This window comes from Pandoraea fibrosis (assembly GCF_000807775.2).
In the GTDB taxonomy this organism is placed as follows: domain Bacteria; phylum Pseudomonadota; class Gammaproteobacteria; order Burkholderiales; family Burkholderiaceae; genus Pandoraea; species Pandoraea fibrosis.
The window spans coordinates 3,914,846-4,145,531 of record NZ_CP047385.1; the positions used below are offsets into that span (position 1 = coordinate 3,914,846).

Here is a 230,686-nt window from a genome sequence, read left to right on the forward strand (position 1 = left end):
CCCAGGGCATTGATCTCGTCGGCGCCGTCCACGTAGACAGGCAGGCTTTCGATCTGATTGAGGTCGAACACTTCGATGCCGTGCTTACGCAGGCGCTCGGTGCTGGCTTCGGAGCTGGAGACAGCACCGCGATAACGGCCTTTGTGGGCGGCGAGCGCATCGATAAAGCAGTTTGCCGTGGACCCGGTGCCCACGCCGATCACGCTGCCCTCAGGCACGTGTTGGTTCACATAGTCGGCGGCTGCCTGGCCGACCAGGCGCTTGAGTTCGTCTTGGGTCATGGGGATTTCCGGCAAAGTTTGGTAAAGTCGGAAGTTTACCGGAGTCGGGCGTGCCGCGCCGTTTTTCATCGCCGGGACGCATCCCGGACTTCATGTCACGCAGGGCATTTTTCGCAGGGGCGCTCTCATGAATCAGCTCGATCAGCTCAAACGTCATACCATCGTCGTCGCCGACACCGGCGACTTTCAGGCGATGGATGCCTATAAGCCGCAAGACGCGACCACGAATCCCTCACTGATTCTCGGCGCCGTTCAGAAAGACGCCTATCGTCCGATCCTCACGCGCGTGGTCAGCGAACATCGCACCGAATCCAGCGACGAAATCATCGACCGCCTGCTGATTGCTTTCGGTCGTGAAATTCTCGACATCGTGCCCGGTCGCGTGTCGACGGAAGTCGACGCGCGCCTGTCGTTCGACACCGCCGGCACCGTGGCCCGCGCCCGCAAGCTCATCGCGATGTACGAGGCGCATGGCATCGAGCGCGATCGCGTGCTCATCAAGATTGCGTCCACGTGGGAAGGGATTCGCGCCGCCGAGATTCTCGAGCGCGACAATATTCGCTGCAATATGACGCTGCTCTTCTCACTGGTGCAAGCCGCTGCGTGTGCCGAAGCGGGCGCACGGCTGATTTCGCCGTTCGTCGGCCGGATCTACGACTGGTACAAGAAGTCGGCAGGCGCCAACTGGGTGGAGGCGGACAACGCCGGCGCCAACGACCCCGGCGTGCGCTCGGTCGCCGCCATCTATCGCTATTACAAGCACTTTGGCTACGACACGGAAGTCATGGGGGCGAGCTTCCGCTCGACCGGGCAGATTCTGGCGCTTGCTGGCTGCGATCTGCTGACGATCAGCCCCGCGCTGCTCGAACAACTCCGCACGACGGAAGGTGAAGTGCCCCGTCAACTCTCCCCGAAAGACGCTCGCGCCGAGAACATCGATCGCGTGAAAACCGACGAGCCGTCGTTCCGCTTCGCCCTCAACGACGACGCGATGGCCACGGAAAAACTCGCAGAAGGCATTCGCGCCTTTGCCGCCGACGCCATCAAGCTCGAAGGCCTGATCGACGCCGCACGCTAAGCGAACCACGCGCAACGCATTACCCGTCAACGTTGCCCGGCGAACACTCGCCGGGCAACGCTGGCTGTCCTGCCCACGCGGAAGTTCGCGCGACGTAGGCCTCGACTGGGCGCGTTACTTGGCGCTCTTGGCAGCCACGGCGCGCTGGCGCACCGCTTCATACAGGCAAACGGCGCTCGCCACCGAGACGTTCAGGCTTTCGCAGCCGCCGGCCATCGGAATGCTCATCAATTCGTCGCAGGTCTCGCGCACGAGGCGGCGCATGCCCTCGCCTTCTGCTCCCATGACGATTGCCATCGGCCCGGTCAGCTTGGTGCCGTAGATGTCTGCGGGCGCATCGTCGGAGGTGCCCACGACCCAGATGCCGCGCTCCTGCAATTCGCGCAGGGTGCGCGAGAGGTTCGTCACCATGATGTACGGCACGGTCTCGGCAGCGCCACTCGCGACTTTGGCCGCAGTCGCGTTCAGGCCGACAGCGCGATCTTTCGGCGCGATCACGGCATGCGCGCCCGCCCCGTCTGCAACGCGCAGACACGCGCCGAGATTGTGCGGATCGGTCACACCGTCGAGCACCAGCAGCAGCGGCGGCCCGGAAATGCCATCGAGCAGTTCGTCGAGATTGAGCGCCAGCGAGACTTCCTGAGCCCGCGCGACAACCCCTTGGTGGCGCGACGAACCGGCCATGCCGTCGAGACGCTTGCCGTCGGCCTGAATGACCTTGATCTTGACGCCAGGCGCCCCTTTGACCGACTCGACGTGCTTCAGGAAGTCCGTCATGCGGCGATCGCGACGGCTCGGGTCGTAGTAGATTTCTTCGACGCTGCCCGCGTCGTGGCGCAGACGCGCGGTCACGGCGTGAAAGCCGAACAGCATTTTCAATTGACTCATTTCACATCCTCAAAATAGCGTGCGCCCGCACGGCCGTTCGCAACTGCCGCCGCACAAAGCACGACGGCGGCGGAGCCCGTATAGGCCACCGCCGCCGCAATCCATCGCGGGCATCAGATGCCGGTCGCTACCGGCACAAGGCGCCCATCTTACTGCAAACCGCACATCGCACCGCGCATCGAAACCCGACGCATCGACCGCAACGCGATGCGCGCATCAACGACGCTGCTTCTTCGCCGGACCTCCCGGACGCTTCGCAGGCGCTTTCCCGCCACCGCCCGTGCGCTTGGTCGGCGGCGCCGCGCCACGTTCGGCACGCGCATCTTTCACCTTCGCCGATTTCGGCTTGGCGGGATGCTTGCCCGCCGGCGCCAGTTGCACACCGTTGAGCAGCGCCCCGCCCTTGGGCAATTGGCGAATGGTCGGGCCAGCGCTCGCCGAACCGGCCATGCCGGGCGTACCGGCAGCCGGTGCCGGCACCGGTGCGCCGCCCCGTTCCACGCGTCCAGACGTCTTGGCGAGTGTGCGGGCGTTCGGCTCACGCACGAGGCGGAAGTCGATCTTGCGGGCGTCCAGATCCACGCGGCTCACTTGCACGCGAACGCGGTCGGTGAGGCGGTAGCGAATGCCGGTTCGTTCGCCGCGCAGTTCATGACGCACCTCGTCGAACTGGAAGTAATCGCTGCCCAGTTCCGTGACATGCACGAGGCCTTCGATGAAGAGATCGTCGAGCTGCACGAAGATGCCGAACGACGTGACGGCGCTGACCGTGCCACCGTACTCTTCGCCGAGCTTGTCGCGCATGAAGTAGCACTTGAGCCAGGCTTCGACGTCGCGCGAGGCTTCGTCCGCACGACGTTCGTTCGCCGAGCAATGCAGGCCGAGTTCTTCCCAGATCGCATCGCGCTTCTTCGCGCTCGGGGTCTTCTTCTGCTTCGCGGCGTCGTCGTCCTTTTGCAGCTTGCGCGCATGCGGCGACAGCCCTGTCGTCAGTTCGACCCCGACCGGAATTTCCGGCTCGTACTTCTTGCCGGCAAGAATCGCCTTGATCGCACGGTGCGTGAGCAAGTCCGGATAGCGGCGAATCGGGCTGGTGAAGTGCGTGTAGGCCGGATAGGCGAGACCGAAGTGACCGATGTTGTCCGGACTATAGACCGCTTGCTGCATGGAGCGCAGCAGCATGGTCTGAAGCATGGGCGCATCGGGACGCGATTCGATCTGCGTCATCAGTTCCGAGTAATCGGAGGTCGCGGGCTCGTCTCCCCCGCCGAGCGAGAGCCCGAGGGTTTTGAGGAACGTGCGCAGCACCTGAAGACGTTCGCCCGAAGGGCCTGCGTGAATACGGTACAGGCCCGGTTGCTTGTGACGCTTGAGAAAATCGGCAGCGCACACGTTGGCCGTGAGCATGCACTCTTCGATAAGACGATGAGCATCGTTACGCGTGCGGGGCAGGATCTGTTCGATCTTGCCTTGCGCGTTACAAACGATGTAGGTCTCCGTCGAATCGAACTCGATGGCGCCGCGCGATTTACGGGCCTTGGCCAGCACCTTGTACAGGTCGTACAGATTCTGCAGATGCGGCAGCAATGCGGCACGGCGTTGCGCTTCGGCGCCCTTGGTATTCCCGAGCACGGCCGCGACTTCCGTGTAGGTCAGACGCGCGGCCGAGTGAATGACGGCCTGATAGAACTGGTAGGCCTTCACCTCGCCGTTCGGTGCGACGAGTGCGTCGCACACGAGGACACAGCGATCGACGTCGGGATTGAGCGAGCACAGACCGTTCGAGAGCTTTTCCGGGAGCATCGGGATGACGCGTCGCGGGAAATAGACCGAGGTGCTGCGTGTCAGGGCGTCGGCGTCGAGGGGACCGCCGGCGGTGACGTAGTGCGAGACGTCGGCGATGGCGACGATGAGGCGGTAGCCGTTCGTCCGGCCGATTTTGACAGGCTCGCAGTAGACCGCATCGTCGAAGTCGCGCGCATCTTCCCCATCGATCGTGACGAGCGGGACGTCGCGCAGATCGATGCGATGACGCAGATCGGGGGCGCGAACGTCGTCGGGGAGTGCACCGGCAGCGGCGAGCGCTTCGGCGGAGAACTGGTGAGGAACGCCATACTTGCGCACGGCGATTTCGATTTCCATGCCAGGGTCGTCGATGTCGCCGAGCACTTCCGAGACGCGGCCGATGGGTTGGCTATAACGGCTGGGGTAATCGGTGAGTTCGACGGAGACGACTTGTCCGACCTTGGCCTTGCCTTGCGCGCGGGGCGGAATGAGGATGTCGTGGCCGATGCGTTTGTCTTCGGGGGCAACGACCATCACGCCGTTCTCATTGAGAAGGCGGCCGATGACATGGGTGTTGGCGCGGCTGACCACCTCGACGATATGACCTTCCGGGCGGCCGCGGCGATCATAGCCGGCGATACGCAGGAGAACACGATCGTTGTGCATGACCTTCTTCATCTCCTCGTTGGGGAGGAAGAGGTCGTCGCCATCATCGTCGCGCACGGCGAAGCCATAGCCGTCGCGATGGCCGATGACACGGCCGGCGATGAAGTTCGAGGGATGGGTCAGTTGATAGTAGCCGCGGCGGTCGAGGCGAATCTGGTCATCGCGTTCCATCGCGGCGAGGCGCTTGAAGAAGCCTTCGCGCTCCTGCTTTTTGATGGCCAGGGCTTCGGCGATATCGTTGGCGGACAGCGCGGAGTCGGCGGTGCGCAGGACACCGAGGATTTCTTCGCGGCTCGGGATCGGATAGGGATATTTGCTCAAAGGTCGGTAGCGTTACTGTGCCGGTTGAGTCCGGCCGAGTGGCGCACCATGCGCCCGACGGTCCGTGGTGGTTGTGCGTAGCGCGGATAGCGGCGTCGCACAGTCAGGGACAATCATACGGCAAACCTCGCGAAAACTTCCACCTGTGCGGAATTTGAGCGTGGGGCTGAGGGAGAGTGAAGGAAAAGAAAATTTTTTCCGCACAAGTGTTGACACTCCCGCACGTTATCCGCATAATCTCACTTCTTCGCAGCAAGCAAGCAGTAAGCGAGCTGACGGGGCCCAGATGGCGGAATTGGTAGACGCACTAGTTTCAGGTACTAGCGGGTAACACCGTGGAGGTTCGAGTCCTCTTCTGGGCACCAACCAAATACAAAAAAAGCCGATGATCTTAGATCATCGGCTTTTTTCATATGTGCCCAGAAAGCAATGTGCTTGAGCACATTGCGTGGGGACTCGAAAGGCATCGCTTGCAAGCGATGCCGGGGTCGCGGAACGTGACCGAGTCCTCTCGGCGCCGCAGGCGTCGTAGGGGGGCTGGCACGATCACCGATGCTGGCCTTATTGACGGTTTGGACGGTTTGGACGGTTTGGACGGTTTGGACGGTTTGGACGGTTTGAACGTTCTTAATCGTCATTCGGCAAACAACCCGCCGGAGTCCGAACCGCCGACGCCCCCCCCCTTACCCCTTCACATCACGCAACGGCGGCGCCATGAATTCCGGGCCGACAGGCGACGTCACGTGTTTCGCCAGGATGGCGTCGATATCGGCGAGTTGCCAGCCAAAGGCCTCGTGAACGCCCTCCAGCTGAGCCGGGCGCCGGGCACCCCAAAGCGCTACCGTCGGCCCTTGATCCAGCACCCAGCGAATGGCCAGTGCAAGCACCGATTTGCCGTGACGATCCCGCGCGAGTTCCTTGAGCGCGTCGACAGCCGCGAGGTACTGCGCAAAGCGAGGCGACTGGAACTTCGGATCGGACCTGCGCAGATCGTCGCCATCGAATGTCGTATTCACGGTCATCCGCCCCGAGAGCAGTCCCCGGCAAAGCGCGCCGTAGGCGAGCACAACCAGCTTTTCACGCTTGGCGTATGGCAGCACGTCGCGATCGATCGCGCGCTCGAAGATGTTGTACGGAGGCTGCACGGTCGCAAGCGGTGCGGCGCGCCGGAACGTGTCCATCTGTTCGGGTGAAAAGTTGCTCACACCGATGGCACGAATCTTCCCTGCCTCGCGCAATTTCTCCAGCACGGCGGCCGTTTCGTCGAACGGCACAAGCGTGTCCGGCCAGTGGATCTGGTAGATATCGATGTAGTCGGTACGCAGGCGTCGCAGCGAGTCTTCCAGCTCTTTCTGTATACGCGCGGGCGTCGAATTGCGCCGGATACCGTTCTCCCCCCACTCCAGCGCGACTTTAGTCGCGATCACGGCTCGATCGCGCAGCCCCTCCAGAGCGCGACCCACCACCTCTTCCGAGTGGCCAAATCCATACACCGGCGCGGTGTCGATCAGATTGATGCCGCGCTCGACGGCGCTGCGAATCGTGGCGATGGATTCGGCATCGTCCGAGCCACCCCACATCGCGCCGCCGATGGCCCAGGTGCCGAGCCCGATGCGACTCACAGGCTTATCGATAGTGAGAATGTGTAGCGTTTCCGTCACGTCGCTCATGCCGCTTCTCCAGAATCAAAAGGAAATATGTAAAATTTAGCTCATAAAAAATTGAATATTGTTCAACGGACACTTAATACGTTGGGCTTGTCGGGTGCTTTTGGTTTTTGTTGCTTGATACTTGTTGAGAACTACATGCCTGCCTTCACTCGCGGCGAGCTTGCCGATTTGAACGTTTTTGTCACCATCTGCCGCCGGCAGAGTTTCCGGGAGGCCGCCACTGAGTTAGGTGTGACGACCTCGGCCCTGAGTCATGCGATGCGCAATCTCGAAGCGCGTCTGGGCGTGAAATTGCTGAACCGCACGAGTCGCTCGGTATCGCCGACGGCGGCGGGGGCCGCCTTGGCGAAGGAATTGGAACAGGGCCTTGAGCAGATTGCATCGGCGATTGGTGCGCTGGATCGATATCGCGCGTCGCCTGCGGGCCGATTGCGCCTGAACGTGCCCCGCGATGCGGCGCGCCTGTTGCTGGACCCCATCTTGCCGCGCTTTGTGGCGTCGTATCCGGACATCGAGCTGGATATCACCGTGGATGACCGGATGCTCGATATTGTGGCGGAGGGGTTTGACGCGGGGATGCGATATGGCGACACGGTGCCGGGCGACATGATCGCGACGCCGTTGACGCCGGCGCTGAAGTGGATTGTCGTGGGCGCACCGGCATACTTTGCGCAGCATGGCCGCCCGAAGGTGCCCCAGGATCTGATGTCGCACAATTGCATACGGATGCGATTGGGGGACAACACGTTGTACAAGTGGGAGTTGGGGAATGGGTCGACGGCACTAGAGCTGGATGTGCCGGGCGCGCTGAGCATCAACGAGAGCGATGGCGTGATTGCTGCGGCGGTCGGCGGCTTGGGATTGGGCTATGTACTCGAGCGCAACGTGTCGAAGGAGTTGTCCAATGGCACGTTGGAGGCGGTGTTGATGGACTGGGCCGTGAATGGTCCGCCGTTGTCGATGTATTACCCGAGCCGGCGTCAGACGTTACCGGGATTGCGTCATTTGATCGATATGATTCGATCGGAGCACATGGGACGCGCGGCGTAGCAACAGAAGCGATCTGAGTGATTTGGGAAGGAGGCGAGGTGAGTTCGGCGGGCGTGAAAGTTTTTTGAATTTCGCACGCAAACCTGTTGACAGCCAATTTCCCTTTCGGCATAATCTTTTTTCTTCGCAGCGAGCAAGCAGTAAGCGAGCTGACGGGGCCCAGATGGCGGAATTGGTAGACGCACTAGTTTCAGGTACTAGCGGGTAACACCGTGGAGGTTCGAGTCCTCTTCTGGGCACCAACCAAATACAAAAAAGCCGATGATCTTAGATCATCGGCTTTTTTCATATGTGCCCGGAAAGCAATGTGCTTGAGCCCATTGCGTAGGGACTTGAAAGGCATCGCTTGCAAGCGATGCCGGGGGCTGGCGCCATCACCGATGCTGGCCTAACAAGGGTTCGGTTTCAACGTCTCTTCCCTTCCCCCGCCCCCAAATCCCACCGTCGTAATAAGCATCCAACGAAAAAATAGTTGCCCACGCCTATGTGCGTGGGGAGGATGGTTGTTTTGCTGAGGACATGGCATATACGGGTGGGCGGTGATGCAGGACGAGACACGAGCTAGGCGAAACATAGGGGATCGGCCAACGGTTCAACACGGATTTTCCGAGGAGAATCCGGACCCTTCGAGCCATACTGGCCACCCGGATCGGGTAGCCGACTGGTTGTTGGCCGGACTCGAACTCAAGAGCACGCTCTTTCACGTCGGCGAGTATTGCGGCGTCTATCAGGCGTCGACGGCAGGCCATCAGCGGGCGAGTTTTCACGTCGTACTCGACGGAGGGTGCTATCTGCATGTGGGTGCCGACAGCGGCAACGCTGCACGAACGATTTCCCTGAGCGCGGGCGATGCCGTCTTTTTACTCTCCGACGTGCCGCACTGCCTGACGCCAAACCCCGCTCCCCCAGCCGACCTGTCGGCGCGCGCTGGCAAGATGACCCCGCTCCCCGCGCAGCCTCGCGCTCACGTCACCGACCCCACGTCCGTCTCACTGGCCTGCGGGTTCTTCGAGTTCCGCACCGACCTCGACGCGTTGGTACTGGGCATGTTGCCGAACCCGATCGTGGCGCGCCGCGCCAGCGGCCGCATCGAAGGCATGACGCAGATCTTTTCGCTGATCCAGGCGGAGGCGCGTCGCCCCGGCGAAACCCCCTCGCCACTGCTGGCCCGTCTGACCGACCTCCTCTTCTACTATGCGTTGCGTGAAGCGGTCCATGCGCAAGACGTTGCACCGGGCATGTGGCGTTTGATGCGCCGGGATGCTTTCGGGCGCCTGGCGGCGGCAATCATAGAATCACCGGGAGAGCGCTGGACGACGGATGCGATGGCCGAGTTCGTCCACATGTCTCGAGCCCGTTTCTGCAAACAATTCGCCGAGATTGGCGGGCAACCGCCTGCGCAGTTCGTCACGCTGGTTCGAATGAAGACGGCGGCGGCATTGTTGCGCGCAGGCGTCTCGTTGCCTGACGCAGCGGAGCAAGTCGGCTATCAATCGGAATCGGCCTTTGCACAAGCCTTCAAACGGGTGACCGGCATCCAGCCCGGCGCCTGGCGACGTCAGGCCGCCAGCCACGCCGCGCCAGAGACCGTCGCCCCCCATGCAGCCCTCACACCGGCCGCCCCGTATTCGCCCTACCCGCTACATTGATCCTGCACGAGTTGCGCTGTCGCACGTTCGCGGCGACGGCGCGGCGTGCGCTAAGACACCTCCGAGTCACGCTGAGACAAATCCGCAGAATTTCCAGACGCGCGCGCATTGAGCATTCGGTCGGGCTTACGCACAATGGAAGCTCGACTGTGAGGAGCCCGATATGAGCCGACTGCCATTGCATACCCTTGAGACCGCCCCGGAGGCGAGCCGTCCATTTCTGGAAAAATCGCTTGCCGCAAACGGTTTCCTGCCGAATCTGGTGGCATCGCTCGCCAACGCCCCGACCGCACTCGAAACGTACCTGACCGTGGGGGCGATCAACGGCCGTGCCAGCCTGACGCTCGCCGAGCGCGAAGTGGTGCAGATTACTGCGGCAGGCATTCACGGCTGTGGATTCTGCGTCGCGGGCCATACCGCCGTTGCCCTGAAGAAGGCACAGTTGCCGGAGGCCCTTGTGAATGAAATTCGCGACCAACGCCCACTGTCCGATGCCAGGCTCGACGCCGTGGCCGTCTTCACACGCGCCGTGATCGCCACGCGCGGCGCCGTATCGGATGCCGAGCTTACCGCGTTCAAGTCCGCCGGTTTCGATGACGCTGCGGCGCTCGAAGTGGTACTTGGCGTGTCGCTGGCCACGCTGTGCAACTTCGCGAACAATCTTTCGCAAAACGAACTGAATCCGCAACTGGCAGCGTATCGCTGGGTGCCCAAGGAACAAGCCGCATGAGCACGCACGCCAGTCTGGCCGGACTCGCCGCACGCGCCCCGGCGCTCGCGGCCTGGCTCGACGCCAACGCCGAGACGCTCGACACCGACGCTACCCTTTGCGGTGAAGTCGTACCGCAACTGGCCGCTGCCGGCTTGCTGCGCATTGGCGTACCGGCCGAGCTGGGCGGGGCTGGCGGCACGATTGGCGACGCGATCGACAGCGTTGCCGACGTTGCCGAACATTCTTTCGCCGCGGCCTTCGTACTGTGGGGACAACGCACGTTCATCGAGTACCTGCTGCAAAGTCCGAATCGGGGGCTTCGCGAGCGTCTTCTGCCCACCCTGTTGTCGGGCGAACTCGCGGGGGCGACCGGACTGTCGAACGCCATGAAATACCTCTCGGCCATCGAGCCGCTGCAAATTCGCGCCGCAGACGTCCCCACTGCGACTGGCGCGAATGGCACACGAGCATGGCGAATCACGGGCGGGTTGCCGTGGATCACCAACCTGCGCAAACAGGGATTCGTTGCCGCGGCGGCGGTCGATCACGAAGCCGGTGGCCCGCCATCGATATTCGCTATTGCGCACGACGCCCCGGGCGTCACTCGCAGCGACGACCTCGACCTGATCGGTTTGCGCGGCACGAACACGGCGGCACTGCAGATGACAGAGACGCCGCTGACCGACGACGACCGCATTACCGACAACGCGCCGGCATGGCTGGTACGCGTGCGTCCGGCGTTCCTCGGACTGCAATGCGGCATGTCGTTAGGCCTTGCCCGACGCAGTCTCGCGGGCACTCACGAGGGCGGGCCAGGCGCTCGTGCCGCCGTTGCCGACGAGGTCGCTTCGCTGTCAACACAGCTTGATACACTCAGGGCGCGCCTGAAAGCGGGTGTCGCGCAAGGCGAGTTCATCGAGACCCCCGCACGCTTGTTCGAACTACGCATTGCGCTGGCAGATGTCGTTCACAACGCCGCAACGCTGGAAGTCCAGACCGGCGGCGGGCGTGGTTATCTGCGCGGCTTGTCGGGCGTAGCAAGACGTCAACGCGAAGCTGCCTTCGTTCCCATCGTCACCCCCAGCCTCGTGCAACTGAAAAACCAGCTCGCAGCACAACGCGCGCAACAACTTAGGACCGGAACGGCTTCATGACCCTATCCACGGCGACGCAACGCTCGCACCCCGATACGTTCATCGCCACCGTGCGCGAGGGTGACTCGCGCGCTTCGTCGTTTCTCACGTTGCGCAACATCGGTCTGACATACGGCGACCGGGCGATCTTGCGCGGCGTTGATCTTTGCATCGCGCCGGGTGAGCTCGTGTCCGTCCTCGGCCCCAGCGGTTCGGGCAAGTCGACCCTGCTACGCATTGCGGCAGGTCTTCTTCCGCCAAGCGACGGCACCGTCGAGGTCGATGGCAAGCCGCTTTCCGGCCCTCGCCCTGACGTGGCGCTGGCGTTTCAGGACCCATGCCTGCTGCCCTGGCTGTCGGTGGAACGCAACGTTGCCTTCGGGCTGACGTTCGCAAGACAACCCGTGCTCTCGCGCGAAACACGGTGCGCACGAATCGACGCCGCGCTGGCTGAAGTGGGCCTTTCGCATGCCCATGCATTGCATCCCCGCCAGCTCTCCGGCGGCATGGCGCAGCGCGTTGCGCTTGCCCGCTGCCTCGCACGACAGCCCAGAGCCCTGCTGCTCGACGAACCCTTCGGGGCGCTTGACGAAGTCACACGCGCCGACATGCAGCGTCTGCTTGTCACCGTCGTTCGCGACACAGGCGCCGCCACCGTTCTCGTCACCCACGATATCGACGAAGCCCTGCTGGTGTCCGACCGCATCGTGCTGCTTGGCAACCAGGGCAGAACGCTGGCGCAATGGCGTGTCGAGCTGCCCTCGCCGCGCGAAGTGCAGGTGCAGGCGCTGGGCACGCTGCGCATCGACATACTGCAAGCGTTGCAGCACGCGATGTCGCGCGATGCGGCGACGCGCCAAACACCATAGACCACACCGCCCAAACCTCGGGGACTCCCAGACCATGTGCCAAATTTCCCGCCGTGAATGGCTCAAACTCGCTTCGATGATGACCGTCGCCGGCGCCGCACCGTTGCTGGCATCGGCCGCCGCACGCGCCGCCGCCGAGCCGGACGCGCCGTTGCGCATCGGCTATCTGCCGATCACTGACGCCACGCCGCTGCTGGTCGCTCACAACAACGGATATTTCGAGCAGGCAGGCATCAAGGCGGAAAAGCCGACTCTGCTGCGCAGTTGGGCGCAGTTGATCGAAGCCTTCCTCTCGGGCCAGGTCAACGTCGTTCACCTGCTCTCGCCGATGACGGTGTGGGCGCGTTACGGCAGTCAGGCGCAGGCCAAGGTGGTGGCGTGGAATCACGTCAACGGCAGCGCGATCACCGTGACGAACGACATCAACAAGGTCGCCGACCTCGGTGGCAAGACGGTGGCGGTGCCGTTCTGGTATTCGATTCACAACGTGGTGCTGCAAGGCTTGCTTGCCGCCAACGGCCTCACGCCGGTCCTCAAGAAATCCGGCGCGCCTGCGGCCAACGAGGTCAACCTGATCGTCATGGCACCGTCGGACATGCCGCCGGCACTCGCTGCGAAGCAGATCGCCGGCTACATCGTGGCCGAGCCGTTCAACGCTGCTGCCGAGAACCTGAAGGTCGGCAAGGTGCTTCGCTTCACCGGCGACGTGTGGAAGAACCATGCGTGCTGCGTGGTGACGATGCATGAGCGCGATCTGACCTCGCGTCCGGAATGGTCGCAAAAGGTCGTCGACGCCATCGTCAAAGCACAAGCGTGGACGCGGGCCCACCCGGAAGACGCGGCGCGCCTGCTGTCGAAGGAAGGCGAGAATCGCTATACGCCGCATCCGTTTCAGGTCTTGCAGCGCGTGCTGGCGCCGGCCGCTTCGGAGCAAGGCCGTTATCTCGCGGACAAGGCGATCGTTCACGCCGATTGGCACGAGAAACGCATCGACTTCCAGCCCTACCCGTATCCGAGCTATACCGAGGCGCTCGTTCGTCATATGCAGAAGACCCAGGTCGAAGGCAATGCGCAATTCCTCGCGAAGCTCGATCCGGCATTTGTCGCGCGTGATCTTGTCGACGATCGGTTCGTCAAAAAGAGCATCGCGGCGGTGGGCGGCATGAAGGCGTTCGGTCTGCCGGATGGGTTCACGCGTCAGGAGGTGATCGTTGTCTGATCTCGCGTCCGATCATGTTGCCGACAATATGAACACGGCGTCCGCAGCGAGCCGCGACACGCCGGCGAACCTGCCTGCCGGAAGATCGGGCAGGAAGGCATGGCTTGGACTCGCGGGACTGGCCGGCATCGTTGCGATCTGGTGGCTCGGGATCTCGATGCTCACGACACCCGGTTCGCTCGCCGCGCAATTCTCCCCGGCTGCTGCCCTGAGCGCCCTGCCCGACCTGATCCGCGACGAACAGTTGGGGCTGCACATTGTGGCCAGCCTGCGACGGATCGCTGTCGGACTGGCGTGGGCGGTCATCCTCGGCGTTCCGCTCGGCTTTCTGATCGGCCGCGTTCGCTGGCTCGACCAGGCGCTTACCCCGTCGCTTCAGTTCCTGCGGATGGTCTCGCCGCTGTCATGGATGCCGATCGCCGTGATGTCGCTCGGTGTCGGCGATCCGGCGGTGTACTTCCTGCTCGCGTTTGCGGCACTGTGGCCGCTGGTGATGAGCACAGCGGCAGGCGTCACCCATATCGACCGCCGATGGGTGCAACTCGGCGAGAGTCTTGCCGCAACACGTTGGGAAATGCTCTGGCACGTCTATGTACCCGGTATCGCCGCACACGTATTGACCGGTGTGCGGCTGGCCATCGGTATTCTCTGGATTGTGCTGGTACCGGCGGAGATGCTGGGGGTCAATGCGGGTCTGGGCTATCTCATCCTCGACACGCGTGATCGCCTCGCGTACTCGGAACTGACGGCCGTCATCCTCGTCATCGGGGTGCTCGGCTTCCTGTTAGATTGGGCCGCCCGATTCATCTACCGCCGATTTAGCGGCGCCGTGCAGGACGAGTGAGCGGACCGGCTCAGGCAAACGCGTAATCCAGGTGATCGAATGTGCCGCCGAGTGTCGGGTGAGCAAGTGCATGCGTCAGGCACGAGGCTATGGCACCCGAGCCCGGGCCGCTACAATAGCGGCCTGAATTCACGAGGCCTGACGGAGAACGCATCATCGAGTTAGATCGCTTACTGCAATCGCAGGGCTTCGGCAGTCGCAAGATGTGCCGCAAGCTTATCCAGACCGGCGCTTTCGCCATTGACGGCGTGGTCCATGACGATCCGCGCGAATCGGTGGATCCGCTGGGTCTGCAATTCACGCTTGACGGTGAACCGTGGGAATACCGCGAGCATGTCTACGTGCTGCTCAATAAGCCTGAGGGCTTTGAGTGCTCCACCAGTCCGACGCACCACGAAGGCGTGCATTCGTTGCTGCCCCTGCCGCTGGCTGTGCGCGGCGTGCAGCCGGCCGGTCGCCTCGATCAGGACACGACCGGCATGTTGCTGCTCTCCGACGACGGGCCGTTTCTGCACGCCATGATGTCGCCGCGCCGCCACGTCCCCAAGCGCTACGTGGCAACGACCAAGCATCCGGTCACCGAAGCCATGTTGCAGGCGTTGCGCGATGGCGTTCTGCTGCGCGATGAAACCGAACCGCTCGCCGCAATGGACGTCATGAGTCCTTCGTCGCACGAAATCGCCTTGACGATCACGCAAGGCAAATACCATCAGGTCAAACGAATGGTGGCGGCGGCTGGCAATCGGGTGGAGGGGCTGGTCAGAATCGCCATCGGCGGCCTGCCGATGGGAAATCTCGCGCTGGGTGAATGGCGCTATCTATCGCCGGAAGAACTGCTGTCGCTGCCATACGAAGCGCCTGCCATAACTGCCGCAGGCAAATGAGCGTCGCGAACTGAGCGCTCGCGACGCGACGCCTCAGTTCTGGCGCCCGTCGAGCAGGAATTGCGCCCCCTTATCCTGACCGAGCGTCTTGACCAGATACGGCAGCGTCGTCTTGAGGGTGTCTTGCAACATGTACGGCGGGTTGACGATAAACATGCCGCTACCGTGCAATCCCATACCGCCCGGCACCGGATTGCACACGGTCAGCGACGCGTGCACCCAGCTCTTGATCGGCTGTCCGTTGATCGTGAGACGCTTCATGCGCTCCGGCAGTTGCGATGCCTCGCGACGCTGCACCAGCGGATACCACACGGCATACATTCCCGTCGGGAAACGGTCGAGGCCTTCCTGCACGGTCTGGGTCGTGCGCGTGTAATCGCGCTTGTCTTCATACGACGGGTCGATCAGCGTGAATGCCCGGCGCGGCGCCGGCGGCAAAATCGTCTTGAGCCCCGCGAAGCCGTCGGCACCGAAAATCATCGTGCGACGCGCCACAGCGCGCCCCTGCGCTTCGAAGTTCTCACGCAGCACGTCCTGTTCGGTCGGGTGTGCCTCGAACAAACGCAGACGATCGCGATCGCCCAGCAGTTGCAGGGCAAAGTACGGCGAACCCGGGTAATAGCGCAGTTTGCCGTCCGGATTGAATTCGCGCACCAGCGCGACGTAGTCCGCGAGCGCCGGTGGCAGATCGTCGCGTGTCCACAGCCGGCCGATGCCGGTCTCGAACTCGCCCGTCTTGTCGGCCCATTTGCCGTCGAGCGCGTAGCCGCCTGCGCCCGCATGCGTGTCGATGTACCAGAACGCCGTGTCCTTCTGGCGCATGTAATCGATGCATTCAACGGCGATAAAGTGTTTCAGCACGTCGGCGTGGTTGCCGGCGTGAAAGGCGTGGCGGTAGCTGAACATTAGGCAGATCCTGATTCGTCAGGCGCGATTGTAGCCGACGACGCCCCCGCACGGCGTTTCCGGCCCTGCGCGGCGACGCTTTTGCTGATTTTGCCGCTCGCCAACGCGTGTGCCTTCACCGCCTTATGACGTGGGCACGCCACAAGATGATCGTTCACCATACCTGCCGCCTGCATGAACGAATAGCAAATGGTCGAGCCGACGAACGTGAATCCGGCCTTCTTCAGCGCCTTGCTCATCGCGTCGGAGACCGCGGTGCTCGCGGGCACCTCGCCAAGCGCCGTCCAACGGTTCTGCAACGGTTCGCCGCCAACGAACTGCCAGACAAAATCACTGAATCGCGTGCCCGCCGCCTCCATCGCCAGAAAAGCCCGGGCACCCTTGATGACACCGCTGACCTTGAGACGATTGCGCACGATTCCCACATCCGCCATCAATCGCGCCTCGTCCTCCGGCCCGTAGGCCGCGATGCGCTCGGGATCGAAGTTATCGAATGCCTTACGGTAGTTATCGCGCTTTTTGAGAATGGTGGACCAGGACAGGCCAGCCTGCGCGCCTTCAAGCATCAATAGCTCGAACAATGCGCGCGAATCTCGCAGGGGGACGCCCCACTCTTCGTCGTGATACCGACGGTACTGCTCGAAGCCTTCGCTCCATGGACAGCGTTCCATTTGCCCCTCGACAGTTGCGCCCGCGCGCCAGCGCTGCGGACATAGACAGACCAATGGAGCAAGTGTGCCAGCAATTGCCGGCGAAGCGAACCGCCAAGCCCGCACCGTGCACGACTTTGTGTCGCACGGCAATACGGATGCAGAATTTTCCGAGGGAAACAGGGAATTTGCCTCGTCGGGCAACCCGCAGACAAGCGGGCAGCCACGACGGGAGCCGCGGCACAGCCCCCCTAAGCCGCCCCTCCCCTCGCCCCCTTCACGGACCGACGGCAGAACGCATCAGAGCATCAACTGTCCGCCGTTGACCTCGATGATCTGGCCAGTGACATAGCTCGCCAGCGTCTCCGACGCGAGATAAAGAAACGCGCCCGAGCACTCATCGGGATCGCCCAGACGCCCCATCGGAATGCTCTGGCGGAAGGCCTCGATCTGCGCTTCAGTGCTGAATTGCTCGTGGAACGGCGTCATGATGACCCCCGGTGACACGGCATTCACGCGGATGCGGTCCGGCATCAACTCCTTCGCCATGCCCCGCGTGAGCGTGCTCACGAAGCCCTTGGCGGCCGCATAGATCAACGCTCCCGGGCCACCGCCATGACGCGCGGCGATCGACGTCACGTTCACGATCGCACCGCCGCCCTGCTTGCGCATCGCAGGCACCACGGCCCGCGAGAACGCCACGACCGAACGCGCGTTGACATTGAGCACGTCTTCGAAATAGGCATCGGTGACTTCGGTGAAAGGCGTGCGCTTGACGAGGCTGCCGGCATTGTTGATGAGCACGTCGATGCGCCCGAAACCGTCGAGCACATGCGCTACCGCCGCGTCGATCGCCCCGGTGTGCGCCACGTCGGCGGCCACCGTCATCGCTTTCACGCCGTATGCCCGAACCGACTCAGCCACCGCTTCCGCCTTGTCCGCCGAACGGTTGTAGTGCACGGCCACGTTTGCGCCCTGCGCGGCGAACGCCTTGGCCGCCGCTGCGCCGATACCGGTGCTCGCGCCGGTAATCAGAACGAATTTACCTTTCAGGTCTTGCATGATGAATCGCTCCCGAGACTGTCGATGACGGACAAGACGGCGATGGCGACTGCCAGCGCCGCCCAACCCCCGTCACCGTACAGGATGGATGTGAAGGGAATCTGGCACGCGCTCAGTCGAGCCAGCGCGTGTCATAGGCATGGACTTCCTGCGTTTGCTCGCCGAGACCGTCGATGCCCAGCCGCATTACGTCGCCCGGTTTGAGAAAGACCGGCGGCTTCTGGCCAAGACCGACTCCCGGCGGCGTGCCGGTCGTCACCAGATCGCCCGGCTTGAGCGTGGTGAACTGGCTGATGTAATGCACGAGATACGCCACGCTGAAGATCATCGTCGACGTGTTGCCCGTCTGACGGCGCACGCCGTTCAGGTCGAGCCAAAGACCGAGTTGTTGCGGATCGCGGACTTCGTCTGTCGTCACGAGCCACGGACCAACCGGCCCGAAGGTATCGAAGCCCTTGCCCTTGTCCCATGTACCGCCCCGCTCGATCTGATACTCGCGCTCGGACACATCGTTCACCACGCAATAACCGGCAACGTAATCGAGCGCGCGCTCAAGCGGCACATAACGTGCCGTCGTGCCGATGACGAAACCCAGCTCGACCTCCCAGTCGCCCTTGACCGAATGCTTGGGCAACACAACGGGATCGTTCGGCCCGTTCAGGCAGTTCTCCCACTTGGTGAAAAGCACCGGCTCGGACGGCACCGCCAGCCCCGACTCGGCCGCGTGATCGCTGTAATTGAGCCCGACAGCGAGAAACTTCCCCATCCCCGAGAACGGCACGCCCAGACGCCCCGGCGAAGCCACGACCGGCAGCGTCTTCACGTCGAGTGCGCGCAACGCGGCCAGCCCCTGCGGGCTCAGCGTCTCCGGCGTGATGTCGGCGAGCGCATTGGAGAGATCACGCACCTGGCCATCCGCATCGAGCAAGCCCGGTTTTTCCTGGCCCTTCGGGCCGAAACGCAGCAGTTTCAAAGCAATTCTCCTTGCGAAATCAATTGGACCAGCCGCCGTCGATCAGATGGATCGCGCCGGTGGTGAAAGCGGATTCGTCCGAACCCAGATAGATCGCCAATGCCGCGATCTCGTCAGGCGTGCCGACGCGCCCCATCGGCTGGCGCGCCACAAACTGCTCGCGCACCGACTCGAGGCTGGTACCCGCCGCGTCGGCTTGTGTGGCAATGCGCTGGCGCAGCGACGGCGACTCGACCGTGCCCGGGCAAATGGCATTGCAACGAATCCCGCGCGCCACAAAGTCGGCGGCAATCGATTTCGTCAGCCCGATCACGGCGGCCTTGCTCGTCCCGTAGACGCAACGATTGGCCACGCCCTTCACACTCGACGCCGCCGACGACATATTGATGATCGCTCCACCGCCTGCGGCCAGCATGCCGGGCAGGAAGGCCCGGGTGGTCCGGTACATGCTCTTCACGTTCAGATCGAACGAGAAGTCCCATGCCGCTTCGTCGCACTCAAGAATCGAGCCGTGATGCACGAAGCCCGCGCAGTTGAACAACACGTCGATCGCGCCAAGTTCGTCGGCAAGCGCTGCGACGGCAGCGCCATCGGTGACGTCGAGCGGACGGCGCAGCAGATGGTCGTGATCGACGAGTTGCGCGAGCGCCTCGGCATTCAGATCGGCAGCAATCACGCGTGCGCCTTCGCGCAGATAAGCTTCGACGCTTGCGCGGCCGATGCCCTGCGCAGCGGCAGTAATGACAGCGGTCTTACCCGCCAACCGGCCAGTCATGGGTGTCTCCTCGTGGGTCTGTGGATGCGATGCAAACCGATTTGCGATGGATATTGATGAGCGATCAACATGCGTTGACGGCCGTGCGTCTATGAGATGTCGAGGGTCCCCGCCGTCGCCTCTGACGGGCTGCCCGACGCCGCATAAGCGTCGCGCACACGGCACAGGTGACGTCGCATCGCTTGCGCCGCCTGCTCGGGGGAGCGGGCCTTCAGGGCGTCGAGAATATGGCGGTGGTCCTGAAGGCTGCGCTCCAGCACGCCGTCGGCCTGCGACGTCACGCGCCGGCTCTTCTTGCCGAGCAGATAGAGACTATTGGCGATGCTTTGCAGAAACGGGTTCTCACAGGCATCGATGATCGTCTCGTGAAACGCCATATCCGCCGCTGAGAACGTCTCGGGATTACCAAGGAGCGCCTGTTCGTCATCAACGAGTGAGTGCAAGCGGGCGATGTCCGCGTCGCCGATGTGCGTGGCGGCAAGCGCCGCGACCCCCGGTTCGATGACCAGCCGCGCATCGAACAGCGCTTCGAGCGTGCCCGCATTGAGCTCGATGACCATCTCGAGCGGTTCGAGCAATTCGCGCATCTCGAGCGAGCCGACGAATGTCCCCTCGCCTTGCCGGATACGCAGCAGGCCCAGCAATGCAAGGCCCCGGATCGCTTCGCGTACCGCCGGGCGTCCGACACCCAGCATGCTCGCGAGATCACGCTCCGGTGGGAGTTGCTGACCGGGCTTGAGCAGCCCGGTGCGAATCATCGTGAGCAAACGCTGTGCGACCTGCTCAGAGACGGAAACCTGCACGATGGGATCGAAGGACATAGCGTCGAAGGCAAAGGCGAACGGTCGTCACCCACTCTTTCGTTCAGTGGTAAGACCAATGAACGAGACATTACGCCCGACGCCCCACCTATGTCAACGCCAGTCCGGGGGCTTCAGAATTCGTCATTCGTCCTATGGAATTTCTCAACGGCATTCGACTCGGAGTCAAAAGCGTTATCACGCAAGATCGTTTGTTCATGCGCTTCTTGGTGGACCGGCACGGCCACCCCCATCGCACGGCAAGGCAACGCCTTTCTGTTGTCGGGGTGTCACTTTTCTGCGACCATGAGTCGCCGCCCCGACGTTCTCACCGGGGCAATGTTCCCGCCGTTGCTGGATCTGCCGCATCTCAAGCCGTATCCGTTCCCCGAATTCTGGAGTCTCCGACGATGTCCTCCTCAAAGACCGCCAAGCTTGGCCACTGGACCATGTACATGCCGATCGTGGCCCTTATCGCGCTCGGCATCGCCGGGTTTCTGCCTTATGGGGCAGAGCTGACGCTATGTGGCATTGCGCTCGCAGGCGCCGTGTTCTCGGCCGTGCATCACGCAGAAACCGTCGCCCACAAGGTCGGCGAACCGTTCGGCACGCTGGTACTCGCGGTTGCCGTGACCATCATCGAAGTGGCGCTGATCGTCTCGGTGATGCTCTCAGGAGGCCCCGACAAGGCAGGGCTGGCGCGTGACACCGTGTTCGCGGCCATCATGATCGTATCGACCGGGATCGTGGGGATGTGCCTGCTCTTTGGCGGCGTGCGGCATCACACGCAAGGCTTTCATGTCGAGGGAGCAAGTGCGGCTCTCGCGGTGCTGTGTGCCCTGTCGGTACTCACGCTGGTTCTGCCGAACTACACCAGCTCCGTTCTTGGGCCGGGGCTCACGGCGTCGCAACTGGCCTTCGAGGGCATGATTTCGCTCGTGCTGTACATGGTGTTCGTGTTCGTGCAGACGGTGAGCCATCGTGACTACTTCCTCGCGAAAGCGCCGAGCGAAGAGGTTCACGTGCCGCCGCCGTCGCGCCGCACGGCTGTCCTGAGTCTGGGACTGTTGGTGGTAGCGCTGCTGGCCGTGGTCGGACTGGCGAAAAAGCTCTCGCCTGCCGTGGAGAATGCGGTCGCGGTGGCCGGTGCACCGAAAGCCGTCGTCGGTATCGTGATTGCCGCGCTGGTGTTGTTGCCGGAAGGCCTGGCAGCGCTGCGCGCCGCGCGTGCCAATAAACTTCAGACGAGCCTGAATCTGGCGCTTGGCTCGGCGCTGGCGAGTATCGGGCTGACCATTCCGACCGTGGCAGCCGTCTCGCTGCTGCTCGATCAGCGCATCGAACTCGGCCTGGCGCCGAAGGATATGGTGTTGCTCGCCGTCACGCTGCTCGTTGGCGTGATCACGCTCGGCACCGGACGCACGACGGTGCTGCAAGGGGCCGTCCACCTGGTGTTGTTTGCCACGTTTCTGTTTCTGGCGATCGTGCCGTAACTGGCGGCCCTGCCCGTCGGGCGGGGGCGTCGCTGATCGCCTGTCTGCCTGTCGGCGCGCTGGATTACGCCACCGCGCCACGCGGGCTAAGTGCAGTAACAGTCATCGGCGCGTCGTCGCCCGCTCAGGACTGCGTGTCCTGCTTTTTCGTGTCGTTCGGGCTCGTGCCTGCGGTGTCGGCAGGGGTCTTCTCGTCCGACGGGACGCCGAGCAACGCCCCCAGCAGCTTGCTACCGGCGGCATTGCGCTTGCCCTGCGCGCCAACCTGCTTGCCGCCCTGCGGGCCACGACGCACACCGGCGTCGATCTTCAGGCCCTTGCGCTTTTGAATCTCAAATTTTGTCTGGGTCATGATGCAGTCCGTTGTGGGCTCGCCCGGCGACGCGTTACGTGTCGGGCAGGCCGAATCAAATTCAGGGTTTCAGAAGATCAGAGGTCGATACCGAGGCTGCCGTCGGCCGCCAGCGTTTTTGCCAGTGCGTGAGCGGCTTCGAGCGCATCGCCGGCCCAGCGGTAGCTCTGCGGCGTCGTATGGGAGAGCGGCGGGTCCAGCGTTTCGATCACGTCGTCCACGTCGCGCCAGCCCGTAAAATGCACCACCCCGTAAAACTGCCCGTCCGGCGCGGGCGAAGTCTCCGCCCAATAGTAGAAGTCATCCGCCAGCAGGCAGCCTTCGAAACCCATATCGATCCTGTCGATCCTACGAAAAGGCGGCATCGTAGCACGTCGCATGACGAGCGGCATACCCGCGCAAGGCAGTAGAATACTGCGGCATAGCAACCCAGGACTCTAGACATCACGATGTTCACCGGAATTGTTCAAGGCACGGCCACGCTGTCGTCCATCGAAGATCGCGACGGCATGCGCACCCTCGAGCTGGCGTTTCCCGAAGGTTTCTGCGAAGACCTGACGCTCGGGGCCAGCGTCTCGGTCGATGGCGTCTGCCTGACGGTCACGCAACTGCTCTCACCCACGGCGGCCTCGTTCGACGTGATCCTTCAAAGTCTGAACGTCACCACGCTCGGCAGCTTCGGCATCGGCGCACAGGTCAATGTCGAGCGCGCCGCGAAAGATGGCGCCGAGATCGGCGGCCATCCGCTGTCGGGGCATATCGACTTTTCGACGGAAATTCTTAGCGTGCGCACGTCAGATACCAATCGCGTGCTGCGCATTGCCATTCCCGAAGCCTTCCGTAAGTACGTCTTCGCCAAGGGCTATATCGCGATCAATGGCGCGAGCCTGACGGTCTCGGAGGTGAATCGGCAGGAAGGCTGGTTCGAAGTGTGGCTGATCCCGGAAACACGTCGCATGACGACGTTCGAAGACAAGCTCGCCGGCGCACGCCTGAACATCGAGATCGAACGCAGCACGCAAGTGGTCGTCGACACGGTACGCGAAGCGGTGCAGGAAAGTCTTGGCCGCCTGCAACCGGTGCTCGAAGCCCTGCTCAAGGAAAAGGGCCTTTCGCTCGACGATTTCGTCGGCGTGCCGCAATTGCCCTCGGGCAATGCAGACGACAAACCCGCCGCCAAGGCCTGAGCCTGCCGCCCAACACCGAAGGACATTCATGCAACTTGCTACCTGGAACGTCAACTCGCTCAAGGTTCGTCTCGGCCACGTGCAGGATTGGCTGCGCAGCAATCCGGTCGACGTTCTTTGCCTTCAGGAACTGAAACTTACCGACGAGAACTTTCCGATCACGGAAATCGCTGCGCTCGGCTACACGTCGCACTTCACCGGACAAAAGACATATAACGGCGTCGCGCTGCTGGTCAATCACGCGAAAGTGGGTGAAGCCAAGGATCTCGTCAAGAATCTGCCGAACTTTGCCGACGAGCAGCAGCGCCTTATCACGGCGACCATCGGCGGCGTGCGCGTGGTCTGCGGCTACTTTCCAAACGGTCAGGCGGTGGGTTCGGACAAGTTCGCCTACAAGCTGAACTGGCTCGACGCCCTCACCCATTGGCTCTCGGATGAAATGGAGCGCCATACGCAACTCGCGCTTCTCGGCGACTACAACATCGCCCCTGAAGACCGCGATGTGCATGACCCGGCGAAATGGGAGGGCGAAAACCTGGTGTCGCCGCAGGAACGTCAGGCATTCGCGCGTCTGCAGGGACTCGGCTTGCGCGACACTTTCCGGATGTTCGATCAGCCGGAGAAGACGTTCAGTTGGTGGGACTACCGCATGGGCGCCTTCCGACGCAATGCCGGCCTGCGCATCGACCACATTCTCGTGTCGTCCGCGCTGGCAGAGCGCTGCACAGCGTGCGAAATCGATCGCGTGCCGCGCACGTGGGAACAGCCATCGGATCACGCGCCGGTCGTCGCCACGTTCAAGGATTAACGTTCGCGCGGCTTTTCATGCTGCCGTGTTTCCCCACTGCAATGCAAAACGGCACCTGTATCAGGTGCCGTTTTTTCTTTGCGCGAAGCGTCGCCAGTTCACTGCCCTGCGCGTGGATCCGTCAGCCGCGACTCGTAGACGAAGCAGCGAATTGCCGCCTTGTTACGCGTATCCATCTGCATGAACTCCAGACCGTAAGCCCAGGTGCCGTCGACTCTGGGTCCCTCCACGCCGCGCACGGCAGCCATGCCGAGAATCGGCACGACGTCGGCGCCGATCGGCACGCGGAACTGCAGCGCGACGTGATGGCAGCCCTCGGGGAGCGGCGCTTTGGCTACGATGCCTGCCCCGTCGGCACTGATGTCCCGCACCAGCACCAGCCATTCGGGCGTGTCTTGCGGATCGGCCAGCATGCGGGTGAATGACGCGCGCGTCGTCTCGTCCAACGGCGACAGTCGCGCGACGAGCCGCGTATCGACACGCGGCGTGCGGCGCACCGGTGTCTCGCGCACCTGCGAAGGACGCGAAATCACCACGTAATCGAACGGACCGTGATGAACGCTGTGCACCTCGCACGTGAATTCGTACAGGTTGTCGCCCGGAAACGTCCAGAGCGCGAGCCTGTCACCTGCGCTCACTGGCAGACGTGTCTCGCCCGCCGTGGGAGGCGTGATGATCAACATGCCGTTGGGCGCACGGCCGATCAGCCGTGCACGCACACGCGTCGTCTCGGCGTCCGGCGCAACACGCACTTGCATCCAGGCACCGATAGGCAGAGGCACGGGCAAACCGTGCAGATAGACCGTCGAGCCACCGCCTCCCGTCTCCAGCGGCGAGGCTGAGTTCGCCGCTTCCGAGCGGCCGGCCGCCTCGCCCGTGGTCGCCCCTTCGGGTAACGGCCGGTGCGGGGCGAACATGGTGAAGAGCCAATCGAGATCGGCCTCGGACGGCAAACGTTCGCCCGCCGCCAGCAATGGCGTGCCATCGGCGTCGAACAGCGGCCAGGAGAGTGGAGCATGTGCGTCAAGCTCGCGGCGGTTGACCGCCACGAACCCCGGATAGCCTGACGCAATACAAGTCGAATGCATGGTGCCTGGGAGGGTACGAAACCCTTGAGAGCCTGGGAACGAAGCGCTGGCCTTCCCCGCATTCCGGCACGTGGGGTCGCGTCTTGGACGACCCTCTTCGTGCCGGCATCCGTGGCCAACACCCCACAAATGTCACCAACTACAGAAATGCCACGCGTCCGGCCGGCCGGAAATGCTCACCCTAATGGGCGATGCATGGCGCGTACGTATTTTTACCACGAAAGCAAGCCAGTTCTGACGTCGAAATATCGGGCAAAAGGCCCGTCAATCTCCACTCACCCCATCCGACGACAGTCCAGCGGGCCCTCCCCGGGCTCTCATGGTTTGGCGGATCGTCTCGGCGCGAAGCGGCAGGCGGATCGCCCAAAACCAGGGGAGCGTATGACGACATGCCTGCGCCAACCCCGGCTGATAGCGAATTTCGGGACATCTCAGCCAATTGACCAGCCGTTCCGCCAGCGCTTGCGTCGAACTCGATTCGCTCGACAGGCACATGCGCAACGCGATCGCTTCGGGCAAATGGCGCCATGCCGCCTCGCCATTCATTGTTTCGTTGAGCAGTGCCAACGCGTAGTGTCGATAGATGCGGTGGGAATCCGGGGAGGATGTCGCCCCGCGCAGCGCACTCGATTCATCTCGCGCGGTTGACCACGGACGCTGCCATGGCGGCTGAGTCGCCAACCAGCTCATTCCCGCCACGAGGGAGATCAGACGAACCCGCCGCGACATCGATGCGCTCAGTGGCGCCTGGCCGTCCGGCATCGCCAGTGGGGCGTCGCGAAAAACGTCTTCGATGTCGATATGGCCGGCACGCCGCAACTGCACACGGCCCGGCGCGCGAGCAGTACTCACGAGTGCGTCCAGCCGGTCGGCCGGACTCAACGATGCCCGTGTGACGTCCTCGGGTGCCAGGTTGCCGACAGTGGCGATGGTTGCGCGATCGTCAGCATGCGAGGGCCCCCAGGTCCCATGACATGCGACATTGGCACGATGCTCACCGTCCTTGCCACACCAACGCCCGACCAGCCTCACGAAGCCATCCAGCCGGCGTTCGACAGGCCACAGCGCCGAGAGAAATCCGAACTCTCGGAGCAGTCCCGAGAGCTGTGCCATGGTGCCGGGCAGATAATCATCGGACGACTCAGCGTCTCGCACCACCACCCGCGTGCCAAGCCAATGCCAACCCGGCAGCGTATCGTGGGCAAAAGCCATGTCGCCCGGCTTCGGCTCGCCGCCAGTATTCGTGCCAAGAAGTCTTGCCATCAGTTGAATCGGCAGGCGCGCAGCAACGTTACCGTCCGCCCGAATCAACACGACGCTACTGGTATCGACTGCGCTGATGCCGTCCGCCGACAACGCGACCGGCACCTGCGCCGGCAGCGCATCGAACCACGCCCCGCGCAACGCCTGCGTGCGCAGCGGGCCGACGCCGCCCGTACCTTCTCCCGCCCAATAGAGGGTCTGACACATAGCGCCCGCGATTGCCCAAGGCGCCTTTTGCGACACAGGCCCACAGTCTCTGTGCAACGCCCTCATCAGCGTCGGCGTGACCCATTGCGCCTGAGCGCGCAGTAACGGCACGTCAGTCAGTTCATTCAGGGTATGGACCAACCATTCGGCACGCAGCTCGGAAACGCCATCATGCTCACCAAGGCCACCAGTCTCGCTCAACGCCGCCAGCAAGCATCCAAACCAGTCACTCCGCCGCACCGAGTCCGGCAGGCGGTGCAGTGGCGGCACCGCGTCGCGCCTCATGTCCAGCATGCCCGGCTTGCGACTCAACGCCACCAGCAGTTGCATGAACACATTTGCGCGTACCGTCGGTTGATCCGCCGGCAATGTCATCCACGAGTGCACCACCTGTTCGAGTTCGGGCGGCGTCAGGCCGCGAAGCCATGTCACGTCGAGACGAATGCGAGCGTCCTGCCACTGCGTACCTGCCAGATTGCAGTCGGGCCCCATGCGCAATTGCTTCAGGCTTGCACCGCAAAACCGGGCATTGCGCAGATCGCAGGAGGTAAAGAAGGCGCCATTGAGCTTCGCCCCACGAGCATCCCATTCGGTGAGCACACATTGACGGAATTCCGCCCCACGAAGATCCGCACCCAACGCTTGCGCTTTGCGCATCGCCATCGATGTCCATCGCGTTCGCTTCGCCTTGGCGCCAATCAGTTTCACGCCGTGCGCACTGCCGTCGGCGAAGCCCGCGCCGTGCAATTTGGCCTGCTGGAAAGACGCGGCGTCGAGACGGGCCTTGGCAAACGTCACCCCTCCACACCTGGCTTCGCTCAGGTCAGCACCGCACATGACCGTATGTAAGATGACGGCATCACGAAGGTCGACCTTCACGAGCCGTGCCTCACTCAGATCCGTCGCCCGGAAATTCCCGAACCGCAGATTTGCGCCCTCGAAATCGGCACCAATGTGCTTCGAACACGCGAAGCCCGCCCTGGGTAGCGATGCGCCACACCACCACGCGTTATTGAAATGCCCACCGCAAAACTGCGCGCCCGGTGCGATCACGCCGCGCAAATCGGCATTGGGCATCCACAAGTCAGGCAGCGTGGTATTGCGCAGGTCGGACAAGGTCAGCGCCGCACTCAGCACGGGAACCGGCCACTCGCGCATGGGTAGCCGCTCGCATGCCAGTACGTCGCCGGAGGCTTCGTCGGTCGATGGCAGCCAGTGCCACAGCGCCGCTGTCGCCACCCGGCAAGACTCCGCTCTGCACCACGTCACGAGATCGCGCACCACGTTGGCGGCGCGCTCGCCATCGAGCAAGTGTGAGAAACGCGTGACCCACGCCTGCTTGAGTGCTCCCTTATCGAACCGTAGCTGCCCCGGCGATTCATCCGCCATTGCCCTCAAGGGCTCAACGCTTACATATCGCCCCAGTACGCCAGATGACGGCGGGAGACGATGCGTCAACCATGCGACCTGGTGCGCGATCGTGTGCCGTTCGTCTTCACTGGCCCGCAAGATCGCGCGGCGCAGCGCCTCAGGCGGCGCCGCGCTGCGTGCAGCGATATCGGAGGGTGACGATGGGGGGCGACCGACGGCACTGCCCTCGATATCGCGGACAGGCGTCGAGGTTTGTTCCCAGCCGGCAGTCCGGTTCTGAACAGACAACATGCGTCGCTCCTTGGCGCACGCTTGTACGTGCGCGCAAAAAAGCCACCATGTTGCCGAAGGAATGCGGCGCCACGCGCTAAGGAATTTCCGAATTGGTGCGTAGCGCCGTCAGGGAGTGGCGTTGTCTCAGGCGAGACAGAGCGTGAGCGCGTCACGCCAGTCGGGCGCCCGGACGCCAAAGGTACGCGCGAGCTTGTCGTTGTCGAGGATCGAGTAAGCCGGGCGCTTGGCCGGCAGCGGATAGGCAGAAGTCGGAATCGCCACAACGTTCGGACGCTTCTCCGGCGCACTCAGATCGAGAATCGCCTCGGTGAACCCATGCCAGGTCGTCTGCCCGGCGGCCGTCAGGTGATAGAGGCCCCCATGCTCGCGCCAGAAGTCGGCATCGACACCGCGCTCGCCGAACCCTTGCACCAGAACCTGCGAGGTCAGTTCGGCGATGGTGCGGCACCACGTCGGCGCGCCATGCTGATCGGACACGATCCGCAACTCGTCACGCTCGCGCGCGAGGCGTTGGACGGTCAGCAGAAAATTCGCGCCGCGAGCACCGTACACCCAGCTCGTGCGCAGCACCAGATGATTCGCACCACTCGCTGCGATAGCCGTTTCCCCGGCCAGCTTGGTACGCCCGTAGGCATTCTGCGGATTGGTGGGTTCGTCCTCGCGATAAGGCGTGGAGGACGTTCCGTCAAATACGTAATCTGTGGAGTAATGAACGACAAGCGCGCCGATTCGCTTCGCCTCTTCCGCCATGACCCCCGGCACAACGGCGTTGACCTGATACGCCGCAGCCTCATCGGTCTCCGCACGATCGACTGCCGTATAGGCGGCGGGATTGACGATCACGTCAGGCGCGAAGTCACGCAATGTACGCACCACGCTGTCGGTGTCGAGCAGGTCCATCTCATTACGCGTGGGGGCGTGCACGTCGCCCATCCCTTGCAGACTACGTGCCAACTCCCAGCCCACCTGCCCGGTAGCGCCCGTCAACAGGATGCGTCTTGCCATGGTTCGACTCCCTTGTCGCTTGATAGTGAACCAGGGAGCCTACCGCGATTGGCGTCAGCTTTCCAGCCCCAGTTCCTGAATCTTGCGCGTAATGGTATTGCGGCCGATGCCAAGACGGCTCGCCGCTTCGACTTTGCGTCCGCGAGTGAAATCGAGCGCCTCGTTGATCAGGGCCGTCTCGAAACGGCGCGTCAACTGGTCCATGACGTCGGGCGACGCCGAGCGCAGCAAACGTGCCACTTCACGACGCAGAATCGGCTCCCAGCTCTCGGCCCCCGCCGCGTCCGACGCGCCAGGCATACCGGCCACCGCCGGCGCACCATTGATGCCCGGCGCTGCGCCTGCGGCCGCAGGCCCTGTGCCCACGCCACCGTACCCCGTAGCGCCCGCAGGCACCGATGCTGCGGCAGCGGAAGCCGATGCCGCCGCATACGCAGGCGCAGTTGCAGGTGCCCCGGTGCCCGTCATCGACGTGGGTGTCAGCGTCTGGAACTCCGGCGGCAGATCCTTGATTTCGACCGTTTGCGCCGGCGCCATGACCGTCAGCCAATTACTCAGATTTTCCAGTTGTCGCACATTGCCCGGAAACGGGAAGCGCGTCAGATGCACCAGTGCCGCTTCGCTGATGCGCTTCGTCTCGACACCCAGTTCGCGCGCGCTCTTCTGCAGGAAGTGACGTACCAGCAGCGGAATGTCCTCGTTACGCTCGCGCAACGACGGCAAACGCAGCCGAATCACGTTCAGACGGTGATACAGGTCCTCGCGGAACAGCCCCTGGCGCACACGGTCTTCCAGGTTCTGGTGGGTCGCCGCGATCACGCGGACATTCGCCTTGATCGGGCTATGCCCCCCTACCCGGTAGTAATTGCCGTCCGAAAGCACGCGCAGCAAACGCGTCTGCAAGTCCAACGGCATGTCGCCGATTTCATCGAGGAACAGCGTACCGCTCTCGGCCTGTTCAAAGCGTCCGCGCCGCGTGGATTGCGCGCCGGTGAACGCACCGCGCTCGTGACCGAACAATTCGGATTCCAGCAGATCCTTCGGAATCGCTGCCGTATTGAGCGCGATGAACGGCCCGGAAGCCCGCGGCGAATGCCGATGCAGCGCACGCGCAACCAGTTCCTTGCCCGACCCCGACTCGCCGGTGATAAGCACGGTCGCGCTCGAATGCGACAGACGGCCGATGGCACGGAACACGTCCTGCATCGCACTGGCCTGCCCAAGAATCTCGGGTTCCTCGGTGATGCGCTCGTCGTCCGTCGCCTCGCGCAAGCTCTCCTCAACGGCACGCAGAATCAGTTCGACCGCGCGATCCACGTCGAACGGCTTGGCCAGATATTCGAACGCGCCGCCCTGAAAGGCTGCGACTGCGCTATCGAGATCCGAGAAGGCGGTCATGATGATGACCGGCAATCCGGGATGCCGCTGCTTGGCCATTTGCAGCAGTTCGAGCCCGGAGCCGCCCGCCATGCGGATGTCCGAGACCAGCACCTGCGGCGAGTCGTGTTCGAGCGCCGCGCTGGCTTCGCGCGGGCCGGTAAAGCTGCGCACCGGCAGGTTGGCACGCGAGAGCGCCTTTTCCAGGACCCATCGAATCGATTGGTCGTCGTCTACTATCCAGATCGGCTTCATTGTTCACCGTGTAACGTCTATGCCCGGCCGCAGGTGCTACGGCCGACGGCGTGAGGGCCGCATCAGCCCAGGGGCAGCAGGATTCGGAAATCCGTCCGTCCGGGCCGGCTTTCGCATTCGATCAGACCATCGTGGCGCTGCACGAACGATTGCGCCAGGGTGAGTCCAAGACCACTTCCGCCATCGCGCCCGGAGACGAGCGGATAGAAGATTCGGTCACGAATGTCGGCAGGAATGCCAGGCCCGTTATCGATCACATGCAATTCCAATGCCAGCTTGTGCAATCGCTTGGCAATCGTGATCTTTCGCGCCACTCGCGTGCGCAATTCGATGCGTGCATCGCCGCGCGCGATCTGCTCGCGCAGCGCTTCGGCACCATTGCGCACAATGTTGAGCAGCGCCTGAATGAGTTGCTCCTTGTCGCCGCGAAAATCCGGCAGGCTCACGTCGTAGTCACGCTCGATCGACAAGCCTTGCGGAAACTCGGCGAGCACCACGGAACGCACGCGCTCACACACCTCGTGGATGTTCACGTCCGTGGCGATATAGGGGTGGCGATGAGGTTCGAGCAAGCGGTCAACCAGCGTTTGCAGCCTGTCGGACTCCTTGATAATGACCTGCGTGTACTCGCGCAGCTCACGCTGATCCAGCTCGAACTCCAGCAACTGCGCCGCGCCGCGAATCCCGCCCAGCGGGTTCTTGATCTCGTGCGCCAGATTGCGGATGAGCTGCTTGTTCATCAACGCCTGATCGATGATGCGTTCTTCCCGCTCGTTCTTGATCTTCTGCTCGTTCTCGATCAGTTCGACGATCACGAAGTCGGGCGCCGCTTCCGGCGCAGCCACGATCGCGTGCGTATGCAATGGCTCCTGTGCGGTGCGTTCAAGCACCAGATCGAGGCGTGTTGTCTGAAAGTGGTTGGCGATGAGATCGGCCAGCGTCGAGGCCAGCACTTCACCATTGGTGAAGACATCGTTCCACGTCATCTGCGACAGCGAACGACGCGAGAGTGCAAGCAGCGCCTCCGCCGCCGGATTGGCGAACACCACGCGCAGCGTGTGCTTCTCGAGCACCAGCAGCACGGTCGGCAGCGCTTCGAGACCCGGCAGGATACCGGTCACGGCGAGCTTCGCCTCCCAGGGCTCAATGCTCGTGTGCAGCGCCGACATATGACCGGACAATGCGGCTGCGTCAGTGGTCATTTCGGTAGCATGGTTGTCGTCATCGGCGACGGCGTGCGAGGCACGCTTCGTCTGCCCTTTCGCACCAGCGCGGACACTTTTCATCAAGGATCGAGGCGATAGATTCATGACTGGCTACGAGGTGAAGGCGCGCTGCGGATAAAAAAGGGGGACGGCCGCGGCCATCCCCCTTGCTTGTCGAGCATGACGGTCGGCCGCTGGCGTTCCGTCATGCCGGCGCATTCCCTGCGCAGCGATTCGATTACAGCGAGTAGTACAGTTCGAACTCGAGCGGGTGCGTGGTCATTGCCACGCGACGTGCTTCTTCCGTCTTGAGTGCGATGTACGAATCGAGCATGCCGTCCGTGAACACGCCACCACGGGTCAGGAACTCGCGGTCTTCGTTCAGGTACTCCAGCGCCTGTTCGAGGCTCGAGCACACGGTCGGGATCTTTGCATCCTCTTCCGGCGGCAGGTCGTACAGGTTCTTGTCGGCAGCTTCGCCCGGGTGGATCTTGTTCTGCACGCCATCCAGACCAGCCATCAGCATCGCCGAGAAAGCCAGGTACGGGTTGGCCATCGGGTCCGGGAAGCGCGCTTCGATGCGGCGGCCCTTCGGGTTGGCGACGTACGGGATACGGATCGAGGCCGAACGGTTACGGGCCGAGTAGGCCAGCTTCACCGGGGCTTCGAAGTGCGGCACGAGACGCTTGTACGAGTTCGTCGACGGGTTCGTGATGGCGTTCAGCGCGCGAGCGTGCTTGATGATGCCGCCGATGTAGTACAGAGCGAATTCCGACAGACCGCCGTAGCCGTTACCGGCGAACAGGTTCTGACCATCCTTCCAGACCGACTGGTGGATGTGCATGCCCGAGCCGTTGTCGCCCACGATCGGCTTCGGCATGAACGTGGCCGTCTTGCCGTAGCTGTGTGCCACGTTGTGCACGACGTACTTCAGGATTTGCGTCCAGTCGGCGCGCTCGACCAGCGTCGAGAACTTCGTGCCGATTTCGTTCTGGCCCTGACCTGCGACTTCGTGGTGGTGCACTTCGACCGGCACGCCCAGTTGTTCGAGCAACAGGCACATTTCCGAGCGCATGTCCTGGAACGTGTCGACCGGTGCGACCGGGAAGTAGCCGCCCTTCGTGCCCGGACGGTGGCCGGTGTTGCCGCCTTCGAAGTCCTTCGACGACGACCACGGCGCTTCTTCCGAGTTCACGCGAACGAACGTGCCCGACATGTCCGTGCTCCACTGGACCGAGTCGAAGATGAAGAATTCCGGCTCCGGACCGAAGAAGGCGGTGTCGCCCAGGCCCGTGCTCTTCAGATAGGCTTCAGCGCGCTTGGCGATGGAGCGCGGATCGCGGTCGTAACCCTTGCCGTCGGCCGGCTCGATCACGTCGCAGGTCAGCACCAGCGTGCTTTCTTCGTAGAACGGGTCGATATAGGCAGTGTTGGGGTCCGGCACCAGCAGCATGTCCGAGGCTTCGATGCCCTTCCAGCCGGCGATCGACGAACCGTCGAAAGCGTGACCGCTTTCGAACTTGTCGGCGTCGAAGTGCGACACCGGCACCGAGACGTGTTGTTCCTTGCCGCGCGTGTCGGTAAAGCGGAAGTCAACGAACTTGACGTCTTCTTCCTTGACCAGGTTAATCACATCTGCCACAGATTTGCTCATGCTATCTCCCGAAAGATTCAATCTGGCGCTGCCGGCGCTTATCGCCCGCGTCGCCGCACCCTCTTAACGAACTCCGTGTTCGGATTCGCCTGAGTAAAGCAGGAAGCGTGCCAACGCCCTGCCAACGCCCCTCTCCTCGCTCTCGCCCTCTGATTTCTAAGGAAATAATCGATTCTGGTGCGTCCAGCCTCGAATTCCCGCTCATGGGCCCAAATTCTCCATTCCGGTGCAACAAACCCCAAAAATGACCGCTGTTGGTGCATTTGGCGATTATGCACCTTTTCGGTGCTCACGGACGAATGCCGCGAACCGAAGTTGTGCACCCCGATGCACCGTCCTAAAGCACCATGTCATGTCATGCACGGGCCCGCCTTCAATCAATCAACGCTGCATCCGGCCCGCCTCGCCGATGTCCCATGTCACCTAAAGCGCATCTCGCACGAAGTGCACGCTAGAATGAAGGACAACCATCGACTAACGAGATCACAGCAATATGACAAGCGCCAAAGCCATTCTCGATCAAGCCATCCAACGTCGCGCCACCGGCCAGCTCGCCTACGCTGGCGCCGTCACGCCGGAAGAAGCCCTGGCGCTCCTTAACGCCGATGCCAACGTTCGCCTGATCGACGTGCGCACACGCGCCGAACTCGATTGGGTCGGCCGCCCGCAAGTGCCCGATGGCCAATACGCCAATGTCGAATGGGTGCGTTACCCCGGGGGCGTGCCCAACGAGCACTTTCTCGAGCAACTCGCCTCGCAAACGCCTGACAAGACCACGCCGCTACTGTTCCTGTGCCGCAGCGCGGCCCGCTCGAAAGCGGCGGCGAAAGTCGCCTTCGAGGCAGGTTATACGCAGTCGTTCGACATCCTGGAAGGCTTCGAAGGTGACAAGGACAGCGAAGGCCACCGCAAACATGTGAGCGGCTGGTGCTTCCGCGGCCTTCCCTGGCTCGGTGCCTGAGCCGCTTTTCAGACAACGCTGATCGTCATCAACGCGAGGAGACGCCGAGATGGATTGGACTCACTTGCTGACTTTCGCCCTCGCCCTGTTCGTGGGCGCAGGCACCCCGGGACCCGGTATCGCGGCCATCGTTGCACGCGTTCTCGGGCGCGGCATGCAGGGGGCGATTGCCTTCTCGGCGGGCGTGGCAATCGGCGACGTGGTCTGGCTCACGCTGGCCGTGCTCGGCGTGGCCGCACTGGCGCATACGTTCTCGGGCATCTTCCTGGCGATCAAATACTTGGGCGCCGCATACCTGCTCTATCTCGCATGGAAGATGTGGCATGCGCCGGCCATCGCCCCGACGGAGCCGATGACGGACGCGCCCCGCGAAAAATCGTGGCGACTGTTTCTCGGCGGCCTGTCCGTCACGATGGGCAACCCGAAGGTCGTGGTGTTCTACTTCGCCCTGCTGCCCAACCTGCTCGACCTTCAGAAAGTCACGGCGCTCGGCTATATCGAAGTCGTGGGTGTCACGCTGACTGTGCTCTCGATCGTGTTCGGCAGCTACATCGTGCTCGCCGCTCGCGCACGTCGACTGCTCAGTTCGGCACGCGCCGTGAAGCGCCTGAATCGTGCGACCGGCACCGTCATGGCCGGCGCGGCAGTCGCCATCGCCACACGCTGAGCGTCATCCCCGTCTTTCCCGCAACATCGCAAACGCCACCCCTCGGGTGGCGTTTTTGCTTCGCGAGCCCCTCGCGCATTGTTGCGAATCCCGTAAGTATTTATTCCCTTTATTGCCGTTTTTCTGCGATAGCCAGACGCTTAGACTCTGTTCACGGTCGCACACAACGCATACCGCGTCGTCACAAACGCCACGCCGGTACCGATGCATTGCGCGCCCCCGCAGCACAGAAGAACAGGAGTTATCGTCATGAATCGCAAGCTCATCGCCTCTGCCCTAATGTCAGCCGTCATGGCCACCGCAGCCGGCACCGCCTTCGCACAAAGCGCCCGCACCAGCGACGCGTATCCGGAAGGCTCCCAATTCGCCTAGGTCACGCAAACGTCGCAAGTCACGCGCGAGCAAGTTCGCCAGGAACTGGCCGACGCACGCGCTCAGGGTCTGATCCCGCAGAACGATTACGAGTATCCGGTCCTCAATTCGCTGTCGCAGAGCAACGCGCCAGGCAAGACGCGCGCTCAGGTGTACGAAGAACTCGTGCGCGCGCGCCAGAACGGCGAGATGAAGTACTCGAACCCGTAAGACGTCACATCGCACACGCTCTCATCCGGACACCGGCCGTCGCCCGCACCGAGTGGTTGCAGATGACGCCGGACTGACCGTCCCTCGTCGTGTTGCCGTACCCCGGCAGCACGACGTGACGCACACAGGCGGGACGGCATCGCCTGCCTGTGTTGCGTCACCTCGTATTGTCCCGCCGGCAGGCGCGCGCCCACGCCTTACCGGGCGAACCGTCATGCCCCCGACCAGTTCTCTTCCCCTCTGGTCCGGCAAGCACCGACGGCTCCCCACGGGCGCATCTCCTGTCGCCATGCGTTCCCCGTTATCGCATGGGACCTTCGCCCGCCCCCCGCCCAGGGAGCGGGCTTTTTTCGTGTGCGGCGCAAGGTGCGTGCTACCATGCAGCCGTTTCAATTTGCATAGACAGGATCATCCGGTGAGTCAGATCGAATTCGATATCGAATGGACCGAGCGCGCGGCAAAGAAGGCCGAAAAGCTCGTCCCCAAGGGCACTCCTCTCGCGTTGCCGCCGATCGAATGCATGCCGGCCGAAGGCGACGTGCTGTTCCTCGGTCAGGGCGACAAGAAGCAACCGTTTATCGTGGTGGAGCGTCAGTATCATCACGAAGGCGAAGACGCGTGGACGATCGTCCTGATTCTCGACCTGCCCGAATAACGTTGATGTCCATTCGCGACGTTCGACTCGACTGAATCGGACAGATCGCAATACAACAACGCACGGCGCAGCCACTGGGGAAATCCCGGTTGTCGCGCCGCTTTGCTTGGAACGGTCCGCTTTCTATACTGGAATCGCGTTTTCACTCATGCGATAGCGGCAGGGAGATCGATCATGATCATGCCCCACCTTTCCAACGCCCAACTCGTCAGCATGTTTGCGATCGCCGTCTTCGGCGCGATCGTCGTGGGTGCCATGCCCTGCAAGGGCGCTATTCGAATGTGCTGGCGCTCGCTGCTCGTGGTTGTCGGCGCGGTCCTCGCGGTATTGGCGTTTGAGCTGGTTCCGCTGCTCGCCTGAGACCTTTTTTGCGGATTTTCACCATTTAGGGTTGACCCCCTGCGGAAGAGCCGATATTATCTCGGTCTCGTTGGGGCGTTAGCTCAGTTGGTAGAGCAGCGGACTCTTAATCCGTAGGTCGAGTGTTCGAGTCACTCACGCCCCACCAAACGAATTCTGAAAAAGGCTGCGTTGCCGTGCAGCCTTTTTTATTCCCGGTTGCATCGGGGCGTTAGCTCAGTTGGTAGAGCAGCGGACTCTTAATCCGTAGGTCGAGTGTTCGAGTCACTCACGCCCCACCAAAGTCATACAGAAAAGGCAGCATCGCATGCGGTCTTTTTTGTTCCCGGCTGCACCGGGGCGTTAGCTCAGTTGGTAGAGCAGCGGACTCTTAATCCGTAGGTCGAGTGTTCGAGTCACTCACGCCCCACCAGATACCCGCAAGGGCCGCACATCGTGCGGCCCTTGTCGTTTCTGCCCCGCCCTTGCGCTCTGCGCCGCCGCTTCCGCCATCGACACCCGCTACCCTCACTGCGCCACTTGCCGTTGCGCCTGTCGTCCTATTCCTACAGTCGATTCAGTCGTAACCGATAGTGTGCACAGTACAAGCCATCTAAGCTGGATTCATGTCGCTGCGCCGCGCGCGGCGCACACATGCCACAGGAGACTCATCATGAAAACGGCGAAGTCGATTCTCGTTGTCATCACCGCGCTCGCTATGGGCTCGTCGATCCTCGGCTGCACACTCGGCGGTGCCGCGGCAGGGGGTGTCATCGGTCACGAGGCCACCGGCGGCAGCACCGCCGGTACCATTGGCGGCGCCGTCGTCGGCGGCGTCATCGGTCACGAACTGGGTAAGTAATCCCCGTCGCGGACGCGTGGCTTGCCGTCAACGCCCCACGGCATAGAGCGGGGTGTTGACGGCGTAGCCATACAGGATCAGCACTTCGCCTGCGATCGCGTCTCCGGCCGCCCTCGCCTGCACCTCGCTCGCATAGCGTTTCGCCTGTGCCGTGCACGACACGTAATGTCGCCCGCCCCCCTTTAGCGTGCCGTCGTGACGGCCGACGAACGCCGCCTGACGCACACTCCAGAGAAAATAACCTTCGCACTTCGCGATCTCCGGCGGACGCCGGACCGTCGCATCCTCCTTCTGCGAGGCTTCTCCCGCCCGGTGCAACCGCCACTGACGCTTGATCGCCGCATCGGACCAACGTCCCATGCCAATGTCTTTTCCTTTCCCTTTTGCCATTGCTCCCTCCTGGAATTTACCCGCGGCACTGCGCTCGTGGGCACGCCAATAATGGTGAACAATAAAGAGGTGAATGGGGGATGGGGAGTGTCCGATATGCGAGGCCACACCCTGTGACGACGCTTCCCCGGCGTCGACACTCACAGATCGTCATCCAAAGGACACCAGATAGCGCCCTGCCGCGTCGCGTATGGCCGCAGCACGCGTTATTTCCTGAGGAACATAGCGCAGCGTCCACGCGACGATATCGAAATGCACACTGCGCGAGGCGTTCTCATTGTCTACACTGAAAGTCTCGTTCTCATCGCATGCGGGTTCGTGCGTCGCCACGACATCCGCATGATCGGGTATGGCGACCGTCACCTTTGCACCCGCAATTCAGCGCCACGTCAGCGTGGACGCCCAATCCGTCGATGGCCAGACCGTTCACGACGCGCTCGCGCAATGCGTTGCGCATGCGCCAGATCTGCGCGGTTATCTGTTCAACGATCAGGGCCGGTTACGCGCACACGTCGCCGTCTTTGTCGACGGATGGCTGATCCGCGACCGTCGCTCGCTGAGCGACCCGCTACAGAACGCCAGTCGCGTGTACGTGGCGCAAGCACTCTCGGGCGGATGAACCGGCGGGCAACGCACAAGACCCGCATGCATCAAGGAGGAAGACTGTGGAACATGTCACCGGAGCCACGCTACTGGTCGCCACCCGCAAGGGTTTGTTCACATGGCAGCGTGAGGGCACCGTCTGGCGATTGATGTCGAACACGCCCGACTTTCCCGGCGAGCCCGTCAGCATGGTGCTGCACGACGCGCGCGATGGAACGGATTACGCCGCGCTCAATCTCGGACACTTCGGCGTGAAACTCTGGTGCCGCACGCGCAATGCAGACGCATGGACCGAACTCCCGCCACCGGCGTTTGCCCCGCAAACACAGCAGTCCGAACCACCCTCCGGCGAGGCGCCATCGGTCGATCTGCTTTGGTCGCTGGAAGCGGCGGGCCCGGACGCCCCCGGTGTCCTCTGGGCCGGCACGATTCCCGGCGGCCTGTTCCGCTCGGCCGACCACGGGCAGCACTGGGCGTTGGTGCAGAGTCTGTGGGATCGCCCGGAGCGCGCCGAGTGGATGGGCGGCGGCTACGATCACGCGGGCATCCATTCGATCTGCATCGATCCCCACGACAGCCGGCAGGTGATGGTCGCCGTGTCGACCGGTGGCGTCTGGCGCACGCGCGACGACGGTCAAACTTGGGCGCTGGCGGCGAGCGGCATGGAAGCCGATTACATGCCGCCCGAGCGACGTCTCGATCCTAACGCGCAGGACGTTCACCGGCTCGTGCAATGCCGCGATGCACCCAACGCCTTGTGGGCGCAGCATCACAACGGCATCTTTCGCACTCTCGATTACGGTGCGTCCTGGCGACGGATTCAGGCGGCCCCGTCGAGTTTCGGTTTTGCCGTTGCGGTCGATCCGCACGACCCGGACGTGGCGTGGTTCGTGCCGGCGCAACGCGATGCCTGCCGCATCCCGGTCGACGCGCGGCTTGTCGTCACCCGCACGCGTGACGGCGGCGAGTCGTTCACCGCACTGTCCCACGGGCTGCCGGAAACTCCCTCCTACGATCTGATCTATCGCCACGGCCTCGACATCGACGCCACCGGCCGCACGCTCGCCATGGGCTCGACGACCGGCGCGCTATGGATCAGCAACAACGCCGGCGAGCAATGGGAATGCGTCTCGGCGCACTTGCCGCCCGTCTATGCCGTGCGCTTCGTCTAGTTTTTCTGTCGGCGTTCGCCTCACGACGCATCCCGTCGTTTACCCCGCCTGTATGTAGGAAAACCTTCAGTTGTCGTATTTTGCGTCGTATACGAAGGTAGACGGACAGGCTTCATCGAATCCCCCCGTCACGCGTCGCCGGACATGTCACACGTGTCGAACCCGACGCGTGAGCCAACGTCGCGTCAGTGCTTCATCCATCGTATCGACGCGTTCTACGGCAGACCGGCGACCACTCCTCGACACGCCGTGAGCCACACGTCACCCGTGTCGTCCCGGCATCAAATCCCTATAAGGAGTCACTTCTATGCGAATCGCCGACCTGAAGATCCGAACCCGGCTTGCCATCGGCTTCGGCACGTTGCTAGTCCTGCTGCTGACCATGCTGATCATCGCGCTGGTACGTTTCGTCGCCATCGAGCGTGCCAACGAAGAACTGCTCACCCGCGCGTGGGCCAAGGCCGATGCCGCGCACAGCATCGACGCCATGGTGCGAGGCAATGCGCGCCGCCTGATGGAGATCGTCATCACCACCGACGCCGCCCAACGCAACGCGCTGAACCAGCGCATCGATGCCAACCTCACACACATCGCCAAGGCGCAGGAAGTGCTCGACAAGTACGTGACGTCGGCAAAGGGCAAGCAGTTGCTCGGCGCCCTGCGGCAACACAATGAGGCGTTTCTGAAAGCGCGTGGCAGCGTGATCGCCGAGTTGGGTGCCGATCAGCGCGATAGCGCCCTGCGCATTGCACAGCAGGACGCCCTGCCCGCCCTCGACGCCATGCAGGCGGAAGCCATCGACCTGGTCACGCTCCAGCAAAAGATCGTCGACGACACCGGTGCCGCCACGAGCGCCGACATCGTCTTCGCCAAATGGCTGCTCGCCGCCATTGGCGCCGCGGCAGCCGTTATCGGCATCGTTGCCGCCTTGTCGGTCACGCGCAGCATCACGCGTCCGCTTGCGCGTGCGGTCGAAGTCGCCGAGCGTGTGGCGAAAGGCGATCTTTCGAGCCGCATCGAGGTGACGAGCCGCGACGAAACCGGCCAACTGATGGCGGCCCTCAAACACATGAATGAAAGTCTCGATCAGATCGTGCGGCGCGTGCGCAGCGGCACGGCCGCCATCGCGTCCGCATCGGGGCAATTGCTCGCGGGCAACACCGACTTGTCGGCACGCACCGAAGAGCAGGCCGCATCGCTTGAAGAGACCGCCTCGTCGATGGAGCAACTGACCGCGACGGTGCGCCAGAATGCGGACAACGCGCGTCAGGCAAGTCAACTGGCGGCGAACGCTTCGGAGATCGCGGGCGAAGGTGGGCGCGTTGTCGAACGCGCCGTGACGTCGATGCAAGACATCGCAGCAAGCTCGGCGAAGATCAACGACATCATCGGGGTGATCGACGGCATCGCCTTCCAGACGAACATCCTCGCCCTGAACGCCGCCGTCGAAGCCGCGCGTGCCGGTGAACAAGGCCGTGGCTTCGCCGTGGTCGCCGGGGAAGTCCGCACGCTCGCCCAGCGCAGTGCGGCCGCCGCCAAGGAGATCAAGGCGCTCATCGAAACGTCGGTCGGCAAGGTTCAGGACGGTTCATCCCAGGTGCTCGATGCCGGTCGCACGATGACCGAGATCGTGCAGGCCGTGCAGCGCGTGACCGACATCATGGGTGAGATCTCGGCGGCATCGAGCGAGCAATCGGGGGGCATCGAGCAGGTCAACACCGCCGTCATGCAGATGGATCAGGTCACGCAGCAAAATGCGGCGCTTGTCGAAGAGGCCACTGCCGCTGCCGGGTCGCTGGAGGATCAGGCCCGTCAACTGCGCGAAGCCGTCGCGGTATTCCGACTCGCCGGCGGCGACGCCGATGTGTCAGGTCACGACGACGCCGACGTCGCCGCCAACGGCCCGCGCGGGGCAGTGCTCGCGTTTGCCCGTCAACGTCAGGTGGCGTAACCCCGAAACCCCGTACCCCATCGGTGCCTCGGTGCCCGAGCCCATGGGCGCCTGACTGACCACCGCCCCGGCGATGTTGCCGGGGCATGGCGGCACGTCGTCCGACGGCCGCAAAATGCATGGGGTTGCGAAGCGTTGCCAAGGGTTTCGGCCGCCCGTGACACGCGGCCGCAGGCCGTCGCAAATCCCCATGCTTGCTGGTTTTTCGTCCGTTGTCATGCTCAGCGCGGCAATGCAACATTGGAGTATGATGGCTGCTGCTATGCTTTTTCCCACCGTCTGGAAAAGAGGTGTACCGTGGCCCGAAAGACCCCCATCGAGCGCTACCGAAACATCGGCATCAGTGCTCATATCGACGCTGGCAAAACAACGACGACCGAACGCATCCTGTTTTACACGGGCGTCAATCACAAGCTGGGCGAAGTCCACGAAGGCGCTGCCACGATGGACTGGATGGAGCAGGAACAAGAACGCGGCATCACGATCACGTCCGCCGCGACGACCTGCTTCTGGCGCGGCATGGCCGGCAACTATCCCGAGCATCGCATCAACATCATCGACACCCCTGGCCACGTCGACTTCACCATTGAAGTCGAGCGGTCGATGCGCGTGCTCGACGGCGCGTGCATGGTCTACGATTCGGTCGGCGGCGTGCAGCCGCAATCCGAGACGGTCTGGCGTCAGGCCAACAAATACAAGGTGCCGCGCATCGCGTTCGTCAACAAGATGGACCGCGTGGGCGCCGACTTCTTCCGTGTCTACAAACAGATTCACGAACGTCTGCGCGGCAATGCCGTGCCGATTCAGATCCCCATTGGCGCCGAGGACAATTTCCAGGGCGTGGTCGATCTCGTGAAGATGAAAGGCATCGTCTGGGACGAAGAATCGAAGGGCGTGAAGTTCGAGTACATCGACATTCCCGCCAACCTCAAGGACGCGGCGCAGGAATGGCACGAGAAAATGATCGAAGCCGCCGCCGAAGCCGATGAGGCGCTGCTCGAGAAGTATCTCGGCGGCGAGACGCTGACCGAAGCGGAAATCCAGGCCGGCTTGCGCAAACGCACTGTGGCCGGCGAGATCGTGCCGATGCTGTGCGGCACCGCCTTCAAGAACAAGGGCGTGCAAGCCATGCTCGACGCCGTGATCGATTACCTGCCCTCGCCTGTCGACGTGCCCGCTATCGCCGGTCACGACGAGGACGACAAGGAAATCGAGCGCCATCCGTCGGATGACGAACCGTTCGCCGCCCTCGCCTTCAAGATCATGACCGACCCGTTCGTCGGTCAGTTGATCTTCTTCCGCGTGTACTCCGGCGTGATCGAGTCGGGCGGCACCGTGCTCAATCCGCTCAAGAGCAAGAAGGAGCGTCTGGGGCGCATTCTGCAGATGCACGCGAACACGCGTCAGGAACTCAAGGAAGTGCGCGCGGGCGACATTGCCGCCGCGGTGGGCCTGAAGGAAGCAACGACCGGCGACACGCTGTGCGATCCGAACGCCGTCATCATTCTGGAGAAGATGGACTTCCCGGAGCCGGTGATTTCGCAGGCTGTCGAGCCGAAGACGAAGGCCGATCAGGAAAAGATGGGCCTCGCGCTCAATCGTCTCGCGCAGGAAGATCCGTCATTCCGCGTGCAGACCGACGAAGAGTCGGGGCAGACGATCATCTCCGGCATGGGCGAGTTGCACCTCGAAATTCTGGTCGATCGCATGCGTCGCGAGTTCGGCGTGGAGGCGACCGTCGGCAAACCGCAGGTCGCCTATCGCGAAACGGTTCGCAAGAAAGTCGAGGACGTGCAGGGCAAATTCGTCAAGCAATCGGGCGGGCGCGGCCAGTATGGCGACGTGGTCATCTCGCTCGAGCCGGACAAGGAAAAACCTTACGAATTCGTCGACGCGATCAAGGGCGGTGTCGTGCCGCGCGAGTACATTCCGGCCGTGGACAAAGGCATTCGCGAGACGCTCAACAGTGGCGTGGTGGCCGGCTACCCGGTCGTCAACGTGAAAGTCACGCTCACCTTCGGCTCGTACCACGACGTGGACTCGAACGAAAACGCCTTCCGCATGGCCGGTTCGATGGCGTTCAAAGAGGCGATGCGCCGAGCCGAGCCGGTGTTGCTCGAGCCGATGATGGCCGTGGAAGTCGAAACGCCCGAAGAGTTCATGGGTAACGTGATGGGCGACCTCTCGGGACGCCGCGGCATCATGCAGGGCATGGACGACATTGTGGGCGGCGGCAAAATCGTGCGCGCCGAAGTGCCTCTGTCGGAAATGTTCGGCTACTCCACCTCGTTACGCTCCCTCACGCAGGGGCGCGCCACTTATACGATGGAATTCAAGCACTACGCCGAAGCGCCGAAGAACGTGGCCGACGCCATCATTTCATCGAAGAAGTAACGCAGTAGACGTCAGTGTGGCGGCGCAGCCTCCCTGCCCGCCACACCGACGCTCAACGCCCGCGACGGCGACGCTTTCGTCTTCCGACGGGATCGTTCCGTTGGCGGGCGTTGTCCTTCTCGCCTGCTCGCCCTCGCGCACTACACCCACATGAAAAACATTCTCAGCATCCAGTCCCATGTCGTGTTCGGCCATGCCGGCAACAGCGCCGCCGAGTTTCCGATGCGGCGCCTGGGGGTCAACGTCTGGCCGATCAACACGGTGCAGTTCTCGAATCACACGCAGTACGGCAAATGGACCGGTCAGGCACTGCCCAGCGAGGAGATCCTGCGGTTGGTCGAGGGCATCGCCGACATTGGAGAGCTGGGCCATTGCGACGCCGTACTCTCCGGTTACCTCGGCGCCGCCGAGCAGGCCGGCTATGTGCTCGCGGCCGTGCAACGCGTCAAGCAGGCCAATCCTGCCGCGATTTATCTGTGCGACCCGGTAATGGGTCATCCCGAGAAAGGGTGTCAGGTCAAACCGGGCATCGAGCAGTTCCTCGTCGAACACATGCCGGCGGCCACCGACATCATGACGCCCAATCATCTTGAGCTGGAGAAGCTCTCGCAGCATCCGATCGATACGTTCGAAGATGCCGTGGCCGCCTGTCGCGCGCTGCTCGAGCGCGGTCCGAAGATGGTGCTCGTCAAACATCTGGAGTACGCCGGCAAGCCCGCCGACCGGTTCGACATGTTGGTCGTGACGAACGACGAGGCATGGCACGGCCACCGGCCGCTGTATCCGTTCTCGCGTCAGCCGGTGGGCGTGGGCGACCTGACCTCGGGGGTCTTTCTCGCACAATGGCTCAAAGGCGATACCGTGCGTGCGGCGTTCGAGCACACGCTGGCAGCCGTCGATGCCGTGCTCAGGGCCACCCATCTCGCCGGCCGTTACGAGCTGGAAATCGTTCGGGCACAAGACGAGATCGTGTCGCCGCCGCGCCGGTATGAGGCACAGGCGGTCTGAGAGCAACAATACCCGGTGGACGGCGGATCAGTACGCGCGCAAATGCTCGGCGTGATGTGACAGATGGTCCGCCATGAAGGTCTGGATGAAGTAGTAGCCGTGGTCGTAGCCGTTGTGACGCCGCAACGTGAGCGGCTGGCCGGCGTCGCGGCAGGCGTGCTCGAAGATGTCCGGATGCAGTTGCGCTGCCAGGAACTGATCGTTCAACCCCTGATCGATCAGAATGCCGCCCGGGAACACCATTTGTCCGGCACTCGCCATCAGTTCGCTGGCGTCGTACTGCCGCCACGTCTCGCGATCCGTGCCCAGATACCCCGTGAACGCCTTCTCGCCCCACGGGCAACGCATCGGCGCCGCTATCGGCGCGAATGCCGACACCGAGCGGAATTTGTCAGGATTGCGCAGCGCGAGCGTCAATGCGCCATGCCCACCCATCGAGTGACCGAAGATGCCGATGCGCCCCGCATCGATGGGCAGTGACTGCGTCACCAGTCCGTACAGTTCGTCGACGAGATAGCTGTACATCCGATAGTTCGCCGACCACGGTGCCTGCGTGGCATCGAGATAGAAGCCCGCGCCGACACCGAAATCCCACGCATCGGTCTCACCGGGCACGCCCGCACCTCGCGGGCTGGTGTCGGGCGCGATCAGCGCCACGCCGTGCTCTGCGGCGAGCCACTGCGCGCCGCCCTTGATCATGAACGTCTCTTCAGTACACGTCAGTCCCGCGAGATAGAACAGCGCCGGCACGGCACGTCCGTCGCGTGCTTGCGGCGGCAAGAACACCGAAAAACGCATCGGCAGGCCGATGGTGGTCGAGGCATGACGGTAGAAGCGCTGCGCGCCGCCGAAACAACGGTGTTCGGAAATGAGTTCGAGCATGACGAAATCCGGGAAGAGTCGGGAAGCCGGCAATGGCGCCGCGCGGCCAGCGATCTGGCCACCATTGCGAGATATGGCAGCTATCTTACCTCGCGGGGCGACGCGTGACATCGCCAAGGCACTCGGTGCGCACAACGCATCTCGACATGGCGCCGATGACGGCATCTATGTCGCGCTTGTCGCCTTGTGACAGGCGAACGCGCATCGCTAGGGTTGGCGTCCCTGACTCGTTACAAGGAGCGCCCCATGCCGATGTCACCGTTCGACCTCGACGAGGTCACCAATCTCGTGCAACGCGATGGCATTTCCGCGCGGCTATCGGAACAGGAAAAGCGTTTGTTGGTGTTGCTTGCGGCCCGCGCGGGCACGGCGTTCGGCAAACGCGCGTTGATGGAAGCGCTGTGGGGCACGCGGGCGCAATGGATGGAAGACGCCGCCCTCGTGCAACTTGTCTCGCGGCTGCGACGCTCGCTTGCCCCGCTCGGACTGCAACGCGCCGTCGTGACCGTGGCGCGCGTGGGATATCGCTTCGATTGGCCGCCAGCCGACGCGCATTCCGGCGTGCTTCACGGCGACGCCCCGAGCGAGTCGCGTGAGGCGTCGTCGAGCGAAGACCTGACCGTCTGCGACGCCGCCGACACGTCCTCGCACGTCGCCCTGCTCCATCAAGGCGTGGCGCGCGACGGGCATGGCGAGGTGCGTCGCCATGGCGTAGTCGTGCGGATTCCGCAGATCGAGTATCGCTTGCTGTGTGCCCTGCGCTCGCCTGCCAATGTCGTCCATGACAAACGTACGTTGATCGCGCTGCTGTGGCCGGAGCGGCCCGAGCAGGACGACACCAATCTGATGCAAGTCGTCTCGCGCCTTCGCCGCAAGTTGATTCCGCTCGATCTGCATCGACACATCGTGACGGTGCCGCGAGTGGGCTATCGCTTCGCACCTTGCGACGCGCCCACCTCGCCCACGCCGGTTACGTCACCTGCGCACGGGCCACGCCTGCCGCGCGCGCTGGCGTGGCTCTCGGCGACGCTGCCACGCGCCCTGTTCACCCTGACACGCCGTTTGCGCTGGCGCGAACGTTGAGCGCAGACGACGCTGGCAACGCCGATGCCGCTGCGGCCAACGCTGCCCGGCGACGGCATAGGTCCACTCAACTTCAGGAGCTACATCATGTCCGATACCCCTTCGCAACGTGCGTCCACCGCCGTTCCCGTTTCGCCCAATGCTTCGCCCCCGCAACCCTTGCCGCCTTCGTCCGGGTCGATCGATTCGGCACAGTCCGCCACGCCCGGCGCGCAAAGCGAACTCGTCTATCCGAGCGATCCGCAGAACGGTGCCACCGAAACGACCTACGCACAGAACGGCTTCGATCCGGCCACCAGCACCACACAACTGTCGTACACGTCGGCACGCGTGGCACGCCGTGTCTACAACCGCTACGCCAAAAACACCTTCGAGGTCTCGGGCTATTACACCGACTGGTCGCAGTACGACGGGCGGCTCGACGGCGACTTCAGCAACGATGCCGCCGGATGTGGTGTCGATCTCATGTTGCTCGATCCGTTCGCCTATGACCGTCTGATCATCGGCTTTGCGGGCATCGTCGGCGATCAGGGCGAGAAGGCGCAAACGATTGCGCGCGCGGCCACCGACTTCGTGCGCCATCCGGATCAGGCCACGTTCGTCGACAGTTGGGGCGACGTGCTGGCCTATCGCAACTGCGGATTCGACGGCTGGGTCAGCAACGACGTCATGCCGATGTTCCAACAGTCGCGTGCTCAGGGGGTGCTCGGCGGCCTGCGTCTGCTGCACGCCAGGAATCCCGCACTGAAAATGGCGCTCGCCATCGGCGGCTGGACCATGAGTCAGGCGTTTCACGGCATGGCCGCCAGCGCCGCGCGGCGCAAGACGTTCTGCACGAGTGTAGTCGATCTGCTCAAGCGCTTTCCGATGTTCGTCGAGATCAACATCGACTGGGAATATCCCGGCTCGCCCGGCGACACCGGCAATGTGTACGACGATACGGACGGCGCCAACTATGCCGCACTCGTCGGCGATCTGAAGAAAGCCCTGATTGCCGCCGGACGCAAGGACGTCGAGATCTCGATTGCCGCCTCGGCCAACGTCGCCGACATGAGCAAGGCCAACCTGCCCGGCCTCATCGCAGCGGGGGTGTCGCGTCTCAACCTGATGACGTATGACTTCTTCGGTACGCCGTGGGCGCCGACGCTCGCTCACCACACCAACCTGCACGACACCGACCCGACCGCCGCCAGCGGCTTTTCCATCGATCGGGCGGTGAACTGGCTGCGCCAGGCAGGCGTGCCGCTCTCCAAGGTGCACATCGGTTACGCCGCGTACTCACGTAACGCCCTTCAGGCGGAGATCGCGCAAGTGTCGGCGCTCGCCGGCACTTACTCGCCGGGCGACGACATCACCACCGGCACGTTCGAGTCGGGCACTACGGAGTACTACGATGTGCTGCGCAACTACCTCGATCTGGAGGGCGGCGCGGCACGTCACGGCTTCGTCCTTTACACCGATCCGGTGGCGGATGCCGACTTCCTGTATCAGCCGTCGAGCGGCATGTTCATGTCACTCGACACGCCGCGCACGGTGCGCGCCAAAGGCGACTATGTGCGCCGCAACGGTCTGGGAGGCCTCTTCACCTGGACGATCGATCAGGATAACGGCGTGCTCGCCAACGCGGCGCATGAGGGTCTGGGGCAGACGGCGACGGTCTCGAACATCGACATGACGCCGTTCTACTTCAGCGGCAAGACGTCGCTCGACGACACCGCACCGGGAGGTGGCGCATGAGCTTTCTCCTGTCCCGGCTGCTCGAGCCGTCGACATGGGCCGGCCTGACCGGGCTCGCGATAGCGTTCGGTACGTCGCCGGACGTGATGCACGAGGTCGCCCAGGCCGGCGCCGCGCTGGCGTCGCTTGCGGCCATGGCATTGCCTGAGCGCAACGCACGCCGGGCCGCTCAGGCCAGCGGCCCGCACGACGACGTCTCGCATCAGCCATAAATCGTTTGTTGGAAAGAAACGGGCCAAAACCCGGTGGCATCGCGTTTTGGCCCGCCTCGAAAAAAAGTGTCACGAAATCTAAACTTTTCCCCACAGCCGTCGCTATACGTTAAAGGACATGGGGAACAGCCTGCGCCGCATACGCCGGTTTTTTTGGCAACCCCGGCGAGTTGTCATAATCGCTGGCTATCATGCGTCGCGCACGACAAGACGCGATCCCAGCGCGTGTCAGACGCACCGAAGCTCCCCTCCCGTCAGGCAGTTGCGGCAACGTAGTTCGTCAGCAGGGCAATACAGAAGCATCGCGCCACCTTCGCCGGCACGGTCCCTTTGGAGGATCGGTCAGGACGATGACGACGATGGATATACCGACCAGATTGACCACAGATTCACCCGGGGGCCATATGAAGCTGATCTTGCTGGCGCTTGCCGCCTCGCTGTTTACGCTCGTCATGATGGTGCAGGCGCGCAGCGAAGCCAACGACATTGCCGTTACCGCGCCGAGCGCACAGCCCTCGGGCATCAACGTCAGCGATCGCATGCGCACCCGCAAGGACATGGCGATGTGGAACGCCCGCCGTAAAATGCACGCGGTGCGTCAGGAAGACTAACCCCCGCCAACACGGCAGTCTCCCCGCAGCAACATGCTGCATCGCACCAAACTTGGGCATCCTCCGCCGCCGTCCTATAGTGGAAAGGCGATTCAGGTGAGGAGACAAGAAAGATGCCCACATTCCACTTCAACCTTTACGACCTGACGTTGTTCCTGCCGATGGCGGTGGCCGGTGCACTGCTCGTTGGCGGCATCCCCGCTGCAACGCGAGGCACGCGCTACAGCTTGCGTGCCGCCGGGGCGGTGGTCGGAGCGCTCGTTGCATTCCTTGTCGTGGAGGCGTTGCCCGTGCTTGTCTAGCCGGCCAACGCACTCAGCCGCATCGAACCACGGAGGGCCTTGAGCGCGCAGCGCGCGCGGTGAGAGGCTTTCCCGAAAATTTCCGTACACGTCACCTCGCGATCCGCCTGTGGACGCCGGTGAATGCCCGCCGCTTTGTCGACGCTGCGGTCACAACGCTGTCATCGCCGCAATCTAAGCTGGTCTTCGGCAACTTCGGTTGCGCTGTCACCCTCTCTGTTGCGCCGCCGACCCGCTCGGCGGCTTTTTTTATGCCGCCACACGGCACATTACCGACACGGCCCACTCCCAATCGTTTTGTCCCGACACGTGGGCTGTCATCGCCTACAATCACCGGAAGTGCCACGCTGAGCGCGGCGTCCCGACGATCGACGCCGGTGCCCTCGCGCAATGCTGTCAGAGGAGGTTCCCGCATGTCCGACGCGTTCTCCCGCGCCTTTGCCGTCGTCATCAACCAATACCGTTCGCCACGTCAATACACCGTCTCGGTGGAGCGGGCGAGCGAGATGATTGCCAAGAACATCGGCCTGTTTTCCGACGGTTTCGCCGCGGAACCGCATCTGATCGTCGGTCTGTTCGAGCACGAGGCCGACGCCTGGGCGCTCGCCCGCCGCCTCCAGCGGACCCGCACGACCGTTCAGGCATTGCTTCAGACGCCCGCCCGCGCGGCGTCCATTGCCCCGCCGGAACTGGACCCGAGCGACTGACGTCAGCCGCCGCCGCAACGCATCCGGCCTCACGATTGCCCCTCGACTGAAAAAAGGTTCCCCGGCATCCGCCTGCCGGCGTAGAATTCGGAATTCCAGATATCACAAACCCGGCGACCACCGGAATTCCATGTCAAACCCCGCTGCCTCCGGCGACAACGCGACGCCCGACCTGCCATATCCACCCTCTTCACCCCCTTCGCCTCTTGCCCCGCTCGCGCCGCTCGCCAGCACGCCGGTGCTGATCGATCAGGTTTACTCGCGCTTGCGCGACGCCATTGCCGACCTCACGCTGCCCCCGGGCGAGCGCATCCGCCAGGCCGAGTTGGCCGACTCGCTGGGGGTGTCGCGTCAGCCTGTCAGCCATGCCCTGCAACTGCTCAAGCGCGACGGACTGGTCTGCGACAGCGGACGTCAGGGGCTGGAAGTGGCGCCCATCGACGCCGATCATCTGCGACAGCTGTATGAGGTGCGCACGGCGCTCGACGGTCTGGCGGCACGGCTCGCGGCCACACGGATGTCGCAGGGAACGTTGAGCGAGCCGGAATTGCGACGCCTTCAGGACGCCGTCGCCGAAGGCATGGCGATGACGCGAGGCACACCGGTGGCACGGCAGGTACGCATCGAGGTGGCGTTTCACACGGCTCTGCACGACGCATCGGGCAATCCGCTGATCGCGCAGACGGTCGCCCCCCAATGGCCACACATCATGCGGGCCATGGCAGCCACGCTCGGGGCCATGCCGATGCAGGAAGTCGTCTGGCACGAACACGGGGAAATCGTCGCGCGCATCGCCGCCGGAGACGCCAACGGTGCGGAGACCGCCGCCCGTGAGCACACCGAAGCCGACGGCGGCAACGCGCGCCGTGAGTGGCTCGCCCGACTGGCGGAGTCACGCTGATCATGCAAGCCGTCATCTCTGCCGCCCTGCCCGTCTTCGGGCTGATTTTCGTCGGCTATCTTTGTGCGCGTCGTGCGTGGCTGGGCGCCGCCGCGCTCGATGCCCTCAATCGCTTCGTCGTCTATCTCGCGCTGCCTGCCGTGCTGTTCCAGTCGATGGCACAGATCACCTGGGCCGAGTTGATCAACCCGGGATTTCTGGGGGCCTTCGGCGGCGGCATGGCCGCGACGTTTGCGCTGTCGTTCATGCTCGATCGCACGGTGCGGGGACGTCTGACCGACGCCAGCATCGAAGGGATGGGCGCGGCCTATCCGAACGCCGGCTTCATGGGATTGCCGCTGTGCCTCGTGGCCTTCGGTCCGGCGAGCGTACCGGCCGTCGTCGTGGCGATGTTGCTCACGGCGACGGTGCTCTTCGCCATCTCTATCGCCATCATCGAGACGGATCTGCAAGCCACCCCGAACTGGCGACGCACAGCCGGCTTCGTCGCGCGTGCCCTGGTGCGCAATCCGCTGGTTGTCTCACCGTTCATCGGCATGGCGTTCGCGGCAGTCGGCATTGCCTTGCCGGCCCCCGTACTGCATTTCACGACGTTGCTTGGCGGCGCCGCCAGCCCGTGTGCGCTGGTGGCGATCGGCATGTTTCTCGCGCAAAGTGCGGGCGCTGCCAGGGAGCCTCGAATTGCGCGCGCGGTGGGACGCCTCGTAGGACTCAAGCTCGTATTTCAGCCAGCCGTCACCGCATTCCTCGCGTTCCGCGTTTTCGATCTCCCGGCGATCTGGGCGCACAGTGCGCTGCTGCTCTCGGCCCTGCCCATCGGTACGGGCCCGTTCATGCTCGCGCAACTCTACGGACGTGAGGCCGCCGTCGCCTCGCGCGCGATTCTGATTTCGACGGTGCTTTCGGTGGTGACGGTGTCGCTACTGATTGGCTGGTTCAGCGTGCGGTAGCGATACGGTGGAATGCGGCGAGAGGCGCTGCGATGGGAGGTGGCGCGTGACGCTTACCGCGTGATGGGTCGATCCCCGTCGGCGACGCACTCAGCGCAGCGCCGCCAACGGCGCCACGACAACACGGTCGCGGCCGGAACGCTTCGCGGTGTACAACGCCGCATCGGCAGCGCCGAGCAAACGCATCGGCAGCGTTTCCGGATCGGCACTATCGCGCGGGTCGATACTCGCCAGACCAATGGAAATCGTGAGCGGCACGAGCACACCCGCGTCATCGGGAACTTCCAGCCGCGCCACCGCCCGACGCACCCGCTCCGCCACCGTCCCCGCCCAGTTCTGTTCCGTCTGCACGAGTAACGCGGCGAACTCTTCCCCGCCATAACGCGCCAGCGTATCCGTCACCCGCAACTGCGCGCGCATACATACGCTTGCCGCACGCAAGGCACGGTCCCCCGTGGCATGACCGTGGCTGTCGTTGACGCGCTTGAAATGATCGATGTCGATCAGCAGACATGCGAGCGGCGCACCGTAACGCGCGCCTCGCACCACTTCTTCGCGCAGGCGCTGATCGAAATAGCGACGATTCGACAACCCGGTCAGTGGGTCGGTCAGGCCGATACGTTTGAGGCGTTCGCGATTCCACATGTTCTCGAGACACACGGCGACGACCGCGCCGAAGCGCTCGAGAAAATCGGTCGCCATTTCCGGCGAGAAGCGGCGCGCGTCACGACTGCCCAATGCGATGACCCCGAGGTAGCGGCCATTGCGGGCGAGCGGCATGACAACGGCACTTGCCGGGGGACGCGGTCCGAAGAGCGACGCATGACGTTCGCGCGGGGCGCCGATCCAGAGTTGGCCGTCGCCACATACGGCCGCGAAGGTATTGCTGTCCTGCGCGATGCACAGGCCGGCATCGAGCGCGCGGATCCCTTCGGCCGTGTCGATGAGATCGCGCAACGTGTCGTCGACTTCGGCAAGCATCAGACGCACGCCCGACAGATCGAAATCGTGGCGCAGGCGGTTGAGCATCACTTCCAGAAACTGACCGAAGTCGGGCGCACCCATCAGCGCCAACTCAATGTCCTGAAAACGTTTTAGCGAACGCTCATTGCGCTGGACGGTCGCCAGCAGCGATTGCAGGGAGTCGAGCGTCGGTGCCTGGTTGGTTGCCACGTAAGGTCTCGAAAGACACGCGGCACTTCGCGGCCGCCTAGCGTGCTTGCCCGGCATCGTGCCTTGGCGCTCCGGCGTCGCGCCTGCACTGCGCGCCGAAGGACAAGTACCGGGCCGCAACGAATGCATCGAATGCGTTCGCCAGACCCACGGTGGCCGTCATGATGACGTCTGCAACGAGACTGTCATGAGGCCGTTAACGGCACTTGCCTCTCAAATTGAAGGGTAGCGGAACTGAATTTTGCCGCCACGAAATCGAGTCGTGGCGCAGCTTTTTGCGTTGCTAGGGAAAATACCTAGCCCATATGTAGATCATGTGGCAGCGCACCAAATTGGCAAGCCGGGCCTCGGAGCGGCATGCGGACGGTCGGCCGGCCATCTCGACAACGCAATATGGCGGCCCTACAATCGCGGCCGCTCGCACGCACTGTCGGTGACAAGGCAGTCGCGCGATCCGGCCCGATCGGCCGGTGGCAACGCGGCGCGCGCCCCTGCCCAAGGGACGCGCCAGCACTCAAACCTACGGAGACCCTGTTGTCCATGTTCTACCCGCGCACCCTGCGCAACGTCGGCGCCGCCCTCGCGCTGACCACGTTCGCGATGTTCCCGGCTGCGGCATTCGCCGCTTCCGCCGCCCACACCCCCTCCGGTCATCACGCCAAGGCGCATGCCTCGTCCGCGAAGCATCGCCACCATGCCGCCGTGTCCAGAACGTCGGCAACATCGGCTTCGAAAACGTCCGCGCACAAGCCATCGCACGCGAACAAGACTGCGCACGGCAAGAAGAAGGCCGTGAAGACGCATCACACGTTGCCACCCAAAAAGACGCACCGCGCTCGCCCGACAGTCGCCAGCCAACGGCATTCGCATTCCCACGCCTGAGGTCGTGTACCGCGCTATAGTGAACGACGGGTGTCAACGCGCAGCCACGCGACTCACCCTTTCGTCCCCTTTCGCTCAAACCGCATAGCGCGGTGACACGTCCATGACATCCCGGCAAGCCAGCGCTCGCGTTGCGTCCACGCCACAAGACAAGCCTTCTCACACGCCGCCTGACATTATTTTTTTGTTCGCCTGTTTCGGCGGCACTCCGGCTCGTCACGTCTCTCATTTCGTCGAGAGCACTTCCCGGATAACGGGAACACGCGCATGACGGCGATCCGCATTCTGCCCGCGACGATGCAGGACGCCACGCTGATCGCCGAGCTACATGCACGCAGTTGGCAATCGACATACGCACATAGACTGGCGACAGAACATGTGCGCGATCATCTCGCACAGGAACACGCTGCGTTGTGGCGAGACCGTCTGATGCGCATCGACGATCCCGCACTGCGTATATGGAAAGCGTGTCCCGAGGTCGGGAACGAACCACTTGCCGGATTCGTGTGCGCGCTATCGGGCGCCGATGGCATCTTGCTCGATAACCTTCACGTGGCCGCTGCGTGGCAAGGCCAGGGCATTGGCCGCGCGTTGTTTTATCAGGTGAAGGTCTGGGCGAACGCGCTCGATCCGCAGGCTGCGCTTTATCTCTGGGTTCTCGCGCACAACACGCGCGCGCGGCAGTTTTATGACCGGCTGGGCGGTCGCGCGGAGGGCATTCATCCAATCGCGGTATCGCCCGGCATTGAAATTCCGGCACTGCGATACGTCTGGCAGCCCGAAAGGAGATGGCCTCGGCCGTGAGATGGCGATGTCGGTCTGACCGGTCGCCCGGCAAAGCCGAACGCATGTCGCAACGCAGCGAAAAGTGGCTTGAAACTGGCGTGGATCAACAATCTAAAGTTTCCCTGCTTGACACCTTCCCACCTTTCCCGTAAAAAAACGGGTGCATGAACGTTGTATGGCGAGTCTTGTGTCATCTAATGTCGCCCTCTGCGTCAACTCGGTTGTACCTGATCAGCTTTAATGTCATGCGCTCGCTGAGCTTCTCGCTCGCTCATTTGAAAACTTTAAGGATTTAAGAAATGGCAACTGGTACCGTCAAGTGGTTTAACGACGCCAAGGGTTTTGGTTTTATTACGCCGGACGAAGGTGGTGAAGATCTCTTCGCTCACTTCTCGGAAATCCAATCGAAGGGTTTCAAGTCGCTGCAAGAAAACCAAAAGGTCAGCTTCGAAGTGAAGAACGGACCGAAGGGCCGCCAAGCCAGCAACATCCAGCCCATCTAAGGGATAGATGTTTCGCTGCTGATCGCTAACGCGGTCGACGCGCCTCGGGCAGTTCCGCAAGGTCTGCCCGAACTGAAAACCCCGCTCACGCGGGGTTTTTTCGTTTTTGCAGGTATGCTGAACGTTTCGATCCGGAGGTTGCAATGGGCTTACTGGTAGACGGCGAATGGCACACCGATTGGTACGACACGCGCGCCACTGGCGGGCGCTTCGAGCGACGCCCCGCCACCTTCCGCCACTGGGTCACGCCCGACGGCGCCCCCGGCCCCAGCGGTGAAGGCGGCTTCGCCGCGCAGCGTGATCGCTACCTGCTGTATGTCAGCTATGCCTGCCCATGGGCGCACCGCACGCTCATCATGCGCGCGCTCAAAGGGTTGCAGGACATGATTCCGGTGGCCGTTGTGAACTGGCTGATGCTCGACGACGGCTGGACGTTCCAACCCGGCCCGGGCGTTACCGGCGATCCGGTGCACGGCGCGCCCTTTCTTCGCGACGTCTATCTCGCGGCTAACGAACGCTTCACCGGCCGCGTTACCGTGCCCGTGTTGTGGGACAAGGAACGCGGCACCATCGTCAGCAACGAGTCTTCGGAAATCCTGCGCATGCTCAACAGCGCCTTCGACGCGCTCGGCGCAACGCCGGGGGATTACTACCCGCTCGCCCTGCGCGAAGACATCGATGCGCTGAATGCCCGCATCTACGACACCGTGAACAACGGCGTCTATAAAGCTGGCTTCGCCACAACGCAGTCCGCTTACGAGGAAGCCGTCGCGCCGCTCTTCGACACGCTGGATAGGCTTGAGGCGCGTCTGGCGACGCGACGCTTCCTGAGCGGCGAGCGCATGACGGAAGCGGACATCCGGCTCTTCACCACGCTGATTCGCTTCGATGCCGTATACGTCGGCCATTTCAAGTGCAACCTGCGACGCATTGCCGACTATCCGAATCTTTCCGCCTACACGCGCGACATCTATCAGCAGCCCGGCATCGCGGACACGGTGAACTTCGAGCACATCAAACGGCACTACTACGAGAGCCACCGCACGATCAATCCGACAGGTATCGTGCCCAAAGGCCCGTTGCAGGATTTCGCGGCACCGCACGGCCGAGCGCAGATGATAACCGTGCAAAGTCCTTGAACTTGCGCTGCGGCCACCCGGCCACGATGTCCATTCATCCCGCCAGAAAACCGCCGTCGGTGGCCAGAACGTGTCCAACGACGTAGCTCGACTCGCTTGAGCTCAGCCACACGACGGCAGCGGCCACCTCCTCGGGATGTCCCATACGCTTGAGAGGAAGGCCCGCCGCAACGCTGCGCATGTCCGCAATGCCGGAGGCGAGCATCATGGCGGTCACCACGCGTCCCGGCGCGACGGCATTGATACGAATCCCCGCAGGGGCATACTCCATTGCCGCAGCGCGCGTGAGCGAATTGAGCGCCGCCTTGGAGGCGCCGTAGAGCGAGAGCCCGGCATTGGGATTGCGCACGCCGCTCACGCTCGTGTTGTTCACGAGGGTGCCCCCGCCGGAGGCAAGCAGCGCCGGAATCTCATGACGCATCGCGTGAAAGACTGCGCGAACGTTGGTATCGAACACCTGCGAATAGACCGCATCCGTCTGATCCGCCAAACGCGCTCGCGGCTCTTGAAAACCGGCGTTGTTGAACACGGCATCGAGCCGGCCGAAGCGCGTCATCGTCTGCGCGATCGTGTTGACGATATCCGCCTCGCATGTCAGATCGGCCGCCACGAACAAGCTCTGGGCGCCCAACTGCCGGATGTCATCGGCGAGCGCGTCGCCGAGCGCCTGACGACGTCCGGTAACGATCACCGCACGCGCTCCCTCCTGCGCCATGCGCAAGGCCGTGGCGCGGCCAATACCGCTGGTACCGCCCATCACGAGACACACGCGGTCATCGAGACGACGGGCAGGCGCGTCGACAGGCACCGGGCCGGCAAGCTCGATGAGAGACGGGGAATCGTTCATGGTCGTGACCTCACAAGACATTGCGCCGGGAACGTGCCCGGGGAGTCGTTGCAACGCGTTCCACGCTTGCGCCAAACACCCCGCCGCGCGCACGCCGTCGTCAACGTTGCTTCAATGCGTCGGCATAGAGCCGCATGCCTTCCAGCACGATGCGATCCTGACCGCGCGTCAGCCGCCCCAGCGCATCGATCACTTGCGCACGCGCAAACGCGTGAATCGCCGTAACGCGCTTTTTGCCGGCCGGGGTCAAGAACAGAACCTTCACGCGCGCGTCGTGCTCCGAGATCGCTTCCCCGATGTCGCCAGACAGCACCAGCTTGCGCAGCATGCGACTAACGCTCGACTTCTCGAGGCGAAGCCGCGCACCAAGCTCACGCGCCGTGACACCCCCGCGCTCGATCTCGATCAGCGCATGGACCGCCGACGGCGACAGATCGGTGCCCGCAAAATCACCGCCCATGAAACCCAACTCTCGAACCATTTCACGCGATACGGCGCGAATGGCGTCAACCAACGACGGATCGGGACTCACTGTGCAGACTCTCCCTTTGGCTTTCGGTGCGATGCGTCATCCAGCACGACAATATAGTTGCACAATACAACTTAATGATGACGCTTCGCAACCACAAAAATAAAAAAGCGGGCGTCGTGAACCGAAGCCCACCACGCCCGCTCACTGCGTCAGTTCGTCAGCGCCTCATGTGCCGTCGAAGATCCGCCGCAGTCCCGCTGACTTACACCGCGCGCGGCTTCACACGGCTTGCGGCCTCGACGGCATTGCTACGTGCGACATCCAGATCGTCGTGATACGCGAGTGCAACGCCCATGCGGCGCTTCACGAAGCTCTCCGGCTTACCGAACAGACGGATGTCGGTCTGCGGCACTTGCAACGCCCGGTCCACATCGTCGAACACGATACCCGTCGCGTCCACGCCGCCGTATATGACCGCGCTCGCGCCCGGCGTCTTCAGCGTGGTGTTCACCGGCAGACCGAGAATCGCGCGCGCATGCAGTTCGAACTCGTTCTGCCACTGCGTGATCATGGTGACCATGCCCGTATCGTGCGGACGCGGGCTGACTTCGCTGAACCACACCTCGTCGCCCTTCACAAACAACTCGACGCCGAAGAGGCCCTGTCCGCCCAGATTGTTGGTCACGTCACGTGCGATCAGACGAGCACGCTCGAGCGCCACCGACGACATCGGATGCGGCTGCCAGCTCTCGACATAATCGCCGCTCACCTGCTTGTGACCGATAGGCGCACAGAAGTGCGTTTCGACCTGCGCGTCGGTGCCACGCGCGCGCACGGTCAGCAGCGTGATTTCGTAGTCGAAGTCGATGAAGCCTTCGACGATGATGCGGCCGTGGCTCACGCGGCCACCAGCCATCGCGTAGTCCCATGCCGCCTTCACATCGGCCGGCCCGTCGATCTTGCTCTGCCCCTTGCCCGAACTGCTCATCACCGGCTTGACGATGCACGGATAGCCAATGCCACCGTCGATCGCGGCCTGCAACTGCTCGAGCGAGTCGCAGAACTGATACGGACTCGTGGGCAGCCCCAGCGTTTCGGCCGCCAGGCGGCGTATGCCTTCGCGATCCATCGTCAGACGCGCAGCACGCGCGGTCGGGATCACGCGCACCACACCATCCGCTTCAAGCGCTTCGAGCATCGGTGTGGCAATGGCTTCGATTTCGGGCACGACGAGATCCGGCTTCTCGGCCTCGATCAGAGCCTTGAGTTGCTCGGGATCGGTCATCGCGATGGTGCGGGCGTGGTGAGCTACCTGCTGCCCCGGCGCGTTCTCGTAGCGATCCACGGCAATCGTTTCGACGCCCAGACGCTGCAAGGCAATCAGCACTTCACGGCCGAGTTCGCCCGAGCCCAACAACATGACCTTCGTCGCGCTCGGCGACAGCGGTGTTCCGATAGTGGTCATTTTCGACCTTTGGAGAGTGAGAAATCAGAAGCGTCGACGCGACCTGGCATCGCACGCGAAAGCCGTATTGTAGCGATCATGACCGTCACCGCGCCGTCGCGCCATATCAAATCAACGCGCCTCGCAGCACGCGGCGGCAACTCGCCACCATGCATGCCTCGCTGTCCTGATAGTCCGTCAGCACCCAGGCGGTGCCCGCGTTGGTCATCGCGCCCACCAGCGCCACGCCGACGATTCTCGCCTGCGCTTGTGCCTCGTCACCGGCCGGCGGCGGCGTGTTGGCCATGCGCAGAATCAGCTTCGCGAATTCCGAGATGTAGCGGTGATAGGTCTGATCGGTCTCGGGGCTCACGCCCATCACTTCGAGCAGCAGGACGCGCGCCGCATGCGGGTGACGCAAAAACGCGAAGAAGCTGTGCAAACCGGCGTCGAGTCGTGCGTCGAGCGCCGGCCCGCTTGACTCAATGGCGGCGTGCAACTGGTCAAGCAAGGTCTGCGCATGATGCGCATAGGTCGCCCGCAGCAAATGCTCCATGTTCTCGAACGCCGCGTAGAAGTACCGATCGTTGAGCCTGGCCAGACGACACACCGAGCGCACCGTCGCCCGGCGGAATCCCACCGTGCCGAAGACCTCGGTCGCAGCGTCGATCAGCGCGGCGCGACGCGCCTGCTCCCGCTGAGCCTGCCCCACCCCGCCATAGCGCCGCCCGCCCGGCGTCGGTAACGCGCCCGGCAGAGACGACGCAGACGCGTCAGCGCCGCCCGAGGGCGATGCCGTCGACGCGGCATCCATCGATTCGAGTCCTTGTTCCATTTCGCTATTTGACAACACCCGGGCGGAAAACTAAAGTGGTGACACGCATCACCAAATTATAGGCCACGCGATTCCTGCCATCCACGGCGTATTGACGCGGCGAATCTCGGAGACAGCGCAATGAAGACGTTCACGGACAAGGTGGCCGCCATCACCGGTGCAGGATCGGGCATGGGGCGGGCTCTGGCACTCGAGCTGGCGCGCCGCGGGACGCATCTCGCGTTATCGGATATCGATGAGAGCAGCGTGGCGAACACCGCGACCGCCTGTCGCGCGTTGGGCGTTCGCGTCACCGCGCAACGACTCGACGTCGCCGATCGTGACGCCATTTTCGCCTGGGCCCGCGAGACGGTCGCCGCCCACGGCAAAGTGAATCTCGTCTTCAATAACGCGGGGGTCTCGCTGTCGGTGCCGGTGGCGACCATGCGCGAGGACGATATCCGATGGCTGATGGACATCAACTTCTGGGGTGTCGTGCACGGCACACAGGCGTTTCTGCCCTACCTGACGGCGTCCGGCGAGGGCCATATCGTCAACACGTCGAGCCTGTTCGGCATCATCGCCATGCCGACCCAATCGGCCTATAACGCCAGCAAGTTCGCCGTGCGTGGCTTCACCGAAGCGCTGCGCATGGAACTCGACCTGGCACATGCGCCCGTCTCGTGTACCTGTGTGCATCCGGGTGGTGTGGCGACCAATATCGTGCAGACCTCGCGTATCGACGAGAGCATCGGCACGCTCACCGGCCTGGACGCCCAAACGCACCGCCGGCGCGCCAACAAACTCATCGACGTCACGAGCGCCGACGCCGCCGCACGGCAGATCCTCGCGGGCGTCGAGCGCAATGCCCGACGCGTACTCGTCGGGTCCGATGCCCGTCGCATCGACAAGCTGGCCCGCCTGCTCGGCGCGCGCTATCAGGCAATGGTGGTCTGGCTCTACCGGCGCACCGCCATGGCGCACAAGCCGTCCCGGAACGAGCGCGACGCTGCGGCCCGCTCCGCGGCCACCAAATAATCGATCGCCGGAGACCTCGCCATGACGGCAAACACCCCAGCTACCGACATCGCCGGTGTCGCCACCGATCTCGACGTCATCATCGTCGGCGCCGGACTCTCCGGCATTGCTGCCGCGCACTACCTGCGCGAGCGTTGTCCCGGCACACGGTTCGCGATGCTCGAAGCGCGTCAATCGCTTGGCGGCACCTGGGATCTTTTCCGCTACCCCGGCGTGCGCTCCGATTCCGACATGTTCACGCTCGGCTTCAGCTTCCGGCCGTGGGCCAGCGATCAGGCCATCGCCGACGGCGGCAAGATTCTCGACTACCTCAAGGACACCGCGCATGCCGAGGGGCTCGACGGTCTGATCCGGTACGGCCATAAAGTGGCTGAAGGCCGCTGGGATTCGAGCCTCGCGCGCTGGACGCTGGACATCGAACGCACACGCGCCGACGGCCATCGCGACACGCAATCGCTCACATGCCGGTTCCTTTTCATGTGCAGCGGTTACTACGCCTACGACGCGGGACATACCCCGACCTGGCCCGACATGGACACCTTCACCGGCACCATCGTCCATCCGCAGCATTGGCCTCAGGATCTGGACTATCGCGACAAGCGCGTGGTCGTCATCGGCAGCGGCGCGACGGCAGTGACACTGCTGCCGAGCCTGGCCGCGACGGCGGCTCACGTCACCATGCTGCAACGCTCGCCAAGCTACATACTGTCGATGCCGGGGCGTGACGGCGTGGCCGAACGATTGCGCCGATGGTTGCCGGCGGGCATGGCGCACCGCATAGTGCGCGCGAAGAACGTGCTCATCACGCTCGGGTTCTACAATGCCGCGCGACGCTGGCCGCACGCCATTCGTCGCGTATTGATTCGTCGTGCGGCGCGACAGGCGCCGGGGCATGTCGACGTCGAGCGCGATCTCACGCCTCGCTACAACCCGTGGGACCAACGGCTTTGCCTGGCGCCCAGCGGCGACATCTTCAAGGCGTTGCGCGGTGGGCGGGCCGCCATCGTGACCGACGAGATTGCGTCCTTTACCGCGAATGGCCTTGCCCTCAAGAGTGGCAAGACGCTCGACGCCGACATCGTGGTGACGGCCACCGGGCTACGCGTGCAGTTGATGGGCGGCGCGCGTCTGCTGGTCGATGGCAAACCGGTGGTGCTCTCCGACTCGGTCTCCTACAAAGGCATGATGTACAGCGACGTGCCCAATCTGGCGTCGGTCTTTGGCTACACCAATGCGTCGTGGACGCTCAAAGCCGAGTTGATCGCGCAATACGTCTGCCGTCTCATCAATCATATGAATGCGCAGGGCGCCGATACTTGTGTGCCACGCCTGCGCGACGCCGAGCACTTCGAGAAGATGCCCGCCATCGGCCTGACGTCAGGCTACATTCAGCGCGCCGCCGGGGCGCTGCCGAAGCAAGGTGGGCGAAAACCGTGGGTGTTTTATCAAAGCTATTTGCGTGACTTGCGACTGATGCGCTGGGGCAGCGTCGACGATGGCGCCATGCATTTCGAGCGGCGCGCCACGCAATCGGCCGCACCGGGAACGGACGCGCCCGCGCAAGCGTCGAATACGCCGAGTGCCGTGGCGTCGGCGACGCGTTAGCCCGCCCGCACGAGGACATGCAAAATGTCGTCGCATCGCCCGACTCGCGCCCCGCATTGTGACGATGCGGACTGACCGACATTGCCCGCGGATACACACCACATCATGCTCATTGCCTATCTACTCGGTTGCCTCGTCATTGCGTTTGCCGCCGTGGTGTTCGTGTTGATGCGATTCACGCGTCGCGTTGCACGTCGCGCCGAGGCAGCCGTACCGCCGGACGGCCAATATCTCGATATCGACGGCGAACGTTTGCACTACGTCGATTTCGGTCACGGGCCGGCCGTCGTGTTCATTCACGGCCTCTGCGGCCAGTTGCGCAACTTCGCCTATCTGCCTCTGGCTGCGCTCGCGCGCACACATCGCGTCGTGCTCGTCGACCGGCCCGGGTCCGGCTACTCGACGCGTGCCGCCCAGCACGATGGCGCCATTGCTTCGCAGGCAAATGCCGTTGCTCGATTGATCGACGCCCTCGCGCTTGACCGTCCGCTTGTCGTGGGCCATTCGCTGGGCGGCGCGGTATCGCTGGCGCTGTCACTCGATCACCCGCACCGCGTCGGTGCGCTCGCGTTGATCGCACCGCTCACGCAGCCGGTATCCGAAGTCCCCGCCGCGTTTCGCGCGCTGGCCATTCGCAGCGTCCGGTGGCGCCGCTGGGTTGGGCGCACCCTGGCCGTGCCCATCGGCATGATGACGGGCCGCTCGACCCTCACCTATGTCTTCGGTCCCGAAGAGGCTCCGAAGGACTTCCTCATTCGCGGCGGCGGCGTCCTGGGCTTCCGTCCGGGAAACTTCGAAGCGGGCAGCGTCGATCTCCTTGCCGCCGAACGCGACATGCCCGGACTGGCCGCGCGCTATGCCGGCCTGTCGGTTCCCGTCGATATCTTGTATGGACGCGGCGACCGCATTCTCGATTACCGCCTGCAAGGCGAGACCATGCCGCTCGCCAGCGAGCGTGTGCGGCTGACGCTCGTGGACGGCGGCCACATGCTGCCCGTCACGCAACCCGAGGCAACGATGCAGTGGCTACAGGAAATTGCGACACGGATGTCGGCACCGCAGTACGGCGCCGTGCAGCCGGCCATGACGGTGTCGGTGCATGCGGCGAACGACGCCGCATAAGGCATCGCATTCACGCGGGCATGAGATCCGATCAGGGGTAGCCCCGCCTGCGGCGAACCCATTCCAGTGGCACACTAGGCGCTTCCCGAGTCAGCACGGCTTGCGTCCGAACGCCCAATGTCCGATCGCCCTGAAGCCCCCGCAATCCCCGCCAGCCTCCGTATGGCCGCCAGTCTTGTCATGCTGCGCGAGCGGGCGAGCGGCATGGAAGTGCTGCTGTTGCGGCGCGCCATACGCGCAACCGATTTCGGTTCCGATGCTTATGTGTTCCCCGGTGGCGTGGTCGATACGGGCGACCGGCAGGGGCATGCCGTCTGCCTTGAACTCGATGACGCGGCGGCCAGTCAGCGCTTGCAATTGCCCGCGGGTGGCCTCGATTACTACGTGGCAGCCATACGGGAATGCTTCGAGGAAACCGGGGTTCTGTTCGCGAGCGATCGCACGGGCGCGTCCGTTGATACGCATCGCCTTAACGCCATGCGCGGCAAACGCGAGGCGTTGCACGACGGACAGATCGATATGGCTGCGCTGTGCAATGCGTTCGAGGTACGGCTCACGCCACAACGGCTCCACTATCTGAGCCATTGGGTGACGCCGCTGGCCCTGCCCAAGCGTTTCGATACGCGGTTCTTTCTGGCGATGCTGCCCGAAGGCCAGCAAGTCGAAGTCGATCAGATCGAGACGGCAGCACACCGATGGATGCGTCCGCAATACGCGCTCGCCCATGCCGATCAACTTCGTCTGCTGCCGCCTACCCGCAAGCTGTTGCAGTGGCTGGACGGCATGGAAACGGTGCAGCGAGCCATGGCAGCCGCGCAGGCGCTGGAGGACATACCGCGCATTCAGCCGCGTCTGGCCAATGGGAAACGCGGTCGCTGGCCGGTCACGCCTGACGAGCCGTCGTGGGCCGAACTGACGCTGATCGATGCGAACGAGCAAGGCACGGGAAGCTACGAGATCGTGCCGGGACGGGTCGTCACGCTGATGCCCGGCCTGCTGCGACTCGCCGCGCCGAATCCGGGCATGATGACCGGGCCCGGCACGAACACCTATCTCGTGGGCGGTGGGCCCGGGAATGCATGGGCCGTGATCGATCCGGGGCCCGACGATCCCGCGCACATCGACGCCATTCTGCACGCCGCCCCCGGCCCCATCCGGCAGATTTTCGTCACGCATACACATCGCGATCATTCGCCCGGTGCACGCCTGCTGAAAGAGAAGACGGGGGCAACGACATATGGCATGCCTGCACGTCATCACGAAGGACAAGACACGGTGTTTGCGCCCGATGTGACGCTCGGAGACGGCGACGCCGTGACGTTGCCTGACGGCCGTCAACTACGCGCGATTCATACACCGGGACATGCGGCCAATCACTTTTGCTATGCATTGCCCGACGCAAAGCTGGTCTTCACTGGCGATCACGTCATGCAAGGGTCGACGGTCGTCATCAATCCGCCTGACGGGCATATGGCGACCTATCTGGCGTCGCTCGAGAAGCTGGCTGCGCTTGCCCCAGAATGGCTTGCCCCGGGGCACGGGTTCGTGATGGACCAGCCGGCCCGGAGAATCGCGCGGCTCGTGAATCATCGGCTGGCGCGCGAATCCCGGACGCTCGATGCGCTCGCTCGGCTAGGGCCCGCGACGATCGAAACGCTCACGCCAGTGGTGTACGCCGACGTGCCTGCGGCGCGTCATGCCGTCGCGCGGCGCTCGTTGCAAGCGCATCTGGAGAAACTGGCCGAGGACGGACTCGCGTCGGTGTCGGCAGAAGGTCAATGGCGACGCACGAGTGTGGCGATGGCGCCGCGTTGAGGCTACCCCATCGTCGACGGTCGCTGGCGGTCGGCTCGCGACCGACCAGAGACTTCGTCAGTCCTACGAATCGTCGCCGAACAACTCGTCGACGATTCGCTCTCCGGCCTTACGCCCAGCCATCTCGGCGTCGACCCGATTGTCGCGATGTCCGTCGGGAGATCGCACCTCTGGCCCTTCCGGCTTGCCGTGCCGCATGACCTGCACCAGATAGTCCCACGGCCCGGCGTACTCGTTCTGAAAGGCGCGCACGCGAATTTGATAACCCGCGTGGTATTCGTAGACCTGCTCATGCGATGCGTAGCTCATGACAGACTCCGGTTGGCGAGATGCAGGAAACGTCGCGGCGAATGCGGTTAGCGTGGGCTCGTCGCGATGGGACGGGTTCGGTTCGATCGGCGAATCAGACGAATCAGGCGAATCAGGCGGCGTCAGGGCACGTCGACGACGATGGGGTCGGTGCGCACCCCACTGGCAATCGCCTTCGCGGCAAGGTCGACGATCTCGTCTTCGGCATCCATGAACTGATCGAACAGGGCTTCGCCGCTGGCGTCGGCCTTTGCGAGACGATTGAGCGCGGCTCGTCCGATCTGACAGTTGAAAACGTTTCCGTCGACGTTGACGTAAAAGCGCACGAACTCGCCGCCATTCCCGAGTCCGATGCCGCCGTGCAGGAAGGAACTCATTGCCGCCTCCGCTGTGTCCTGAAAGTCGAAAAAATACCCAACGCGCTGAAAAATCGTAGCACGTTCGAATTCCATCGGTGACATCGGGACGTCACGCCCGGAATAGCGGGCACGAGGAGATAAGCGGAGAAGAAAGTGGATGAAAAAAGACCCACCTGAGGGGTGGGTCTCGAAACCGGGTCGCATGGGGCACCATGGCGTCCCGGGAAGACAGGGTCATGAAAACATGACGAGTTCATTATGAGCGCCCCGGCCCCTGCCGGCGGCGCGTGTCGAGCGGGGAATTAGATGTAGATCAAACTTTGTGGTGGGGCGGTTGGCCCCACCGCGGACACTAAAGAAGCGCCCGATCTTTCCGTAATATAAATGTGCCAAATTGTTGCCAACGACATGTCAATCACCCTCACTCTGATTTTTGACGCCGCAACTAAAATTATCCCGGTGATCTCCACCGCCGCAATCGCTTGGCGTAGGTACAGTCGCGAGCCCAAGGTGAAGCGCAAGACGAGGGATCAACAGAAGCTCGATCAATTGAGCGCATTCCTTGCGTTTGACATCAGACACCGCGATCGCCTCGTTGTCGAACAGCAATTCCGAATTTTCTTCTCGGGCAGGATCGATTACTTGGAGATCGTCTGCCTCCTAGGCGCAAAGCGGCAACTTACGGCGTTCACATTTCTGCCAACCGCTCGTCCGTTCGTCATTTTCAATGAATCCGAGGGGCACTTCGCCTTTCGCAATCTGTACTCAACGCAGACAAAACGCCGCATTTGGAAAGCATCTTTCTTCGCCGTATATTGCTTCCTTTGCCTGGCTGCGTTTCTCCCATGGTCAACGCTCGACTTTGAGAGAAGTGGATGGCAATCGGTATTCGCGCTCTCCGTGTTATGTGCCATGTCCTTTTGGGCTGCATGGGGATCGCTCACATTCTCTGCAGATCTTTCAATCGCCGAGAAATTCGTAGATGCGGCCAAAAGCGCCGAGGTGACCGCCCCCAAACTTCGCCAAGCGGCCAATACTGCCAATGCTACGAATTCTCCGCATCAGGCGTCGCACCCGCAGGCAGCCAATCGCCCCGGATAATCAACACATGCCAGAACGCTACATGTACGAAGACGAAGTCAAAGTTGGCTTAAATCTGCTTGGCGTTGCCACCAATGCGGATGAGAGAATCACATCCGGTCAACGATTAGAGAAGGCATCCAAGCGATTGTGGTTAAGATGTTTGTCCCCCCCCCGAACACAGTATTCATCTGACAGCGAAAATGCTTGAAGCATGCAACGCGGTGCGGTGCGCGACCTCATTGACTCAGACACAACACTGACCCGCATTGAAATCGCCGCGTTGCGCGAAAGTCACCAAGGTTATTGCGCCGAAATCGAGAGTTGGACATCGAAGGCCGAGCAATATGCAAAGCAACGCGCTAAAGCGGGCGAAGTGGTAAAGCGCCATTTGCACAAGATTTGAACATTCCCGGAAGTCCCCACCCAACCGTATCAATTGCCGCGCAACACGCACCTGTAGCCGTCAAACCATCCCTGACACAGCGATAGATTTTTCTTCTGCTGCCGCAGGAACCAGCCCGTCGCTAAATTAATGCGGGCGTGAGGCTAGTCCCAATTCCCCGTATCGATGCGATGGCGGGCCAATTGCAGTCCCCAATCGAGCGCCACAGCCGACGCCTGCGGTGCCTCGTAGTCCACGGTGCGACGCAAGCGGTCTACCACTTCGCCATCTGCCTTGATGACGATCGAGACATCAAATCCATTGGGATGCTTGATCTTGTTCGCCAGCTCAACCAACACACTGATTGCATGGCCTTCGTAGTCCACTGCATACATACCGATCTCCTTCGCTTTCGAATAATCCTTGGACCTGAAGAAACGAGCGGCATATCCGGTCTCCGGGCACTTGGCGCTTCACGCTGAATGACGGCCAACCCATCGCGATGACGGAAATATGCAAACACCGGAAAGCCGACGTTTTCGACTTTGTCGCGCGCACAGACTCGGGCACGACGATGCGTCATCACGACTGCAAACGCGCGAAGTATGCGTCACCGACGAAGCGGGCAAATTGACAACTCGGGGATTTCGGTAACAACCGAAGTGATGACTGCTGGGAAAAACAAGGGAATTTTGGGGTGACCGATGGGACTCGAACCCACGACGACTGGAATCACAATCCAGGACTCTACCAACTGAGCTACGGCCACCGCCGTGATCAGCAACTTGACTTGCTTGCTGAACAGAAACAAGATTATAGCGACGTTTTTATTGCGCTGCCAAGCACTTTTTTCACTTCTTCGAAATATTTGTTCGCTCTCGTGCACGATCGATGCGCAGCATCGTCATCTCACGCGGCGAACGCTCACAAGGCAACGTCGCTCGCCACCGCAAAACATCATGCCGTCGCGAACGACGCCTCGTCGTCCCGCTCGGAAAACGCGCCCGCACGCAACTGTGCGCGCGCTTCTTCGAACGCGCCAATGCCCGCCTTCAGGCGCTTCGGATCGGATAGCACCCGACGCCATCCGCGAGCGCCCGGCACGCCGCGATACAGGCCGAGCGCATGACGCGTAATCGCGCCAAGATACCGGCCCTTCTCCACTTGCCCCGCTGCGTAAGCGATCAACGCGTCCTCCACCTCCTCGCGCGATTTCACCGGTGACGTGTCGCCGTAGAAGCGTGCGTCGACTTCGGCCAGTACATACGGGTTGTGATACGCCTCACGGCCCAGCATCACACCGTCGACGTACTGCAAATGCTGTTCGACTTCATCGAGCGTCTTCACACCGCCGTTGATCAGGATCTCAAGCTGCGGGAAAACTTGCTTCAGGCGATAGGCGTAGTCGTACTTGAGCGGCGGAATCTCGCGATTCTCCTTCGGGCTCAGTCCTTTCAGAATGGCATTGCGCGCATGCACGATAAACGTTGTGCAACCGGCTTCAGCGATTTGGCCGACGAAGTCCTCAACGAACGAGAACGACTCCACATCATCGATCCCGATGCGATGCTTGACCGTGACCGGCACCTGCACCACATCGCGCATCGCTTTCACACAGTCGGCCACCAACGCCGGCTCGGCCATGAGACAGGCGCCGAACGCACCACGCTGCACGCGCTCCGACGGACAACCGCAATTCAGGTTGATCTCGTCGTACCCCCACTGCTCGCCGAGCTTCGCCGCGCGCGCGAGATCCTGCGGCTCGCTGCCGCCCAGTTGCAACGCCACGGGATGCTCCACGGCGTCGAAGTCGAGATGGCGCGCCACGTCCCCATGCAGCAGCGCACCGGTCGTGACCATCTCGGTATACAGCCACGTGTGACGCGAAAGCTGACGATGAAAGACGCGACAGTTCGAATCGGTCCAATCCATCATCGGCGCCACGCTGACGCGGCGGGGAGGTAAATTCATCAAAAATCTCTTACAAAACAGTCGATTACAGCAAAAAGCGTAGTGCCAGATTTCCCAATTTTAGCCCCGATTTTCGCTCGTTTTAGCACCCAAGTGCTACGGTGTAGCATCGAAAAACGCCATGTAGCACCGACGAAAACCTATGGGAACAATCACAGTTCGGGAACGAAAGGACAAAAGTATAGGGTATACCGCACAGATCCGCCTGAAGCGCGGCGGACGGGTGGCCTACACCGAGGCGAAGACGTTTGACCGCAGGCAGGCTGCGGCGGCGTGGATCGTCAAGAGGGAGAAGGAACTGGCGCGTCCGGGGGCGATGGAAGCCGCAGTGCAGACGGACCCGCTATTTAGTGAGGTGATTGATAAGTATGTCCGCGAATCCATCAAGATCATCGGGCGAACGAAGGCTCAGGTACTAAATGCCGTCGCCCGCGCACCAATCGGGGAAAAGCGTTGCAGCGAACTCGGAAGTACCGACTACGTTGACTTCGCCAAGAGCCTAGACGTCCTTCCGCAGACCGCGAGCAACTATATGTCACACATCGGGGCAGTCGTGAACGTCGCTCGTCCCGCGTGGGGCTATCCGTTGTCCGAGCAAGCGTTGAAAGATGCCCGACGAGTCCTCTCTCACCTCGGCCACACCGGTAAGTCGGTCAAAAGGGAACGACGCGTAAGCTTTTCCGAGTTGGATCTGCTGCTCGAACATTTTGTAGGGATTCGTAAGCGGCATCCGAATAGCGTTCCGATGCAATACATCGTGCCGTTCGCGATCTTCTCGACGCGACGCCAAGAGGAGATCGTCACGATCAAGTGGTCGAACTTGGACAGGGATGGCTCGCGGATACTAGTACGGGACATGAAGCATCCAGGGCAAAAGATCGGCAACGATGTCTGGTGCGACCTTCCCCCGGAAGCAATCCGCATTCTGTCGGTGATACCGCGACGCGAAGGAGAAGACCGAATCCTCCCCCACACCACCGACGCCGTCAGCGCAGCATTCACACGCGCCTGCCAGTTTCTTCAAATTCCGGATCTGAGATTTCATGACCTGCGCCACGAAGGTACTAGCTGGCTGTTCGAGCAAGGCCTATCGATACCTCGCGTGGCAGCCGTCACCGGGCACCGGAGCTGGACAAGCCTAAAGCGGTACACGCATATCCGCCAAACGGGCAATCGATTCGCCGACTGGCCGTGGCTTGCGAGACTAGCCCCGGCGATGAACGCATGACTCAGCAAGCACCTGAGCGTGACAAAGCGCAGCACCAAGATTTGACTCGTAAGCTATTAACCTTGGGTGGGGGGGGAGGCTCGTGGGGTAAGGAGTTGCCGAAGGGGAGCAGACTATTTTGGGGTATTACAGCCCGAGGATAAGTCGTTGATTTTATAGTGAATGAATTTGAGCGATAGTAGTAGGCGTGGTGCGAAATTGAGTCGAAATGATCGGCATCTCGATGGTGGTTCTCGACCCGTTTCTGCAGTAGCACGCCGCACCAAGTGAGTGGCTGCCTTTTCAGGCTCAAAGGCCATCGCCCATATCAAATGTTCGAGTTCAAATTTCGATGTAATAATGCGCTAAATATTCCCACCGAAAACCAATTTGGACGGCGAACTTGGAGCTTGGTCAACTAAAAATGCTGCTTCAGCAGCACTTTACTGATGGACTGGTAACCATCGTCGGTTCTGGTTTGTCATGCGCGGAGGGGCTTCCAGGCATGGGCGAGCTTGCACATTACCTCCAAGTTAACATCGAGGCCGATTTGTCGGATGACGACAAGAATCACTGGACCCAACTGTCGCCCTTGATCACGGCAACCGGACTGGAAGCCGCACTACTATCTAAACCGCCGACGCCTACGCTTGAAACTGCCATTGTCGCGAAAACGGTCGAATTAATCGCGCAGCGTGAACGTGACATAGTAGCTGAGGTATTCACTAAGGCGCGCACCCTCCGTTTCACTCGTCTTTTGAAACACCTTCTTAAGCCAACTACGGGAGTGCCGGTTGTCACCACCAACTACGATCGACTGCTGGAGGTCGCGGCGGAGGAGGCTGGCCTCGGTGCGGACACACTGTTTGTAGGTCAATTCGCCGGACATTTGGACGAACAGGAAAGTAAATTAAGTTTCTGCCGCGAGGTCACCCTAAAGGGAAAAAGTGTTCAATATCGCTATCGGCAAAAGGTGAATGTCTTCAAGCCACATGGTAGCCTCGACTGGTACCATCGTGATGGAAAGCCTGTGCGCTACGCCGGCGATCTCCACTTACAGCGTTTAATTATCACACCGGGCTTGAATAAATTTCGGAGCGGTTATGAGAGTCCATTTGATCGGCACCGCGAGCGCGCAAATGGGGCGATCGACAAGGCGAGCCGCTTTCTTGTGTTGGGCTATGGATTTAACGATGATCACCTTGAAACGCATCTAACGCCGCGAATCAAAAGTGGGATTCCGACTCTTTTGCTGACACACTCGCTTTCGGACAATGCTCTGAAGCTCGCTCGTGACCACGCCAACGTCATCGCGATCCAGCACGGGACTATCGGTGGGGTGTCCGGCTCGTCGGTTTTCGTCAACAAGATTGAGGGTTTCGTACCAGTGCTTGCTCTCTGGGATCTCAACTCATTCATTTCAGAGGTACTTGAACCGTGACAGATGCCGCTCTCCAGTTTACTGACGACGATAGAATCGGTCGGGTCGCGTCGGTCGACACCAGTCGCGTAGCAATAGATGTAACTAACTCAATCCTTCTCACCCGCATTGGAATCGGTCAACTCATCGCCATTCGTGGTACGACGGAGCGGGAGTACCTCATTGCCATGACCGAGCGTGTGACGCGAAGCATGCGTGATGAGTTGCCAAATTCTGACGATTCTGGAGAAGATGGCCAGCTTCTAGAAGCGGTTGCGGATGATTTGATCCAAGCCGTTCTTATTGGCACCTTTCGCACGATCGAGGGCGAGAAGGTAAACACCTTCAAGCGCGGCGCGGACAGTTTTCCCCAGATTGACCGAGAGTGTTATGTCATCGAGGGCGGAAATCTTCAGCGCTTCATGGGCATCCTGGGTGCGGGCTTCGCGGAGGAGGAGCGGCTGAAACTCGGCACATTTGTCGCTGACCGGTCGGCTAATGCGATCGCGAGCGGCGACAAGTTCTTTCAACGGCACGCGGCCATCCTAGGGAGTACCGGTTCGGGCAAGAGTTGGGCTGTGGCACTTATCTTGGAACGAGCCGCAAAACTGAAGTTTCCGAACATCATTGTCTTTGACATGCACGGCGAGTACGCGCCACTTGCCGATGAAGCAATCGGTGGCTTTGCGCAACGATTTCGCATCGCCGGACCTGGTGACTTGGACAAGCCTGGCGATGATGTGTTGTTTTTGCCATATTGGCTTCTGAATCGCGACGAGATGCTCTCGATGATCCTCGACAGAAGCGATCAGAATGCACCGAATCAGGCCTCGCGGTTCACACTTCACGTCCGTACCCTCAAGGGAGAGACACTCGATACCGAGAAGCGGGATGTGGTTAAGAAGACATTCACCGTAGACTCCCCGATCCCCTATGACATAAAAAAGCTCGTAAAGCTTCTGGAGACCGACAATACGACCAAGGGCGTGGGAAAAACCGGGCCCGTGAAGGGCGAGTGGGAGGACAAGCTTACCCGCTTCCTGTCTCGACTGGAGACGAAGCTCGACGATCGTCGGTATGGATTCATGTTTGCACCGCCGCTAGCGGCAATGGCATACGATTGGTTGGCCAACCAAGTCCTCCGGCTTTTGACATCAAACGGTGGATCTGGGATCAAGGTCGTTGATTTTTCAGAGGTGCCCGCCGACGTCCTTCCCGTCGTGACCGGCACTTTGGCGCGATTACTCTATGACGTCCAATTCTGGATGCGCTCGGGCAAGCGGACACCGGTTACGCTGCTCTGTGACGAAGCCCATCTTTATCTGCCCGTGCGGGAAGATGCTGACGCGGTACAGCGGCAAGCGCTCGGCTCGTTTGAACGGATCGCCAAGGAAGGCCGTAAGTACGGTTTTTCGCTATTAGTGGTTAGTCAACGCCCTGCCGACGTCAGCCGAACGATTCTAAGCCAGTGTAATAATTTCCTGGCGTTACGGTTGACGAATGAGACGGACCAAGGCGTAATTAAACGGCTTATGCCGGATTCACTGGCGGGCTTGACCAGCATTCTCCCGCTTCTCGACACAGGAGAAGCGTTGCTCTTAGGTGATGCGGTGCTGCTGCCGACGCGCATAAAGCTCGATATCCCAAAGATCACGCCGGACAGCGCGACAAGGGATTTTTGGAGGGAATGGGGAACGCAAGAGCCGCAGGAAGATGCAATCAAGTTGGCCATCGAAAGCCTTCGAAGCCAGGCGAGGATTTAGTGCTCGAGTGAGGAAATCAGAAACCAATACGAATAACAAGAGATTGGCGAAAATTTTCCAAGCTCGTGGTTCTCTGTTAGAGGAGCGAGATTTATTTCTTCTACAGAGAATTGGATACGAAGGCTTCGATCATAGGATGCTTGCGCATTTGGCCTGTCGACGTATTGAGATCGGGTCACTCCGATCTTGAAGTTTGAGGACGAGTATCTGCTAATGGCTATCTGGAAAGAGACGATAGTAGTCTGCGCCAAAGCCAGATATTCGCGACAGGTACATTTGTGCCGTGCGCAAGTCCGGTTCGGCCAATAGGTTGGCAGGTGTAAAGGCGAGCGGACGTCCGTTGCCCGGGGCGAACCCGATATGTCCGCGAGAGCGCTGGCCAATCACTGTTTATGGCCGACTTCAGCCGTTAGTGAGCGTCTGCCATCGACCCATCGCGGATGGGTCGATAAACATGAGAACAACGGCAGCGTTCCGAGCGAACGGACAGACTCACGCCTAAATTGGGGTACGGGCCGGCCACGCGCCTCAATCGGATTTCGAGCAGGTGTGTGGTTTACACCTCCCCACACGCGGGGCATACGTTGCACTGCCTAGGCCGAGCGTCACCGAAAAAAAATGGAAAGTATCGCGCAGGAAGGGGGTGTCAGAATTTCCGTGTTCAAGGCGGGTTGAGAATTACACGGACGGTCGAACGGTAATGCCCCCATTTTCCACGGCCGCGAGAAGTAGAAACTAAGCGGCCATGGCCAGCCGCTGCTTCGGGGTAAAGCCGCCCAATGCCATATTTGGGCGCTCGTGATTGTAAGTCCACATCCAGTCGGCCGCTGCCTGCCGAACCTGCTCCAGGTCTTCCCACAGATATTGCGAGAGCCATTCGTATCGCGCGGTCCGATTGAACCGTTCGATGTACGCGTTCTGTTGCGGCTTGCCCGGCTCAATGTATTCCAGCCGTATACCTAGCTTCTGCGTCCAAGTCACGATGGCTATGCTCAGGTATTCTGGGGCGTTGTCACAACGAATTACCTTCGGCTTGCCACGCCATTCCATGTGCTGCTCCAGCGTGCGAATCACCCGCTCGGACGGCAGCGAGAAATCCACCTCAATGCCCAGCGCCTCGCGGTTGAAATCATCAATCACGTTCAGCGTCCGGATGCTGCGCCCGTCAACGAGCTGGTCATGCATGAAGTCCATTGACCACACTTCGTTGATGGCATGCGGCACCGACAGCGGCTGCGGCGTTTCGCGCACCAAGCGTTTCTTCGGCTTGATGCGCAGGTTCAGCTCCAGCTCCCGATAAATCCGGTAGATGCGCTTGTGGTTCCACCCGAATCCCTTCACGTTACGCAAGTAGTAATAGCACAGCAGAAAGCCCCAGTTGCGATGACAGCCCGTGATACGCATCAGCCAGTCTGCAATCTCTTCGTTCTCCGTGTTCAATTTCGCCTCGTATCGGTAGCACGACTCGCTGATGCCGAACACTGTGCACGCCACACGAATTGACACGCGGCGCTGTTGCACAACCTGCTTTGCCATCTCGCGCCGGCGAGATGGCTTCAGAACTTTTTTTGCAGCGCCTCCGAGGCAATCTCAGCCTTGAGCTTCTCCTCGATGTACATCTTGCGCAGCCGGGCATTCTCCGCCTCGAGCTCCTTCATGCGCGACATCATCGACGCGTCCATCCCGCCGTACTTCGAGCGCCATTTGTAGAACGTTGCCGAACTGATGCCCAGTTCCCGGCATAGCTCCGGCACCGCAAGCCCAGCCTCCGCGCGCTTGAGCGCCTCCAATATCTGGCTGTCTGTGAATCTCGACTTCTTCATCTGCAGAACTCCCTCTTAACGAGAAAATTCTACTTCTCCCAGCGCCGGTTTGCGGGGGGCATTACCCAGGTTTGCAGCGTTGTTGCCGGAAATACGGCAGCCAGCGCCTCGGGCATGCCCTTGAGGCCATCGGTCACCGCAATCAGAATGTCGTTCACGCCGCGCGTTTTCAGATCGTTAAACACCTTCATCCAGAACTTGGCGCCTTCGGTGTTTTCGATCCACAGGCCCAGGATGTCGCGCGTACCGTCGGGCAGGATGCCCAGCGCCAGATATACCGCCTTGTTGCGTACGACGGCATCCTCGCGAATCTTCACACGCAGCGCGTCGAAGAACACGACCGGATACATCGGTTCGAGCGGCCGGGACTGCCAGGCGGTGACTTCACTCATCACCTCGTCGGTGACCGAGCTGATGAACTCGGGCGAGACTTCCGTGCCGTACTGTTCCTGTACGAAGCCCTGAATTTCACGAACGGTCATGCCACGGGCATACATGGCGATGATCTTGTCATCAAAGCCCGTGAAGCGTCGTCCGTGTTTGGGGATCAACAGCGGCTCGAAGCTGCCGTCGCGGTCACGCGGCACCTCGATGCGGATCGGGCCGTCCTCTGTCAGGACCGTCTTGGCACCACGGCCGTTGCGCTGGTTCGTCACGCTGGCCGGTTTGGCCGTGCCCGACGGGTAGCCGAGATGGTGATTCATCTCGCCGCCCAGCGCACGCTCGATCAACGCTTTCTTGAAGGCCAGCGATGCGGCATTGATGGCGTCGGCCGTCATCGGGCCGTTGCCGAACTGCTCAAGCAGTTCGGCGGGGATCGTCGGCAGCTCTGCCGGTGGGGTTTTCGGTTTGCGAGGCATCGTCACTCCTTGGCGACATGTTATGCCTCAAACACGAAATTAATGACAGCCCCCGCAGGAATACAACTCGCATTCCGCATAAGGCTACTGACTACCATACTTCACAACGAGTATGCATTATGTTCGCGGAGAACTGCCTTGCCCTTATCATTGCCCTATCATCACAGGGGGATACTCGTAGCAAAGAAAGTTCCATCCCTTGAGTCAAACCCGCCAATTGATATAGCTCCGAGTCTATTTCGTTCTTTAGTTCTTGATTGCAAGGCTCACACAAGGTGACTAAATTCCTAGAATTGGTTTCCCCTCCTAGCGAGAAAGGCAGAACATGCTGAAGGGTCAAGTTCTCAGGGGCGTGGCAGCGCAAACAACGCCTGCCGTCTCTATCAAGAATCTGCTCCCTTGCCTGCCCGCGATAACTGCGACTTAGCATTTTCGGGGATGCAATATCTCTATCGGTGAATGAACCAAATGGTGATTTTATACATTGACGACCACTCAACCATTGACAGATTGATCTCTCAGCATAATCACAATCCACCAAGGCCCACCCATGAATGCATAGCCAATTTCGATAGCTTTCATCCGAATTTACCTGCAATGCCTGCTGACCTAACTCTGCGAGCGCAGTAACAAACTGACCTTCGTACACCTCTGACGGAATCCTGCGCTCGAACCCTCTGTCTCCCGGTTTGCTTCCATGCGTATAAACACTGAAGTAGGCGTAGCCACCGCAAACCTGCTTCAAATCAAATGCGTAAGGCATTTCCCCCCCAAGGCTGTTCGATTTATGTTTAAAATAAATTTTTGGAGCGGAGCGTATCGACAAGAATAGACTCCGGGCAGCAATATGCCGCCGTGCCGATGGGCGATCTCCGCCTACCACGACTAACGCTCACCAAGGGTCCCTCGTTGCCTTCGTACTGGCGCGCCTCGTCCTTGTCGTCACCATCTTTGATGACCATCGGCGTTACGGCACTAGGCTACCGTCAACTGTACGATGTTTCAAATGATGGCGTGCCGGACGACCAAATGCCTCAGGGGCGGTCGAAGAGGGATCATTCACTTCTTCCTCGGCTTGCGGAATTTCGTTCTCGGTCGAGAACGGAATCGCGTCGCTGCACCGTCTGTTTGGGCAAGCTCTTATATCTCCCCTCGCTAGTCTCCTCTGAGCCTCCCGGCGACCGCAAGCCGGATAGGCGTAGAAGCGATTGTCTACATTGGATACACCCTCCAGCTACGGACTCAACATGAGATTGCCGGCGTACAATCCGCGCCCATACCAACCGGGAGATACCGGCAAGTCCGCAGGAGGAGTTTTGATGCACGACGAGGAGCACTCACTTGTCTCCCGCAACTAAATGGGTATTGGTTGAGGCGTTGCTCCCACTCTTCGGAGCAAGTTTGATTTATGGATTTCTTGGAGTAGCAAGATGGCTAGTCACGCCAGCAACCAAGCGAGTTAAATGGGCTTGGGGCGAAGCTTTCGACGCGATGGGCTGGTTGTATGGCGGCGTAATTCTTGCGGTTCAAGCTGGTATTCGAGGTTATGAGGCCGCTGCCACCGGGCCACATTTCGTCGTTGTCTGGATTTGCTTTATCGCTGCGATCGCATGCGGCATCCTTTTATCCGCGGCCATGATGGCGCGCGGGGAGGATCACGAATGGAAGCCGCCAGCAGTCATGCTAGTATCCACAAGCTTCTTGATGATCGTGATTGTGGTCACGGCACACACGGTCCAGGAGGTGACATTAGCCAACGGAGTAGATGATGTCTGCCACACCGACGCGAAAAAGACTTGCAGCTAGTGCATCGAAGGCGCGTTCTTTCAAGAAAATGCGTTTTGCGCACGGCCGCAACATCCCCACGAGTCAGCACCGCTCGCAAGCCGCTAGCGGGATGATTAAGTTCGCGTCCACACTCAGTGGTGGAACTGCGGTTGGACTTGCTGTGGCGCTTCTTACGCCCAGCGTCATCGTTACGATAGGCGCAATGATCGCAGGGCTCATCGGTAGCGGGCTATTAGTCAAACGATTCGGATAGAATCGTTTGTCCACACATCGCAACGGAGCCTTTCGGCTCCGTTTTCGTTTCTAGCGGCACATCGCGATTAACTTCCCCGTCGACCAAGGAGAATCCCTATTGAGGCATCGGAATGTTCTGAATCGCAATGAGTGACCTAGAATGCGACTCCGAACGCGTGGTGCCCACAACGTCAGCTCGATAATCTTGTTCCCGTCGCGCCCCAAACGCGACCGGGTTTGACGACCCGAACGGTCTTATCTCGGGCACACGGCCGCGAAGTTTGCGGCTTTCGTGTGCGCTGTGCCACGCCTCGATGTCTACGGGTGGGCCTGGATTGGGACACCTTCGGGTGTGCCGCCTAATCCGAGTGACCAGCGGTTCGTCAACCTAGTCCAGTGCCCGCCCACCCCTGCGCAATGCAGCGGGTGGCGGGAATCGCAAATTGGCTAGTTAGAGGTGCCCCGCATGACGCTTCATCTTCCCGCAGCTTCCTTAGTCCACGCTTCCGTCGACAGGCTCAACACTCTCTCCGAACGTATCCTTGCGCTGACGATGTGCACCAACACAGACGCCGGCAAGGAGATGCCCCATCGGTTCCTGCTCGCGATCTTCGAAGAGCTTGGCGAAATGACCGTCGAACTCGTCTGTGAATGTCACAAGTTGAAGGCTGATTGTCTCGACGCGTAGTCGTCCGCCAGCAGTTCATCTGACTCTGCCAACGGCATGGCCCCCCGCATATTTCGGCTGTCTCTACAGCATCGCGCTGCCCTCATGTGCGCTCGCTGTTTCAATTTCACGCCAAGCCTTTCGCCATGCCCGCCATCAATTCCCTCCCCGCCGCTCCAATCGGAATTTCCCCATATACGGTGCGTTCGCGCGCTGCTTTAATAGCCCCACGTTTGCGCCACGCTTCCATACGTGGCTTCCGATTGTATTCAGTGCATAGCGTCACCACTTCTGGCTACAAACGCCGGAAGTCGATTCGCGCTCAAGAGCGTTCGCTGGGGCAATTTAACGAGAGCTCGGCCAAGATCCCATCGCGGGCAGTGTCCATCGTCGTACTGCGGCCATCATCCAAAATTCCCTATCTCACCCAGCAGGTAACACCGTCGTAACCCAACCTCATCCGTTGGTTCGTTCGTTGACATTTGTACTTCCTTAAGCCGGTCGTCTTTCAGGACATCTAGCGTCGGGAGTGTCAGCGCCGTACCCGAAGAGAGGGTTGCGTATGCGTGCTTGCGGAGTCCGGGCGGTTATCGCGCGGCTCAGCGCGGCCCGCGTGACCGAGCAGCGGGTAATACCTCGCGCGTTCGCCAAGACCTCATTCCTTTGCATTCCGGCTCTCATGCCGAACCTTTCGGCCGTCAATGGCGCGCTATCGCTCGTCTTGTACGCCAAGGGTTACGGACAGAAGTTTGGAAGCACTGCGAGCGCCCGCCGCCCGCAGGGGCGAGGACGGCGGGCGCTCGCAGTGCGCCCATAGACTTGTACTACTAATACTTAACGTACAAGTCATCGGAATCGCAGGCCCGATCAGGCACGACAGGAACACCGACTCCCCAAGCAATCAACGCGCGGGGCACCCTGGTCAGAGAGATAGAGGTTTGCGATGAATGACACCAACGTTTTGAATTACTCGCCCTTCCGCCGTGAATGGATCGTCCGTCTCCGTGCATTCGAAGATGGTCAAGTGGAAGCTTATGCAATTCGCTTTGACCGGTACATGAAGACGCAGTCCCTTCATCTGATGCCGAGAGCCAAACGTGGCGAGTCGGATTCCACTGAGGCGAACAAACTAGTTGCCGCGAAGCGTGCAAAACAGCAAGTTCGGCTGCGCTGCAAGGCGATTGGTGCCGATCGAATGATCACTCTCACGTATCGCGAGAACGTGCTCGACAAGGAGAGGATCAAGCGCGATTTCGATTCGCTGCGACGCCTCTTGGGTAAGGTTCAGAACTTCCAATATGTCGCTGTAGCTGAACGGCAGAAGCGAGGAGCTTGGCATCTGCACATCGCCGTCAAAGGGCGGCAGAACTATCGCGTCTTGCGGGAGCTGTGGCTTCGTGTGGTCGGCGAGGGAAATGGGAACGTCGACGTGCGCAATCCGAATCGCGAAGCCGGCCTACGTCACAAGATCGCCAGTTACATCGGAAAGTACATCGTCAAGAATTTCGATGAGCATAAGCTCAACGAGAAGCGGTATTGGGCAAGTCGTGGCATCAAGGTTCCGGAGGCGGAGACGGTCAAGCACGTTCTTGAAGATTCACCCGCCGATGCCATCGTCGCTGCGTACAAAGCCGTCCTCGCGACTGGAGCAACGCTTGAGGATCATCAGCAGTGTTGGGATCAGGATGCGGGCTACTTCTGGATGGCGACCAAAGAACGGCCAACGTCCTCCAGCAAGGCGTGAGGGGGTATCGATGAGAAATCTGACCTCGATGCTTCTCGAACCGGAAGCAGTCGTCGCGCGGACCAGGAGCCGCATACACGCTGACACGTTCGCCGGCTTTCATGCTGACAACATGCCGCCGATCGCAATCTGGCCCTGGATGGGCAAGCCAAGCAAAGGGGCTATCCGATGAACACCACTTTTCTTCTTATGGCTCAGTACGGTGCCGTCGCAGTAGTCCCTTTAGAAGCCGTGTGCCGAGACTACTTCTCCCACCTGAGCACGGAAAAACTGACGCGAAAGATTGGCGCAGGCGATATCGCGCTTCCGCTAGTTCGAATGGAAGGCTCTCAGAAAAGCGCGAAGGGGGTACATGTGGAGGATCTTGCGAAATACATCGACGAACGACGCGCGGCGGCGGTAAAAGAGTGCCACCAACTCTGTCACTGAATCGTAAGCCTCAATCGCAGTAACAAGAGGCTCGATGTGCAGCCTGCACCCCGAAAGTTGGATGCAAATCCAATCTTTGGGGTGTTTTTTATGGCCATCTCGCCACGGAATACACGCCACTCGCCGGCCGACGCACGCGGCTGCTCACAGCCCGGAACCGCCTCGCCTGATGCGCACCCACTCATCCACAACAGACCTCGACCACGGTACGCCCGGCAAAAAAGTGCTACATCCGTGCTACGCCGAACACCGCCATGCCCCAGAACGACCAAACGACGCGGGTTTTGCGCCCTCAAGCCATCCAATCCATCATCGGTGCGACGCTGACGCGGCGGGGAGGCAGGTTCATACAAATTCCTCGGTACGGCAAACGTCGTCTTGTTCTGACAAGACGACGTCTCTTGATCAACAAAACACAAAGTATACGTCATGCCCTTCACGCTCGCTCCGGATCAGGCAAGCCGCCTCAGCCAGGCTCTGTGAGCCTTCGCTCAGGTTTTCCGCACGACACGTCGACGCCTCAGGAGTACACTTTCGCCTTTCTCTCATTGCATTGATGCAGCACAAGGAGACGCCCGCATGGCACCGAAGGATCTGTTGCAGGCACTCATCGTCGTACTCGCCTGGGGCGTGAACTTCGTGGTCATCAAGGTCGGTCTTCATGGCGTGCCGCCCATGTTGCTGGGCGCCCTCCGATTCCTGCTCGCCGCCTTCCCTGCGATCTTCTTCGTCAAGCGTCCGCAGGTGCCATGGCGCTGGCTGATCGCCTACGGTGCAACGATTTCGTTCGGACAATTCGCGCTGTTGTTTACTGCGATGTACGTCGGCATGCCCGCCGGCCTCGCCTCGCTCGTGCTTCAGGCGCAGGCCTTCTTCACGCTGGGACTTGCCGTGCTGTGCCTCGGAGAACGCTTTCGTGCGCAGAACGTCATCGGCCTGCTCATTGCCGCAGCGGGCCTCGCCGTCATCGGCATGCACGGCGGCGGCGCAATGACACTGCTCGGGTTCGTGCTCACGCTTTGCGCGTCGCTCAGCTGGGCCACGGGCAACATCGTCACGAAAAAAATCGGCAACGTCGATCTCGTCGGCCTCGTTGTCTGGGCCAGCCTGATTCCGCCGATTCCTTTCGCCCTGCTCTCTTATTGGTTCGAAGGTCCCCAGCAAATCGCGGACTCGCTCGCACATATCTCGGCGACCTCGATCTTCGCGATCGCCTACCTCGCCTTCATTGCAACGCTCGTCGGCTACTCCCTGTGGGGCCGCCTGATGACACGCTATCCCGCGAGTCAGGTCGCACCTTTCTCACTGCTCGTGCCGATCATCGGCCTCGCTTCCGCCGCGCTACTGCTCGACGAGCAACTCGCCGGCCCGCAAATCGCAGGCGCGGCACTCGTGATGGCCGGCCTCGCAGTGAACGTCTTCGGCGCGAAGATCAAACAGCGTCTGCTGCCGGCGTCGCGCTAGCCAGTCGCATGTGCAGCAGCGGGAACGGGCGCCCCTGCCCGTCAAGCGCCGAGCGCCCTGTCACCTCGAACCCCTCGCGCCGATAAAATGCCAGCGCTTGCGGGTTTTGCTCGTTGACGTCGACACTCGTGCAATCCAGCTCGCGCACGGCATACGCCAGCAATGCCGCACCGATACCTTGTCTGCAAGCGTCGGGCGCGACGAACAACATCTCCACGTTACCCTGCGCCACGCCGAGAAAACCACGAAGGGTGCCTGCATCATCGCGAAACACACGCAACGTGACGGCCCCCAGATATTCATTGCGGATGCGCGGACGCAGCCACGCAATGTCGTCGTCGCTCAGGAAATCGTGCGTGGCGCGCACAGACGCCTCCCAAAGCGCCGTGATGGCGTCGAATTCGTTTTCGTCTGTGGTGAAGATGCCAGACATGGAAACCCGTGATTGGATATCGTGAATGTCGTGCGCCTTGCATCGGCCCGCGCGCTTATCGCGAGTGACGGCGCAGACGACGAGGCAAAACGCAAAAAGCCTGATTTCTTGTGGAAATCAGGCTTTCGAATTTGGTTGCGGGGACAGGATTTGAACCTGTGACCTTCGGGTTATGAGCCCGACGAGCTGCCAGACTGCTCCACCCCGCGTCTGAAGAATTAGATTATATGGCAATTGCCATCGCAGTGCAACATGACTGGCCGAATATTTTTCAAGCCCACGTCTGGCGACCGATGAAACATCGCGGCATGTCCCCGCAACACGGGTTATCCCGGCAGGCCGTTTGCGTCGCCGCACAGCGTGCGTCGCCGATGATACACTCGCAGCAACCATGAACCGACGTCCTCCCATCCAATTCTGTTCCGCCTGCGGCCATCCGGTCGAGTTGCGCATTCCGCCCGGCGATAATCGCGAGCGGCATGTCTGCACCCATTGCGGCACGATCCACTATCAGAACCCGCGCAACGTGCTCGGCACGGTGCCTGTATGGGGTGATCAGGTGCTGCTGTGCAAGCGCGCCATCGAGCCGCGCCTCGGCTACTGGACGCTACCCGCAGGCTTCATGGAAATCGGCGAGACGACGTCGCAGGCCGCAGCACGCGAGACGCTCGAAGAAGCCGGTGCCATCGTCGAAGTCGGCGCGCTCTTCTCGCTGCTCAACGTGCCGCATGTGAATCAGGTGCATATCTTCTATCTGGCCCAGATGCGCGAACCGCAGTTCGCTGCCGGAGAGGAAAGCCTCGAAGTCGCGCTGTTCTCGGAAGACGAAATTCCCTGGGACGAGATCGCATTCCCGACCGTCGCGAAGACCCTGCGCTTCTTCTTCGAAGATCGCCGCACAGGCGCGTTCGGCGTTCACCTCGAAGCCCTGCAGGACGCCGCGGTGCCGGGGGTACCGGTTCCGTCGCTCCCCGTCAACACGGCGCACACCGAGGACATCCTCACGCCGATGCTGCGTGTCTGAGCGCACGCGCATCGCGCCTCGCATGAAGCCGCCCGCCGCTCCGAAGCGCTAACGTCACCATGGTCGTCTGGCTCGAAGCAAACGATCCCTTCCCAGCGGTGGCCGAAGCGCTCGACGCCTCGAGCGACGCGCCCGGGCTGCTCGCGGCCGGCCTCGACCTCTCACCGCAACGTCTGCTCGCCGCGTACCGGCAAGGCATCTTCCCGTGGTACTCGCAGGGACAGCCGGTGCTCTGGTGGAGCCCCGATCCGCGCATGGTCCTGCGCCCCGAGAACTTCGTCGTCAGCCATAACTTCCGCAAATTGCTGCGCCGCGTGTTGCGCGACGACGCCTGGGAAATCCGTCTGGACGCCGACTTTGCCGCCGTCATGCAAGCGTGCGCGCAAGCCCCCCGGCGCGGCCAGGACGGCACATGGATCACCCCCGCCATCGTTGCCGCCTACCGCGCGCTGCACGACGCCGGGCTGGCCCACAGTGTGGAAACCTTCTACGAAGGCGAGCGTGTCGGCGGCCTTTACGGCGTGGCGCTCGGGCGCATGTTCTACGGCGAATCGATGTTCGCGAAGCGTACCGACGCGTCGAAAATCGCGCTCGCCGCCCTCGTCGCGTTTGCACGCACACACGCAATAGAGGTGATAGACTGCCAGCAAAGTACTGCCCATCTGGCGTCGCTCGGCGGCGGCGAAATTCCCCGCCAGGCATTTCTGGCGCACGTTCAGACGGCGGTCATGGCCCCCGCGCCGGTCTGGCGTCTGGATAAGCAGATGCTCAGCGCCCTGGCCTACGGTAACGCAGCAGACAAGGCTCACGAGGTTTTGCAGTGACCCATCCGAACGAACTGCCGCTCTCTCCTCTGTCCGCCCTTCAGTTCTACGCAACGGCGCCCTACCCCTGCAGCTATCTCGACAATCACACGGCCCGTTCGCAGGTCGCCACGCCCAGCCATCTGATCAATTCGGACGTCTATAGCGAACTCGTTCGCTCCGGATTCCGTCGCAGCGGTGTCTTCACCTACCGCCCGTACTGCGACGGTTGCCGCGCGTGCGTGCCGGTGCGCGTGCCCATCGCCCGCTTCACGCCGAACCGCACGCAGCGACGCATCTGGCGACGCCATGCCGGGCTCGCCGTCAACGTGTCGGGCCTGCATTACACCGAAGAGCACTACCAGCTCTACATGCGCTATCAATCGCGACGTCATGCGGGCGGCGGCATGGACCACGACAGCCGCGAGCAATACGAGCAATTCCTGCTGCAAAGCCGCGTGAACTCCCGCCTGGTGGAATTTCGCGAACCGCCCGGCCATCAGGGCGCAGGTACGCTGCGCATGATCAGCATGGTGGACATCCTGAGCGATGGCCTGTCGTCGGTCTACACGTTCTTCGACCCTGACGTCGAAGGCGCCTCGTATGGCACGTACAACATCCTGTGGCAGATCGAACAGGCACGCGCCCTCGGACTGCCGCACGTCTATCTCGGCTACTGGATTCAGGCGAGCCGCAAGATGGTCTACAAGGCCAATTTCCGGCCGCTACAGGGCTTGCTCGACGGCCAGTGGCAAGACATGCCGGACGCCATGCTCGACGCTGCTGGCCAGCAACCCTGACACACCGTGCCGGCAGTGCGCATCGCGCTCATTCGCCCCCCATTACCGCGCAAAACAAGAGTACGCAGAGCGTAGAAAAAGACGCGCTCTGCGACCGGGATACCGGTAAAATGGCGACTTTCCGATTCTGCCGAACCTGACATCGTGCTTGCGCCCCTCTATCCCCTGGCCCGTCGCGCCCTGTTCTGTCTCGATGCCGAGCAAGCCCACCATCTGACGCTGGCCACGCTGCGTGGCGCCGCGTCGCTCGGACTGGCCGGCCTTGTAGGCCAGACGCTGCCGGAAGATCCGCGCACGGTCATGGGCATCCGCTTCCCGAATCCCGTCGGTCTTGCTGCTGGCCTCGACAAGGACGGCAGTTGCATCGACGGCCTCGCCGCGCTCGGTTTCGGTTTCGTGGAAGTGGGTACGGTCACGCCGCGCCCGCAGCCCGGCAACCCGAAGCCGCGCATTTTCCGTCTGCCGCAAGCCGAAGCGATCATCAATCGTATGGGCTTCAACAACGGCGGCGTCGAACAGTTTCTACAGAACGTGCAGTCGGCCCGCTACAAGGGTCCGCTGGGCCTGAACATCGGCAAGAACGCCGACACGCCGATCGAGCGCGCCGTCGACGACTACCTCATCTGCCTCGAGAAGGTCTATCCGTACGCCACGTATGTGACGGTCAACATCTCGTCGCCGAACACCAAGAATTTGCGCCAATTGCAAGGCGGCGACGAACTGGACGCCCTGCTCGGCAAGCTCAAGGACAAACAGCGCGAACTGTCCGATCGCCATGGCAAGTACGTGCCGATTGCACTGAAGATCGCGCCGGATCTCGACGACGAACAGATCAAGGTCATCGCCGGCACGCTGACGCGTCACGGCTTCGACGGCGTGATCGCCACCAACACCACGCTCTCGCGCGAAGCGGTCGCCGGTCTGCCATACGCCAACGAGACGGGTGGCCTGTCGGGACGGCCGGTGTTCGACGCGTCGAATCGCGTGATTCGCGCACTCGCCACCGAACTGGGCGGTGCGTTGCCGATCATCGGCGTTGGCGGCATTCTGTCGGGCGCCGACGCACAGGCAAAGCTCGATGCCGGGGCGAGCCTCGTTCAGGTCTACAGCGGGCTGATTTACCGCGGCCCCGAGCTGGTGCGAGAATGCGTGCAAGCGCTGCGTGCGGCCTGACCGGCTGAACGTCGCCCCCCTTCATCTGCTTCAGGGAGACTTCCTCATCATGAAAGCCTGGCTCAAGACGCTGTGCCTCGTACCGCTGACCGCCGCCGCACTCATGGGCACCTCGCCCGCCCGTGCGGCCGATCTGCTCGACTCCGTGAAGTCCGCCGGCGTGCTGAAAATCGGTATTGAAGGCACCTACCCGCCGTTCAACTATCGCGGCACCGACGGTCAACTCGACGGCTTCGATGTCGACGTCGCCAAGGCAGTGGCCGAGCGTCTCGGCGTGAAGCCCATGTTCGTGACGACGGAATGGAGTGGCATCATCGGTGGCCTCGTGGCCGGCAAGTTCGACGTCATCGTCAATCAGGTCGCCATCACGGACGAGCGCAAGAAGTCGCTCGACTTCAGCCAGCCGTACACCTACTCTGCCGCACAGCTCATTCAGCGCAAGGACGACAAGCGCGAATTCAGCTCGCTCGACGCGCTCAAGGGCCACAAGCTCGGCGTGAGTCTGGGCAGCAACTACGACAAGCTTGCAAAGGCAGTGCCCGGTATCGACGTGCGTACCTACCCGGGCGCACCCGAGTATTTGCGTGATCTGGCCGCAGGTCGCGTCGACGCCGCGCTCAACGATCGTCTGATGCTGGCGTACCTGATCAAGACGTCGAACCTGCCGCTGCGTCCGGGCGCGGTGCTGCAAAGCACCAACCAATCGGTCGGCATCCCGTTCCGCAAGGGCAATCCGAAGTTTGCGAAGGCCATCGACGATGCGCTCGCGAGCATGAAGCAGGATGGTTCGCTCGCCAAGCTTGCGGAAAAGTGGTTTGGTGAGGACGTGTCCAAGCCGGCGAAGTAATACGCAAGCCGCGCAGCGACACCTTTCGGTCGCCCCACGGCCGGCACTCCGCCAACGACGCGAGTGCCGGCCGTCGTCTTTCCGGCTCACGATTCACCACCAGAAATCCCCCCCATGAATCCATTCGAACTCGCCGCCCAATCCATGCCGGTGCTGTTGCAAGGCACGGTGCTCACGATCAAGTTCGCATTGATGTCGATGGTGTTCGGCCTGGCGATCGGCGTCATCGTGGCGATCATGGGCATCGGCAAAATCCGCGTGCTGCGCGGCATTGCCCGCGCCTATGTCAGCGTGATGCGCGGCACGCCGCTGCTCGTGCAGATCTTCGTGATCTACTACGGCCTGCCGGGCATCGGCATCTCGCTCGATCCGACACCGGCGGGTGTCCTCACCCTCAGCCTGAATGTGGGTGCGTACCTGTCGGAGAGCATGCGCGGCGCGCTTGAAGGCATGCCCCGCGGCCAATGGCTGGCGGCGTACAGTCTGGGCCTGTCGTACTGGCAGACGCTGCGCTACATCATCGCGCCGCAAGCGCTGCGTATCGCCGTACCGAGCCTTGGCAACAGCCTCATCAGCCTGATCAAGGACACATCGCTGGTCTCGGTCATCACCGTGACGGAATTGTTGCGCTCCGCGCAGGAGGTGATTGCATCGACGTATCAGCCCCTGCCGCTCTATCTCGCATGCGCTGCCATCTACTGGGTGCTGTCGACCGGATTGTCGGCGTTACAGAGACGCATTGAAAAACGGCTCGCGTTGCCAGCCCGAAGCTGAGTCTCGCGCAGACAAAAAAAGCCGGCGCCACGGTTGCCTGTCAAGGACACTCGGGGCCCGGCTTTTTGTTGCCGATGCATTGACGCTGCGTCAATGACACCGGCGATACCTCATCACACTACGCTCATCGCGGCGCGCGACGCTCGCGATACATCGCACGGAACGTCTTGCCGCTCGGTGCCGGCATTTCCCGGGTGTCGGTCCACCCACCGCCGAAGGGCAGCTTCGAAATGCTGCCGCGATCACGCCCCATTCTTCGCAACGCCCACGAGCCCAGCCCCGAGAGCGCGGCATAGAGACGCGGCCGACGTGCAGCAAAAGCCCACGCGGCGAGCGCCGCCCGCTCCTGCCATGGGCGCAGACCACGATCGACCTGACGCTCGCGCAACTTGCGCAGGAGATCGGAAATCGGAATGCCCACCGGACAAACGCGATTGCACTCACCGCACAGCGTGGCCGCCTGCGGCAGATCGAGCGTCTTCTCAAGCCCGACGTAACTCGGTGTGAGCACCGATCCCATCGGCCCCGGATACACCCAACCGTAGGCATGCCCGCCGATCTTCTGATAGACCGGGCAGTGGTTCATGCATGCGCCACAGCGAATGCAGCGCAGCATCTCCTGAAACGCGCCGCCGATCAGGCCCGAGCGGCCACCGTCGACCAGCACGAAGTACATGTGGTCGGGGCCATCGACTTCGCCCTCGGCACGCGTGCCGGTCAACAGCGAGAAATAGTTCGACGTGCCCTGCCCGGTTGCCGAGCGCGGCAGCAGACGCATCGCCGTCGCCAGATCCTCGAGCGTCGGCAGCACCTTCTCGATGCCCGTCACCGCCACATGCACGCGCGGCATGATCGTGCACATCCCTTCGTTGCCTTCATTCGTGACCACGGCGACGGAGCCGGTTTCTGCCACCAGGAAGTTTCCGCCGGTCACCCCCATGTCGGCAGACAGGAACTGCGGACGCAGCATCTCGCGCGCTTCACGCGTCATCGCGGGAATTTCGGTCAGACGCGGCTTGTGGTGAACGCGCGCGAACAGGTCGGCGACTTCGTCCTTATCCTTGTGCACCACTGGCGCAATGATGTGCGACGGCGGCTCGTTGTCGTTGATCTGAAGAATGTACTCGCCCAGATCGGTCTCGACCGACTGCACCCCCATGTCGGCGAGCACCTTGTTGAGCTGCAACTCTTCCGTGACCATCGACTTCGACTTGATCACCTTCTTCACGTCGTGTTTGCGGGCGATCTCCGCGATCAGACGCGCCGCGTCCTGCGTCGATTCGGCGAACAGCACAGTCGCGCCACGCCGGGTGGCTTCACGCTCGAAGATTTCGAGCCAGACATCGAGCGTTTCGAGCCCGCGATTGCGACGCTCTTTGAGCGCCTCGCGCGTCGCCTCGAAATCGATCTCCTCGATGGCGCTCGCGCGTGCCGTCACGAACTTGGTCGAGAGCTTCTTGAGATTGGCTTGCAGACGCTGGTCGGCGAGCTTTTGCCCGGCGCGCGCCTTGAATTGCATCGATTGAACTTGCATCGCGACTCACGAGAGGTGATGACCGCCGACACGCGCTACCGCGCGCACGGGCGTGATTGTCGGGAGGACTGCGGCGAACTCACGCATCGCCGGCGAGCACCTGCGCGATGTGCAATACGCGCGTCTTCGTGTCCCCGGTGCGGCGCAGACGCCCCTCGATGTTGAGCATGCACCCGAGGTCGCCAAGCACGACGGCGGGCGCACCGCTCGCCGCAATGTTGGCGCACTTCTCGTCGACGATGGCGGTCGAGATATTGCCGTACTTGAGCGCGAACGTGCCGCCAAAGCCACAGCAAGCCTGACAGTCCTTCATCTCCGTCATCTTCACGCCAGGCATTTTCGCGAGCAATGCGCGCGGTTGCGTCTTCACGCCAAGCTCGCGCAGCCCCGAACAGGCATCGTGATAAGTGACTTCACCGTTGTAGTCGCCGGGCACCGCATCGACGTGCAGCACGTTGACGAGAAAATCGGTCAGCTCGAACACGCGCGGACGCAGCCGTTCAAAACGCCCCATCAGTTCCGGGTCGTCGGCGAAGAGATCGCCGTAATGCGCCTTGACCATGCCGCCGCACGATCCCGACGGCACAACGACATAGTCGAACGATTCGAATTCGTCGAGGAATTTCTGGGCGAGATCACGGGCGATGGCCCGTTCGCCGGAGTTGTAGCCAGGCTGGCCGCAACAGGTCTGGGAATCGGGAATCACGACCTCGCAGCCGGCTGTCTCGAGCAGCTTGAGCGTCGAGAAACCAATCTCCGGACGCATCATGTCGATCAGACACGTGACAAAGAGTCCGACGCGCATTGTGGGAATCCTCTATTCGGGAATAATGCGCCATTATAAGTCGCTGGGCCGGACCGGCCCAGCGTGGATTCCCGCATATCGCGCCGAGGCGTGCAAAGGCTCGCTACCGATCAGGCCCTGCGTGCGCCAGCGTGTGTGTATGGGCTCCAGGAATTGGCGCGCTCGGGCGTCGGACGACTGTCGTTCGGTGCTTCACCGGTCGGAAATCGCGAGAGCGCCACCATGGTAGAACGCGTTGACGCAGCTTCTTGCAAACGCGACAAACGCTGCAGATCCCGCCTGAAATCCTCAAGCTTGCGGTCCATACTACTGAAACCCGCCGCCAGTGTCGCGTTCATGCCACTTTCCAGGGTGTCGATGCGCTGGTCCACTGCCACAAACCGTTGGTCCATATTGTCCCGCAATGAGTCCATGCGGGAGACGACACCATTGAGCTGTTCCGCCATCGCACTGACCTGACCGGTGAGACCGCTTGACTGAGACCTCAGGTCGGTCAGCATTTCCCACACCCGATCTTCACGCGCCAGCGCCGCACGCTGGTCACTGATATACAGACTCGTTTTCATCGTTGCCCCCTCCGTTTCAATAAATTGCTTGGTATTCGCCAACAGACTCTCCACCGACTTCCACCCACGCTCTCGGTCAAACCCGCGAATGCTTCCCAAACTGACGATGCGAATCACCATCGCCAAAACCACCGCGGCGACGGCAAGCGTGCCGCTCGAGGCAATCAGTCCCGCGATCGCAATGCCACCCGCGATGCAATACAAGACCCCCGAGAGGGCAAAGCGCTTGCCGAAATGCTTCCTCTCCGGCCAGACCTCCTTGGACCCACGCCGGATGGTCTCGCGCGCGGCGTCCAGACATTGCTCGACGTCGGCCAGAACATCCAGGCAATCGGCGCCGATCTTCGCGTACTCGGCCCGCTCCCGCTCGATGTCCTCGAAGGTCGCACTCGCGAGCGCCATCGAGCGCGCGGTCATCTCGCCACATTTGCTCAGGATCTCCTCCTCCCGGCGCAGCGCCTCCCCCAATTGCCCGAGGATCATCGAAAACCGCCGCGCGGACGGCGTGAGACGATCCATATCGCGGTCATGCACCTGCTCCCCAACCAGGGCGTACAGGTCATGACGATGCGGGTTGGACGGGTAACGGTAGAACCCGTCCCAAAGCCCACCGCCCCAGTAGCCTGAGGTTGCCTTTCTGTACGTCGAAAAAAATGCGCTCTCCAGCTTGGTGATCGACTCGTTGCTCAATCCCAACTGCGCCTTTGTATTCGCGATCCGCTGAAACTGTCGGACGATCTCCGCGTGCTTGTCGGCGATCGATAGGCCACTTGTGACGGCCTTTCGTTTCAGTTTGCACGTCTCCTGCGGCCATGACGCCGCCGGCGCATAAACATACCCATACATTCCCAGCGCCTCCTTGATGGTGCCGGCCACATCTTCCGATCCGACCGGACACCGAATTAAATGGCAAGGCAATGGTAGGCGGGCGAGCGAAAGACCACTTTCGGTTTCGGTCAGCGGTTACTGCGGCAACGACGCACTCCCGTGGCACGCCCGTCACGGCTCGCCGGACCCATTAAGCGCTTAGGCCATTGATCTCGGCGGCGCATCGGCGGGCCGACTTTTCGCATAACTCCTCTATGCGAAGCCTGCGAATTTTTCACAATATGATATAGAATCAAGCCTATACGAAACTCGGCCCTACCCCATGAAAGACGAAAGCAGTCAAGGCGCAGAGTCGCGCACGTCCATTCAGGTGATCGAGCGCATGATGCGTCTGCTCGATGCACTTGCCGGCCATGCCGACCCCGTCAGTCTCAAGGAATTGGCGCACGCCACCGAACTTCATCCGTCGACCGCTCACCGCATCCTGAACGACATGGTGGCGTGCCGTTTTGTCGATCGCTGTGACCCGGGTACGTATCGCCTCGGCATGCGTCTGCTCGAACTCGGCAATCTGGTCAAAGCGCGGCTGTCGGTGCGCGACGCCGCTCTCTCGCCGATGCGCGGCCTGCACCGCATCACCGGACAAACGGTCAATCTATCGGTACGTCAGGGCGATGAGATCGTCTACATCGAACGCGCCTACAGCGAGCGCTCGGGCATGCAGGTGGTACGCGCCATCGGCGGTCATGCGCCCTTGCATCTCACGTCGGTCGGCAAGCTCTTCCTCGCCGCCGACGAAGCTGCGCGCGTGCGCGCCTACGCGACGCGCACGGGTCTGTCGGGACATACGCGCAACAGCATCACCGATCTGCAAAAACTCGAACGCGAGTTGAATCACGTGCGCAAATCGGGCTATGCGCGCGATAACGAAGAACTCGAGCTGGGCGTGCGATGCATTGCGGCGGGGATTTACGACGATAGCGGCAAGCTCGTTGCAGGGCTCTCCCTTTCTGCGCCCGCCGATCGCTTGCAGGATGCATGGCTCGTCAATCTGAACGAGACCGCGTTACTCATTTCAGCGTCGCTCGGCTTTCACTCGCCGAACCCCGACGCGGGGGGCAGCCCCTCGCAGATCGCTACGGCCGAGTAAATCGAGACACCGTGAAACAAAAAGGCGCTCCCGAGGGAGCGCCTTTTGCATGGCCGTCGATGCGTCTTACAGCGCGTGTTCGTTGTTGGTCGCGACCTGTGCCGTCGGCGTCGTGCCCGCCGTGCGTTGCGGCGTAACACCACCGCCTTCGAGCAGCCACTTGCGAACGCGCGTCGCGTCGGCAAAGCGCGAATACTTGCCGGTCGAATCGAGCAGAATCATGATCACCGGACGCCCCTCAACGTTGGCCTGCATCACGAGACACTGACCCGCTTCGTTGATGTAGCCCGTCTTCTGCAAGCCGATTTCCCAGCCCGGGTGACCGATCAGGTGATTCGTGCTGACGTAGTGCAATTCACGACGGCCAGTGTTGACGTCGTAGTTGGAATCCGTCGAGAAGCGGCGAATCATCGGATACTGATAAGCGGCCTTGACCATCTTCACGAGATCGCGCGCGCTCGACACGTTCTGGCTCGACAGCCCGGTCGGATCGTTGAAATGCGTGTCGTTCATGCCGAGTTGCTTCGCCTTGCGGTTCATCGCCGCCAGGAAGGCGGGACGGCCGCCCGGGAAGTAACGCGACAGCGCAGCCGCCGCACGATTCTCCGACGACATCAGCGCAATATGCAGCATGTCTTCGCGCGACAGGCGCGACCCCACCGACAGGCGCGAGCCCGTTCCCTTTTCGTAATCGCGATCTTCATCCGTCACTTCCATGACGTCCGTCATCGGGATGCCAGCATCGAGCGAGACCATCGCCGTCATCAGCTTCGAGATCGAGGCGATCGGCAGCACCGCTTGCGAGTTCTTGTCGAACAGCGATTCGCCGGTGCGCTCGTCGATCACGTAAGCGACCGAGGAACGCAGTGCGAGGGCGTCAGGCGTTTCATGCAGACCGAACGCCCGGCCCGTCGACAGACGCTCCGGTGCCTGCGGCGCAAAGTTGACAGTGCGATACGACGTGACGACACGACGCTTGCCGTTCTTGTAGACGACACGCTTGACAGCGACGCGCTTGGCAGCGGGTCCGTCGTCGTCGACGGTGGCCAGCTTGCGCGCCTTACCACCGGCCTTCACGCTCTTGGTATCGCGAGCGGCGGTCGTGGCAACGGCACGTTTGGCACCGGCTTTGGAAGTTGATTTAGCCGTGACGGCGGATGCCGTCGCTTTGGGATTGGCACATGCGCGCTTCTGGGCAGCAGTCTTGGCCGTCTTGGGCGAGCATTCGCTCGTCTTACCAGCGGCGTAAGTCACTGCGGGGGCACCGGCGGCGAGCGAAATCGCCACGACGGCAGCCCCCCAGAGGCGGGAGCGGCACAGACGCGCAAGAGTCGTGATCGCGAACATAAATTGGGGGTAGCGTGAGGTTGGCAGGCAACGAGGTTGGGAGAAGTTTAGTAACTTCCGAAAAAATAAGCAATATGAATGACTTAGCTGAAATACTTAAACCGGCATCTGGCAGTTTTGTGCAGCGCAACGCGGAAAATTACACAATCGCCACAAATTGCAAAATTACGCCAACCTCTTGATATACGTTAATTCAAAAAATGCGCCCACTCATTCAGGGGCGCACGCTCGGTAACGAGCCCGTTTTCGACCGCGTTCGGATCGGCATAACCCAATGCCATGCCGCACACGACCATCCGTGTCTCGGGCAATCGAAGTTCCGCAGCAATCACCCGATGGAACGTGGCAAACGCCGCCTGCGGACAGGTATCGAGCCCGCGTGCCCGCGCCGCGACCATCACGCTTTGCAGGAACATGCCGTAGTCCAGCCAGCTCCCCTGCTCCAGATGCCGATCGATCGTAAAGATCAAACCGACCGGCGCATCGAAAAACGTGAAGTTTCGTGCGTGCTGCCCGTGCATGCGCTCCTTGTCGGCGCGCCCGATACCCAGCAACCCATACAGATCCCAACCCACCTTGCGACGCCGCGCCTGATAAGGCTCGCTCCACTCGCGCGGGTAGTACGCGTACTCTTCCTGATGCATCAAGCGCTGTGCCGGATCGTTGAACGCATCCAGGAGTCGCGACGTGAGGGACTTCAACGCTTCCCCCGTCAGCACATAGGTCTGCCACGGCTGGATGTTGCTGCCCGATGGCGCACGCGACGCCACCGAAAGAATGTCCGCCACGCAAGCTTGCGGCACCGGCGTTGGCAGGTAGGCCCGAATCGAGCGCCGGCTGCGAATCGCCTCGTCAACATATTCCACGCGCAACCCGGCGTTATCGTTGACAGCCGGTCGATAAGGACTTTCCCCAGCGGTGGGTTGCGGCGTGGGTACGCCGGATGTCGCAGCGTTGTCGCTTTGTGCGGGTTGTGCGGCTTGCGCACGCGGATGTTCGGTTTTCATGGACATTGGCTCGCGGCAATCGATGAAAGGAAAGGCGTGCCGAGATCAGGACACCGGCGCAGCAGGTGCCGCGCGCCGTTCGATCACAAGGGCAACACCCAGGGCCGCCACGACCATGCCAGCTGCACTCAGCGGAGACAGCGTCTCGCCGAACAGCAGCCAGGCCATGACGGCAGTGGTCGGGGGCGTCAGATACATGAGGCTGGACACCTTGGTCGCAGCCCCATGACGAATCAGCAGGAACAGCAAGGAAATCGCACCGATCGAGAGCGCCAGCACCGACCAGGCGAGTGCGCCCAACATTTCGGCGTTCCAGCGCACTTGCATCGTTTCAAGCGCCCATGCCGCGGGCAGCGTTACCGCGAAAGCGGCACCGAACTGTACGAGCGTCCCCACGCGTAAGTCGAAATGCGCGCAGAAGCGTTTTTGATAGAGCGTGCCCGCCGTGATGGCCAACAGACTCAGGACGCACAACGCCACCGCCCCGGCCCCGATGCCGCGAACTCCCACTTTGTTGGCGACGACCAGCCCGACGCCAACGAACCCGCACAGCAGGCCGAGCCATTGACGACGCGAAACCGGCTCACCGACGACACGCGCGAAGAGTGCCGTCAGCAATGGCTGGATGCCGACGATCAGCGCCGCCAGCCCCGCCGGCGCACCCTGTTTGATCGCCGCCCATACGCCGCCGAGATACACCGCCTGAATCAGGATGCCCGACACCGCGAGGTGGGCGATGAGTGGCCAGTCGATTCGACGCGCGGCGTCGTGCACGCCATCGCTCGCGCCTCGAACGGGCCAGGGCGTACCCGTGAGCAACGCGACGGGCAGCATGACCAGCAATGTGCCGCCGAAACGCCATGCCAGAAAAGTCAGCGGTTCGGCATTCGGCATGCCGTACTTGGCTACGATAAAGCCGGTACTCCAGATGAGCACGAACCACCATGGCATGGTCGCGCTCCAGATACCAAGGCGCGGCGCATTTGCCACGACGGGCGCGCTGGCCGAATGCGAGGGATGCTGCGATGTTGTCGATGTTGTCTGACGCTCACTCATACGAGAACACCGCCCGCTGGCGCGCGATAGGCACGACGGCTTACACGCTGGAATTGGCTGGCCAAACGGATCGTGGCGAAATGCGCGGCGACGGTCTGGGCGATGTCGCGGCCATAGCCGCCGGCCATTGCAATCGCCACCGGCAGTCCGCGCTCTGCGCATGCCGTCAGTACGCGTCGGTCGCGCGCGAGGAGTCCGTCGTGCGTGAGGGCAAGCCGGCCGAGCCGGTCGTTTTCCAAGGGATCGGCCCCTGCGAGATAAATCACGATCGAGGGCGTGAACTGTGCGAACAAATCGGTGAGCGCATGGCCCAGTGCAACGAGGTACTCGTCGTCGCCACATCCGTCCGGCAGCGCCACATCGAGATCGCCGTTCGCTTTATGAAACGGATAATTATGTTCACCGTGCAACGACAGCGTGAAAACGCTCGGGTCATGCTCGAAAATAGCTGCCGTGCCGTTGCCCTGATGCACGTCGAGATCGATGACGGCAACGCGCGTACCCGGACCAAGCTCGGCCTGCATCGTGCGGGCAGCGACGGCGGCGTCGTTGAACACACAGAATCCTTCGCCGCGATCGGCATACGCATGGTGAGTGCCGCCGGCAAGATTCACCGCTACGCCATCGTGAAGCGCGGCGCGGCAGGCGGCTACCGTCGCTCCGGCAGACCGGCGCGAGCGCTCGACCATCTGCGCAGACCAGGGAAAGCCGATATCTCGCTGCTCTTTCGGATTCAGCTCACCAGCGCTCACGCGCGCAACGTAGGCCAACGAGTGCGCACGCCCGAGCATCACGTCGTCGGCGGGCAGCGCCTCGGCGAGTGAGATATCCGGCAACTCACTCGCAACACGCTCGCGAAGACGGGAATACTTCTCCATGGGGAACCGGTGCCCGGGCGGCAGCGGCAGAACGAAATGGTCGCTGTAAAACGCTTGCATCGACGCGAATGGCCGGCAGGTGCGGCACGCAAAAAGGCGTTGAACGACATCGGCACGGGCGGACAGGCCACGCGCGGCACCCCTGAAAAGGGATTGTTATCTTGCACGCGTCACCGTCCCGCCAGTGCCGGAACCTGTCGATAGTACCATCGCCAGACATGGTGCGCCGGGCGCCAAAGCGGTGCAAAGCCGCACCAATCAAGGCTTTCCGGGTAACAACAGGATTTCGCCGCAACGCGGTGTCACCTCTCTTTCACGGGATCCCAAACACTTGATTTGTAAGCCTTTGTTGAATTTGTGCGATGCACAAAAAAGACTTGACACTGACAAAAATATCTCTACACTTGCAATTGTGCGATGCACAAAAGAGATCGCACCCATTGAGAGGCCCCAACCGTGTTTTCACCGCCATAAGGTGAGAACCAACCAGCGAACACGGAGTGGGTCGATACGTTGTGTTTGACACCATAGGAGAACGCCATGTCGTTTCTGACCCCCGAGCAACTCGCTGCTGCCCACAAAGCCAACCTTGAAACCCTGTTTGGCCTGACCAACAAAGCCTTCGAAGGCGTTGAAAAGCTGGTCGAGCTGAACCTGCAAGCCGTCAAGGCATCGCTGGCCGAATCGGCTTCGACCGCGCAAAAGGCTTTCGCTGTGAAGGACGCACAAGAGCTGCTCGCACTGCAAGCCAACCTCGTTCAGCCGGCTGCCGAAAAGGCACTCGCGTATGGCCGTCACCTGTATGAAATCGCCTCGTCGACGCAAGCCGAAGTGACCAAGGTGGCTGAAGCCCAACTGGCTGAAGGCTCGCACAACGTGCAAGCGCTGTTCGACAACCTGGCCAAGAACGCCCCGGCCGGTTCCGAGTCGGCCGTTGCACTCGCCAAGTCGGCCCTGTCGGCTGCCAACAGCGCGTTTGACAGCGTGCAGAAGGCAACCAAGCAAGCCGTTGAAATCGCTGAGACGAACTTCGCTGCTGCGACCAACGTCGCCTCGAAGGCTGCGGCTCAGGCTTCGCGTGCTGCCAGCGCCAAGAAGTAATCGATAGCGCTTTGATAGCGCTGTCACGAGGGACGCTTGAGATTCTGGCGTTGCGTCGCAAATCGATGTAACGACAACCCGTTGTCTCCTCGGTACCGCAGGTACCTTTCGAACCCGGCTTCACGCCGGGTTTTTCTTTTTCTGAATCGGTTCTCGCGTTGCCCCTTACGCGCTTTCCTGCACGATGAGCTTGGCCGAACGTCCAACGCGACGCTCATGGCAGACGTGCAGTTACACCAGCCCCACGTTTCGACACGTTTCCTGCAGAATTTGCATCCATAAAAAAACCGCCACCCCTTAGCAGGATGGCGGCCTCTTTTCGTTCAATGCCGTAACGCTGTTACGCTGTTACGCTGTTACGCTGTTACGCAGCGACTTCTAACGTATCCGGCCACGCGTTGGTGGTCGACACCGGCATCGAAAATACGCGATGCCAAGCGTCGAGGTGGGCGTGTGCTACTTCTTGCGAGCCGGCGGTACGTCGGTGCAAACCCCTTCGTAAATCTCCGCGGCCATGCCGATCGATTCGGCCAGCGTCGGGTGCGGATGAATCGTCTTGCCGATGTCGACAGCGTCTGCGCCCATTTCGACGGCCAGACACAATTCACCGATCAGATCCCCGGCATGGGTACCGACGATCGCGCCGCCAACGATGCGATGCGTCTCCTCGTCGAACAGCAGCTTGGTGAAGCCTTCGTCACGGCCATTGGCAATCGCACGGCCCGAGGCGGCCCACGGGAACACTGCCTTGCCGTACTTCACGCCTTCCGCCTTCAGTTGGTCTTCCGTCTTGCCAGCCCAGGCCACTTCCGGATCGGTGTAGGCCACCGACGGAATCTGGATCGCATCGAAGTACGCCTTCTCGCCTGCGGCCGCTTCGGCGGCAACGTGCGCTTCGTGCACGGCCTTGTGGGCAAGCATCGGCTGTCCCACGATATCGCCGATCGCGAAGATGTTCGGCACGTTGGTGCGCATTTGCTTGTCGACGGAGATGAACCCGCGATCGCCCACCGACACGCCGGCGCGCTCGGCACCGATCTTCTTCCCGTTCGGGCTACGGCCCACAGCGACGAGCACCAGATCGTAGCGTTGCGGCTCGGCCGGCGCGGCCTCGCCCTCGAACTTCACATAGATGCCATCTGGCTTGGCCTCGGCACCCACCGTCTTGGTCTTGAGCATGACGCGGCCAAAACGCTTCGCGTTCATCTTTTCCCAGACCTTGACCAGATCGCGATCCGCACCTTGCATCAGGCCATCGAGCATTTCCACGACGTCGATCTCGGTCCCCAGGGCACTATAGACCGTCGCCATTTCGAGGCCGATGATGCCGCCACCGATGACCAGCATCTTCTTCGGCAGTTGACGCAGTTCGAGTGCGCCGGTCGAGTCGACGATGCGCGGATCTTCCGGCAGGAACGGCAGCTTCACTGCTTGTGAACCCGCAGCGATGATCGCTTGTGCAAACTTCACCGTGCGCTTGCTGCCGTCTTCGGCCACGACTTCGATGTGATTCGGATCGAGGAACGTGCCCACGCCGCGCACGACTTCCACTTTGCGCATCTTGGCCATGCCGGCCAGACCGCCCGTGAGCTTGCCAACGACGCTTTCCTTGTAGGCACGCAGCTTGTCGAGATCGACTTCCGGCTTGCCGAACGAGATACCGTGATGGCCCAGCGATTGCGCCTCTTCGAGGACTGCCGCCGTGTGGAGCAATGCCTTCGAGGGGATGCAACCCACGTTCAGGCAAACGCCGCCAAGCGTTGCGTAGCGCTCGACGAGGACCGTCTTGCGACCCATGTCGGCACTGCGGAAAGCCGCGGAGTATCCGCCCGGACCGGCACCCAGCACGAGCACATCGCACTCGGTGTCTGCGCCACCACTGTGCTTGGCAACGGCCGGCGCCGGGGCGCTCGGTTGCGCTGCGGGAGCGGCCGCAGGTGCTGAAGGGGCGGCCGGCGCGGGCGCAGCCGCGGGGGTTGCCGACTTGCCGGCACCCGCGTCATCGGCTTCGATAAGCGCGATCAGTGTGCCTTGGCTGGCCTTGTCGCCCACCTTGATTTTCACTTCCTTGACCGTGCCCGACACTTCGGACGGCACTTCCATGGAAGCCTTGTCGGACTCCAGCGTGATGAGCGACGCTTCCTTGGCGATCTTGTCGCCGGGCTTGATCATCACTTCGATGACATCCACGCCCTCTGCGCCGATGTCCGGCACTTTGACTTCGATGAGACTCATGCGGGGTCTCCCTGTCGCATTTATGACTTGATGGTGGGATCGATCGGAAACGCATGCACCTGAAACGGGCCGGCAGAACTCTTGTCGAACTCTGCCCCCGCCTTCACGCCCGCTTCGGCGATGGCGCTAGCGCTCAGATCCTGGTCGTAGAGGGCATACATGGCACCGAGCGCGAAGTTGCGCCCCGAGCCGATCCCCCAGAACCGATCGAAAACAAACACTTCCCGGTAGGAATAGACCCCGTAAATACCCGTCGGATTCGCGATCACGCTGGTGATCTGCGACGACTCGTACGGATCGTCCTCCTCTTCCTTCGTGTTGAGGAAATACTCTTCTTTTAGCTTCTGATGGACGCGGCAGAACGTGCGAAACACTTCGTCACGCGAGTGCAGACGGCATTCATCTGCCATGCCGGAAAGAATGGCGCGCATGACCGGAAAGTGCGCAGTCGTGCCTGCAAGGCCGACATAGGAATCGCCCACGAGAAAAACCTTGCGATTTTCCTCGTACGATTGCGAGAGTCTTGTGTCGCCGAACGTCACTAGCGAATCGGCGGCAATGGCGATCTCTCCTGCCTTCTTGACGACTACCACGGTGGTCATGATGCCCCCTTCCCGTCCAGATCCTGAAGCTGTCGCGCGAGCGCCGCCGGTCTGCGCTTACGCGCGGCCGGCGGCGTCACCTATTACAGCATTGCGCGACGGAAGTCCTGCAACAGTTGGCCCAGGTAGGCGTTGAAGCGTGCGGCTTCGGCGCCGTCGATCACGCGGTGATCGTAGGACAACGACAGCGGCAGCGTCAGTTGCGGCAGGAACTGTTGCTTGCGCTCGTCCCACACCGGCTTCTGATACGAACGCGACAGACCCAGAATGGCCACTTCCGGTGCGTTGATGATCGGCGTGAAGGTCGTGCCGCCGATGCCGCCGAGTGACGAAATCGAGAAGCAACCGCCTTGCATCTGATCCGGCTTGAGCTTGCCCTCGCGAGCGAGCTTGGCCAGTTCGGACGTCTCACGTGCAATCTCGAACACGCCCTTCTTGTCCGCATCGCGAACGACCGGCACGACGAGGCCATTGGGTGTATCCGCCGCAAAGCCGATATGGAAGTACTGCTTGAAGACGAGGTTGTCGCCGTCGAGGCTGGCGTTGAACGTCGGGAATTTCTTCAGCGCCAGAACACAGGCCTTGATAACGAAAGCGAGCATCGTTACCTTGACGCCGGCTTTTTCGTTTTCCTTGTTCAATTGCACGCGGAAGGCTTCGAGCTCACCGATATCCGCTTCGTCGTTGTTCGTGACGTGCGGGATCATGACCCAATTGCGATGCAGGTTCGCGCCCGAAATCTTCTTGATGCGCGACAGTGCCTTCGGCTCGACCGGGCCGAACTTCGAGAAGTCGACCTTCGGCCACGGCAGCAGATTCAGCTCGCCGCCACCTGCCGGAGCTGCACCGCCAGCCGCCGGACGGTTGCCGGCGAGCGCACTCTTGATGAAGTTGCGCACGTCGTCGACCACCACGCGTCCCTTCGGCCCCGTGCCCTTCACTTGCGTAACGTCGACGCCCAGTTCGCGGGCGAACTTACGCACCGACGGGCTGGCGTGGCTGATCGGCTGAACGCCAGCATTGCTGGCTGCGGCAGGTGCCGCCGCCGGAGCCGCAACGGGCGCAGGAGCCGCGACGGGTGCCGGTGCTGCCGGAGAAGCGCTTTGCGCAGCCGGCGCCGGTGCGGCTGCCGGTGCTGCGGCCTTTGCCGGAGCGGCCGCGCCTTCGAGCACGACGATCAACGTGCCTTCCGACACCTTGTCGCCCACCTTGACCTTCAGTTCCTTGACCACCCCTGCTGCCGGACTCGGCACGTCCATCGACGCCTTGTCCGATTCCAGCGTGACGAGCGATTGCTCGGCAGTCACGGTGTCGCCCACCTTGACCAGCACGTCGATCACGGGCACATCGTCGTAACCGCCGATATCCGGTACCTTCACGTCGATCTTGCTCGTACCGCCGCTGGCGGCCGGTGTGGCCGGCGCTGCTGCGGGAGCAGGTGCAGCGGCTTGCGGGGCAGCCGCAGGTGCCGGTGCAGGGGCTGCGGCACCGTTGGCCTGCGCACCCGAGCCCGAGCCATTCGCGGTCTCGAGCGTCAGAATGAGAGATCCCTCGGACACTTCATCGCCGACCTTCAGGCTCAGCGCCTTGATGGTACCGGCGGCCGGGCTCGGCACATCCATGGTGGCCTTGTCCGACTCCAGCGTGATCAGGGCCTGCTCGGCATCGATCTTGTCGCCCGCCTTGACCAGCACGTCGATGACGGGCAAGTCCTTGAAGTCACCGATATCCGGGACTTTCACTTCGATCACTTGACTCATTTTCCACAGTCTCCTCGAGGCTGCGCTTAACGTGCAGCGTGCGCCCGCCTGCCGCCCTGAGCGGCTGACGGGCGCACACCGCGCGAAGCGGCCTTTAGACGGTCATCGGGTTGGGTTTGTTCGGATCCAGGTTGTACTTGGCAATCGCTTCGGCAACCTTGCTTGCCGGCAGCGTGCCTTCGTCGGCCAGTGCCTTGAGGGCAGCGACCGTGACCCAGTTACGATCCACCTCGAAGAAGTGACGCAGCTTCTCACGCGTATCCGAACGGCCATAGCCGTCGGTACCGAGCACCACGTAACGACCCCGCACGAACGGACGAATCTGGTCGGCGTAGGTACGGATGTAGTCGGTCGATGCGATGACCGGACCACGGGTGTCGTTGAGGCACTTCTCGACATGCGTCAGACGCGCCGTCTCGGTCGGGTGCAGCAGATTGTAGCGCGCGACATCGTTGCCTTCGCGAGCCAGTTCGGTGAAGCTCGGGCAGCTCCACAGATCCGATTCGACGCCCCAATCGTTCTTGAGCATTTCGGCGGCGGCGATCACTTCGTTGAAGATCGTGCCCGAACCCAGCAGTTGCACGCGGGGTGCCTTGCTGTTGTCCGCACCGCGACGGAACGCGTACATCCCCTTCAGAATGTCCTGCTCCACGCCTTCCGGCATCGCCGGATGCGCGTAGTTTTCGTTCATCACCGTCAGGTAGTAGTACACGTCTTCCTGATCTTGCACCATGCGACGCAGACCGTCCTGGACGATCACGGCGAGTTCGTATGCGAACGTCGGATCGTACGGCAGGCAGTTCGGAATCGACGATGCCCACAGCAGCGAGTGGCCGTCTTCGTGTTGGAGACCTTCACCGTTGAGCGTCGTGCGACCGGCGGTGCCACCCACGAGGAAACCACGAGCGCGCATGTCGCCCGCCGCCCAGGCCAGATCGCCAATGCGCTGGAAGCCGAACATCGAATAGAAGATGTAGAACGGGATCATCGTCTCGCCGTGCGTCGAGTACGACGTCGCGGCGGCGATCCAGTCACACATGCCACCGGCTTCGTTGATGCCTTCCTGCAGAATCTGACCGCTCTCGGATTCGCGGTAGAACATCAGTTGGTCCTGATCCTGCGGAATGTAGCGCTGACCGACCTGGCTCCAGATACCGATCTGGCGGAACAGACCTTCCATACCGAACGTGCGCGACTCATCCGGCACGATCGGCACGATGCGCTGACCCAGCGCCTTGTCCTTGAGCAGCACGTTGAGAATGCGCACGAACGCCATCGTCGTCGAAATCTCGCGGCCTTCTGCCGTCGCCTTGAGCAAGGCGTCGAATGCGTTCAGTGCAGGCACCGGCAGCGAAGCCGCCTTGGTACGGCGCTGCGGCAGGTAACCACCCAGCTCCATACGGCGAGCACGCATGTACTCAAGTTCCTTCGAGCCTTCCTCAAACTTCAGGTACGGCACGTCGGCAATCTGATCGTCCGAAATCGGCAGCTTGAACTGGTCGCGGAATTTCTTGAGCGATTCCACCGGCATCTTCTTCTGCTGGTGGGTGATGTTCATCGCCTGACCAGCTTCGCCCATGCCGTAGCCCTTGATGGTCTTGGCCAGGATGACGGTCGGCTGACCCTTATGTTGCGTGGCCGACTGATAAGCTGCGTAGATCTTATGGGGATCGTGGCCGCCACGGTTCAGCGCCCAGATGTCCTCATCGGACCAATCGGCAACCATCGCCTTCAGTTCCGGCGTGTTGAAGAAGTTCTCGCGCACGTAGGCGCCGTCCTTCGACTTGTACGTCTGGTATTCGCCGTCCACGCACTCCATCATGCGCTTCATCAGCAGGCCCTTCTTGTCGCGCGCCAGCAGCGAATCCCAGCGGCTGCCCCAGATGACCTTGATGACGTTCCAGCCGGCACCGCGGAATTCCGATTCGAGCTCCTGGATGATCTTGCCGTTACCGCGCACCGGTCCATCCAGGCGCTGCAGGTTACAGTTGATCACGAACACGAGGTTGTCGAGTTGCTCACGGCCGGCCATGCCGATGGCGCCCAGCGATTCCGGCTCGTCGGTCTCGCCGTCGCCGAGGAATGCCCAGACCTTGCGGCCTTCGGTTTTCACGATGGCGCGCGACTCGAGATACTTCATGAAGCGAGCCTGGTAGATCGCCATGATCGGGCCCAGCCCCATCGACACCGTCGGGAATTGCCAGAAGTCCGGCATCAGCCACGGGTGCGGATACGACGACAGGCCGCCGCCATCCACTTCCTGACGGAAGTTATCGAGCTGGCTCATCTCCAGACGACCCAGCAGGAACGCGCGGCTATAGACGCCCGGCGACGAGTGCCCCTGCACGAAGACCAGATCGCCACCGTGCTTGTCGGACGGTGCATGCCAGAAGTGATTGAAACCGACGTCGTAAAGCGTTGCTGCCGAGGCGAACGACGCGATGTGACCGCCAACGTTCGTGTCCTTGCCGGCACGCAGCACCATCGCGATCGCATTCCAGCGCGTGTACGAGCGAATCTTGTGCTCGACATCCTGATCGCCCGGAATACGGGCCTGCTGGTCGACGGGGATGGTGTTGATATAGGGGGTGTTAGCCGAGAACGGGTGATGTTCGCCATTGATACGCGCGAACTCGATCAGCTTCTCGAGCAGGTAGTGGGCACGTTCCGGGCCCTCGGCTGCCAGCACGCCTTCGAGCGAGGCCAGCCATTCTTGCGTTTCTTGGGGATCGGCGTCCGCAGGGGATACGATCTTCAGGGCTTCTTCAGGTACGGCGGACATGGTGTCTCCTTGTCTGTCGTTAGCGGGTTGGCGTAACGGTCGATACCCGCTTCATGGACGGGCCCACCGGCTTTTTTACCGGGGCATTGTACGAAGGATATTCCTGCCTTCGCAAGCTAAATTTCAGATTACGATAGCAAATTTCATAATACGGAATTCTGTTGCAGTGCACATAAAATCAAGGGGTTGCCGGCACTATCACATCACGATTTCAAAGCGTACCGATCGGTCTCAGCATCACTTTGCGCTGTCGTCTTACCGAAAAGGTCGGACGCTTCCGAAAAGCCATCTGTATCCGGTTCCGGCAGAGGGAAACTGGCCGGCCTGCGCTACAATCTCGCCATGCTTTCGCCACGCCTTGCCAACTCCGCTCCGCCGTCCCGGTCCGCCGCCACGCCTGCCCGCTCCAACCGCTGGTTGCAGGGGTTCGCGGAGTCGCATTACTACTTGCTGGTCCCACTCGTCTCCATTGTGATCTTCCTCGTGGTGATGAGTTTGATCCTGTGGAGTCTGAATCGGCGGGAGACAGAGCAGCAGCAGGACACGCTGTATCGGAACGTGGCGTGGGCGCAGCAGCAGATTCGCCTCAATATGCTGGCCATTCAGGACCAGATCAGTTCCCTCGCCCGCGATACCGCGGCAAAGCCCCAGGACATCGCGCATTTCCAGAATACGGCGAGCGAACTGATGCAGAATCATGCGGACATCGTCTTCATGAACTGGCTCGACGCATCGCAACGTCCGAAGTGGGCGGTGCCGGCCGACTCACCGTTCGCTTCGCGCTTGCAGGGATCGGCGCAGCATCCGATGGAGGACGAACTCCTCGTCGCGTTTCGCGCAGCCCGCGATTCTCGCCGCTCGGCCTATTCCACACTGATCTACGACGCCTCCGGGGCGAGCTACATCGTCGTTCAAGTCCCCGTGCTGCGTGAGCGAGAATTCCTCGGCACGATCAGCGCCGTGTATTCCGTGGAAGGTCTGCTGATTCACGAGCTGCCGCAGGAGCTTGGCGACAAATTCAAGGTGTCGTTCATCGACACGCATAACAACGAGTTGGCCACAACCTCGACCCGGCCGCCGCTACCTCGCGACGTCTCGTACGAGCTGTTGCTCGACCCGCCAGGCCATAGTCTCGCCGTGCGGATCTACTCGTATCCGGCGGTCGGCAATTTCGTCAACAACACACTGGTCTGGCTAATCGCTGGACTGTCCTGCTTCGTCCTCTGGAGTCTGTGGAGTCTTTGGCGGCATACGCGACAGCGATTCGAGGCGCAGCAGGCGCTATTCAACGAGACATCGTTCCGGCGGGCGATGGAAAACTCCATCGTGATCGGTATGCGCGTGCTCGATCTTCAGGGCCACATCACTTATGTGAACCCGGCGTTCTGTCGGATGACGGGCTGGGATGAGCCGGACCTCATGAACCGCGCCCCGCCCTATCCGTACTGGCCCAAGGACGATATCCACGAGATGCAGCGTCGCATCGACATGACGCTACGTGGCAAGGCGCCGTCTCATGGCTTCGAAATCCGTGTGCAACGCAAGGACGGGACGATCTTCTACGCACGCATGTTCGTCTCGCCACTGGTGGATGCGCATGGTCGTCAGACCGGCTGGATGTCGTCGCTGACCGACATCAGCGAACCGAAACGGGCGCGAGAGGAACTTGCCGCAGCCCACGAACGGTTTACGACCGTGCTTGAAAGCCTTGACGCCTCGGTGTCCGTGCTCGCCGTCGACAAGGCAGAGTTGCTGTTTGCCAACCGCTACTACCGCCAACTGTTCGGCACACGCCCCGAAGGCCATCTGGAACTGTCGGGCGGCGGCGAACTCTCGCCGGCTTCGCTCGACCATATCGACATGGTCGATGCCTTTGCCGGGCTGCCCGCCGCCTCATTGACCGATACGGCGGCCGAGACGCAAGAAATCTATTTGCCAACGCACCAGAAATGGTTCGAAGTCCGACGCCAGTATATTCAGTGGGTCGATGGCCATCTGGCGCAGTTGCAGGTGGCGACGGACATCACCGCACGGCGTCACGCCGAAGAGCTGGCTCGCCAGGAAGAAGAACGCCTGCAATTCACGGGACGTCTGACGACAATGGGAGAGATGGCATCGTCGCTCGCCCACGAACTGAATCAGCCGCTCGCCGCGATCAATAACTACTGTATGGGCACTGCGGCGCTCGTCCGCGCGGGACGCACCTCGCCCGAGACCTTGCTGCCTGCGCTGGAGAAAACATCTCAGCAGGCGGTTCGTGCAGGCATGATCATCAAGCGGATTCGCGCATTCGTGAAACGCAGCGAACCGAAACGCCAGCCGTCATCGATTTATGAGATCGTGGCAGACGCCGTGGGGCTTGCCGAGATCGAGGCGCGCAAACGCCGCATTCGCATCGTGACCGAGTTGCCGGCAGGCCTGCCGCAGATCAACGTCGACCCGGTGCTTATCGAACAGGTGATCGTGAACCTGCTCAAGAACGCCGCCGAGGCGATGCACGGCTACACGCCGCCGCCGGGCCAGAGGCGTGATTCCACGGTGCGTCTGCACGTGGAACGTCGCGACAAATCGATCGAATTCCAGGTCTCGGATCACGGGCCCGGTGTCGACGAAGCGACCATCGAACGATTGTTTGAACCGTTTTTCAGCACGAAATCGGACGGCATGGGCATGGGCCTGAATATCTGCCGTTCGATCATTGAATCGCACCACGGCCGTCTTTGGGTAGAAAACAATGAAATCGACGGCGTGCGGAATGGTTGTACATTTTGTATTCTGTTACCGTTAGAAGGCGATACGACATCCGGATCCGGGGGAGGACTATGACGACACCCAACACCACTATTGACCAAGAAACCGTCTTCGTTGTCGATGACGACGAGGCGGTCCGTGACTCGCTTCGCTGGCTTCTCGAGGCCAATGGCTACCATGTGCGAGGCTTTGCTAGCGCAGAGGAATTTCTTTCGCACTACAACGGACATCAGGTTGGCTGCCTGATACTTGACGTTCGCATGCCCGGTATGAGCGGGCTGGAATTGCAGGAAAAACTGGTCGAAAACCGGTTCAACATTCCCATCATCTTCGTGACGGGTCACGGCGACGTGCCGATGGCAGTGGATACGATGAAAAAAGGCGCGATGGACTTCATCGAAAAGCCTTTTGATGAAGCGGAACTGCGTGCGCAAGTCGAACGAATGCTGTCGAAGGCCCGGCAGGACGCGAGCAGCCAACGCGAGCAGCAAGCCGCCGAAGATTTGCTCTCGAAGCTCACGAGTCGCGAACATCAGGTACTGGAGCGCATCATTGCCGGTCGTCTGAACAAGCAGATCGCCGACGATCTCGGCATCAGCATCAAAACGGTCGAGGCACACCGTGCCAACATCATGGAGAAGCTCAACGTCAATACCGTCGCCGACCTGCTCCGCCTGGCACTTTCGAAACGTTCGAGCGGGTCGCCTCGCCCTTAACCGGGGTATCGGCTGCCGCACATGAAGCACCGCGTTGATTCACCGACGGGGTGCCGGATCTTCGGCCGGCGGATCGTCCTCCGGTCGTCTCTGCATGGCGTTGCTCTCCCTCATCATTGAGCGACGCCAGTTCGACACAGCCCTTGGCTAACAAGGCTATCGAAGCATGGCCGAAGGCAGCCTAACGTTGCCTGCCGCGGGCAATCCGCCCCCTCCCGCCCATTCCGGCGCGCCGTTATAATACGGTCTTTGCCTCGGTCACCGCCCGACCGTCGCAGCCGTATCCGGCCTTTCGGGCCAGCCCCCTTCCTTCATAGACACCCACGCATCATGACCGCCACCCTCATCGACGGCAACGCCCTCGCCAAACGCATTCGCGCTGAAGTTGCCACTCGCGCTGCTGCCCTCACCGCCCGTGGCCATCAGCCCGGTCTTGCCGTGGTTCTGGTCGGCGAGGACCCTGCCAGCCAAGTCTACGTGCGCAATAAGGTCAAGGCGTGCGAAGACAACGGCCTGTATTCGTCGCTCGATCGCTACCCGGCCGATCTGACGGAAACCGCCCTGCTCGCCCGCATCGATGAGCTCAATCGCGATCCCAAGATCAACGGGATTCTTGTGCAACTGCCGCTGCCGAAGCACATCGACAGCCACAAAGTGCTCGAAGCCATCGCTCCGGAGAAGGATGTCGATGGCTTCCATGTTTCGAATGCCGGCGCCCTGATGACCGGAGCCCCCCTTTTCCGTCCCTGCACGCCCTACGGCTGCATGAAAATGCTGGAGTCGGTGGATTTCCCGCTTCGTGGCGCGGTGGCCGTGGTGATTGGTGCTTCGAACATCGTTGGCAAGCCGATGGCCATGATGCTGCTTCAGGCAGGCGCGACCGTCACGATCTGTAACAGCAAAACGCGTGACCTGGCTGCCCATACCCGCAACGCCGATGTGATCGTGGCCGCGGTGGGGAAGCGCAACATCGTCACTGCCGATATGGTCAAGCCGGGCGCGGCAGTGATTGACGTTGGCATGAACCGTGACGATGCCGGCAAGCTTTGTGGCGACGTCGATTTCAACGGCGTCAAAGATGTGGCAGGCTTCATTACGCCGGTGCCGGGGGGCGTCGGTCCAATGACGATCACGATGCTTCTCGTGAACACCATCGAAGCCGCCGAGCGCGCACTCGGGGCTTGACGCACCACGTAGCACCGCGCTGCTCGCAGGGCGCAGCCGACCAATAGGCCGGCTGCGCCCTTGTTGCTTATGCGCGTTGAGCGACAGCCTCCCTCGGGAAAAGGCCGGCGCCCGAATCGGAATGTCCCGAAACTCTTGCCTGTATCGCGTAACAGAATCGCTATCTATCGCCTTCGCCCGTTTCTCCACGAAACGCGGCAAACGCATGCCCGATATGGCTTTTCGGGACGTCTCTCATCTGCCATCCCAATCGTGCCGGTTGAAAAAAACGACTGGAAAATTCGACGGGATGCCCCCACACTCTTCGTAAGCCCCTTCACGTGGACAACGAACGCATGAATACGCCGCAAACCAATCCTCTGCTCGATATCGAAGGACTCCCCCGTTTCGCCGAAATTCGCCCTGAACACGTCACGCCCGCCGTCGACGTGTTGCTCGAGCAAGCGCGTAACGCAGTCGACCGGGCGGCAGATCCGTCTACGCCAGCGACCTGGGCCAACATTCTCGATGCTGTGGAAGACGGCACCGAGGGTCTGGGCCGTGCCTGGGAAATCGTTGGGCACCTAAACGCCGTTGCCGATACCCCGGAACTGCGTGCGGCATACAGCGAAAACCTGCCGCGCGTGACTGAGTTCTCGGCAAGCGTTGGTCAAAACCTGGCGTTGTTCGACAAGTACAAGGCCATTGCGGCTGGTCCCGAATTTGCTGGGCTTTCGCCGGCGCGCAAGAAGATTCTCGACAACGAGATGCGCGGCTTCCGTCTGGGGGGCGCGGAACTCCCCGAGGATCAGAAACCGCGTTTCGCTGAAATTCAGGAAGAGCAGGCGCATCTGGCCAAGAATTTTTCGGACCACGTTCTCGACGCCACCAACAAGTTTTCGCTTGTCATCACCGACGAACAGACGCTTGCCGGCATACCTGACGATGATAAAGCGGCTGCGCGCGCCGCGGCAGAGCGCGATGGGCGCGAAGGCTGGAAGTTCACCCTGCACTTCCCGTCTTATTTCCCGGTGCTGCAATATGCCGACAACCGCGCGCTGCGTGAGAAGCTCTACCGCGCGAACGTCACCCGCGCATCGGAGCTCGGCCCGAAATTTGGCGATGGCGAAGCCGGTTGGGACAACACGGGAATCATTGTCGAGCAACTTGCTCTGCGTCGCGAGGAAGCCCATATGCTCGGCTTCAAGAACTACGCGGAGGTATCGCTCGAACCCAAGATGGCCGAATCGCCCGCGCAGGTCCTCGAATTCCTGGAGGACCTCGCGCGCCGGGCGCGTCCGTACGCCGAGAAGGATTGGGCAGAGCTGCAGGCGTTCGCCGCCGCGTCACTTGGCATCGACAAATTGGAGCCGTGGGACACGGCTTACGCGTCGGAAAAGCTGCGCCAACAACGCTACGCATTCTCGGAAACGGAAGTCCGCCAGTATTTCCCGCTGCCCAAGGTACTTGACGGCTTGTTCCGCGTCGCCGGCACGTTGTTCGGTGTCACGATTCGTCCGCAAGACGCCGAGACCTGGCATCCCGACGTGCGCTTCTTCCGCATCGAGCGCGACGGCGAACTGGTTGCGCAGTTCTACATGGACCTGTTCGCCCGCGAAGGCAAACGTGGTGGCGCATGGATGGACAGCGCCCGCACCCGCAAGCGCCTGCACGATGGCAAACTGCAAACGCCGGTGGCCTATCTCGTTTGCAACTTCCCTGCGCCTGTCGGCGACAAGCCTGCGCTGCTGCCGCACGACGACGTCATCACGCTGTTCCATGAATTCGGCCACGGGCTGCACCACATGCTCACGCAAGTGGAAGATGCCGGCGTTGCGGGCATCAGCGGCGTTGAGTGGGATGCCGTCGAGCTGCCGTCTCAGTTCATGGAAAACTTCTGCTGGGAGTGGGACGTACTGGAGCATATGACGGCCCAGGTGGATACGGGTGCCCCGCTGCCACGCACGCTATTTGACAAGATGATCGCTGCGCGCAATTTCCAGAGCGGCCTGATGATGCTGCGCCAGTTGGTCTTCTCCGACTTCGATATGCATCTGCATTACGACTACGATCCACGCGGCAGCGAGTCGGTGCTGGAGCTCTCGAAGCGCATCAACGATCGGCTTCATGTGACGCCGCAGGCCGAGTTCTCCCGTTGGCCGAATACGTTCAGCCACATTTTTGCGGGGGGGTATGCGGCTGGCTACTACAGCTACAAGTGGGCGGAAGTATTGTCGGCCGACGCGTATGCGGCATTTGAAGAAGCCGCAAAAGTGAGCGGATCGGTACTCGACACGGCTACGGGTGCTCGCTATCGCGACGAGATTCTCGCCGTGGGCGGCAGCCGCGAGGCGATGGAATCGTTTATCGCCTTCCGTGGCCGTGCGCCGCAAGTTGATGCCTTGCTGCGTCACAGCGGCATGTCGGCAAGCTAACGTCCGAACCGAGTTCTGCAATGAAGAATGGGCGCCGTCAGGCGCCCATTTTTTTGCTGCGACACACAGAGCAACGCGGGATTCAGTGGACGATCGGCCAACGAAATATCACTCCGTCAGCCCTCGTCGTCGCAACCATTCGGTTTCCAGACGTAGGCGTGCGTCTCGCGATCCAGACAGCGCGCCGCCTGGAAGCGAACCGTGCACCCGTTCTCATACGTCCGAACGCACTCACCATTGATGCATCGGGTCTGCATCCGGATGACCTGCCCTGTCGGTATCTTGCACTGCATAGGCTGTGCCTGAGCGGCCTGAGGCCGCGGCAGTCGCTTCCCCGGGCGCTGACCATTGTCGAGCCAGACGTGTTCGCCATCGGCAGAACATTCCCCACCCCGCTGACAAACGACAAAGGCATCCTGAACGGCGGAAGCTTGGGTGTCACCCAACGCCACCCCGATTTCGCCATTGTTTGCGCGCACGACCGCCCAGTAGGCAGGCCCATTCCCGGCCATCAACACCTCGCACCGCCCTCCCCGGCTGCCCGGCGCCAGTTGGGTTCTGCATCGGTCCAGTGCGGCCAGTTTGGCCTTGGCCATCGATGTCTGGTTGGTCACGTAGACGTATCGAAGCCCATTCGCCGTGCGCACGCCAGCCACCGCCGATGCGGCAAAACCTGGCGAACTGGCGAACGCCATCGCGCCGCCAAGCCAAACGGAGAGAATCAAGGGATAGAGGCGGAACCACTCCAACTTCATCGTGACGGAGTCGCAGCCAGGAATTCTGCGAAAGTCGTGACTGAGATCGTATGAAATCACGTCATACGGCCGCATGAAGCCGCGAGTAGAGGGGATATTGCCCGTCAAATGGCTGCATCGCGACTGTCATGTCAACCAGCGGCCTGAAACCGACGAAGCACGCATAAAACAAAACAGGCGGGCCATCTTCCGATGTCACCGCCTGTTTGCTGGGTTTCCCCACTCGAATCACGCCTCTCGGTGCGCGATCCTGTCAGTTTCGCTCAGGTACCGCGCTTGATCCACGCCGACAAATTGTGCGGACGCAGCGTGTCGTACTCTTCGAAAGGCTGATGGATCCAAGGGTTGGTTGCCAGAAAATCGACCGCATAATCCGGCGCCACCTTCGAACAGGCCTTGTGCCACAGCACTGCCGAGCGGACATCGGTCACCTTCGGGAAACGCTCCTTGAGGTGCTTGCCAACACGTTCGAGTGTCACGCCGGAATCGACCAGATCGTCGACCAGCAGCACGCGGCCTTCCAGCTCGCCGCGCGTGATGGTGATGTACTGGGCGATGTCGAGATCGCCACGAACAGTGCCTTCGGCCTCACGATACGAACTGGTCGCCAGAATCGCGAGGGGCACGTCGTAGATGCGTGCGAGCTGATCGCCCACACGCAAGCCACCACGGGCCAGGCACAGGATCTTGTCGAACTTCCAGTTGGACTCGTAGACCTTGAGCGCCAGGCGCTCGATCAGTCGGTGGTACTCATCCCACGAGACCCAGAGGTTCTTATCGTCGTTTTGGGGCAGATTCATGGTTTGCCTTGCCAGTCCTACGGTATTTCAGTTCTTGAAGGGATGACGCAACAGAATGGTTTCGTCACGGTCAGGCCCCGTCGACACCATATCGATCGGGATACCGCTCACCTCTTCAATACGCTTCAGGTAGTTCTGCGCCTGAACCGGCAATTGATCCCACGACGTCACGCCAAACGTGCTCTGCGTCCAGCCGGGGAAGTCTTCGTACACCGGTTCGCAGCGCGCCACATCCACGGCGCCGCGCGGCAGAATGTCGATCGTCTCGCCGTCGATCTTGTAGCCCACGCAAAGACGAACGGTCTCGAGACCGTCGAGCACGTCGAGCTTCGTCATGCACAAGCCCGTCACACCGTTGATCTGGATCGAACGCTTCAGTGCAGCGGCATCCAGCCAGCCCGTGCGGCGCGGACGCCCCGTCACCGAGCCGAACTCCTTGCCGACCGTTGCCAGTTTCAGACCAATGGCTTCCTGACGTGCGGGGTTATCCGCATCGTACAACTCGCTCGGGAACGGGCCGGCACCCACGCGCGTGCAATAGGCCTTGGTGATGCCCAACACATAGTGCAACTGCTGCGGACCGACACCGGCGCCAGCCGAAGCAGCACCCGCCACGCAGTTGCTGCTGGTCACGAACGGATACGTTCCGTGGTCGATATCGAGCAACGTGCCTTGCGCGCCTTCGAACAGCAGCTTCTGACCTTCTCGGTTGGCTGCGTAAAGCATCTGCGACACGTCGGCAATCATCGGCTTCAGACGCGCCGCGTAGCTCAGCATCGTATCCAGCGTTTCCTGGAAGTCGACGGCCTTCGCGCCCAGATATTGGGTCAGGACGAAGTTGTGATAATCGAGATTTTCACGCAGACGTGCGGCGAACGTTTCCGGATCGAACAGATCCTGCACGCGCAATGCACGGCGGCCGACCTTGTCTTCATAAGCCGGGCCAATGCCACGACCGGTCGTGCCGATCTTGCCGGCGCCGCGACGGACTTCGCGAGCCTGGTCGATGGCAATGTGGTACGGGAGGATCAGGGTACACGCTTCGGAAATACGCAGACGGCCGCAGACGTTCAGACCCGCGCTTTCCAGCTCTTCGATTTCCTTGAACAGCGCTTCCGGCGAGAGCACCACGCCGTTGCCGATGTAGCAGGTGACGTCCTTGTGCATGATGCCCGACGGGATCAGACGCAGAATCGTCTTCTTGCCACCGATGATGAGCGTATGTCCGGCATTGTGGCCCCCTTGGAAACGCACCACGCCTTGCGCATGATCGGTCAGCCAGTCGACGACCTTACCCTTGCCTTCGTCACCCCACTGGGTTCCGATAACGACGACGTTGCGTCCCTGATTCAATGCATTGCCGGACATAACAATAGTTGGTTTGGTTAAAAACGTATTCTACCCGTGTTGACGGACGCTAGTGCCGCTTTTTTCAGCGAAGCTCAACGGGGTGTCACAACCCACTGACCCGCTTTCTCGACAAGCACACGGTCGCCCGTGAACTCCTCGAAATCCTGGTCGTGGCCCGGCAACATGCGGATGACGACTTCGCCCGCATTGCGCAGCTCGTCAATCTTGGCGCGCAGTCCCGGGACATCGTCCGCCGGCGCCAAAATCGCGTTACTACGCGCTTCCACCGGCGAAATGGCTGCCAATTCACGCAAATCGAGCGAAAAACCGGTTGCAGGACGATCGCGACCGAATGCCTGCCCCACCTTGTCGTAGCGTCCGCCACGGGCAATGGCATTGGGAATCCCGTCGACGTACGCCGCGAACATCACCCCGCTGTGGTACTGATAGCCACGCAGATCGGCCAGGTCGATGGACAAGACCGCCGGACCGTCCTTGCTCTGCGACGCCGCCAGATAGGCCAGATCGTCCAGTGCCGCCGTCACGCCAGGCAGATCGGGCAACACCTTACGCGCCCGCGCGAGCGTCTCGGACGGCTCACCATACAACGTGGTCAAGGCCAGCAACGCGTCGCGCACGTGCGCCGGCAGGTCACGCGTCAGCGCTTCGATCTGCGGTACGTCCTTGGTTGCGAGAGCCCCGAACAACTGGCTCTCAATAGCTTCAGCCTCCGGCACACGCTCGATCAACGCTTCCAGAACGCCTGCGTGGCACAAATCGATACGAATCTGCTTCAGCCCCGCGAGCTGCAGGCAGTAAAGCAGCAGCTCCTGAATCTCGAGATCGGCTTCCAACCCGCTATGCCCAAAGATTTCGGCGCCGATCTGGAACGGCTCACGCGTCGCCAGCAGGTTACGCGGACGGGTGAACAGCACGCTCCCCGCGTAGCACAGACGCGTCACGCCCTTGCGATTGAGCAAGTGGGCATCGATCCGGGCGATCTGGGGAGTGATGTCGGCACGCAGGCCCATCGTGCGACCCGAGAGCTGGTCGACGAGCTTGAACGTACGCAGATCGAGGTCGTGGCCGGTACCAGTCAGCAGCGACTCGACGTACTCGAGCATCGGCGGCATCACGAGTTCGTACCCGTAGGTGCGGAAGCGATCGAGCATGAGTCGGCGCAGATCTTCGATCTTGCGCGCCTCGGACGGCAGCACGTCGGCGATATTTTCGGGAAGTAGCCAGTTCGGCATGGGTATTTCGGTATTCAGGCGGCGCGGATAAGCGCCGTTTAGTGGTCGGCCAGCAGCATCAGAATCAGCCCCAGCGAGACGGCGGCCAGGCCGAAAAAGCGAATCTGGCCGGACGGCATTTCCGTTATTTTACGAAAACTCTGCCGCCACCGGTCCGGGGCGACGAACGGAAACAATCCCTCGACGATCAGCATGAGGGCGAAAGCGAGAATTATCGTGCTGCTGGTCACAGGGGGGCTCGGCCAAAACGCCACCGCCCGCGTTTGACGCGGGCGGTGGCAGCTACTCGGGTGTCAAAGGCGTTATTTTCCCGCTTTTCCGCTCGACGCGCCAGCACCACCGGAACTGCGCATAAATCGGAAGAAATCGCTGTTCGGGTCGGCAATGATCACATCCGCCTTGTCACGGAACGTTGCCTTGTACGCTTCGAGGCTCTGATAGAACTGCGCGAACTGCGGATCACGGCCAAATGCCTGCGCGTAGATCCCCGCCGCAGCGGCGTCGCCCTCACCCTTGACCTGCTGGGCCTTGGCATAGGCTTCCGCCACGACGACGTCACGCTGACGGTCAGCATCGGCACGAATCTGCTCGGCCTCGGCAGCACCGGTCGAACGCAATTCGTTCGCCACACGCTTGCGCTCGGCGGCCATCCGGCTATAGACCGAATCGCTGATGCCTGCCGCCAGATCCACACGGCGCATGCGCACGTCGACAATTTCGATGCCCACTTGCGCAGCGTCTTCGCCAACCTTCTGCTTGACCCATTGCATCACCTGCTCGCGCTGCGACGACACCACTTCCGTCACCGTGCGCTTGGTGAACGCTTCCTGCAGCGCCGAGCGAATTTGCTGCGTCAGACGATCCTGAGCGAGGCGGCTGTCGCCCTTGAAGCTCACGTAGAACTTACGCGGGTCGACGATACGCCACTTCACATACGAGTCGACGATCAGGTTCTTCTTCTCGGCCGTGATGAAGCGTTCCGGCTCGGGGTTATCGATGGTCATGATGCGCTTGTCCAGATACAGCACGGTCTGGAGCGGCGGCGGCAACTTGAACTTCAAGCCCGGCTGGCTATACACATCGCGGATCTCGCCCAGCGAGAACACCACGGCAAAACGGCGCTGATCCACCACGAACATGGTCGAGGCAAGCACGATCAACAAAACGATCAGCGCAACAATTACGGTTCCAATACGGTTCATGCGCTTATCCCCTTAGCGTGAATCGCGGTCGCGGTTGCGCAATGCCGCGCGCGATCGATCATGGTCGGCGTCCGTGCTGTCGTCAGCAGCAGACGATCCTGTGGCCGCATTCCCGGCAACACCGGAGGCCGGCGCGGGTGGCGACGCGTCGCTACTGCGCGTACGCTCCATGATCTTGTCCAACGGCAAGTACAACAGACTGTTGTTCTTCGAATCCACCATGATCTTCGTGGTACGCGAGTAGATCTGCTGCATCGTGTCGAGATACATCCGCTCGCGAATGATGCCCGGCGCCTTGGCATAGGCTTCCTGCACCGACTTGAAGCGATCGGCATCGCCCTGCGCTTGCGACACGACACGCGCCTTGTAACCCGCCGCCTCTTCCGCCAGACGCGACGCCGTCCCCTTGGCACGCGGAATCACGTTATTGGCGTAGGCCTGCGCTTCATTCTTTGCGCGCTCCAAATCTTGCCCCGCCTTCACGGCGTCATCGAACGCGGCCTGCACCTGCTCAGGCGGCTGCACGCTTTGCATCGTCACGCTCGTGACCAGAATGCCGGTCTTGTAGTCGTCGAGAATGCGCTGGATCGAGGTGACCAGTTCGTTGGCGATTTCCTCGCGGCCGGCGTAGAGCACAAAGTCCATCTTGCTCTTGCCGACGATTTCACGAACGGCCGTTTGCGCAGCCAGATTCACCGACGATTCGGCATCCACGTTATTGAACAGGAACTCCGTCGCATCCTTGATTCGGTACTGCACGGCAAAGCGCACGTCGATGATGTTCTCATCGCCCGTGAGCATCGACGAGTCCTTCAGATCGGTATCGCGAATCGTGTTCGAACGGCCGATTTCGACCGAACGGATCTGCGACATATTGACGATCTCAACGGACTGGAACGGGTACGGCAGACGCCATTGAATCCCCGAAGTCGTCGTGTACTTGTATTTGCCGAATTGCGTGACGACGCCGACCTGACCTTCCTGGACAATGAAGACGCCCGTGGCCAGCCAGATCAGGAAGGCAAGTGCAATGACGACGCCCACGCCGATGCTCGATCCACGCGAGCCACCGGAGAAATTGCTCGAGCCGCCGTTATTGCCGCCTCCGCCGCCCTTGCGGCCGAAGATACGGTTAAGACGCCGATTGAAATCGCGCCACAGTTCGTCGAGATCGGGCGGGCCATCCTGCTGGGGACCTTGCGGTCCGCGCGGGGGCTCCTTCTGATCTTGCGGATTCGGAGTGTTCGCGCGATCGGGGCGGTTCGGTTCCTGATTGCCGGACGGCGTATCGCCGCCGCCGTCCCGCCCCCAGCGCGGGTCGTTCAGGGAGAAAATCAAGCCAACTCGTCGCATCAAAGCTCTTGGAAGCATAGGTAGAAGCGTGGTGACTGAAGCGGTCTTGGCGTTGCGACCGGCGCGCCTCACTTCGGAGCGCGCATGCTGCCGGATCGCGCGTGGTTCCCGAATCTCTGGTGTGCCGATCGGCGGCCTTGTCCGGCCTCCGTCTGGTCTCTTGCCAGTTCGTCACACGCGTTGAGCTATGCTGCCGGTATTCCCCGTGGCAGCCACCCTTCGCGGCGTGACGTCTCGTGTTATCTGTCTTCTGCGCGCGGCACATCGCCCAAACGGTCGATGAGCCGGACATCGGGCGCTTCGATCTGCGATTGTAACCCAGCAGTGCCGGACACAACCGCCTCGCTAATGGCCTCACGCAGCAGGTCGAGGCCCTGGCCGGTACGCGCGCTCAAAAAGACGCGCGTAATGCGCCCGGCTTCATCCCGTTCGATTCTCGGCCCTTGAGCGGCCAGTTCCGGCACCGCGTCGATCTTGTTCCAGACGAGAATCTGCGGGATATCGGCCGCATCGATCTCCGCCAAAACCGCGTTGACCTCGGCCATCTGCTCCTGACGCACCTGACTCGAGGCATCCACCACATGCAGCAGCATGTCGGCGTGTACCGTCTCCTCAAGCGTTGCCCGGAATGCCGCAACCAACTGGTGCGGCAGCTCGCGGATGAATCCGACAGTATCAGACAGCACGATGTTCCCGACATCGCCAAGATAAACGCGACGGGAGGTGGTATCGAGCGTGGCAAACAACTGATCCGCGGCGTAGGCGTTGGCCTTCGTCATCGCGTTGAACAGCGTGGATTTGCCCGCGTTCGTATAGCCCACCAGCGAGATCGACACCGTGCCGCTGCGCTGGCGCGCGCGACGCTGTGTGTCATGCTGACGCCGGAGCTTCTCTAGGCGCCCCTCGAGCGACTTCACGCGATCGCCCAGCAGACGGCGGTCGGTTTCCAACTGCGTCTCACCCGGTCCGCGCAAGCCGATGCCGCCCTTCTGACGTTCCAGGTGAGTCCAGGCACGCACCAGGCGCGTGGACACGTACCGCAACTGCGCGAGTTCGACCTGCAGCTTGCCCTCATGACTCTTCGCACGTTGGGCAAAGATATCGAGGATCAGGCTGGTGCGATCGACGACGCGACGCTGCAGCAGATGTTCGAGGTTACGCTGCTGACCGGGCGTCAGCGCGTGATTGAAAATCACCAGTTCGACGTCGTACGCTTCAATGGCGAGACGCAATTCCTCGGCTTTGCCGCTGCCGATAAAGAGCTTTGCATCAGGGCTGTGACGGCGACCGGAAATGGTCACGACAGGCTTGGCGCCTGCGGATTGCGTCAGAAGGTCGAGTTCCTGGAGGCTGGCTTCGAAATCGAGCTTACCGAAATCGATGCCGACGAGCGCGGCGTTGATGGTCAAGCTACGCTGGGGATGGGTATTGGGGCTGTTGGACAAGTGCGGGCGATGGGGAAGAGAAATTCGCCCGGCCGGAGAGACTCCCGGTCGGGCGAGCCTGAATCAGGACTGCTCGGCTTCCGGATGGAAATTCACCGGACGCGCAGGTACGACCGTCGAAATGGCGTGCTTATAGACCATTTGGGTAACCGTGTTGCGCAGCAGGACGACATACTGGTCAAACGACTCGATGTTTCCCTGCAGCTTGATACCGTTGACCAGATAGATCGAGACGGGAACATGCTCCTTACGCAAGGCGTTCAGAAACGGGTCTTGTAAAAGTTGCCCTTTGTTGCTCATAAGTTACTCCATTGTATTTTTAGCAAATGACCGTAAGCCAGGGCATGTGCGCGCTTCCCACCCTGACTTCCACACTATAGCTGATTTTGCTAGCGTCGCCAGCAAAACCCCGCCCCGGACTGGCTTTCACTCGCCCTTGGCGTAAGGGTTCGCGCTGTTGCGGAACTCTATGCGTAATGGAGTGCCCTTCAACTTAAAAGTTTCGCGGAAACGGTTCTCAAGGTAGCGGCGATACGTATCCGTCACGCCATCGAGACTATTCCCGTGGATGACGATGATCGGCGGATTCGAGCCCCCTTGGTGTGCGTAGCGCAGCTTCGGACGGGAGAACCCGGAACGTCGCGGTTGCTGGTGCTCCACCGCTTCGATGAGCGCCTTCGTGAGCTTCGGCGTCGGGAGCTTGCTCATCGCTGCCGCATACGCCTCATCCACCGAACGCATCAAGGGGCCAATGCCCGTGGCCTTTGCCGCCGAAACGAAGTGAAAGTTCGCAAAAGAGAGGAACTTGAGCTTTCGCTCCAATTCCTGCTTCGTCTGATCACGGGTGTACTCGTCCAGCCCATCCCACTTGTTCACGCCAACGACCAGCGCGCGTCCCGATTCGACGATGAAGCCGGCGATATGCGCGTCCTGATCCGAGATGTCCTGACGGGCGTCGAGCATGAGGATCACGACGTTCGCGTCAGCGATCGATTGCAGTGTTTTCACCACCGAAAACTTCTCGACGGCCTCGAACACCTTGCCGCGACGGCGCAGACCGGCCGTATCGATCAGCGTGTAATTACGCCCCTGACGTTCAAACTCGATATGAATCGAGTCGCGCGTGGTGCCCGGCATGTCGAACGCGATCACGCGCTCTTCACCGAGAAGCGTGTTGACCAACGTCGACTTACCGACGTTCGGACGGCCAACGATCGCGATCTTGACCCGCCCGTCGTTCTGCTTGTCCTCGTCGTTCTCGTCTTCATTCGCGTAGAACGGTGCGATGGCTTCGTCGATGACTTCCTTCACGCCGTCGCCGTGCGCAGCCGAGATCGCGAGCGGGTCGCCCAGACCGAGTTCGTAGAACTCGTTCGCGACCGACGAATACTTCATGCCCTCGGCCTTATTGACCACGAGCATGATCTTGCGCCCCGTCTTGCGCAGATAGTCGGCAATGATCTGGTCGTGAGGCGTAAGACCCTGACGCCCGTCCACGATGTAGATCACCACGTCGGCCTCGACCACGGCCTGACGCGTCTGCTTGGCCATTTCGTGGAAGATGCCTTCCTTGGCCACAGGTTCGAAGCCGCCGGTGTCGATCAACAGGTACGGATGCTCGCCAACGCGCCCCTCGCCATAGTGACGGTCGCGCGTGAGCCCGGGCATGTCGGCGACGAGCGCGTCGCGCGAGCGGGTCAAACGGTTGAATAGCGTCGATTTACCGACGTTGGGGCGCCCTACGAGCGCGATCACGGGTTTCATGAATAAGCCCTAAAAACGAAGACGGCCGGCGCGCTGCCGGCCGTTCCCGGAAAATGCCCGGGTGCTGCCGGTAACCGGTTACTCCGGACGGAAGCCGTAGATGTTGCCGTCGCGCGTTTGCACGACCAGTGTCTGACCGGCAAGGATCGGTTGCGCACTGATCGCACCGCTCAGCTTGACGCGAGCCAGAAACTCGCCGTTCTCACGCGACAGGAAATGCAGATAGCCCTGCTTGTCGCCCACTACCACCACACGGCCGAGCGCCAACGGCGCCGACAGGTCGCGGTATTTGAGCTTGTCGTTTTGCCACAGTGTACTGCCATCGGACGCGCTGAATGCGTACACAGCGCCATCGGTGTTCACCGCCGCGACCACACGTTCATCCTGCGTCACACCGTTGGGCGACGAGAAATCGCGGGCCCACAGGCCATTGCCGGTCTGAATATCGGCACAGCCCACGCGGCCCTGGAACGTCGCACCGCACACCTGACGACCGAACACGACCGGCGAACCGGTCACGTCGTTCACACGCTCCACTTCCGTCACGCCTTTCGGGAACGACAGCGGCGTGATCCACAGCGGATTGCCGGTATTGGCGTCGAGCGCCACGAGCTTGCCGCCCGGGAAGCCCGTGACGACCGCACGGTCGCCGACGAAAGTCATCCCCGTGCCGGTACGCAGCGTAAGCGTCGACGACGGTTGCGAATACGACCAACGCACCGAGCCCGTGCCCGAATCGAACGCCGTCACACGGTTGTTGATCGCGCGCACGACAACGATGCCCCGGCCGACCAGCGGCGCCGTGAGCACTTCGCTACCGGCGTTGGCCGTCCAGGACGGCTTGCCATCGTGATCGAACGCAATCACGTCGCCCTTGTGCGTGGCAACGACGGTCGTCTCGCCATCGCTACCCGGGCCAGCAGTAATGTTCGTGTCCGCCTTGGCCGACCACGTCGATGCTCCCGTATCCGCATCCACGCGCACGATGCTGCCGTTCGCGCCTGCCGCGAACACGGCGTTCCCGACCGCGACCGGTGCGAAGCTATAAGCACCAGCCTTGCCAACGCTTGCCGTCCAGATCTGCTTGACGGTCAACGCCTGCTTGATCTCCGTGAGCGGCGTCGGCTCGTGCGCCGGCTTGCTGCCGAAGAGTCCGCAACCACCCAGCGTACCCAGCACCGCCAGCGTCAGCACGGCAGTGCCCGCGCGCTTGAAAATGCCACGGCGCGTCGACGCTGCCTGCTCGGACTGTGACGTGGCCATCGTTTGCGGCATCGATCGACGGAAGTCGTTAAGGATCATCATGTACCCGGTTATGCGTTATGAGAGGGTAATACTTGCCAACGGAATGCCGACGCGCGTCAGGCCCCGAGCGCGTCAAGCTTGAACTGAACAAACTGGCGCATGCCCGAATCCTGCTTGTCGAGCTTGTCGAGTGCCAGCTTGTATGCGGCACGCGCATCGGCGACCTTGCTCTGCGCCACCAGCACGTCGCCACGGCGATCGGCGAACACGCCCGCATACGACGCAGGCGGATTGTCGAGCAGCTTGAGTGCTTCGTCGTATGCCTTCTCGTCAAGCAACACACCTGCCAGACGCAGCTTGGCCAGTTGCTTGTACTCGTCGTCCTTCGCGTTCGACACCGCCCACTGGAGTTGCGCCTTCGAACCCGCCGCATCGCCCGCATCTGCCAGCGACTTGGCCGCGAGCAGCGCCGTCATCTGCGCGTAGGGCGTGCCGCTGAACTTGCTTTCCATGTCCGATGCGATACGGGCGACCTTCGCCTTATCCTTCGCGTCGATGGCATTTTCCAGCTCGCCGTACAGGACGCCCGCTTCGACCGTCTGCTTACGGTCGTAATAGCGCCAAAGATTCCAGCCACCATAGGCCAGCATGATGACGACCAGCGTCCAGATAACGTAATTGCCGTACTGCTTCCACCAGGCCTTTACGTTCTCGATCTGTTCCTGTTCCTCGTGATAGCTGCTCATTCGCCGGTGCTCTCCGTGTCTGGCGTCTTCGATTAATGAAGGGTTTCGTTACCCGCGCCGACATCGGCCAGGCTTTCGTTCACGCTTTCGTCCGCACTCGCCACGATCGCGTCGATCAGGTACTCGGCGAGACCCTCGAACACCACGCTCGTCTGGTTGTTCGCCTGATCGGCAGCCCGCAGATGCTTGACCACGGCAGTGCCCGAGGCGACCTCGTTCTCGCCAATGATCACCGCGAAGTTCGCGCCGCTCGCGTCCGCACGCTTCATTTGGGACTTGAAGCTGCTGCCTTTGCCATCCGGGCTGCAATGGAAGACGACGTTCAACCCGGCGTCACGCATGCGTTCCGCTGCGATCAGCGCGGGCGCGACGGCCGCTTCGCCCTGATGCACGACATAGACGTCGGCGCCTTCGGCCTGCGGCACGAGGTCATCTTCGCGCAGCAATTCAAGAATGCGCTCGACGCCCATGGCCCAGCCGCAGGCTGGCGTAGCATCGCCACCCAGTTGCTCGACGAGCGGATCGTAGCGACCGCCGCCAGCCACCGTGCCCTGTGCGCCCAGCTTGTCGGTCACCCATTCGAACACGGTCAGATTGTAGTAATCCAGCCCGCGCACCAGACGCGGATTGATCGTGAACGGGATGTTGTTCGCCTTGAGCAACGACTGCACGCCTTCGAAGTGCTTGATCGAATCCTCACCGAGGTAGTCGATGAGCTTCGGCGCCCCTTCGACCATCTCCTGCATCGCCGGGTTCTTCGTATCGAGCACGCGCAGCGGGTTCGTGTAAAGACGACGCTTGCCGTCTTCATCGAGCAGGTCGACGTGCTTCTCGAGGTAGGCGATCAGATCGGCGCGATGACGTGCGCGCTCTTCACCCTGCCCCAGCGAATTGAGTTGGAGATGAATGCCCGTCAGTCCGAGATCGTCCCACAGCCGTTGGCACATCAGAATGATTTCGACGTCCGCATCGGGACCGGCGAGGCCCAGCGCTTCGACGCCCACCTGATGGAACTGGCGATAGCGACCACGCTGCGGCTTCTCGTGACGGAACATCGGGCCGAAGTACCACAGACGCTTCGGGCCGCTGTACAGCAGGTTGTGCTCGAGCGTCGCGCGAACGGCAGCCGCCGTCCCCTCGGGGCGCATCGTCAACTGCTCGCCATTCAGCGAATCGGTGAAGCTGTACATCTCCTTCTCGACGATATCGGTCACTTCGCCAATACCGCGCGTGAACAACTGCGTGTGCTCGAGAATCGGGGTACGAATCTGCTGATAGCCGTACGCACGCAACATGGCGCGCACCGATTCTTCAAAGAACTCCCACAGGGCTTCGTCCTGCGGAAGAATGTCGTTCATGCCTTTGACCCCGGCCAGTTTGGCGGGGCGCTTCTTCTTTGCGTCAGTCATATTCTCTTGTGTGTCCTGCCTGCTTACGCGGCGACTGCCCCTTCGGCCTGACCGTAACGGGTCTTCACGTACTCGTCGACGATCTGCTGGAACTCTTCGGCGATATGATCGCCGCGCAGCGTGCGCACCTTTTCTCCATCGACGAAAACCGGCGCTGCCGGCGATTCGCCCGAACCCGGCAAGCTGATGCCGATGTTCGCGTGTTTCGATTCTCCCGGGCCGTTCACGATGCAACCCATGACTGCGACGTTCATGTTCTCGACGCCCGGATATTGAGCCTTCCAGACCGGCATTTGTTCACGCAGATATGTCTGAATGCTCGACGCCAATTCCTGGAACACGGTACTCGTCGTGCGGCCGCACCCCGGACAGGCAATGACCATCGGCGCAAATGCGCGCAGGCCCATCGTCTGCAGAATTTCCTGCGCCACCACGACCTCGCCCGTACGCGCGCCGCCCGGCTCGGGCGTCAGCGAAATACGGATCGTGTCGCCAATACCTTCCTGTAGCAGCACCGACAGTGCGGCCGTCGACGCCACGATGCCCTTCGATCCCATACCGGCTTCGGTCAGCCCGAGATGCAACGCGTAATCGCAACGCTTGGCCAACTCGCGATATACGGCGATCAGGTCCTGCACCGCGCTCACCTTGCAGGAGAGCAGAATCTTGTCGGCAGGAAGGCCCACGCGCTGCGCCAGCTCAGCCGATTCCAGCGCCGACGTGATGAGCGCTTCGTACATCACGCTTTGCGCGTCCCAAGGCGTCGCACGGGCCGCATTCTCGTCCATGATGCGCGCGAGCAGCGACTGGTCCAGGCTGCCCCAGTTCACACCGATGCGCACCGGCTTGTCGTACTTGGCCGCCATTTCGATCATTTGCGCGAACTGCGTGTCGCGCTTGGCGCCCTGCCCGACGTTCCCCGGATTGATACGGTATTTCGACAGCGTTTCGGCACACGCCGGATAGTCAGCAAGCAGCTTGTGACCGTTGTAGTGAAAGTCGCCGACGAGCGGCACCATCACCCCCATGCGATCGAGTTGCTCGCGAATGGCCGGTACAGCAGCGGCCGCTTCCGGCGTATTCACGGTGATGCGAACCAGCTCGGAGCCGGCTTGCGCCAGTTCCTTGACCTGAATGGCCGTACCGATGACATCTTCCGTATCGGTATTGGTCATCGATTGCACGCGAATCGGCGAGTCGCCACCGACTGTCACGAGTTGCCCGCCCCAGCGAATCGCGACCTTGCGCGACTGACGACGAGGTGCCGGACCGCCGATGATCGGCATGCATTCTACAGAAGCCATGATTACCCTCTTTCGGTCTTACTGGAGCGTCAGACGCGCCACGTTGCCCGCGTTGCGGGACTTGATCTCGACCGGTTGACCGTTGAATTCCAGCGACTCGACGCCCGCGACGTTACCCACAACGATCTTGAGCGGCGCGTCGCCCGTAATTTCCTGTTCGGCACCTGCGCGCATCAACTGGGAGAACAGCACCTTGCCGTCCTTCGAACGCACTTCCACCCAGCTATCCGCCTTCAGGTGCAACGCAATCTTGCCATTGCCCGGCACGCCCGCGCTGGACGCCTTGGCATCGACCGGCGTCACCGCGGTCGCGACGACCGGTGCCGCTGCGGCGCTGGCGCCCGCCAATCCTGCGACCACATGCGTCGGATCGGTCGCAGCGATCAGGCCTGCGCCTGCGGTCGCTGCACTGGCCGACGCGCTATTGACCGTACCTTCCGTATTTCCGTTGTTCGCCGCATTGGTGCCGTCTGCACCCGGGGGCGTTCCATTGGCATCGGCCACCACCGGCTGACTCGCCGGCTCGGCAGCGTCCGCCGCCCCCTGGGCCGACGTCGCGCTGGCCAGCTCTGCCGGCTCGGTCGAACCACGACCCGGCTTATGCGCATTGCCGAAATACCAAGCGGCGCCGGCGATCACCACGAGCGCTGCCAGGGCCCAAGGCCATTTGGCTTGCGAGGCGGCAACCGGCGAACGAAAACGCACCGGGCTCTTCGGAATACTCGGCTGCCCCGTCTGGGGCTGCGGAATATCGATGGGAGCGGCGCGGCCAAAACGGCGCAGCGGCTCGATCATCGGTTCCGGATCGGCACCGAGCATACGTGCGTAGCTACGCACGACGCCCTGAATAAACGGCATTTCCGGCAAGGCATTCCACTCGCCGGCTTCAAGACGTTTGAGCTTTTGCACCGAGACTTTCAGGCGCGCCGACACGTCTTCGATCGACATGCCGCGCTTCTCGCGCAATGCAGCCAGTTGCGCACCCACCTGCGCCCCAAGCTCAGCCCATCCGGCGGTCGCGCTCTGCGGCAATCCCTGGCTGTCGGCCCCGGCTTGCCCGCCTGCATCCGCCTGATTCTGGTTATCCATCGATACGCCCCCGTTCGTAAGCAGCCGCCCGCAGCGGCTGAGGATATGCTGGCGACAGTTCCACCACCTCACCTCTCGTGCGCGCGACGTGAAAATCTGCGCAACGCATCGAACGGTTCAGCGAGGAACTGACGGAATCGCGCAAGGCACGAAACGCGCCCCGCGCAAAGAATGCTGTCGTGCGAGACTGATCCGACGGGCGGCATGGCGCGTGCGGGGCCGACGGCCCTCGCCACGGTCCACGCCCGCCCATGCGCAACCTCATACGGTGCGCACCTCGACCGCGATTTTCCCGAATTTGCCGCGCTGTGCAAGTCGCGTGCGATCCTGCACCTCACCGGCAAGCTGACCGCAGGCGGCATCGATGTCGTCGCCGCGGGTCTTGCGCACGGTCGTCACGAGCCCTGCGTCGAGCAGAATTTGCGCAAAACGCTTGATCTGCGGGTCTTTCGAGCGCAGCAGGCCGGACTCGGGAAACGGGTTGAACGGAATCAGATTGAATTTGCACGGCACGTCGCGCGTCAGGGCGACAAGCTCGCGCGCATGCGCCTCGGTGTCGTTCACACCGTCGAGCATGCAGTACTCGAACGTGATGAAATCGCGCGGCGCTACTTCCAGGTAACGCTCGCACGCGCCCATCAGCTCGCGTAACGGATATTTCTTGTTGAGCGGCACGAGTACATCGCGCAAGGCGTCGTTCGGCGCATGCAACGACACGGCCAGCGCCACAGGCAACTCCTGCCCCAGGCGGTCCATCATCGGCACGACACCCGAGGTCGACAGCGTGACGCGGCGACGAGACAGCCCGTAGGCGTTATCGTCGAGCATCAGGCGCATGGCGCCCACGACATTTTCGAAATTGAGCAGCGGTTCGCCCATGCCCATCATCACCACATTGGTGATGACACGCTCGTTCTTGCCCTCGCGCCCGAGGTCGCGGCGCAATGCGAATTCGGCCATCCACAATTGGCCGATGATTTCACCCAGCGACAGATTGCGCGAGAAACCCTGCTTGCCGGTCGAACAGAACCGGCAGTTGACGGCGCAGCCTGCCTGCGATGAAACGCAAAGCGTGCCGCGCGTCTCCTCGGGGATGTAGACGGTCTCAACGGCATTGCCGTTACCCACGTCAAGCAGCCATTTGCGCGTGCCATCGGTCGACACGTGGTCGGTGATGGCCGTCGGCGCGGCGATGATCGCACGGGTGTGCAACTTCTCGCGCAGCGACTTGGCGAGATCGGTCATGCCGTCGAAATCGGCGGCACCCATCTGGTGGATCCAACGCTGGAGCTGGCGCGCACGGAACGGCTTCTCGCCGAGCGTGCCGCAATAGGCGGCCAGACCGTCCGGATCGTAATCAAGCAGATTCGTAAGGTTGGTCATGGCCCTGGTCCGTCAACATCCCTTCGGTATCTTCCTGCGATTGAGCGGCTAAACGCGTATTAACGCGCGTAGACGTTCAAGCCGGCGAAGAAGAACGACACTTCGGCAGCAGCCGTTTCGGCGGCGTCCGAACCGTGAACAGCATTCGCGTCGATGCTGTCGGCGAAATCGGCGCGGATCGTGCCCTTTTCAGCCTTCTTCGGGTCGGTGGCGCCCATCAGTTCGCGGTTCTTCGCGATGGCGTTTTCACCTTCCAGCACTTGAATCATGACCGGACCCGAGATCATGAAATCGACCAGATCCTTGAAGAACGGACGTTCCTTGTGCACGCCGTAGAATTGCTCGGCTTCAGCACGCGAGAGGTGCACCAGCTTGGCAGCGGCGATCTTCAGGCCTGCGCCTTCGAAACGGCTGTAAATCTGGCCGATCACGTTCTTGGCAACGGCATCGGGCTTGATAATCGACAAAGTGCGTTCGACTGCCATGAAAAACTCCAAAAAATTAAGCAGTTATATAACCAACATGAACCCGTAATTGTAGCACGAAGGCTGTTATGATGGGGATGGAACCTACAGTGCGCGTACCGCTCAAACGCAGGACGGCCGGGACGATCCGGCTTTTCGGGAAGTTGACGTAAGGGTGCGAATCCGGCACCTTACCCTAATGGGAAGGTTGGAAGGTGTATCGGCGAATTGAAATTCGGGCATTTGCCCTGAAATTTCGAGAATCGTCTGAACGCCTCCCCGGGAGTCTTTCGGTATCCTTTGACTTCGACGACAAGCCAGACCTACGGCTGCGGGGGATTTACCGGCAACAAGGCCGGTCATCGTAAGCGTCAAGAGGCGCTTGCCGGCCCCGCCGGCGGGCACAATGACCACGGAGAACACAAGATATGAACCAGGATTTCCAACGTTTCGGCTACGGTGGGACGCAAGGCGTCACGACCGTACAAGTGCGCAACAAGGTACTGCGCAATACGTACTGGCTGCTCGCACTGTCGATGCTGCCGACGATTGCGGGCGCCTGGCTGGGCGTCAATTATGGCTTCTCGCTGTTCGCGGGCAGCCCGATGGTCAGCGTGATCGCTTTCCTCGCCATCGCCTTCGGCTTCATGTTCGCCATCGAGCGCTTCAAGAATAGCGGTGTGGGTGTGGCGCTGTTGCTGGGCTTCACGTTCTTCATGGGCCTGATGCTCACGCGCCTGCTGAGCTTTGTGCTGGGTTTCTCCAACGGCGCGTCGCTCATCATGATGGCGTTCGGCGGAACTGCCGTGATTTTCGGGGTGATGGCAACGGTCGCTACGGTCAGCAAGCGTGACTTCAGCGGTCTGGGCAAGTGGTTGTTCATGGGCGTGCTCGTGATCCTGCTGGCCTCGGTTGCCAATATCTGGCTGCAATTGCCGGCGCTGATGCTGACGGTCTCGGTGCTCGCGATCGCCATCTTCTCGGCGTACATCCTGTTCGACGTGCAGCGTGTCGTGAACGGCGGCGAGACGAATTATGTGACGGCGACGCTCGCGATTTACCTCGACCTGTACAACATCTTCACCAACCTGCTCGCCATCCTTGGCGTGCTGGGCGGCAACCGCAACTGACGCGGCGAACGGCAGAGACGGCGAAGCGGGCCTCGCCCGCATCGCCCAGATGCCCTGGATGCAAAAAAGCCAGTCCCTCGGGACTGGCTTTTTCTTTGCGCGACAGCATTGGCTCGGACAGCCTAGCCGCGCGGCCTGCGAGTGACTCCCCTCCTCGCGTGAATCGGGCAGTTACCGGGCAAGCCACCCATCGAACGAGCGATCAGGCCTCGTCGTGGATGACGCCATCGCCCCCGACGGCGCCAGCCACGGCCTCAACGCCTTCGTCCGCCGGGTCCGCATCGGCGTCGGACTCCGACACCCGCATGCGCGGCACCCACGGCTGACCGATACTCTCATGCTCGAACACGGCCATCGACTCGACGTGTGAAGTGTGCGGGAACATGTTCACCACTCCTGCAAGCGTCAGGCGATACCCCGCTTCGTGCACGAGCAATCCGGCATCCCGAGCCAGCGTTGCGGGGCTGCAGGACACGTAGACGATGCGCTTGGGCAGGCCCTCATACCCCTGCTGAGCGAGTTCGGCCAGCGCCTTCGATACGGCGAGCGCCCCTTCTCGTGGCGGATCGATCAGGTAACGATCAAAGGCGCCCAGGGCACGGATGTCGTCCGGCGTGATATCGAACAGATTCCGGCAAGCGAATTCGGTGCGCTCCGCCACGCCATTGCGCTGCGCGTTGGCGAGTGCGCGTTCGGTCAGCGTCGTGCTGCCTTCGATGCCCACGACCGTTCCGGCGCGACGCGCCAGCGGTAACGTGAAATTGCCCAGACCGCAGAACAGATCGAGCACGCGCTCATGCGGCTGCGGCGCGAGCAATCGCAACGCGCGATGCACGAGCACGCGATTGATCTGATGATTGACCTGCGTGAAGTCGGTCGGCTTGAACGGCATCCGAATCTGGTACTCGGGCAGCGTGTAGTGCAACTCCGGCTCAAGCGGATAGAACGGCACGGCGGTGTCCGGCCCTTTCGTCTGCAACCAGAATTGCACGCCGTTCGCGTCAGCGAATGCGCGCAGGATGTCTTCATCCGCCGGCGTGAGCGGTTCAAGGATACGCAGTACCAGCGCGGTCACGTCCGCGCCGATCGCCAACTCGATTTGCGGCAGACGCTCGCGAATCGACAGCGACTCGACCAGGCGCCGCAGCGGTACCAGCATGTCCGACACGTGACGCGGCAACACCTCGCATGAGTCCATGTCTGCGACGTAGCTGCTCTTGCGCTCGTGGAAACCGATGAGAACGCCGCCCTTCTTCGGCACGTCACGCACCGTCAGGCGCGCACGGAATCGATAACCCCAGTCGGGCCCCTGAATCGGCCGAAGCATGGCCTCGGCTTTTACCTTGCCAAGACGGGCCAGATTGTCTTCGAGCACGCGCTGCTTGATCGCAATTTGCGCACGCGGCTCGAGATGCTGCATCGAACACCCGCCGCATTTGCCGAAATGCGGACATTGCGGCTTGGCGCGCATCGGGCTCGCACGCAGGATGTCGATAGCCTCGGCCTGTTCGAATTTGGGTTTGCGTCGGTAGCTGAGATACGTAACGCGTTCGTCCGGCAGCGCGCCTTCGACGAAAATCACCTTGCCGGGTTTGTACTCTGGAGTCCCTGGTTCGCCCTCGGGTGCGGTACGGCCAACGCCGCGCGCCTCCATGTCGAGCGATTCGATATCGATGATGCCGGGCTCGGCGCTGGGCCGATTGCGCGAGGAGTTTCGGGAGGAGCGGGTCACGTCTTTATTCTCATATGCGACAGCAAACCCGGCATTTTAATCGATTCGCTCGCCACCGATGCAGCGAGGGTGTGGGCACCGTCGCCTCATGCGTCGCCAATGAGCAAAATCACACCCAGGCGGCGAGATACTCTTTCCAGTGCGGCGCCGCTTCCTGCTCGAGCGAGCGCCTCACAAACTCGATTTCCTGGTCGTATTCCGCCTGACGCAATCCCCCTCGCATCAATTGATAACGGCAATAGACAAGGTACGTATTCACAACATCCGTTTCGCAGTAATTGCGAATCTCTTCGAGTTTGCCGTCGCGATAGGCTTCCCAGACCTTACTGCCGTCCATACCCAGCTTGCCGGGAAAACCGCACAGCTTCGCGAGATCATCGAGCGGTGCATTTGCGCGCGCCTGATACATCGCCAGCAAATCCATCAAATCCAGATGGCGCTGGTGATAGCGGCTGATGTAGTTATTCCACTTGAACTCGCGATCGTCTTCGCCCATATCCCAATATCGGGGCGCCGCAATGCCGTGAATCATCGCGCGGTAATGCAATACCGGCAAATCGAATCCGCCGCCGTTCCACGACACGATCTGCGGCGCGTACTTTTCGATGGTGCGATAGAAACCGGAAACCAGCGGCCCCTCACCGTCTTCGAGTGTGCCGAGCGATTTCACGCGAAACCCGTCGCGATCGCGAAATACACAGGAAATGGCGGCAACGCGATGCAAGTGCAACGGCAGGAAATCGTGCCCTACCTTTTCGCGGCGGGCAGCGAAGGCCGCTTCGGCAACGGCGTCGTCGGAGAGGCCGGCATACGCGGGTTCCAGCTTGCGCAAGCCGTCAACGTCGGGAATCGTTTCAATGTCGAAGACGAGTACGGGAGATGGCATGATGAAAATCTGAAAAAAGAATCGGCGGGCGTCGCAACACGGTATCGGTGCAGTGCCGACGCGCGCTCAACACAAGACGCGCCGTCAGACGCCGACATCCATCAGAGCACGGCGTCCTTACGCACGCCATTCGACGCGAAATAGCGCTTGAGTTTGACGAGCGCCTCTTGCTGGATCTGACGCACGCGCTCGCGGGTCAATCCCATTTCGTCGGCCAGCTCCTCAAGCGTGGCGGGCTCCACGCGATTGAGACCGAACCGGCGCTCGATGACATAACGATGTTTGGTGGACAGTCGCGAGAGCCACAATCGCATGAGGTCTTCCAGTTCCCGATGCTGCACCTCCTGCTCCGGCGCCTGACTATGATCGTCGGAGAGCAGGTCGAGCAGACTGCTGCCGGGATCGATTTCGAGCGGCGCGTCGAGCGATGCCACATGCTCGTTGAGCGCGAGGATGTCGGTGATCTCTTCGGGTGTCTTGCCGGTTAAATCGGCAATGTCCTCGATGCGGGCATCACGTTGTTCGCCACCGTCGACATACGCGGCACTCTTTTCCAGGTGACGCTTCGCGCGAAGCACCTGATTGAGTTCTCGAATGACGTGCACCGGCAGGCGTACCGTGCGCGCCTGATTCATGATGGCGCGCTCGATGCTCTGACGAATCCACCACGTCGCATACGTGGAAAAGCGGAAACCGCGCCCCGGATCGAACTTCTCGATGGCATGCATCAGACCGAGGTTGCCCTCCTCGATCAGATCGAGCAACGGCACACCACGATTGAGATAGCCTTTCGCAATGCTCACGACGAGGCGCAGATTGCGCTCGATCATGACCTGACGCGCGGCAAATTCGCCTGCTTGCGCGCGCGTAGAGTAATCGAGTTCCTCTGCGGGCGTGAGCAGCGGTTTGACACTGATGCGATTGAGATAGTGCTGGACGGTATCGGCCGTAAGCTCGGCCTGCAGCACAGTGCCGAAATCGTCGCCGTCGGCGGACTTTCGCTTGCGGCCGGTGGCCGTTGGGGTACCGCCCTCTTCGGCGGCGTCGGACGACGAGGCGTCCTCCTCCTCCGCCTCGCGCTCGTCGAAAGCGTCGTCCACGTCCTCATCCTGCCGGGATTGCCGATCGTCAACGTCCTGATCGGTCTCCGGGGCAGCGAGGTCTTCCTCTTGCGAAGTACGACGCTTTCTCTTGAGCATTCGACCCTGCCTAGTTTATTGAGGCGGCAAATACTTCATCGGATCTACAGGCTTGCCGTCGCGGCGCACCTCGAAGTGCAGCATGACACGATCTGCATCCGAGTTACCCATTTCGGCAATTTTCTGACCCCGCGTGACGGAGTCGCCTTCCTTGACCAACAGTGTGCGGTTGTGCGCATACGCCGTCAAGAAGGTGGCATCGTGTTTGATGATGACGAGGTTGCCATAGCCACGCAGGCCGGCACCCGAATACACCACTTTACCCGCGCCGGCCGCGTAGACGGGATCGCCAGGATTACCGGCGATATTCAGGCCCTTGTTCTTCGAATCGTCGAAACGACCCACGACGCTCCCCTTCGCCGGCCATGAGAGCTGCAGCTCGCCACTCGACACGGCCGACGGCGCCGCCGAGGCGGACGAGCTCGTTGGCGGCGGCACGACGGCCGGCGGCACCGATGCCGGATTGTTGCTGGCGGACGACGGCGTGCTGCCCATCGGCGCTGGCAGCGGGGTCCCGGTATCGCCTGCTGGCGGCTTCACACGCAGTACCTGACCCACTTCAATCTGGTCCGGGTTCTGGATGTTGTTCCAGCGAGCAATGTCGCGATAGTTCTGACCATTCTCCAGCGCAATGCGATAGAGACGATCGCCCGGCTTGACGCGATAAAACCCGGCCGGCACCGGCGTGTTGTCGATGACGGGCGCACCGCCCGGCACACTGCTGTCGGTCGTCGTACCGCCTACGGTACGGTCAACGACCGGCGCCCCGACTTGTCGCGATGCGCACGCTGCCAGCATGCTCAGCAACAGGACACTGGCGACGCGTTGTTGGAAACCCGCTCGCAAATTCACTCAAATCCTCCGCAGAATAGGCCCGACGGGCTTAAATGATGCCCGATTTTAAGGGGACGAATAACACCCTATCAAGCTGCGTCTCGCGCCACTGGCGCGCACCGACGCGCTCGATGAGGGTCAAAATCTGTTGCTCACCGCCCACGGGGGCGACGAGACGTGCGCCAACGGCGAGCTGATCGATCAGCGCATCCGGAATTTCCAGCCCGGCGGCCGCGATCACTATGCCGTCAAAAGGCGCGACGGCGGGCAGCCCCAGGCGCCCGTCGCCATAATGCAAGCGAATATTGGGCACCCGTAGCGGCCGCAGGTTGGCTTTGGCCCGCTCATGTAGCGGGCGCACGCGCTCGATTGAATAGACGTCGCGCGCTACGCATGACAACACGGCCGCCTGATAGCCACACCCGGTGCCGATTTCCAGCACCTTCTCCAGCGGACGCCCGCCGGCGAGCAGCAACTCGATCATGCGTCCGACGACCGATGGCTTCGAAATCGTCTGCCCATGCCCGATCGGCAATGCGGCGTCTTCATAAGCCTGATTCGCGAGCGCTGCATCGACGAACCCATGACGCGGCACCATCGCCAGCGCCGCCAGCACGCCCGGGTGTTTGACGCCCGAGGCCGCCACGCGTTCAGCCATTCGCGCGCGAACCCGATCCGATGTCAACCCAATGCCATCGGGCGAATTGGCAAGCATCGGGGTATTCGCACGCGCTGTGCCGCCAGTCAAAACCTTCACGGAGGTCGAACTACGCACCGTACTTTTTGCCCCGGCCACACCGCCCTTTTGAGGAACGCCCGCCCCCGTCGCCTTGGCGGCAGGCCGAGGCGTGCTTTTCGCGGTATGCGGCGCTGGCTGAGCATGCGGTGCAGACGCCGGCCTTGCAAGTCCTTTCGGCACGACCGCGTGCGGCGTGTGCGCCCCGCCGGGTCGGGCCGAGGCCCCTGCCATCGGGGTGGACGCTGCTCGCAAACCGTTATGCGGCGAGGCGGAAGGACTCCCGTTTGCCGGCGTTTTTCCATTCCCCTGGCTCGTGGGCGCCGCGCCGCGCGTCATGGCGGCAGGCGGTGCACCCGCGGGGCTCGCGCGCGACGCCTTGTCGAGCACCGGCGCCTTGCGTTGCCGGCGGGCCATCACTTCGGCCAGAGGAAGGGGAAAACGCTTCGGCGGTGTCGTCATCGTTGGGCCACCCCTGCGCTGGCCAGCCAATCGTGCACGACGCCAAGTCGTGCGGTATGCGTGAGATCCAGTTGCAAGGGGGTGACCGAGACGTAATCGTGCGCCACGGCGTGGAAATCGGTGCCTTCGCTGCTATCGCGAGCATCGCCGGCCGGGCCGATCCAGTAAATCGTTTCGCCGCGCGGATTTTCCTGACGGATCACCGGCTGCGATTGGTGTCGTTTCCCAAGACGCGTGGCGAGTGAGCCTTTCAGGCGGTCGTACGGCAAATTGGGGATATTGACATTCAAAAGGAAGGGGGCGCCCAGCGGGCGCTCCATATAGCGCTCGACAATCTCGCGCGCCACACGCGCGGCACTCTCAAGATGGTCCCAGCCTTTGTTCACTTGCGAAAACGCGAACGAGGGAATACCGAAGAGGAAACCTTCGGTGGCCGCCGCCACGGTACCGGAGTACAGCGTGTCTTCGCCCATGTTCTGACCGTTGTTGATCCCGGAGACAACGATATCGGGCCGTTCATCGAGCAACCCGGTCAGCGCAACGTGCACACAGTCGGTCGGCGTGCCGTTGATGAACGTGAAACCGTTACCGGCCTTGAACACCGAAAGCGGTCGTTGCAGGGTGAGAGAATTGGACGCACCACTACAGTTCTGTTCGGGCGCCACCACGGTAATGTCGCCAAGCGGTGCCAGCGCTTCATAAAGCGCGGCCAGGCCTGGCGCCTGATACCCATCGTCGTTGCTGAGCAGGATTCGCATGCGGCAATTGTAACCGAGGAAAGGTGCTCGGATATGACGCCGTGGCGGCATCGGTCGCGTCTTCGCCACGACACACGGCGCCGACAAAATTGCCACCGTTCTGCCACATATTGACTGCCGATCCGTCTCGGCCGCCGGCGCTGATACGGTGATTCAGCCACCGGCGAACGACCAGATCCGCAGTTACATCTTCTCGGTCTCTCCGGCTTGCGGCTGCCAGACCAGCAAACGCCGCTCAACCACACCGACAAGCCCGTCGAGCACCAGTGCGAACGCCGTCAGGATCAGCACCCCCGCGATGACCGCGTTAATGTCGAACGTTCCTTCCGCCTGCAGGATCAGATACCCCACGCCGCGCGCCGAGCCAAGGTACTCCCCGACGACCGCCCCGACAAACGCCAGACCGACCGAGTTGTGCAGACTGGAGAACACCCAGCTGGTGGCGCTCGGCAGATACACCCGACGCAACAACTGACGCTGATTTGCGCCCAGCATGCGCGCATTGGCCAGCACGACCGGGCTCACTTCCTTCACGCCCTGATAGACGTTGAAGAACACGATGAAGAACACCAGCGTCACCCCCAACGCGACTTTCGACCAGATGCCAAGCCCGAACCACACGCCGAAGATAGGGGCGAGAATCACGCGAGGCATCGAGTTGGCCGCCTTGATGTACGGATCGAGCAGCGCACCCGCACTTGGCGACAGCGCCAGCCACAACCCCACGGCCAACCCGAATACGGTACCGATCGCAAACGCGAGCACCGTCTCGAGCAGCGTGACACCGAGATGAAGATAGATCTCCCCGCTGGCGAACCATTGCCAGATCTGGAGCAGCACTTTCTGCGGCTCACCGAAGAAGAAAGCCGCCTTGTCGGGGCTGTCGAAATAGAACGCGGGCAGCAGGGTCGGGCTCGTGAGCACGTACCAGACAAGAAAACCCAATACCAGCAGCAGCCACTGCCACAACCGCAAGTGCCGCATGATCGAACGATTACGCATGACGAACGAATTCCGGGAATATCAGACAAGCCACCAGGCGAATCAGACAGGCCAATCGAACAGGCCGAAGCCGTCTGGCAAATTGAACCATTCCATCCAGTCCAGCCAGCGAACCCAGCCGCACACACCTATCAGAAGCCCTGAGATATCACACATGACGATTCAGACGGCCTTCAACTGTTGCGCATAGCCCTTGAGCACCTCTTCGCGCAACACGTCCCATATCTGTGCATGCAGTTCGGTAAAGCGCGGATGATTCCGGATCTCCGCCACATCCCTCGGACGCGGCAGATCGATCCGGAATTCGCCGATGGGATGCGTACCCGGCCCTGCGGCAAGCACCACGACACGGTCCGACAGCGCAATTGCCTCATCCAGATCATGCGTGATGAAGAGCACTGCGCGGCGCTTCGCAGCCCATAACTCAAGCAACTCGTTCTCCATGAGTTGACGCGTCTGGATATCGAGCGCCGAGAACGGCTCGTCCATCAGGATGATGTCCGGATCGAGAATCAGTGTCTGCGCCATGGCTACACGCTTGCGCATGCCGCCCGAGAGTTGGTGCGGGTATCGATCGCCGAACCCGCCCAGTCCCACACGCTTGAGCCACTCGTTCCCGCGTGCCGAGGCTTCCTCAGGCGCCACGCCACGAAACTCCAGACCGGCGGTCACGTTGTCGATCGCGTTACGCCACGGCATTAACGCTTCGGCCTGAAACATATAGCCGGCGCGCGAATTGATGCCCTTTAGCGGCTCGCCAAACACCTTGACCGTGCCGGACGACGGCGCCAGCAAGCCGGCAGCGACGTTGAGCAATGTCGACTTGCCGCACCCCGTCGGACCGACGACCGAGACGAACTCGCCCGGCGCAATGTCGAGCGACGTGTCGGCGACCGCCGTGTAACGCGCTGAACGGTCGTCTCGCGCGACGAACGTACACGAAATACTGTCGAAACTCAGAGCCGGCGCAGTCATCATTTGTACTTGGCGTCGGCCTTCTTGGTGAACTCGTTCGTGAACGTCTTCGACAGATCGATCGACTTGCCCTTGACCGTCTCGTCGAACGCTTGCAACGTGCGCAACGCGGTGGCCGGGCCATCGGCAGGAATCAGGCCGTCCGGCGAAATGGCTTCCTTCACACGACTCCACGCATCGAGGTAAAGCGCGCGGTCGCCAAGCAGGTAGGCGTCGGGCACCGTCTTGATGAGATCCGACGGACCTGCCGTCTGGAGCCAACGCAAGGCGCGAACCATGGCATTGGTGAGCGCCTGGGTGGTGTTCGGATTTTTCTGAATGAACGATTCGTTCGTGTACAGGCAACCTGCCGGCATGTTCCCGCCGAACACCGACACCGTTTCCTTGAGCGTGCGCGTGTCCGAGATCACACGGATCTCCTTGTCGCGCTCCAGCATCGTGATGACCGGATCGAGATTGACGATGGCGTCGATGTTGCCCGACCGAATTGCGGCGAGCGCGCCGGACGACGCACCGACACCGACGAATGCCACCTCGTTGGGTTTGACACCGCCCTTGGCGAGCACGAAGTTCGCCATGATGTTTGTCGACGACCCCGGCGCGGTCACACCGATTTTCTTGCCGCGCAAGTCGGCCAGCGATTTGTAGTTCGGCAGCGTCTTGTTCGACACCCCGAAGACAATCTGCGGCGCACGTCCCTGCAGTACGAACGCGCGAATGTACTGGTTTTTTGCCTGCAACAGGATCGTGTGTTCGTAAGCGCCCGACACCACATCGGCGCTCCCGCCCACGAGCGCTTGCAGCGCTTTCGAGCCGCCGGCGAAGTCCGAGATCTCGACGTCGAGTCCTTCGTCCTTGAAGTAGTTCAGGCGTTCGGCAATCGTGAGCGGCAAGTAATAGAACAGATTTTTGCCGCCGACGGCAATCGCGATTTTGGTCTTTTCGAGCTTGGCTTGAGCGAATCCGGGCCGAATGCCCGTGCCGATCAGACCAGTGGCGGCCAGTGCCGTGACGAACTGACGTCGTTGCATGGTGTTTGTCTCCGTGGTTGCAGCGTTCTTTCTTTGTTTGGCGTGCTTTTTATTCACGAATCGCGGCGATTGCCGCGCCCCGTGTTCCTGCGCAAAATCGTGTCAGTTCAAATGACGCCACCCTCGCGCAGTGCTTTGATTTGCCCGGCATCATAACCCAGTTGCCCGAGCACTTCGTCCGTATGCGCACCGAGTTCCGGGCCGAGCCATTGCGTCTGTCCCGGCGTCTCCGAGAGCTTCGGCGTCACGTTCGGCAGCTCGATCGGCGTGCCATCCGGGAAGGTGTGTCGCTGGATCATCTGACGCGCGATGAACTGCGGATCCTTGAACATATCGGCAACGGTGTAAATGCGGCTGGCCGGCACATCGGCGCCCTGAAGCACCGCAAGCGCCTCGTCGATGGGACGCTCACTCGTCCAGTGCCCGATCGCCTCGTCGATTTCCTGCGTGCGCGGCACACGGCCATCGTTATGCGCCAGCGCCGGGTCTTCGGCAAGATCGGACCGGCCGATCGCATGCATCAGACGCTTGAAGATCGGATCGCTGTTGCCCCCCACCACAATCATGCCGTCGGCACAGGGATAGGTATTCGACGGCACAATGCCAGGCAACGATGCGCCCGTGCGCTCCCGCACCATGCCCGCCACGCTGTACTCCGGCACCACGCTTTCCATCAGATTGAAGACAGCCTCGTACAGCGCGACATCGACCACCTGCCCTCGCCCGCCGTTCACGTTGCGGTGATGCAGCGCCATCATCGCGCCGATCACACCGTGCAGTGCGGCGATGGAATCGCCGATAGAAATACCGATGCGTGGCGGCGGCAGTTCCGGATAACCGGTGATATGACGCAACCCGCCCATCGACTCGGCAATCGCGCCGAAGCCGGGCCGGTCACGGTACGGTCCCGTCTGCCCGTAGCCCGACAGTCGCACCATCACGAGCCCCGGATTCTCCGCCGACAATTGCTCGTATCCCAGCCCGAACCGCTCGAGCAACCCCGGGCGGAAATTCTCGACCACGATGTCGGCCTGCGCGGCGAGCTTGCGCACGATCTGCTGCCCCTCGGGGGACTTGAGATTGATCGTCACCGACTTTTTGTTGCGAGCCTGCACGGCCCACCACAGCGATGTGCCTCCCGCATCCGGATGCAGCTTGCGCCACTTTCGCAGCGGATCGCCATGCTGCGGGTCTTCGATCTTGATGACCTCGGCTCCGAACTCCCCCAACATGCGCGCGGCAAACGGACCGGCGATCAGCGTGCCGAGTTCGAGGACCTTCACACCGGCAAGCGCCCCCTTGGCCGGCAGGCCGGTGCCACCGGTGACAGGCGAAGCGGAAGATTCGGGAGACGAGCCGGCAGCGGATGCCGTAGACGTCGGGGCAGGACCTTGCGGCGATGCAGATTCAAACGGCTTGGACGACTTGGACAACGCGTGGACTCCTATGCCTCGTCGACGACGGTCGTCGTCGACTTCGAGACGCCACCTGAGGGCAGCGCCGATACCAATGGGTGGCAAATGAAGTTCGTATAGTAATTCGACAGTCGGCTATCGGCCAATCACCTCGCAGCAGATCCTGGAATGTTCCGAGTCAAATCGCGCCGAAGTCCGACCAAAGTCCCCCCTCCGATACCTCGGCACCGGGATACGACCACAATGCCTCACGTCTCGAATAGATGGCGCGCGCCGCGCTGCGCCGCAATGTAGATCGCCTCTCCGCGATTGCGTGCACCGAGCCGGCGGTACAACGCGGACACATGCGTCTTGGCGGTGCCCTCGGAAATCACGAGTTGCTGGCAGATCGTTTTGATAGATAAACCGCGCGAGAGCAGTGCGAGAATTTCGTACTGCCGCTGAGAGATGCCGAGCAACGCCGACTCGGCCAGTTGTGTCGCCTTGTCGCCCCCCAATGGGAACACCGGCAGACGCGAGAGAGGCAACGCCTCGCCCATGGCCTCCTGCCGCCAGAGCACGAGTAACGCCGAGAGTGCCTCGTCCGGGACGAATCGCCCGCCCGAGAACGCCAGATCGAAGACCGAACGAATTCTCGCGACCGAATTCGGCCACGGCAGGCAGGCGGCAACACCCGCTTGCAGCCAGCGAATGATTTCATCGGGAAAACCCGCATCGCCGATGACGATAACGGGCACCGCCGGCACGCATTCGGCCGCCATCGCACACAAGGTGTCGATCGCAGGCGTGCGAGCCACGGACTCCTCAAGGACAAGCGCGCGACGCGACGGCAATTCGCGCAACCAGACCCAGTCCTGCACCGTCACATCGTCGACGTGACGCAAGACCGGCGGTGTCGCGTTCGCTTCGGTCTGCAACGCGACTTGCAGGCCGCTCAGCCAGGTGGCAGCCTCACCCACGACCAGCACACGCATGGTTTCCCCTGTCGTTCCGGTCGACACGTTCGTGCCGCCGTTCCCCCGCTGTTTTTGTCACGCCCGTCGCGTGTTTTGTTGACTCGGCCGGAAAATCATCATCCTCCCCATCGCCGGGACAAAAAACCGAAGAAACCCTCGGTCCCTCGTCATCTTTTACGCATCGGGCGTCACCTCGCTTTCGGCTCAGTTTACGCGCGAAGCCCGCATGGCAACACGTCTGCCTCGCGCAGACGCCCATGATTGTTGCCTCTGCGCGACAAACCGCAATCTGCGTAAATTATTTACTCAATTTTCGGAAATTCCGCTATTACTTTTTTCCCCTTTCCTTTCTCAAATCGCGCAATAGAATACAAGCAGTGCTGGGAGGACAGCATGCGGAGGCCGGGGGGCACGCCATGATCAGAATCACCATCAAGACGACGCGCACTGCCATGCTCTGCCTGGCGACGGCGTGTTTTGCAAGCGCCGCTCAGGCCGATATCACCGGCGTTGCCGGCGTACCGGCCATTGTGAGCGACGCGCTGCTTGCGAGTACTCGCGCCGCGAACCTCCAGCCAAGCGTTGTTGCCAATCTGTCCGGCATCACGCGCGCCGGGGTCGCTCCCATCAATGCGACCAACACGGCAAACGCAACCACCACGATCGCCAACAACGTCCGTTTGTGGGACGAAGTGATTCCGCCAGCGCCCGCGCCCAAACCCACGCAGGCAACGATGATGTCGCCGGGTCAGCCGCCTTCGGCCGTCACCGCAGCGTCGTATTCTTCCAATTCACCGTCGTCCCTCGCATCGGGATTGCAGCCGGCGAGCCTGAAAGTCAACGCCAGCGCCGGTCGCATCCCTGTCGGCATCTCGCGCTGATCGCCGCACCGAAAGCGTCGGCGGAGGCGGCTATGGCCGGCACTGCCGCTGCGCATTCCCGCGACCGTTTGCCTTCACGTTCACCTTCCCTGCCTTAGCGCCACTGCGCGTCGCCAATTCGGCCGACGCGCAATGCGCCTTTGCACAGCCTTGTCCTGCCCGACTCCCCTCCCCTCACATGATCAGAACGTGTACGGGAAGCGCAGACCGATGACATAGTTCGGCGCATCCGGCGACATGCCGGCGTTGACGTAACCGTTCACGGTCCAGTGCTTGTTGATGGCGTAGTTGATACCGAAGTTGAGCGACGCCGCGTTCGTCGTGCTGCCTGCCACCGTGGTCCACGAGCTGCCCGGCGTGGCGGTCTTCGTTGCCCGCGAGATCGCCGTCGAGTACGAGATTGACAATGCGGTCTTGTCGTTGAGCGCCAATGCCATACCGGCCCCCACCTGAACGATGTCGCCGAGCTTGACCTTCGCGGGTTGCGTCGTGCCTTCGATCGTCGAGATGTCGTCGAACGAGCGGGCCACGTTGTACGTGTACGCCACGTTGGCGAACAACACGATCGGATCGTAAGTCCGCAGGAACGACAGCCCGGCCGTGAACGCCCAGATCCCGTTCCCCGTCGGCAGCCGCGAGGGTGTCGTCAGGTTGTTGTTGGTCGGATCGGGCGTACCGAGCTTGATACCGAATGGCGAGGTGCCGGTCGGTGCCGTCACGCGGAACGACGCCACGATATCGGGCCAGTTCGCGTTCTCCTTGACGATCTGGTAGTACAGAGACGCATTCACGTCGCCGATGTTCGCCGAGTTCTTGCTGATGTCGCTGACCGACGACGCCGCGCCGCCAACCCCGCCCGAAATGAAGTCCGAATTGCGGTAGAGGTAGGGCACGTCGAACGCCACACTCAACCGGTCGTTGATGCCGTAGCGCGTGTTGACGTCGAACGTCCACACGTTGGCCTTGGTCTCGCCAAGGTTCAACTGTCCCAGGAAGATCGCGTCGAGGGCGAGGAAGCCGCTCAACACAAGTTGGCGCCGGTCGTAGTAGCTGTAGCTGATACCGGCATCGATCGTGAGCTTGCGATCGAACAGGGGCGCGTGCTGCGCCTGCACCACGGCTTCTTCCGCCGGGGTGCGCTGCGAGTCACTCTCGCTCTTTTGCATCTGCTGCGTTTCGCCGATCGGCGTGGCCGAGGTCGGGCCCGCAGCACCGGCGGCGCCGCCGCCGGGGGTTCCTGCTGAGCCGGCGGCAGAACCATCGCCGGGTGAGACCTGTGCAATCTGCGCAGTGTCCCACGCGGTCAGACCACGACCGCGTTGCGCCATCTCAATGTCGGTGAGGCGCTGTTTCAGAGAAGAAATTTCCCGCTGCTGCCGGTCGACCATGTCCATCAACATTTGCAGACGGTCGTCCGGCGATGGGTTCGTATGCTCCTGAGCCTGGGCCGATAGCGTGAAAAGCAGTACCCCCAACGGAATAGCGGCAACGGGAAAAAAGCGGTGAGTGTTCATGATCCCCCCCGGGTAAAGGTGCGGACGGGCGTCCGCGCGCAATCCAACAAAACACGTATTACCCACAACGTTGTCCTTGCTGCTCGACTGCGGGGTGACGCGTGCGAAACCCGTAACCCGTACCCCACTCCTTCGATACGGCACGTCCGGGTCCTGCCGACATCACCTTCTTGTGCGCCGCACCTGCTATCGCGGCAATGCCCCACTTCTATTTTTCATGGTGTCCGTCAGCAACTTGAGTGCCAGACACTGGGACCGGCGTCGCACTGTGCATACACTGCTCGACGCCGTCACTTCACTTGCGCTTCACTTCATCGGCGCACGGCGACCATATTCGCCATGGCGTTCTGAATTCCCACCTGTCTCAGTGCATTCGACGTGAGCGGATTCGTTTGCAGATTCAACTGCATCGTATTCATGACCTGCTGCGCGTTACCCGCGACCTGCACGACTTGCATGATCTGATTCATCGCGCCGCCAGCGCCGCCGGCCACGCTCTGGCCGAGATTGCCGTTCGGCGTATTGAGCGCTATCTGCATGCCGGCCGACGTGATGGCCACGCTCGCACTCAGATTGCCCACCGTTGTCTGCGAATTGTTTGCGCCCTGCCCGCTGACCGGTACCAGCGTGGAGATCGATATGCCAGGGCCAAACTGGATTGTGGCTTTGTTCAGTGCATTGTTCGCGTCGCCCGCAACCTGCGTAATCTGTGCGACGCCGTTCACGAGCACGCTCGCCGCACCCGCGACGGCCTGCGTGATCGGTGTAGTCGCGTTCACGAGGCCGGGGATAATGCCGGTCGCCGCACCGGTCTGTATCTGCACGCCGCCACTGCCCTGACTCACGCCAAGCACCCCTGTGGCGGCAAGGCTCGCGCCAGTCGGCATTTGCCACTGCGATTGCATAACGAGCTGGAAGCCCGTGATCATGTTTTGTTGTGCATACTTGCCGGTCGCGTGCGAGAGCACTTCATCGCTCACAGGCGTCCAGGTCTCGGGCACCACACTCGACGCGAATGCCGGCACGGCGCTCGCGAGCAGCGGGATAGCCAGCATCGGAACATATCGATTCATGATGGTCTGATCTCAAAACAGGTCCGCCCGGATGATGCCGAAATCCACCATCGGGGTCGGTGACGTCCCGGTCGCCAGCGCGCTGTCGCGCAGCTTGGCCGCCAGGGATTCGTTTCCTTTGAGCAGCGGTGAATCCTCCAGAAACGGCTTGCCGATGACCGCCAGCACCAAGCCGTTCCACTGCTTGGCAAAATCGGCTTGCTCGATGATGCGATTGCCGAGCGCCGGGTCGGACACGAACACGCGTCCGTCCTTCGCTGCCTTGATGACCACAAAATGCTGATAGCCGTTGACGTCGATCAGCGCGATGACCGGGATCTTCAGGTCGTACAGCGCACTCACGTCAACTTTGAATCCGCGCCCCTCGAGTCCGAGCGTCTCCACGAATTTCTTCATGTCGAGCATCGAGAAGCCATTTTTGATGACCGTTTCCGGGTTGGAAAACACCATCATTTTCTGGATCATTTCCGGCTCGGGAATATCGATCCCGTAGCCATAACGCAGCAGTGTTGCGAGCGCTGCAGATCCACAACTGAAGTCGTATTCCTGCTGGACCAGATTCACGTAGTGCATCGATTTGAATGACCGCATCTTCTTGACCGCCGGTACACCAGTCGAAGATTCGAGATTCACCGATGCGTACTGCGCGTGCCCGGCCACGCTTGCGCACGCCAGAGCGCAAACCGTAGCGATCCTTACTGCGGCACGACGCGCATCATTCATGACACACCTCATGAAAAAACCGGTCCGGGAATTCCCGGACCGGTCAGCGACATCACTTGATTGCCGAGATGGCGAGGCTGTTGGCCTGCACGTTGCCGATACCCGCTGCCACGTTCACACCGACGTTGCCGCTAGCCCAGGCGAGTGCGCCGTTGCCCAGCGAAGCGTTGGCGATGAAGTCGCCCGAGGCCTTCATGCTTGCCGTTTGGTCGGTTTGAGCCGTCGAGTTGGCTGCACCGCCCTTGAACCAGCCGTGTCCGCCTTGCGAGACGGCTGCGGCCAGACCGTTTTGCTGCACGTTACCCACACCCGACGCCACGTTCACACCCACATTCCCGGTCGCACCGGCAAGGGCACCATCACCCACGCTGGCGTTGACATAGAACTGCGAGATGCTGGCCGAGCCCTTCGACGACTGGTTCGCGAACACCTGCGCCGAGGCATACACCGGCTGAGCGTTGAGCGAAGCGATCGCGACGTTGTTGGCCTGCGCGTTGTCGGCACCTGCTGCCACGTTCACGCCGATGTTGCCGTTGGCGTTAGCCAGCGCGCCATTGCCGAGCGTTGCGCCCATCGTTTGCAACGTCGAAGTGTTGACGTGGAGCGTGAGCGCACCCTTGGTCCAGGTGGTGGACTTCATGTACGTATCCTGGAAGCCCCACAGTGCGCCTGCCGCAATCGAATCGCTCTCGATCGATGCATTGCCGTGGTTCAGGACCGCATGGAACGCCGCATCAAAACTCTTCTGCGTGTTCAGGAAGCCTGCCGCCAGGAACCCGGCAGCCTGCTGCGATTGCTGGCCATAGGCATAACCGCCCCAGGCCGAGCCCTGACCCGCACCGAAGTTGCCGACAAGGTAGCCGCCATACAGTGCCAACCCGCCCGGCAGCGGAATGACGCCGCCACCGATGATGCCTCCGCCGCCAGCGATGTTCGAGTATTGATACCCGCCACCGGCGATGAAACCACCCGAACCCGAGCTGGATTGCCCTGCCACATAAGCAGCACCGGCCTGGAACGCCTGACTCGTGTTCAGGTGGCCGTTCGCGCTGGCGTTCACCCACGACGTGGAATCGTCGTAGTGCGTCGTCGTCTTGCTGCCAATCAGGTAGGCACTGCCTTGATTCGACACCGTGGTGGTCTTCGAATCAACGCCGTACGTTACGTGGCCCGTCGTGTAAGAACCGAGCAGCGGGCCCTTCAGATTGACGTGGTGTACGTCTACGCTCTGATTGCTTTGCACAACCGCGTTGCCGGTGTTATCCACCGTGACGCAGCCCTTGATGCCGATCAGCCCGAAAATGCCGACCAGGTTCAGAACGTTGGTCTCGTTGCCGATGAACGAGAAGCTATATTGCTGGTGATGGGGTGACGCCAGGGCGCTACCCGTTGCTACCAGCAGTGCAGCCGCTGCAATGGCTTTCGTTTTCATGACCATCTCCTTGACGAGAGAGTTACCCAGTTAAAAAGATGTGCCCGCCGGGGGACGGAGCACAAAAACATTTGCGGTTACATTGCCTATCCCAGCCGACTGGTTGACTTGGACCACACCGCTCGCACCGCGGAAGGCGTCACCGGAAATCGACGCCGTGCGGAATTGATCGTTGAGGTTGTCGCGCCCAGCCGGGCCACCCTTGGAGATCGCAGCGGATAGTGCCGTATCCGATACGCTCGCCACTCCAGACGCATCGCCGGTCACAATGACGGTCGCGTTGCGTTGAAGATTGCCGGCACCGCTCGCCTGGTTGACTTGCGTCAGCCCCGAGGTGCCTGAAAATGCGTTGCCTTGAATTGCGGCGCTGGCAGCGCCGGTCGTCGACGTGACGAGGGCTTGCTGATTGGTACTAGATGCGCCGACCGTCAGCCCGCCGCCGTTCGCGATCAGCGCGCTGTTGGCCTGCGCGTTGTTGACGCCCGCCGCCTGGTTCACCCCAAGCGCGCCGGTCACCCCTACGGCGACGCCGTTCTCGATGGTGGCGTGCGTGCCGTTGAGTTCACCGTTCGTGATCCAGATATCCTGCGCCGACGACGCTCCGGCAAATGCACCCAGCAGGGCAGCGACCGTCAGAGGGAGGGCGCGCTGCGCGCCACGCGACCCGCGATGTGCGCTCATTTCGCCGCTCCTGCTGCGCCGAGACTCGTGAGCGGCGCCAGCGCCGAGCTGATCACCGACGGCACGAGCGTGCCGATGCTGCCGATGCCACCCCCACCGCCAGCGCCGGCGCCGAATCCGCCGCCCACGCCGTTAGAGGTATTGAGCGCGTTGCCGCCACGGGCATTGCCGACGAGCACGCCCATGACCGGGTTGATGCCCGATTGCACGGCGCCCGTGACGAGCCCCGCGTTGGCACGGCCGGTCAATTCGCCATCAGTGACCTGATTGACGGCGCCCATGGCGGTATTGAACGGTCCCGTCGGGAAGGCCGGCACCGCGACGCCAATGGGGTTCTCGACACGCGGCAGACCGCGGTACGCGATCTCCGGGCCGATGTTGCGCTCGACCACGATGTCGCCCGGCGTGGCCGGTTCGGCATGGGCTCGGCCGGGCTGCATCGCCGGGGCCAGCGCCACGAGCATCGTGGCGAGCAGACTTCCGGCATGCGTCATGGAGAGTTGGGGCATCTTGTTCACCGCGTCGTGTAAGTCACACGCGTCACCTGAACGTTGTTCACGCCATTCGACAGTTGCTGCGGGCGCGGCGTCGGCGTCACGGCGCCGGGCAATTCGTCCCACAACGTAACGCCGTTGGCGAGCGCCATTCCGGGTGACTTGACCATCGCGCCGCCTTGCAAATTGCGGCCGCGCTGGGTTCCGAGTTGTTCATCATCGATACGGGCTGCCGCAAGCGGCATACCATCGGCAACGTTGCCGGCGTCTTCACGGCTCGCGACGGCCGGCGCTTCGTCCGCCGGGGTCTGTACCGCAACCGGCGGCACGAGGCTGACATCGGCGTCGGAGATCGGCATGGCCGGCAGCGTGGTCGCGCCAAACGAAGCCGGCATCATCGAACCCGTCAGCATCGCCACGTGCATGAGCGGCGAGCGTGTGACGTCCTGGGCTTGCGCTGGTACGGCGCACAGACCGAGCGTCACAACGATGGCTGCGCTCAATGCGCTGGCGCCTTGTCGTACGCGGTACTGCATTTCGGTGGTGAGAATTCGCATCGCTGTGCCCTCCTTGCCCGGCTCAATAAAGCGACTTCCGTGCCACCCGCCTTAAGTGTTTGAAAACATTGGCGTTAATTTTTTCAGTGGGATGGCGCTCCGGGGCATGTGTGCGAAAACGTTTCAGCATTGATACGTGGGCTGCGTCTGATCGCCAATGACGGCGAAATCGCACAAGCGACAAACATTCCGAACTGCGAACGATATCGGCGTGAGCAGCGACGCGTGCCCGGAAGGCCCGTTTTACAAGGGTTTCGCGTGACAGATTTGCGGCGAAATGCCGGGCTGGCGGCAAAGCGACACGCAGACGTCACATGAAGACGCCCTTGGCATCGCGTGCTTCGCCTCCCCGGATGTTTCATCTTTGATGTGTTCGCGGGACAACCCTCGGTAGCGGTTTCGCGGCAAGACAAACGCGCAAACCTCCGCTCGTGACGGTGTTGTGAAGCCCGCGCGATAACCCATCGTCATCAGGCACGCATGACGTCGCGGGACGCGTTCGCTCGCCGTGCGAGACAACGCAATGCGTATGGGAAAGGTGTGTGGGGAACGCGCGCGAAATCGCTCGAATCGCCCGTCGTTATTGGCGATGGCAGCAATCGTGGAACACGAGGACAACGGGGAAAAATCGACGATTTACCGCAGTTTTTGAACGGTCTGCATGACGATAATCAGGAGCCCAAAAAGAAACGACCGCCCTGCTCATCACAGGACGGCCGCTCTCTCTTCGCCAGAAGATATCAGGCCGGCACGCCCGATTCGTCACCACGCAGCCCATACCGGCACATCAGTCGATAGAGGGTGATGCGTGAAATACCCAGCTCTGCGGCCACGTCCGTCAGCCGGTGACAGTGGCGCAGCAATGCCTGCTCGATGGCCGTTCGTTCGGCCTCCGCGCGAATTTCTTCCAACGTGCGCACCAGCGTCGGCACCCACGGCAGCAAGTCGAGATCCTTGGCCGAGATCGTGCGGCTGTCGGCCATGACAATGGCGCGGCGCACGCGGTTGATCAGTTCGCGAACATTCCCCGGCCAGTGATACTCGTACATCGCCTGCACCGCGCATTGCGTGAAGCCGCGGATTTTGCGATGGTTATCGCCTTTGAAGCGCTGCAACACATGGTGGGCGAGGATTTCGATGTCTTGCCCGCGTGCGCGCAGCGGCGGTTCCTCGACGCGCAGCACACACAGGCGATGGTACAGATCCATGCGGAAGCGGCCTTCCTTGACGGCCTCCTCCAGATCCACGTGCGTTGCAGAGATGATGCGCACATTGACCGGAATCACCTCATGTCCACCTAGACGTTCGATAGCGCCCTGTTGCAGGAAACGCAACAGACTGGCCTGACTCTCGAACGGAAGATCGCCGATTTCGTCGAGCAACAGCGTACCGCCGTTGGCTGCCTCGACGCGTCCGATCTTGCGGGCATTCGCGCCGGTGAATGCACCACGCTCATAGCCGAATAGTTCGGATTGCATCAGATGCGGAGGAATGGCTCCGCAATTGATCGCCACGAACGGCCCCTTCGCGCGCAACGAGCGCTCGTGGATAGCCACCGCGGTCAGCTCCTTGCCCGTGCCCGACTCGCCCGAGATAAACACGGGCGCGTCCGTATTGGCGACTTTGCGGATCGTGCGGAAAAGTTGCTGCATCGCCTCGCACGTTCCGACCATTTCCTGATCGCCGCCGACTTGCGGCGTGAAGGTCGGGACCTCCGAGAGCGACGCCATGCCCCACGCATGACCGATCGAATGCGCAAGCTGATCGTTCGTGCACGGCACATTGACGTAGTCGAAGCAGTAGTCACGAATCAACCGGCGAATCGCGGTTGTCGTCAGTTGCTCGGGATTTGTGGCCGCAACCCAGCCGACGGTGGCAGGTTGCATGCAGGACTCGAATGCGCCCATCTCGCGGTCGCTATAACCGCTCGCCAGGTCAATGAGTGCTGCGCTGGTGACCCCGGGATTCAGAATGCGACCGACGTCGCTGGCGCTCTTGGCCGGCACGACTTGCCAGCCTTGCTCCCCCAAAAACGACAGCAAACCATCGTTATGCTTTCGGGAGGCATAAATCAGGGTGCGCCCGGTATCGTTAGCCATACCTTAACTCCCTGCCTAAGCAGTGCCTGCGTACAGTTTTTTTCGGTCGTCGACCGCTTCTGCACAACAGGTATACGGCCCCACGCCTCTCGAGAGTTATGAAGTTCCCCCTGCTGTTGGGTCCTCAAGTCGGCAGGTTCAGTCTAGAAGACCGGGGGAGGCACAGGTATAGCGAAAAACAGCTAATCCGATTGGATGAGTGGTAGCAGTACCTACGCGCAAGTGCGGACAGCGTCACGTGCGCGTCATGCTCAGAGCGTATGTCGGTCGAGGACTGCACGGGCGATGGTGCCGGCATCCACGTATTCCAGCTCACCCCCGACCGGCACGCCTCGTGCGAGTCGGCTCACGCGCAAACCACGGGCCTTGAGCATCTGTCCGAGGTAGTGGGCGGTGGCTTCGCCTTCGTTGGTGAAGTTGGTGGCAAGCACCACTTCCTTGACCACGCCGTCGGTGGCGCGGCGAATCAATTGCTCGAAATGTATCTCGCCCGGTCCCACGCCGTCGAGCGGCGAGAGGTGGCCCATGAGCACGAAATACAGTCCCTTGAAGGTCATCGTCTGCTCGAGCATGTTCTGGTCGGCGGGGGTTTCCACCACGCACAACAGGCTCGTATCGCGCTCGGGATCGAGACACGTCTCGCAGATTTCGACTTCGGAAAATGTGTTGCAGCGCGCGCAATGGCGAATCTGCTCGGAGGCATGCACCAGCGCTTCGCCCAGCCGCACCGCGCCTTTGCGGTCGCGTTGCAGCAGGTGGTAAGCAATGCGTTGGGCCGACTTCGGACCGACACCCGGCAACGCGCGCAGGGCGTCGACGAGTTCTTGCAGGCTCGAGAGCTGGGGCATGCGTCGTCTTTCTCTTGATACGGGCGAGCGATGCTCAGAACGGCATCTTGAAGCCCGGCGGCAGCGGCAGACCGGCGGTCAGCCCGCCCATCTTTTCCTGCGCGGTCGCTTCGGCCTTGCGCACGGCGTCGTTGAACGCCGCCGCCACCAGGTCTTCGAGCATGTCCTTGTCGTCTGCCAGCAGGCTCGGATCGATGGTCACGCGGCGCACGTCGTTCTTGCACGTCATCACCACCTTGACCAGACCGGCACCCGACTGACCCTCGACTTCGATCTGGGCCAACTGCTCTTGCGCCTTCTTCATGTTTTCCTGCATTTGCTGAGCCTGTTTCATCAGACCCGCGATGTTTCCTTTCAGCATCTTGACTCCTGAGTAAATCGTATGAGGGGGCGTGGAGCGTATGTAACGCGCGTTTGGGAGAAAAATTCGAAAACCCGGTGCCGTTTCGCGATAGCGAATTTGCTTATTGTACCGGGCGAATGCTGCCTGGCAGGATCTGCGCGCCGAATTCGTCGATCAGTTCACGCACGAGCGGATCGTCGGCAATCGCCTGTTCCGCCGCTCGCTGACGCGCGGCCGCCGCTTCTGCCGCAAGCGATGCAGCCGTCGTGCCCACCTGCCCCAGTTCGACCTGCAATTGCACGTCGGCACCGAAGTGTTCGCTGAGCACCTGACGCAGCTTGTCGGTCGTGGCTGCGTCGGCCAATTGACGCAGTGGCACGCGCAAATGCAGGGCTCGCCCGGCCACTTCCGTCAGTTCGCTCTGGAAGGCCAGTTGCTGAGCGAGACCCCGTGCGGGAAGCTCCGCAGCCAGTGCCGGCCATTCGCCGGTAAAAATCGGCGCGACGCCATCGGCTTCACGGTAGACGCAAGCACGCGGCGGGGCCGCTGGGGCAGGCGCCGGCGTTGCAGACCCGGCAGGCTCGGGCTCGGGATCGGCCCCTGCCGGCGCATCGTCCGACGCGCGCGACGTGCTGCCGCGGTTCGCACTGGCGGCACCACCGCCGGTGCGCCCTGCCGTACCCTTTCGCCCGGCGTTGAGCGCAGCCAGCGCGGCGCGGGCGGGCGACATCGGCGCACCGTCGGTCGGCGCGCTGGTGCGGGCCGCCGGGGCGCGACGTGCTTCAGGTTGTGCCGCTGGCACCGCAGAAGCGACAGGAGCCGACGATGTCGGAGCGCGCGACGGCTCTGCCATCGGCGCACGCGACGGCGCGGCAGCCGGTGTTGCGGCGCGAGCCGCGCCAGCCGCTTGCGGCGTGGGCGGCTCGGCAAGCGTGCCGCCGGCGAGTAGCGGCGTGAACGCCGCCATGCGCAGCAGCGCCATCGAAAAACCGGTGTATTCGTCGGGCGCCAGGCCAAGTTCGCCGCGGGCTCGGGTGGCGATCTGGTAATAGAGCTGGACGGCTTCGGGCGACAACGCTTCGGCCAGACGTCGCACGTCCGCCGCTTCGGGCCAGTCGTCGGAAACCGCCTGCGGCGCATATTGCGCCAATGCAATTTTGTGCAGCAGGCTGCCGAGATCCTGCAATCCGGCAGCAAACGAGAAGCTACGCTCGGCCATTTCGTCGGCCACGGCGAGCAGGTCGGTACGCGACTCGTCCTTCAGGGCATCGAGCAGGCGCACGAGCACGCTTTGATCGATCGCGCCGAGCATGGCGCGCACGGCGCTCTCGCTCAGCGGACCTGCCGCGTAGGCGATGGCCTGATCGGTGAGCGACAACGCGTCGCGCATGCTGCCGCCCGCCGCCTTGGCGAGCAGACGCAACGCCTGCGGCTCGCTCTCGATGCCTTCTTCGCCGAGGATGTTCGTGAGGTGCGAGACGATGTGCCCTGCCGGCATCTGCTTCAGATTGAATTGCAGGCAGCGCGACAGCACCGTGACCGGAATCTTTTGCGGATCGGTCGTCGCAAGAATGAATTTGACGTGTGCGGGCGGCTCTTCCAGCGTCTTGAGCATCGCGTTGAACGCGTGCCCCGTGAGCATGTGCACTTCGTCGATCATGTAGACCTTGAAGCGTGCATCCGCCGGCGCATAGACCGCCTTTTCGAGCAGCGATGTCATTTCGTCGACACCGCGATTCGAGGCCGCGTCCATTTCCAGGTAGTCGACGAAGCGCCCTTCATCGATCGCACGGCATGCCTTGCAGACGCCGCACGGCTGCGCCGTGATGCCCGTCTCGCAATTGAGGGCCTTGGCCAGAATGCGCGACAACGTGGTCTTGCCAACGCCGCGCGTGCCGGTAAACAAATAGGCGTGATGCAGACGCTGTTGCTCGAGCGCGTGCGTCAACGCACGCACGACATGCTCCTGGCCCACCAGGGTCGAGAAGCCTTTGGGGCGCCATTTGCGCGCGAGTACTTGATAGGTCATGCCAAATTGTAACAGTTCGGCGGTGGGCTTCCGCACCCGAGTCAACGCCCGATCAGACGTGTGAAGCCCGTTGAATCCGGCAGGCTATCGGGGCGATAGAAAAAAATGTTGCGCGATTCTACCAAGCCGATCCGGTCCACGCGATACGCGGAGAAGCAGTGCTTGCCTTCTTCGCCGGCCGGCATAGGCCGCCAATGGCAATCGCGTCGCGCCCATTCACAATGGCGACGATAGATGGCAGTTTCAAGCGAGGAAAGAATTTGCGCAGAAGGCGCGGAGAACATCGATAAAACAAGGAGGTAGGTGACGAGCCTGACCCTCGGCACTGGTAGAAAACGGCTGTGGCTGCTTCGTTCCCGACCTGACCAGATTGGCCGCGCCACCATGCGAGGAGGCCCGTCAGGAACGAATTCTACCAGAGTCGACGCGTCAACAGAAGCGCAATTTCCGCGAGAGGGTCATAGATGACAGCCCGCCGGCGGTGTCGCGGCACGTGAGGCACTGCGCGCAAGCGTTTGCGATTTCCGCTAAGATGGGCACAAACTGCATTGGCGCACGCTATTGAAGCACGCGATTGCAGCCTCCATATGGAGAATGCACGCCTGGAAATACTGGGTGACATCTCTAGCGTCGGTGAAAGCGGGTCGTTTTCGCCGGACGTTTCCGAATAGTCAGACGAGGCAACTTTACTCATGAGCGAACAAATCAAGCACATTTCCGACGCCAGCTTCGACGCGGACGTTTTGAATTCCGACAAGCCGGTCCTTCTCGATTTCTGGGCAGAATGGTGTGGTCCGTGCAAGATGATTGCCCCGATCCTGGAAGACGTGGCCAAGGAATACGGCGACAAGGTGCAGATCGCCAAGATGAACGTCGATGACAACCAGTCAACGCCGGCCAAGTTCGGCATTCGCGGCATCCCGACGCTGATCCTGTTCAAGAATGGCGCCGTCGCTGGCCAGAAGGTCGGCGCACTGGCCAAGGGTCAACTGACCGCATTCCTCGACCAGCATCTGTAATTCTGAGCCGAAGGCAGCCGGGGCCTTTGTCGTCACTGTGCGACACCCCGGCGCCCAACAATTGGCACAGCGCTTGCGCCCCGCGCTGCTTGCTATATAATCCGGCGAAAAGCATCCCAAAGTTCTTCGAGCGTTCGCTCATCTTTTTTCCCTGATCATTCACTTGTCGTCCAATGGACGGCACCTCCGTATGCATTTATCCGAACTAAAGTCCCAGCACGTCTCCGAACTGCTTGAAATGGCGAATGGTCTCGAGATCGAGAACGCCAACCGCCTTCGCAAGCAGGAGCTGATGTTCGCCATTCTGAAGAAGCGCGCAAAGACCGGCGAAACCATCTATGGCGACGGTACGCTCGAGGTGCTGCCGGATGGCTTCGGTTTCCTGCGCTCGCCCGAGACGTCGTATCTGGCCAGCACGGACGATATCTATATCAGCCCGTCGCAGATCCGTCGTTTCAACCTGCATACCGGAGACACGATCGAAGGGGAAGTGCGCACGCCGAAGGACGGCGAGCGTTATTTCGCGCTGGTGAAGGTCGACAAAGTCAACGACCATCCGCCCGAGGCCTCGAAACATAAGATCATGTTCGAGAACCTCACGCCGCTGCACCCGAACAAGCCGCTGCTGCTCGAGCGCGACATTCGCGGTGAAGAGAACGTGACGGGCCGCATCATCGACATGATCGCCCCGATCGGCAAGGGTCAGCGCGGTCTGCTCGTGGCCTCGCCGAAGTCGGGTAAGACCGTGATGCTGCAGCACATCGCTCACGCGATTGCCACCAACCATCCGGAAGCCAAGCTTTTCGTGCTGCTCATCGACGAGCGCCCGGAAGAAGTGACCGAAATGCAGCGTTCGGTGAAAGGCGAAGTGGTCGCTTCGACGTTCGACGAACCTGCCACGCGTCACGTGCAGGTTGCCGAAATGGTGATCGAGAAGGCCAAGCGCCTGATCGAAATGAAGCAGGACGTGATTATTCTGCTCGACTCGATCACGCGTCTGGCTCGCGCCTACAACACCGTGATCCCGGCATCGGGCAAAGTGCTCACCGGCGGTGTGGACGCCAATGCACTGCAACGTCCGAAGCGCTTCTTCGGTGCTGCACGTAACGTCGAAGAAGGCGGTTCGCTCACGATCATCGCCACGGCGCTGATTGAAACCGGCAGCCGCATGGATGACGTGATTTACGAAGAATTCAAGGGCACCGGCAACATGGAAGTGCACCTTGAGCGCCGCCTTGCGGAAAAGCGCGTCTACCCGGCGATCAACCTGAACAAGTCGGGCACGCGTCGCGAAGAACTGCTCATCAAGCCGGAAATCCTGCAAAAGATCTGGGTGCTGCGCAAGCTCATCTACGATATGGACGAGGCCGAAGCGATGGAATTCCTGCTTGGCAAGATCAAGCAGACGAAGAACAACGCAGAGTTCTTCGACCTGATGCGCCGCGGCGGCTGATTTCGCCCCGCGCATCCAGTGAAAAAGCCGCGACGAATGTCGCGGCTTTTTCATTACGGCGCATCGTCGGCGGCCCCGCCCCTGCCTGTTTCCCGCCCGTTTCAGCATCACCGCAAGCCCCTGCCGGCGCGGTGCGGGCTGTCACGATGACTGTTATATGATGGGACGGTACCGTGCGCAGGCCGCCGGCACGCCTTCCCCCCAAAGCTGTTCCCGAAGGAGAAATTGCAATGTCCGAGCAAGACGAATTGATGGCGGAAGCCTTTGCCCACCTCGAAGCCGGCGATCCTGAGTCGGCGCTGGAGATCGGCAAACGGCTCGAGTCGATGCAGTACTCGGGCGCCTATGAGGTGCAGGCAATGGCCTACGCCGACATGGACGAAATGGAACAGGCGGTGGCCGTACTCGAAGCCGGCGTTGCCCATGCACCGGGCGTCTGGCTGCTCTGGCAACTGCTTGGCAATTACCGCTCCGATCTCGGACGCTTCCCCGCCGCCATCGAGGCCTATGAGGCCGCAGGCAACTGCGCGCCCGATGAAGACCTCGTGATCGTCGACTTCAATCACGCCAACGCCCTCGCCCGCCATGGCGACTTTGCGTCGGCGCAGACGCGTCTCGATCGAGTGCTCGAAAGCCCGCACCTGGCGCAGGCCGGTCGCGCCTTCATCGAAAATGCCATTGCTCTGCGCATGCATCTGTTCAATGCGCAAGGCGAGCCCAAAGCTGCCATTGCCACCTATGAGGCACTGCACAAGCAGGAGCCCGACGACGAAGGCAGCAATGTCTCGATGGCCGACGTCGTCGCCGAGCTGTCGCTGGCTTACAAGCAGTCGGGCGAGAACGACAAGGCGCTCGCCTCAGCGCTGGAGGCCGTGCAGTTGTACAAGTGGAGTGACGCGGCCCTGTGGGCACTGCGTGCTGCGCGCGACGCGCAATCGGACACCGCACGCGGAATGCATCTGATCGTGGAGGGCCAGTGGTACGAGCCGCTGGAAGATGAGGACCCGGACGGCCCTGCGCCGGAGTTCGTGACGACCTACGATGTTGTCGCCGACGATGAAGCTGAAGCGTTGCGCCTGATCGCCGAATGCGAGCCGCCGCAAGTCCGCGAATCGCTTCGCATCGTAGAGACGCACCCTGTCGATCATGAAGACGAGTCGCCCATGCCGTACAAGGGTGTGTATGCCACGGGCGATTACCACATGTACCAGCCGGGCGAAGAGGAAGACGTCGCCTGACGAGTCACCCCGGCTGACGGCGAATCACAAAGCCGTCAGCTACGACAAACAAAAAATGGGCACCGGAGCTGAAACACCCCCAAAAGTTGGAAAACATCCAGCTGGGGGGATAGATCAGCGACCGCGTGCCCATTTTTGCGCCCACCGGGCGTTGGCAGAGACGGATCGGGGCTCCTTTCTGCAGCGAGTTGGGTTTATGTCTGAGAGGCGGAAAGGGGCCCCGATCCGTCTGAGGGGAGGTGTTTATCGCCCCCCGAAGAGGCAGGGGGCAGGGAGACAGGGAAGCAGAAGACGGAAAGCAGCCGCCCCTGCCCGCCAGCTTATTTATAGCCAGCGCGATCCAGAATGCGCTGCGCTTCCGGCAGGTTCTTCGCGATCGTGCCGATCGGCACGTCTTCCGCCTTGAAGTCGCCCAGAGCGGCGAGTGCCGGATTATCGACCTTGGTCGTCGTCACTGCGGGCCACTCGTTGTTACCGTTGGCGAAGTATTGCTGAGCTTCATCGCTCGCCAGGTACTCGAGGAATTTCACGGCGTTGGCGTGGTTCGGCGCGTGCTTGGCGACACCGGCGCCCGCCACATTCACGTGGGTCCCCTTACCTGCCTGATCCGGCCAGATGAAGCCGACCTTCGACATGAGGGCCTTGTCTTCCGGCTTGTCGGAGCGTGCCATGCGCACGTAGTAGTAAGAGTTCGCCAGCGCCACACCGCACTCGCCGGTCGCAACGGCCTTGATCTGGTCGGTGTCGCCGCCGCGCGGCGCGCGGGCGAAGTTCGCCACCATGCCTTCGGCCCACTTCTGCGTCGCTTGAGCGCCTTCGCGGGCGATCAGTGCACCGACCAGCGAGAGCATGTACGGGTGCGAGCCCGAGCGCGTGCAGACCTGCCCCTTGTGCGACGGTTCCGCGAGCGATGCATACGTTTGCACCGTCTTCGGGTCGACCTTGTCCTTGTTGTAGACGATCACGCGAGCGCGTGTCGAAAAGCCGTACCAGTCCGTACCTGCCTTGGTGCTGGCAGCGTGCAGCTTGGACGGAATGCGGGTGTCGAGTGTGGCCGACTTGGTCGGCTGGAACAGCCCGGCTTCGTCGGCTTTCGCCAGACGAGCCGCGTCGACCATCAGGATGACGTCCGCCGGACTCTTTGCACCCTCGCTCTTCAGACGCTCCAGCAATGCTGCGTCATCTGCCTCAATGCGATTGATCTTGATACCGGTTTGCTTGGTGAATGTGCCGAAAAGTTGCTCGTCGGTTTGATAGTGACGTGCCGAGTACAAATTCAGCACGCCATTGGTATCCGCTTGTGCGCCGAATGCCGCCGCCATCGTCGTGCCGAGCACCGTCAGTCGCGCCAATTTACCGATCGTCTTCGCCTTCATGGGCCATTCCCCGCAGTCGTAGTTTCGTAGAGAGGAACAGCATAATGAAAAACATCCATTAACGCAAATGATTCCCATTCGCATTAGTTTCGATATTCACTATCGAAAACCGATAGGCGTTGGTGCATGGAATTTGCAGCGACGAGGCTGCGAGGCGAAGAGACGTTCGGCTCGCCGGGGCCGTCGGGCTGCCGAGCAAAAAAGCGGTGGCACCGGCGAATGACGATGCGCTGCGTGGGTTGCGGCTGATAAGACGGGCGACAGCGAGAAAGGTTCCACTGCGGGTGCCCGCACATTGATATCCCCCTCGAAAAGTGAACTGAATTACTCCCCCACCGCTCCAATCGCCGTAAAATTGCGCGTCGACGCGTGCCGGTAGCCCCCCCATCCTGATGATCAACGGCACCGCGAGCGTCAGTCCTGCCCTGCCGGAGTTTCCCCTTGTTGTCCTTGATTCGAATCTTGCGCCGTGCGCTCACACCGACCGCCGACGGCGCCCCCACTATGTCGTCTTCCGCCCTGCCCGCCCTCGCACCAACGCGACGCTGGCTTGTTACGTCCCCGCGCACTGCACTGGGCACCCTCGCCATGGCCGCTGTGCTGGCCGGATGCGCCAGCGCCCCGCGGGTCGACTCGCAGGGCAACGTCCCTGTTGCACCCACCAGCCCCGTACCGCCCGTTGCGCAGACCCCGACAGTCCCCGCCACACCAATCGCCCCGCCGAAGGTCGTGCGACCGTTGAAAATCGGCCTGGCACTCGGGGGCGGCGCAGCGCGTGGCTTCGCCCATGTGGGGGTGATCAAGGCGCTCGAAGCCCGGGGCATTCACGCCGACATCGTCGTCGGCACCAGTGCCGGCAGCGTTGTCGGCGCGATGTACGCCTCCGGGTTAAACGGCTTCCAGCTCAATCGCCTGGCCTCGACGATGGATGAAGCGTCGATCAGCGACTGGACGATGCCCTTCCGCTCGCGCGGCATGCTGCGCGGCGAGGCTTTGCAGTCCTACGTCAACAAGATTCTCAAGGATCGTCCGATCGAACAGATGCCGCGTCAGTTGGGCATCGTGGCGACCGACTTGCAGAGCGGCGCGCCGATTTTGTTCCGGCGCGGCAATACCGGACAGGCCGTGCGTGCGTCGAGCAGTGTGCCGGGCGTGTTTGAGCCCGTGCATATCGGCTCGCGCGATTACGTCGACGGTGGCCTCGTCGCCCCCGTGCCGGCCGAATATGCTCGCCAGATGGGGGCCGACTTCGTGATTGCGGTCGACATCTCCGCCAACCCGACGGCGCAAGCCACGCAGGGCCAGTTCGACATCCTCATGCAGACGTTCACGATCATGGGACAGTCGATCAAGCAGTACGAGCTGGAGAAGAATGCCGACGTCGTGATTCGTCCGTCGCTGGCAAAGATGGCCGCTTCCGACTTTCAGGGCCGCAACCGGGCCATTCTGGCCGGTGAGGAGGCCGTTGCGAAGCTGTGGCCGGAGATCCAGCGCAAGCTCGCCGAAGCGCAGACGGACGCCACGCGCGGCATGCCCCAGGCGTCGCGCTGAAGCATTGCCCAACACCTTCGCCTGCCAGACCACGCGCGCGGTCCCGGTAGGCGGGGCACCCCATACGGCGTCATTGTTGACGAACGGACGCCGCAAAAGAGAAAGCCGCCCATGGTGGGCGGCTTTCTCTTTGCACCGAGGCCCGCTACGTCGGCGAGCCTCGCCACTTACATCGGATGGTCGTTCTTGAAGAGTTGCTCAACGCGCGTGAGTTCGGCGCTGGCCTTGAGCGTTTCGACGCGGCGCGCGCCGTTGTAACGAGCCGACCAGTACGACCCATTCAGTTCTTCCACGCGAATCTTGCCGCCCGTGGCCGGCGCGTGCACGAACTTGTCGCCACCAATATAGATACCGACGTGCGAGAAGCTGCGACGCATCGTATTGAAGAACACGAGATCGCCCGGCTTCAGATCGGTCTTGGCAATACGCTCGCCCACCTGGCTCATTTCTTCCGAGCGGCGCGGCAGCATGAAATTGAGCGTGTCCTGGAACACATAGCGCACGAAGCCGCTGCAATCCAGACCGCTATCCGGCGTGTTGCCACCGTACTTGTAGCGCACGCCGATGTAGTTCAGCGCGCCAAGTACGACGTCCGACGCCTTGTCGGTAACGTTCGAGAGCAACTTCTGCGCACGTTGCACGTGCGACTCTTCGACCGCCACTGGCGCAACGTCGGAAACGTTGGCCGTCGTTGCATTCTGGGAAGCGTTTTTGGCCTGAATGGCGGCGGCGGCGGCCCGGGCAGCGGGGCTCGGGCCATTGTTGTAATCGTCAGCCTTCGCCGTCAACGAGGCGGTGACGAGGCCTGCGGCAGTGAACGCGAGAAGGAGTGTCTTGCGGGTGCGCGAAGGGGTCGTCGTCTGCATTGGTCGCCGGGTTGAGTGAGTCGGATGGCCGATGAGTAGCTCGTCAGATGCAACAGGATGCTGCCGTGTCGAACACCGTCGAGTCACGCCCGGCTAACCCCACCACCGAACTTGTCGTCTGAACTGACCTGTTAACTCGTTGAATATTCAACTTAATTGGTACGCGATAGTAATGTGAACGTCACATGATGTCAAAAGGTAATAGAAAAAAACAATCAGCACAATCAGAAAATTTTCATTAACAATCAAGCCTCTGCGATTTAGCCGACGTTCCGCGACGTTATGTGACGTTTCACGGCCCTGTCACGCCCCTATAACATGGCCGCCGCGACCAATTCTCGGGTGTACTCGTTTTGCGGATCAAAAAATACCGATTCCGTATCGCCTTGCTCCACGAGATGCCCGTCCTTGAACACCAGAACCCGGTGCGCCATGGCCCGCATGACCGCCAGATCGTGACTGATGAAGAGGTAGCTCAGGTTGTATTTGATCTGCAATTGCGCCAGCAGATGGAGCACCTGCTGCTGAATCGAGACGTCGAGCGCGCTGGTCGGCTCATCGAGCACAAGGATCTGCGGATCGACGACAAGGGCGCGCGCAATCGCGATCCGCTGGCGCTGACCGCCCGAGAACTCATGCGGATAGCGTGACATGGCGCGCGCATCGATCCCGACCTCGCGCAACATGTCCGCCACGCGGGTGCGCCGCTCGTTCTCCGTCTGCTTCGGACGGTGAAGGGCCAGTCCCTCCCCCACGATCTCCTCGACGGTCATGCGCGGCGAGAGCGACCCGAAGGGATCCTGGAATACGATCTGCATGCGTGAGCGCAGCACCCGTTGCGCCGTCCCGCGATAGGACGAAAGCGGCTCGCCCTGAAACTCGATCTGTCCGGCGCTGGCGCGCTGAAGCCCGAGCAACGCCATGGCGAGCGTCGACTTGCCGGAGCCCGACTCCCCTACCACGCCAAGCGTCTCGCCCTGACGCAACGCCAGATCGACCGGATGCACCGCCCGGAAGCGCCCGCGCCGGAACCAGCCGCGTATGCCCGGCTGCGCCGTCGGATAATCCACCGTAACGCCGCGCGCTTCGAGCAACACCGGGGCAATCGGCAGCACCGGATGAATCTCGCGTTGCGGGCGGCTATCGATGAGCTTCCGCGTATACGGATGCTGCGGATTCTCGAAGAGCGTCTCGGTGTCGGCACACTCCACGAGCACGCCCTTCTCCATCACGGCCACGCGTTGCGCAAACCGCCGCACCAGATTCAGGTCGTGCGTGATGAGCAGCACCGCCATCCCGCGCTTCTCGGCGGCGTCGCGCTGCAATTCGAGCAGCAGCTCAATGATCTGTGCGCGAATGGTCACGTCGAGTGCCGTCGTCGGCTCGTCCGCCAGGAGCAACTTGGGACGGCAGGCGAGCGCCATCGCAATCATGGCGCGCTGACGCTGACCGCCGGACAACTCATGCGGGAAATGCGACACGCGGCGTTCCGGCTCGGGAATGCCCGTGCGGCGCAGCAACGCCACCGCGCGCGTCTTGGCCTCGCGGGAAGACAGTCCCTCGTGCAACTCGAGCGCCTCGGCAATCTGCTCACCAATCGGATAGAGCGGATTGAGCGCGGTCATCGGCTCCTGAAAAATCATGGCGACGTCGTTGCCGCGCACGCCTCGCATGGCACGCTCGCTCAGCGACGCCAGGTCAACGCCGTCGAGCATGACGCGCCCCTGAATCTGCGCATCCTGTAACAGACGCAGGATAGCCAGCGCCGTCACGCTCTTGCCCGAGCCCGACTCGCCGACCAGCGCAACGCGCTCGCCGCGCTCGATGGCGAGGCTCACGTCCTTCACCGCGTCGGTATCGCCGAAACGCACCGACAGATTTTCGATACTGAGAAGCGGTGCGCTCACATCGCCCCCCCGGCCGCAGCCTGCTTGTCCGCGACACGTGTGTCGAGCGCATTGCGCAAGGCGTCTCCCATGAACGTGAGCAACAACAGCGTCAGTACCAGCACGACGAACGTGGCCAGCGAAATCCACCAGGCGTCGAGATTCGCCTTCCCCTGATTCAGGAGTTCGCCAAGACTTGGCGTGGGCGGCGGCACACCGAGTCCGAGGAAGTCGAGACTCGTGAGCGCCAGAATCGCCCCGCTCATGCGAAACGGCAAGAAGGTAATGACAGGCGTCATGCTGTTGGGCAACACGTGGCGGCGAATGATCTGCCAGTTCGAAAGCCCCATCGCCCGCGCCGCACGCACGTAATCGAGTTGACGATTACGCAGAAACTCGGCTCGCACGTAGTCGGACAAACCGATCCAACCGAACAACGAGAGCAACACAAAGAGTAGCCACAGATGCGGCTCGAAGATCGACGCGAAAATAATGAGCAGATACAGCTCGGGCAACGATCCCCAGATTTCGATCAGGCGTTGCAGCGTCAGGTCGATACGCCCGCCATAAAAACCTTGCACCGCGCCGGCCAGCACGCCAAGCAAGGTGCCGGAGACGGTCAGCGCCAGCGCGAAGATCACAGAGAGCCGGAACCCGTAAAGCAGACGCGAGAACACATCGCGCCCGCGATCGTCCGTCCCCAGCCAGTTCTCCGACGACGGCGGCGCCGGATTGGGCACCGTCGCAAAGTAGTTGATGGTGTCGTAGCGATAGCGCACCGGCGGATAAATCGCGAAGTTATCGCCCGCGCGAATCCGGTCCTCGATGAACGGATCGAGGTAATCGGTCGGCGTGGGAAAGTCGCCGCCGAAGGTCGATTCGGGATACGTCTTCACGAGCGGGAAATACCATTGCCCCTCGTAGCGAACGACCCACGGCTTGTCGTTGGCGATCACCTCGGCAAAGAGGCTGATGCCGAACAGCACCACGAATGCGACAAGGCTCCAATAGCCCATGCGGTGGCTACGAAAGCGCCGCCAGACACGCCAGCGCGGCGAGCGCGATGGCGAAGACGACGAGGCGAACGACGACGGGCGTGGCGATGGCGTGGCGGATCGGGTCACGTCAGTGCTCCAGTCGATCGAATTGAATGCGTGGGTCGACCAGCACGTAGCACAGGTCGGAGATGAGCTTGGTCAGCAAGCCGATGAGAGTGAACAGATACAGCGAGCCGAGCACGACCGGATAGTCGCGACGCTGCACCGATTCATACGACAGACGGCCCAGACCGTCGAGCGAGAACAGTGTCTCGATCAGCAGACTTCCCGCGAAGAATGCCCCGATGAAGGCTGCCGGAAAGCCGGTAATCAGCGGAATCAGCGCGTTGCGAAAGACATGCTTGAACAGCACCTTGCGCTCCGAGAGCCCCTTGGCGCGCGCCGTCAGCACATACTGCCGGCGAATTTCGTCGAGGAACGCGTTCTTCGTGAGCATGGTGATCACCGCGAAACTACCGACGACCGACGCCGTCACCGGCAGCGTGATGTGCCAGAGGTAATCGGTGATCTTCGCCGGCCACGACAGATCGCTCCAGTTATCGGAGACGAGCTCGCGCAACGGAAACAACTGCCAGAACGTACCGCCGCCGAAAAGCACCAGCAGCAACACGCCGAGCACGAAGCCGGGGATGGCATAGCCCACGAGTACGACCAGACTCGTGAGCGTATCGAACCGGGAACCGTTGCGCACCGCCTTGGCGATGCCCAACGGCACCGATATCAGATACGTGAGGAAAAACGTCCAGAGGCCAAGAGAAATCGACACCGGCAGCTTCGAGACGATCAGCGACCACACGCTCTGATGCCGGAAGTAACTCTCGCCGAGGTCGAATTTCGCGAAGCGTTTAAGCATCAGCCAGTAACGCTCTCCCGGTGTCTTGTCGAAACCGTAGAGGGCCTTGATTTGCGCAAGCTGCTGGGCGTCGATGCCACGCCGTCCACGGTAGTCGCTACCGCCCCCGCCGCCGCTCGCCTCACCGCCACCGGCGCGCCCCTTGAGTTCGAGCATCACCTGCTCGACCGGGCCGCCCGGCACGAATTGAATGACAACGAACGTCAGTGTGATCACACCGAGCAACGTCGGAATCATGATCAGCAGGCGTTTGAGTATGTAGGACCACATGGTTGGGGGACAGCTCCTGTCGGTGCCTGACGCTCAGTGAAAATCTATCGGGACGCAGCGGATGCGGCGGATGCCGGGGATGCCGACGACGGGGGCACCTCGGGCGTCGCCGCCTTGCCCTGCCCCACACGCGAGTCCCACCACATCGACACGAGCCAGCCTTCCGCCGTGTAGTAGAGCGGCAATTTTTCCGGGAAACGCAGATATCGCTGGTACGCCATGCGATGCGTCGACGAGAACCAGTGCGGCACGATGTAATAGCCGTGCATCAGCACGCGGTCGAGTGCCCGCGCCGAAGCGACCAGGTCTTCATAGGTATGCGCGCGCACCAGCGACGCCAGAAGCGAGTCGACCGCAGGGTCTTTCAGGCCGATCACGTTATCCGAGCCGTCCACATTGGCCGACTGACTGCCGAAGCGGTCAATCAATTCGGTGCCGGGAATTTGCGAATCCGGGTAGCGCAGCGAAATCATGTCGAAGTCGAACGTCTCGATACGTTTCTGATACAACGCGAAGTCACTCGTGCGGAAGTTCAGCGTAATGCCGAGCTTCGCTAGATTGCGCGCGTAGGCAGACGCCACCGGCCCCATCGAACCGCCGTCGTCGAGAAACTCGAACACGAACGGCTCGCCCTTCGCGTTACGCAACGCGCCATCGCGATAGGTCCAGCCAGCCTGCGCCAGCAGTTCCCGAGCCTTGCGCAGGTTCTCGCGCAGGCTCTCGGGCGGCGTGGTCGTCGGCTGCACGACCATCGGCCCCAACACGGCCGGATCGAGCTTGCTGCGCAACGGCTCGAGCAGCTTCAGCTCTGCCGCGCTCGGCATGCCACGCGCCGCGAGATCGCCGTTGGTGAAGTAGCTGTAGATGCGCTGATACTGGTTGTAGAACAGTTGCCGGTTGAGCCACTGGTAGTCGAGCGCGAGATCGAGCGCGTGTCGCACGCGCACGTCGCGGAACATATCGCGCCGCACGTTCAGGATGAAGCCCTGCATGCCGGCCGCATTGTGATGCGCGAACTCGCGCTTGAGGAGTTCGCCGTCGCGAAAACGCTTGCCCACATAGCTGCGCACCCAGCTTCGGGCGCGGTACTCGGTAATCGCATCGAACTCGCCCGCCTTGAAACCTTCGAGCCGCACGATGTCGTCGGAGTACAGCTTGTAGACGATACGATCGAAGTTATACGTACCGCGCCGCACCGGGAGGTCGCGCCCCCAGTACTTCGGATCGCGGCGGAAGGTGATACGCCGCCCGCCGTCGTAAGACTCGATCAGATACGGGCCGCTCGCCACCGGCGTCTCGAACGTCAGCGCGTCGAAGGCCTTGCGTTTGCCGTCGGCGCCCACCCCCCATTTGGGCGAGAACACCGGCACCGTTGCCACGAGCAACGGCAGGTCGGGACTCACGCGACGAAAGTCGAAACGCACGCGACGACTGTCGAGCACCGTCACGCCCTTCACGTCGGAGAGCATGACCTTGAAACCCGGCGCCGCCTGCGGACTCATCAGCGCATCGAAGGAATACTTGACGTCCTGCGCCGTCACCGGATCGCCGTTGTTGAATCGAGCCGCAGAACGGAGATGAAACGTGACCGAGGCGCCGTCGGCAGCCACGGCAATGTCGTCAGCGAGCAGACCATAGACGGTCGCCGGCTCGTCGGCGCTGCCGATGCCAAGCGTCTCGAACATGAGGCCGGCCACGCCTGGCGGCGATGTGCCACGCAGCGTGAAGGGGTTGAACTTGTCGAAGCTGGTACGGCGATCGGGGTTCGCCAAGGTCAGCGTGCCGCCGCGCGGCGCGTCCGGATTGACGTAATCGAAGTGCGTGAACCCCTCCGGGTACTTCGGCTCACCGTATTGCGCGATGGCGTACTTGGCATGCGCCGTGGGCGCCAGCACGAGCCCCGTCGCAAGGAACGGAACGATCGTCAGGGCGCGTAACAAGGCGCGGCAGAGGCTAGGGTGACGGAGATGCACAGCCCCAGCGGCATCACCAACGCGCGCGCCACGAACCCGGGAAGCCGCGAACGATGCCGCAGTGGAGCATGGCGTAGTCAAACGAGCGCGCGACGTCGGAATTGCGAAAGAAGCCAGAGAAGACACGAAACCACGAAGCGAGACCCGCGTGGTGTGTGGATGCCGTGTTGTGCGCGCTTTCATGCGTCTCCTGTATTGGTCGGCGCGAGCGCCTGACTGCCAGGGCCCGGACGCATCCAGCCCCTCCCCTTCGTCTGACCGCGACATCTGGTAACGTCTCGTAACCACGCCGTCACGCACATTTCCCGCATGAGGCTTGGCGGCACGGCCGGACCGCGCGACAATTGTACCCAAAAGCCCGGCGTTCACCGCACTGAAAGACACATGCCCGCCGGCCCGGTTCCCTCATTCCCGCCCTGGAGGCCGACGTTGAGTGCTACACGATCGCCCGTGCAGAACCCCAACCGTACTCTTCCCCGCTGGCTCGCCAAATTTTTCTTTCAGTGTGTTGAAGCCGCGCAACGTCGCATTGCCCGTAGCTCACTGGTTGGCGACAAGCCCATCTTCGATAACGCTCAGTTCCCCTGGGTCGATGCCCTCGAAGCGCAGGCGCCCGCGATCGCGAAGGAACTCGAAGCGGTGCTGGCCAACCCAGGGCGTCTGCCTGCGTTTCACGAGATCTCGCCCGACGTCGCCACGATCACGCAGGATCATCAATGGCAGACCTTCGTGTTTCTCGGCTATGGCATGCGCGCCGAGCGAAATCTTGCGCGATGTCCGGCCACGGCGCTCGCGCTCGAAGGCATTCCCGGACTGCGCACGGCCTTCTTCTCCATCCTCTCGCCCGGCAAACAGATCCCGTTGCATCGCGGCCCCTACAACGGGGTACTGCGCCTGCACCTCGCATTGAAGGTGCCGCAACAGCGTGAGCACTGCTGGATCGAAGTCGATGGCCAGCACTATGTCTGGCAGGCGAATCGTGCAGTGATCTTCGACGACGCATATCCGCATCAGGTGCACAACGATACCGACGAGACCCGTGTCGTGCTGTTCGTCGACTTCGAACGCCCTTGCAAAGCGCCCGTGTCCTGGCTCAACAAACTGCTGCTGGCCTTCGCCCCGCTCACCCCCGAGTTGCAGCAGGCCAAAGCCAATCACGAGAAGTGGGAACGCGACTACTACGCCACGCCCGCCGCGACCCCACCGCATGCCACCGACACCCCGGCGGCAAATGCGCCGGATGCCAACCCGGCACTGCATGCCGAGCATGCCGATGCGCATCGCCGGGAAGCCGTCACCGACGAGCGCGCACACGGTTGAGCCCCAGCCCATAAAAAAACGCCAGCGAATGTTCCGCTGGCGTTTTTCATTGTTGGCCCTGCCGACGATTAGCGTCCCGGTTGTGCAAGGGCATCCTGCGCGGGCGGCGGCACGAAGTTCGCGGCCAGCACAGCGACAAGTGCCGCAGCGATCATGGCGCCGATGCCGAGCGCCGCATCCCCGAAGTGGAGATACGCCACCTTCATCGCCTCGATCACGGCCACGGCGACCACGATGGTGATCATGCTGAGCATGCCCGCCACCGTCGCGCGATTGGGGCTGTCTACCGCGAACAGCGACTGTCGATAGACGACCCCGTAGCACATGCCCATCCCGAACGCGTGCAACGACGTGCCCACAAGCAACGCCGGATACCCCGGCGCCAGAATCGCCGTACCGATCAGCGATACCGCCGCACCGATCAGCATGGCGGCGACACCCGTCGCGAGCAGCCGGCCGTTGGACCAGCGACCGACCTGACGCGCAAGCAACACGTTGCCGAGAATCAACGCCGCGAACACTGGCACTTGCAGCATGGCGTATTGCATCTGCGACAGGCCGGCACGCTCGATCAGGAACACGGGGCCGAGTGCAATCCACGTGAGCAGCGGCGTCACGGCAATGCCCGTCAGCACGGCACCACGCCAGAAGCGTGCGCTCGACAGCGGCAGCTTGTAGCCCGCCCAGAGTTGCTTCGCGTTCAACGCGCTACGGTCATGACGCGAGAGTTCCGGCATGGTGCGATACAGCCCGATGAACGAGAACACGGCCACGAGCGCGATCAACCAGAAGATGCTGCGCCACGGCCAGTACGAGACCACCGCAGCGCCAGCCAGCGGGCCGAACAACGGCGAGAGCAACGAAACGTTTGCCATGAGCGCCATGACGCGAACCGCCGTCTTCTCTTCGAAGGCTTCGTGCACCGTCGGATAGCCAACCGTCAGCACGAAACAGCAGCCCATGCCCTGGAGGAAGCGCAACACGATGAATTGCGGCATCGTCTGCACGTAATGCATCGCCAGACACGCCACGACGAACATCGCGAGGCCGGAGAGCAGCACGCGACGGCGTCCGAAACGATCGGCCAGCGGACCGAGCAGCCATTGCAGACTGGCGTTGCCGAGCATGGCAGCGGTGAGCGCGAGCGTGGTCATGTCCGCCGACGCACCGAACTCGCGTGTCACGAGCGGCATGCCGGGCATGATCATGTCGTTCGAGATGTAGACGGCAAACTCGAAGAGCACAAGCGAGAAGGGAAACCAGAATCTGGAAACCGATGTTACTGAGTGAGACACCTCGTAAAGGCTCCTTTGTGAAGTCAGCGCTCGTGACGATGACCCACGGAAAAGACAACACCCCCGGTGCCTGCGAGGCACCGGGGGTGTCTGTGGTATCGACGTTGCCGTTGCGTTACGGCATTCGATCGTTCAGACGTCCAACAGTTCGACCTCGAAGACCAGCGTCGCGTTGGGCGGAATCACGCCGCCGGCGCCGCGTGCGCCGTAGCCCAGTTCGGGCGGAATGACCAGCTTGCGCTTGCCGCCGACCTTCATGCCGGCAACCCCTTCGTCCCAACCGCGAATGACCATGCCGCCGCCGAGCACGAAGGCGAACGGGTCGTTACGGTCTTTGCTGGAATCGAATTTCTTGCCGTCGGTCAGCCAACCCGTGTAGTGAACGGTGACGGTTTTGCCCGGCGTGGCTTCGGTGCCGTCGCCCACTTGCAAATCGTCGTACTGCAGGCCGGAATCGGTGGTGATGATCGACATCGTTGTCCTCGCTCGAAGAAGAGATGGTATCGACGCGCGAGGTATCGCCAACGCGCGAACTCGGGAAAGAAAAAACCCCCGGCTCTCCGCGAAGAGCCGGGGGTGTTCCGCCAAGGCGACTTGGCGGAGACGGAGGGAGGCGTCCACCTAAAGATAATTTCGTTAAAAATCAATGTGTTACGTTAACGTCCGATGGCCGTTTTGTACCTAGCTTGGCACGGATTGTACTTCGTCATTGGGAGGCCGGCAAAGCAGCACTCCCATCCGTGGGCGCTCTCAAGCCTCATCGGGACGCTACCGTCTCAGCTTGCAGGGATTCACCGCCCCCATGTACAAGACCGCCGCGAATGTTCGTCATGGGGAAGGCCGAGCCATAGGCACGCCCTCCCCCATGCCTACAGCGTAGCCATCACCACGGCGTCAAGGCCGGGCGGCTCCGCCGTCGCTGCGCGAACCTTGACCCCGGATGCGTTAGCGGTAAGTCCCGCAGTCGTCCGAGCCGAATATTTCTCATACAGACCCTAAATAATTTTGTCCCGCTGCCGTTAACTCCGGTGGTCGCTTATCGTGACCACAGAGACCCTTATTTGTCCCGGAAATAGGTTACCGCCACGAAATTTTCAGTTAATTGAAATTAAATATGAAGATATCGAATTTTATTGCGCTTGCTGTTTTGGCGGTTAGCCATCAATCGTATGCACAAGACATTCGAGACCAGATGGACATCAAAACTGGACGTGCGACGCTGGTAATACCCAATGCGCAACCTGACCAAGCCGCCGAAAAAATAAAAGAAGCGATTAGCCAATTTGCCATTCCAATAAATATCAATTTCAACTCAACTTCGTCAACCCTCCCCGCAAGACCGGGTTCGCCGGTAGAACGAAAGGTTGTTATTCAGGGAACCCCTGCGACGGATTATACATGCCCAGGCTCCTATGCTGAAATTGTGAAAAGCCCCGCGCCTGTAAAAAATGTATTTTACTACAACCGCGAAGCATTGCGGGCATGTCTATATGCCTTTCAAGGCGGCGTAAAGGTTGAAATGATTTTCCACAGAATGAAGAAAACCGAATCGCTGACGTCCGGGATATTCAATGGAATCACGAAGGCTATCCAGGGAAGTGACGAAGACCGCATCTCCGCACAATTGAAAACCAATATTGACAAGATAAAGGAAGCGTTTCCATCGACCTTGATTGCCAGTATCCAAGTGCCCGGACTTCCCGCCGAAGAACCTGACAAGGACGCTGCGGCACAATTGATTCCGCCTTTGGCCGAATCCGAAGCGACACTTCCAGCTGCACAGAACACCCATGCTGTAGCCGCGGCTTCGTCTGCGTCGTCCCAATCGGCCGCCCAGCAGCAACAAAGCAATGGTGTTGACCTCTCTTTCGTCGGCGCGCGAAAGGAACTGGCGGCAATGGGGTTCAAGTTTTACGACCAGGACCAATTCGTTGATGCAGCGCGTCGTAACGATTTATTGACAGTCCGACTTTTTCTCGCGGCTGGAGGGATTCATCCAAGCGCTCCTGATAGTAAGGGTTCAACGGCGTTAGATTTTTCGAATGGCAATATGGAAATGAAAATGATTTTGACCGCCTTTGTTGAAGCGGACAAGCAAGGTCAATATCCAGGGAAGATTAGCGAAATGGTTTTTTCAAAATAGAATCTAGAATCGCAAAAGATGGAGTTGCCAGAAATGGACGAGCCATTGTATTACTCATCGGCAAAGTATCGAGCAAGACCGGGATTTTTAATAACGAACTTAGAAGCCATGAAAAAATCAGCTATTGCAGGGGCCTTACTTATTCTCATGCCCGTGATTTCTCACGGACAAAGCATGGACGCGGCTGAAATCAGGAAGTTAAATCATGACCAGAGCGTCAGAGCCGAGCAAGAGTATTTGCAGAAAAAACGAAAAGAGGAAGCCAAAAATATTGCAGCCATGGCACAGCTCCCCCGAGGTTCCGAGGACTCATGCAAGAGAGACAAGCAGGCGCATATTTCCGGGCCGGATTACTCCACCCTTAACTGTCAATTGGGCGGAATAGTAGAATTGGATGATTTAAGAAATGCCGGGTGGATTGTCGTTAATAAAATGGAAGGCCAATATGGGTTCGAGGATTACCTTATCAGAAAAGCACGATAAATAATCGCGGCCTACAATCGGCGCACTCACAAATCTAGTGTGCCGATTCACGAATCATCCTCCCCTCACGGACATATACTCATCTGTCACACGTCGGCCGAGCACGAGCCGCCCGACGCAGTACCGCCCCGGCCATTGACGGGTTTCGGTGGTGACCGCCTTACTGGTCGGCTAAAAATACACGGCAGCGGTAAGGGGATACCGGTTTCTGTGGGGGCAGAGTTGAGACAACCGGCACGCGGGCGACGATAGCGCGTGACTCGAATGACTGTCTGAATCATCCGCGCGTACGGATGGTGGAAGGCTCCCGGCGCACCATGCCGGGGGCTTTGCTATTTCTAAGCGAAGATATATATAAGATATCAAAGCGAAGAAATATACCTTAAAACAGCATATTTATGCTTAAGCATAGAATAGGCTATTCCCGATATATGTTTGCGAAGAAATAGCCCGGAATAGCCGATATATGTTTAATCGAGAAAATTTCTCTCCTGGTCCAGCGAATATTTTTTATGACCGCTGCGCGGCCAGCAACCAGGGCGGCCGATGGCCGCTCGCGCCCGATGCACCGCCCAAGTCTTATCGCCAGCGGGCATCTTTTCCCGAAATCGGCGCTATACGCATTATCGAAACCTGATTCCGCGTGTGCAATGCGCCACCCCTTCGCATCCTTTCTTTTGCCCTACGCCGTCATGGCCGCGCTGGTCGCGGCCTGCGGCGTCACGCTTGAGCTTCACGCCCCGGCTCTCGTGTCTATCCTGGACGACCTGCTGACCGGGCATATGATGCTGTTCGGGGCCTGGCTGAGCTTGGCAGCGGCAGGCGTCGATTACGTGCTCGTCACGCTGCATCGTAAGCTGCGCATGGGCGAGGTCGGCGCGAAATCGTCCGCGCAGCTTCACCTTTCCGGGAGGCGGTAATGCGCGGACGTACTGAACGCAAGCAGCCGGTTCGCGCGCACGAGCAGCGGACCGGAGACAGGCAGCCACCCGCCATCAGCGAAGCCGTGGCGCGCATCATGAAAGCCCTTGGAATTCGCAATGGCGACCGTACCGAACAGCCGAAACGTTGACCGGTTCGACTCGGTCCGAATCACGCCGCACCGGGCACCCGGCGGGCACGAGCGCCTTCGGCTGGCCGAGCGCGTCACAGCGCTGCGCGAGCGGCTGGAAGCGCGAGCCGACGCGCGCTCGGCAGCACAATTGCAGGCCGACGTGCGGGAAGCGCGCGGCTTCGTGCGGGGCTTCGACTCGCGCGCCGTGTCGGACCGCACGGCAGACCGATATGGCCGAGTCGTCGCGCGGATGCGGGCGGCAGGCGAGCGGCCCGAGGATGCCGCCGGGAGCAAGAACACATTCGAGTACCGTCGCGCCGCGCTCGTGCATGTCACGCGCGCCGAAGTCAAAAGTGCGTTGCGCGACCTCGACCGGGCCAAGCGCTCGAAAGACCTGGACCGTGCCGCCGAAGCGTACAACCGGGTCCGTACCGGGCTCGAAACGCTGCGGCGCTATCCACCGACCACCGGGAACCGCGAAGCCGACCGGATGCGGCGCAGCGCGTACAACGGGCCATCGCGCGCTGCCCCCGACCGCAGCAACGGCAAACGGGCTTCGTTGTCCGGCTTGCCGGACGACTGGCGCGATGCCGTGCAGCGCGCAGCACCGGACCGGGACCGCGCCGCGTTCGCCGTCATGGCGCTGACCGGCGCGCGCCCTGCCGAAGTCAGGGGAACCAAGGTTCGACAGCACGGCGATGCGGTCACGCTCACCATCCAAGGCGCGAAGGTAGACGATGCACGGGGTATCGACGTGCGCACGCTGACCTTCACGCGCGATGAACTCGCGGATACCCAGGCGGGCCGTGACTTGGCGGAATGGCTCGGGGCGCGTGAGCAGCGCACCGTCACGCATACCGGCTCCGTCGAAGCATTCCGTGAGCGCGTGGGTCGCGCGGCGGACCGTGCTGGCTTGCCGCAGGTGTCGGCTTACACGTACCGTCATGCCGCCGCACGCGACATGAAGAACGAGGGCGTTTCGCGCGAAGCTATTGCGGAACGCTTGGGACATCGTAGCGAACGCTCGCAGAGCGTCTACGGCTGATAGGGGCAGGCGATGAGCTTGTGGGCGTTCGACCAATTGATTGTCAAGATGCTGCGCGCGGCGGGCTATAACGAACGCGCGGATGCCGTGGCGCGCTCCGCATCCGAGGATAGCGGCGCATCGCGTCCAGCGCACTACGAAGCACCGGACGATGACGGGCCGAGTACTGCACCGCTTCATCAGCCCGGCGCAGCTATCGCGGATAGCGATACTGAATCCGCGCGCGCCGCGCATGCGGCATCCGCCGCGCCAGGCCACGGCGCAGCAGGCAGCGACACCGCCGGAGCCGAGCCGCACGCGACAGATAGCGTAGCCGCTTCTCCTGGTCAGCCTGCGGCGTCAGCCGCTGAAGTCACGCACGCCGGAGACAGTCCAAGTGCCAGCGGACATGCTGGCACGTCGCACGGTGCAACATCCGACGCGCCGACCGAATCGCCCGGTCCGGCGACTCGCCCCGCGCCGGGCCACATGCACGAAGCGACGCCCGAGGCAGCGTGTAGCGAACCCGCTATCAACACGAGCGACCCGCTTTCCGGTTTGTATTCGTCACGACTGCGCGACTCGCTCGCGCGCGAAGCGTTTGGTTCAGCGTCAGGCGTGGCGCAAGATTCCGCGATTGTCGCGCAAGCCGATAGCTTTGCCAGCCGCTTTCAGGCACGCGCGCAACGCTTCGGGCCGGACGCCGTCCCCGTCGATATTTCTCCCGCCGCGCAGGCATCGCGCATCGCCGCGCTGAACGGCGAGATTCCGCCCTTTGCGCGCGGCAATCCAGCGCTCGACCCGGCAATGATGCGAGCGTCCGACCAGGCGCGCGCACAATCGCCCGTCGAGTCGCCTGCTCGGTCGTCTTCGCAGTCTCCCGTGAAGTCGCCAGCCCTATCGCCCGGCAGTCGCGCTTACGAGCGATAGTCAGTCTCCCTTCGGTCGCCTGACGGGCTGCCGCTGACGCGGCCCGGCGCGCGCACTCCGTGCGCTGCTGCGCCGTCGCCCAGGAGCCCGCACGCGGGCTCCGCCTTGTCCCCTGTCTGCCTTTGGCATCCAGCCGACAAGGCATTGTCACAGCGCGGATTCTCGCGGCTCCGGCTCACGACAGTGGCCCGCGTTCCGACCCATGCAAAACCCATCGTGGCACGCGGTCATGAGGGCCTGACAGCACTATACGAAGGAGTAACGCCTTCGCGCGTGTATCAGGAGCCACTATGCATATCTCCATCCATCAGTACGCCGAGGCTTGCGCCGCGATGCATCTTTGCGTGACCCCGGCACTCGCCGCCGAGGCGCTGCGCTGCTCGCCGGATGCCGCATCCGCCGCGCTGCGCGATGCTGTTTCGGACGGTCTGTTTCGCCGCCTGCTGCTGCCCGGTCTCGGCAATACTCCGGTCTATCAACCGACTGCCAAAGCGGCAAGCGTGGACGCGAAACACGCGCCGAAATTCTTCCGCGCGGGCATCGACGAGACGCAGCGCTGGCGCGGCTTGCTGCGCGCGGGCCTCATTGCGCAAGACCACCACGCCGATACTTTTCTGACGGTCGAAACCGCCCGCGCGCAATGCGAAGTCCATGCGATTCCGATGCGCGGATACGACGAACCCTTGCTGTCTCGTACCACCGCAAGACTGCATCGCGCACACGTCTGCATCGCTCCGCAAGCGGCCTTGAAATCAAGCCCCGGCATTATCGAGCGGGCCATTTTACGCTGGTCCGCATGGTTGCAAGACGGCGGGCTCGAACTGCGTTTCGCCACGCTCGCCGGACGGCCAGCCGATGCGCTGCAATCGGCATTGTCCGAGTTCCAGCCCCCATCGAGCGGCGCAGCGCAGGAGCTGGCGGAGCTGGACGCGCACATCGCTGCGGACCGGACTGGCGTGGCACGCATCCAGTTTGCGAGCCGTCGGGCCGAGCTTGCGGCGGCAGGCGCACTTGAACCGGACACCGCGTTTCCCTGGCTTCAGACGACCGTAACCGAGGTACGCCTATGAGCCTGTTCTTTTACCGCCGCGTGTTCAGAAGCCGGAATGGCGAGATGGCAATCGGCGCGCGGATGCCGCGCATCTGGTTCCGGCCGGTGTATGCGCTTTATCGCCGTTTGCGCGACCGAGCGGATGACTGACATGCTCTTGTCGGAACACTCGCCGCGCCCGTACACCGGGGCATATATCGCGCATCGCTTGCGCGCCGTCGCCGAGCATCGCGCGGGCGAACTGCTGGCCCAGGCCGCGTTTCTCGGCTTCGGTCTGGCGGCGGCTCGCTTGACGTGGCCCTATCTGCCCGACGATTTTGCCTCGCGGATTGCCTTGCTGCTCGCCAGCGCGGCCGCCGCAGGCGGGGCCGCTGCGCTCGGCGTCACGGCTTATTACGGCCCGGTTCGGGTCTGGGTCGCCTTGCTGCTCGCGAAGTTCCCGCAATCGCAGGGTGCTATTGCCAAAGGCTACCGGATGCCCGCGCGTCCCGTGTTCGATGAGCCCGGTATCGTGCTCGGCGAAGCACATCCAGAGCGCGAGTATCACCCGTCCGGCGAATACGAACTGCATTACCGCACCGACGAGGCGTACAGCGCGACGCCCGAATGGTCCGTACTGCCGGCAAAAAGCTTGGTCACGGGCTTGCTCGTGCTCGGCGCAATCGGCTCTGGCAAAACAGCATACGTGCTGAAACCCGCCGTATTTCAGCTATTCCGCCATCCGACGCGGCCCGGCGGCCTCGTCATGGACAGCAAGGCCGCGCTCGTGGAGCCGCTGCGCGAAGTGCTCGCGGCAGCCGGGCGCAGCGAAGATTTTCTGCCTGTCGGCCCCGGCCAGCCGACCAAATGGAATCCGCTGCATATGCCGCAATCGTCGCCTGCGACGGTCGCCAATGCACTGCTCACTGCATTGGAAAATGTGAACGGTGCGCCGTTCGGCGCGGAGTCACGATGGATTCGCGCTGGTGCCGCACATCTTGCCGAAGGAGCAATCGGCTTGCTGCGGCTGCTGTCCGGCTACGTGACCGCTCGCGCGGTCGGTCTGCTGTTGAGCGAACTACAGCGCGTGACGGCTGGCAGCGACGAGCCCGGCGAAGTGGTCAAGACATACATCGGCAATCTATTCGCCGATTCCGATGTGCCGACGACACAGGCCGAGCATTTCGGCTATTACGCGCAACGGCTCATCGACCGTTTCGGCGAGGATGAAAAATTCCGCACCATTTATACAGCCGAACTATTCAATCTACTTGTGCCGCTCACGGCTCCCGACGTGGCTCACCTTTACAACGCGCCAGAAGACGAGCTAGACATGCCTGACTGGGCGGAATGTATCAATCGGGGGCTCGTCGTCGTGCTCGATTGCAATAGTCGAACCGTTCCTGGCCTCGCGGTCATCCTCGGCATGCTGCTCAAGCTCGGTTACGAAGATGCGATGTTGGCTAGGCTGGCCTGGGTCCGCGAGGGGCGATGCAACGCGGACCGGTACATGGTCTTGTGCATCGACGAGTACCAGGACTACGCGAGCCCGGGCGACGCGGAATATCAATCGTTGTGCCGTGAATCCCGGTCGATTACGGTCTTTCTCACGCAGGGCTTCGTATCCATCGTGCAGCGCGTGGGCGACGAGCGGGCCAAAGTCCTGCTGCAATCGTTGCGGAATCGTCTGGTCCTGAACCAGACGGTGCCGGACTTCGCCGCCGACTTGCTCGGACAGCATGACGTGGTCAACGTCGAATCGAACATCGCCGAGAACGTGTCCGGCGCGGCGCTCGGCGCGAACGGCAAATTCGGCGGGGATTCGACGGTTTCGCAATCGTACTCGACACGCAAGAACCGGGAATATGCCGTGCCGCCCGAGGTGCTTTCCAGTCTCCCGCTCGGGCAAGGCATTCTGCAATCGCATGACGGCGAGCGAGGCGTGCCGCTGCATCGAGTCTATCTGCTGCCGTACTATGCGCCCGCCGGTGCCCGGCATGCCGACATTGGGGCATTGCAATGATGACTGTGAAAGTCTGGTGCGGAGCGATTGCGCTGGTGTTGCTCGTCCTGCTCGGCGTACACGTCTATACCGCGTATCTCGCCGTGATGCCGCCTCGCGTCTGGCGAGTCGCAGGAGCCACATGGGTCGCATGGGCTACGTGGCATACGTACCGCGTTTTGGTTCGGTAGCTCCCGCGAATAACGCTACATCGTCAACACTATTGATTTCCAACACCTAATAGATAAATAAAATAGCCGCATACCATGAATTGCAAGTCGCAATTCATGGACTTTGCTGTGCTTGCATTAAATTCATTCCTTGGTATACGCAGGTTGCGATTTAAACAATTTCTCACTATAAAACAAAAAAGTAAATTATTAGTCGATATGAAAATCCTGTTCTCAGGATTGCTTGACTGACATTTCGCTAAATTTTAAGAATCGTTACCATCCTCACAGCAGTACTGTTCAACCACTGATTCGATGAGGTGCCCAGATGATTAGGTATCGAGAGGTAGAGATTGTGCAGGAAGGTGACGTGCGGGTGCGAATCCGCATGCAAGCGGACTTCAAACCGTCTCCCTTTCTGCGAGGGCCGTATGCAGTGGATGGGAAGGTCAAACTTGCCACATTGCTAGACATGCGCGGGCTGTCGGCAATCGATGCACGCAGGGAGGCTTTGTATTTCCTGCTTGCTTACGTATCGGCTGAGCAAGCCGAAAAGGTTGCACGCCGTTTTGTTATCAAGCTAACAAATGGCCTCAATCAGACCCGGCATTAACAATCCACCCAACGATGGGTAGTTACCTCCTCCAACCTGCACAACAGACGTTACATATGAATAAGACTGAATCCATTGACGGCGAGTCGGCGACTGACACCGAAATCATTCAGGCGGGCGACTCATCCAAACGGAATGCGTCGAAGGTCAGAATCGAAATCCGCTCTGCGAACAAAGGGGATGCATATAAAGGCGGCATGCCTTCGGTACGCTGGGCCAGGCCTGCACGAGTTTGGGTACGCACATATGCCGATGGAGCCAAAGTTGACGAAGAATTCTTTGGCTTTATCGACATGCGATGCAGAGGTCCGCGCTCGCGTGCCGCCCGCATTCTCTTGGAGGCTGAGGCTTACGCGCGGACGATGGCCAATACGGCCAAAACTTCGATTGAATGGGACATACGCTACGTCGCGCACTAGCAGCAATTCGCCTGCGGCCGAGGAAACGCTCCTGGTCGCAGGCTTTATGCGGCCTTCCGGCGCTCGACGGGTCGCGCGACTCTCTGAACCGGCATAGGCAACTCAACCCCGAAATCAAGTTTGCCGAGTCGAACCGCCATATCTTCCAACGTTACCAGTACCGTTTCGTCTTCGTATCCATCGGCAACGACATTATCCGATTTCTCCGCGTGACCGCTAATACAACGCAGATTAACGCCAGCCTTCCGCCCATACGTCAAAAGCGTATGACGAAATGCATGCGAGCCACGAATAGAATTACCTACTGCATTAGCAACGCCATGCAAACCAATTTCACGCATATAAAGCTGAACCCATTTCCCCGGATAGGCTCCCGCATCGCCATCTTTGGTCGCCCACTCTGGAAATAGTCTTCTCGCGCCCGACTCCTTTAATTGTTTGAGATAGACAGGAAATCCAAGTCGAACCAAATCCTTATGCATGGGAATGGTTCTTGGTTTCTTCGTCTTGACCCGCTTGATTACATCGGGGTCGGGCAACGGTCCGCTTTCATTGGTTAGCGTCAGCCACCAGATGCCATCTTTGCACCCCCAATCTGATTGAGGATTTATTTGGCAAAGCTCACGCACGCGCCCCCCTGTATAGAGTTCGAGTGCGAGTAACCAGAACTTATAAACCTTCGCCGGGCTTTTTACGATTTTCTTCATTTTCTCGCTAAAGAAAATCATCCGGATTTCATTTGGCCGCAAGGCCCTTTGTTTGTACTCGAGCTTGGTCCGTTCACCCTGATACGGCACGGCTGTAGAAAGCGTGGTGGGGAATCCTATATCTTGCCAGTTAGTTACACCATATCGAATAAACAAATTGAGCGAACCGATGTATGAGCCATCGTAAGTGGCTTTTGAAAGGCAGATAGGCCATTTCTGCTCTGAAATCTGCTGAATCGTTACATTCCGCTCTTTCTTTACATCCTGCCAGCGCGGCGGAAGCTTTTGAACCAATGCCAGAAACTCTTTGATGTGCAATTGTCGCAATTGGCTAATTGGCAGGTCACCCGTAATACTCAAAAAAGCGGGCAGTACAGATTGAAGCTTTTTAAGCTGGGCGCTCTTGGCAGATGGCCAGTCTTTTAAGAAATCCTTAATCGCCTGCGAGAGCATAAGCCCGCCCGTCGCCATGGGAACACTCGCAGGGGAAGATGCGACCGCAACCGTGGTTTTGAGCGGTTCGACAGCTAGTGCAACAGGCGGGTCTTCGCCGTGGAAACGGGCTTCGAGCAGGTCTAAGCCTTTGAGATGAGCACGCACGAAGGCGAATAGCAACCGCCCTTCATGCGGGGTATTGAGCAGTTCGTCTGCCAGACGGTAGCCGTTGAGGTGCAACATCTGATGCGCAGCCGGCCGAAGGGGCTTGATGGCGTCGCGGGCTTCATCTGCGGTACTGGCGCGCATGATGGCCTTAAGAAGCGGAGCAATGCTTCGAGCGCCATCCTGTACTTCAGACTGCGTTAGCCCAGGTTCGATACCAACAGACATCGACTCGCGCCGCTGTGTGTCCGCTATGTCAACCGTAGCAAGTACAGTGCAATAAAACCGTTGCGACAGTTCGGGAGTGACTTCCCGAATGACCTCCAGTTCGTCCCACCTGCCAAAGCGATTGGTACGCAGAGCCGCCAACGACTGGCGCGCCGCTTCTATTCTTTGGCTCGACTCGTGCGCGAGCCGGTCGCGCTCTAGGCAGGCCGCCCGATAGTCGCCCCCGAGCTTTATCTTGAACTCCCGCCCTTTGCCGATGATTGGGCGCAGGGGTTCAGGAATGACACGACGAAAAACATACCCGGTTCCGTCTTGAGCCTTGCTCATGTATCGCGGCATATGAAAGTCCTCTGACGGACTTCCTTCCGGCTTCTTGCTTTGTACTCGTTTTTGTACTGGCTTTTGTACCATGAGCAAAAAAATAACCCCTTGTTCGCTAGAAGATTCTAGCAAAACAAGGGGTTATCCGCCTACTGGCGGAGACGGAGGGATTCGAACCCTCGATCCAGGTTTTGGCCCAGATGCTCCCTTAGCAGGGGAGTGCCTTCGACCTCTCGGCCACGTCTCCCAAACTTGTCGTCACATCAGGGAGGTGATGTAACGAAGGCGTGATATTACCTACTGTTCTCGATGCCGTCAAACATTATGCGCATCAAAATCCAACTTTTTTTGCACAGGTGTCATGCACTCGACACGTTCGGGGAGTTTTCCCCGCATATCAGCGCTAATTTCGCGCTACGCGCCGCATGCCCTACGCAAACATGCGACGCGTCGTTTCGACACTCGATCGGTGACGCTTACGCCTGATCGAGTTCGAATGCCTTGTGCAGTGCGCGCACTGCCAGCTCCATGTACTTCTCGTCGATCAGCACGGAGATCTTGATTTCCGAGGTCGAGATGAGCTGGATGTTGATACCCTCTTCCGAGAGCGTGCGGAACGCCTTGCTGGCGATACCGACGTGCGAGCGCATGCCCACGCCGACGATCGACACCTTCGACACTTTCGGATCGCCCACGACTTCGGCGGCACCGATGTGGCCCTGCACGTCGCTTTGCAGCAGGGTCATGGCGCGCTGGTAATCGCCGCGCGGCACGGTGAACGTGAAGTCGGTCTTCCCTTCCACGCTCAGGTTCTGGATGATCATGTCGACATCGATGTTCGCGTCGGCGATCGGGCCGAGGATCTGGTAAGCGATGCCCGGACGGTCCGGCACGCCGCGCACGGTGATCTTGGCCTCGTCGCGCTGGAATGCGATACCCGAAATGATGGCCTTTTCCATTTGTTCGTCTTCCTCAAAAGTAATCAGCGTGCCCGAGCGCGCTTCTTCGTCGAGCGCAATCATCGGATCGGTCAGGCTCGAGAGCACACGAGTCTTGACCTGGTACTTGCCGGCGAATTCCACCGAACGGATCTGCAACACCTTCGAGCCGAGGCTGGCCATTTCCAGCATCTCTTCGAAAGTCACCTTGTCGAGGCGGCGCGCTTCGTCCACCACGCGCGGGTCGGTCGTGTACACGCCGTCGACGTCGGTGTAGATCAGGCACTCATCGGCCTTCAGCGCCGCAGCAACGGCCACCGCCGACGTGTCCGAGCCGCCGCGACCCAGCGTGGTCACGTTGCCGTTCGGATCGATCCCCTGGAAGCCGGTGATGACGACCACACGACCGGCATTGAGATCGGCCATCACGCGCGTGTCGTCGATTTCCGAAATACGGGCTTTCGTGAAAGCGCTGTCGGTCTTGATCGGTACTTGCCAGCCGGCGTAGCTCACGGCATCGACGCCCGCTTCCTTGAGGGCCATCGCCAGCAGGCCAACGCTCACCTGCTCGCCCGTGGCGGCAATGGCGTCGAGTTCGCGCGGATCCGGGTGGGCCGAAATCTCTTTCGCCAGCCCCAGCAGACGATTGGTCTCGCCGGACATCGCCGACGGCACCACCACCATCTTGTGACCGGCCTTATGCCACTTGGCCACGCGCTTGGCGACATTCTTGATGCGCTCCACCGAGCCCATCGACGTGCCGCCGTATTTGTGTACGATCAGAGCCATAACATTGCTAACACATTGATTTAAAACCGTTTATGAATCCTTCGCAGATACCCCTCGATGGGCATCGGTGACGTTTCGATTCGCGGAACTTTTGATTATCGCACGAATGTATCGCGCCTGAGCCAGTTTGGCGCAGATTGCACTGCCATTGCCACGACATGCCGCATCCGGCAGCAGATTATGCTGTTTTGCGCCCGCTACGCCTCGTCGCGCCACATCATTCGCCAGCGCACGCCGGTCGTCGCATCACGTTGTGCCGCACCGTCGATGCCCAGACGCGGTACGAAGACGATCTCGCCCGCCTGCCAGACGATCGGCACATGCCGCAACCACGCCGCAACGCCACGACTTTGGTACCAGTGCTTGAGCGAACGGGAATGCCCCGCCGCGTTCTCGCGCCACCGTTCACCGCCCACGCGCGACTTCGCTACCAGCGGATGGGCACGCAGCACCTGCTCGTCGATCGTGCCCTCGATCGATTCCCCGTCGGCGACCGGTGCGAACATGACGCTCCCCTGCCATTGCGGCAACGGCCACTCCCGCTGCCCCGACCATCGCAATTCAACCTCGGGCACCACGTCGTCCGGATCGCTCGGATCGGCCAGATGCGATGAATCGGCCGCCCCGTAGACAGCCGTCCATTGCAGTTCGTCGCGATACAACCGCAAGACGGCATCGCCATGCGGCAACTCGAGCGAGGCGTCCGCCTGCGCGTCGCGAATCTGTCGCACCCATTCGTCGAGCCTCGCCTCCGGCGGCATGGACAGTCCACGGCGTGCCGTCCAATAGCGCAGAAGGTTCGCGAGCCGCGGCGAGTCGAGCGCCTGCAAACGGCTACGCTGCAAACGCTCGCCCCCCGACATGGATGCCGAACGCGCCATCTCGAAATCGGTTTGGGCGAGTTGATCGAGCAGCGATTGCGCCTGTGCGGCATGCCGCGCGAACCGCGCCAACGTCTCCCGATACGCGGGGACATGTGCCGCGATGGCAGGCATGACATCGTGACGCAACGCGTTGCGCAGGTAGTGACGATCGTCATTGGACGGGTCGTCGACCCACGATAGCGAACGCGCCTTCGCATAAGCACGCATCGTCTCGCGCGTGACGTCGAGCAGCGGGCGCAGCAGCCGGGTTTGGCACGGCTCGCCAACGTTGCCGGCCGTCGTGGGCAATGTGCCCTCCACCGCCATCGCCGCCACGCCGGGCAAGCCGGCACCGCGCAGCATTTGCAACAGCACCGTCTCCGCCTGATCGTTCGCATGATGGGCGGTGAGGAGCCATTTCACGCCATGCGTTTTGCACGTTGCCGCAAGGGCTTCGTAGCGGGCGGCGCGTGCCGCACCCTCGATGCCCTGACGCGCGTTGCGCGGCACATTCACGCGTACCGCTGCGAAAGCAAAGCCGCGCAAACGCGCCTCGCGTTCGCACACGGCAAGCCAGTCGTCGGCTTGCTCCGAGAGCCCGTGATGTACATGGATAGCCAGGGGCGGTACGAAGCATTCACCCGCGTCGCGTCGCGTCTGCACCCAATGCGCCAGCGCATCGAGCAGCACCATCGAGTCGAGCCCGCCGCTCAGCGCGAGGGCAACGGGGATGCCGACAGCGGGTTCAGATGCGTCGCCGAGTTTGGCCCGAGGGACGTGCGCCGCCAGCGCCAGGCGCAAAGCGACGTCCACATGTGCAACTGCCGCGTCGCATCGGGCAGATGCGAACGCGGCAGCAGAAGAATCGTGATGAGACATCGGATTCGGCGTCATCGCCACAACGGGCGACGACGCAATGACGGACACATTACTTCGCGCCGGCTTCCTTGAATTTGCCATAGCTCATCAGGCGCTCGAAGCGGCGCTCGAGCAGCTCCTTGTGGCTGATGCCCTGGAACTGGCGCAGCGAGTCGGCCAGGGCACGCTTGAGCATGCCGGCCATGCCGAGCGGGTCGCGATGTGCGCCACCCAGCGGCTCGTTGACGATCTTGTCGATCAAACCCAGCGCCTTGAGGCGGTGAGCCGTCAGACCCAGCGCTTCGGCGGCTTCGGGCGCCTTGGCAGCGCTCTTCCACAGAATCGATGCGCAGCCTTCCGGCGAGATCACCGAGTACGTCGAGAACTGCAGCATCATGACCGTATCGGCCACGGCGACGGCCAGCGCACCGCCCGACCCGCCCTCACCGATGATCGTGGTGATGATCGGCGTCTTGAGTTCGGTCATCACGTACAGGTTGTGACCGATGGCTTCCGACTGACCGCGTTCTTCGGCGTCGATCCCCGGATAAGCCCCCGGCGTGTCGACGAACGTGAAGATGGGCAGGCCGAACTTCTCGGCGAGCTTCATCAGGCGCATGGCCTTGCGATAGCCCTCGGGACGCGGCATGCCGAAATTGCGCAGCGCGCGCTCCTTCGTGTCGCGGCCCTTCTGATGACCGATCACCATGCAGGCCTGACCGTTGAAACGGGCCATGCCGCCGACGATGGCGTGATCGTCCGAGAAGTTGCGATCGCCGTGCAACTCGTGAAAGTCGGTAAAGATGTCGCGAACATAATCGAGCGTGTAGGGACGCTGCGGATGACGCGAAATTTGCGAAACCTGCCACGGAGACAGGTTCGTGTAGATGTCCTTGGTGAGCTGCTGGCTCTTTTTGGAGAGGCGCTCGATCTCTTCGGAAATGTCGACGGCGGAATCGTCTTGCACAAAGCGCAACTCTTCAATCTTCGCTTCGAGTTCGGCGATCGGCTGTTCAAAATCCAAAAAGGTGTTCTTCATCAGGTTTCCCCGGAAATGCGGCAGCGTATTGTACCGCCGGCAACGTCTACCCGGTCGGGATAGGCAACTTTCATTGCCATTCGACCCGCAATAGCCGTCAATAATGACTGGATGAGACGGATTGGACGCGGATTATACGTCCTCGGCGGAACAATCAGTATTCCACCGGCACCGGTTCGAGACTGCGCCACATGTACCAGGTGGCGACGGAGCGCCAGGGCTCCCAATTGGCAGCCACTTCCCGCGCTTCACTGCGCGTGACGGGCTCGCCGCTGAAATAGTTGACGCTGATGGCATTGATCAGCCCGACATCGTCGAGCGGCAGCACATCCGGGCGCACCAGATTGAACATCAGGAACATTTCGGCGGTCCAGCGGCCAATGCCGCGAATGCCGGTCAGCTCGGCGATGACGGCCTCGTCGTCCATGCTTGCCCAGGCGTCGACGTGCAATGCGCCCGACTTGAAGTGCGTCGCCAGATCGAGGATGTACTCGGCCTTGCGGCGCGACAACCCGCAACCGGCGAGCGTATCGTGCCCGGCTTTGATGAATTGGGCGGGCGTGAGCTTCGGACAGATCGTCACCACCCGGTCCCACACCGCCTGCGCCGCCTTCACGGAGATCTGCTGGCCGACGATCGAGCGCGCGAGCGTGACGAACGGCTCGCCGCGCCCGGTCAAATGCGCCGGGCCGAACTGCGGAATCAGCTTCTTGAGAATGCGGTCGCGCTTCATCAGATCGGCACACGCCTGATCCCAGAAACCGGGGCGTGTCGCCCCCGCCCCCACGGGCAGCGGCACCACACCCGTCACGACCTGCTCGACGATCTCGTGATCGATGCGCTCGATTTCCGGCGTGACGATGCGCGTCTCGCCGTCGCGCTTGGCGATGACGCGACGCGAGCTCGCCGAAGTCGAGGGCGCCGCCGGCTTGGCGGCCTTGGTGACGGCAGCGGGCGTCGTCGACTTCGCCGGCGCCTTGCGCGCCACTTTCTCTCCTGCCTTGGGCGCCGTCTTCTGCGCGACCTTGCGAGCAGCGCCGGCCTTCGCCGGCTTTTCCGTCGTCTTGCCGGCTGCAGTCTTGCTACCGGTCCTGACGGCGGCAGTCTTGGCGATAGTCGCCTTGACCGGTGCACGACGCGCGCCGTCGCCTGCCAATGTCGACGACGCTGCCGACTTGACTACCTTGGTCGCTGTCTTTGCCGTCTTCGCCGTAGCGGTCTTGGTCGCAACCTTAGCGGCTGCGGATTTACGAGTCACCATGAAATTTGCCTCGATGCGCCGCGCTCAGGCACGACGCCATTCGGTGGCGCCTCCGGGACGATCTTCCAGCACGATACCTTCGGCCAACAGTTCGGCACGAATGCGATCGGCCTCTGCGAAATTGCGCTCGCGCTTGGCCTGGGCACGCGCTTCAATGCGCGCTTCGACGGAGATACGCAATGCCTCGCCCTCGCCCGCCGCTTCGCCGCCCGTCGCCCCTTGCAGGAACGATTGCGGGTCGCGGCCGAGCAGGCCCAGCGTTGCGGCCAGCCCCTGCAACTGACGCACGAGCACCGGATCGCGCTGCTTGTTGATCTCGCCGGCGAGTTCGAACAGCACGGAAATCGCCACCGACGTGTTGAAGTCGTCGTTCATCGCGGCGGCAAAGCGCTGCGCGTAGGGTTCGTTCCAATCGAGCGGTGCGCCGTCGCCCGCTGCCCCCTTGAGCGCCGTGTACAGGCGCGTGAGGCCACCGCGTGCGTCGTCCAGATGCGCATCGCTGTAATTGAGCGGGCTGCGGTATTGGGCGCGCAGAATGAAGAAGCGCACGACTTCCGCATCGAACTTTGCGAGCACTTCGCGAATCGTGAAGAAGTTGCCGAGCGACTTGGACATCTTTTCGTCGTCCACGCGCACGAAGCCGTTGTGCAGCCAGTAATTCACGAACGTCTCGCCCGTGGCGCCTTCGCTCTGCGCAATCTCGTTCTCGTGATGCGGGAACTGCAAATCGGCCCCGCCACCATGAATGTCGAAGTGATTGCCCAGCAACTGGCAGCTCATGGCGGAGCACTCGATATGCCAGCCCGGACGGCCTGCGCCCCACGGCGAGGCCCATTTCGATTCGTCGGGCTCGGTCTCTTTGGCGCGCTTCCACAGCACGAAGTCGAGCGGGTCCTGCTTCGCGGTATTGGCGGCCACCCGCTCCCCCGCGCGCAGATCTTCGATGGACTTGCCCGAGAGCTGACCGTAGCTGGAGAACTTGCGCACGGCATAGTTCACGTCGCCGTCATCAGCCTGGTAGGCGTAACCGTTGCGTTGCAGGGTGCCGATCATATCGACCATCTGCGGGATGAAGTCGGTCGCACGCGGCTCGTGATCGGGGCGCTGCACACCGAGCGCGTCGGCGTCCTCATGCATTGCCGCAATGAAACGCGTCGTCAGCTCGCGCATCGTCTCGCCGTTCTCGATCGCACGCTTGATGATCTTGTCGTCGATGTCGGTAATGTTGCGCACGTAGGTCACCCGGTACCCGAGCGTGCGAAGCCAGCGCTGCACCATGTCGAAAACCACCATCACACGCGCATGCCCGATGTGACAGTAGTCATACACCGTCATACCGCAGACATACATGCGGACTTCGCCGGGAACGAGGGGTACGAACGGCTGTTTGTCTCGCGCGAGCGAGTTGTAGACACGGAGTGAATCCATAGATAAGCGCTTGACCGGGCGGCAACAGCGCCGGACGCTGCGACGATGTTCTCGGGAACGTCACGGACTTCGTGACCAGAGCGACATCGCGAGGCGGGCTGCGCGCCGTGCGGTAGAAAAAACGAACCTGCGAACCGTATCCACCGCCACTACGAGAAATGGCGCGGGCCGGGCGCAGGTGTTTTGTTAGAATGCGGCCGAGTATAGCATCTCTTGCGCACCTCTCAGGTATCCCAAGCACCCACTATGACGCAACGAAGCCGGTCACTTTTGTCCCCCGCAACGCGCCTTGTCTCCCGACTCCGCCCGGTCGCCGCTGCCGCGCGCAGCGCCCGTGCGCTGGCGCTCGCGGGCGCCACCCTCGGCCTCGCGGGCACGTTGTTTGCTCTGCCCGCCGGTGCACAGGCCATCACCGATCCGCCGCCGCCCGCCCCGCTGCAAACGCCGCAGCAAGCGAGCGAATCGGCCATCAACAAACTGGTCGATGCCGGCAAATTCAGCGATGCGCTGACGAAGATCGATGCCCATCTGAAGCAGTATCCGCGCGACGCGCAAGTGCGCTTCACACGCGGACGCGTGCTCATGGAAATGGGCCGTAATCCGGAAGCCATCGACGACTTCACGGCCCTCACGCAGGACTTCCCGGAACTACCCGAGCCGTTCAATAACCTCGCGGCGCTCTACGCGCAGGCGGGTGAGTACGACAAGGCGCGCGCCGCGCTCGAGAGCGCGATTCGCAACAATCCGAGTTTCGCCGTGGCCTACTCGAACCTTGGCGACATCTACGCCAAGCTGGCCCAACAGGCCTACCAAAAAGCGCTGAAGCTCTCGCCGACGGCGCGCGTGTCGAATCGCGAGAAAATCCTGTCCAACATGCTTGCCCCGCAGCGCGCAACGCCCGTGAGCCAGACGCCGTCACCGGCCAAGGCCAGCGACGACGCGTCGCTCAAGAATGTCGGCAAGTCCGGCAACTAAGACGCCTCGCGTCTTCCCACGAACCGAACCCTCATTGCATACGGAGACACGCATGTCCTTTCCGAATCGCCTGCGTCGCGCGCTGCTCGGCAGCGTGATCGCCGCGGCTGCCCTGTCGGGCACGAGCCTGTCCGCGTTCGCGCAAGCCGTCCAACCGCAGGTGCAGTTCAAGACGTCGGCCGGCAACTTCGTGGTCGAACTCAACCCGAAGGCGGCCCCGAAGACGGTCGAGAACTTTCTTCAATACGTCAACAGTGGCTTTTACAACGGCACGATCTTCCACCGTGTCATTGGCAACTTCATGATTCAGGGCGGCGGTTTCACGCCCGACATGAACGAAAAGACCACGCGCGCACCGATTCCGAGCGAATCGCAAAACGGCCTGAAGAACGTGACGGGCGCCATTGCCATGGCCCGCACGTCGAATCCGAATTCCGCGACCGCGCAATTCTTCATCAATGTGAAGGATAATGCGTCACTGGATTACCCCAGCCCGGACGGCTACGGCTATACGGTATTCGGTAAGGTGGTGTCCGGCATGGATACCGTCGAGAAGATCAAGGGTGTTGCCACGACCCGCAAGGGCATGTACCAGGACGTACCGGCCACGCCGGTCGTGATCGAATCGGCCAGCGTCGTCAAGCGCTGATATCCTCCGGCCCATCGGAACCCTTTCATCAGAAGGAAAGCATCATGGTTGAACTGCACACCAATCACGGCGTCATTCGCATCGAACTCGACGCAGACAAGGCACCGAAGACGGTCGAGAACTTCTTGAACTACGTCAAGAACGGCTTCTACGACAACACCGTTTTCCACCGTGTGATCAACGGCTTCATGATTCAGGGCGGCGGCTTTGAACCCGGCATGAAGCAAAAGCCGACCGAAGCACCGGTCGAGAACGAAGCCAACAACGGCCTGAAGAACAACAAGTACACCCTGGCCATGGCCCGCACGAACGATCCGCACTCGGCCACGGCACAGTTCTTCATCAACGTCAGCGACAACGACTTCCTGAACCACAGCGCACCGACGCCGCAAGGCTGGGGCTACGCCGTGTTCGGCAAGGTTGTCGAAGGTCAGGACATCGTCGACCAGATCAAGGGCGTGAAGACCGGTTCGAAGGGCTTCCACCAGGACGTGCCGGTTGACGACGTCGTGATCGAAAAGGCCGTGATCGTCGCGTAAGCGCCGTCACCGTCCACTGCGATATTCGATGCCGGTATCGACTGCGCGGTGCCCGCAATGCCCCGTGACACCACGGGGCGACGGGCCCGCGCTTTTCATTTCCGATCTTCACCTTTCGCCGGCACTGCCGCGCACGGTGCAAGTCTTCGAAGACTTCCTGCGCGGCCCCGCGCGTGAAGCGTCCGTCCTGTTCATCCTCGGCGATCTGTTTGAATACTGGATTGGCGACGACATGCTCGATGTCGATACGCCGGCCAGTACGAACGTCGATCCCGATACCTCGACACCTGCCGCCACCGAGCCCCTCGGTGCCTTCGCCTGTCGCATGACGGCGGCCATGGCGGAACTGTCTGCGAGCGGCGTGCCCATCGCCGTGATGCGCGGCAACCGCGATTTTCTGCTCGGCGAGCGTTTCGCGCGCGCGGCCGGCGCCGTCATGCTCGACGACCCCTGTGTCTTCTCGTTTCTCGGGCAAGCGCTGGTGCTCAGTCACGGCGACCAGTTGTGCACTGACGACGTGGGCTATCAGCGCTTTCGCCGCATTGCCCATTCGCCCCTCGGCAAAGCATTTTTCCTGGCACTCCCGCTGCGCTTGCGCATGGCCATCGCCAACCGAATTCGCCGACGCAGCGCCGCCAAGGGCGCCCATCGCCTGGCGTATGCCGATGCCAATGCCAACGCCATCGCGGCACTGCTCGATGCCGCCGGTGAGCGCACCCTCGTGCATGGGCATACGCATCGACCGGCCCGGCACGCCGATGGCCGTCGCGTGCGCTGGGTCCTGCCGGACTGGGAGTTTGATGTGGAGCCGCCGCGCGGTGGCTATCTGCAATGGGACACGCATGGCCTGCGCGCCATCGATCTCGCCCCCTCTACGACGCAAAGCGCCTGAGCTCGCGCGACGGCGATGCAAACGGCCCGTGCGGATGACGGGTCGTGCCTAAGGGTCTCAGGGTCTCAGGGTCTCAGGGTCTCAAGGCCTCAGGACCGATACCGCAGCGTCCCGCGTCACATGTCCTGAATTTCCTTACCGAGCTTGCGCAGCTCGGCCGTGTCGATCTTGCTTGCGCCGAGCGCTTCGAGATGGGCGCCAAGTTGGTTGAGCGCCGCCACCATCACGTCGATCTTGTGCGACTGGTCGGTAGCATTTTCGATCAGCCCGTGGATCGCGAGCGAGACGGGATCGTCGGCATTGGGCGTGATGCCATACGCGGAGAATTCCGGCTTGCGAGCGTCACCTTGCGGTTTGGCATCCCCCCCTTCGCGCGGGGCGTCGGGACGGATGATCCGCGCGGGATTGCCCACGGCCGTGCCGCCGGCAGGCACCGCTTTTACCACCACCGCATTGGAGCCGATCTTCGCGCCCTCACCCACCGTGAAGCCGCCGAGCACCTTGGCCCCGGCCCCAACGATCACGCCAGACTCCAATGTCGGGTGACGCTTCGCGCCGCGTGACAACGAGGTGCCGCCCAGCGTGACGCCCTGGTAGATCGTGCAATCGTCGCCGATCACAGCCGTCTCGCCGATGACCACGCCCATGCCGTGATCGATGAAGACGCGCCGGCCCAGCGTCGCTCCCGGATGAATCTCGATGCCCGTGAGGAAGCGCGCGTATTGCGACACGTAACGGCCCAGCCACTTGAAGCCGGATGTCCAGCAACCGTGCGCCACCCGATGCAACATCACCGCATGCAGGCCGGGATAGCAAGTGAAGACTTCCCAGTTGCTGCGGGCGGCGGGGTCCTTTTGCCGAATGGCGGCGATGTCTTCGCGAAGATGGGTAAACATGGGCCTGTCGATCCTGTCTTGAGCGTCCGGCCATCTTGGGGCGGATCGTTGTGTAGTTATCGGAAAGCGGAAATCGGGAGTGAGAAGCGAGCTAGCGAGCGCCGCGAAGGCGTGACGCCTCAACGCCGTATCTTGCGCTCGAGAATGTGTTTCGCGATGCCGCGCAGAATGTTGACTTCCTCGCGCTCCAGATGACTCTTCGCGAACAGCCGGCGCAGACGCGTCATCAGCTTCTTCGGATTGTCCGGATCGAGGAAATCGAGATCGACGAGCGCGCGCTCGAGATGCGAGAGCATGCCTTCGACGTCGTCGCGGGTCGCGAGCGCCTCAAGGATTTGCGCATCCGGCGCAACCGCCGGGAGTGCCGTCGTCACGGACATCTCGCCGCGCTCGCGCATCAGACACGCCATGCGCACTTCGTAAGCGATCAACTGCACCGCCTGCGACAGATTGAGCGAGCTATATACCGGGTTCGCCGGAATATGGACGAGCGCGTTGCATCGCTCCACATCCGCGTTCGACAGGCCTGTACGCTCACTGCCGAATACGAACGCCACTGCCTCGCCCTGCCCCGCGTGCTGCACGGCCATCGCCGCACTCTCGCGTGGCTCGGCATTGGGCGGACCGTATTCACGCGAGCGCGCCGAGAGCGCCACCGCCCAACTCACCCCCTGCAGCGCCGTATCGAGATCGGGCACTACCCGCGCGTTCGCCAACACATCGTCGGCACCGCTCGCGAGCGCCACAGCCTCCGGATCGCGCAGGACATCGGCCCCAGCACGCGGCGCCGCCAGCACCAACTGGCCGAAGCCCATCGTCTTGATCGCGCGCGCCGCCGATCCGACATTACCGGGATGGCTGGTCTCGTTGAGCACGAAACGCACTTGATCGAATAGCGTTGACGCAGGAGTGGCAGCAGATTGGGGCATGAGACAGCGATGGTGAAAAACGAGCGGCAGTGAACGGGCGCGGCACCGCAGGACACACCGCCCGAAGCGCGGTACGCCGGCAGGCGGCAAAGCGATAAACGTTGCTATTTTGCCCTGAATCGCGAGCGCTGCGTGTCGTCGCTCCGTGCGGTGCCCTGGAGAGCCGTCCGACGCAAAAAGGGTCAGAACATGAAGACGAAGCAGCGCACGCGCCGGGTTTTTGATAAAATACGCGTTTTCGTCCTTGCAAACGAGCCGCCACCCGGTGCGCGGCGCTTGCGGGGCATCGCTCTTGCTCAATTTGTTCGCTTTGTCTGCCACGCCTGCCGGCCGGCCCAGAAGGGGTCGCGCGTACCGTCGGCGATGGCCTTAACAGGAATCTGTCATGCAGCATCCCATGCTTAATATCGCGGTGAAGGCCGCGCGCCGTGCCGGCAATATCATCAGCCGCGCCTCCCTCGACATCGACACCGTCAAGGTCAGCAAGAAGCAGCACAACGACTTCGTGACGGAAGTGGACAAAGCGGCTGAGCAAGCGATCATCGAAACCCTCGTGCAAGCCTATCCGGACCACGCCATCCTCGCCGAAGAATCGGGCGAGGAGCACGGCAAGTCGGGCTCGGAATACCAGTGGATCATCGATCCGCTCGACGGCACCACCAACTTCATTCACGGCCTGCCCTACTACTGCACGTCGATCGCCCTCGCGCACAAGGGCATCGTCTCGCAAGCCGTGATCTACGATCCGACCCGCAACGAACTCTTCACCGCCTCGCGTGGCCGGGGTGCGTTCCTCGACGGCAAGCGTATCCGCGTGTCGCGCCGCGATCGTCTGGCCGACGGCCTGATCGGCACCGGCTTCCCGTTCCGCGACCTGCAAGGCGTTGAAAACTACCTGAAGATGTTCGGCACGATGACCGAGCATTGCGCGGGCATCCGCCGTCCGGGCGCTGCAGCACTCGATCTGGCGAACGTCGCCGCCGGCCGCATGGACGGTTTCTTCGAGCAAGGTCTGAATCCGTGGGACATGGCCGCTGGCAGTCTGCTGATTACCGAAGCCGGTGGTCTGGTCGGTAACTACACCGGCGAATCGGACTTCCTGTTCGAAGGCGAGATCCTTGCGGGCAACCCGAAGATCTACGCACAAATGGTCAAGCTGCTCGAAGGCTATTCGCGCGCCAAGCGTCCGGTCACCTCGGCACGCGCCAGCGCCGTTGCCGCGCAGGACAGCGCCCAGTCGTAAGTGCCGGCGGGGCACTGCCCCCCGATAAAAAAACCCCGGCGATGCTCAGGCATCCCGGGGTTTTTTATTTCCGGCGCTGCCACAGGCAACCCCGGAATGGCCGACGGCGCGTGTCTCACGCGCTCACCTGCCTTATGCGACTTAAGCGACTTAAGCGCTCAGACGTGCCAGCACCGTGTCGCGGCCGAGCAGTTCCAGCACGGCATCGATGGCCGGCGTGTGCGTCGTGCCGACCACCAGCAGGCGCACCGGCATGGCGAGCTGCGGCATCTTCATGCCGTGCTGCGCGAGCGTGGCCTTGAACGCCGGCGAAATCGCTTCCTTCTTCCACTCGGGCAGCGCCGTGAGCGCCGTGGCGAGATCCTTCACCGCCGCACGGGCAGCATCGGTCATGTGCTGGGTCAGATCGGCTTCCGACGGCACGGGCTTGCGGTAGAACATTTCGGCGCTTTGCGCGATGTCCTTGATGGTGTTCGCACGGTCCTTGAACAGCGCGACCACATCGGCAAGCGACGGACCGCCTTCGATCGACACGCCCGCCTTTTGCAGGAACGGCTCGGTCAGCCCGGCCAGACGCGCGTTATCGGCTTGCTTCAGATACTGATTGTTCAGCCAAAGCAGCTTTTCGGGATTGTGCTGCGCCGGCGACTTGCCCAGATGCTCAAGGTCGAACCATGCGACGAACTGCTCGCGCGTGAAGACTTCCGCATCGCCGTGCGCCCAGCCCAGACGCGCCAGATAGTTCACCACGGCCTCGGGCAGGAAGCCCTCTTCGCGGTACTGCACCACGCTCATGGCGCCATTGCGCTTGGACATCTTCTCGCCCTGGTCGTTGAGCACCGTGGGCAGGTGCGCGTAGACCGGCGGCTGCTTGCCGAGCGCTTCGAAGATGTTGATCTGACGCGGCGTGTTGTTCACGTGGTCGTCGCCGCGAATCACGTGCGTGATGTCCATGTCGATGTCATCGACCACAACGCAGAAGTTGTACGTCGGCGTGCCGTCCGGACGCGCGATCACGAGATCGTCGAGTTCTTCGTTCGAGATCTCGATACGCCCCTTGACGGCGTCCTCCCACACCACGCTGCCGGTGAGCGGATTCTTGAAGCGCAGCACCGGTTGCACGCCGGCGGGCGGCTCGGGCAGCACCTTGCCCGGCTCCGGACGCCAGCGGCCGTCGTAACGCGGCTTCTCGCCGCGCGCACGCTGCTGCTCGCGCAACTCGTCGAGTTCTTCCACGCTCATGTAGCACGGATAGACATGGCCGGCGCCCTTCAGTTGCTCGAGCACTTCGCGATAGCGATCCATGCGCTGCATCTGGTAGAACGGGCCTTCGTCGTAGTCGAGACCGAGCCATTCCATGCCTTCGAGAATGACTTGCACGGCTTCCGGGGTCGAGCGCTCGAGATCGGTATCCTCGATGCGCAGCACGAAGACACCTTCGTTGTGACGCGCGAAGGCCCACGGATAGAGAGCGGAACGGATGTTGCCCAGATGGATGAATCCAGTCGGGCTAGGCGCAAAGCGGGTGCGGACAGTGGTCATGGTTTGGCTTCGGTGCATCGCGTTGGCGACAAACAAAAACGCCCGCGGCGGAGGGTCTCGCGCAGGCGGGTCGCCAACATTTGGAAGCCATCATTATATCAGCCGAGTGCGTGCATTCGCGGCACAGTCCGAGAGCCGGGTCGGAATTTCCCGCTATGCGCATCGGACACGGCCCCCGCGCGCGTCCGATGCGGCCCTTCCGAGACGTCAGAGCTTGGCGAGCGACACCTCGGTGGCCTTCACAAGGGCCACCACTTCGGAGCCGACGTCCAGACGCAGCTCGTCGATCGAGCGCGTGGTAATGACCGACGTGACGATGCCGCTCGGCGTTTCGACGTCCACTTCGGACAACACCGGGCCGCGCAGAATTTCGCGAATACGGCCTTTGAACTGGTTACGGACATTGATAGCAGTGATACCCATGATGAACTCCTGTGTTCGGAAAAAAATCGAAAAAACGGATGAACGGATGACCTCAGACGGCCCAGCGCACGGTCGCCGCCGGCCACAGCGGCTCCGGCGCGGGAATGTGGGCGCCGGCTGACGGTTCGGTTTGGAGCACACGCGCGAGTACCTGGGCCTCAAGTCCGGCAAACTCGACACTGCCGCGAGCACGCGGACGCGCCAGCGACATCGGTTGATCAAGACCCAACTGCCCTTGCTCGATGAGCACCACGCGGTCGGCGAGCGCCACCGCTTCCTGCACATCGTGCGTAACGAGCAGTGCCGTAAAGCCGTGAGCACGCCACAGACGCTCGATCAGCGCGTGCATTTCAATGCGGGTGAGCGCATCGAGCGCGCCAAGCGGCTCGTCGAGCAGCAGCAAATCGGGTTGATGCACCAGGGCGCGGGCAAGCGCCACACGCTGGCGTTGACCGCCCGACAACTGGCTCGGCCAATCGTTGGCCCGCTCGGCCAGACCGACTTCGCCCAGCACTTCCAGTGCCTTGGCGTGCGACGATTTCGGCAGCCCGAGGGCGACGTTTTCCAGCACCGTTCGCCACGGCAGCAGACGCGCATCCTGAAACATGATGCGGGTGGACACCGCACCAGACGCGCCGCTGAGCGCGTGCCCGTCGAGCGTAATGCGACCACCGTCGGGCGTCTCGAGACCCGCGATCAATCGCAGCAGCGTCGACTTGCCGCAGCCACTGCGCCCCACGATGGCGGCGAAACCGCCTCGCGGAATCGTCAGCGAAAAGTCCGAGAGCACCGAGCGAGCGCCGTAATGCTTGCCAACGCCGTCGATGCGCAGGCCGGAGGTCGACGCCGACGCATCCGCGTCACTTGCCGGATGCACCACTTTAAGATTCGTCCCCGATGCCGTGCGCGGCACGGCATGGGCAGCGTGGGCAGCAACGTTCGGCGCAAGCGGCAGTTGCGTGCCGAACGGGTCGACTTGCGGATCGAGCGGCAAGCGGCCTGAGGCGCGTTGCTCTGCCGTCCATTCGGCTTCGATGTCGGCGCCCGCGACCGGTGCCAATTGTTGTGCGCTCATGCGGCGGCTCCTCGTTGAAAGGCCGGATGCCAGCGCAACCAGCGGAATTCCAGTTCTTTGGCCAGCACATCGGCCAGCTTGCCCAGCAGCGCGTACAACAGAATCCCGACCAGCACGATGTCGGTCTGAAGAAACTCGCGGGCGTTCATCGTCAGATATCCGATACCCGACTGCGCGGAGATGGTCTCCGCCACGATCAGCGTCACCCACATCAGGCCCAGCGAGAAGCGCACGCCCACCAGAATCGACGGCAACGCCCCCGGCAGAATCACGTCCCGATACAAGGCCCAGCCACGCAAGCCGTAACTACGCGCCATCTCGACAAGCGCCGGGTCGACGGCACGAATGCCTGCATACGTATTGAGATACATCGGGAAAAACACGCCGATGGACACCAGGAACAGCTTGGCCTTTTCGTCGATGCCGAACCACAGGATCACGAGCGGAATGAGCGCCAGATGCGGAATATTGCGCAGCATCTGGAACGACGAATCGAGCGCCGTTTCCGCAACACGCGACAAACCGGTCAGCATGCCCAGCAGCAGCCCGAGGCCACCGCCGATCAGAAAGCCGATCACAGCGCGGCCCGTCGACACGCCGATATCGCGCCAGATCTGGCCGCTCAAGGCGAGTTGCCACGCTGCGTCGACCACGGCCGACGGCGCGGGCAGCACACGTGTCGACAGCCAGCCCTCTTGCGCGGCCAACTGCCAGAACGCGACCAGCACAATGGGCACCGCCCACGGCGCGAGCCGTCTCGCTGCCGTGCGCCAGTGGCGTTGCAGCGTGCCACCACGGTGAGCAACGGCAACCGTCGCCTGGACATCGTTCAAGGTGGTTTGCGTCATGCGAATTTCTCCCCAGGGCGTTGCCGCCCCGTTGCTTTTTCCAATCAAGGTGAAACAGGTCCGGTGTCGTGCGTCGCGCTCAGCTTTGCGACGCCCTCGGCACGATGTTGTTGGCCATGACCTCGCCGATCGGCCCCGAGAGCGAGACATTGCCCAGCCGTTCGCGCACGTGACGCGGCAGATGAGGAAACACGAGTTCGGCGAAACGGTAGGCCTCTTCGAGGTGCGGATAGCCCGACAGAATGAAGGTATCGATGCCGAGATCGGCGTACTCGCGCAGTCGCTGCGCCACCGTCGGGCCATCGCCCACGAGCGCTGTGCCAGCCCCGCCTCGCACGAGCCCCACGCCCGCCCACAGATTGGGCGCGATCACGAGCTTGTCGCGGCGTCCGCCATGCAGCGCGGCCATACGTCGCTGACCTTCCGAATCCATCTTGGCGAACTGCGTCTGCACGCGCGCAATGGTCTCGTCGTCGAGCTTGCTGATGAGGGCGTCGGCAGCGCGCCAGGCTTCGTCGTCCGTCTCGCGCACGATGACATGCAAACGCAGACCGAAGCGCAGCGTGCGTCCGAGTTTCGCGGCGCGCGCGCGCACGTCGGCAATCTTCTCGGCCACATCGGCCAACGGTTCGCCCCACGTCAGGTAGACATCGAGTTGTTCCGCAGCGATCTGACGCGCCACCTCCGACGAGCCACCGAAATACAGCGGCGGGTGCGGTGCCTGCACCGGCGGGAAGAACAGCTTCGCCCCCTTCGCCCGCAGATGTTTGCCTTCGAAATCGACGCTCTCCCCGCTGTGCGAGGCCTGGAACAGCGAACGCCAGATGCGCAGGAATTCGTCGGTGACGGCGTAGCGCTCGGCATGGTCGGCAAAGAAGCCGTCGCCTTCGAGTTCGCCCGCGTCGCCCCCTGTGACGACATTGATCAACAACCGGCCCCCCGACAGTCGATCGAACGTCGAAGCCATGCGTGCGGTCAGCGCGGGCGAAGCGATTCCCGGGCGTATGGCAACGAGAAACTTGAGATTGCGCGTGGCGCCGATGAGGCTCGACGCGGTGACCCATGCGTCTTCGCATGAGCGGCCGGTGGGCAGCAACACCCCTTCGTAGCCGAGCGAATCGACAGCGCTGGCGATCTGCCGCGCGTAATCGAAGTCGAACACGCGTCCGCCATCGGACGTTCCCAGATAGCGCGTATCGCCGTGTGTCGGAATGAACCAGAAGACTTGCATATGAACTCCGGCGCTCAGGCGGCGAGCGTAGCCCGTGCAGCGGCCGTGCGTGCGGCAGCGGCAACCGTGGACGGCCACTGACGAATGACCTCGCGCTCGTGCAGCCACTGCGAGAGTTGATCCACTGTGGTGCCCAGACGCGCGGCAATCGGCGCATCCAGCGTGGCGCCCTCTTCCTTCGGCACCTGCTGATCGACGGCGAAGACGCCGCGCAGAATATGTTGCGCCCCGAGCGCGGACAGCACCGGCTTGAGGGCGTAGTCGAGCGCCAGCAGATGCGCGGGACTGCCCCCCGTCGCAAACGGTGCGACCAGCTTGTCCGCAAGACCGTCCTGCGGCAGCACGTCGAGGAAGGCTTTGAGCAAGCCGCTGTAGGCTGCCTTGTACACGGGCGTCGCCACGACCACAGCCTGTGCACCGGCGACCTGTGCGAGCGCGTGACGAAGATCGTCGTGCGACGTGTCGGCCGCGAGCAGCGCGGCCGGTGAGAGCGCGCGAATGTCGATGCGGCGCACCGCAATGCCAGCCGCAGCCAGTTCGGATTCAACGAAACGCAGCAACCGGGCGCTGCGCGAGGCAGCCGACGGGCTGCCCGAGATCGTGACGGCGTATGTCATACTTCCCTGCCTAAGACGGGCCGTGCGCGTGCTGCCACGCTGGCCCTGAGGAATCGAAAGCGCACCGGATGCGCAACCGGCCTGACGGGCGGTCTGCACGGTGCCGACCGGGGCTTCCCGGCCACTGGAGAACCAGTGTAGCGATCCGCTCAGTGCGCCCGAACCAATGAATCCGGGATTGCTTTGCGCGTTTTTTCATAACCTGAAGTCATGCACCTTCGGCGCCTTATTCCCCAGAGCGGTGCTAACGTCTGATTCCCGGACGTTTGCCGTCACACCACCATGTCTGCCCCGATCCTCGAACTGCGCGAGTACCACCCAACCGACAGCACCGACACGCACGACTTTCATCAGGTCGTGATCGGGCTATCGGGGCGCATGTCGATTTCATTGGATGGCAATGCCGCGCAGTTCGGCCGCGTGGGCGCGCGCAACGGCGTGGTGATTCCCGCAGGCGTGCGACACGACTACCGGGGCGACGGACCTAACCGGCAGGTCGTGCTGGACGTGCCGTCGTACCTCGTCACGGCGACGGGTACCGAACGGGCGTTCGCACACGAGGCCTTTTTCGCGCTGGACGCCAAGCTGCTGGCGTTGGTCCAGCGAGTGAGCGCAGGCGTGCAGGACGGTCACCCGCTGAGCGCAGACGATCCGGTGGTGCGCGAGTGGCTCGCCGCCCTCATGGCGCGGCTCGCACCGGCACGGCCCGCGTTGCGTACCGTCCGGCTGGATCTGGCGCGCATCGACGCGCGGCTGCAAGCCGAACTGGCAACGCCGCTCGATACGGCCACGCTGGCGCAGGACGCCGGGATGAGCGTGCGGCACTTTCACGATTGCTTCGTCGCCATGACCGGCGAGACGCCTCACCGGCATCTCATGCGCCTTCGACTCGCACGCGCAGCGTCATTGCTGGCCGAGACCGACGCGACGCTCGCCGACATCGCACTCGACGTCGGCTTCAACGACCAGAGCGCCCTCACGCATGCCTTTCGTCAGCATTTCGGTCAGACGCCCGCCGTCTGGCGGCGCGAACGCGCTGGCCGTGGCGCTATCGGCTGACCCCGCCGACCCTGCGCCCCTTCTGTCTGCCGAAATTCACAAGCCACCTCTGGCGGCAACGCGTTACGCTCTGCGTCCATTCATCTGTCGACAGGGACAAAAGGGAGCTGGACATGGCCGAGACCATCGAGTGGCAGGACTTCGAGAGAATCGATTTGCGCGTGGGGACGATTGTGGCGGCCCGCGTCAATGAGAAAGCGAAGAAGCCCGCCTATGTGCTGGAAGTCGATCTGGGGGCGTTGGGCGTGAAGACATCCAGCGCGCAGATCACCGTGCACTACACCCCGGAGGCGCTCGTCGGCCGGCAGGTGCTGTGCGTCTGCAATTTCGCACCCAAGCGCATTGCCGGCGTCGTCTCGGAAGTGCTGGTGACCGGCTTTGCCGACACCAGTGGCGCCATTGTCCTCGCGGGGGTGGAACGCGCGGTCCCCAATGGCGCGCGTCTTCACTGAGGCCCCGTCAGCGTTGCGGAAAATAATCGACTTGCCGCGCAAACGTCTCGCGATCGGCATCGAACACACGCCGCGACACCACCGCGTTCTCGCCCACGGCACGGTCGAACGACAACTTGCCGTCGAGATGATCGATCTCGTGCTGTAACAGTTCGGCCTGCGCCAGCGGCAACTTCGCCTTCATGTACACGTCACCCGACAGATCCCAGCAGCGCACCGAGATCGACGCGTAACGCGCCACACGCACCAGCGTTTCGGGAAAGCACATGCAGTCGTCCCAGAGCGTGACACGCGCGTCGCTCATCCACACGATCTCAGGATTGACAATCACATCGGACCAGCCGGGCACGGCGAGCGCGATCATGCGCCGGTCGATGCCGATTTGCGGCGCGGCAATGGCGCGCCCAAAGCCGTGCGCCGCGCGAAAGGCGGCGAGCGCCTCACACAGATCGGCAGCATCGCGGCGCACTGCCGGATCGTTCACGTCGACCACGTCGGCAGCGACCCTGCTTAGCGACGGTGCGCCCACACGAAGCACCTCGCGCGTCACGATGCCTCCCGACGCACGCAGGCATCCACGCAGGCAGCGCAACGGGAAATCAGCAGGGGTGGCAGCGTTGGTATTGGCAACATCGGAATTTACGAACCTCGATCGAGCGGATGCCACGATTGTAGAGACGCACCGCGAAATGCAATTTCGTTGAACACGCCTTCACGTCAATAAACTTCCATCGGTACGCGCTCACCAATGGCTGCACCGGCATCGTGCGCCGGATCATCCTCCCGGTCGCGTCTCATCGCCGACACCTCCCCGCGTCAATACCGACTTCCGCTCGTCTAAAAAAATATTGCTCGATACCGACACTTTCCCAAGTCCTGGCAGTCGAAACGCCCAATTCGACAGCCTGTCGGGTGCTGGACGGGGACGCATTCTCCCGCTCGGACAACCTCGCGAACAGGCCGGAAAAATGCTCGGCGGAGACCGCGATTGAAGCCCCTATTGCATCGGTTATATCTTGGACTTGGCGGTCTGACCGCCTTCTGGGCACTCGGCATGCTGAGCGCCAGCGAATACGGCAAGAGCGCGGCCCTCATGACGACCGCCCTCCCCGGGCTTGCCGGGCTGTGCCTGCTGCTACGCGCCCGGCCCGCGTGGCTGAGCATTGCCACCCTCAGCATCGTCGGTGTGTTCTTCCTCGACGCCGCCACCAAGGGCTTCCTGCGCGACTACTTCGGCATGCGCCCCAATCACCTGCTGGTACTGCATGCGGTGTTCAACACCAATCCGTCCGAAACCGGCGAGTTCTTCCGTCACAACTGGCGCGATGTCGCTCAAGCCAGCGCCGCGTTCCTCGTGTTATTCGGCGCCGTCGCTTTCGGCGAGCGCCGCCTGACACGAGAGGATGGCAGACAGCCGCAAGCGCCCATGCGACGCACCGGAAAAACCGTTGTCGTGGCGCTGCTGACGGCATTTCTCGCACTGCACCTCAACCCGACCATGGCGCGCGAAAATCCGCTGCTCTATTGGCCGATGCGCTACCTCGATTACAAACGGCAAGCCGATCACGCGACGCAGTTGCAACGCGATCTCGAGCAGAACATGGCGCAACGGGAAGACTGGCGCGTGCAGTATCGCGGGCCTGACAAGAACACCGTTGTCTGGGTGATCGGCGAGAGTCTGAATCGCAACAACATGTCGCTCTACGGCTACGCGCGCAACACCACGCCGATGCTCGACTCCCTGCGAGGCGATCTTATAGTGTTCCGCGACGTGGTGTCGTCGGAACCGGCGACGATGTCGTCGCTCATGAAAATGCTCACGCCCGCCAGTCTCGACGATCCCGAGGCATGGACGCGCGAACCCGATGTGGTCATGCTCGCGAAGGAAGCCGGCTACCGCACGTACTGGATCTCGAATCAGGTGCCCAACGATGGTTGGCTCGGGTTGGTGGCAAAGCGCGCCGACGAGCAGGTATTCATCAACAAGGGCTATGGGCGGGGTGAAAACAACGTCGATGGCAATCTGCTGCCGGCGTTTGACGCAGCGCTGGCCAGCGACGCCCCGAAGAAGCTCATCGTCGTGCACCTGCTGGGCGCCCATCCGACCTACGACATGCGCTACCCCGAGGAATTTGCGCGCTTCGACAATACCGACGATGCCGTGATGGCCTCGCTCACCGCTCAGGGCAGATCGATGTGGGTGCGGCATCTGCGCAACGATTACGACAACGCCATCGCGTACAACGACTTCGTTGTTTCGAGCCTGATTCGCAAAACGATGGCCGCAAGTCCACACGCCGATGCAAGCCTGCTGTTCAGCTCGGATCACGCGCAGGAAGTCGGTCACACGCGCAATCACGCCGGGCAGTCGGTCGCCGATGCTTCGGGCTACGAAATTCCGATGATCGTCTGGTCCCGCGCCGGCAAGGCCCTCTCGGACGGGCAAGGCAGCCTGTCGCGAGCGGCACTTGAAGCCCGTCCGTATCAGACCGACCGGCTCGATCACACGCTGCTCGGCATGCTCGACATCGACACGCCCTATTACCGCGCGGCCGACGATCTGCTGAGCGTGGACTTCACCCCGCAAACGCGCCGCATCAACGGCCGGGAATACGTGTCGAATCGCCGCAACGAACAGCCCCCGTCGAACAATTAGGCAGCGCATTGTCGCGCCGTCAGAATTCAATCGCAAGAAACGGAGCGCTTCCCTGCGATCTTCCGCCTAGACTCGCCTCGCACGTCCAATTTTGAGGGGATCGGTATGGCAGAAGCACCGGGCCGGGGGCCAGAGGCGCCGCCCGTCACGTCGCTCGTGACATCGCTCGTGGCATCGCTTACGCAGGCGAATCTCGCGGCACAGTTCAGCGAACAGATGACGCTGGCAGTCATTCCTATCGTCGCCGTCATCGCCCTCGGTGCCTCGGCCGAACAGACTGCCTCGTTGCAGGCGGCCACGACACTCCCCTTCCTGCTGCTCTCCCTGCCCGCTGGGGTGCTGGCGGATCGCTACCGCCGCAAGCCGCTGATGGTCGCCACAGAGCTATTGCGCGCCGTCGCACTGCTAGGCCTGTTCGCATTGTTTCGCGCGCATTTGCTGACACTTCCCGCATTGGGTGTCCTCGGCTTCGCGATGGCGACAGGCACGGTGGTCTTCGGTGCGGCAGCCCCGTCGCTGGTGGCCGCGCTCGTCGCGCCGGGGGACCTGTTGACGGCGAATCGGCAACTCGAGATCGCCCGCAGCATTGCTTTCACTGCGGGCCCCGCGTTGGGTGGTCTGATGGCGGGATGGGCGTCGGCCACGCCCGCCTTTGCCACCGCATTCGCGCTCTCGCTCGCCAGTGTCTACTGTCTGACACGCTTGCCGGCGGAAGCCCCGCGCGTCGCCTCCCGACGCCATTTTCTGCGCGAGTTGGCCGACGGCGTGCGCTTCATCGCCCATAGCCCCTATCTACGGCCTATCGTGGCGACGGCATTCGTCTTCAACACGTCGTGGTATCTGTTGCTCGCCATCTTCGCGTACTACGCCATCCATTCGCTGACGTTCTCGGCACAGGCCGTGGGCATCGCGCTCGGCGTCTACGGCTTCGGGATGGTATGCGGCGCGTTCGGCTATCGGCACATCGCCAGGCGACTGTCATTCGGCCGACAGATCGTGCTTGGCCCCGCCTGCGCCGCCGTCGCATCGCTGCTGATGCTGGCGACATGGCGCCTGTCGGGCGGCGTGCTCACCTACGCCGTGGTATTTGCGGCGTTCTTCCTGTTCGGCTGCGGTCCGATCGTGTGGACGATCTCGACGACGTCGCTGCGCCAAACGGTGACGCCGGGAGGGCTGATCGCTCGCGTATCGGCCGTGATCATGACGGCGACCGCCGGTGCGCGGCCATTCGGGGCATGTCTTGGCGCGTGGCTCGCCTCGACGCTCGGCACACGATACTGTCTTGTCGCCATGGCCGGCGGTTTCGCCGTGCAACTCGGCATCATCGTGTTTTCACCGGCATCACGGCTGTCAGCCATCGAAGCCGCGTCGCTGAATACCACCGCAACGGCCTGAGCCCCCACCGTTTCGATGCGACGCAGAAACAAAAAAGCCGATGCAGTCGCCTGCATCGGCTCGCTCGGCGACTGCGCGCCGGATATCACACGATCCGTCGATCAGACATCCAGACGCGTCACGAACTTCGGTTGCAGATAGGCTTCGAGCGCCTCCGGGCCGCCCTCCGAACCGTAGCCGCTGTCCTTCACGCCGCCGAACGGCACTTCCGGCAACGCCAGACCCGAATGGTTGATCGTCAGCATGCCGCTCTCGACGCGCGCCGCCAGACGATGTGCCGTGCCTTGCGAGGTCGTGTACGCATACGCGGCCAGACCATACGGCAGACGGTTTGCCTCGGCGATGGCTTCCTCTTCCGTATCGAACGGGTTGACGATGGCCACCGGACCGAACGGCTCTTCGTGCATGATCTTCGCGCTCATCGGCACATTGCACAGCACGGTCGGTGCGTAGAAATAGCCGCCTTGCGCAGCACGCTTGCCCCCCGTCTTGAGCTGCGCGCCGTTGGCGACGGCATCGTCCACGATGGCGCTGATGGCCTCGAAACGCTTGGCGTTGACCAACGGGCCCATCGTCGTTTCGGGGTCAAGACCGTTACCGACGCGAATCGATTCGGCGGCCTTCACGAAGGCGTCGACGAACTGGTCGTATACACCGCGCTGCACGAGGAAACGCGTCGGGGCGATACAGACCTGTCCGGCGTTGCGGAACTTGCCGCCCGCGAGGTTGCGCACGGCAGCGGCGATATCGGCATCGTTGAAAATCAGCGCGGGCGCATGACCGCCGAGTTCCATCGTCACGCGCTTCATGTGCAGACCGGCCATCGCGGCAAGCTGCTTGCCCACCGGCGTCGAGCCCGTGAACGACACCTTGCGGATCGTGGGATGCGGAATCAGGTACGACGAAATCTCGGCGGGCACGCCATACACGAGGTTGAGCACGCCGTCGGGCAGACCGGCATCGGCGAAGGCGCGAATCAGCGCGGCCGGCGACGCAGGCGTTTCTTCCGGCGCCTTCACGATCACCGAGCAACCGGCGGCCAGCGCAGCGGACACCTTGCGCACGACCTGATTGACCGGGAAATTCCAGGGCGTGAACGCTGCCACCGCACCGACCGGCGACTGGATCACCATCTGGTAGACGTTCGGCACACGTGCGGGCACCAGACGTCCATAGGCACGCTTGCCTTCTTCCGCGAAGAATTCAATGATGTCGGCGGCCGAGAGCACTTCGCCCTTGGCTTCACCGATGGGCTTGCCCTGCTCCATCGTCATCTGACGTGCGATATCGCCAACGCGCTCGCGCAGCAGGCCGGCAGCCTTGCGCATGAGCTTGGCGCGCTCGAACGGGGCGATTTCGCGCCACTTGGCAAAGCCGGCTTCGGCGGCCGCCAGGGCAGCGTCCAGATCCGGCTGAGTCGCGCGCGCCACCGTGCCGATGGTCTCACCCGTGGCCGGGTTCTCGATCGGCAGCGTGAGGCCTTCTGCGCCCGCTTTCCACTGTCCGTTGATGAAAAGTTCTACGTTATGCGACATGCTGAAGTCTCCGGTTGGCAACACGCCCAACAGCATAACGCAGGCTACGTTTTCCTGTTGCCTTCCCACCGTGGCTGAGTCCGACAATATCGACGGACATCTCATCCCGTGAAATCAAAAGGGCCGGCAGTGTGGGGAACGTTTCACTCCCCCACGCTGCCGGCCCTTTCAGGCATAGACGCTTCGGTCCAGCCGTCTGCGCCCGGATGCCCCGGACGACGCCTCAGCCCGCCAGAATTTCCTTCAACGCTTGCGTGAAAGTCTGGCACTCGTCTTCGGTACCGACGGTGATGCGCAGGAACTGCGCCACACGCGCGTGCTTGAAGTGCCGCACGATGATCGAGCGCTCGCGCAGCGCGGCGGCCAGTTGCGCCGCGTCGTGCGAGGCATGACGCGCGAACACGAAGTTTGCCGTCGACGGCAGCACATCGAAGCCCAGCGCTTGCAAGCGCGCGACCAGTCCTTCACGGCTCGCGATCACCGCCTGACGCGTCAGGTCGAAGTACGCTTCGTCTTCGATGGCCGCCACGCCCGCCGCCTGAGCGAGCCGGTCGAGCGGATACGAATTGAAGCTGTTCTTCACGCGCTCGAGCGCCTCGATCAGATCCGGATGCCCAATGGCGAAGCCAAGTCGCAACCCGGCCAGCGAACGCGACTTGGACAGCGTCTGCACCACCAGCAGGTTCGGATACTTCGCGATCAGCCCTGCGGCACTCTCACCGCCGAAGTCGATGTACGCCTCGTCGATCACCACAACGGAATCCGGGTTCCCTGCCAGAAGACGCTCAATCTCCCCGGATGCCAGCACGCGGCCCGTGGGCGCGTTCGGATTCGGGAAAATGATGCCGCCGTTCGGCTTGAGGTAATCGTCGACGCGAATCTCGAACGCCTCGGTCAGCGGCACGTTCTCGAACGTCACGCCGTAAAGCCCGCAGTACACCGGGTAAAAGCTGTAGGTGATATCCGGAAACAGAATCGGCTTGTCGTGCTTCAGCAATCCCTGAAACACGTTCGCCAGTACTTCGTCTGAGCCATTGCCCACATGCACATTGGCAACCTCAAGACCGAAACGCTTCGCGATGGTCTCCTTGAAACGGCGCGCATCGGGATCGGGGTACAGCTTGAGCGCGTCGGCATCGCTGCCGAGCGCCTCGCGAATCGCAGCCAGCACGCGCGGCGACGGGCCGTATGGGTTCTCGTTGGTATTGAGCTTGATGAGCCGCTGCATCTGCGGCTGCTCACCGGGCACATAGGGCGTCAGATCGGCAACGCCCGCACTCCAGAATCGACTCATGACGACGGCTCCGCTCAGCTCACGAAACCACGCAGCAGGTCGGCCTGAATGTCGGCCGGCGACTCCAGCCCCACTGCCAGACGAATCAGACCTTCCGTAATACCCGCCGCGGCACGCGCTTCCGGCGTGATGCGGCCATGCGTCGTGCTGGCCGGGTGCGTGATCGTGGTGCGCGTGTCGCCGAGATTGCCCGTGATCGAACACACGCGGGTGTTGTCGATCACGCGCCAGGCGTTCTCGCGTTGCTCGGCAGGCGTCGCGCCCTTGAGTTCAAACGCGACAATGGCACCGCCCGCCTTCTGCTGGCGTTGAGCGAGTTCGTACTGCGGATGCGACGGCAGACCCGGGTAGAACACGCGGGCCACTTGCGGTTGCTGTTCCAGCCATTGCGCAATCGCGAGGGCATTGGCCGATTGACGCTCGATACGCAGCGACAGCGTCTCCATGCCTTTGAGCAACACCCAGGCGTTGAACGCCGAGAGGGTCGGACCCGCGCTGCGCACGAACGTGAAGACCTTGCCCATGATGAAGTCCTTCTTGCCGACGATGGCGCCGCCGAGCACGCGCCCCTGACCGTCAAGGTACTTCGTGGCGGAGTGCACGACGACGTCCGCCCCGTACTCGATGGGACGCTGCAATGCCGGCGTACAGAAGCAGTTGTCGACGACGAACATCGCGCCCGCTTCCTTCGCGATCTTGCCAATGGCGGCGATGTCGGCGATATCCGTGAGCGGGTTGGACGGCGTTTCCAGGAAGAACATCTTCGTATTCGGACGAATCGCGGCGCGCCAGGCGTCGAGATCGGTCGGGTCGACGAAGGTGGTCTCGACACCGAAGCGGCTGAAGATCGTGGAGAAGACGTTCAGCGTGGAGCCGAAAATGCTTTGCGAGCTGACGAGGTGATCGCCTGCGGAAAGCGCTGACATCACGACGGAAACGATGGCACTCATGCCCGAAGAGGTCGCCATGCAGGCCTCACCGCCTTCGAGGGCGGCCAGACGATCCTGAAACATCGACACGGTCGGGTTGGTGAAGCGCGAGTAGGTGAAGCCCTCCTCCGAATGCGCGAAGCGTTCGGCGGCCTCGGCCGCGCTCTTGAAGACAAAGCTCGAGGTCAGGTAAAGCGCCTCGGAATGCTCACCAAACTCGGAGCGCTGCGTGCCCGCGCGCACCGCCAGGGTATCGAAGTCGAAGGAGTCCATCGTGTATCTCGTGATTGGGTTGGCCCGACCGCCGGCCAAAAAAAGAAAAGCCCGTTTCGCTGTTCAGCAAAACGGGCTCGAAATCCATCTGTCTAGGCCTCGCTTTAGCTGTTTCGGGGATGTTCCCCCACGTCCGCAAGCTGAAATCAAATCGACGTGAGAAGCAGTGTAGCACGTTGCAGGCGCGCAGGGAAAATCCCGCCGGCCCACCGGGCATTTGCCCGGCTGGCCGCCCTCAGGCGCCGCTCAGAGGCCAAGCTGAGCCCCGCGCGGCTCATTTTCGTCGCCTTCGCCGGATTCCACCACGGGGGCCTTCGGCGCCTTGCGCTGCTGCTCCAGACGGTTGAGGTACTCGGTCGTCACATCGCCCGTGATGTACTTCCCGTCGAAGCACGACGCATCGAAATCGGTCAGCGCCGGGTTGATGTCGCGCACGGCAGCCTTCATGTCCTCGACGTCCTGATAAATCAGTTCGTCGGCACCGATGATGCGCGCCACTTCCTCGTCGGTACGATCGTGGGCCACCAGTTCGCTACGCGTGGGCATGTCGATGCCGTACACGTTCGGGAACTTCACCGGCGGCGCCGCCGACGCGAAGATCACCTTGCGCGCACCGGCGTCGCGTGCCATCTGCACGATTTCCTGGCTGGTCGTGCCGCGCACGATCGAGTCGTCCACGATCAGCACGTTCTTGTCCTTGAACTCGACGCGCATGGCGTTGAGCTTCTGACGTACCGATTTCTTGCGCATCGCCTGGCCGGGCATGATGAAGGTGCGGCCGACATAGCGGTTCTTGAAGAAGCCTTCGCGATAGTTCAGGCCCAGTCGCTTGGCGACCTGCATCGCGGCCGGACGGCTCGAATCCGGAATCGGCATCACGACGTCGATGTCCTGATAGTCGATCTCGCGGCGGATCTTCTCGGCGAGGTAATCGCCCATGCGCAGACGCGCGTCGTAGACCGCCACGCCGTCGAGCACCGAATCCGGACGCGCCAGATACACCAGTTCGAAAATGCACGGGTGCAACGAGACCGACTCCGAGCACTGTTGCGAGACCAGTTCGCCATCGTTGCTGATGAAGACCGCTTCCCCCGGCTTGACGTCGCGCTCGAACGCGAAGCCCATGCCTTCCAAGGCCACCGACTCCGACGCCACCATCCACTCCGTGCCGTTCGGGCCATCGAAACGGCCGATACACAGCGGACGGATACCGTTCGGGTCGCGGAACGCGAGCAGGCCGAAGCCGGAGATGATCGAGACGATGGCATACGAGCCGCGCAGACGGCCATGCACCTTGCCCACCGCTTCGAACAGCGACGCGACACTCAGACCATCGCGCGCGCTCTGCTGCAATTCGTGTGCGAGCACGTTGAGCAGCACTTCCGAGTCCGAGGTGGTGTTGATGTGGCGACGGTCGACGCGGAACATCTCGTCCTTGAGCTGCTCCCAGTTCGTCAGGTTGCCGTTGTGCGCGAGCACGATGCCGTAAGGCGCATTCACGTAGAACGGCTGGGCTTGTGCGGCGCTCGACGACCCGGCCGTCGGGTAACGCACCTGACCGATACCGACCGTGCCCGGCAAGTCGCGCATGTTGCGCGTGCGGAACACGTCGCGCACCATGCCGTTGCCCTTGTGCATGTAGAACGACTGGCCGTCCGTCGTGGCGATACCGGCAGCGTCCTGCCCACGGTGCTGCAACAGCAGCAGGCTATCGTAGATGAACTGGTTGACAGGGGATTTGGAGACTACACCGACGATGCCACACATGGCATGAATCCTTCAAAAAACATCGAAATCTGCGTCAAACGGACAGTATTATCCGTCATTCGGAAACCTTGTGCAGGCCGGTCGACGGCGCGGCCGATCCGCCGCTGCGCATGCCCCACCCCTGCGACTGGGCGCCGGCGCCTTGCTCACCGCCCAGACCATCGCCCGCCAAACCACTGCCGGCGCTGCTCCCTCCCAGGGTGCCGCCGCCCATCAGGTTCGACACGCCGGACATCACACCGCCGCTCCGGCCGCCCGACTGCCCTTGAGTCCCGTTGCCGCCTTGCCCACGCTGTCCGCCGGCATCCGGCGCCCCCCGATAGGGTTGCAGTTGCGGCAAGGGAATCGGCGTTCCCAGCGGATTGACGCTGGGCATTGCCGCCTCAGGCTGATGCAGGTAATGCTGCACCGGCTCGGGCAGATAAGGCATCAGCCGGTCCAGCCCGGCCTCGACCCACGGACGCACCAGCGAGTGTTGCCAGACCGGTTGTTGCGGCAGTGCCGTTAACTTGGCGGCGACCATCAACAACATCAAGAGCAGAACGCCGCGAACGATACCGAACAACATCCCTAATCCGCGATCGGCCGGACGCAAACCGATCATGTCGGTCATGCGGCCCACCAGCGCGCTGACGATACCGGCACCGAACACCACGGCGATCAGCACCAGCAGGAAACCGAGTGCGCCCTGTGTCATCTCGCCGCCGGGCAGATCGGCGGGCAACCAGTGCGCCACCGTCGGGCCAAACGCGCGCGCGACGAAGAAGGCGACCACCCAGCCGACCAGATTGAACAGCTCGCGCACGAGACCGCGCAGCATGCCCAGCAGCATCGAGCCGACGAGAATGGCGATCGCCGCGTAATCCACGACCGTCAACAGACCGCTATGCACCGTATCGCCCAACTCAGCCCGCCTCGGCGACCTGCGCCGTCAGTCCGGCGTCACGGATCTTCTTGCCGGCCGCTTCGGCACTGGGACGATCGGAGAACGGCCCGGCGCGCAACAGATACAGCTCACGACCGTCGACCGTGCTCTTCACCATGTAGCTCGGCACATTCACGAGCTTGAGCTTGACGAGCCAGGCCTGTGCGCGGTCCTGCGTCGAGAACGCACCAATGCGCACAAGATACTTGCCACCCGACGCCGCAGGCTTCTGAGCGTTGTCATGGCTATCAGCAGGCTTGGCGGACTTGGCGGCAGTGTTGTTCTGCGCGAACTGTGCAATCGGGTCGGCTGCGCTGTTGTCAGGTCTGGCCTGCGCCTTGGCCGTGTCGTGCGAGTCCGGTTTGGCGGCAGGCTTCGTCTCGGCATGCTGCTCGGGCTTCTTGACGTCGGGTTTCGCGTCCGGCTTGTGTTCCGGCTTCGCTTGTGCGACCTGCGGTTCCGGCACCGCGCTCGGCGCGGGAGCCACGGCGGCGGCCGGAGGCACTGCCGTCGGGGCAGGCGCCGGTGCAGGCTTGGTCGCGTTCGAACCCGCCAGCGTGCTGCTGTCGAGCGCCTCTTCGCCCTTGTCGAGCGAGGCATCGGACGGCGGCGTCGCTGATGGCGCCGCCTGTGGCTTCACGCGCACGGGCGGCGAATTGGCGTCTTTCCCGGGAATCTGGATCGCGATGTCGTCGGCGGCAGGCTTCGGCTCGGGGGCGAGCACCATCGGCAAAATGATGACGGCGGCAAGCACCAATGCCAACGCGCCGACCAGACGGCGGCGCGCGCGTTGCTTTTCGGGCAGCAGCGGGTCGAGTTGCTCGTGCTCGCTGTACTCGCCCCCTCCCGCCGTACGGGTGCCGGTTCGGCCGCTCCTGCGGCTACCGCGCTTCGGGGGAACGGCTTCGGCGTCTTTCTTGCGGAAGGAAAACAATCCCATAGGGCCTTGGCTCAGGTCGTAACTCGCGTCGTTGGACTGATCATCGCGCATCTGGTGCATCGTACGCATGACATTTCTCGTAAGAAAATGTCACGGCCAACACACCGTCGCATCTCAGTGGCGCTGCAATTTTCGGTGCGACATCACACCCGCCACTGTAAAGAACGATCCAAAAACCACAATTCTATCATTCTCCCCGCACTGCTCGAGCGCGGCGGCATAGGCTTTCTCAGGGGATTCGAAGGTTTCGACCGAATGATCGGCATCTTCGACGAACCCCACGGCCCGCAACTTCTCTTCGAGCAACGCCGGACTGGCGGCACGCTCGGTCGGCAACGCGCACAAACGCCAGTGATCGACCTTGTCGACCAGATGCCGCAACACCCCCTCGATGTCCTTGTCGGCCATCGCACCGAACACGGCATACGTGTACGGAAAGAACCCCATGCCGTCGAGATTGTGGCCGAGCGCAGCGGCAGCGTGCGGGTTGTGCGCGACGTCGAGCACCACGGCCGGGCGCCCCGGCAGCACCTGGAATCGTCCCGGCAACTCGACCGAGGCGAGTCCCAGACGAATGTCCTGTGCCGAGACCGGCAACCGGTCGCGCATCGACTCGAGCGCAGCGAGCGCCGCCGACGCATTGAGCAACTGGTTCGCGCCACGCAGCGCCGGATACGCCAGCGCGGGACGGCGCATCTGCCGCCCGCCGTAGCTCCATTGCTGCTTGTCGCCTTGATAGTTGAAGTCGCGGCCGAACAGCCAGAGATCGGCGCCGATGCGCTCCGCCTCGGCCAGCAGCGTGGCTGGCGGCATGGGATCGCCGCAGATCGCCGGCTTGCCCTCCCGGAAGATGCCGGCCTTCTCGATGGCAATCGCTTCGCGCGTGTTGCCCAGATATTGCGCGTGATCGATGTCGATGCTCGTGACGACGGCACAATCGGCATCGACGATATTCACAGCATCGAGCCGTCCCCCCAGACCGACTTCGAGAATCACGGCGTCGAGCCCCGCTGTGGCAAACATATGCATGATCGCGAGCGTGGTGAATTCGAAGTACGTCAGCGAGACCGGCTCATCGAAGCTGGTGCGTGCGGCTTCCACCGCTTCGAAGTGCGGCAGCAGCGTGGCGTCGTCCACGACCTCGCCGTTCAGGCGCGCACGTTCGTTGAACGTGAGCAGATGCGGCGACGTATGGCAGCCCACGCGGTAACCCGCCGCGAGCAGAATGGCTTCGATGATCGCGCAGGTCGAGCCCTTGCCGTTGGTGCCGCCGATCGTGAAGACGGGGCACGGGAATTGCAGCCCGAGCGCCTCTTTCACGCGACCAATACGCGTGAGGCCCATATCAATGCCCACAGGGTGAGCGGTTTCGAGATGGGCGAGCCAGGCGTCGAGAGTGGAGTATGTCGGCATGAATGTGCGGGCAGAAAAACAAAAACGCGGACGTCACTCACGTCCGCGCTGCTTATCCTGCTAAGTGATGCGTTCAGGCGCCGCATGCGCGGCACTGCGTGGCGTTGCGTAATTCTACGCCGTTGCACCGCCCTTTGGGGCACTGCAACGGCACGCGCGGTGCCATCGCACGCGTGAATGTTCCGCGCTCAGGCGACGGCGTCGGCCGGCTGGCACTGCATCAGTGCGATCAGGCGAGCAATCTCTTCACGCATCTTGCGACGGTCGACGATCATGTCGATGGCGCCCTTCTGCAGCAGGAACTCCGAACGCTGGAAGCCTTCCGGCAGCTTCTCGCGCACGGTCTGCTCGATCACGCGCGGGCCGGCGAAGCCGATCAGCGCCTTGGGCTCGGCCATCACCACGTCGCCGAGGAAGGCGAAGCTGGCGGACACGCCCCCCATGGTCGGATCGGTCAGCACCGAGATGAACGGCAGCTTGGCATCGGACAGCTTGGTCAGCATGGCCGTGGTCTTGGCCATCTGCATGAGCGAGAGCAGGCTTTCCTGCATACGCGCACCGCCCGAAGCCGTCACGCAGATGAACGGCACGCCCTGCTCCAGCGCGTTCTGTGCACCGCGCACGAAGCGCTCGCCGACGACCGACCCCATCGAGCCGGCCATGAACGAGAATTCGAAGCAGGCGACCACCACCGGCAGCGTGTGGATCGCGCCGCCCATGACGACCATGGCATCGGTCTCGCCGGTGTCGTCCATGGCTTCCTTGATGCGGTCGGGATATTTGCGGCTGTCCTTGAACTTCAGCGCATCGACCGGCACCACTTCCTGGCCGAGTTCGTAGCGACCTTCCGGATCGAGCAGCGCGTCCAGACGCGCGCGCGCGCCAATGCGCATGTGATGGTCGCATTTGGGGCAAACGTGCAGATTCGCTTCCACGTCGTTGCGATACAGCACCGCTTCACACGACGGGCACTTGATCCACAGCCCTTCCGGGATGCTCTTGTTGCGCTGCGTCGGATCGGTTTGCTTGATCTTCGGGGGCAGCAGCTTATCGAGCCAGCTCATAGTTTCTCCTTGGCAAACGCCCGCACCATCGGGCACGGGCGTTTCGGGGGCGACCGTGTAACACGGTCGTTTCAATTCAGCGTTTCATCGGACGGTGCGGCATGACTGCGCCGCCATCTCGCCGTCAATTCACGCGGGAATTTACGCCGATTTGGCGCCCTCGTCGAGCGCCTGGCGAATGCCGCCGATGAATTCAGCCAGCGATTTTACCGCGTTCTGGCCCTCCAGATCACGCGGCGTGTTTTCCAGACGCTGGACAATGGCGCTGCCGATGACCACCGCATCTGCCACACCGGCCACCGCACGGGCAGTTGCGGCGTCGCGAATACCGAAGCCCACGCCCACCGGCAACGCTGCGGCCGCCTTGATCTGAGGGATTTTGGCGGCCACGCTGTCCATATCCAGGCTCGCAGCCCCCGTCACCCCCTTGAGGGAGACGTAATACAGATAGCCGCTTGCCTGACGCGCCACGGCGGCGATACGCGCATCGGTCGACGTCGGCGAGAGCAGGAAGATCGGATCGATGCCACGGGCACGCACGGCACCGGCGTAAGCCTCGGCCTCCTCGGGCGGATAGTCGACGACCAGCACGCCGTCCACCCCGGCGGTGGCGGCCCGCTCGGCAAAGGCGTCGAGTCCCATGGCCTCGATCGGATTGGCATAGCCCATGAGCACGACCGGCGTGCGATCGTTGGTCTGACGGAACGCCGCCACATAGCCGAGCACTTCGGCCAGGCTCACGCCGCGGGCCAGTGCCCGCTCGGAGGCGCGCTGAATCACCGGGCCGTCGGCCATCGGATCGGAGAACGGCACGCCGAGTTCGATGACGTCGGCGCCGTTGTCGGCCAGTGCATGCATCAGCTTGACCGTCCAGCCCGGCTCGGGATCGCCGGCGGTGATGAACGGAATGAGGCCCTTCTTACCCTGCGCTTGCAAGGCTTGGAACGTCGCTTGAATGCGGGACATGATCGGAAAGTCTCTGAAGTCTTTGATTGGCGAGCGCGTGGTAATGCGCGTTGAGCTCGTAGCCGACGAACCGCCGGCCGTGCAGTGCGCAAGCCACGGCAGTCGTGCCGCTGCCCATGAACGGGTCGAGCACGAGACCGCCGGGCGGGCAACTGGCCAGCACCATGCGCTCGATGATATGCAGCGGTTTCTGCGTCGGATGATCGACGCGTTCGGGGTCTTGCCGGTGCAATCGCGAGATCGACCACAGATCCTTGGGGTTGTACCCCAGCTCCAGCCACTTGCTGCCCTCGAAGATACGGCGCGAGCGCGCCTTCTTCGTTGCGGCGTCATACGGCACGCGCACGGCATCGAGGTCGAAGTAGTAATCCTTCGAGACCGCGAAAAAGCCGATATTGTCGTGGACCGACGAGAACCTGCGGGTGCTGCCGCCCATACTGGGCACACGGCGATCCCAGATGATCTCGTTGATCATCAGCATGCGCTGCTTCAGAAACACGAACAGCTCGGGGGCGTATTGCCACGTGCAGAACAGGTACAACGAGCCGCGCGGCGCGAGTTTCGGAATCGCCGCTTCGAGCCAGCCATACGTCCAGCCGAGAAAGTCTTCGCCGGAACGCTTGTCGGAGTCGTTGCCGTAATCCTTGCCGAGCCCGTAAGGCGGATCGGCGAGAATCAGGTCGACGCTGCCGTCGTCAAGTTCGTGCAAGTGGTGCAGGAAGTCGGCATGACGCAATGTGATGTCGCCCGGCGCCCAACGCGCACGCAACTCGCCGGCCGCTTCCATGGCCTCGAGACGCGCGGCGGCGGCTTCGGTGGCGTCCAGGGGGCGCTCGGCCCCAAGGATGTCATTGTGTGCCTTGCGATCAGTCAGATCGGTCATGCTGGTTCTGGTGTCCTCAATGGATCGATGGCGTCTCGCAGCGCCGCTTATGCGCCCGCAGGGGCTGGCTTGGCCAGCGCCATCACGGTGTGCATGTCCTTGTCGCCGCGCCCCGAGAGATTGACCAGGACGATCTGATCGCTCGGCAGCGTCGGCGCCAGCTTGCACGCATAAGCCAGCGCATGGCTCGACTCCAGCGCCGGGATGATGCCCTCGATCCGGCAGCAGTCATGGAACGCCTGAAGGGCTTCCGTATCGGTAATGCCCACGTATTCGGCGCGCTTGATATCGTGCAGCCACGCGTGCTCGGGACCCACGCCCGGGTAGTCCAGCCCCGCCGAGATTGAATGCGTCTCGGTGATCTGCCCGTTGGCGTCTTGCAGCAAATAGGTGCGGTTACCGTGCAGCACGCCGGGCGTACCGCCGATGATCGACGCCGCATGCCGGCCGGTCTCGATGCCGTCGCCCGCGGCTTCCACGCCCACGAGCTTCACATCCGGCAGGTCGATGTACGGATAGAAGATGCCCATGGCATTCGAGCCGCCGCCCACGCACGCGAGCACGTAGTCCGGCTGACGGCCGGCCAGTTCGGGCATCTGCACCTTGCACTCCTCGCCGATCACGCTCTGGAAATCGCGCACGAGCATCGGGTACGGATGCGGGCCGGCCACCGTGCCGATGATGTAGAACGTGCTCTCGACGTTCGTCACCCAGTCGCGCATGGCTTCGTTAAGCGCGTCCTTGAGGGTCTTCGAACCCGATTCCACCGGCACCACGGTCGCACCGAGCAGTTGCATGCGGTAGACATTGACTGCCTGACGCTTGACGTCTTCGGCGCCCATGTAGACCACGCACTCCATGCCAAAGCGTGCGGCAATGGTCGCGGTCGCCACACCGTGCTGACCGGCGCCGGTCTCGGCGATCACACGGCGTTTGCCCATGCGACGCGCCAACAGCGCCTGCCCGATCACGTTGTTCACCTTGTGTGCGCCGGTGTGATTCAGGTCTTCGCGCTTCAGATACACCTGCGCGCCGCCCAGCTCGCGGCTCCAGCGCTTGGCGTGATAGATCGGCGACGGACGGCCGACGTAGTGCTTCAGTTCGTAATGGAATTCTTCGAGAAAGGCGGGATCGTGCTGATACTTGGCATAGGCCTCGCGCAATTCGTCGAGCGCGTGAATCAGCGTCTCAGCCACAAAGACACCGCCGTACGGGCCGAAATGGCCGTGGGCGTCAGGTAAATCGTACATGGTCGTCACTCTTCGCATTACCGGTGAGCGGCCCTGGCGGGCGCCCCGGCGGGTTGCTTATTCGGCGTCGGCAGCACGCACTGCCTGCACGAACGCCGTCATGCGGGCGTGATCCTTCACGCCCCGCGACGCCTCCACACCGCTCGACACGTCGACGGCGTATGGCGTCACCCGGCCGATGGCTTCAGCAACGTTGTGTGCGTTCAAGCCACCACTCAAAACGGCCCGACGCGCGATGTCTTTTGGAATAAGTGACCAATCGAAAACCTTTCCTCCACCGCCATAGCCCTCAACCAGGGCATCGAGCAAGATGCCTTGTGCGGCGGTGTATGCGTTGGCGAATTGTAGCAAATCGCCGCTGTCTTTCGTCTCCGGGCCGATACGCATAGCGCGCATGTACGGACGGTTGCCTGCCGCCGCCGATAGCGTCGCGCATTGCTCGGGAGTTTCGTCGCCGTGAAATTGCAGCGTCGTGAGCGGCACAGCCTCAACAGCGCGCGCGATCTCGTCGGCCGTCGCATTGACGAACAGGCCGACCAGGCTCACGTAGGGCGGCACCCGGCGAGCCAGCTCGGTTGCGCGCGCCAGATCCACGTAGCGCGGGCTCGGCGGGTAGAAAACGAGGCCGATGGCGTCGACGCCCAGCGCCACGGCGTGATCGATATCCGCCGGCTGCGACAGGCCGCAAATCTTGATTCGGGTACGGGATTTCATGAGCTTGCCCACGGCATCGGGAACGGCCACGCGGCCCAGTTGGGCTCGGGTACGGCGAAGCGCTCAGGATACCCCACGCGGGCCAGGTACAGGCCATCCGGCATGAACGTCGGGGCTGCCTGACGGCGGTCGAGACTCGCAAGCACCTCCGTCATCCAGCTTGCGGGCTGACGTCCCCGGCCGATGGCGACCAGACACCCCATGATGTTGCGCACCATGTGATGCAGGAACGCGCTCGCCCGGAAGCGGAACACGAAGAAATGCCCCTGCTGCTCGATGTCGATGGCGTACAGATGCTTCACCGGCGTCTTCGCCTGGCATTCGGAGGAGCGGAACGCCGAAAAGTCGTGCTCGCCGACCAGCGCCTGACTCGCGACACGCATCGCGTCGAGGTCGAGCGGCGTGTGCAGCCAGCCGCAGCGGCCATCGAGCAATGGCGAGCGCACGGGATGCACGTAGAGGACATAGAAATAGGTGCGCTCGAATGCCGTAAAACGCGCATGAAAGTCGTCGGGCATCGCCTGCGCCCATTGCACGGCGACCGTCTTCGGCAGGAAGGCATTGACGCCGCGCACCCACGAGAACATCGCACGGTCCAGCTCGGTGTCGAAATGCACCACCTGACCGATGCCATGCACGCCGGTATCGGTACGCCCGGCAACCGTCGTGGGCAATGCTACGCCGCCGAATTCGCGCAACGCGGCCTCAAGCGTCTGTTGCACGGTGTTGCCGTGCGGCTGCGATTGCCAGCCGGAGAACGCCGTGCCGTCGTAATGGATGCCCAGTGCAATTCGCATATGAAAAAGAAAAATGGGCGCCCAACCTGCGAGCGCCCCAAACTACGGTCAATCAGTGGTGTGATCGGCGGCGTGCCGTGGCCTCACTTGCCAAGCTCGGCCAGCCGCGTGCGGGCGACGGACTGCTGCGCAGCGTCCCCCCCGGCGATCACTTCTTCAAGCAGTTCGCGCGCGCCATCGTCGTCGCCGATGGTCTGGTACGCCGCGGCCAGTTCGAGTTTCGTGTGGAACTCGTCGGGCACGTCAGGCGTGGACGGTGCGGCGGCAGGCGTCGGCGCAACGATCTGCGGCGCTTGCGGTGCTGCCGGTTCCGCCGCGAAAGGCGTTTGCGGCGGCGTCGCCTCGAAGGTCTCGTGTTCGACCAACGCCTGCGCACCAATGTCTGAGGGCAGCGTCGGTGCGCTGACGAAGGGCGCAGGTGCGGCCGACGCCTCGTCGCCCTTCAGATCGAGGCTGAAGTCCGACAGATCGAACGACAGCGGCTTGAGCGACGGCGCTTCGTGTGCCGCGTCGGTATAGCTGCGCGGCGCTTCCGGCGCACTGTGCGCCTGTTCCATCGCGGCGTCGAAATCGGCGTCGCTCAGCTCGGGATAGGGATCGTCCCCCGCGTCTTCCTCGCCGAAGGTCTGAGGGATCGAGCCGTCCTTTGGCTCCATCGTGAACTGCACCGAACCCAGCCCCTTGCTCAGGGACGGCAAGGCATCGCTCGAAATCGTCCCGACATGCGCCGGCTGCCCCGGAATCACCAGATCCAGATCGCCCAGCATGCCTGCCACGCCGCCGTCGGGCGTCGCTTGTGCGATCGGCGCGACAGCCGTCGGCTCGGATTGTCCTGTGTGCGTGGCGGCAACGCCACCGATGGCGGCCGCGGCACCCAGCGCCTCGAGCGACGACAAGGTGGCCGCCGCAGGATCGTCGTGAGCCGCAGGGTCTTCAACGACCTCGCCAGCCTCCCCGGCCTGCTCGGCAAACGCAGCGTCCCAATCGATTTCCGGCTCGCCGGCAGCTTCCGGCGCCGATTCCGGCACATGGGCCGCAGACGCATCAGCGAGCGGCTCGGCGCTTAAGGACGAGGCCTGCGCCGATTCGTCCTGACCGCCGGCGTGCGAGATCTCGGCAGACGCGTCGGCCAACGGCGGCGGCTCGACACCCCAATCTTCCGTCACACTGTCATCAGCCGCCGCGGCGGGTGGTTCGGTGGCATCGTCGACAGCGGAAGCGTCATCGTCCGAGGCCGCCCACGTATCGTCGGCCGTCGGATGCAGATGCTCATCGGCTTCCGCCTGATGCGCGGCATACAGCGCCGCAGCGCCTGCCGCACCTGCTGCTGCAACCGCGCCAGCCGTTGCCACACCGGACGTCGGCTCGGTGCCTTGCGGACCATCGTGCGGGGCGTCCTGGCCTACGTGAGCGTCATGCCCATCGTCATACGGACCCGGCTGTCCCACTGGCGCCTCGGCGCGGCGGCGGCGCATCAGCCACCACAGACCGAGCAACACCACCACCACGCCCGCGCCCGGCAGTACGTAAGGATTCTGCGTGACGGCACGCCAATTCATGGCGGCATTCGGTGCCGATTTCGACGCAGCGGCCGGCGCGCTGGCCGCAGACGCCGCCGCCACCTCGCTGGCCGGCGCTGCCACGGCTGCCGTGGCATCCGATGCTGCTGCACCCGCCGATGCCGTCTCGGTGGCCGCTGCCTCCGACGCTGCGGCCGTGGTTGCCGAATCGGCCGCATCCTTCGCGTCGGCCGCGCCCTTGGCGCCATTTGATGCCGTCGCGGCAGCCGCCGCCACTTGTGTCGTGCGCTTACCGTCGGCGGATGTCGCCGTCTTGTCCTGTGCAGTCGCCCCGGAAGCGGCGGCGGCCTGCTCCTCCAGATTGGCGACCGCCTGATTCTTCATCGCCAACAGCTTCTGGAGATCTGCTACGTTCTTCTGCAACTCATTCACCCTGCCCTGAGCCTCGGCTTGCGCCTTGCCCTGAGCGATTTGCTCTTCCTCGCCGCCGCTGGTACGACCGGCTGTGCCGCCCGTCCCACCCTTGCCGGGCCGCGACAGCTTCAATTCATCGCGCGTGGCGGGCGCGGCAGCTTCCGGTGCCTTGCCCGCTTCGATCGCGCCCTGTGCACTGCGGCCACTGGCCGGTGCTGCCTGCTGCGCCGTCGATTCGGCCAGCCGCGCGCGATACGCATCAAACTGCTCCCGCGCGGAAGACACGAACTTGCGTGCCTGCGCAGGAGGAATACTTTGCACCTGCGCATCGGCCGGGCGTGTCAGTGTCGCCCCCTGACGCAAGCGGTTCGGATCGTTGCCGATGAAAGCCGAGCGGTTCGCCTCGAACAGCGCGGTCATCATCTGTGCCAGCGTCGTACCGCCTTCGCCCCCCGTCAATTCACGGGCGATCGACGAAAGCGAGTCCCCACGGCCCACCGTGCGGGCGCCCTCGGCGTTCTCGGCGTGGGTCGCCGATGCATTTGCCGGCGGCGCAGACGCCGCAGGTGCCGGCGAAGGTGAAGCGGCATTGGCCGTCTCGCGCGCACTGTTGTTCGGCGCGGCCGCCGGCACGACGGCCTGCGGCTGTGCCGCGCTGGCTTCCGGGATGGCGGACAACGTGAGCGCGTTGGACTGCCGGCCAGTCCGCCATTCGACTACCAGCAACAGATCGAGGAACGAGGTACTGACCGGCTCGGCCGAATCGACGTGGACGAGGTACGTGCCGCTATACCCCGGCTCGCGCCCCCCTGTCGGCGTCACCGACACGGAGAGTTTCTCGAGCGTGGGGTCGTAGCGCAGACCGGCTTGCTTGAACGCGTCGCGCGGTGCGAGCTTCACCGACAGTCCGTCGGCTTCCGCCTGCGACACATTGCCCAGCACGATCACGGCGCGCAACGGCTGGCCCGGACCTGAGCGCACCTGCTGCGGGCCGAACTCTGCGGCACCGGCATTGAGGAGCCCGAGGCTCCACAAGACGGCCGCCGCCGCGCTCAGGCGAAACGAGTTACGGGTCGAGTTTGCGCGCTTGCCGATCGTGTATTTCCGCACTGTGTCTTTTAGGGCCTGTCAGTCGTTTGTCACTGGCCGCCCCGGCAAAATGGGGCGCCTCCCAAAGCGCGGACGGCGGCCTCGCGGGCCGCCGTTCTTCACGCCTTACCGATGCGCTGCGACGCTCAAGCGTCGAGCAGGATGCGCAGCATGCGACGCAGCGGTTCGGCCGCGCCCCACAACAGTTGATCGCCCACCGTGAACGCCGACAGGTACTCCGGCCCCATCGACATCTTGCGCAAGCGACCCACCGGAATGCTCATCGTGCCGGTCACGGCGGCAGGCGTCAAATCCTTCATCGACGCCTCACGCGTGTTCGGCACCACCTTCACCCAGTCATTGGCCTGGCCGATGATGTCGGTCAGTTCATCTAACGGCACATCCTTCGTAAGCTTGATGGTCAGCGCCTGGCTGTGGCAGCGCATCGCGCCGATACGCACGCACAGACCGTCCACCGGAATGGCACGGGTGCCGGGGAAACCGTCGCCCAGCCCCAGAATCTTGTTGGTTTCGGCGCCGCCCTTCCACTCTTCCTTCGACTGACCGTTGCCCAGGTCCTTGTCGATCCAGGGAATCAGGTTGCCGCCCAGCGGCACGCCGAATTGCTTGGTTTCGTCGGCGGTGAGCGCATGTTGCTTGGCGAGCACCTTACGGTCGATTTCGAGAATCGCCGCATGCGGATCGTCCAGCAGGGACTTGACTTCGGCGTTGATGCTGCCGAACTGCGTGAGCAACTCGCGCATATGCTGCGCGCCGCCGCCCGAGGCAGCCTGATACGTCATCGACGTCAGCCAGTCGACCAGACCGTGCTGGAACAGACCGCCCAGGCCCATCAGCATGCAGCTCACGGTGCAATTGCCACCGATGAAGTTCTTGGTGCCCTTCGTCAGGGAATTCTTGATCACGTCGAGATTGACCGGATCGAGGACGATGATGGCGTCGTCCTTCATGCGCAGCGTCGAGGCCGCGTCGATCCAATAGCCGTTCCAGCCCGCAGCGCGCAGCTTCGGGAAGATCTCGGTGGTGTAGTCACCGCCCTGGCAGGTAATGATGATGTCGCATTTTTTCAGCTCGTTGACATCATTGGCGTCTTTCAGCGAAGTCTCATTCTTCGCCATCGACGGGGCTTTGCCGCCCGCGTTGCTGGTGCTGAAAAACACCGGCTCGATCAAAGCAAAGTCGTTCTCCTGCTGCATGCGCTGCATCAGAACCGAACCGACCATGCCCCGCCAACCTACCAGACCTACGGTTTTCATTTATCCACTCTCTTATCGTTGCAATTGCGCCGAGGGGCGTCTCACGACGCCCCGTCAACGTTATAGCGCGGCGACTACCGCCGCGCCCATGTCGCGCGTACCTACCTTGGTCGCGCCTTCCTGCCAGATGTCGGGCGTGCGCAACCCTTGCGCCAGCACCTTCTTCACTGCGTTCTCCACGCGGTCGGCCTGTTCGGCCCGGCCGAGCGTGTAACGCAGCATCATGGCAGCCGACAGGATCGTTGCCAACGGATTGGCCACGCCCTTGCCGGCGATATCGGGAGCCGAACCATGCGACGGTTCGTACAGCCCCTTGTTGTTGGCATCGAGCGACGCCGACGGCAGCATGCCGATCGACCCCGTCAGCATGGCTGCCTCATCCGAGAGAATATCGCCGAACATGTTGCCAGTCACCACTACGTCGAAGTTCTTCGGCGCCTTGACCAGTTGCATCGCGGCGTTATCGACATACATGTGCGACAGTTCGACCTCCGGATACTGCTTCGCGACCTCGATCATCGTGTCGCGCCACAGTTGCGACGTCTCGAGCACGTTGGCCTTGTCGACCGAGCACAAACGCTTGTCGCGCTTGGCCGCCGCCTGAAACGCAACGTGCGCGATACGCTCCACTTCGGGCACGCTATAGCGCATGGTATCAAAACCTTCGCGCGCCCCCTCGAAAGCGCCATCCGGCGACTGACGGAAACCCTTCGGCTGGCCGAAGTAGATGTCGCCGTTCAGTTCGCGAATGATCAGAATGTCCAACCCTGCCACGATTTCCGGCTTCAGGCTCGACGCGTCGGCCAGCTCCTTGTAAAGGATGGCCGGACGGAAGTTGGCGAACAGCTGGAGATGCTTGCGCAGCCCCAGAATCGCCTGTTCGGGACGCAGTGCGCGCTCCAGCGAATCGTACTTCCAGTCGCCCACGGCGCCGAACAGAATAGCGTCAGCGTCTTTCGCGAGCTTCAGCGTGGCTTCCGGCAGCGGATGACCCGACGCCTCGTAGCCGGCGCCACCGACGGGCGCCTCTTCCAACTCGAACTTCTCGCCAAGTGCATTCAGCACATTGACGGCTTCCGCCACGATTTCCGGACCAATGCCGTCACCCGGCAACACAGCGATTTTCATGCAATCTCCTTGGATGTGCCTTGTGCGCGCGGGACTCAGCCCGGCAAACGCGTTGCCAGCCACGGCTGTTTCGTGAGCCGCTCGGCCTCGTAGGCGCGAATCTTGTCAGCGTGACGCAGCGTCAGGCCAATGTCGTCGAAACCGTTCAACATGCAGTACTTGCGGAACGGTGCGATGTCGAATTCGTAGCCGCGGCCATCGGACGTCAACACTACCTGCT

At 62.1% G+C, this 230,686-nt stretch carries 208 protein-coding genes, 8 tRNA genes, 1 other RNA gene and 3 pseudogenes (2 of these 220 cut by a window edge); 93 read left to right on the forward strand and 127 right to left on the reverse strand.

Features of this window, described 5'->3' with window-relative positions; translation table 11 throughout:
- Positions 1–281: the 5' end (the start) of a ribose-5-phosphate isomerase RpiA gene (rpiA, locus tag PI93_RS17150; protein WP_039371926.1), read on the reverse strand. It extends 412 nt beyond the left edge of the window; only the first 281 of its 693 coding nucleotides appear in the window; its start codon is at positions 279–281; its stop codon lies beyond the left edge, outside the window.
- Positions 282–408: 127 nt separating this feature from the next.
- Between rpiA and tal the strand changes: the two genes are divergently transcribed.
- Positions 409–1,359, forward strand: coding sequence for a transaldolase (gene tal, locus PI93_RS17155; RefSeq protein WP_039371925.1), 951 nt, complete (start codon positions 409–411; stop codon positions 1,357–1,359).
- 114 nt (positions 1,360–1,473) lie between these two features.
- Here the strand turns inward: tal and rlmB are convergent, their stop codons facing one another.
- Positions 1,474–2,247: a 23S rRNA (guanosine(2251)-2'-O)-methyltransferase RlmB gene (gene rlmB, locus PI93_RS17160; protein ID WP_039371924.1), complete on the reverse strand. Its 774-nt coding sequence runs from the start codon at positions 2,245–2,247 to the stop codon at positions 1,474–1,476.
- A 216-nt stretch (positions 2,248–2,463) separates the two neighbouring features.
- Positions 2,464–5,019: a ribonuclease R gene (gene rnr, locus PI93_RS17165; protein ID WP_039371923.1), complete on the reverse strand. Its 2,556-nt coding sequence runs from the start codon at positions 5,017–5,019 to the stop codon at positions 2,464–2,466.
- Between the two features lie 280 nt (positions 5,020–5,299).
- Here rnr and PI93_RS17170 point away from each other — a divergent pair.
- Positions 5,300–5,384, forward strand: a tRNA-Leu gene (locus tag PI93_RS17170).
- 318 nt (positions 5,385–5,702) lie between these two features.
- Here the strand turns inward: PI93_RS17170 and PI93_RS17175 are convergent.
- Complete coding sequence (locus PI93_RS17175) at positions 5,703–6,689, reverse strand: aldo/keto reductase (RefSeq protein ID WP_039371922.1); 987 nt, start codon at positions 6,687–6,689, stop codon at positions 5,703–5,705.
- A gap of 135 nt (positions 6,690–6,824) precedes the next feature.
- On the opposite strand from PI93_RS17175, the gene PI93_RS17180 reads away from it, so the two are divergent.
- The 9 genes from PI93_RS17180 to PI93_RS17220 all read left to right on the forward strand — a co-directional run bounded on the left by PI93_RS17180 (position 6,825) and on the right by PI93_RS17220 (position 15,049).
- Positions 6,825–7,739, forward strand: coding sequence for a LysR family transcriptional regulator (locus tag PI93_RS17180; RefSeq protein ID WP_039371919.1), 915 nt, complete (start codon positions 6,825–6,827; stop codon positions 7,737–7,739).
- 157 nt (positions 7,740–7,896) lie between these two features.
- Positions 7,897–7,981: transfer RNA gene (locus tag PI93_RS17185), tRNA-Leu, on the forward strand.
- A gap of 426 nt (positions 7,982–8,407) precedes the next feature.
- The gene (locus tag PI93_RS17190; protein ID WP_236105804.1) at positions 8,408–9,388 is read left to right on the forward strand and encodes an AraC family transcriptional regulator; all 981 of its coding nucleotides are present in this window, start codon (positions 8,408–8,410) and stop codon (positions 9,386–9,388) included.
- 163 nt (positions 9,389–9,551) lie between these two features.
- Entirely contained in the window at positions 9,552–10,118 is a 567-nt protein-coding gene (locus tag PI93_RS17195; RefSeq protein WP_039371913.1) for a carboxymuconolactone decarboxylase family protein, read from the forward strand.
- Entirely contained in the window at positions 10,115–11,254 is a 1,140-nt protein-coding gene (locus PI93_RS17200; protein WP_052240748.1) for an acyl-CoA dehydrogenase family protein, read from the forward strand. The genes PI93_RS17195 and PI93_RS17200 overlap by 4 nt, the downstream gene beginning before the upstream one ends.
- A complete protein-coding gene (locus tag PI93_RS17205) occupies positions 11,251–12,102 on the forward strand; it encodes an ABC transporter ATP-binding protein (RefSeq protein WP_080759249.1) in 852 nt (283 codons plus the stop codon). The genes PI93_RS17200 and PI93_RS17205 overlap by 4 nt, the downstream gene beginning before the upstream one ends.
- Before the next feature lie 34 nt (positions 12,103–12,136).
- A complete protein-coding gene (locus PI93_RS17210; RefSeq protein ID WP_039371912.1) occupies positions 12,137–13,321 on the forward strand; it encodes an ABC transporter substrate-binding protein in 1,185 nt (394 codons plus the stop codon).
- Between the two features lie 28 nt (positions 13,322–13,349).
- Complete coding sequence (locus PI93_RS17215; protein ID WP_039372087.1) at positions 13,350–14,165, forward strand: ABC transporter permease; 816 nt, start codon at positions 13,350–13,352, stop codon at positions 14,163–14,165.
- A gap of 203 nt (positions 14,166–14,368) precedes the next feature.
- Complete coding sequence (locus PI93_RS17220) at positions 14,369–15,049, forward strand: pseudouridine synthase (RefSeq protein ID WP_407945336.1); 681 nt, start codon at positions 14,369–14,371, stop codon at positions 15,047–15,049.
- A gap of 33 nt (positions 15,050–15,082) precedes the next feature.
- Here PI93_RS17220 and PI93_RS17225 read toward each other — a convergent pair whose 3' ends face one another.
- The 6 genes from PI93_RS17225 to PI93_RS17250 all read right to left on the reverse strand — a co-directional run bounded on the left by PI93_RS17225 (position 15,083) and on the right by PI93_RS17250 (position 20,236).
- Complete coding sequence (locus PI93_RS17225) at positions 15,083–15,955, reverse strand: 23S rRNA (adenine(2030)-N(6))-methyltransferase RlmJ (protein ID WP_039371906.1); 873 nt, start codon at positions 15,953–15,955, stop codon at positions 15,083–15,085.
- The gene (locus tag PI93_RS17230; protein WP_039371905.1) at positions 15,955–16,626 is read right to left on the reverse strand and encodes a DNA-3-methyladenine glycosylase I; all 672 of its coding nucleotides are present in this window, start codon (positions 16,624–16,626) and stop codon (positions 15,955–15,957) included. The genes PI93_RS17225 and PI93_RS17230 overlap by 1 nt, the downstream gene beginning before the upstream one ends.
- Positions 16,627–16,905: 279 nt before the next feature.
- Entirely contained in the window at positions 16,906–17,667 is a 762-nt protein-coding gene (locus tag PI93_RS17235) for an SDR family NAD(P)-dependent oxidoreductase (protein WP_039371904.1), read from the reverse strand.
- Between the two features lie 112 nt (positions 17,668–17,779).
- Positions 17,780–18,640: a fumarylacetoacetate hydrolase family protein gene (locus PI93_RS17240; RefSeq protein ID WP_039371903.1), complete on the reverse strand. Its 861-nt coding sequence runs from the start codon at positions 18,638–18,640 to the stop codon at positions 17,780–17,782.
- Between the two features lie 19 nt (positions 18,641–18,659).
- Positions 18,660–19,415, reverse strand: a complete 756-nt coding sequence (locus PI93_RS17245; RefSeq protein ID WP_039371902.1) for an SDR family oxidoreductase — start codon at positions 19,413–19,415, stop codon at positions 18,660–18,662.
- Positions 19,416–19,504: 89 nt separating this feature from the next.
- On the reverse strand, positions 19,505–20,236 hold the full coding sequence (locus tag PI93_RS17250) for a FadR/GntR family transcriptional regulator (protein ID WP_052240747.1): 732 nt from the start codon (positions 20,234–20,236) through the stop codon (positions 19,505–19,507).
- A 389-nt stretch (positions 20,237–20,625) separates the two neighbouring features.
- On the opposite strand from PI93_RS17250, the gene PI93_RS17255 reads away from it, so the two are divergent.
- A complete protein-coding gene (locus tag PI93_RS17255; protein WP_039371898.1) occupies positions 20,626–21,708 on the forward strand; it encodes a calcium:proton antiporter in 1,083 nt (360 codons plus the stop codon).
- Between the two features lie 124 nt (positions 21,709–21,832).
- On the opposite strand, the gene PI93_RS17260 is transcribed toward PI93_RS17255, so the two are convergent.
- Both PI93_RS17260 and PI93_RS17265 read right to left on the reverse strand, forming a co-directional pair.
- Positions 21,833–22,060 carry a hypothetical protein gene (locus PI93_RS17260; protein ID WP_039371895.1) on the reverse strand — a complete coding sequence of 76 codons (228 nt, stop codon included), beginning with the start codon at positions 22,058–22,060 and terminating at the stop codon, positions 21,833–21,835.
- Between the two features lie 77 nt (positions 22,061–22,137).
- Positions 22,138–22,392, reverse strand: coding sequence for a hypothetical protein (locus PI93_RS17265; protein WP_039371884.1), 255 nt, complete (start codon positions 22,390–22,392; stop codon positions 22,138–22,140).
- Between the two features lie 117 nt (positions 22,393–22,509).
- On the opposite strand from PI93_RS17265, the gene PI93_RS17270 reads away from it, so the two are divergent.
- Together PI93_RS17270 and xth are read left to right on the forward strand one after the other, a co-directional pair.
- Positions 22,510–23,247: a riboflavin synthase gene (locus tag PI93_RS17270; protein ID WP_039371881.1), complete on the forward strand. Its 738-nt coding sequence runs from the start codon at positions 22,510–22,512 to the stop codon at positions 23,245–23,247.
- A 28-nt stretch (positions 23,248–23,275) separates the two neighbouring features.
- Positions 23,276–24,055, forward strand: a complete 780-nt coding sequence (gene xth / locus PI93_RS17275; RefSeq protein ID WP_039371879.1) for an exodeoxyribonuclease III — start codon at positions 23,276–23,278, stop codon at positions 24,053–24,055.
- Positions 24,056–24,153: 98 nt separating this feature from the next.
- Here xth and PI93_RS17280 read toward each other — a convergent pair whose 3' ends face one another.
- From PI93_RS17280 to glnA, 6 genes are all read right to left on the reverse strand, one after another.
- On the reverse strand, positions 24,154–25,143 hold the full coding sequence (locus PI93_RS17280; RefSeq protein WP_039371877.1) for a flagellar brake protein: 990 nt from the start codon (positions 25,141–25,143) through the stop codon (positions 24,154–24,156).
- A gap of 264 nt (positions 25,144–25,407) precedes the next feature.
- Positions 25,408–28,002, reverse strand: coding sequence for a pentapeptide repeat-containing protein (locus PI93_RS17285; protein ID WP_039371875.1), 2,595 nt, complete (start codon positions 28,000–28,002; stop codon positions 25,408–25,410).
- A gap of 399 nt (positions 28,003–28,401) precedes the next feature.
- Positions 28,402–29,283: a dTDP-4-dehydrorhamnose reductase gene (gene rfbD, locus PI93_RS17290; protein ID WP_039371874.1), complete on the reverse strand. Its 882-nt coding sequence runs from the start codon at positions 29,281–29,283 to the stop codon at positions 28,402–28,404.
- Between the two features lie 54 nt (positions 29,284–29,337).
- Positions 29,338–30,915 (reverse strand): nitrogen regulation protein NR(I), encoded by a 1,578-nt coding sequence (gene ntrC, locus PI93_RS17295; protein ID WP_039371872.1) that lies wholly within the window; start codon positions 30,913–30,915, stop codon positions 29,338–29,340.
- Positions 30,916–30,977: 62 nt separating this feature from the next.
- The gene (gene glnL, locus PI93_RS17300) at positions 30,978–32,084 is read right to left on the reverse strand and encodes a nitrogen regulation protein NR(II) (RefSeq protein WP_039372082.1); all 1,107 of its coding nucleotides are present in this window, start codon (positions 32,082–32,084) and stop codon (positions 30,978–30,980) included.
- 274 nt (positions 32,085–32,358) lie between these two features.
- A complete protein-coding gene (glnA, locus tag PI93_RS17305; RefSeq protein WP_039371869.1) occupies positions 32,359–33,774 on the reverse strand; it encodes a type I glutamate--ammonia ligase in 1,416 nt (471 codons plus the stop codon).
- Between the two features lie 493 nt (positions 33,775–34,267).
- Between glnA and PI93_RS17310 the strand changes: the two genes are divergently transcribed.
- The 10 genes from PI93_RS17310 (at position 34,268) to PI93_RS17350 (ending at position 37,840) form a co-directional block, all read left to right on the forward strand.
- On the forward strand, positions 34,268–34,735 hold the full coding sequence (locus PI93_RS17310; RefSeq protein ID WP_039371866.1) for a rhodanese-like domain-containing protein: 468 nt from the start codon (positions 34,268–34,270) through the stop codon (positions 34,733–34,735).
- A 49-nt stretch (positions 34,736–34,784) separates the two neighbouring features.
- The gene (locus PI93_RS17315; RefSeq protein WP_039371863.1) at positions 34,785–35,402 is read left to right on the forward strand and encodes a LysE family translocator; all 618 of its coding nucleotides are present in this window, start codon (positions 34,785–34,787) and stop codon (positions 35,400–35,402) included.
- A gap of 249 nt (positions 35,403–35,651) precedes the next feature.
- Positions 35,652–35,774 (forward strand): hypothetical protein, encoded by a 123-nt coding sequence (locus PI93_RS24950; protein ID WP_268893823.1) that lies wholly within the window; start codon positions 35,652–35,654, stop codon positions 35,772–35,774.
- 45 nt (positions 35,775–35,819) lie between these two features.
- The gene (locus PI93_RS25105) at positions 35,820–35,984 is read left to right on the forward strand and encodes a DUF4148 domain-containing protein (protein WP_080759256.1); all 165 of its coding nucleotides are present in this window, start codon (positions 35,820–35,822) and stop codon (positions 35,982–35,984) included.
- A gap of 415 nt (positions 35,985–36,399) precedes the next feature.
- Positions 36,400–36,639: a hypothetical protein gene (locus tag PI93_RS17325; protein ID WP_010804600.1), complete on the forward strand. Its 240-nt coding sequence runs from the start codon at positions 36,400–36,402 to the stop codon at positions 36,637–36,639.
- A 174-nt stretch (positions 36,640–36,813) separates the two neighbouring features.
- Positions 36,814–36,999 carry a hypothetical protein gene (locus tag PI93_RS17330; protein ID WP_039371859.1) on the forward strand — a complete coding sequence of 62 codons (186 nt, stop codon included), beginning with the start codon at positions 36,814–36,816 and terminating at the stop codon, positions 36,997–36,999.
- A gap of 72 nt (positions 37,000–37,071) precedes the next feature.
- Positions 37,072–37,147: transfer RNA gene (locus PI93_RS17335), tRNA-Lys, on the forward strand.
- Positions 37,148–37,204: 57 nt separating this feature from the next.
- Positions 37,205–37,280: transfer RNA gene (locus tag PI93_RS17340), tRNA-Lys, on the forward strand.
- Positions 37,281–37,335: 55 nt separating this feature from the next.
- Positions 37,336–37,411: transfer RNA gene (locus PI93_RS17345), tRNA-Lys, on the forward strand.
- 240 nt (positions 37,412–37,651) lie between these two features.
- Positions 37,652–37,840 (forward strand): glycine zipper 2TM domain-containing protein, encoded by a 189-nt coding sequence (locus PI93_RS17350; protein ID WP_039371856.1) that lies wholly within the window; start codon positions 37,652–37,654, stop codon positions 37,838–37,840.
- Between the two features lie 27 nt (positions 37,841–37,867).
- On the opposite strand, the gene PI93_RS17355 is transcribed toward PI93_RS17350, so the two are convergent.
- Positions 37,868–38,230 carry a hypothetical protein gene (locus tag PI93_RS17355; RefSeq protein WP_144400340.1) on the reverse strand — a complete coding sequence of 121 codons (363 nt, stop codon included), beginning with the start codon at positions 38,228–38,230 and terminating at the stop codon, positions 37,868–37,870.
- A 349-nt stretch (positions 38,231–38,579) separates the two neighbouring features.
- Between PI93_RS17355 and PI93_RS17360 the strand changes: the two genes are divergently transcribed.
- From PI93_RS17360 to pdxY, 5 genes are all read left to right on the forward strand, one after another.
- The gene (locus PI93_RS17360; RefSeq protein ID WP_039371850.1) at positions 38,580–38,849 is read left to right on the forward strand and encodes a MoaD/ThiS family protein; all 270 of its coding nucleotides are present in this window, start codon (positions 38,580–38,582) and stop codon (positions 38,847–38,849) included.
- Positions 38,850–38,895: 46 nt separating this feature from the next.
- On the forward strand, positions 38,896–40,005 hold the full coding sequence (locus tag PI93_RS17365) for a VPS10 domain-containing protein (protein WP_039371846.1): 1,110 nt from the start codon (positions 38,896–38,898) through the stop codon (positions 40,003–40,005).
- A 307-nt stretch (positions 40,006–40,312) separates the two neighbouring features.
- Entirely contained in the window at positions 40,313–41,956 is a 1,644-nt protein-coding gene (locus PI93_RS17370; protein WP_039371843.1) for a methyl-accepting chemotaxis protein, read from the forward strand.
- Positions 41,957–42,253: 297 nt separating this feature from the next.
- Entirely contained in the window at positions 42,254–44,350 is a 2,097-nt protein-coding gene (gene fusA, locus PI93_RS17375) for an elongation factor G (protein WP_039371840.1), read from the forward strand.
- A 150-nt stretch (positions 44,351–44,500) separates the two neighbouring features.
- Positions 44,501–45,358: a pyridoxal kinase PdxY gene (gene pdxY / locus PI93_RS17380; RefSeq protein ID WP_039371839.1), complete on the forward strand. Its 858-nt coding sequence runs from the start codon at positions 44,501–44,503 to the stop codon at positions 45,356–45,358.
- A gap of 27 nt (positions 45,359–45,385) precedes the next feature.
- On the opposite strand, the gene fghA is transcribed toward pdxY, so the two are convergent.
- Positions 45,386–46,240, reverse strand: coding sequence for an S-formylglutathione hydrolase (fghA, locus tag PI93_RS17385; protein WP_039371836.1), 855 nt, complete (start codon positions 46,238–46,240; stop codon positions 45,386–45,388).
- Positions 46,241–46,486: 246 nt separating this feature from the next.
- On the opposite strand from fghA, the gene PI93_RS17390 reads away from it, so the two are divergent.
- The 8 genes from PI93_RS17390 to PI93_RS17425 all read left to right on the forward strand — a co-directional run bounded on the left by PI93_RS17390 (position 46,487) and on the right by PI93_RS17425 (position 52,743).
- A complete protein-coding gene (locus PI93_RS17390; protein ID WP_052240746.1) occupies positions 46,487–47,323 on the forward strand; it encodes a winged helix-turn-helix domain-containing protein in 837 nt (278 codons plus the stop codon).
- Between the two features lie 87 nt (positions 47,324–47,410).
- On the forward strand, positions 47,411–49,060 hold the full coding sequence (locus tag PI93_RS17395; protein WP_080759247.1) for a glycoside hydrolase family 18 protein: 1,650 nt from the start codon (positions 47,411–47,413) through the stop codon (positions 49,058–49,060).
- Positions 49,057–49,272 (forward strand): hypothetical protein, encoded by a 216-nt coding sequence (locus PI93_RS17400; protein WP_039371833.1) that lies wholly within the window; start codon positions 49,057–49,059, stop codon positions 49,270–49,272. Before PI93_RS17395 ends, PI93_RS17400 begins: the two co-directional genes overlap by 4 nt.
- 404 nt (positions 49,273–49,676) lie before the next feature.
- A complete protein-coding gene (locus PI93_RS17405) occupies positions 49,677–49,883 on the forward strand; it encodes a hypothetical protein (protein ID WP_039371830.1) in 207 nt (68 codons plus the stop codon).
- A 113-nt stretch (positions 49,884–49,996) separates the two neighbouring features.
- A complete protein-coding gene (locus PI93_RS17410; protein ID WP_039371827.1) occupies positions 49,997–50,185 on the forward strand; it encodes a hypothetical protein in 189 nt (62 codons plus the stop codon).
- Between the two features lie 413 nt (positions 50,186–50,598).
- Positions 50,599–50,892 carry a hypothetical protein gene (locus tag PI93_RS17415; protein WP_039371824.1) on the forward strand — a complete coding sequence of 98 codons (294 nt, stop codon included), beginning with the start codon at positions 50,599–50,601 and terminating at the stop codon, positions 50,890–50,892.
- Between the two features lie 130 nt (positions 50,893–51,022).
- Positions 51,023–51,793: a GntR family transcriptional regulator gene (locus PI93_RS17420; RefSeq protein WP_080759246.1), complete on the forward strand. Its 771-nt coding sequence runs from the start codon at positions 51,023–51,025 to the stop codon at positions 51,791–51,793.
- Positions 51,794–51,795: 2 nt separating this feature from the next.
- On the forward strand, positions 51,796–52,743 hold the full coding sequence (locus tag PI93_RS17425) for an AEC family transporter (RefSeq protein WP_039371821.1): 948 nt from the start codon (positions 51,796–51,798) through the stop codon (positions 52,741–52,743).
- A gap of 90 nt (positions 52,744–52,833) precedes the next feature.
- On the opposite strand, the gene PI93_RS17430 is transcribed toward PI93_RS17425, so the two are convergent.
- Positions 52,834–53,916 carry a GGDEF domain-containing protein gene (locus PI93_RS17430; protein WP_039371819.1) on the reverse strand — a complete coding sequence of 361 codons (1,083 nt, stop codon included), beginning with the start codon at positions 53,914–53,916 and terminating at the stop codon, positions 52,834–52,836.
- A gap of 540 nt (positions 53,917–54,456) precedes the next feature.
- Here PI93_RS17430 and PI93_RS17435 point away from each other — a divergent pair.
- From PI93_RS17435 to PI93_RS17450, 4 genes are all read left to right on the forward strand, one after another.
- A complete protein-coding gene (locus PI93_RS17435; RefSeq protein WP_039371816.1) occupies positions 54,457–54,798 on the forward strand; it encodes a hypothetical protein in 342 nt (113 codons plus the stop codon).
- Positions 54,799–55,065: 267 nt separating this feature from the next.
- Entirely contained in the window at positions 55,066–55,602 is a 537-nt protein-coding gene (locus tag PI93_RS17440; protein ID WP_039371813.1) for a GNAT family N-acetyltransferase, read from the forward strand.
- A gap of 281 nt (positions 55,603–55,883) precedes the next feature.
- Positions 55,884–56,087, forward strand: a complete 204-nt coding sequence (locus tag PI93_RS17445; RefSeq protein WP_039371811.1) for a cold-shock protein — start codon at positions 55,884–55,886, stop codon at positions 56,085–56,087.
- A 143-nt stretch (positions 56,088–56,230) separates the two neighbouring features.
- A complete protein-coding gene (locus tag PI93_RS17450; protein WP_039371808.1) occupies positions 56,231–57,226 on the forward strand; it encodes a glutathione S-transferase family protein in 996 nt (331 codons plus the stop codon).
- 34 nt (positions 57,227–57,260) lie between these two features.
- Here PI93_RS17450 and PI93_RS17455 read toward each other — a convergent pair whose 3' ends face one another.
- The 4 genes from PI93_RS17455 to PI93_RS17470 all read right to left on the reverse strand — a co-directional run bounded on the left by PI93_RS17455 (position 57,261) and on the right by PI93_RS17470 (position 60,824).
- Entirely contained in the window at positions 57,261–58,073 is an 813-nt protein-coding gene (locus PI93_RS17455) for an SDR family NAD(P)-dependent oxidoreductase (protein WP_039371803.1), read from the reverse strand.
- A 100-nt stretch (positions 58,074–58,173) separates the two neighbouring features.
- Complete coding sequence (locus tag PI93_RS17460) at positions 58,174–58,605, reverse strand: MarR family winged helix-turn-helix transcriptional regulator (RefSeq protein WP_080759245.1); 432 nt, start codon at positions 58,603–58,605, stop codon at positions 58,174–58,176.
- 202 nt (positions 58,606–58,807) lie between these two features.
- Positions 58,808–60,010 (reverse strand): formate-dependent phosphoribosylglycinamide formyltransferase, encoded by a 1,203-nt coding sequence (gene purT, locus PI93_RS17465; RefSeq protein WP_039371800.1) that lies wholly within the window; start codon positions 60,008–60,010, stop codon positions 58,808–58,810.
- A gap of 106 nt (positions 60,011–60,116) precedes the next feature.
- Entirely contained in the window at positions 60,117–60,824 is a 708-nt protein-coding gene (locus tag PI93_RS17470) for a TetR/AcrR family transcriptional regulator (protein WP_080759244.1), read from the reverse strand.
- 120 nt (positions 60,825–60,944) lie between these two features.
- Here PI93_RS17470 and PI93_RS17475 point away from each other — a divergent pair, with 120 nt between their 5' ends.
- From PI93_RS17475 to PI93_RS17490, 4 genes are all read left to right on the forward strand, one after another.
- On the forward strand, positions 60,945–61,841 hold the full coding sequence (locus tag PI93_RS17475; protein WP_039371797.1) for an SDR family NAD(P)-dependent oxidoreductase: 897 nt from the start codon (positions 60,945–60,947) through the stop codon (positions 61,839–61,841).
- Between the two features lie 21 nt (positions 61,842–61,862).
- Positions 61,863–63,446, forward strand: a complete 1,584-nt coding sequence (locus PI93_RS17480; protein ID WP_039371794.1) for a flavin-containing monooxygenase — start codon at positions 61,863–61,865, stop codon at positions 63,444–63,446.
- A 105-nt stretch (positions 63,447–63,551) separates the two neighbouring features.
- Positions 63,552–64,568 carry an alpha/beta fold hydrolase gene (locus PI93_RS17485; protein ID WP_039371791.1) on the forward strand — a complete coding sequence of 339 codons (1,017 nt, stop codon included), beginning with the start codon at positions 63,552–63,554 and terminating at the stop codon, positions 64,566–64,568.
- A gap of 117 nt (positions 64,569–64,685) precedes the next feature.
- Complete coding sequence (locus tag PI93_RS17490) at positions 64,686–66,383, forward strand: MBL fold metallo-hydrolase (RefSeq protein ID WP_039371788.1); 1,698 nt, start codon at positions 64,686–64,688, stop codon at positions 66,381–66,383.
- A 63-nt stretch (positions 66,384–66,446) separates the two neighbouring features.
- Here the strand turns inward: PI93_RS17490 and PI93_RS17495 are convergent, their stop codons facing one another.
- Complete coding sequence (locus PI93_RS17495) at positions 66,447–66,692, reverse strand: hypothetical protein (RefSeq protein ID WP_039371785.1); 246 nt, start codon at positions 66,690–66,692, stop codon at positions 66,447–66,449.
- A 122-nt stretch (positions 66,693–66,814) separates the two neighbouring features.
- Positions 66,815–67,069 (reverse strand): DUF1488 family protein, encoded by a 255-nt coding sequence (locus PI93_RS17500; RefSeq protein WP_158453276.1) that lies wholly within the window; start codon positions 67,067–67,069, stop codon positions 66,815–66,817.
- Between the two features lie 390 nt (positions 67,070–67,459).
- Here PI93_RS17500 and PI93_RS17505 point away from each other — a divergent pair, with 390 nt between their 5' ends.
- Positions 67,460–68,152, forward strand: a complete 693-nt coding sequence (locus tag PI93_RS17505; protein WP_144400342.1) for a hypothetical protein — start codon at positions 67,460–67,462, stop codon at positions 68,150–68,152.
- 193 nt (positions 68,153–68,345) lie between these two features.
- Positions 68,346–68,537 (forward strand): hypothetical protein, encoded by a 192-nt coding sequence (locus PI93_RS17510; protein ID WP_039371777.1) that lies wholly within the window; start codon positions 68,346–68,348, stop codon positions 68,535–68,537.
- A 143-nt stretch (positions 68,538–68,680) separates the two neighbouring features.
- Here PI93_RS17510 and PI93_RS17515 read toward each other — a convergent pair whose 3' ends face one another.
- The 3 genes from PI93_RS17515 to dusA all read right to left on the reverse strand — a co-directional run bounded on the left by PI93_RS17515 (position 68,681) and on the right by dusA (position 70,487).
- Complete coding sequence (locus PI93_RS17515) at positions 68,681–68,911, reverse strand: hypothetical protein (protein ID WP_039371773.1); 231 nt, start codon at positions 68,909–68,911, stop codon at positions 68,681–68,683.
- A 298-nt stretch (positions 68,912–69,209) separates the two neighbouring features.
- Positions 69,210–69,285: transfer RNA gene (locus PI93_RS17520), tRNA-His, on the reverse strand.
- 188 nt (positions 69,286–69,473) lie between these two features.
- Positions 69,474–70,487 carry a tRNA dihydrouridine(20/20a) synthase DusA gene (dusA, locus tag PI93_RS17525; protein ID WP_039371770.1) on the reverse strand — a complete coding sequence of 338 codons (1,014 nt, stop codon included), beginning with the start codon at positions 70,485–70,487 and terminating at the stop codon, positions 69,474–69,476.
- A gap of 142 nt (positions 70,488–70,629) precedes the next feature.
- Between dusA and PI93_RS17530 the strand changes: the two genes are divergently transcribed.
- From PI93_RS17530 to PI93_RS17540, 3 genes are all read left to right on the forward strand, one after another.
- Positions 70,630–71,715 (forward strand): site-specific integrase, encoded by a 1,086-nt coding sequence (locus PI93_RS17530; RefSeq protein WP_039371767.1) that lies wholly within the window; start codon positions 70,630–70,632, stop codon positions 71,713–71,715.
- Positions 71,716–72,097: 382 nt separating this feature from the next.
- Positions 72,098–73,135 (forward strand): SIR2 family protein, encoded by a 1,038-nt coding sequence (locus tag PI93_RS17535; RefSeq protein ID WP_052240744.1) that lies wholly within the window; start codon positions 72,098–72,100, stop codon positions 73,133–73,135.
- Positions 73,136–73,302: 167 nt separating this feature from the next.
- Positions 73,303–74,877 carry an ATP-binding protein gene (locus tag PI93_RS17540; protein WP_201278400.1) on the forward strand — a complete coding sequence of 525 codons (1,575 nt, stop codon included), beginning with the start codon at positions 73,303–73,305 and terminating at the stop codon, positions 74,875–74,877.
- Between the two features lie 735 nt (positions 74,878–75,612).
- Here the strand turns inward: PI93_RS17540 and PI93_RS17545 are convergent.
- The 3 genes and pseudogenes from PI93_RS17545 to PI93_RS25110 all read right to left on the reverse strand — a co-directional run bounded on the left by PI93_RS17545 (position 75,613) and on the right by PI93_RS25110 (position 78,323).
- A protein-coding gene (locus PI93_RS17545) for an IS3 family transposase (RefSeq protein WP_144400344.1) occupies positions 75,613–76,700 on the reverse strand; the annotation gives its coding sequence in 2 pieces (ribosomal slippage) (positions 75,613–76,451 and positions 76,451–76,700; 1,089 coding nt in all).
- 59 nt (positions 76,701–76,759) lie between these two features.
- Positions 76,760–77,560: pseudogene (locus PI93_RS17550) on the reverse strand (IS256 family transposase); the annotation flags it as partial.
- Positions 77,561–77,651: 91 nt separating this feature from the next.
- On the reverse strand, positions 77,652–78,323 hold the full coding sequence (locus PI93_RS25110) for an HNH endonuclease (protein ID WP_080759242.1): 672 nt from the start codon (positions 78,321–78,323) through the stop codon (positions 77,652–77,654).
- A 578-nt stretch (positions 78,324–78,901) separates the two neighbouring features.
- Here PI93_RS25110 and PI93_RS17560 point away from each other — a divergent pair.
- From PI93_RS17560 to PI93_RS17580, 5 genes are all read left to right on the forward strand, one after another.
- Complete coding sequence (locus PI93_RS17560) at positions 78,902–79,366, forward strand: hypothetical protein (RefSeq protein WP_144400346.1); 465 nt, start codon at positions 78,902–78,904, stop codon at positions 79,364–79,366.
- A gap of 682 nt (positions 79,367–80,048) precedes the next feature.
- Positions 80,049–80,270, forward strand: coding sequence for a hypothetical protein (locus tag PI93_RS17565; RefSeq protein ID WP_039371745.1), 222 nt, complete (start codon positions 80,049–80,051; stop codon positions 80,268–80,270).
- A gap of 922 nt (positions 80,271–81,192) precedes the next feature.
- Positions 81,193–81,993 carry a rolling circle replication-associated protein gene (locus PI93_RS17570; RefSeq protein ID WP_039374736.1) on the forward strand — a complete coding sequence of 267 codons (801 nt, stop codon included), beginning with the start codon at positions 81,193–81,195 and terminating at the stop codon, positions 81,991–81,993.
- A gap of 168 nt (positions 81,994–82,161) precedes the next feature.
- The gene (locus PI93_RS17575; RefSeq protein ID WP_039374735.1) at positions 82,162–82,422 is read left to right on the forward strand and encodes a pyocin activator PrtN family protein; all 261 of its coding nucleotides are present in this window, start codon (positions 82,162–82,164) and stop codon (positions 82,420–82,422) included.
- 579 nt (positions 82,423–83,001) lie between these two features.
- Complete coding sequence (locus PI93_RS17580) at positions 83,002–83,886, forward strand: EamA family transporter (RefSeq protein WP_039374734.1); 885 nt, start codon at positions 83,002–83,004, stop codon at positions 83,884–83,886.
- Here PI93_RS17580 and PI93_RS17585 read toward each other — a convergent pair.
- Entirely contained in the window at positions 83,855–84,319 is a 465-nt protein-coding gene (locus PI93_RS17585) for a GNAT family N-acetyltransferase (RefSeq protein WP_039374733.1), read from the reverse strand. The two genes, PI93_RS17580 and PI93_RS17585, sit on opposite strands and share 32 nt — an antisense overlap.
- A gap of 132 nt (positions 84,320–84,451) precedes the next feature.
- Positions 84,452–84,528 (reverse strand) — tRNA-Met (locus tag PI93_RS17590).
- Positions 84,529–84,728: 200 nt separating this feature from the next.
- Here PI93_RS17590 and PI93_RS17595 point away from each other — a divergent pair.
- From PI93_RS17595 to PI93_RS17620, 6 genes are all read left to right on the forward strand, one after another.
- The gene (locus tag PI93_RS17595) at positions 84,729–85,343 is read left to right on the forward strand and encodes an NUDIX hydrolase (RefSeq protein ID WP_236105842.1); all 615 of its coding nucleotides are present in this window, start codon (positions 84,729–84,731) and stop codon (positions 85,341–85,343) included.
- Between the two features lie 59 nt (positions 85,344–85,402).
- A complete protein-coding gene (gene aat / locus PI93_RS17600; protein WP_039374731.1) occupies positions 85,403–86,167 on the forward strand; it encodes a leucyl/phenylalanyl-tRNA--protein transferase in 765 nt (254 codons plus the stop codon).
- On the forward strand, positions 86,164–86,946 hold the full coding sequence (locus tag PI93_RS17605; RefSeq protein ID WP_039374729.1) for an arginyltransferase: 783 nt from the start codon (positions 86,164–86,166) through the stop codon (positions 86,944–86,946). The genes aat and PI93_RS17605 overlap by 4 nt, the downstream gene beginning before the upstream one ends.
- A gap of 144 nt (positions 86,947–87,090) precedes the next feature.
- Positions 87,091–88,119: a quinone-dependent dihydroorotate dehydrogenase gene (locus tag PI93_RS17610; protein ID WP_039374728.1), complete on the forward strand. Its 1,029-nt coding sequence runs from the start codon at positions 87,091–87,093 to the stop codon at positions 88,117–88,119.
- Positions 88,120–88,168: 49 nt separating this feature from the next.
- Positions 88,169–88,966 carry a transporter substrate-binding domain-containing protein gene (locus PI93_RS17615; protein WP_039374727.1) on the forward strand — a complete coding sequence of 266 codons (798 nt, stop codon included), beginning with the start codon at positions 88,169–88,171 and terminating at the stop codon, positions 88,964–88,966.
- A gap of 114 nt (positions 88,967–89,080) precedes the next feature.
- Entirely contained in the window at positions 89,081–89,740 is a 660-nt protein-coding gene (locus PI93_RS17620; protein ID WP_039374725.1) for an amino acid ABC transporter permease, read from the forward strand.
- Positions 89,741–89,864: 124 nt separating this feature from the next.
- Here PI93_RS17620 and PI93_RS17625 read toward each other — a convergent pair whose 3' ends face one another.
- From PI93_RS17625 to PI93_RS17635, 3 genes are all read right to left on the reverse strand, one after another.
- A complete protein-coding gene (locus PI93_RS17625; RefSeq protein ID WP_039374724.1) occupies positions 89,865–91,274 on the reverse strand; it encodes a lactate utilization protein B in 1,410 nt (469 codons plus the stop codon).
- Between the two features lie 79 nt (positions 91,275–91,353).
- Positions 91,354–92,079: a (Fe-S)-binding protein gene (locus PI93_RS17630; RefSeq protein WP_039374722.1), complete on the reverse strand. Its 726-nt coding sequence runs from the start codon at positions 92,077–92,079 to the stop codon at positions 91,354–91,356.
- Between the two features lie 110 nt (positions 92,080–92,189).
- Positions 92,190–93,521, reverse strand: a complete 1,332-nt coding sequence (locus PI93_RS17635; protein ID WP_144400348.1) for a hypothetical protein — start codon at positions 93,519–93,521, stop codon at positions 92,190–92,192.
- A gap of 274 nt (positions 93,522–93,795) precedes the next feature.
- On the opposite strand from PI93_RS17635, the gene PI93_RS17640 reads away from it, so the two are divergent.
- Entirely contained in the window at positions 93,796–94,623 is an 828-nt protein-coding gene (locus PI93_RS17640; RefSeq protein WP_039374719.1) for an IclR family transcriptional regulator, read from the forward strand.
- A gap of 66 nt (positions 94,624–94,689) precedes the next feature.
- Here the strand turns inward: PI93_RS17640 and pbpG are convergent, their stop codons facing one another.
- The 4 genes from pbpG to PI93_RS17660 all read right to left on the reverse strand — a co-directional run bounded on the left by pbpG (position 94,690) and on the right by PI93_RS17660 (position 98,971).
- Positions 94,690–95,970, reverse strand: coding sequence for a D-alanyl-D-alanine endopeptidase (gene pbpG, locus PI93_RS17645; RefSeq protein ID WP_039374718.1), 1,281 nt, complete (start codon positions 95,968–95,970; stop codon positions 94,690–94,692).
- 188 nt (positions 95,971–96,158) lie between these two features.
- Positions 96,159–96,977: a nitroreductase gene (locus tag PI93_RS17650; protein WP_144400349.1), complete on the reverse strand. Its 819-nt coding sequence runs from the start codon at positions 96,975–96,977 to the stop codon at positions 96,159–96,161.
- 45 nt (positions 96,978–97,022) lie between these two features.
- The gene (locus PI93_RS17655) at positions 97,023–97,928 is read right to left on the reverse strand and encodes a DMT family transporter (protein ID WP_052241040.1); all 906 of its coding nucleotides are present in this window, start codon (positions 97,926–97,928) and stop codon (positions 97,023–97,025) included.
- Positions 97,929–98,029: 101 nt separating this feature from the next.
- A complete protein-coding gene (locus tag PI93_RS17660; protein ID WP_039374716.1) occupies positions 98,030–98,971 on the reverse strand; it encodes a histone deacetylase family protein in 942 nt (313 codons plus the stop codon).
- 480 nt (positions 98,972–99,451) lie between these two features.
- Between PI93_RS17660 and PI93_RS17665 the strand changes: the two genes are divergently transcribed.
- Entirely contained in the window at positions 99,452–100,012 is a 561-nt protein-coding gene (locus PI93_RS17665) for a phasin family protein (RefSeq protein WP_039374715.1), read from the forward strand.
- Between the two features lie 456 nt (positions 100,013–100,468).
- On the opposite strand, the gene lpdA is transcribed toward PI93_RS17665, so the two are convergent.
- The 4 genes from lpdA to aceE form a co-directional block, all read right to left on the reverse strand.
- Positions 100,469–102,247, reverse strand: a complete 1,779-nt coding sequence (gene lpdA, locus PI93_RS17670) for a dihydrolipoyl dehydrogenase (protein WP_039374713.1) — start codon at positions 102,245–102,247, stop codon at positions 100,469–100,471.
- Positions 102,248–102,267: 20 nt separating this feature from the next.
- Positions 102,268–102,849, reverse strand: a complete 582-nt coding sequence (locus tag PI93_RS17675) for an Ntn hydrolase family protein (RefSeq protein ID WP_039374712.1) — start codon at positions 102,847–102,849, stop codon at positions 102,268–102,270.
- Positions 102,850–102,932: 83 nt separating this feature from the next.
- Positions 102,933–104,609, reverse strand: a complete 1,677-nt coding sequence (aceF, locus tag PI93_RS17680; protein WP_039374711.1) for a dihydrolipoyllysine-residue acetyltransferase — start codon at positions 104,607–104,609, stop codon at positions 102,933–102,935.
- Between the two features lie 94 nt (positions 104,610–104,703).
- Positions 104,704–107,391 (reverse strand): pyruvate dehydrogenase (acetyl-transferring), homodimeric type, encoded by a 2,688-nt coding sequence (gene aceE, locus PI93_RS17685; protein ID WP_039374709.1) that lies wholly within the window; start codon positions 107,389–107,391, stop codon positions 104,704–104,706.
- A gap of 342 nt (positions 107,392–107,733) precedes the next feature.
- Between aceE and PI93_RS17690 the strand changes: the two genes are divergently transcribed.
- The 4 genes from PI93_RS17690 to PI93_RS17705 all read left to right on the forward strand — a co-directional run bounded on the left by PI93_RS17690 (position 107,734) and on the right by PI93_RS17705 (position 114,457).
- On the forward strand, positions 107,734–110,217 hold the full coding sequence (locus tag PI93_RS17690) for a PAS domain-containing sensor histidine kinase (RefSeq protein ID WP_039374752.1): 2,484 nt from the start codon (positions 107,734–107,736) through the stop codon (positions 110,215–110,217).
- Positions 110,214–110,858: a response regulator transcription factor gene (locus PI93_RS17695; RefSeq protein WP_039374707.1), complete on the forward strand. Its 645-nt coding sequence runs from the start codon at positions 110,214–110,216 to the stop codon at positions 110,856–110,858. Before PI93_RS17690 ends, PI93_RS17695 begins: the two co-directional genes overlap by 4 nt.
- A 330-nt stretch (positions 110,859–111,188) precedes the next feature.
- The gene (gene folD / locus PI93_RS17700) at positions 111,189–112,043 is read left to right on the forward strand and encodes a bifunctional methylenetetrahydrofolate dehydrogenase/methenyltetrahydrofolate cyclohydrolase FolD (RefSeq protein ID WP_039374705.1); all 855 of its coding nucleotides are present in this window, start codon (positions 111,189–111,191) and stop codon (positions 112,041–112,043) included.
- A gap of 335 nt (positions 112,044–112,378) precedes the next feature.
- Positions 112,379–114,457, forward strand: a complete 2,079-nt coding sequence (locus tag PI93_RS17705; RefSeq protein WP_039374703.1) for a M3 family metallopeptidase — start codon at positions 112,379–112,381, stop codon at positions 114,455–114,457.
- Between the two features lie 116 nt (positions 114,458–114,573).
- Here the strand turns inward: PI93_RS17705 and PI93_RS17710 are convergent, their stop codons facing one another.
- The 17 genes from PI93_RS17710 to ndk form a co-directional block, all read right to left on the reverse strand.
- On the reverse strand, positions 114,574–115,212 hold the full coding sequence (locus tag PI93_RS17710; RefSeq protein WP_158453277.1) for a DUF4189 domain-containing protein: 639 nt from the start codon (positions 115,210–115,212) through the stop codon (positions 114,574–114,576).
- 263 nt (positions 115,213–115,475) lie between these two features.
- Positions 115,476–116,012, reverse strand: coding sequence for a phosphoribosyltransferase (locus PI93_RS17715; protein WP_039374700.1), 537 nt, complete (start codon positions 116,010–116,012; stop codon positions 115,476–115,478).
- 27 nt (positions 116,013–116,039) lie between these two features.
- Complete coding sequence (locus PI93_RS17720; RefSeq protein ID WP_039374698.1) at positions 116,040–117,380, reverse strand: adenylosuccinate synthase; 1,341 nt, start codon at positions 117,378–117,380, stop codon at positions 116,040–116,042.
- 74 nt (positions 117,381–117,454) lie between these two features.
- Positions 117,455–118,615, reverse strand: coding sequence for an ATP phosphoribosyltransferase regulatory subunit (locus PI93_RS17725; protein ID WP_039374696.1), 1,161 nt, complete (start codon positions 118,613–118,615; stop codon positions 117,455–117,457).
- Positions 118,616–118,653: 38 nt separating this feature from the next.
- Positions 118,654–118,809: a DUF2065 domain-containing protein gene (locus PI93_RS17730; protein ID WP_039374751.1), complete on the reverse strand. Its 156-nt coding sequence runs from the start codon at positions 118,807–118,809 to the stop codon at positions 118,654–118,656.
- Between the two features lie 108 nt (positions 118,810–118,917).
- Positions 118,918–119,817: a protease modulator HflC gene (hflC, locus tag PI93_RS17735; RefSeq protein WP_039374695.1), complete on the reverse strand. Its 900-nt coding sequence runs from the start codon at positions 119,815–119,817 to the stop codon at positions 118,918–118,920.
- 12 nt (positions 119,818–119,829) lie between these two features.
- Positions 119,830–121,188 (reverse strand): FtsH protease activity modulator HflK, encoded by a 1,359-nt coding sequence (gene hflK / locus PI93_RS17740; protein ID WP_039374693.1) that lies wholly within the window; start codon positions 121,186–121,188, stop codon positions 119,830–119,832.
- A 221-nt stretch (positions 121,189–121,409) separates the two neighbouring features.
- A complete protein-coding gene (gene hflX, locus PI93_RS17745) occupies positions 121,410–122,579 on the reverse strand; it encodes a GTPase HflX (protein WP_039374692.1) in 1,170 nt (389 codons plus the stop codon).
- Between the two features lie 99 nt (positions 122,580–122,678).
- Complete coding sequence (gene hfq / locus PI93_RS17750; RefSeq protein ID WP_010807283.1) at positions 122,679–122,915, reverse strand: RNA chaperone Hfq; 237 nt, start codon at positions 122,913–122,915, stop codon at positions 122,679–122,681.
- A gap of 126 nt (positions 122,916–123,041) precedes the next feature.
- A complete protein-coding gene (der, locus tag PI93_RS17755) occupies positions 123,042–124,379 on the reverse strand; it encodes a ribosome biogenesis GTPase Der (RefSeq protein ID WP_039374689.1) in 1,338 nt (445 codons plus the stop codon).
- 78 nt (positions 124,380–124,457) lie between these two features.
- Entirely contained in the window at positions 124,458–125,642 is a 1,185-nt protein-coding gene (gene bamB, locus PI93_RS17760; RefSeq protein WP_052241043.1) for an outer membrane protein assembly factor BamB, read from the reverse strand.
- 98 nt (positions 125,643–125,740) lie between these two features.
- Complete coding sequence (locus PI93_RS17765; protein ID WP_039374688.1) at positions 125,741–126,370, reverse strand: YfgM family protein; 630 nt, start codon at positions 126,368–126,370, stop codon at positions 125,741–125,743.
- A gap of 32 nt (positions 126,371–126,402) precedes the next feature.
- Positions 126,403–127,779: a histidine--tRNA ligase gene (gene hisS, locus PI93_RS17770; protein WP_039374686.1), complete on the reverse strand. Its 1,377-nt coding sequence runs from the start codon at positions 127,777–127,779 to the stop codon at positions 126,403–126,405.
- Positions 127,780–127,802: 23 nt separating this feature from the next.
- Positions 127,803–129,083, reverse strand: coding sequence for a flavodoxin-dependent (E)-4-hydroxy-3-methylbut-2-enyl-diphosphate synthase (gene ispG, locus PI93_RS17775; RefSeq protein ID WP_039374685.1), 1,281 nt, complete (start codon positions 129,081–129,083; stop codon positions 127,803–127,805).
- An 18-nt stretch (positions 129,084–129,101) separates the two neighbouring features.
- Entirely contained in the window at positions 129,102–130,172 is a 1,071-nt protein-coding gene (locus tag PI93_RS17780; protein WP_052241038.1) for a helix-turn-helix domain-containing protein, read from the reverse strand.
- A gap of 261 nt (positions 130,173–130,433) precedes the next feature.
- Positions 130,434–131,555 (reverse strand): 23S rRNA (adenine(2503)-C(2))-methyltransferase RlmN, encoded by a 1,122-nt coding sequence (rlmN, locus tag PI93_RS17785; protein ID WP_039374683.1) that lies wholly within the window; start codon positions 131,553–131,555, stop codon positions 130,434–130,436.
- 59 nt (positions 131,556–131,614) lie between these two features.
- Complete coding sequence (gene ndk / locus PI93_RS17790; protein WP_039374681.1) at positions 131,615–132,040, reverse strand: nucleoside-diphosphate kinase; 426 nt, start codon at positions 132,038–132,040, stop codon at positions 131,615–131,617.
- Positions 132,041–132,447: 407 nt separating this feature from the next.
- Here ndk and PI93_RS17795 point away from each other — a divergent pair, with 407 nt between their 5' ends.
- Entirely contained in the window at positions 132,448–133,149 is a 702-nt protein-coding gene (locus PI93_RS17795) for a Bax inhibitor-1/YccA family protein (RefSeq protein ID WP_039374680.1), read from the forward strand.
- A gap of 334 nt (positions 133,150–133,483) precedes the next feature.
- Here PI93_RS17795 and rlmD read toward each other — a convergent pair.
- From rlmD to PI93_RS17850, 11 genes and pseudogenes are all read right to left on the reverse strand, one after another.
- Positions 133,484–134,803, reverse strand: a pseudogene (gene rlmD / locus PI93_RS17800) (23S rRNA (uracil(1939)-C(5))-methyltransferase RlmD); the annotation flags it as partial.
- Positions 134,804–134,990: 187 nt separating this feature from the next.
- Complete coding sequence (locus tag PI93_RS17805; protein WP_039374678.1) at positions 134,991–135,767, reverse strand: 3'-5' exonuclease; 777 nt, start codon at positions 135,765–135,767, stop codon at positions 134,991–134,993.
- A 101-nt stretch (positions 135,768–135,868) separates the two neighbouring features.
- Positions 135,869–136,876: pseudogene (gene rpoS / locus PI93_RS17810) on the reverse strand (RNA polymerase sigma factor RpoS); the annotation flags it as partial.
- Between the two features lie 105 nt (positions 136,877–136,981).
- A complete protein-coding gene (locus PI93_RS17815; protein ID WP_224785873.1) occupies positions 136,982–137,764 on the reverse strand; it encodes a peptidoglycan DD-metalloendopeptidase family protein in 783 nt (260 codons plus the stop codon).
- A gap of 85 nt (positions 137,765–137,849) precedes the next feature.
- The gene (locus PI93_RS25115) at positions 137,850–138,875 is read right to left on the reverse strand and encodes a protein-L-isoaspartate(D-aspartate) O-methyltransferase (RefSeq protein WP_407945370.1); all 1,026 of its coding nucleotides are present in this window, start codon (positions 138,873–138,875) and stop codon (positions 137,850–137,852) included.
- 119 nt (positions 138,876–138,994) lie between these two features.
- Positions 138,995–139,756 (reverse strand): 5'/3'-nucleotidase SurE, encoded by a 762-nt coding sequence (surE, locus tag PI93_RS17825; RefSeq protein WP_039374674.1) that lies wholly within the window; start codon positions 139,754–139,756, stop codon positions 138,995–138,997.
- Between the two features lie 183 nt (positions 139,757–139,939).
- The gene (locus PI93_RS17830) at positions 139,940–140,758 is read right to left on the reverse strand and encodes an ABC transporter permease (RefSeq protein ID WP_039374673.1); all 819 of its coding nucleotides are present in this window, start codon (positions 140,756–140,758) and stop codon (positions 139,940–139,942) included.
- Between the two features lie 162 nt (positions 140,759–140,920).
- The gene (locus PI93_RS17835; protein ID WP_039374746.1) at positions 140,921–141,733 is read right to left on the reverse strand and encodes an ABC transporter ATP-binding protein; all 813 of its coding nucleotides are present in this window, start codon (positions 141,731–141,733) and stop codon (positions 140,921–140,923) included.
- Positions 141,733–142,764: an ABC transporter substrate-binding protein gene (locus PI93_RS17840; RefSeq protein ID WP_039374671.1), complete on the reverse strand. Its 1,032-nt coding sequence runs from the start codon at positions 142,762–142,764 to the stop codon at positions 141,733–141,735. The genes PI93_RS17835 and PI93_RS17840 overlap by 1 nt, the downstream gene beginning before the upstream one ends.
- A gap of 107 nt (positions 142,765–142,871) precedes the next feature.
- Complete coding sequence (locus tag PI93_RS17845; RefSeq protein WP_039374744.1) at positions 142,872–144,074, reverse strand: CaiB/BaiF CoA transferase family protein; 1,203 nt, start codon at positions 144,072–144,074, stop codon at positions 142,872–142,874.
- Positions 144,075–144,427: 353 nt separating this feature from the next.
- On the reverse strand, positions 144,428–145,153 hold the full coding sequence (locus PI93_RS17850; RefSeq protein WP_052241037.1) for a helix-turn-helix transcriptional regulator: 726 nt from the start codon (positions 145,151–145,153) through the stop codon (positions 144,428–144,430).
- 239 nt (positions 145,154–145,392) lie between these two features.
- Here PI93_RS17850 and PI93_RS17855 point away from each other — a divergent pair, with 239 nt between their 5' ends.
- Entirely contained in the window at positions 145,393–146,016 is a 624-nt protein-coding gene (locus PI93_RS17855; protein ID WP_159372144.1) for a hypothetical protein, read from the forward strand.
- A 182-nt stretch (positions 146,017–146,198) separates the two neighbouring features.
- On the opposite strand, the gene PI93_RS17860 is transcribed toward PI93_RS17855, so the two are convergent.
- The 12 genes from PI93_RS17860 to ffs form a co-directional block, all read right to left on the reverse strand.
- Entirely contained in the window at positions 146,199–147,530 is a 1,332-nt protein-coding gene (locus PI93_RS17860; RefSeq protein ID WP_039374741.1) for a hypothetical protein, read from the reverse strand.
- A 311-nt stretch (positions 147,531–147,841) separates the two neighbouring features.
- Entirely contained in the window at positions 147,842–148,603 is a 762-nt protein-coding gene (locus tag PI93_RS17865) for a hypothetical protein (protein WP_052241036.1), read from the reverse strand.
- A 12-nt stretch (positions 148,604–148,615) separates the two neighbouring features.
- Positions 148,616–149,326, reverse strand: coding sequence for a C39 family peptidase (locus PI93_RS17870; RefSeq protein ID WP_052241035.1), 711 nt, complete (start codon positions 149,324–149,326; stop codon positions 148,616–148,618).
- A 52-nt stretch (positions 149,327–149,378) separates the two neighbouring features.
- Entirely contained in the window at positions 149,379–150,758 is a 1,380-nt protein-coding gene (locus PI93_RS17875; protein WP_052241034.1) for a hypothetical protein, read from the reverse strand.
- Positions 150,759–150,788: 30 nt separating this feature from the next.
- A complete protein-coding gene (locus PI93_RS17880; protein WP_039374667.1) occupies positions 150,789–151,439 on the reverse strand; it encodes a hypothetical protein in 651 nt (216 codons plus the stop codon).
- Positions 151,436–151,948, reverse strand: a complete 513-nt coding sequence (locus PI93_RS17885) for a hypothetical protein (protein WP_144400351.1) — start codon at positions 151,946–151,948, stop codon at positions 151,436–151,438. Before PI93_RS17885 ends, PI93_RS17880 begins: the two co-directional genes overlap by 4 nt.
- Before the next feature lie 5 nt (positions 151,949–151,953).
- Positions 151,954–152,490, reverse strand: coding sequence for a hypothetical protein (locus tag PI93_RS17890; protein ID WP_039374663.1), 537 nt, complete (start codon positions 152,488–152,490; stop codon positions 151,954–151,956).
- Positions 152,491–153,230: 740 nt separating this feature from the next.
- The gene (locus tag PI93_RS17895; protein ID WP_039374662.1) at positions 153,231–154,589 is read right to left on the reverse strand and encodes a sigma-54 dependent transcriptional regulator; all 1,359 of its coding nucleotides are present in this window, start codon (positions 154,587–154,589) and stop codon (positions 153,231–153,233) included.
- A 251-nt stretch (positions 154,590–154,840) separates the two neighbouring features.
- Positions 154,841–155,437 carry a recombination mediator RecR gene (recR, locus tag PI93_RS17900; RefSeq protein WP_039374661.1) on the reverse strand — a complete coding sequence of 199 codons (597 nt, stop codon included), beginning with the start codon at positions 155,435–155,437 and terminating at the stop codon, positions 154,841–154,843.
- 34 nt (positions 155,438–155,471) lie between these two features.
- Positions 155,472–155,798 carry a YbaB/EbfC family nucleoid-associated protein gene (locus PI93_RS17905; protein ID WP_010807314.1) on the reverse strand — a complete coding sequence of 109 codons (327 nt, stop codon included), beginning with the start codon at positions 155,796–155,798 and terminating at the stop codon, positions 155,472–155,474.
- Between the two features lie 103 nt (positions 155,799–155,901).
- On the reverse strand, positions 155,902–157,809 hold the full coding sequence (gene dnaX / locus PI93_RS17910) for a DNA polymerase III subunit gamma/tau (RefSeq protein ID WP_039374659.1): 1,908 nt from the start codon (positions 157,807–157,809) through the stop codon (positions 155,902–155,904).
- Between the two features lie 302 nt (positions 157,810–158,111).
- An RNA gene (gene ffs, locus PI93_RS17915) (signal recognition particle sRNA small type) lies at positions 158,112–158,210 on the reverse strand.
- Positions 158,211–158,501: 291 nt separating this feature from the next.
- Between ffs and trxA the strand changes: the two genes are divergently transcribed.
- From trxA to PI93_RS17930, 3 genes are all read left to right on the forward strand, one after another.
- The gene (gene trxA, locus PI93_RS17920; protein WP_039374657.1) at positions 158,502–158,828 is read left to right on the forward strand and encodes a thioredoxin TrxA; all 327 of its coding nucleotides are present in this window, start codon (positions 158,502–158,504) and stop codon (positions 158,826–158,828) included.
- Positions 158,829–159,018: 190 nt separating this feature from the next.
- A complete protein-coding gene (rho, locus tag PI93_RS17925; RefSeq protein ID WP_039374656.1) occupies positions 159,019–160,281 on the forward strand; it encodes a transcription termination factor Rho in 1,263 nt (420 codons plus the stop codon).
- A gap of 230 nt (positions 160,282–160,511) precedes the next feature.
- A complete protein-coding gene (locus PI93_RS17930) occupies positions 160,512–161,519 on the forward strand; it encodes a tetratricopeptide repeat protein (protein WP_039375470.1) in 1,008 nt (335 codons plus the stop codon).
- 320 nt (positions 161,520–161,839) lie between these two features.
- On the opposite strand, the gene PI93_RS17935 is transcribed toward PI93_RS17930, so the two are convergent.
- Complete coding sequence (locus tag PI93_RS17935) at positions 161,840–162,895, reverse strand: Fe(3+) ABC transporter substrate-binding protein (RefSeq protein ID WP_052241117.1); 1,056 nt, start codon at positions 162,893–162,895, stop codon at positions 161,840–161,842.
- Between the two features lie 504 nt (positions 162,896–163,399).
- Here PI93_RS17935 and PI93_RS17940 point away from each other — a divergent pair.
- Positions 163,400–164,446, forward strand: coding sequence for a patatin-like phospholipase family protein (locus PI93_RS17940; RefSeq protein ID WP_236105801.1), 1,047 nt, complete (start codon positions 163,400–163,402; stop codon positions 164,444–164,446).
- Between the two features lie 167 nt (positions 164,447–164,613).
- On the opposite strand, the gene PI93_RS17945 is transcribed toward PI93_RS17940, so the two are convergent.
- The 5 genes from PI93_RS17945 to PI93_RS17965 form a co-directional block, all read right to left on the reverse strand.
- The gene (locus tag PI93_RS17945; RefSeq protein WP_080759105.1) at positions 164,614–165,312 is read right to left on the reverse strand and encodes a C40 family peptidase; all 699 of its coding nucleotides are present in this window, start codon (positions 165,310–165,312) and stop codon (positions 164,614–164,616) included.
- Between the two features lie 311 nt (positions 165,313–165,623).
- Positions 165,624–167,219, reverse strand: a complete 1,596-nt coding sequence (locus tag PI93_RS17950; RefSeq protein ID WP_039368398.1) for an ABC transporter ATP-binding protein — start codon at positions 167,217–167,219, stop codon at positions 165,624–165,626.
- Complete coding sequence (locus tag PI93_RS17955; protein ID WP_236105840.1) at positions 167,216–168,214, reverse strand: ABC transporter permease; 999 nt, start codon at positions 168,212–168,214, stop codon at positions 167,216–167,218. The genes PI93_RS17950 and PI93_RS17955 overlap by 4 nt, the downstream gene beginning before the upstream one ends.
- A gap of 109 nt (positions 168,215–168,323) precedes the next feature.
- Positions 168,324–169,379, reverse strand: a complete 1,056-nt coding sequence (locus PI93_RS17960; RefSeq protein WP_039368405.1) for a microcin C ABC transporter permease YejB — start codon at positions 169,377–169,379, stop codon at positions 168,324–168,326.
- A 44-nt stretch (positions 169,380–169,423) separates the two neighbouring features.
- Positions 169,424–171,352, reverse strand: a complete 1,929-nt coding sequence (locus tag PI93_RS17965; RefSeq protein ID WP_144400193.1) for an extracellular solute-binding protein — start codon at positions 171,350–171,352, stop codon at positions 169,424–169,426.
- A 429-nt stretch (positions 171,353–171,781) separates the two neighbouring features.
- Here PI93_RS17965 and PI93_RS17970 point away from each other — a divergent pair, with 429 nt between their 5' ends.
- Positions 171,782–172,672 carry an aspartyl/asparaginyl beta-hydroxylase domain-containing protein gene (locus PI93_RS17970; protein ID WP_236105800.1) on the forward strand — a complete coding sequence of 297 codons (891 nt, stop codon included), beginning with the start codon at positions 171,782–171,784 and terminating at the stop codon, positions 172,670–172,672.
- A 68-nt stretch (positions 172,673–172,740) separates the two neighbouring features.
- Here PI93_RS17970 and PI93_RS17975 read toward each other — a convergent pair whose 3' ends face one another.
- Both PI93_RS17975 and PI93_RS17980 read right to left on the reverse strand, forming a co-directional pair.
- Positions 172,741–173,967 carry an MFS transporter gene (locus tag PI93_RS17975; protein ID WP_158453259.1) on the reverse strand — a complete coding sequence of 409 codons (1,227 nt, stop codon included), beginning with the start codon at positions 173,965–173,967 and terminating at the stop codon, positions 172,741–172,743.
- Between the two features lie 132 nt (positions 173,968–174,099).
- The gene (locus PI93_RS17980; protein WP_039368410.1) at positions 174,100–174,441 is read right to left on the reverse strand and encodes an FKBP-type peptidyl-prolyl cis-trans isomerase; all 342 of its coding nucleotides are present in this window, start codon (positions 174,439–174,441) and stop codon (positions 174,100–174,102) included.
- A gap of 640 nt (positions 174,442–175,081) precedes the next feature.
- On the opposite strand from PI93_RS17980, the gene PI93_RS17985 reads away from it, so the two are divergent.
- From PI93_RS17985 to PI93_RS18025, 10 genes are all read left to right on the forward strand, one after another.
- On the forward strand, positions 175,082–176,110 hold the full coding sequence (locus tag PI93_RS17985) for a hypothetical protein (protein WP_144400191.1): 1,029 nt from the start codon (positions 175,082–175,084) through the stop codon (positions 176,108–176,110).
- Between the two features lie 33 nt (positions 176,111–176,143).
- Complete coding sequence (locus PI93_RS17990) at positions 176,144–176,593, forward strand: hypothetical protein (RefSeq protein WP_144400190.1); 450 nt, start codon at positions 176,144–176,146, stop codon at positions 176,591–176,593.
- Between the two features lie 650 nt (positions 176,594–177,243).
- Positions 177,244–177,513 (forward strand): hypothetical protein, encoded by a 270-nt coding sequence (locus PI93_RS17995; protein ID WP_039368416.1) that lies wholly within the window; start codon positions 177,244–177,246, stop codon positions 177,511–177,513.
- A gap of 120 nt (positions 177,514–177,633) precedes the next feature.
- Positions 177,634–178,692 (forward strand): site-specific integrase, encoded by a 1,059-nt coding sequence (locus PI93_RS18000; protein ID WP_039368417.1) that lies wholly within the window; start codon positions 177,634–177,636, stop codon positions 178,690–178,692.
- Between the two features lie 12 nt (positions 178,693–178,704).
- The gene (locus PI93_RS18005) at positions 178,705–179,601 is read left to right on the forward strand and encodes a hypothetical protein (protein ID WP_039368420.1); all 897 of its coding nucleotides are present in this window, start codon (positions 178,705–178,707) and stop codon (positions 179,599–179,601) included.
- 344 nt (positions 179,602–179,945) lie between these two features.
- A complete protein-coding gene (locus PI93_RS18010) occupies positions 179,946–180,671 on the forward strand; it encodes a hypothetical protein (protein WP_144400189.1) in 726 nt (241 codons plus the stop codon).
- Complete coding sequence (locus tag PI93_RS24955; RefSeq protein WP_268893820.1) at positions 180,668–180,802, forward strand: hypothetical protein; 135 nt, start codon at positions 180,668–180,670, stop codon at positions 180,800–180,802. The genes PI93_RS18010 and PI93_RS24955 overlap by 4 nt, the downstream gene beginning before the upstream one ends.
- Position 180,803: 1 nt before the next feature.
- Complete coding sequence (locus PI93_RS18015; protein ID WP_039368425.1) at positions 180,804–182,654, forward strand: type IV secretory system conjugative DNA transfer family protein; 1,851 nt, start codon at positions 180,804–180,806, stop codon at positions 182,652–182,654.
- A gap of 537 nt (positions 182,655–183,191) precedes the next feature.
- On the forward strand, positions 183,192–183,416 hold the full coding sequence (locus PI93_RS18020; protein WP_144400188.1) for a hypothetical protein: 225 nt from the start codon (positions 183,192–183,194) through the stop codon (positions 183,414–183,416).
- A 56-nt stretch (positions 183,417–183,472) separates the two neighbouring features.
- Complete coding sequence (locus tag PI93_RS18025; RefSeq protein ID WP_144400187.1) at positions 183,473–183,835, forward strand: hypothetical protein; 363 nt, start codon at positions 183,473–183,475, stop codon at positions 183,833–183,835.
- A 44-nt stretch (positions 183,836–183,879) separates the two neighbouring features.
- On the opposite strand, the gene PI93_RS18030 is transcribed toward PI93_RS18025, so the two are convergent.
- The 7 genes from PI93_RS18030 to cysS all read right to left on the reverse strand — a co-directional run bounded on the left by PI93_RS18030 (position 183,880) and on the right by cysS (position 192,867).
- Positions 183,880–185,823, reverse strand: coding sequence for a site-specific integrase (locus PI93_RS18030; RefSeq protein WP_039368434.1), 1,944 nt, complete (start codon positions 185,821–185,823; stop codon positions 183,880–183,882).
- Positions 185,824–185,844: 21 nt separating this feature from the next.
- A tRNA-Ser gene (locus PI93_RS18035) sits at positions 185,845–185,938 on the reverse strand.
- A 229-nt stretch (positions 185,939–186,167) separates the two neighbouring features.
- On the reverse strand, positions 186,168–187,418 hold the full coding sequence (locus tag PI93_RS18040; RefSeq protein WP_039368437.1) for an aspartate kinase: 1,251 nt from the start codon (positions 187,416–187,418) through the stop codon (positions 186,168–186,170).
- Between the two features lie 197 nt (positions 187,419–187,615).
- Positions 187,616–189,094 carry a tRNA lysidine(34) synthetase TilS gene (tilS, locus tag PI93_RS18045; RefSeq protein ID WP_158453258.1) on the reverse strand — a complete coding sequence of 493 codons (1,479 nt, stop codon included), beginning with the start codon at positions 189,092–189,094 and terminating at the stop codon, positions 187,616–187,618.
- A gap of 115 nt (positions 189,095–189,209) precedes the next feature.
- A complete protein-coding gene (locus tag PI93_RS18050; protein ID WP_039368440.1) occupies positions 189,210–190,178 on the reverse strand; it encodes an acetyl-CoA carboxylase carboxyltransferase subunit alpha in 969 nt (322 codons plus the stop codon).
- A gap of 154 nt (positions 190,179–190,332) precedes the next feature.
- Positions 190,333–191,439 (reverse strand): endonuclease III domain-containing protein, encoded by a 1,107-nt coding sequence (locus PI93_RS18055; protein WP_052240540.1) that lies wholly within the window; start codon positions 191,437–191,439, stop codon positions 190,333–190,335.
- A 24-nt stretch (positions 191,440–191,463) separates the two neighbouring features.
- Positions 191,464–192,867 (reverse strand): cysteine--tRNA ligase, encoded by a 1,404-nt coding sequence (gene cysS / locus PI93_RS18060; protein WP_039368443.1) that lies wholly within the window; start codon positions 192,865–192,867, stop codon positions 191,464–191,466.
- A gap of 270 nt (positions 192,868–193,137) precedes the next feature.
- On the opposite strand from cysS, the gene PI93_RS18065 reads away from it, so the two are divergent.
- From PI93_RS18065 to PI93_RS18080, 4 genes are all read left to right on the forward strand, one after another.
- Positions 193,138–193,842, forward strand: coding sequence for a tetratricopeptide repeat protein (locus PI93_RS18065; RefSeq protein WP_052240541.1), 705 nt, complete (start codon positions 193,138–193,140; stop codon positions 193,840–193,842).
- Between the two features lie 70 nt (positions 193,843–193,912).
- Positions 193,913–194,491 carry a peptidylprolyl isomerase gene (locus PI93_RS18070; protein ID WP_039368643.1) on the forward strand — a complete coding sequence of 193 codons (579 nt, stop codon included), beginning with the start codon at positions 193,913–193,915 and terminating at the stop codon, positions 194,489–194,491.
- Positions 194,492–194,535: 44 nt separating this feature from the next.
- Positions 194,536–195,030: a peptidylprolyl isomerase gene (locus PI93_RS18075; protein WP_039368446.1), complete on the forward strand. Its 495-nt coding sequence runs from the start codon at positions 194,536–194,538 to the stop codon at positions 195,028–195,030.
- Between the two features lie 64 nt (positions 195,031–195,094).
- A complete protein-coding gene (locus PI93_RS18080) occupies positions 195,095–195,922 on the forward strand; it encodes a UDP-2,3-diacylglucosamine diphosphatase (RefSeq protein ID WP_039368449.1) in 828 nt (275 codons plus the stop codon).
- A gap of 116 nt (positions 195,923–196,038) precedes the next feature.
- Here the strand turns inward: PI93_RS18080 and cysE are convergent, their stop codons facing one another.
- A complete protein-coding gene (cysE, locus tag PI93_RS18085; RefSeq protein ID WP_039368453.1) occupies positions 196,039–196,818 on the reverse strand; it encodes a serine O-acetyltransferase in 780 nt (259 codons plus the stop codon).
- 119 nt (positions 196,819–196,937) lie between these two features.
- Positions 196,938–197,747: an RNA methyltransferase gene (locus PI93_RS18090; protein ID WP_039368646.1), complete on the reverse strand. Its 810-nt coding sequence runs from the start codon at positions 197,745–197,747 to the stop codon at positions 196,938–196,940.
- Positions 197,748–198,132: 385 nt separating this feature from the next.
- On the opposite strand from PI93_RS18090, the gene PI93_RS18095 reads away from it, so the two are divergent.
- Complete coding sequence (locus PI93_RS18095) at positions 198,133–198,990, forward strand: inositol monophosphatase family protein (RefSeq protein ID WP_039368456.1); 858 nt, start codon at positions 198,133–198,135, stop codon at positions 198,988–198,990.
- Between the two features lie 150 nt (positions 198,991–199,140).
- Here the strand turns inward: PI93_RS18095 and gltX are convergent, their stop codons facing one another.
- The 6 genes from gltX to ssuE all read right to left on the reverse strand — a co-directional run bounded on the left by gltX (position 199,141) and on the right by ssuE (position 204,726).
- On the reverse strand, positions 199,141–200,532 hold the full coding sequence (gene gltX, locus PI93_RS18100) for a glutamate--tRNA ligase (protein ID WP_039368458.1): 1,392 nt from the start codon (positions 200,530–200,532) through the stop codon (positions 199,141–199,143).
- A gap of 207 nt (positions 200,533–200,739) precedes the next feature.
- Entirely contained in the window at positions 200,740–200,955 is a 216-nt protein-coding gene (locus PI93_RS18105) for a TOBE domain-containing protein (RefSeq protein WP_010807342.1), read from the reverse strand.
- A 52-nt stretch (positions 200,956–201,007) separates the two neighbouring features.
- Positions 201,008–202,030 carry an ATP-binding cassette domain-containing protein gene (locus tag PI93_RS18110; protein ID WP_080759109.1) on the reverse strand — a complete coding sequence of 341 codons (1,023 nt, stop codon included), beginning with the start codon at positions 202,028–202,030 and terminating at the stop codon, positions 201,008–201,010.
- Complete coding sequence (ssuC, locus tag PI93_RS18115) at positions 202,027–202,878, reverse strand: aliphatic sulfonate ABC transporter permease SsuC (protein ID WP_080759110.1); 852 nt, start codon at positions 202,876–202,878, stop codon at positions 202,027–202,029. Before ssuC ends, PI93_RS18110 begins: the two co-directional genes overlap by 4 nt.
- Before the next feature lie 79 nt (positions 202,879–202,957).
- Positions 202,958–204,109: an FMNH2-dependent alkanesulfonate monooxygenase gene (gene ssuD / locus PI93_RS18120; RefSeq protein WP_039368464.1), complete on the reverse strand. Its 1,152-nt coding sequence runs from the start codon at positions 204,107–204,109 to the stop codon at positions 202,958–202,960.
- A gap of 14 nt (positions 204,110–204,123) precedes the next feature.
- Entirely contained in the window at positions 204,124–204,726 is a 603-nt protein-coding gene (gene ssuE / locus PI93_RS18125) for an NADPH-dependent FMN reductase (RefSeq protein WP_039368466.1), read from the reverse strand.
- Positions 204,727–205,008: 282 nt separating this feature from the next.
- On the opposite strand from ssuE, the gene PI93_RS18130 reads away from it, so the two are divergent.
- Together PI93_RS18130 and PI93_RS18135 are read left to right on the forward strand one after the other, a co-directional pair.
- The gene (locus PI93_RS18130) at positions 205,009–205,785 is read left to right on the forward strand and encodes an AraC family transcriptional regulator (protein WP_039368468.1); all 777 of its coding nucleotides are present in this window, start codon (positions 205,009–205,011) and stop codon (positions 205,783–205,785) included.
- Positions 205,786–205,898: 113 nt separating this feature from the next.
- Positions 205,899–206,237 (forward strand): tRNA-binding protein, encoded by a 339-nt coding sequence (locus PI93_RS18135; protein WP_039368470.1) that lies wholly within the window; start codon positions 205,899–205,901, stop codon positions 206,235–206,237.
- 7 nt (positions 206,238–206,244) lie between these two features.
- Here PI93_RS18135 and PI93_RS18140 read toward each other — a convergent pair whose 3' ends face one another.
- Positions 206,245–206,787, reverse strand: a complete 543-nt coding sequence (locus tag PI93_RS18140) for a peptide deformylase (RefSeq protein WP_039368654.1) — start codon at positions 206,785–206,787, stop codon at positions 206,245–206,247.
- A gap of 438 nt (positions 206,788–207,225) precedes the next feature.
- Between PI93_RS18140 and PI93_RS18145 the strand changes: the two genes are divergently transcribed.
- The gene (locus PI93_RS18145) at positions 207,226–208,893 is read left to right on the forward strand and encodes a phosphoethanolamine transferase (RefSeq protein WP_052240542.1); all 1,668 of its coding nucleotides are present in this window, start codon (positions 207,226–207,228) and stop codon (positions 208,891–208,893) included.
- 105 nt (positions 208,894–208,998) lie between these two features.
- Positions 208,999–210,288: an MFS transporter gene (locus PI93_RS18150; RefSeq protein WP_039368471.1), complete on the forward strand. Its 1,290-nt coding sequence runs from the start codon at positions 208,999–209,001 to the stop codon at positions 210,286–210,288.
- Between the two features lie 101 nt (positions 210,289–210,389).
- Here PI93_RS18150 and PI93_RS18155 read toward each other — a convergent pair whose 3' ends face one another.
- The 17 genes from PI93_RS18155 to leuD form a co-directional block, all read right to left on the reverse strand.
- A complete protein-coding gene (locus PI93_RS18155; protein WP_039368659.1) occupies positions 210,390–211,823 on the reverse strand; it encodes an NAD-dependent succinate-semialdehyde dehydrogenase in 1,434 nt (477 codons plus the stop codon).
- 223 nt (positions 211,824–212,046) lie between these two features.
- Entirely contained in the window at positions 212,047–213,117 is a 1,071-nt protein-coding gene (gene hisC, locus PI93_RS18160) for a histidinol-phosphate transaminase (RefSeq protein WP_039368472.1), read from the reverse strand.
- A 14-nt stretch (positions 213,118–213,131) separates the two neighbouring features.
- A complete protein-coding gene (locus PI93_RS18165; RefSeq protein WP_039368474.1) occupies positions 213,132–214,319 on the reverse strand; it encodes an O-succinylhomoserine sulfhydrylase in 1,188 nt (395 codons plus the stop codon).
- 246 nt (positions 214,320–214,565) lie between these two features.
- On the reverse strand, positions 214,566–216,086 hold the full coding sequence (gene purF, locus PI93_RS18170; RefSeq protein ID WP_039368475.1) for an amidophosphoribosyltransferase: 1,521 nt from the start codon (positions 216,084–216,086) through the stop codon (positions 214,566–214,568).
- A 55-nt stretch (positions 216,087–216,141) separates the two neighbouring features.
- Entirely contained in the window at positions 216,142–216,990 is an 849-nt protein-coding gene (locus tag PI93_RS18175; protein ID WP_052240543.1) for a CvpA family protein, read from the reverse strand.
- A gap of 1 nt (position 216,991) precedes the next feature.
- A complete protein-coding gene (locus tag PI93_RS18180) occupies positions 216,992–218,020 on the reverse strand; it encodes an SPOR domain-containing protein (RefSeq protein ID WP_052240544.1) in 1,029 nt (342 codons plus the stop codon).
- A gap of 45 nt (positions 218,021–218,065) precedes the next feature.
- Positions 218,066–219,364 (reverse strand): bifunctional tetrahydrofolate synthase/dihydrofolate synthase, encoded by a 1,299-nt coding sequence (gene folC, locus PI93_RS18185; protein ID WP_039368477.1) that lies wholly within the window; start codon positions 219,362–219,364, stop codon positions 218,066–218,068.
- A 188-nt stretch (positions 219,365–219,552) separates the two neighbouring features.
- Entirely contained in the window at positions 219,553–220,428 is an 876-nt protein-coding gene (gene accD, locus PI93_RS18190; protein WP_039368479.1) for an acetyl-CoA carboxylase, carboxyltransferase subunit beta, read from the reverse strand.
- A 141-nt stretch (positions 220,429–220,569) separates the two neighbouring features.
- Positions 220,570–221,394 carry a tryptophan synthase subunit alpha gene (trpA, locus tag PI93_RS18195; protein ID WP_039368482.1) on the reverse strand — a complete coding sequence of 275 codons (825 nt, stop codon included), beginning with the start codon at positions 221,392–221,394 and terminating at the stop codon, positions 220,570–220,572.
- Positions 221,348–222,181 (reverse strand): DNA-methyltransferase, encoded by an 834-nt coding sequence (locus PI93_RS18200; RefSeq protein ID WP_144400195.1) that lies wholly within the window; start codon positions 222,179–222,181, stop codon positions 221,348–221,350. Before PI93_RS18200 ends, trpA begins: the two co-directional genes overlap by 47 nt.
- Before the next feature lie 143 nt (positions 222,182–222,324).
- Positions 222,325–223,527: a tryptophan synthase subunit beta gene (gene trpB, locus PI93_RS18205; RefSeq protein WP_039368485.1), complete on the reverse strand. Its 1,203-nt coding sequence runs from the start codon at positions 223,525–223,527 to the stop codon at positions 222,325–222,327.
- 57 nt (positions 223,528–223,584) lie between these two features.
- On the reverse strand, positions 223,585–224,241 hold the full coding sequence (locus tag PI93_RS18210; protein ID WP_039368671.1) for a phosphoribosylanthranilate isomerase: 657 nt from the start codon (positions 224,239–224,241) through the stop codon (positions 223,585–223,587).
- A complete protein-coding gene (gene truA, locus PI93_RS18215; RefSeq protein ID WP_039368488.1) occupies positions 224,238–225,038 on the reverse strand; it encodes a tRNA pseudouridine(38-40) synthase TruA in 801 nt (266 codons plus the stop codon). The genes PI93_RS18210 and truA overlap by 4 nt, the downstream gene beginning before the upstream one ends.
- Positions 225,039–225,121: 83 nt before the next feature.
- Complete coding sequence (locus tag PI93_RS18220; protein ID WP_052240546.1) at positions 225,122–228,082, reverse strand: FimV/HubP family polar landmark protein; 2,961 nt, start codon at positions 228,080–228,082, stop codon at positions 225,122–225,124.
- 125 nt (positions 228,083–228,207) lie between these two features.
- A complete protein-coding gene (asd, locus tag PI93_RS18225; protein WP_080759111.1) occupies positions 228,208–229,338 on the reverse strand; it encodes an aspartate-semialdehyde dehydrogenase in 1,131 nt (376 codons plus the stop codon).
- 60 nt (positions 229,339–229,398) lie between these two features.
- Complete coding sequence (gene leuB, locus PI93_RS18230) at positions 229,399–230,466, reverse strand: 3-isopropylmalate dehydrogenase (protein WP_039368494.1); 1,068 nt, start codon at positions 230,464–230,466, stop codon at positions 229,399–229,401.
- Positions 230,467–230,501: 35 nt separating this feature from the next.
- Positions 230,502–230,686, reverse strand: the 3' end of a protein-coding gene (leuD, locus tag PI93_RS18235) for a 3-isopropylmalate dehydratase small subunit (RefSeq protein ID WP_039368497.1). It continues 466 nt past the right edge of the window; only the last 185 of its 651 coding nucleotides appear in the window; the start codon falls outside the window, past its right edge; the stop codon is at positions 230,502–230,504.

What these genes read in the sequence shown, in the direction of transcription:
- PI93_RS17895 (WP_039374662.1), bottom strand. Translation starts at nt 154,589, where the DNA reads ATGGCTAACGATACCGGGCGCACCCTGATTTATGCCTCCCGAAAGCAT.
- aat (WP_039374731.1), top strand. Translation starts at nt 85,403, where the DNA reads ATGGTCGTCTGGCTCGAAGCAAACGATCCCTTCCCAGCGGTGGCCGAA.
- PI93_RS17495 (WP_039371785.1), bottom strand. Translation starts at nt 66,692, where the DNA reads ATGAGCTACGCATCGCATGAGCAGGTCTACGAATACCACGCGGGTTAT.
- PI93_RS17415 (WP_039371824.1), top strand. Translation starts at nt 50,599, where the DNA reads ATGTCCGACGCGTTCTCCCGCGCCTTTGCCGTCGTCATCAACCAATAC.
- PI93_RS17930 (WP_039375470.1), top strand. Translation starts at nt 160,512, where the DNA reads ATGTCCGAGCAAGACGAATTGATGGCGGAAGCCTTTGCCCACCTCGAA.
- pdxY (WP_039371839.1), top strand. Translation starts at nt 44,501, where the DNA reads ATGAAAAACATTCTCAGCATCCAGTCCCATGTCGTGTTCGGCCATGCC.
- PI93_RS17765 (WP_039374688.1), bottom strand. Translation starts at nt 126,370, where the DNA reads ATGAGCAGCTATCACGAGGAACAGGAACAGATCGAGAACGTAAAGGCC.
- ntrC (WP_039371872.1), bottom strand. Translation starts at nt 30,915, where the DNA reads ATGAAGCCGATCTGGATAGTAGACGACGACCAATCGATTCGATGGGTC.
- PI93_RS17870 (WP_052241035.1), bottom strand. Translation starts at nt 149,326, where the DNA reads ATGAATGATGCGCGTCGTGCCGCAGTAAGGATCGCTACGGTTTGCGCT.
- PI93_RS17875 (WP_052241034.1), bottom strand. Translation starts at nt 150,758, where the DNA reads ATGAAAACGAAAGCCATTGCAGCGGCTGCACTGCTGGTAGCAACGGGT.
- PI93_RS17485 (WP_039371791.1), top strand. Translation starts at nt 63,552, where the DNA reads ATGCTCATTGCCTATCTACTCGGTTGCCTCGTCATTGCGTTTGCCGCC.
- PI93_RS17445 (WP_039371811.1), top strand. Translation starts at nt 55,884, where the DNA reads ATGGCAACTGGTACCGTCAAGTGGTTTAACGACGCCAAGGGTTTTGGT.
- PI93_RS18210 (WP_039368671.1), bottom strand. Translation starts at nt 224,241, where the DNA reads ATGAAATCCCGTACCCGAATCAAGATTTGCGGCCTGTCGCAGCCGGCG.
- PI93_RS17260 (WP_039371895.1), bottom strand. Translation starts at nt 22,060, where the DNA reads ATGACCCAGACAAAATTTGAGATTCAAAAGCGCAAGGGCCTGAAGATC.
- PI93_RS17475 (WP_039371797.1), top strand. Translation starts at nt 60,945, where the DNA reads ATGAAGACGTTCACGGACAAGGTGGCCGCCATCACCGGTGCAGGATCG.
- PI93_RS17355 (WP_144400340.1), bottom strand. Translation starts at nt 38,230, where the DNA reads ATGGCAAAAGGGAAAGGAAAAGACATTGGCATGGGACGTTGGTCCGAT.
- PI93_RS17985 (WP_144400191.1), top strand. Translation starts at nt 175,082, where the DNA reads ATGAAGATATCGAATTTTATTGCGCTTGCTGTTTTGGCGGTTAGCCAT.
- truA (WP_039368488.1), bottom strand. Translation starts at nt 225,038, where the DNA reads ATGCGAATTGCACTGGGCATCCATTACGACGGCACGGCGTTCTCCGGC.
- PI93_RS17795 (WP_039374680.1), top strand. Translation starts at nt 132,448, where the DNA reads ATGAACCAGGATTTCCAACGTTTCGGCTACGGTGGGACGCAAGGCGTC.
- folC (WP_039368477.1), bottom strand. Translation starts at nt 219,364, where the DNA reads ATGCCGACATACTCCACTCTCGACGCCTGGCTCGCCCATCTCGAAACC.
- PI93_RS17780 (WP_052241038.1), bottom strand. Translation starts at nt 130,172, where the DNA reads ATGGATAACCAGAATCAGGCGGATGCAGGCGGGCAAGCCGGGGCCGAC.
- PI93_RS18165 (WP_039368474.1), bottom strand. Translation starts at nt 214,319, where the DNA reads ATGGACTCCTTCGACTTCGATACCCTGGCGGTGCGCGCGGGCACGCAG.
- PI93_RS17995 (WP_039368416.1), top strand. Translation starts at nt 177,244, where the DNA reads ATGCGCCACCCCTTCGCATCCTTTCTTTTGCCCTACGCCGTCATGGCC.
- lpdA (WP_039374713.1), bottom strand. Translation starts at nt 102,247, where the DNA reads ATGAGTCTCATCGAAGTCAAAGTGCCGGACATCGGCGCAGAGGGCGTG.
- PI93_RS17180 (WP_039371919.1), top strand. Translation starts at nt 6,825, where the DNA reads ATGCCTGCCTTCACTCGCGGCGAGCTTGCCGATTTGAACGTTTTTGTC.
- PI93_RS18155 (WP_039368659.1), bottom strand. Translation starts at nt 211,823, where the DNA reads ATGTCGCATAACGTAGAACTTTTCATCAACGGACAGTGGAAAGCGGGC.
- purF (WP_039368475.1), bottom strand. Translation starts at nt 216,086, where the DNA reads ATGTGTGGCATCGTCGGTGTAGTCTCCAAATCCCCTGTCAACCAGTTC.
- PI93_RS17705 (WP_039374703.1), top strand. Translation starts at nt 112,379, where the DNA reads ATGAATACGCCGCAAACCAATCCTCTGCTCGATATCGAAGGACTCCCC.
- PI93_RS17410 (WP_039371827.1), top strand. Translation starts at nt 49,997, where the DNA reads ATGCCCACATTCCACTTCAACCTTTACGACCTGACGTTGTTCCTGCCG.
- PI93_RS18025 (WP_144400187.1), top strand. Translation starts at nt 183,473, where the DNA reads ATGAATAAGACTGAATCCATTGACGGCGAGTCGGCGACTGACACCGAA.
- PI93_RS17935 (WP_052241117.1), bottom strand. Translation starts at nt 162,895, where the DNA reads ATGAAGGCGAAGACGATCGGTAAATTGGCGCGACTGACGGTGCTCGGC.
- PI93_RS17360 (WP_039371850.1), top strand. Translation starts at nt 38,580, where the DNA reads ATGGCGACCGTCACCTTTGCACCCGCAATTCAGCGCCACGTCAGCGTG.
- PI93_RS17255 (WP_039371898.1), top strand. Translation starts at nt 20,626, where the DNA reads ATGTCCTCCTCAAAGACCGCCAAGCTTGGCCACTGGACCATGTACATG.
- dusA (WP_039371770.1), bottom strand. Translation starts at nt 70,487, where the DNA reads ATGAATTTACCTCCCCGCCGCGTCAGCGTGGCGCCGATGATGGATTGG.
- cysE (WP_039368453.1), bottom strand. Translation starts at nt 196,818, where the DNA reads ATGTTTACCCATCTTCGCGAAGACATCGCCGCCATTCGGCAAAAGGAC.
- recR (WP_039374661.1), bottom strand. Translation starts at nt 155,437, where the DNA reads ATGCCCCAGCTCTCGAGCCTGCAAGAACTCGTCGACGCCCTGCGCGCG.
- leuB (WP_039368494.1), bottom strand. Translation starts at nt 230,466, where the DNA reads ATGAAAATCGCTGTGTTGCCGGGTGACGGCATTGGTCCGGAAATCGTG.
- surE (WP_039374674.1), bottom strand. Translation starts at nt 139,756, where the DNA reads ATGCGAATCCTGCTCAGCAACGACGATGGGTATCAGGCGCCAGGCCTG.
- PI93_RS18055 (WP_052240540.1), bottom strand. Translation starts at nt 191,439, where the DNA reads ATGGTGACTCGTAAATCCGCAGCCGCTAAGGTTGCGACCAAGACCGCT.
- PI93_RS18200 (WP_144400195.1), bottom strand. Translation starts at nt 222,181, where the DNA reads ATGGAAGCGGCCGGCGAGTTGCGTGCGCGTTGGGCGCCGGGCGACATC.
- PI93_RS17960 (WP_039368405.1), bottom strand. Translation starts at nt 169,379, where the DNA reads ATGTGGTCCTACATACTCAAACGCCTGCTGATCATGATTCCGACGTTG.
- dnaX (WP_039374659.1), bottom strand. Translation starts at nt 157,809, where the DNA reads ATGACCTATCAAGTACTCGCGCGCAAATGGCGCCCCAAAGGCTTCTCG.
- PI93_RS17225 (WP_039371906.1), bottom strand. Translation starts at nt 15,955, where the DNA reads ATGTTCAGCTACCGCCACGCCTTTCACGCCGGCAACCACGCCGACGTG.
- PI93_RS17655 (WP_052241040.1), bottom strand. Translation starts at nt 97,928, where the DNA reads ATGCCATGGTGGTTCGTGCTCATCTGGAGTACCGGCTTTATCGTAGCC.
- PI93_RS17865 (WP_052241036.1), bottom strand. Translation starts at nt 148,603, where the DNA reads ATGAATCGATATGTTCCGATGCTGGCTATCCCGCTGCTCGCGAGCGCC.
- PI93_RS17245 (WP_039371902.1), bottom strand. Translation starts at nt 19,415, where the DNA reads ATGACTGGCCGGTTGGCGGGTAAGACCGCTGTCATTACTGCCGCTGCG.
- PI93_RS17720 (WP_039374698.1), bottom strand. Translation starts at nt 117,380, where the DNA reads ATGTCCGGCAATGCATTGAATCAGGGACGCAACGTCGTCGTTATCGGA.
- PI93_RS17490 (WP_039371788.1), top strand. Translation starts at nt 64,686, where the DNA reads ATGTCCGATCGCCCTGAAGCCCCCGCAATCCCCGCCAGCCTCCGTATG.
- bamB (WP_052241043.1), bottom strand. Translation starts at nt 125,642, where the DNA reads ATGGCCACGTCACAGTCCGAGCAGGCAGCGTCGACGCGCCGTGGCATT.
- PI93_RS18000 (WP_039368417.1), top strand. Translation starts at nt 177,634, where the DNA reads ATGGCGACCGTACCGAACAGCCGAAACGTTGACCGGTTCGACTCGGTC.
- rlmN (WP_039374683.1), bottom strand. Translation starts at nt 131,555, where the DNA reads ATGACCAACCTTACGAATCTGCTTGATTACGATCCGGACGGTCTGGCC.
- ispG (WP_039374685.1), bottom strand. Translation starts at nt 129,083, where the DNA reads ATGGCTTCTGTAGAATGCATGCCGATCATCGGCGGTCCGGCACCTCGT.
- PI93_RS17455 (WP_039371803.1), bottom strand. Translation starts at nt 58,073, where the DNA reads ATGAACGATTCCCCGTCTCTCATCGAGCTTGCCGGCCCGGTGCCTGTC.
- PI93_RS17640 (WP_039374719.1), top strand. Translation starts at nt 93,796, where the DNA reads ATGAAAGACGAAAGCAGTCAAGGCGCAGAGTCGCGCACGTCCATTCAG.
- PI93_RS17370 (WP_039371843.1), top strand. Translation starts at nt 40,313, where the DNA reads ATGCGAATCGCCGACCTGAAGATCCGAACCCGGCTTGCCATCGGCTTC.
- PI93_RS17615 (WP_039374727.1), top strand. Translation starts at nt 88,169, where the DNA reads ATGAAAGCCTGGCTCAAGACGCTGTGCCTCGTACCGCTGACCGCCGCC.
- rlmB (WP_039371924.1), bottom strand. Translation starts at nt 2,247, where the DNA reads ATGAGTCAATTGAAAATGCTGTTCGGCTTTCACGCCGTGACCGCGCGT.
- rfbD (WP_039371874.1), bottom strand. Translation starts at nt 29,283, where the DNA reads ATGGCAAGACGCATCCTGTTGACGGGCGCTACCGGGCAGGTGGGCTGG.
- PI93_RS17350 (WP_039371856.1), top strand. Translation starts at nt 37,652, where the DNA reads ATGAAAACGGCGAAGTCGATTCTCGTTGTCATCACCGCGCTCGCTATG.
- PI93_RS17515 (WP_039371773.1), bottom strand. Translation starts at nt 68,911, where the DNA reads ATGTATGCAGTGGACTACGAAGGCCATGCAATCAGTGTGTTGGTTGAG.
- pbpG (WP_039374718.1), bottom strand. Translation starts at nt 95,970, where the DNA reads ATGTTCGCGATCACGACTCTTGCGCGTCTGTGCCGCTCCCGCCTCTGG.
- folD (WP_039374705.1), top strand. Translation starts at nt 111,189, where the DNA reads ATGACCGCCACCCTCATCGACGGCAACGCCCTCGCCAAACGCATTCGC.
- PI93_RS17665 (WP_039374715.1), top strand. Translation starts at nt 99,452, where the DNA reads ATGTCGTTTCTGACCCCCGAGCAACTCGCTGCTGCCCACAAAGCCAAC.
- PI93_RS18095 (WP_039368456.1), top strand. Translation starts at nt 198,133, where the DNA reads ATGCAGCATCCCATGCTTAATATCGCGGTGAAGGCCGCGCGCCGTGCC.
- PI93_RS17620 (WP_039374725.1), top strand. Translation starts at nt 89,081, where the DNA reads ATGAATCCATTCGAACTCGCCGCCCAATCCATGCCGGTGCTGTTGCAA.
- ssuE (WP_039368466.1), bottom strand. Translation starts at nt 204,726, where the DNA reads ATGACATACGCCGTCACGATCTCGGGCAGCCCGTCGGCTGCCTCGCGC.
- hflC (WP_039374695.1), bottom strand. Translation starts at nt 119,817, where the DNA reads ATGAACCGTATTGGAACCGTAATTGTTGCGCTGATCGTTTTGTTGATC.
- PI93_RS17860 (WP_039374741.1), bottom strand. Translation starts at nt 147,530, where the DNA reads ATGAACACTCACCGCTTTTTTCCCGTTGCCGCTATTCCGTTGGGGGTA.
- PI93_RS17435 (WP_039371816.1), top strand. Translation starts at nt 54,457, where the DNA reads ATGTTCTACCCGCGCACCCTGCGCAACGTCGGCGCCGCCCTCGCGCTG.
- PI93_RS17690 (WP_039374752.1), top strand. Translation starts at nt 107,734, where the DNA reads ATGCTTTCGCCACGCCTTGCCAACTCCGCTCCGCCGTCCCGGTCCGCC.
- PI93_RS17565 (WP_039371745.1), top strand. Translation starts at nt 80,049, where the DNA reads ATGACGCTTCATCTTCCCGCAGCTTCCTTAGTCCACGCTTCCGTCGAC.
- hflK (WP_039374693.1), bottom strand. Translation starts at nt 121,188, where the DNA reads ATGCTTCCAAGAGCTTTGATGCGACGAGTTGGCTTGATTTTCTCCCTG.
- PI93_RS17405 (WP_039371830.1), top strand. Translation starts at nt 49,677, where the DNA reads ATGAAGCTGATCTTGCTGGCGCTTGCCGCCTCGCTGTTTACGCTCGTC.
- rho (WP_039374656.1), top strand. Translation starts at nt 159,019, where the DNA reads ATGCATTTATCCGAACTAAAGTCCCAGCACGTCTCCGAACTGCTTGAA.
- PI93_RS17805 (WP_039374678.1), bottom strand. Translation starts at nt 135,767, where the DNA reads ATGCCATCTCCCGTACTCGTCTTCGACATTGAAACGATTCCCGACGTT.
- accD (WP_039368479.1), bottom strand. Translation starts at nt 220,428, where the DNA reads ATGAGCTGGCTCGATAAGCTGCTGCCCCCGAAGATCAAGCAAACCGAT.
- PI93_RS17250 (WP_052240747.1), bottom strand. Translation starts at nt 20,236, where the DNA reads ATGTCCTTCGATCCCATCGTGCAGGTTTCCGTCTCTGAGCAGGTCGCA.
- PI93_RS24950 (WP_268893823.1), top strand. Translation starts at nt 35,652, where the DNA reads ATGAATCGCAAGCTCATCGCCTCTGCCCTAATGTCAGCCGTCATGGCC.
- PI93_RS17980 (WP_039368410.1), bottom strand. Translation starts at nt 174,441, where the DNA reads ATGTCGATCATCACCACCGATTCCGGCCTGCAGTACGACGATTTGCAA.
- trxA (WP_039374657.1), top strand. Translation starts at nt 158,502, where the DNA reads ATGAGCGAACAAATCAAGCACATTTCCGACGCCAGCTTCGACGCGGAC.
- PI93_RS18020 (WP_144400188.1), top strand. Translation starts at nt 183,192, where the DNA reads ATGCAAGCGGACTTCAAACCGTCTCCCTTTCTGCGAGGGCCGTATGCA.
- PI93_RS17390 (WP_052240746.1), top strand. Translation starts at nt 46,487, where the DNA reads ATGCCGATGTCACCGTTCGACCTCGACGAGGTCACCAATCTCGTGCAA.
- PI93_RS17285 (WP_039371875.1), bottom strand. Translation starts at nt 28,002, where the DNA reads ATGGCGGATGAATCGCCGGGGCAGCTACGGTTCGATAAGGGAGCACTC.
- hisC (WP_039368472.1), bottom strand. Translation starts at nt 213,117, where the DNA reads ATGAGTCGATTCTGGAGTGCGGGCGTTGCCGATCTGACGCCCTATGTG.
- PI93_RS24955 (WP_268893820.1), top strand. Translation starts at nt 180,668, where the DNA reads ATGAGCCTGTTCTTTTACCGCCGCGTGTTCAGAAGCCGGAATGGCGAG.
- PI93_RS17420 (WP_080759246.1), top strand. Translation starts at nt 51,023, where the DNA reads ATGTCAAACCCCGCTGCCTCCGGCGACAACGCGACGCCCGACCTGCCA.
- PI93_RS17730 (WP_039374751.1), bottom strand. Translation starts at nt 118,809, where the DNA reads ATGCTGATCGTCGAGGGATTGTTTCCGTTCGTCGCCCCGGACCGGTGG.
- PI93_RS17835 (WP_039374746.1), bottom strand. Translation starts at nt 141,733, where the DNA reads ATGACTGCGCCGGCTCTGAGTTTCGACAGTATTTCGTGTACGTTCGTC.
- PI93_RS17510 (WP_039371777.1), top strand. Translation starts at nt 68,346, where the DNA reads ATGCAACGCGGTGCGGTGCGCGACCTCATTGACTCAGACACAACACTG.
- PI93_RS17400 (WP_039371833.1), top strand. Translation starts at nt 49,057, where the DNA reads ATGAGCTTTCTCCTGTCCCGGCTGCTCGAGCCGTCGACATGGGCCGGC.
- PI93_RS17500 (WP_158453276.1), bottom strand. Translation starts at nt 67,069, where the DNA reads ATGAGTTCCTTCCTGCACGGCGGCATCGGACTCGGGAATGGCGGCGAG.
- PI93_RS17395 (WP_080759247.1), top strand. Translation starts at nt 47,411, where the DNA reads ATGTCCGATACCCCTTCGCAACGTGCGTCCACCGCCGTTCCCGTTTCG.
- PI93_RS18005 (WP_039368420.1), top strand. Translation starts at nt 178,705, where the DNA reads ATGAGCTTGTGGGCGTTCGACCAATTGATTGTCAAGATGCTGCGCGCG.
- PI93_RS17480 (WP_039371794.1), top strand. Translation starts at nt 61,863, where the DNA reads ATGACGGCAAACACCCCAGCTACCGACATCGCCGGTGTCGCCACCGAT.
- PI93_RS25110 (WP_080759242.1), bottom strand. Translation starts at nt 78,323, where the DNA reads ATGCCTTACGCATTTGATTTGAAGCAGGTTTGCGGTGGCTACGCCTAC.
- PI93_RS17625 (WP_039374724.1), bottom strand. Translation starts at nt 91,274, where the DNA reads ATGCAAGTTCAATCGATGCAATTCAAGGCGCGCGCCGGGCAAAAGCTC.
- PI93_RS17675 (WP_039374712.1), bottom strand. Translation starts at nt 102,849, where the DNA reads ATGACCACCGTGGTAGTCGTCAAGAAGGCAGGAGAGATCGCCATTGCC.
- aceF (WP_039374711.1), bottom strand. Translation starts at nt 104,609, where the DNA reads ATGAGTCAAGTGATCGAAGTGAAAGTCCCGGATATCGGTGACTTCAAG.
- PI93_RS18135 (WP_039368470.1), top strand. Translation starts at nt 205,899, where the DNA reads ATGGCCGAGACCATCGAGTGGCAGGACTTCGAGAGAATCGATTTGCGC.
- PI93_RS17890 (WP_039374663.1), bottom strand. Translation starts at nt 152,490, where the DNA reads ATGCGAATTCTCACCACCGAAATGCAGTACCGCGTACGACAAGGCGCC.
- fghA (WP_039371836.1), bottom strand. Translation starts at nt 46,240, where the DNA reads ATGCTCGAACTCATTTCCGAACACCGTTGTTTCGGCGGCGCGCAGCGC.
- PI93_RS18015 (WP_039368425.1), top strand. Translation starts at nt 180,804, where the DNA reads ATGCTCTTGTCGGAACACTCGCCGCGCCCGTACACCGGGGCATATATC.
- PI93_RS18130 (WP_039368468.1), top strand. Translation starts at nt 205,009, where the DNA reads ATGTCTGCCCCGATCCTCGAACTGCGCGAGTACCACCCAACCGACAGC.
- PI93_RS17840 (WP_039374671.1), bottom strand. Translation starts at nt 142,764, where the DNA reads ATGCAACGACGTCAGTTCGTCACGGCACTGGCCGCCACTGGTCTGATC.
- PI93_RS17195 (WP_039371913.1), top strand. Translation starts at nt 9,552, where the DNA reads ATGAGCCGACTGCCATTGCATACCCTTGAGACCGCCCCGGAGGCGAGC.
- PI93_RS18110 (WP_080759109.1), bottom strand. Translation starts at nt 202,030, where the DNA reads ATGAGCGCACAACAATTGGCACCGGTCGCGGGCGCCGACATCGAAGCC.
- der (WP_039374689.1), bottom strand. Translation starts at nt 124,379, where the DNA reads ATGAAACCCGTGATCGCGCTCGTAGGGCGCCCCAACGTCGGTAAATCG.
- PI93_RS17450 (WP_039371808.1), top strand. Translation starts at nt 56,231, where the DNA reads ATGGGCTTACTGGTAGACGGCGAATGGCACACCGATTGGTACGACACG.
- PI93_RS17815 (WP_224785873.1), bottom strand. Translation starts at nt 137,764, where the DNA reads ATGCTGGCAGCGTGCGCATCGCGACAAGTCGGGGCGCCGGTCGTTGAC.
- PI93_RS17990 (WP_144400190.1), top strand. Translation starts at nt 176,144, where the DNA reads ATGGACGAGCCATTGTATTACTCATCGGCAAAGTATCGAGCAAGACCG.
- PI93_RS17660 (WP_039374716.1), bottom strand. Translation starts at nt 98,971, where the DNA reads ATGCAAGCGTTTTACAGCGACCATTTCGTTCTGCCGCTGCCGCCCGGG.
- PI93_RS17175 (WP_039371922.1), bottom strand. Translation starts at nt 6,689, where the DNA reads ATGAGCGACGTGACGGAAACGCTACACATTCTCACTATCGATAAGCCT.
- ssuC (WP_080759110.1), bottom strand. Translation starts at nt 202,878, where the DNA reads ATGACGCAAACCACCTTGAACGATGTCCAGGCGACGGTTGCCGTTGCT.
- PI93_RS17470 (WP_080759244.1), bottom strand. Translation starts at nt 60,824, where the DNA reads ATGGAACAAGGACTCGAATCGATGGATGCCGCGTCGACGGCATCGCCC.
- PI93_RS17235 (WP_039371904.1), bottom strand. Translation starts at nt 17,667, where the DNA reads ATGCAAGACCTGAAAGGTAAATTCGTTCTGATTACCGGCGCGAGCACC.
- PI93_RS17585 (WP_039374733.1), bottom strand. Translation starts at nt 84,319, where the DNA reads ATGTCTGGCATCTTCACCACAGACGAAAACGAATTCGACGCCATCACG.
- ssuD (WP_039368464.1), bottom strand. Translation starts at nt 204,109, where the DNA reads ATGCAAGTCTTCTGGTTCATTCCGACACACGGCGATACGCGCTATCTG.
- PI93_RS17885 (WP_144400351.1), bottom strand. Translation starts at nt 151,948, where the DNA reads ATGCCCCAACTCTCCATGACGCATGCCGGAAGTCTGCTCGCCACGATG.
- PI93_RS17710 (WP_158453277.1), bottom strand. Translation starts at nt 115,212, where the DNA reads ATGAAGTTGGAGTGGTTCCGCCTCTATCCCTTGATTCTCTCCGTTTGG.
- PI93_RS17315 (WP_039371863.1), top strand. Translation starts at nt 34,785, where the DNA reads ATGGATTGGACTCACTTGCTGACTTTCGCCCTCGCCCTGTTCGTGGGC.
- PI93_RS17210 (WP_039371912.1), top strand. Translation starts at nt 12,137, where the DNA reads ATGTGCCAAATTTCCCGCCGTGAATGGCTCAAACTCGCTTCGATGATG.
- PI93_RS17945 (WP_080759105.1), bottom strand. Translation starts at nt 165,312, where the DNA reads ATGCAGACGACGACCCCTTCGCGCACCCGCAAGACACTCCTTCTCGCG.
- glnL (WP_039372082.1), bottom strand. Translation starts at nt 32,084, where the DNA reads ATGTCGGCGCTGCACACGAGCATTGAGCCCTGGGAGGCGAAGCTCGCC.
- PI93_RS25115 (WP_407945370.1), bottom strand. Translation starts at nt 138,875, where the DNA reads ATGACGCGCGGCGCGGCGCCCACGAGCCAGGGGAATGGAAAAACGCCG.
- PI93_RS18180 (WP_052240544.1), bottom strand. Translation starts at nt 218,020, where the DNA reads ATGCGTACGATGCACCAGATGCGCGATGATCAGTCCAACGACGCGAGT.
- ndk (WP_039374681.1), bottom strand. Translation starts at nt 132,040, where the DNA reads ATGGCAGTCGAACGCACTTTGTCGATTATCAAGCCCGATGCCGTTGCC.
- PI93_RS17850 (WP_052241037.1), bottom strand. Translation starts at nt 145,153, where the DNA reads ATGCGTGTGCTGGTCGTGGGTGAGGCTGCCACCTGGCTGAGCGGCCTG.
- tal (WP_039371925.1), top strand. Translation starts at nt 409, where the DNA reads ATGAATCAGCTCGATCAGCTCAAACGTCATACCATCGTCGTCGCCGAC.
- PI93_RS17205 (WP_080759249.1), top strand. Translation starts at nt 11,251, where the DNA reads ATGACCCTATCCACGGCGACGCAACGCTCGCACCCCGATACGTTCATC.
- PI93_RS17940 (WP_236105801.1), top strand. Translation starts at nt 163,400, where the DNA reads ATGTCGTCTTCCGCCCTGCCCGCCCTCGCACCAACGCGACGCTGGCTT.
- hfq (WP_010807283.1), bottom strand. Translation starts at nt 122,915, where the DNA reads ATGAGCAACAAAGGGCAACTTTTACAAGACCCGTTTCTGAACGCCTTG.
- PI93_RS17220 (WP_407945336.1), top strand. Translation starts at nt 14,369, where the DNA reads ATGTGCCGCAAGCTTATCCAGACCGGCGCTTTCGCCATTGACGGCGTG.
- PI93_RS17230 (WP_039371905.1), bottom strand. Translation starts at nt 16,626, where the DNA reads ATGGAACGCTGTCCATGGAGCGAAGGCTTCGAGCAGTACCGTCGGTAT.
- PI93_RS18150 (WP_039368471.1), top strand. Translation starts at nt 208,999, where the DNA reads ATGGCAGAAGCACCGGGCCGGGGGCCAGAGGCGCCGCCCGTCACGTCG.
- PI93_RS17955 (WP_236105840.1), bottom strand. Translation starts at nt 168,214, where the DNA reads ATGGGCTATTGGAGCCTTGTCGCATTCGTGGTGCTGTTCGGCATCAGC.
- trpB (WP_039368485.1), bottom strand. Translation starts at nt 223,527, where the DNA reads ATGTACGATTTACCTGACGCCCACGGCCATTTCGGCCCGTACGGCGGT.
- PI93_RS17580 (WP_039374734.1), top strand. Translation starts at nt 83,002, where the DNA reads ATGGCACCGAAGGATCTGTTGCAGGCACTCATCGTCGTACTCGCCTGG.
- PI93_RS17855 (WP_159372144.1), top strand. Translation starts at nt 145,393, where the DNA reads ATGATTGTTGCCTCTGCGCGACAAACCGCAATCTGCGTAAATTATTTA.
- asd (WP_080759111.1), bottom strand. Translation starts at nt 229,338, where the DNA reads ATGAAAACCGTAGGTCTGGTAGGTTGGCGGGGCATGGTCGGTTCGGTT.
- xth (WP_039371879.1), top strand. Translation starts at nt 23,276, where the DNA reads ATGCAACTTGCTACCTGGAACGTCAACTCGCTCAAGGTTCGTCTCGGC.
- PI93_RS17200 (WP_052240748.1), top strand. Translation starts at nt 10,115, where the DNA reads ATGAGCACGCACGCCAGTCTGGCCGGACTCGCCGCACGCGCCCCGGCG.
- aceE (WP_039374709.1), bottom strand. Translation starts at nt 107,391, where the DNA reads ATGTCCGCCGTACCTGAAGAAGCCCTGAAGATCGTATCCCCTGCGGAC.
- PI93_RS17270 (WP_039371881.1), top strand. Translation starts at nt 22,510, where the DNA reads ATGTTCACCGGAATTGTTCAAGGCACGGCCACGCTGTCGTCCATCGAA.
- PI93_RS17630 (WP_039374722.1), bottom strand. Translation starts at nt 92,079, where the DNA reads ATGCGCGTCGGACTCTTTGTCACGTGTCTGATCGACATGATGCGTCCG.
- PI93_RS17570 (WP_039374736.1), top strand. Translation starts at nt 81,193, where the DNA reads ATGAATGACACCAACGTTTTGAATTACTCGCCCTTCCGCCGTGAATGG.
- PI93_RS17695 (WP_039374707.1), top strand. Translation starts at nt 110,214, where the DNA reads ATGACGACACCCAACACCACTATTGACCAAGAAACCGTCTTCGTTGTC.
- hisS (WP_039374686.1), bottom strand. Translation starts at nt 127,779, where the DNA reads ATGACTGACGCAAAGAAGAAGCGCCCCGCCAAACTGGCCGGGGTCAAA.
- PI93_RS17280 (WP_039371877.1), bottom strand. Translation starts at nt 25,143, where the DNA reads ATGCATTCGACTTGTATTGCGTCAGGCTATCCGGGGTTCGTGGCGGTC.
- PI93_RS17540 (WP_201278400.1), top strand. Translation starts at nt 73,303, where the DNA reads ATGACCGAGCGTGTGACGCGAAGCATGCGTGATGAGTTGCCAAATTCT.
- trpA (WP_039368482.1), bottom strand. Translation starts at nt 221,394, where the DNA reads ATGTCCCGCATTCAAGCGACGTTCCAAGCCTTGCAAGCGCAGGGTAAG.
- PI93_RS17530 (WP_039371767.1), top strand. Translation starts at nt 70,630, where the DNA reads ATGGGAACAATCACAGTTCGGGAACGAAAGGACAAAAGTATAGGGTAT.
- PI93_RS17575 (WP_039374735.1), top strand. Translation starts at nt 82,162, where the DNA reads ATGAACACCACTTTTCTTCTTATGGCTCAGTACGGTGCCGTCGCAGTA.
- PI93_RS18105 (WP_010807342.1), bottom strand. Translation starts at nt 200,955, where the DNA reads ATGGGTATCACTGCTATCAATGTCCGTAACCAGTTCAAAGGCCGTATT.
- PI93_RS18050 (WP_039368440.1), bottom strand. Translation starts at nt 190,178, where the DNA reads ATGAAGAACACCTTTTTGGATTTTGAACAGCCGATCGCCGAACTCGAA.
- cysS (WP_039368443.1), bottom strand. Translation starts at nt 192,867, where the DNA reads ATGGATTCACTCCGTGTCTACAACTCGCTCGCGCGAGACAAACAGCCG.
- PI93_RS18090 (WP_039368646.1), bottom strand. Translation starts at nt 197,747, where the DNA reads ATGCCCCAATCTGCTGCCACTCCTGCGTCAACGCTATTCGATCAAGTG.
- PI93_RS17880 (WP_039374667.1), bottom strand. Translation starts at nt 151,439, where the DNA reads ATGAGCGCACATCGCGGGTCGCGTGGCGCGCAGCGCGCCCTCCCTCTG.
- gltX (WP_039368458.1), bottom strand. Translation starts at nt 200,532, where the DNA reads ATGACCACTGTCCGCACCCGCTTTGCGCCTAGCCCGACTGGATTCATC.
- purT (WP_039371800.1), bottom strand. Translation starts at nt 60,010, where the DNA reads ATGACCACTATCGGAACACCGCTGTCGCCGAGCGCGACGAAGGTCATG.
- glnA (WP_039371869.1), bottom strand. Translation starts at nt 33,774, where the DNA reads ATGAGCAAATCTGTGGCAGATGTGATTAACCTGGTCAAGGAAGAAGAC.
- PI93_RS17425 (WP_039371821.1), top strand. Translation starts at nt 51,796, where the DNA reads ATGCAAGCCGTCATCTCTGCCGCCCTGCCCGTCTTCGGGCTGATTTTC.
- PI93_RS17715 (WP_039374700.1), bottom strand. Translation starts at nt 116,012, where the DNA reads ATGAATCTGCCCCAAAACGACGATAAGAACCTCTGGGTCTCGTGGGAT.
- PI93_RS17310 (WP_039371866.1), top strand. Translation starts at nt 34,268, where the DNA reads ATGACAAGCGCCAAAGCCATTCTCGATCAAGCCATCCAACGTCGCGCC.
- PI93_RS18075 (WP_039368446.1), top strand. Translation starts at nt 194,536, where the DNA reads ATGGTTGAACTGCACACCAATCACGGCGTCATTCGCATCGAACTCGAC.
- PI93_RS17265 (WP_039371884.1), bottom strand. Translation starts at nt 22,392, where the DNA reads ATGGGTTTCGAAGGCTGCCTGCTGGCGGATGACTTCTACTATTGGGCG.
- PI93_RS17650 (WP_144400349.1), bottom strand. Translation starts at nt 96,977, where the DNA reads ATGAAAACCGAACATCCGCGTGCGCAAGCCGCACAACCCGCACAAAGC.
- PI93_RS17505 (WP_144400342.1), top strand. Translation starts at nt 67,460, where the DNA reads ATGTCAATCACCCTCACTCTGATTTTTGACGCCGCAACTAAAATTATC.
- PI93_RS17830 (WP_039374673.1), bottom strand. Translation starts at nt 140,758, where the DNA reads ATGCGTAATCGTTCGATCATGCGGCACTTGCGGTTGTGGCAGTGGCTG.
- PI93_RS17905 (WP_010807314.1), bottom strand. Translation starts at nt 155,798, where the DNA reads ATGCTGAAAGGAAACATCGCGGGTCTGATGAAACAGGCTCAGCAAATG.
- PI93_RS17330 (WP_039371859.1), top strand. Translation starts at nt 36,814, where the DNA reads ATGATCATGCCCCACCTTTCCAACGCCCAACTCGTCAGCATGTTTGCG.
- PI93_RS17725 (WP_039374696.1), bottom strand. Translation starts at nt 118,615, where the DNA reads ATGCCGAACTGGCTACTTCCCGAAAATATCGCCGACGTGCTGCCGTCC.
- PI93_RS17215 (WP_039372087.1), top strand. Translation starts at nt 13,350, where the DNA reads ATGAACACGGCGTCCGCAGCGAGCCGCGACACGCCGGCGAACCTGCCT.
- PI93_RS17440 (WP_039371813.1), top strand. Translation starts at nt 55,066, where the DNA reads ATGACGGCGATCCGCATTCTGCCCGCGACGATGCAGGACGCCACGCTG.
- PI93_RS18040 (WP_039368437.1), bottom strand. Translation starts at nt 187,418, where the DNA reads ATGGCTCTGATCGTACACAAATACGGCGGCACGTCGATGGGCTCGGTG.